Genomic DNA, 163,602 nt, shown 5'->3' with positions numbered 1-163,602 from the left:
GGGTTCTACCCCGTTACTGCGGACATTCCTGAAAAGAGGCACACTGTGCCAAAGGAGTGTTCATGTCCAGACGCAGAAAATATAGCCCAGAGTTCAAACGCGAAGCCATTGCTTTAACCCGGCAACCCGGTGTGAGTTGTCGCCAGATAGCTCTGGAGGTTGGAATTAATCCCAACCTGCTATCTCGTTGGCGCAGAGAAGCGGATGAGGAGACGGACAAGGCCTTCAAGGGCTCTGGTTCCCCCAGAGATGAGGAGGTTGCCCGTCTCAAGCGAGAGTTAGCCCGAGTGAAGAAGGAGCGTGATTTTTTGCGCGAAGCGGCAGTGTTCTTCGCAAAGGAGTCGTCCTGAGGTATCAGGCGATTCAACGTTGTCGCAATCATTTCCCCATACGTCTTATGTGCCGATGCCTGAAGGTGTCGGCCAGCGGTTATTACGCTTGGGTATCTCGCCCTGAGTCCGCCAGGGCAAAGGCGAATCAGCACTTGCTGTCGCGCATCAGAGAGATTCATGACGATAGCGGTGGCATGATTGGCTCACCCCGCATGCACGAGGACCTGGTTGCCGAGGGTGCTTCAACCAGTCTGAACCGTGTTGCGCGATTGATGGCCAAACACGGCATTCAGGGTTGGCCACGGAAGAAGCGCGGACGCTTGGGACGTCAATCTTATCGGCCACCGGGTATCCGGAATCATCTGGAGCGGAATTTCTCCGCTCTGGAGCCGGACACCAAGTGGGTGACGGATATAACAGAAATAACCACGCAGGAAGGAAAACTCTTTCTCTGCGTGGTCCTCGACCTGTTCAGCAAGCTGGTCGTTGGTTGGTCCATGCATCACCGGCAGGATCGGTATATGGTGATCAGAGCGGTTGAGATGGCCGTTTGGCAGCGACAGGGGAATATCCCTGTGATCCTGCATTCAGATCGAGGCAGCCAATTCACCAGCGGAGACTATCAACGATATCTCGGCAGTAATCGCTTGGTGAGTAGCATGAGTGCAGTTGGTCATTGTGGCGATAATGCCGCCTGCGAGGGATTCTTCGGGATGCTCAAGCGGGAGCGAATTCACCACCGGCGCTACCGAACTCAGAACGAAGCGCGAGCTGATGTATTCGACTACATTGAGCGGTTCCATAATCCCAGGATGCGACGTAGAGTTGCCGCTCAGGATCTGAAGTTGTCAGCCGTTTTAAAACCGTCCGTGGAAACGGGGTAGAACCCACCTCTGATTGGTTTGGTTGTTTGGCGATTGCCTAACAGCCAGATACGCCGCCTTCCCTTCTTTCAAATCCTCAAACACCAGGCCCAATTATAACTCCTTTCACAAGGACAAGTTCCTTGTTATCCACCTAAAGGAAAATCGGAACAATCGGGTTTAAAGGGCTAACCTAACCTCAGCCATCCCCACCCAGATTTTGCCGATAACAACTGCATACTAAACTGACGGAAACCCCGCATATGTTTAATTCAGCCGCTGATCGGCTCGATAACGTATTTGCGCTGTGAATATCGAATTAGCTACCAAAGTTTACGCATATCGGAAGTAGCATCCGTTAGTTTAACGGCGGCGCTTCATCGAAACCTTTGGCTGCGGCGGTTCCAGCGGAACATCCCGTTCGATACCATTGCCACTTCTTGATTTCAAAAACGCTTGGACCTCCCCCACGACGCCACGGCGAAAGACCAGAACGCACACCACAAAGAGGAAACCCATTACGATTGGCAGCGACTCGGCGAGAATTCCCTGAGCTAAGGAATGCTTAAACGTCACTACAATTCCTGCGCCCACCAGAGGTCCAAAAATTGTACCCATCCCCCCCAGCAGTGTCATTAGAATGACTTCCCCCGAGGTATGCCAATGGACATCGGATAGCGATGCAAGCTGGAATACGATGGATTTCAATGATCCCGCCAAACCCGCAAGTGCAGCCGACAATACGAACACAAGTAGTTTGTAGTGGCCTACGTCATAGCCCAGAGAAATTGCGCGTGGCTCGTTGTCACGAACCGCCTTGAGAATCAGGCCGAAAGGTGAGTGCACAATACGCTGGATTAGCCAAAATGCGCCGATAAACACTCCAAGCACAAAGTAGTAAAGGATTAGAGGCTCGCTGAGATCTAATAGTCCAAAAAAGTTTCCCCGGGGAACACCGTGCAATCCATCGTCACCTCCAGTAATACCGCTTCCCTGGACTGCTAAAAAATACACTGCCTGGGCCAGCGCCAGCGTTATCATTGCGAAATAGATACCGGAGCGGCGAATAGCGATCCAACCAAAAACAAGGCCCAACAAGGCACTGCCAAGAACGCTGGCAAGCAGCCCGAATTCTATAGGCCAGCCATAGTCGCGCATTAGGATACTACTGATATAGGCAGCCATTCCGAAAAATGCAGCATGGCCGAACGACAAAAGGCCCGCATAACCAAGTAACAGGTTGAAGGCGCTGGCAAACAAAGCGAAACAAAGCAACTCCATTAAAAGAAAAGGGTACAGGACGACGGGCGCAACCATGGCTGCCAAAAACAGGATTACATAAAATACAATGGTACGGTTCATCGAGCGCCCCTCCTACTCTGGTCGTCCAAATAGACCTGCCGGACGTACTAGCAGGACGATAATCATAATCATGAAGATGACTAGACCAGCTGCCTCCGAGTAGAACACCTTAGTCAACCCCTCGATAACGCCTAAGGCTAATCCCGTAATAACCGCACCGAGTAAAGAGCCCATACCACCAATTACCACTACCGCAAAAACGACGATAATGAGATTTGAACCCATATACGGACTCACACTCACAAGAGGAGCTGCTAGCACACCGGCGAATGCCGAAAGCGCGACACCAAAACCGTAGGTCAGGCTCGTCATGAGGGGAACATTAATTCCGAAAGCTTGGACCATGTCAGGATTTTCGGTTCCGGCGCGCAGGTAGGCGCCAATCTTAGTGCGCTCGATAATTAACCATGTGCCCAGACAGATAACTACCGATGCGATGATCACCCAGGCTCGGTAGTACGGGAGAAACATAAAACCCAGATTGATACCGCCTTGCAGCGCGTCAGGCGTAGGGTATCGCTGACCCGCCACGCCAAAGAAGTGAACGAACGCACCTTCCAAGATTAATGCTATTCCAAATGTTAGCAGCAAACCGTAGAGGTGGTCCACATGGCGGATCCTGCGTAGCATAGTGCGCTCAATTAAGAGCCCGAACACACCGACTGCTAAAGGAGAAAGAATGAGAGCAAGCCAATAGTTGATGCCAAGGTACTGCAAGCCAAACCAAGCGGAGAACGCACCTAGCATGTACATTGCGCCATGGGAGAAGTTGATAATGCGAAGCAGTCCAAAGATTACAGCGAGGCCGAGGCTAAGTACCGCATAAAATGAGCCATTGATCAGACCCATGAATATTTGGGCGAGCAAAAGTTGCGGTGGAAAACCGAAGATCTCGTCCATTTCCTAGTCCCCCTAATCTCTCATGGCCGTCGCAACGCCAACATGGTGGCGCCCCGCTAGTTTATGTTTACACGGCGAACCGAGTTGATCTCTTTTCCTCCCGAATTGGCTCAGCGCGAGATCGCCATAGGTCCTGCACCACCCTCCTCCGCTTGCTATACACTCAGATATGACTCCACAAGTTCATGCTTTTCCTCCATTTCCTCGGCAGCGATCTCCTCGACTACTTGCCCATGCTCGATTATGTAGTTTCGATCGGCTAGCGGTGCTGCAAAGGAAGGTTGTTCAGCAAGGACGATGGTATACCTCCGCTGTTTTAACAGGGCGATCACTTCGCTCAGGCGCTCAACGATCACTGGCGCCAGACCCTCAGTAATTTCGTCGAGGAGTAGCAGGTCTGCACCTGTGCGTAAAATACGTGCGATAGCGAGCATTTGCTGTTCACCGCCGGAGAGCCGGGTGCCTTGGCTCTTGCGGCGTTCGGCGAGATTGGGGAAAAGCGAGTAAATCTCTTCAACACTCATGCCCCCGGTTCCCACTATCGGCGGCAACATAAGGTTCTCTTCAACGTTCAGGCTGGCGAAAATTGCTCGCTCTTCCGGACAAAAGGCTATACCCAGTCGGGCAATGCGATACGGTGGTAACCGTACCGTTTCCGTGCCATTAAGCAGAATCGAACCACTACGCTTATCCACTAACCCCAGAATTGCGCGCAGGGTCGTCGAGCGGCCGGCACCATTTCGTCCGAGTAGAGTAACAACATCTCCCCGCCAAACTTTTATATTGAGACCATGCAGAATATGGGACTCACCGTAGTATGCATGGAGGTCACGTATGCACAGATGCTCTTCGGCGTTGTCGGCAATTTGCGACGGAGCCGCCGACTGATCCTCATGCCTTGGTTGATTCATGCTTTCCTCCAATGTACGCCGCCCGAACCTCGGGATTATTGGAGACTGTTTCGTAGTTTCCCTCAGCCACCACAGAGCCCCGTTGGAGCACCGTGATGTGATCCGAGAGTCGAGAGACAACTGAAAGATTATGCTCAACCATGAGCACGGTGCGATTTGCGGAGACCGCTCGAATCAAGTCAACCACCCGGTCCACGTCTTCCCGGCCCATTCCCTGGGTCGGCTCGTCTAACAACAGTAGTTCGGGATCCAATGCCAATGTTGTAACGATTTCCAGAGAACGTTTACTCCCGTAGGGCAACTCCACGGCAACTGTCTCGGCCTGATGCTCCAGTCCTACACTGGCGAGCAATTCCCGGGCGCGATCGTGAAATCTGTCTAGGCTCCGTCGTGAGCGCCAGAAACGAAACGTCAGGCCCTCCTTGCGCTGTAGTGCAATTAAGAGGTTCTCGTGCGCAGTCAGGTGCGGAAAAACGGCAGAGATTTGAAACGAACGCACGATGCCCTGGCGGGCGATGTCTGCTGGTTTGGCCGCGGTAATGTCGCGCCCCTTATAGAGGATTTGTCCCCCACTCGGCAGCAGGAACTTGGTCAGCAAATTGAATACTGTGGTTTTACCAGCTCCATTGGGACCAATGAGAGCATGAATCGTACCACGGTGGATCTGCAAATCCACCGCGCTGACGGCAGTAAAACCTTTGAACTCCTTACTTAGGCCCCGAGTTTCCAGCAAGATTTCGCTCATTATGATGATCGCTCCCGAATAAGACACAGTGCTCAAGCCGCAAAGACAGCTGATTATTCGTTGAAATTCCTGAACGGTGCTCGTCGAGCAGCGACCTACCGCCTTACTCTGTGTCCGTCACGAGGCGGCAGTTTCCTTTTGATATCGGCTGGAAGGCATCCTCGGCTGGAATTGTCGCTATGATGTCGAAATAGTCCCACGTACGTTTGGATTCCGCCGGTGTCTTGACCTGAGCGAGATACATATCGTGTACCATACGTCCATCCTCGCGAATTTGGCCGTTGGTGGCGAACATGTCATTGATCGGCATTGACTTCATCTTAGCCATAACCGCACTTGCTTCGTCGGTGCCGGCCGCTTCAACCGCTCGAAGATAATGCAAGGTTGAAGAGTAATCCCCCGCCTGAGCATCGCTAGGCATGCTGTTGGTACGCTCGAGGAAGCGCTCCGCCCACTTTCGTGTTTCGTTGGAAAGGTCCCAGTACCATGCCGTGGTTAGCATCAGGCCCTGCGCCGTTTCCAGGCCGAGTGAGTGAACATCGGATAGAAACAGAACCAAGGCAGCCACTGTCTGGTTGGAGGTAGTAATATTAAATTCGCTCGCCGTCATGATGGCGTTGATTGTATCTCCACCGGCATTAGCTAGAGCAATAACTTCAGCGCCCGATGCTTGCGCAGTCAACATTTGTGAGGTGAAGTCGCTGGTTTTGAGCGGATGGCTTAACTTACTAAGAACTTCGCCGCCGTTGGATTCGACCACGGCTATCGCATCCCTCTCTAGATCGCGACCAAAAACGTAATCGACAGTAATGAAGGTCCACGTTTTTTTACCCTGTTCAACGAGCGCATGGGCCGTACCATTAGCCATTGCATAAGTATCGTAGACATAATGAACGGAGTTCGGTGTACACTCTTCGTTAGTAAGTCTTGTGGTGGCGGCCCCGGTCGAAATAGCGATGCGGTTACTAGCTTCAGCGCGTTGAGCAACTGCAAGCGCAGTATGGGACGGACCGAGATTCCCAATCATGTCGACTTTCCCATCACTGAACCATTCCCGCGCCAAACTTGATGCGGTATCTGCCTTGTTCTGGTGATTTGCCGAAATGACTTCAATCGGTTTGCCTAGCACCTTACCACCGAAGTCTTCAACCGCCATCTTCACAGCTTCAACGGATCCCGGGCCGTTCTGCGCTGCGTAAAGCCCTGACATATCGGTCATAACGCCGATGCGCACTACTTCGTCGGATACATTCGCAGCTTGAGCGCCATTGGTCGCAGCCGTGATGACCGCCGTTGTCAGGATTGCACGGCCAAGTTTACTGAGCGTTATCTGGTTCATTGATCGACTCCTCCGGAATTTATTGTTTTATAGGCTTCTGTTTCCGCCACTGCTCGCGAATTCGCTTTTTATCGATCTTTCCTGTCGCTGTGTAGGGAAGGCTATCGGCAAACACGACGTCGTCAGGGATCCACCATTTGGCAACTTTGCCGTTAAAGTGTGCGAGAATTTGGTCAGGTTTAGCGCTCGAACCAGGTTTCAGCACTGCGACAAGTAAGGGGCGCTCGTCCCACTTGGGATGAGGCACAGCAATTACGGCAGCATCAGCGATTGAGTCATGAGATAGCGCAATATTCTCAAGCGCTATCGAGCTGATCCACTCACCCCCCGTCTTGATTACATCTTTGCTTCGATCGGTGATCTGCATGTACCCATCAGGATCAAGGGTGCCGACATCTCCCGTCATGAACCAGCCATCCTCATTTAGCGCAGGGGCATCGGAGCGGTAATACTCCCGGCAGATCCAGGGACCACGCACAACGATATCTCCTGCGGCGCGGCCATCCCGGGGAAGCTCCTTTTGTTCTGAATCAACGATTTTCATTTCGACGCCAAAGAGAGGTCGGCCCTGCTTGGCCTGGACTGCATAACGCTGTTCCTCCCCTATATTTTCGTGCTTCGCCTTGAAGGCGTTAGTCACGCCGAGTGGGCTCGTTTCCGTCATACCCCAAACGTGACGAATCTTTATTCCATACTGCTTCTGATAAGCATGCATGAGCTTAGGCGGACATGCTGATCCGCCAACCACAATGCGTTCGAGCGTGTTGAGTTGACAGTTGTTGGCTTCTAGATGGTTCAACATCTGTTGCCATAGCGTTGGCACCGCCGCACTCATGGTGACCTGCTCTGACTCAAAGAGCGCATAAAGGCTTGCCGCATCGACCGCGGCCCCCGGAAACACCAATTTCGCTCCCACCATTGCAGCTGCACAAGGGAGACCGAAAGCATTAACGTGGAAGAACTGAATAACCGGCGCAATTACATCCTGTGAACGCAAATTCATCGCGTCCGGGAGGGATTGCGCCCAAGTATGTAGGATCGTCGATCGGTGGCTGTAAAGCACTCCTTTTGGATTGCCCGTGGTGCCAGAGGTATAAGACAGGTAAGCTCCAGCATTCTCGTCGAACCCTGGCCACTCGAAATCCTCGTCACCCTGCGCAAGAAACTGCTCGTAGCTAATAGCAGTCGGAATCAACCGGAGCGCCTCGGGGTCGTCTTCGAGAAGCACTATGTGCCGTAGCGAGGGGCAATCCGGCAATATCTGTAACAGCAGAGGCACAAAATCTAAATCGACAAAGACAGCGGCGTCCTCCGCATGCTGCATGGTGTAGCGGACCTGTTCTACGAATAGCTTTGGATTTACCGTGTGACAAACAGCACCAATGCCAGTGACCGCGTAGTAAATTTCTAGATGCCTGTGGCTCGACCAAGCCATTGTCGCAACCCGCTCGCCGGCGGAGATACCTAGCGCCAAAAGCGAGGCTGCAAGCTGGCTACTGCGGCGATGGGTATCTGACCAGGTCTGACGGTGCACTACTTCGCCATTGGCAGCAGTGGCAATTTGGACATCCCCGTGGACCCGATCGGCGTGGCGAATAAGTGATGATATCTGGAGAGGCATGGTCATCATCGACGAGACAGCTGGCATACGTTCCTCCGAACAAAACCAAAATATTTTGACTTCTACTGCGCTTATAGCGGATATGTGCGCGGAGCCGGATGCCTCTCTGGAGAGTTCTTCTAAAGCTCAAAGAAGTTTAATCCCGTAGACAAACGATAGCCGCTGTTGGTCGGAAGTCAAACCACGATAGAATCAGTAGTCATCTTTTGTCATGAGCGCAGCAGTTCATCATGGTCAATGGCCCCCAGCAGCCGGCCCTGAACCGCACCCATCTGCTCATTGCGGCTGGCGAACTTGTGGCGCTTGAGGACGGCCGCTTCGTGGGTGAGCTTTTCGGTGATTGCATTGCTGGAATGACTGGCGTGTTCGGCGACAATTAGGATGACCGGACAAGATAGTTGACGCCAGACACTGGCGGCTGCCGGCAGTCTAACCGGCACAAAGGCCGATGAAGCTGGTGGCCCCTGGCCCACTCGCCGGGCCGCGCTGATCCAGCGCCGGACCATGTTGGCGTTGAGGATCGACAATTCTCAAAACTTCATTTACTCCAATCATTCAGCATAACGATTCACCCTTTCGATCGACTCCAACAAACGGTCGTTTGTTGGACACTTGGACAGCTCTCCGAAAACCCTTCAGCTCGCTATTGTTGTGTGTTCAAAATCACGTACAAAAACCTATGATTAGAAAACGTGCGTATAATGATCGTAAGCTAGGAGTCTCCAATTCACCCGGGGGAAGTCCATAAGCAGCTATCGGGCGTCTAGGATATTAGGGGCTTGCCACAGATTGCCAGCGAATCAACGATGAAAGTCCTGCGACGCTTGCTCAATAAGGATCTGGTTGCCAACCTGAAAAGGGATTCGGGCAACGCGTGCGGCGATGCCACCGAAGAAATCGTGTCAGCATTTATTGGTGGACTTTTGGTTCAGAGGTAACGAATGTACAGAATTGACTCAGAAGCCAATCGCATAACTCCGCTGGCGGTAAAGCGATTCTCAGAACTTAAAATTTCCGAGCGAGATCACTTGCAGGAATGGCTCGAAAACGCCCCCGAAGCCTTCGGCGAAGAGCTGCTGTTCATCCAGAAAGAGTTCGACGGTTTCGACGATACCCGTGAACGCCTGGATCTACTCGCTCTCGACAAGGACGGCAACTTGGTCATTATCGAAAATAAGCTGGATGATTCGGGACGGGATGTGGTCTGGCAGGCGCTGAAGTACGCCAGCTACTGCGCGAATCTGAGCCGTGCCCAGGTCATTGATATCTATCAGCGATATCTCAACCAGAATTTCAGGCCCCGCGACTCGGAACCGCTGAATGCGGAAGAAAAACTTTCTGAATTTCTTGGCGTGGAGGATCTCAAAGAAGCCAGCATCAACCGCACCCGTTCCCAACGCCTGATATTCGTGGCAGCTAAATTCCGCAAAGAAGTCACCAATGTGGTGTTATGGCTTAGCCAGTTTGAAATCGCCTGCCAGTGCTTCAAAGTGACACCATACGCCTCCGGCGACGATCTTTTCTTGAATGTTGAACAGATCATCCCGACGCCCGAATCCCGCGACTTTATGGTGGGCATGGCGGTAAAAGAAGCCGAAGAAAAATCCGTAACGGATGAACTCAGAAACAGCCAGCGGCTGAGGTTAAAATTCTGGGAGCAAGCGCTGGAGAAGATAAAACACAGCGAATGCTCCCTATACGACAACATCAACCCCGGGAAAGATCATTGGCTATCTGCGTCAACCGGTATCTCCTCAGTGAGCTACGCTTTGATTTTCGCCAAGAAAGAAATCAGGGTGGAACTGACCTTCCAGCGTGCAGACGCCGACGAAAATAAGTTCATGTTCGAGTTCATGAAAGAGCGTAAAGCAGACATCGAGGCTGAATTTGGTCAGCCGCTTATCTGGGCGGATCTGCCCGAGCGAAAAGCCTGCCGAATTCAATACGCGAAAGCAGTGGACGGTTACGATGAGGACAACTGGCCTGCCATGATTGATTGGCTGTCGGAGCACATCGTCCGGTTTGAGAAAACATTGAGAAAACCGCTTAAAGACGCTGGTGCTGCCTTAAAAACGAGAGCTGGCTGATTCCAGGCACCGGCACTGATGCCACAGTATTTACACATCCAAAGAGAACCAACGCAGTCATGATCACCGGCGAACTAAAATCTAAAATCGACAAAATCTGGGACACCATGTGGTCCGGAGGTATTTCAAATCCCATCTCCGTGGTCGAGCAGCTCACCTATCTGCTGTTCATTAAACGCCTGGATGAACTGCATACGCTCAAAGAGCGCAAAGCACAGCGCCTGAATCAGCCCATCGAAGACCCTGTGTTCAGCGCCGATCAGGACCACCTGCGCTGGTCCCGCTTCAAAGACGCCGCGCCGGAGAGCATGTTCAATACGGTCAAGGACGAGGTTTTCCCGTTTATCAAAACCATCGGTAACAAGGGCGAAGACGATGGCGAGGGTGGGAGCACCTACACCCACCACATGAAAGACGCGCTGTTCATGATGCCCACCCCGCGGGTGCTGGCAAACGTGGTGGATCAGCTCGATAGTATCGACATGTCCGATGCCGACACCAAGGGCGACCTGTATGAATACATGCTGGGCAAAATCGCGAGCGCAGGTCAGAACGGCCAGTTCCGCACCCCTCGCCACATCATCAAGCTGATGGTGGATATGACCGCACCCACTCCAAAAGACGTTATCTGCGATCCAGCCTGTGGAACAGCGGGTTTTCTGGTGGCCGCCTCCGAATACATCCAGCAGCACCACAGCGAAACCATCTACAAGGATGAAGACGCCCGCCGCCGCTTCAATGAGTCGACCTTCCACGGCTACGACTTTGATACCACCATGCTGCGGATCGGCAGCATGAACATGCTGCTGCACGGCGTAGAAAACCCGGACATCAATTACAAAGATTCTCTGGCGCAGGCGGATGACTCGGATGAGGAAAAGTACTCACTGATCCTTGCCAATCCGCCCTTTGCCGGCAGCCTGGACTACGAGTCCACCGCCAAGGATTTGCTGCAAACGGTAAAGACGAAAAAGACAGAGCTACTATTTATCGCCCTGTTCCTGCGCCTGTTGAAAACCGGCGGCCGCGCGGCGGTCATCGTGCCGGACGGTGTGTTATTCGGATCTTCCAATGCCCACAAGAGCATCCGGAAAATGCTGGTGGAAAATCACAAACTGGATGCCATCGTGGCAATGCCATCAGGTGTGTTCAAACCCTACGCCGGGGTTTCCACCGCCATCCTGGTTTTCACCAAAACCAACTCTGGCGGTACGGACAACGTCTGGTTCTACAATATGCAGGCAGACGGCTTTTCGCTCGACGACAAGCGTACCCCGCAGCCGAACAAGACCGACCTGCCTGATCTTCTGGCCCGCTGGCACAACCGTGCCAACGAAGGTGAACGCAAACGCACCGAGCAGAGCTTTCTGGTTCCTCGCGAGGAAATCGCCGGCAACGACTATGACTTGTCCATCAACCGCTACAACGAAGTGGAGTATGAGGCGGTGGAATATGACCCTCCGCAGGTAATTCTCGAGAGGTTGGAAGAACTCGATGAGCAAATAGCGAATGGGAGAAGAGAGCTGGAGGCGCTTCTTTCATGATTACCCAGAGACTTGGCGATCACGTTTCCTTTCTTTCTGGATTTGCTTTTAAGTCCTCCCATTTTAATGATTCGGGCAATGGTATGCCTGTGATCAGAATAAGGGATGTAACTCGGGGATATTCAGAGACCTATTACTCTGGGGAGTACAGTGACCGATATATAATCGATGATGGCGACTATTTAATCGGTATGGACGGCGAGTTCAATTTGGCGCGATGGACGGCTGGTAAAGCATTGCTCAACCAACGGGTCTGCAAGATCGATGAAGTTTCTGAGGATGTTGATAGGTCTTACTTGGCTCGGTTCCTTCCTATTGCTCTCAAGAAAATCGAGGATTCAACTCCTTTCGTGACCGTCAAACACTTGTCAGTAAAGAAACTCAATGAAATCCAAGTCCCACTTCCTCCTCTGGGAGAACAAAAACGCATTGCGAAAATTCTGGATGCGGCGGACGCGCTGCGAGCCAAACGCCGCGAGTCCCGCACCCAACTCGATGCGCTCCTTCAATCCACCTTTGTCGATCTCTTTGGTGATCCGGTTCGAAATCCCAAAGGGTGGGACGAGCTTCCTCTTGAAGAGATCGTTTCGGATTCAAAAATCGGGTTGGTGCGTTCATCCAAAGAATTTGACTGGGGCTGTACTATTCCCTATGTGAGGATGGACGCTGTTAGCAAAGACGGAAGGTTCCTAGCAAATAAAGTGCAGTTCACAGAAGCCAGTCAGAAAGAGATTGAAGCCTCGTCGCTTATGCCAGGTGATTTTCTATTCAATACTCGTAATTCGAAAGAGTTGGTTGGTAAGTCATGTATTTATACGGGGCCTGAGGGGTGGCTTTTTAATAATAATCTTATGCGTATTCGATTCATTGATTCGGTTTGTCCCGAAGTTGTTGCCACTCAATTCCTTTTCTCAAGAGTTTCCCGAGAGCTGGAGCAGCGAAAGTCTGGAACAACAAACGTTTTCGCTGTCTATTGGAAAAACTTGAAGTCGCTTCCGGTGCTAGTGCCTCCGAAGGAACTCCAGGTTCAATATGCGGCGATAGTCCGTTCGGTGAACAAACAGTCTACTCAGCTGAATCAGCATCTTGATGAACTCGATAGACTATTTTCCTCGCTCAAAAAAAGAGCATTCTCCGGGGAGTTATAACGGACTATGACCAACTTCGCCTTCCTGCCCAACGATTTCAAGGAGTTAAGTCAGGCTGCCACGCTGGCGGAAGGCCATATCCTCGGAGATCCCCGCGCTGCCTGTTTCCATGCCCGATTCGCGCTGGAAGCGGCGGTGCACTGGCTCTATCGCCATGACGCCAGCCTGCGCATGCCCTATGACAACAAGCTGGGCGCGCTGCTCCACGAACCCACCTTCATGAACCTGTTGCCAGAGGCAGTGTTTCAGAAGGCGCGAGTAATTCAAAAGGTGGGCAACATCGCCGTCCACCAGACCAAACCCATTGAAACCCAGCACGCCATGCCGGTAGTGAAGGAGCTGCACCATGTCTGTTACTGGCTGGTGCGCACTTACACACCCTCGGCAACCCGCGAAGGCGCCGCCTGGCGCGATGACCGTGTGCCGCAGCCGCTGGACAAATCCCAGGTCGTCCCACGTACCGAACTCAAGGCGTTGGAAGAAAAGCTTGCTGCGCAACATGAGGCCGGGCTCAAACAACAGAAAGAACGGGATGCGCTGGATGAAGAGCTACAGGCATTGCGAGAGGAACTGGCTCAGCTGCGCGAAACGCGGGAGCAGGAACCGGACACCCATGATTACTCGGAAGCCGATACCCGCCGTTACCTGATTGACCTGGAGTTACAGCGTGCCGGATGGCCGCTTGATCAGGAACGCGACCGGGAATACGAAGTCACCGGCATGCCCAACAACAAGGGCATCGGTTATGTGGACTATGTGCTCTGGGATGACGACGGCAAGCCTCTGGCGGTAGTGGAAGCCAAGAAAACCACGGTGGATGCCACGGTGGGCCAGCAGCAGGCCAAGCTCTATGCGGACTGCCTGGAACAGATGCACGGTCAGCGCCCACTGATTTTCTACACCAACGGTTACGACACCTGGCTTTGGGATGATAAGGCCTATCCTCCTCGCGAGGTGGCAGGCTTTTACAAGAAAGACGAACTCACCCGGCTGATTCGTCGCCGCGAGAGCCGCAAGCCGCTGGATGTGGCGGCCATCAATACCGATATCGTCGAGCGCTATTACCAGAAGCGGGCCATCGGCAGCATCTTCGAGCAGCTCAAGAATGCCCAGCGTAAGGCGCTACTGGTGATGGCTACTGGCACGGGTAAAACCCGTACCGCTATCGCACTGGCGGATGTGCTTCAGCGCGCCAACTGGGTCAAGCGGGTCCTGTTTCTGGCTGACCGGGTGTCGCTGGTAAATCAGGCGGTGAATGCCTTCAAAGCGCACTTGCCGGAATCCAGCCCGGTGAACCTGGTCACCGAGAAGGACACGGAAGGCCGGGTGTACCTGTGCACCTATCCCACGATGATGGGGCTGATTGATGCCAATCGCGGTAGCGATACGGACGAGGCGAGGTTTGGGGTCGGTCATTTCGACCTGATCGTGATTGATGAGGCCCATCGCTCGGTCTACCAGCGCTACAAAGCGATCTTCCAGTATTTTGATTCTATGCTGTTCGGCCTTACCGCTACGCCGCGCGAACAGGTGGACAAAAACACCTACGACCTGTTCGACCTGGAGCAGGGCGTTCCCACGGACGCCTATGAGCTGGACAAAGCGGTCAGCGATGGCTTTCTGGTTCCACCTCGGGTTCAACAGGTTGATCTTCGGTTCCCGAGAGAGGGCATCAGTTACGACTCACTGACTGATGAAGAAAAGGCTCAGTGGGAAGAACTGGAGTGGGGCGATGCCGAGGACGGGGCCGACATCCCCGAGCGAGTCAATGCATCCGCGCTCAACAACTGGTTGTTCAACAAGGACACCGTTGATAAGGGTTTGCAGCACCTGATGGAGCATGGCCACCGGTTAGAAGGTGGTGATCGCCTCGGTAAGACGATCATCTTTGCCCGTAACCAGGAACACGCAGAATTTATCGAGACGCGCTTCAATCACCATTACCCAAAGCATGCGGGCCAGTTCGCCCGGGTAATCTCCCACAAAGGCAAGTATGCCCAGAGCCTGATCGACGACTTCTCGCAGAAGGACAAACCGCCTCACATAGCCATTTCCGTGGACATGCTGGACACCGGTATCGACGTGCCCGAAGTGGTGAATCTGGTGTTCTTCAAACCCGTGTACTCCAAGATCAAGTTTTGGCAAATGATCGGGCGAGGCACGCGTCTGTGCCCGGACCTTTATGGCCCCGATCAGGACAAGCAGGACTTTCGGATTTTCGATTTCTGCTACAACTTCGATTTCTTCCGGGAGAACCCTCAGGGCATCGAAGCGGGCAACACCCCTTCATTGGGAATTCGACTCTTCCGCGCCCGTGTTCAGTTACTCAAGCAGCTGCAAGAGGCTGAAGAGTTTGATCCTGAGCAGGCCGTGACCGGGCATCTCACCCGAGATTTGCACGGTGAAGTGAGCGCCATGAACACGGAAAACTTCATTGTTCGCATGAAGCAGCAGGTTGTTGAGCGTTTTCAGGACGCCAATTCCTGGTCCGAGCTGAGCGATGAAGATCAGATGATGCTGGCGAACGACGTAGCTGGACTGCCCTCAGAGCTGGAAAACGATGACATCCGTTCCCGAATGTTCGATCTCACTGCGTTGCGCATGCAAACCGCGCTGCTGAATTCAGACGCGTCCACGTTTGAAAATCACCGCAATAAGGTGATTGAAATCGCGATGAAGCTGGAAGAGAAAACGGGCATTCCAGCGGTGAAGAATCAGCTCGATTTTATTCAGGCGGTGCAAAGTCCCGAGTTTTGGGAGGGCATGGACGTTCCGACACTGGAGGATCTTCGCCTTCGTCTGCGAGGCCTTACCCCATTCCTGGATAAGAAAGAACGCAAAATTGTCTACACGGATTTTGAAGACGAAATTATCGGCGTCCGTGACGACCCGGTCGTGGATATTCCCAAGATGACCAGCGTTCAGTTCGAGAAAAAGGTGACGGATTATCTTCGCAGCCACCTCGACAACATTGTGATTCAGCGCCTGCGGAAAAATCGCCCGCTGACGGAGCAGGATCTGCAAGCCCTGGAACAGATGCTCATCGATCTGGGTGAGGATGATGGCCAGTCTCTGTTGTCTGGATTGTTGGAGCGTTCAGGCGCGCCCTCGCTCCCTTATTTCGTCCGCAGTTTGGTGGGCATGGACGAGGCAGCGGCGAAGGAGGCATTCGGAAAATTCATTTCGGATACCAGTCTGACCGCTCCCCAAATCCGTTTTGTTGAAACCCTCATTGAACAGCTCGCATCGCGGGGTGTAATCGAGCCTTCTGCGCTCTACGAACCGCCTTTTTCGTCAATTCATGCCGGCGGGCCAGAGGCATTGTTCGCCGGAAAACATCAGGTGATTGACGGAATTTTTGATGCGCTGGATCGGACGAAGCCAGCCTCTCGTGACGCAGCGGCGGGTTAGCGCTGAAGGTGGATTATCGGGAGCACCAATATGTGTAACGCATGGAACCACCCACCTGAATGTCGATGTGGTTGGGGCGGTGACGGCCATGCCGGTAAGCGCCCAGTTGGCTCGGACTATAACCAGTGGGTGCCGCCACTGGATCTGTCGAGAGAGAGCTTTACGCGTCCCAATGCTTCTTGCCCTGTCTGTGGCGCCATTGTCTTTTTTTATAAATCCCCAGAGGGCGGGCGGGTATTTTTTGACGAACTTGGGCCGCCCTGGCCAAAACATCCATGTACGAATTCCACGAGTATTCCAGCGAAGCTACCCGCCCCAAAACTAAGCCTCCAAGAAGACCGCTCCTCATGGGAAGACCAAGGTTGGCGGCCGGTCCAGCTTCGGTATGACTCAGAAATTGACAAGTTTTTCTCGCGTTTAAATGTAATAAAAGATGGTGTTGAAACAAATTTATATCTGAGAAAGTCCTCACTTACTCGATACGGTAAAAGGATATCGATTCAGGCCCACCTTCCGGCTCACATCCGAGAAATCCGTGAGGACGTCTTTGAGCTCTCAATGTTGGACAGCTTTGCAAGGCCTGTAGAGATGTCTTGCTTTGGCAACTTGGCCCTGGCCAGAGACAGAGAGCCGACACCAGTCCGTAAGTCGGGGAAGAAGCGAGTAAAACAACTTCCTCCAGCCCCAAAGACTCAGAAATTTACGCTAAAACGGAAGCGCCGTTCGGGTTCAAGGAGGGGATGAAAAGCGCGATCGAAAAAGGTCGAAGATGAACATTCGCGGAGTTGCAGGAAATTCACTTTTTAAACAAAAGCGAACATTCGAATCGCACAAAGCTTTCGCCAAATTCCCTCTATAAGGAACGAGTATTTGCCTCTGCATCACACCTGTGAAAGGCTCAGTTTATAAAGTGTCCACTAAAGTGGTGCAAGATCATTGGGCTTCCGGGCAGCGTTAGTCACCAAAACAAGTATGTTATGAAAACACTACCTAAGTTATCAGCGCAAGTTACAGAATCACTAGACCTCATTGCTGTTGAGAAGGCATCAGAAGTCGAACTGAAAAAGATCGAATTTTCGGAGCCCAGCAGTAATTCGCAACGCCATACGAAGGATGTAACATTTCGCGAGTGCCTGTTTAGTCACGCAAATATTGCTGGGCGGAATTTCTATGGATGCAAATTTGAAAATTGCATTTTCAATGGCGCGAAAATTTCGCACTGCGAATTTCATCAGTGTGATTTTAATAATTGCGTGCTTTACAAAACGAGCATTTTTGACACTTACCTAGACCCAAAGTCATTCTATTTCTCCGCTTCATGGCATCATCACTGGGCAAACGTTAATGCGTGGTGGTTCCAGTCCCTGCATCGAAATTCCATGGATATCCATCAGAAGGATTTCGCAATGCAGGCAGATCGAAGATTTCGCTTTTATCGCCGATATGAGGAATTGCTTGGAAAGAAGAAAAGACCTCTAAAATTCCTGCTTGGGCTGGCCTACGATCTGATGCTTGGTTATGGCTATGGAATTACCAATTGCCTTGTGGTCACTATCGGGTTTATCAGTTTATTCGCTTATTTAATGACGGGCTACACCAGCCTCCCTAACGGAGCGGGGGCTCTGGAGCATATCTATTACTCCATTGTTTCATTCACCACTGTAGGCTATGGCGAGGTAACCACTGAACAGCAATATCCAATTGCCCTTATGACGACCTCTGTTTTCTTGTTTTTGTCCGTCGTTTGGACTGCAATCGTGTCCGCAGTAGTTGTGAAGCGGCTAGTGAATTAAATGAATTTTCTCGTTTTGAAGTGTGGATCAGCTGCTCGTGGAGATACAAACGAACTCAGTGATGTTGATTTCGTTTGTCTGTACGAGGATAGCGACATTCCTTTTCAGTTACTCGCGCGCTCGTATCCTGGAGTTAGCTTCTACTCTCGGTCCAGCGTCGAACGAATGAAGTCACAAGGTTCACTCTTTCTCACACATATTGATGTTGACGGCTTTCCTGTAGAAGGAGAGCAGCGCATTTTGGATTGGATAAAGGGTTTTCGACCACCTAGGGCAAACGTTCTTCAAGCCGCCTCCCAAACGAGAAAATTCATTGGCGAGATTGGCTGGCTACCAAATTCGATGGAGGGTCGACTATGGCTATGCGACACCCTATTTGTCGCGCTTCGCAACTTTCTATATTGCACCAATGCGTCAAATGATATTTATCTTTTCGGTCTAGAAAGTGCAATTTCGGCTTTTCGTCTTCCAGATCGTTACATAAAACTTCTATTCGAGGTTCGCCAAGGTAAGTACAGATATCGTTTGTTCCCGAATGCAGAAGCACCTGAAGTCAGTGCCAATATTCACTTCCTCGCGGCTGAGCTTGCCGAACGGGTCACCGGACAGGCGATACATATTTCGTTGGGTGGAGAGACTGATTGGAGCGCGAAATGGCGCTTAGATTACTGGGGCGAACGATTAATCGAGAGAGCAATTATCAACAACGAGATGGCTGACGATGGATATCGAGCAATGCTTAGCCAGCATAACTATAACCGAAGGGTGCTTGCCAACGAGGTTCTGAATCGGGTCAAAGCGGCCCAACAAGGTCTTCCAGTCTGACATCCTCGCTTACGGCTCGGTCGCGGCTGATGGCATGCGTTATTCCCAAGCCTGAATCTTCGCTTTGTGATCCTCAGCGTACTTTTTTCCGAATAGCGGATTGGGTAAGCCCCTATCTGAAAAGGTCTGTTTTTGGTCATAGCAAACAAATTCGAACCGCCACTGGGCAGAATTGACTTACCCCGGTGCACTGGACACTCCTAGCCAATGAGACCCTCCGCATCGTCATTGGCCGAAGGCCTCAACCTGTGGCTGGGTAAGCCTGAAGCACTCGGTGACTCCGATCACGCGAGCGCAACCCCACCAGTATCAGCGGTACGACGATCATCGCACTGCCCACCGCAAACCAGAGGTCAGGCATCTCGTTAAAACCGATCCAGCCAATCAATACCGCCCAGATCAGGCCAGTGTATTCAGCGCTGGTGACCTGGTTGGCATCCACCTGTTTGTAGGCCAGCAACACGGTGATGTTGTAGCCCAGGATAAATACGGCTGAACCTCCAGCGCTGATCAGTATGCTGCTGTCCCAGGCGGCGCCTTCCCAAAGTGCCAGAGCACCGGCAGCGGGGATGATTAGCAAGTAGTTCAGCAGCAATTTATGCACTGTGGTCTGCTCTTTGGGCAGCTTGCGCACCATGACGGCGTTGATTGCCAAGGTAAGGGCAGCTGCCAGAGCTGCGATGGCGGCCCAGTTGAATTCTACCGGCCTTAATATCACCACAATCCCGCTAAACCCACTGAACACAGCGATTACGCTCATTGTTGACAGCTTTTCCTGAAAGATGAGCGCGGCGAGAACCATGACGAGTATCGGCGCGGCGTAGAACACGGCGTTGGCGGTTGCCAGTGGCAGGTTCGCCAGTCCAATAACCATGCACAAAAGGCCAACCAGGTGGATGTGTGCGCGAGCGGCGTGCACTTTAAGTCCGGTAAACAGGTGTTTGCGGTTGAGCTGCCCTGCCAGCGGCAGAAGCAGGAGCAAGGTGATGACACAGCGCAGGAACGCAAACTGAAAAATCGGTGTGCCAGGCTCCATCAGTTTGATAAAGACATCGGAGATTAATGCCAGAGCATTGCCAATAATCAGCAAAAGGATTGCGCTGTTGACTGTTTTTCCTGACATGGTGCCTCCCCAGGCGTCTGGGCTTCGAAGGTTAAAGCCGAATCGCGCCTTGGTGAATGTGATTTAGTGCCGCTTACTGTCAGAAAATCTGATTCACAACGGCGGACCGACATAAGCCAAAACGAGATAAAAACAGCCCGAATCTCACGTTAAAATTGTGAGGCGCTTATCCTGATAGGATCAAAATAGCCCCCAAAGGCATGGTAGCTCTGGCCTGGAGCAATACCACGCTTCGTGAGATCGAATCTCAATCTCGAATTGGACTGACACTGGAGCGGCCAGTGTAGGTGGCCTACAGTATCCGATAAAATGATCTTTAATGAGTTGTCATGAGAAAATTAGATAATGAAACTGCCACCCCTGAACGCCCTGCCGGTCTTTGAAGCGGTTGCCCGGTTGAACAGCTTTTCCCGCGCTGCGGAAGAGTTGAACGTCAGTCAAAGTGCGGTCAGCCACCAGATCAAGGGTCTGGAGAGCTACCTGGGCGAGAAACTGTTCTTGCGGACCGGTCGCTACCTGGCCCTGACCGATGAAGGTCGGGTGTATCTGGAGGGTGTGGGGTCGGCCTTGTTGCAAATAGAGCGGGTCAGCGACCAGTTGTTGGGGCATGAGGAGGCCCGGTTGCGGTTGTCGGTGTTCAGTTCCTTTGCCGTGCGGTGGTTGGTGCCCCGGTTACCGGACTTGCAGCGGGCCCACTCTCAACTCGATCTGGTGCTGGAGATGACCAGCGAATCGCCGGTGTTGTCGGACCGGGTGGCGGACTGCTTCATCACCATCCACACCCGGCCGGCGTCCTTCAGTTTCGACCTGTTGTACAAGGAGCAGCTGTTTCCAGTGTGCAGCCGACAATACTGGCAGACCATCTGCCGTGAGCAGGGCCTTGTCGAGGACGCCGCGCCGGCACTCAGCCCGGCCCAAATTGCCCAGTACCCGCTGTTGTCGACTCATAGCATTTATGGCCGTCATACCGGTGACTGGCAGGAATGGTTCCGGGTGGTAAAGCAAGCGATACCGGCACAGGCCCGGGTGCACCATTTCAGCCACATGCTGCTGGCGCTGGAAGCGGCCCGGTTTCACCAGGGCATCACTCTGACCAATGATTACATGTTGAGCACCCGCAGTGACTCGGACGATTTTGTCCGAATTCCCTGCCATGCTGTGGTGACCGGGGACCAGTTCTATTTTGCCTACAAGACCTCCCGGCGCCGGGAACCGGGTATCCGGCTGTTGCGACGCTGGCTGATTGACCAGGCCATCAAGACGGGGTTGCGGCAAGAGCAGGACATGGTACTGCCCCCAAACGCATGAGGTGACGCGATGAATATCCCGCAAGTCCTCCAAGACTTGCTGTCGGCGCAGGGATTGCCCGCTTGCCAGTCGGTGACCGGGGTGTCCGGTGGCTGCATCAACGAGGCCTATCGGGCGCGGCTGGTCGACGGCCGTGAGTTGTTCGCCAAAACCCATGATGCACCGCCATTGGGCCTGTTTGCCGCCGAAGCGAACGGCCTCCAGGCCCTGGCCGATACCCAGACCGTTCGGGTGCCTTCGGTGTTGGGGGTGGGGGAGCATGGGCTGTTGCTGGAATGGCTGGCTGGATCGCCGGCACCGGATTACTGGCCGCGGTTTGGCCAGCAATTGGCCCAACTCCATCAGCACCGGGCCGGTCGGTTTGGCTTTGACAGCGACAATTATTGTGGGTTAACGCCTCAGCCCAACCCGCGCCTGGCCGACGGCTATGCCTTCTTTGCGACCGCCCGCCTGCAGCACCAGGGCGACCTGGCCCGCGCGAAGGGCCTGTTGGGACTTTCCGATAGCAAGCGCCTGGATCGCGTCAGCGAGCGTTTGCCCGAGTGGCTGCCGCCCCAGCCCGCCAGTCTGATTCATGGTGACTTGTGGGGCGGGAATGCTCACTGCGGCCCCCGGGGCGAACCGGTGTTGATTGATCCGGCGGTCCATTATGGCTGGCCTGAAGCCGAGCTTGCGATGACCACCCTGTTTGGCCGCTTTCCCGAGACATTCTATTCGGCCTACCTGGCCGGCAGCGAGGTCGAGCCGGACTGGGCCACGCGGGCCAGGTTGTACAACCTTTACCACCTGCTCAACCATTTGAACCTGTTTGGCCGTGGCTATCTGGGGTCGGTCCGGGCCGTCCTTCGACACTATGGGTCTAGCCACTAAACTATGGGTCTAGCCACTAAACTATGGTGATAACCACTAGACTGATCCCAGAGATGGGCGCGGTATTGCAACCGGAGGTGGGCCGTTATGACCCGGCATGAGCTGGCACGCTATCAGGCAACGTTACTCCAGTTACGCGCGGAGCTGGCCGAGTTAAGCCACAGTTCGGCCGATGCCGCCAAGCCGGTCGCACTGGACCAGGCCAGTGTCGGGCGGTTGTCGCGCATGGACGCGATGCAAGGGCAGGCCATGGCACAGGAGACCGAGCGCCGGCGCAAGCAACAGTGGCTCAAAATTGAAGGCGCGTTACGGCGCATTGAAGACAACGACTTCGGTGACTGTTTTAACTGCGGCGAAGCCATCGATCCGCGTCGGCTGGCGGTGGACCCCACCACCACCCGTTGCATCGACTGCGAACAAGCGACCTGACGCAATGGTAATCACCGACGACACGTCGGGATGTTAGGGTAATGCTCAAAGTGAACCACGAGGACAGACTTATGAAGATGTACGCACAAGTCATTCTGATGGCCGCCGCGCTGGTGGTGTCTGGCACCTCCTTGGCCAAACCGCCCCACAGTGACCAATTACCGCCGGGCCTGCAGAAAAACGTGGAACAAGGCAAACCGTTGCCACCGGGGTGGGAGAAAAAGCTGCATGAGGGCGATCGGATGGACGCCGACCTCTATTATCGGGGCCGGGTGCGTCCCATCGGTGACAACCGAGAAATAGTCGAGATAGAAGACCAGATCTTCACGGTTATCTCGGATACCCGCGAAATCATCGACATCATGAAGCGCTAGACGGCATCGCCGTGGCGGCTCAGGGCCGGGCCACGGCCTTGCGCTTACCGATCACCGATTCGGACATATCTTTGATTCCGTCGGGGTCAAAGGCGTCCACGCGAATCACGTCGTACAGGGCAGACAGGGCCTCCAGCAAGGGGGCTTTTTCATCCTCATTGATGATGTTTTCACTCAGTGCCCAATCCACTAATTCCTCGCGCTGGTGCCCCATCAGCAGGGCGATGGCGTCTAGCTCGTCCGGGTCCTTGTTGCGAATGGCTTCGTGCAGGCGGTCTCGGATCGGCCGCGTGCTGTTGGCTAGCCGGTAGGCATTGAGCACCCGGCCAACCGGGTCGTCCGGATCCTCACTGATATAGACACCTTTGACAATGCGATCCCGCACCGGCGTGTCTTTCACGATGGTAAGGGCGACCTGGGTACCGAGCGCGTCGTCAGGCTTGCGTAAGCCGGTCGCACCCAGCGGGAACACCAGCAGCCGCAGTGGCCAGCGCAGCACCTTGGCCGGGAAGTTGTCGATAGCACAGCGCATTTGCTCCTGCAGGTCGTGCAAGGACTGTTGCAGGCACCACTCGATTAGCGGACGCTGCGATTCCGGGTAACCGTCTTCGTGCCACTGCTTGATCACGGCTGAGCCGTAATACAAGTGCACCAGGCAGTCTGCCATCCGCCCGGACAGGCGTTGGCGGGCCTTCAGGCCGCCGCCAATAGTGAGCAGGGTGACGTCGGTCATCATGGCAAATGCCGCGGCAAACCGGCTGAACTGACGGTAATACCTGGCGATGTTGCCGCGCGTGGGGGCGGTTTGCAGGCGGCCAGCCGTGAGCCCGAGCACCAGCGCCCGCAGGCTGTTGCCCGTGGTGTGGGCGACGTGGCGATAATAGACCTGGTCAAACTTGGCCACGGCGGCATTTTGATCGTCCAGCCCGGCGGCCTTGATTTCCTCCACAATAAACGGGTGGCACCGAATGGCGCCCTGACCGAAGATCATCAGGCTGCGGGTGAGGATGTTCGCGCCTTCGACCGTAATGCCAATGGGAATGGCCTGATAGGCCCGGGCCATAAAGTTGCGGGGGCCGGAGATCACGCCGCGGCCGGCCACCACATCCATGGCGTGGTTGATTGCCTCCCGCATCAGGTCGGTGTTGCGATACTTCAGGACGGCAGAGGGCACGGATGGCCGACCTCCGCGGTCGAGCATGCCTGCGGTGAGCAAGCGTGCGGCATCCATCATGTAGGTGTAGCCGGCGATCGGCTCCAGGGCCTCCTGCACGCCTTCAAACTGGCTGATGGACCGACCGAACTGCTCCCGCACGCTGGCGTAGGAGCCGGTGACCAGGCTGGCCAGCTTGCCCGCCCCCGTGCCCAGTGCCGGCAGTGAAATGGAACGCCCGATGGAGAGGCATTCCAGCAACATGGTCCAGCCCTTGCCGAGCATTTCCTGGCCACCAATGACCTGATCCATGGGGATAAAGACGTCCTCGCCCCAGGTCGGCCCGTTCATGAAGACGGTATTCATGGGCAGGTGGCGGGCGCCGCTGTGGACGCCTTTGGTGTCGCTGGGAATGAGGACACAGGTAACGCCCACGTCTTCCTCACCCAGCAGGTTATCCGGATCGTACACTTTGATGGCGAGCCCGATCAGCGTCGCCACCGGCGCCAGGGTGATGTAGCGCTTGTTCCAGGTGACTTTCAGGCCCATCACCTCCTTGCCGTCCCACTCTCCCTTGCAGACGATGCCCTTATCGGGGATGGCACCGGCATCAGAGCCGGCAATGGGCGAGGTCAGCGCGAAACAGGGCACCTCCTCGCCGGTGCTCAGTCGCGGCAAGTAGTGATTTTTCTGCGCGTCGGTACCGTAATGCATGAGCAGCTCGCCCGGCCCGAGGGAATTGGGCACCATCACCGTCACCGCCGCCGAGATACTGCGAGTGGAAATTTTCATCACGATTTCAGAATGGGCCGTGGCGGAAAAGCCTTTGCCGCCGTCGGCTTTTGGAATGACCAGTCCGAAAAAACCCTGCTCTCGAATGAATGTCCAAACGTCGTCCGGTAGATCAAACAATTCATTGGTGATGTGCCAGTCATCGAGCATGCCGCACAGGGTATCGACGGGGCCATCGATAAACACGCGCTCTTCATCACTCAGACGTGCCGGTCTGGATGCCAGCAACCGATCCCAGTTGGGCCGACCTGAGAACAGCTCGCCGTCCCAGTCAACGCTGCCAGATTTGAGGGCTTCGGATTCGGTGTCGGATAAAACGGGCAATCGGGTCCTGACCCAGTTGAGCAGGGGACGGCTCACCATCTCCCGCCGGAACGCACTCGGGACAACCAGCAGTAGGCAGCCGGTAAGCGCGGCACCGCCGAACAGCACGCTGACCAGATGGCCGTCGTCCAAGTAAATGCCCGACAGAGTGGCAGCGGCTAGCACCACGACCGCGATCAGGCCACCAACACCAAGGTAAAGCAGAACCAGGGCACTTATTAACAACAACAGGACACTCATCGCATGACCTCCTTTTTAGGGTGCTATCTCAGCGTCCATCAAATCAGAAATCGATGCAAGCACCTCTTTTTACGGCTGCGAAAACAAAAAAGGACCGGACAAGTCCGGCCCTTTTGGCTTCAGATCACCGTGACATCGGAACCCTAACGGGTTTCGATGTTGCCATTCTCATCGGAAATGACGATCTCTACCCGGCGATTCTGCTGTCGCCCCGCGTTGGTGTCGTTGCTCGCCACGGGATAGGTTTCACCATAACCTTCAACCTCCACGCGGGTGCTGGAAATGCCGCGGTTCAGCAGCGCATCCCGGACCGACATGGCGCGACGCTTGGACAGTTCCAGGTTGTAGGCCTCGTCACCGGTACTGTCGGTATAACCTTCGACCCGCACGCGACGCTCTTTATACTCCTGCATGAATTCAGCCAGTCGTGCCACGGTCCGTTCTCCGGAGGCTTTCAAGTCGGCTTTGTTGAGATCGAACAACACATCGCCAAGCGTGAGCACCATGCCGCGTTCGGTCTTTTCGGCCTGAAGAGCGGCCATTTGTTCCCGGAGCGCTTCCGCCTCCAGGCGTGCCCGTTCGGCTTCACTGGTTTTCATTTGCAACATCAACTGCTTGCGGCGCTCCTCGGCGGAATCGATCTCCTCCTCCAATTCCGCGCGCGTGCCCTGCTGCTGGGCAATTTCCGCGTGTCGGTTGGCCAGATAAGCAACGTGCTCGACCTGGCTTACGTCGGCGCCTTCGGCCAGTAAGGCCTCGGCTCTTTCCAGCTCGGTCCTGGCGCTGCGGAGTTGGCTGGCGCCACTGCGGGCGACGTTGGGGTCCTGTTCAATTTTTTCATAGGCCATGCGGGCTTCATCGACCCTGGCATTTTGCTGGGGCGCGCTGGCACAGCCAACCATGAGTGCCGACAGCCCGACTGCGATGCTGGTGGACAGTGTACGACTTATCATAACAATCTCCTTAACCGGGCTTACTGTTGATCCATCTTGAGCTGCTTGCGTAGGTTCTCGATGGTGGTGTTGATTTCCGCAACCGCGCGCCTGGCCTTTTCGGTCTCCGAGCGCGCACCCGCGAGCTGGGCATCAACCGATGCTTGTTCCAGCAAACGCTCGGCCTCCCGGTACTGTTCCTGATTCATTAATTGCTGGGCATCGGCGAGTTTGTTCTTGGCCTGGTTCAGCAGCACCGGGTCGAACTGTCTGGCATCGGCGGCTTCGGCCTGTTTGATGTCGGACTCCGCGGATTGCAGCTGGCTGTCCGGTCGTGGCCCCGGTCCGGCGCAGGCCATCAACGAGACCGCCAGACCCAGAACGGTGAGCGGGCGTAGGATTGAGTAATTCGGCTTCATGGTTGAACTCCCTATTGTGTGGGTCACGGCAAACACTGCGCCGAACCCACGGAACGACGGCTGCGTCATCTCGTCAGCGCACAGCACCAAGAATTCGAAATGTTAAAAAATGTAAAAGCTAATAATAACTATAACAGTCACTTGGCCAGACAATATGAACAAGCGGCAACATACCCCCGCGCGATGGGGGTGTATGCGGTATTGCACCGAAGGGAGTCAGTCCAAATAATTGATATGTATTGATTATTTAAGAGGCTGGAGATAAAGAGATTGTCATGGCCGGGCTCGCAGAGGTCCGCTCTGCGAGCCGCTATTGGCGCTACGGCAGGGTTGGAAAATTGAGAATCAATCACCGATGGCGGGTCGGTTCAGCGATTGGCCTGGAATCGAAAATAGTGGCGATAGACTTCGCTCGCGGCTTCTATTTGTGGGTAGTGACCAATGCCCTCGAGCTCGCCGAGGTAGGCCAGTGGCAGGTCCAGTTCCTGATAGCGGGCAACCATGTGAGCGCCGGAAACCGGGTCCGCCGAGCCGTTGATTAACGCAATCGGGATGCTGGCGTGGCGAAGGGCGTCCACCCAGCGCTCTCGGTGCTGCTTCCGATCGTTCATGTAGGTGATCAGCTTGTGAAAAACCTGTTTGCCGTTGTCGTGGCAGATCAGCGCCCAGAAATCGGCCAGCTCTTCGGGCGCGGGCGCGGTGTTGGGGCCGAATACCCGTGTCATGGCGCGGTCAAAATGACGCTTGCTGGACAGCTTGTTAAACACGGCTCCGAGCGGGCTGAGCAGAATTTTCTGAGTCAGTAAGGCACGATGAGTCTCAGGAAACAGCCCACCGTTCAGAAAACACACCGATTGCCATTGACCGATGCCCTCGCCGTTGGTCTGGCGCGCGAGCAACTCCTGTGCCACGGTATCGCCGTAATCGTGAGCGAGCACATGAAAGCGTTTCAGGCCAAGTTGCTTGACCACACCTTCCACCAGATCGGCTTGTTCATGGATTGAATAACGGTGTTTTGCCGGCTTGTCGGAGTAGCCGAACCCGAGCATGTCCAGCGCCACCACCCGATAGGTTTTGCGCAGATCAGGCCATAGCTTGTGCCAGTCCCAGCTTGCGGTCGGGAAGCCGTGTATCAGCAGCAGTGTTTCCTGGTCAGCGTCGCCCTCATCCACCACGAACAGCCTAAAGCCGCAGATGTCGAGCCATTGACCTTTATCATGCCATTCATCGAGGCGCATTCGCTCTCCCTGCGTCGTTTATCGCGACACGTATCAATGCATTAACTTCAAATCATGCAAAAACATGAACTTGACGTCAAGTTTAGCTTTTGCTATTTATTTTTTACCATTTTCAGGTGCAGACCGATGAAATCAGCTCCGCAGCAGAAGCGTGCCATTCGCAAGCGCTCCGCCTTGTTAAACGCGGCGTTTCAGGAGTTCTCTGAACAGGGCTTTGAGGCGACCACGGCGAAGTCGATAGCCGCACGTGCCGGGGTGGCCACCGGCACTTTTTATCAACACTTTCATAACAAGGACGATGTCCTGCTGGAGATTACCCGGCAGCGATTCGCGACGTTGCATGATCATGTCCATGTGCCGGCAGCCAGCCTGCGGGTAGCTGGTGAACAACACCCGTGCCTTCGTGAGGTGTTTCGCGAGGCGCTTTCGTTTATCTACGACTTCCACCGTCAGGAATCCGGCTTTCATGAGGTGTTGGAATACCGGCGTCGGGTCGATACCGAATTGGCGGGCATTATTGAGAAAGGTGAGGCGGTGTTGATGGACCGGACCCGCGCGTTTGTGGGGCGGTATATCCAAGACGATATCGAAACCACGGCATTCTGTCTGTTCGCCATGGCCGAAGGCCTGGTCCACCGGCATGTGTTCCAGGGTCACCACGGGATCGAGCGGGATGCGTTAATCGAGCGCGGCGTCGATCTGCTGGCGGCGTATTTTGAGAACAGGATAGGCGGCAATCAAGCGCCGGACCGCTGATGGGGCAAACCGTATACCCCAAACGCTCGACTCATAATTCCAGGAGAGGCAGTGATGAGCAATGTGAAGTGGGATTACCTGATTCAGGGTGCCAAGGTCTTTGACGGCAGTGGCGCTGAGGCCCCGATGGTAGAAGACATTGCCGTTGCCGATGGCGTGATCGCAGCGCGGGGTGCCGGCCTGGACAGCCGGATGGCGCGGCAAGTGATCGATGGCAGCGAGCACTGGGCCATGCCGGGATTGTTCGATATCCACACCCATTTTGATCTGGAATTGGAGGTGGCGCCCGGGTTGCCGGAATCGGTGCGCCATGGCACCACCACGGTGGTGATCGCCAATTGTAGCCTGGGGCTTGCATTCGGTGCCCAGCGCAAGAACGGTGCGGACCCGATTGTGGACTGCTATGCCCGGGTTGAAAACATTCCCAAGTCGGTGTTGCGGGCCACCGCCGACAAGGTCGACTGGCAGACCCCCAAAGAGTACATCGGGCACCTCGACCGGTTGTCCCTTGGCCCTAATGTGGTGACCATGGTGCCGCACTCGATGTTGCGCATTGAAGTGATGGGCTTTGAGGCGAGCATCAGCCGGGACCCGACGGAGGCCGAATTGTGTGCCATGGAGCAGTTGCTGGAACAGGCACTGGACGACGGCTATGCCGGGTTTTCAACCGATGCGCTGCCGTTTCATTACCTGGCCAATCAACCCCACACCGACAAGACCATCCCGACCCAGTTCGCCAAGTACGGCGAAATCAAACGGCTCACCGAGGTGGTCCGCCGCAAGGGCGCGGTCTGGCAGGCGACGCCGCCGAAAGACAGCACCATCGGCACCATCAAAACCTTTCTGCTCAGTTGTGGCCGGCTGCATGGCAAGCCCTTGAAAACGACGGTGGTGGCCGCGCTCGACGTTCACAGCAACCGCAAAATTGTGCGCCTGGCGCGGCTGCTGGCCCGGGTACTGAATTCGCGCTGGCTGCAGGGCGATTTTCACCTGCAGGCCTTGTCGGCCCCGTTCAAGGTCTGGTCCGACGGCGCGGTCACACCGCTGTCGGAGGAAATTGCCGAGTTACGCCGCCTCAACGAGACTGAACTGGAAGACCGCGAAGGGCGCCTGAAGATTCTCAACGATCCGGACTACATTGAACGGTTCCGGACCATGTGGCTGACTGGCAAACAGGGGATCAACCTCGCCCGCCTGAAGCGACTGCTGCGGCTGGAGGACTACGCGTTTAATCGCTCCCTGGCCGACATGACCATCGATGTCTGCCCACTTAAAGCCTGGCAGGGCATGACGTTTGAGGCGGTGTTTCGGCGCGTTGTCTCGTTCAACAAGAGCACTTCGGAGGGCGTGGCCGGTCCCGAGGAGCAGACCATTATCGCTGCACACTTTGCCGACATTGAGGACGAAGCGGATTTTATGCTCGGCATGCTGCGGGCTTTCGATCTCGACCTGAGCTGGTTCACGGTATCGGCCAACCGGGACCCGGTCATGACCCGTAAGCTGCTGATGGACCCGCAACTGCTGCCGGGCTTCAACGACAGCGGTGCCCACCTGACCAACATGGCGTTTTACGATGGCAACCTGCGGGCGCTGCGCCTGGCATCGGATGGCGGCGACCGCGACGTGGCCTACATGGTCAAGCGCCTGACCCGCGACCCGGCACGGGTGTTCGGGGTGAAAGGTGGCAGCATGGATGTGGGCGATCCGGCCGACCTGATCCTGATCGACCCGTTCGAGCTGCGCCGGTTTGACCACGACAACAGCGTCCATCGCATCTACCGGGAGGAATTCCAATACCAGCAGTTGGTTAATCGAACCGATGGTCTGGTGCCACTGGTGATGATTGCCGGTCAACCAGTATGGCGCGGTAATCGGTTTGAAGCGCCGCTAGGCACAGAAAAACTGGGCCGGGTGCTGGCGACCACGTTTTGATCGGCGAGTCGGCCGCGTGGTCAGCTGGCGCCGCTTGAGAACAGCAGCCCCAACACGACCGGCATCACTACCAGGCTGCCCAGGTTCCCGATCAGCACCAGCGAGGCGACTTTGTGGGGTTCCTGCTGGTACTGCTCCGCCACCATGTAGTTGAGCACCGCCGGCGGCAGGGCGGCGAAGACCCAAAGCGCGGCCAGCTGCAGGCCCTGAAAATCGAGCAGGTACATCAGCGGCCAGGCCAGCAGCAGGCCACTGGCGGGGCAGGCGACGGCACCGAGCAGGCCGGTTTTCCAATCACTGAAATCCACATCCAGCATCCGCACACCCAGGGTGAACAGCATCAGCGGGATGCAGATGTCGCCCAGCATGCTCAAGGCTTCCATCAGCCAGACGGGTAAAGACAGACCGCTGACATTCACCGACAGCCCAGCGATGGTGGCAATGACCACCGGAATTTTCAGCAACCGCCAAACGGGTGTCTGGGGGTTCAGCATCTTGAGGCCGACCGAGAAATGCAGCAGCATTTCGACCACAAACAACACCACGGCCGCGGGCAGGGCCTCTTCGCCAAAGGCTAGTACCAGCAGGGGAATACCCATGTTGCCGGAGTTGTTGAACATCATCGGTGGCAGGAAGGTGCGCAAATCCAGTTTTAGCAGCCGTGCCAGTGGCCACAATAACAGTCCTGAGCCCAACACGATGACGGTACCGGCAAGGGCGAGCTCGGCGTAGTCCTGCAGCGGCGCCTGCCGATCGGCCAGCACCGCGAACACCAGCATGGGCACAAACAGCTCCATGTTGAGGGTGTTGATGCCCTTGATGTCGGGACTGCGAAAGCGGCCATACAGGCTGCCACAAGCGGTAATCAGGAACACCGGCAGCATGGTCGAAAGAATCTGGTTTATCATGGTTTTCCGATCCGGGTGAATGTGCGGACTGCAATGGACCGTCGGCGCCGGTCGTTAGCTTTGCAAGTATTGCCAGTGTGGGTAAGCCGCCCTTGATCGTCATTGCGACTTAAGTGGCATGGCGCAAATCCCGGTTATTCCTTATGCCTGGTTTTAGCATGGCTGACACTAAAGCGCGCAAAACCTGTACAATCTGCGCATTTCCGCGTCGGCGTTGTGCCACGCCTCACTGTCTAGCTATGGGTTCCTTCGTTGATTTCTACTGCCAATATCACCATGCAATTCGGGGCCAAGCCCCTGTTTGAAAACGTCTCAGTCAAATTCAACAACGGCAACCGCTATGGTCTGATCGGTGCCAATGGCTGTGGCAAGTCCACTTTCATGAAGATCCTGGGTGGCGATCTGGAGCCATCCAGCGGGCACGTCATGCTGGAGCCCAATATCCGGCTGGGTAAGCTACGCCAGGATCAGTTCGCTTTTGAGGACTGCACGGTCATCGATACCGTCATCATGGGGCATGAAGAGCTGGCCCAGGTAAAGGCCGAGCGCGACCGCATCTACTCGTTGCCCGAGATGACCGAAGCCGACGGTATGGCCGTGGCGGACCTTGAGGTCCAGTTCGCGGAAATGGACGGCTACACCGCCGATGCCCGTGCCGGTGAACTGCTGATGGGTCTGGATATCCCGATGGAGCAGCACAACGGCCTGATGAGTGCGCTGGCGCCGGGCTGGAAACTGCGGGTGCTGTTAGCCCAGGCGTTGTTTTCCGATCCGGACGTGCTGTTGCTGGACGAGCCCACCAACCACCTGGACATCAATACTATTCGCTGGCTGGAAAGCATTCTGACCGCCCGCAACAGTACCATGGTGATCATTTCCCACGACCGCCACTTTCTGAACAGCGTCTGCACCCACATGGCCGACCTGGACTACGGTGAACTGCGGCTGTTCCCCGGCAACTACGATGAATACATGACCGCAGCGACCCAGGCGCGGGAACGGATGCTGTCGGATAACGCCAAGAAAAAGGCTCAGATAGCCGAATTGCAGACTTTCGTCAGCCGCTTCTCCGCCAACGCCTCCAAGGCCAAGCAGGCTACGTCCCGGGCCCGTCAGATCGACAAGATCCAGCTTGAGGAAGTGAAACCCTCAAGCCGCGTAAGCCCGTTCATCCGGTTCGAGCAAACCAAAAAGCTGCACCGTCAGGCCGTCACCCTGAAAGACCTGACCAAAGGCTTCGACGGGGTAGCGCTGTTCGACAAGCTGAACCTGAAAGTTGAGGCTGGAGAACGGGTCGCGATCCTGGGGCCCAACGGTATCGGTAAAACCACATTGCTGCAGTGCATGGTGGGTAAACTGACGCCGGAAGCCGGGGATGTGAAATGGACCGACAGTGCCCAGGTGGGGTATTTCGCCCAGGATCATACCGACGATTTCGCCAACGAAGCCAACCTTAGCGAGTGGATGGCCCAGTGGACTCAGGGCGGCGAACAAGTGGTGCGCGGCACTCTGGGCCGGATGCTGTTCTCCGGCGACGACATCGAGAAGTCGGTGCGGGTGATTTCCGGGGGTGAGCAGGGCCGTATGTTGTTCGGCAAGCTGATCCTGCAGAAGCCCAACGTGATGTTGATGGACGAGCCCACCAACCACCTGGATATGGAATCCATCGAAGCGCTCAATCTGGCGCTGGAAAACTACCCCGGCACGCTGATCTTTGTCAGTCATGACCGTGAGTTCGTGTCGTCGCTGGCAACCCGGATCATCGAACTGAAGGCGGACGGCGTGACCGACTTCAGCGGCAGCTACGACGATTACCTGCGCAGTCAGGGCTACATCTAAGTGCCTGCTTAAGCGTCTCGATGAACGCTTGTTACGATGCCCGGCGGCTGGCCGGGCATCGTGGGCTCAGGCTTCAGCGGACGCCAGTGTTTTCAGCGATTCCGCTTCAATAAAGACCCTCTTCACGCTCGGGTAGGCGTGTTTGATCCGGGCGTCCAGATCGGCCACCACCTGTTCGATTCGGACGGCGGTCATGGCGGGCGAAAAACCCACGCTGACATTGACCAGAATGAAATCCGGCCCCATGTGCATGGTTAACAGCTCGTTGACACGGTCAATTTGCGCGGTTTCGGCGGTGATCTTCCGGATCCCGGCCACCACCGACTGATTGGCGGCCTCGCCAATCAACAACCCCTTGGTTTCATAGGCCAGCCAGATCGCGGTGCCACCCAGTATCAGGCCGATGATGACCGACGCCAGACCATCGAGCCAGAGCAGACCGGTCTGGTCAGCCAGAAATATCCCCAGCATCGCCACCAGCATGCCAATCATGGCAGCGGAATCCTCGAACAGCACCACGAACATGGTGGGGTCCTTGCCGCGCTGCACCGCCTCCAGATAGCCCCACTTGCCTTTGGAACGGGAGAATTCGGTGAAGGCAAAATACCAGGCCGCACCTTCAAACAGAATGCCCAGCGACAGCACGATGTAATTGATAGTGGGGTCATTGATGGGCGACGGCGCAATGATGTGAGTGACACCTTCATAAATGGAAATCCCCGATCCAACAGCAAAAATCAGGATCGCCACCACAAAACTCCAGAAATACACCTCCTTGCCGTGACCAAAGGGAAAGCGTTCGTCCGCTGGTTTGGCACCGCGTTTGAGCCCGTACAGCAGCAAAATCTGATTGCCGGTGTCCACCAGCGAGTGCACGCCCTCGGAAAACATGGCGGAACTGCCGGTGGTGACGGCGGCAAAGAATTTGGTACAGGCAATCAGGAAATTGCCTGCCAGGGCAGCGAAGATTACTTTTTTATTGGAACCGGCCATGGCGGGCCTCTCATTGGCGAGTAAAACGGGCTGTACCACAGTGCCCTGGGCACGAGGCTCAGGAGTGGGACAGGCTATGCACCATAGCGCCGGTGTCCGCTGTTTTCAATTCATGGAGGTGCCTGACCGGGCGCCGATGGTGCCGAGGCATGGGTCGGGCGTTGACGGCGGTCAGCGATTCATTGGCGGGTGACGGTTTCGATGTAGTGAGCCAGGGCCTGGATCTGCTGCTCGGACAAGGAGTCGCCAAACGCCGGCATCACCCCGACGCCACCCCTGACTGCTGAGACCACCTGGTCTGCAGTGGGTTGCAGCTGATCCAGGTTGGGGCCGATCTCACCGGCGGCGCCGGCGTCCTCTAACGTGTGGCAAATGGTGCAGGAAGGCTGCGCCTGCTCCTGGAATACCTTTTTACCGGTGGCCAGCAAGTCCTCCGCCAGCAGGGAACTGGATGCGACGGCTCCACAAGCCATTGCCAACATCACGCGAAGCTTCATAGTGGCTCCTTTCGACAAAGCCGGCCGCAGCGGCGCGTTGTCGCCAACCGCTGCAGTCGGCCGCTGTAGTCAACGGCTGTAGTCAACAGGCCTCAGCCAACGGTGACCGTTACGCCATGGTCGCGCCAACTGGTGTTGCCGTAGCCGCGCTCGTTGTCGGTCCGATCCGCTGGTTGGCTTTGACCATCGCTGTCGGTGGCCCGACTGACGATGCGGTACTCACCGGCTGTCAGGTCTGTCGCCAAGACAAAGGGCCGCCAGGCATAGCGACCCATGTCAGGCCCCAGGAAGCGGGCGGTTTTCCAGGTTTTGCCGCCATCGGTGGAGACCTCCACCTTGGCGACCGGCTTGGTGCCGCCGAAGGCGACGCCGTAAATCATGTTGCGGCCTTTGTGGGTGGTCGTCAGCGGTGCCGTTACCCAGGATTTGACCGGCATTTCCCACATTGAGGGTTGATCCGGTGCGCCTTTTTCCCCCACCGGCCGGATACGATAACCGGAGGCCTGGATTTTGGCGTCGGTTTGGCCCTCGGTAAAGCCGACGTGTTTGACGTATTTGATGTTATTCACCCCGAAGTAACCCGCTACCACCAAACGCAGCGGACCGCCATTGGCAACGGGCAAGGGTTCGTCGTTCATTTCCCACGCCAGCAGAGTCTGATCGAGTGCCTCAACCGGGATGGAGCGCTCTACCACCATCGTCTTTGGGTCCAGACCATCGGGCAGCGATTCCCCGCCGGTGCCGGTAATGTAATTCATCCCGGCTTTAACGCCACCCAGCGTGGCCACGAGGTCGCGCAGGGGCACACCGGTCCACACCACACAGCCGGCGGCCCCGGTGCCCCACTGTGTGCCACTGGGTCCATGCGTAAAAAAGGCGCGGCCATTACCCGAGCACTGCAAAACCGCGGTCACTGTTTCCACGCCGATGGTTTTCAAGTCCGCAATGGTCAAGGTTTGGGGGTTGTTAACACCGTCTACGGACACTTGCCAGGCATCCCGGTCCATCACGATCTGATCGCTCGGCGCCGGCAGGTTGTTGCGCACATACAGGGCATCGCTCGGAGTAACGACGCCACTGCCAATCGCGCCGCGTTTGGTTTCCAGGGTGTTGGCGCTGTGAACAATCAGCGCGCTGGCGTCTTTCCAGCGCGCGTAGTCCGGTAATGTTTTGGCTTCTTCGGCTCTCGTCAGAGGCACCAGCCCCAGTAGCGAAACCGATGCCATGGCACCGGCGCTCCCAACCAGCAGACGGCGCCGGGTCAGATTGGGGGAATCGGGGTGAGGGGTGTTGTGCGATGTGGTCATGAGCTATCTCCTTGCTGTTGTTATCCTAGCCGTCCGATCTGACTGCCCGGGCTTTGGCGTGACGTAACACTCCTTCAATTAGTTTAGGCGTTGATCAAAATATAGCCATATCGGGGCGGTCGGTTAGGGCCAGAATCCGGCTTTCCGGCACCAGAACAACCGTGAAAATGGCTTGAGCGGACGCGCTGTAACGCCCGCGAAGGTCTGAAGGCACCCATAACCGCCATCAGGCAAAACTCAGTGGGGCGAGGTTGTTGAGAGCGGAGGTGGGGTGGCGTCCGATCGGTCTGGCGCCTCGGCGCCGAACTGCAGCTCGGCCAACCGGGCGTAGAGGGCATTCGACTGAATCAGGTCCTGATGACGGCCTTCGTCCAGTAACAGGCCGTGGTCGATGACCGCGATCCGGTCGGCGTGCTTGACCGTGGCGAGCCGGTGCGCGATCACCAGCGTGGTCCGGTTGGCCATCAACTCCGGCAGGGCTTGTTGTATCAGGTGTTCACTTTGCGCATCCAGTGCGCTGGTGGCTTCGTCCAGCAATAAAATCGGGGCGTCGACCAGCAACGCCCGGGCAATCGCCAGCCGTTGTTTCTGACCGCCAGACAGGCCGAGCCCGGCGTCACCCAAACGGGTGTCATAACCCTGGGGCATTGCCCGGATGAACTCGTCGGCGTGGGCGACCTTGGCGGCGGCCTCAACCTCGGCCAGGCCGGCGGTTGGACGGCCGTAGCGAATGTTATCCGCGACCGTGCCATAAAACAGCGCCGGATTTTGCGACACCAGGGCAAAACTGCGTCGCAAGTCGGCGGGATCAAGCTGACGGATATCGACACCATCGACGGTAATGCGACCGGTTTGGGGGTCAAAGAACCTCAGCAACAAGTCGAACAGAGTCGATTTGCCGGCTCCGGACGGCCCCACCAACGCCAAGGTCTCGCCGGGCTGCACGTCCAGCGTCAGGTGATGGATGACGGTGGCATCCGGTCGGCCGGGGTACGCGAAGCTCAAGTCCTCAAACCGGATCCGGCCGGCCACGTTTGCGGGCAATTGCTGCTGCCCGGTGGCCGGTGGTGTGATCTCGCTGTCGGTCTGTAACAGTTCAACGATGCGCGCCGCGGCTCCGGCGGCGCGTTGCAGTTCACCAATCACTTCGCTCAGCGAGCCGACCGATGACCCAACGATCAAGCTGTAGAAGACAAACGCCGCGAGTTCACCGCCACTGATACGGCCGGCGATCACATCCAGCCCGCCGACCCAGAGCATGACGCCGACGGCCCCAAGAATCAGCACGATCACCACCGCGATGAGCCAGGCCCGCTGCTTGATCCGGTGTTTGGCCACCGCGAACGCCTGCTCCACCACACCGGCAAAGCGGGCCTGATCCTCGGCTTGGTGGTTATACGCCTGAACCGTTTTGATTTGGCCAAGAATTTCGCCCACATAGCTGCCAACGTCGGCGATACGGTCCTGACTGAGGCGGGACAGACTGCGCACCCGGCGGCCAAAAATCAAGATCGGGGCCACCACCAATGGCACCGCCAGCATGACAATGGCCGTGAGTTTGGGATTGGTGATGAACAGCAGAATGATGCCGCCAATCAGCATCACTACGTTGCGCAATGCGACCGACACGGTCGAACCGATCACCGACTGCAGCACGGTGGTGTCTGTGGTCAGGCGGGACTGGATCTCAAGCCCACGATTGGTCTCGAAGAAGCCCGGGTGCAGGGTGATCAGGTGATCGAACACTTGCTTGCGAATATCGGCCACCACCCGTTCGCCAATCCAGGACACCAGATAAAAGCGGGCAAACGTGCCGATGGCCAGGCCCAGAATCAGTACAAAAAACAACGTGACGGATTGGTTGAGCAACTCGGGTGACCGGGTCACGAAGCCCTGGTCCACCAGTAATCGAATACCCTGGCCCAGCGACAGGGTAATGCCGGCGGTGAAGATGAGAGCAACCATGGCACCCATCACGGGACGCCAGTATGGCAGGACAAAGTGGGAAATCATGGCAAACGCCTGTCGGCGTTCGCGGGTGGAACTGGCGATCATAGGGTGTCCGATTGGCGTGGGTGGAAAGCACGGCATAAACAGCACCGGCTTAAATAGTCTCATTCCGGTGCAGCGCTTACCAGTCCAGCAAACCTTGCCTGAGCTGTTCCCAGACCTCGATGGCGGCGGCCAGATCTTCCAGCGATGCGCCTACGGATTTGAACACCGTTATCGCGTCCGGCCCGGAACGTCCCGGGTGGTGGCCACGAATCAGTTCGGCCAGGTCCGCGCGAATATCGGCCCTGGTAAAGGCGCCCTCCTCCATGGCCTGCAAGAGATCCCCGCCTTCCCCCAGGGCACCGGCGTAGGTGTCCACGAACACCTCGCTGTGTTGAAAACACTCGGCATCGGTTTCCCGCATGGATGGCTTAAAGGCACCCACCAGGTCCAGATGGGTGCCGGGTTTCAGCGCCTTGCCATGGACCAGAGCCGTGGTCGAGAGGGTGGCGCAGCTGACAATGTCGGCCTCCGACACGGCGGCGTCCAGATCGGTGACCGCGGCGCAATCAAAGCGATCGGCAAACGCCGAGGCCAGGGCAGCCGCTTTGTCCGGGTTGCGGCCCCAGACCCGGACCCGTGTGATGGGGCGCACGGCGGCATGGGCCTCGATCAGCATCGGTGCCAGTTTGCCGGTGCCCACCACCAGCAGGCTGCCGGCATCGGTCCGGGCCAGCGTGCGGGCGGCCAGGGCCGACGCGGCGGCGGTCCGGCGTCGGGTCAGTTCGCTGCCATCAATGCACGCCAGGGGTTGGCCGTGAGCGCCGTCACTGAGCAAATAGACCCCGGAAATGGCGGGCAGACCAACGTCAGCGTTCTGGGGGAAGACATTCACCATCTTCATGCCGATGTAACCACTGGCTTCCCAGGCGGGCATGAGCAACATGGTGGCATCGCCGTCGGGGCGGTGCAGGGTGTGGTGATGGCGCGGTGGCGATTCGACCCCATCGCGGAAGGTATTGGCCAGGCGCGCGATGAGCGTTGACCAGGGTAACGAGGCGGCCACCTCTTGAGCAGAAACGATGCGCATGATGAACGTCCAGACTTTTGGGCTGCGGTGTGTTCAATCTGTGTAGCCCATACAACATGAACCGAGGCGGCGGGGAATACAATGATAAGTATGGTTAAAGGTCTGAGGCCGAGTCCTGCTCAACGGAGCCCTTTGTCAGGTTGTCGAGCGACCAGGCGCCCATGCCAAAAAAGGTGAGGCGCCCGGTGAGCGAGCGTTTCGTGCCTCGACCGGCCGCCTAAACGTGTGCCGGCATCGCCGGATGTTAACAACTCAGGCGCACTTCTCGGCCAAGGCCAGTTGTTGGCACAATGGGCAGTCGGGCAGCCGGCATGTATTGATGAAATGCTCGGCTATGGCCCGTGCTTCGTCCCGGTCCCGGTTGGCAAGACTCCCACTGCAGATTTCCACATGTCGAAACAGCCCTTCAATCGCTTCCAGTCGGTTGGTGAAGGGGCCGTGCTCCGGTATCTCGCGGGTTCGAACAAACCATTTGCCCTGGCGCCTGATCAGACGATTTTTGATGTCATCGAGTCCATACAATGCACTGGCCACAACCATGATGCAGCTCCTTATATGCGGGGTGTCCGGCTCAACCCTGTGACAGTTGAGCCGGCGAATACGAGCGTGTTGCTAATCCAGAGGCCCGGGATTAACGGACGCCGTCGCGGCGCAGGGCAGCCGGCGTATACTCGCGGGAGTTTCTCTCCGAGCCGTACACATAGGGCTCATCCTCTTCGTTGGTCAGGCCCATCAGCAAGTACCGGCCCGACATCAGGTCATACAGGGATTCAACGGCGTACGCGGGGAGGTTGACGTCGTATATCTGCATGGCATGGGCTTCGGCGACACGCCACAGGTTGCCGCGGCCGTCGTAATGGTCCACCACTGCAATCTGCCAGGTATCTTCGTCGAGGTAGAAATCGCGCTTGCCGTACACGTGGCGATCGCCGTCCTTCAGGGTAGCGGTCACATGCCACACTCGGTGCAATTCGTACCGCGTCAGATCCTGGTCAATATGCCCGGGTTTGACGATATCGTCGTAGCTCAACTCAGCGCTGGCCAGTCGATACGAGTTGTAGGGGATGTACAGCTCTTTCTTCCCTTTCAGTTCCCATGTATAGCGGTCGGGCGCGCCATTGAAGAGGTCCAGATTATCCGAGGTACGTTGGCCATCGGCGGCGGTGCCAGGGCCATCGTAGGAGACGTTTGGTGCCCGGCGGACGCGACGTTGGCCGGAGTTATAAAGCCAGGCGCGACGGGGCTCCTTGACCTGATTGATGGTTTCATGGACCAGCAGGACATTGCCTGCCAGGCGGGACGGTGCGGTGATGGCCTGCTTGAAATAGAACATCACGTTCGGGTCCTCGCTAGGGTCAAAGTCCGTGAGGGCGACGCGCTCGGTAAAGGACTCGGTGAATCTGACCGGGCTAAAATCACCATTGGGTTGGGGTGTGACCTGGGCTACATGGCGAGTAAAGGAACCGCCGCGGTAACGGGTAATGTGATTGAAAATTACCTCCAGACCGTTTTTCGGAATCGGAAAAGGTGTCGCGGTCTTATAATTTGTCAGACCATTGCCACTCTCAACCAATTCCACTTGTGTGGCATTTTTCCTGGTATTTTGCTGCACATCTTTAGGGTAAGTGCCGGACCGCCGAGTCTGGAAGACAGGGATAAAATAGTCGTCATACGTTTTAATCGTAGCGATCTGACCGGGCGTAAGCTTGTCGGCGTATTGGTCAACGTTACTTTGATCGATACGAAACAGCTCTTTATCTTCGGGGAATGGATCAATATAGCGACCGTCTCCCTGGTAAGCATCAGGCGCCTGCACCAGACCGCCGTCCCATGCTGGAATTTCATCGCCGTTGCCGGCTTTAAGCGCCCCGACGGGGGTTAGTGTGTCACCTAACTTGGCGGCCTCCTGCTCGGAGACGGCTGCTGTTACAGGTGTGGATAACAGCAGCGAGCAGGCGAGAGCGAAATACACATTCGATGGTGGTTTTATCATGGTTAGGTTCTCCTTTGTTGCTTTAAGCTCGAATCAGAATGAATAAGAAACGGACGCCGCGACGAAGTCGCGGTCATTGATGACGTTGTAATCCCCGCCAAAATAATTGGTGTAACTGAGCGATGCCTTGTAGGCATTTTGGTAGGTCGCATCGAGCGCCAAGCCAACCGACTTATTCCCCTCGTTAAAATTGCCACCAGGGTCCGGGGCATAGCCTTTAACGTCATGGCTCAGAAACAGCTTGGGGCGCAGGTTGACGCCAGCGATCGCATTCGGATAATCCCAAACGAACAGAGTGCGATAGCCCCAGGAAAAGGATGTGGTGAAGCCGTCACCAGTGCAGTTACTGGCATTGATGTTCAGGCGCGGGTCACTGTCCGTGCCCTGGCTGCAGAAATCACCGGAAAAGTTGCTTCCGTCCAGCGGTACCGTGCCCACTCCGTATATTCCGGAGCGGCCATAACGGGCCTCGGACTTACCGGGCAGATCGTGGATGTAGGTTGCGCCCACTTCCGCAACAATGATGAAGCGGGCAGCCCCCATTACCCGGTCAATGAAGTGAATAAACGTGGCCTGAGCCTGCGAGACGTTGTAGCGATCGTAGCCCTCGATCGCTTTGCCCGCGTAGTTGTAATCAGGGTTGTTCTGGCGCTGGCGCTGTTCAAGTTTGCTCACAACCTGACCGTCAGGTCCGCGCTGCTGGAGGCCACCATAGATCAGTTCAAAGGTGTTCCACTGGATCGGCATGTTCGGGCGGAAGCTGTACTCGGCCCCGAATGAGGTTCCGGTGGGTAGAGTGGTGTTGATACTGACACCATAAAGATCGATATCCCCAGGGTACTCAATAAAATAACTCGGGAACCGGGAGTTAGGTTCGTTCGGGTCGCTTTTTTGATTGGGCTCCGGGTCAGAGGGGTTGTTGACCACACCACTGATATACGGGAGCCGGCTGTGGTAGCGGGTGTAGTAAAACCCGAGTTCCGCGTCCAGTTCCGTGACATACCAGCGCAGCGCGGCACCGAACTGGTCCTTGTCCCCTGGTTCCTTGTCGCCCAGCCGGGGTGACACGAAACCCTCCTCGAAGGCTTGGGAATCTGGCACCTGGCCGGCTAAAAGGACCGGACCACAACCGTCGGCGGCCACATCGGCCGATGAGAAAAAAGTACCGCAGTCGTCAATCTTGAAACTGTTCCAGTCTGTCTGTACGAAGGCTTCCAGTGTGACTTCCGAAGTCAGCCCTACTGAGGTGTAGAGCATTTCAACCGGCAGCAGGACGTCTTTTAACTCAGCACCAGGGGCCCGAAAAGCAGGCACATCGATCGGGTTGATGGCGTTGATGCCACCGAGAATGAACGTGCTTTCACCCCAGTTGACGACTTGACGGCCATAACGGATCGACACCGGCGTATCGCCAAAAATCCAGTCAGTGAAGACATAGGCGTCAAGCAGGTCCACGCCCGAGGCGTTGTCCCTGGCTTCGTCATTCAGTTCCCGGCGTTGCCCCACGGGATCGACAGCGCGGTCGTTGTTTTTAAGTTCGTAGTCGTAGTAGTAAGTGCCGCGGACCAATGCGCCGATGCGAGTCAGTGTGTCACTGTCGGGCGAATAATCCAGAAACAGTTCGCTGCGGCCCCGCAGGATTTGCGAGTAGGGTTCGTTCTTCTCGAAGTTGAGGTTACCGTCGTCAAAATTGTTGGACGACGCCCCCGTGTTGCTGAAGGCAAATTCCGGACCCAGGTTGCCCTGTGAGATCAGGTCCGGATCCTGATCTTCCAGACGGTAGCCAATACCGGCGGTCAGGGTAGTGGAGAACGACGCATCAATTTCATAAATGTCGAAGTCGAAGGCCGCAACCGGTGTGCACAGGCACGCTGAACCGATGGCCATGGCGAAGTGACGCGGCCTCATTTTAAGTTTGTTTGTTATTAACATTGGAAATGACTCCACATTATTTGGACATGACTTCCCCATTGGATGGAATGCATCCGTCACTATTCAGGGGTATGCGCTTGGGTATCAGGGGCGCGCGCTCGCAAGACGAACGCGCGCTTTAATCCGGTTACAGTGCCAGCGGGAGGTCGCCACCCGTGCCGCCGTCACCGCCATTAGCGGGCGCGGGGTCTGCACCGGCATCGGTGTTGCCGTCAGCGGTGCAATCTGTGCCGCTGGTGTCTGCGTCTTTGACAACGCATGGGTTGACCACTGACACCGTGCCATCGGTGAACAGCGTCAGCATTTGCGCGGTCATCTCGTCAAAGACGGCCCGTGATGAGAAAGCGTCGGCGTCTTTCTGACCGGCGGAGACCGGATTGCCGTGCGAGCCTTCCAGATAACGGGTGATAAGCGGCAGTCCTTCGGTACCCAAGGGGGTGGACTCGGCGCCCATTCCAGCGGCGAAGGGATCGGTACCCGCCAGGGGTGCATTCTCGCCGGCAATCACAAACCCGGTGTCAGGCAACGTGGTGTCCAGAGGACCAAGCGGGTAAAGCTCCTGGTCGGCGGAATTAGGTACCGTGTTGTCGGTAGGACGGTCGGGGTCACCCTCCACGCCAGCGATTTCCGTCAGCAAGGTATTGGTGCCTGCATAGAAGCCGGCAAAGGCAACCGGATCCACCGAGTCAAGCTGGCTCTGCAAGACACTGAAATAAATATTCAACTCCGTGCGGCCCTGGGCCAGCAATCCGTCAGAGGCGGTGTCGAGACCCGGTAGCAAACGAGGTGCGACCGATGGGGAGTTCTCAATCAGCCGCGTGAACTGGCCGCCGGTGTTGAAGAAATTGGAGGCAGTGACGGTGTTCAGGCGGGTGTTGCCTGCCGCGATCGCCTCATTGTTGACGTGCGGGAATGCGGCGCCTCCCATGCCACTGAGTGAGTGACTCAGAAAGTAGACCCGGCTGGGGTCAATCGTCAGGTTCTGGGCACAATTCCCCGTCGTCTGACAGTCGGCGATGGCGGTTTCGATGGCTTGCAGTGAGGCATTCACATTCAGCAAATCGAGCGTACCCTGGCGCATATTGTCCCGGGTATTGGCGTAGTTGGCGAAATTCAGGAACAGACTGCCGGATTCGGGGTTCGTTAATGCCGCCGCAGGGGTCGCAGAGAGATCGGCGTTGGCGGAGAAGCCAAAGTGCCGCTCGGTGGCATCCATCGATGCGCCGCTTTGGTCGCTGATGGGGGTCAGACCCACCAGACCCTGACCGAAAATGCCGTGCAAAGGTTGATCAATGCCGATGGTCACAAAACAATCGTAGGTGTTGTTGGGGTCGGCACACGATAAACCGGCCGCCGTGGCCATGGGCAGAATGGCGGAGCGGTCTGTGGTGACCGCGTGCTGATAAATGATGACCGGGAAGCCATTGATTGGTGCCTGGGCCTGAATCAGCAGCTGATCGGTATCCGGTGCAGCGATCACAATGGGCACCTTGGTATCGACCGTTTTGCCCGCAAATGGGAAGCGATAGGTAATGCGATTTGACGGCGCATCAGCCAGAGCTGCATCGGTTGAGAAATCCGCCGGGCGCCAGCTTTCGGATTGGATCAATGCCCCATCACTGTCCGCAGGCACTGTCTGAAAATAGGGCAGAGTAATTTCACCTTCGTAGACATGGATGTTCAGCGGGGTACCACCGACATCCTGTGCCAGCGCCGGGTTGATGTCGCCGCCGTCACGTTGGCTGAATACGCTGACGCTCCGAGGTTTGGGTGTGTCGACAATGGCTTGCGCTGAGGAGGCCAGCGCTTGGGCCGCAGGCTCAACGTCCGCCACTGTATCGACGGCAAGCGCGGTGGCCGTTTGCAGAATGTGGGCGATTCGGCGGTCGGTGTCGGTATCGCCGACCAGGTCGTCGTACCCCAGGGTCATGGCAGCCGCCTGAGCATCGCTGATGACCTGGGCGAGACTGGCGTCATATAAGCGGAAACCGGTGTCGGTCAGGACATTGAAAATCTCGCTGTTGATGTTCTGTTCGTCGACAGTCGAACCGCCATCCAGCGGTTGTTGAGTCAGGTTGTAGAAACCGCTGATCAACTGGCCAATGGCCGCCTGCCTGGCTTCGATCTGCAAACTGGACCGGAAGAAGGTAATGGGTGCAGCATTGGCCAGCAACACGTCATCGATGGCGGTGGTGGTGATCGTGGTAGAAAAGGTGACGTCGTTAAAGTCCGAGGGGAAGTCGGCAGACTCTGAAAATTGACGTTTGAAATCGAAGTAATCGGTTGCCAGCCTGCGAGCCGGTACAAGCGCATCGCGAAAGGGCTGGAAGGCCGCATTGGAGAGCGTTCGATCCGGATGACCAACGGTTTGGTAGGTGGGTGACCCAACCAGCGGCTGGCCCTGGGCATCAACAATGGCGTTGGTGAGTGCCAGGGCGTACTGCGTTTTTTCTGCCAATGGCGCCAGTGGCAGTAAACGGATCATGTTGCTTTGACCGCCATCTATATCAAGCACTTCAACCCGAATTTTTTCTTCCAGCAGTGCACCGAAGATGACATCGGCTTCCGCTGTGCTGCCCGTCTCCTGGAGTGCCAGGGCGCGACGATACTGGTTAGCGGGCGTGAGTCCGGCCACTTCGTTACTGGATTGTTGAAGACTGTCTCCGCTGGCGTATTCAAGCGGAATCAGGAAAATATTCTGATCCGGATTCGGCACCACGACGCCATCGACGGCAATGAAGTCACGCGCATCCAATACCTGCTCACTGCTCAGGCTGGCGCTGATCTTGACATCAATCGGCGCCAGGACGGAGTTGCCGTCAAGGAAGCCGATGCCGGTCGTCACGGGGTTGGCCGGATCGCTGCCATTGAGCATGGTGCCATCGTTGATTTCGTTTAAATAGAACAGTGCATCACTGGGAATCGGAAATTGAGTTTTGAGTGGCGCAAATAGAGGGTGCGTACCTCGCTCGATCGTTGAGCCGGCCACTACATAGTCCGGGTTTGCATTTTTTTGCGTCTGACTGCTGCTGTCGAGACAGCCGGCTAAGCCGAGGGACGTTGCGGTGACGGCAACCAAGAGTATCTGGCGCTTAAACATGATGTATCCTCTTCTGGTTTTTGTAATGCGACACAGCCTGTGTCTTTGCGGCTAACACGTATGTCTAATGGCCTTGGTTCCAAATTTTTTTATGGAAAAAGGAAAGAAAGTTGGTCGAATGGCGCTAACTAATTCTTATATATAGGGAAAGTTATCAATTTTGAAAATGCGCTGAGGCTACGTTTAGGCGGCCACCACTGGTAACATGCTGTGCAGATGACTGGATAATCGTGTCCGACGCAGTGCCATCGACTTACCGAGGAAATTCGATTGACCTTGTTGCCCTTCCGACCATCCCGGACCAAGCGCTTTGAGCGCCTTGTCCAGCCTAACCTGAGATTGTTGTACCAATTCGCGTACCGTCTTACCGGTCAGCAGCAGGATGCGGAAGATCTGGTGCAGGATGTCGTTGTAAAACTGTTCCCACGGCTCGACGAGCTGGAAGGTGTTGAGCAGCTCAGGCCCTGGCTGAACCGAGTGCTGTATCGCCATTTTGTGGATTTAACCCGCAAGCAGGCGCGGCGACGAGAAGTCAATGCCGGCACATTGGTGAGTGCGGATCGAGAGACCTCGTTTATGGAGTCCTTGGGTGAGGCCGGTCCGGACGCCTCGGCAGGCATAGACCAGATGCAGTTAAAAGAAACACTGAACCGACTTCTGGGCGATTTGTCGCCCGATCAACGCACGTTGATATTGCTGCACGACGCCGATGGCTGGCGTCAGGAAGATATTGCCCACGTACTCGACGTGCCGGTTGGCACGGTAAAATCAAGACTGCATCGGAGCAGGGCTCTGTTACGCGAGCGACTTCAAAAAGAAATGGAACCTTTTTAACTGCGACAGCGTTTAGAGTAAGAGGTAGGTGCCATGAACTGTCATCAGTTTCGTGAAGACATTGAGATTCTGAACCAGGACGACGCTTCGTCTGGTTTGGAAAATAAACTGAAAGCGCACGCGGCCGAATGCCGCGAGTGTGCGTTGCTATGGCAAGAACAACGTCAACTGCGGGATCTGTTTGGTGCCCAGGCCATTCCTGAGCCGAGTCCCGATTTTGAGTTCCGGGTTTTGCAGGCAGCAACCATGAGCCAGGGGGCAGTCGGTCGCCGAGCCTGGGCGTTTCCTGCTATGGGAGCGGCGGTCGCCGCGATTTTGGCCTTGGGTGTTTATATTGGCCTGCACCTCGGCCCGAATAGCAATCTGGAAACCGTTCCGGAAATCGCCGCCACGAGCGCACAGCCCGGAACCGACGATGCCCACGTGGAGTCTGGGCTCCAGACGGTTAAACTGGCGTTCAACTCCCGGCAGGCAATGGACGGCGTCACGTTAACGCTGGAGTTACCCGCGAATGTTGAACTGGCCCCATTTCCGGGGCGCCGCAATGTGAGCTGGAAAGTGAATCTAAAGCAGGGCGATAACGTGCTGGCCCTGCCGCTCAATGTTTTATTTCCAGGATCTGGAACGCTGGTAGCCCACCTGGACGATGGGTCCAAGCGAAAGACGTTCCGCACGGCCATCAGCAGGAACAAGGAGCCTTCATCATGATCAAAGCCAGTGCTACCAAAAGCGTCGCGTTATCGGTCACCGTTATTGTGTTGCTTTCAACTTGCGGCACCGCGGCGGCCGAGGAAGATCTTGGTGTCACCATGAGGATGGTGGCGGACGACGAGGCTCTGAACGAGACCTTCGTCCAGCAACTTGAATTGCCGTCGTCTTTGGACGAATCACCGGAGTCTGTGAGCGTTGACGAATTGAATGCCGGAGATATCATTGATGATGCCCGGAGTCTCGAAGAGTCCGTTGCTGAACAGGCGCGAGAGTCGCGGGATGCTCTTAATGTAGAGTTGCCGGGTGAACTGTCCGACGAACTTGAAATCAGCCAGCCGGGCTTGGATGTTCCTAGCTTGGAGAGTCCGGATCTGGCGTTGCCGGGTACGGGCGAGATTGATTTGCAGATTCTCGAGTCCGAGTCGCTCAAACCGAAGGCCACTGAACTTCAATGAGGGGTTATCCGGTCAAGGGCGCGCCAACCACTCATCCATTCAGTTGATTTTTCCACGCCATTACACTGCTATACTCAGCGGTTCTAATAATAGCCGTCCCTGACCGGTGTCTCCGATGAGAGAGGAATATCTCCTCAGGCGCTGTTGCCGCCGCGGGGCTTGCCTGTTTCAGGAGCCAGCTTTTGCCCAGGTTTTTGCATGTAACCCTCGTAGTGATCACCTTTTGGTTAGTGCCTGGTGCGGATGCTCACAGTGCGCCTGCCAATGGGCAGAATTTCTTCAAGGCCGGCATTGAGGCGTTCAATCGGGGTGATCTTCAACAGGCGCGTGACTATCTTGAGGCTGCAGACGGACTGGGTCTGGATTCGAAAGCACTTACCTACAACCTTGGCGTCGTCTATTTCCAACTCAAACAGTACGACAAGGCCGCTGCCACTTTCCAACGGTTGATGGGTTCCAGGCAGGAAGCGCTGGCCTTCTACAATATTGGTCTGGTAGCACTGGCGCAACAAGACCTGCCGAGAGCGGATCGTGCCTTTCAGCGTGTGCTCATGGCCAATCCAGAGCCGAAACTCGAAACTCTGGCTAGGACTCAGCTGAAGCGTCTTGATGTTAAATTAGCCGAGCCGCGCCCGCCACAACGCTGGATCGGTCTGGCTTCGGTCAATGCAGGCTATGAAGATAATATTGCACTGTTCCCGGACAGCGCCGCCACGGCTATTGAGGGTGGGTTCCTGGAAAGTGTCGGCGCTGTCTCCGGCCTGATCTACGGTAGCCGCAAGGCAGGCTTTCGCCAGGACGTAAAACTGTATGCCCGTCACTACCCCGCAGACAGTGATTTTGATACACAAATAATCCAGGCGGAGACTGGCTGGGTTCAGCAAACCGGTTTCGGGCGGATTCATGCCGGCCTTGGTGGTGACTACATTTGGCTTGGGGGCAAAACGCGTGAGGGCCGTGCGCGGTTGGTTTTCGGACTCAAGCGCCAGGACTGCCTGGGGTTAGCAAACTCTGAGCGCTGCCGTGTTGAGGGTGAAGTTAAACAGATTTATCCGCAACCCGAATGGGAGGCATACCGTGGTCAACAGTACCAAGTCGATGCGCGTTACCAAGCGTCCGCCTCGGGTTGGACGGGCTCGCTGCGCTATCGCGTTGTGTACGATGACCGGAAAAACCTCGATACTGGGCGCGAGTATTTCAGTGTCTCGCCCTTACGGCAGGGGGTGAAGGCCAAACTCGAATTTGCCGTCACACCCCAATTAACACTGACATCGGCAGCCGAGGTTCGATACAGCTATTATCGAACGCCTCACCGCCTCCAGGTCCCGGATGGCGTGCTTATCATCAGACGGGAGGACACCCGTTACGACCTTTCGCTGGGGGCGTCCTATGCCGTCAGCAAAACAGTCGCCATGCTCATTGAGGCGAATCAAGCCGACAACGACAGTAATATTGAGCGTTACCAATACGGGCGTCACAGTGTTACCGCGGGTGTTACGGTCCGATTTTAAAGATTTACCAGCGCAATACCCAAGCGCCGGATACGGCCGCGCCGACCGACTTGCCCCTCGGTCGCGGCCAGCCCGTTTTGGCTCAATCCTCAGCGTTTGCGAGTAACCCGTTCCAGCTCACCAATGATCCCGCGTCGGAACACCAACACGCAGACCACAAAGATGGTGCCCAGGATGACCTGCACCCATGACCCGAACGAGCCCAGCTCATGGCTGAGTGCGGCCACAGTAATGGCCCCGACCACCGGACCGAATACAGTTCCAAGACCGCCCACGAGCGTCATCAGGATGACTTCGCCAGAGGTTTGCCAGTGTGCGGTTGTCAGCGAGGCAAACTGGAAGACCACGGCTTTGGTGGCGCCGGCCAGCCCCGCCAGGGTTGCGGAGATGACAAACGCCAGCAGTTTAAAGCGGTCAACGTCGTAACCCAGCGACAATGCCCGGTCCTCATTCTCACGAATGGCTTGCAGCACCTCACCAAATGGCGAGTGAATGGTGCGGTAAATCAAGCCAAAGCCGATCAGGAAAATGACGAAAACGAAGTAGTACATGATCAACGGGTTGCCGAGGTCCAAAAAGCCCAGCAATTGGCCTCGTGGAATGCCCTGGAGGCCGTTTTCGCCACCGGTAAAGGGCAGTTGCAGGGCCATGAAGTAGATGATCTGCGCCAGTGCCAGGGTCACCATGGCAAAGTAAATGCCCTGACGGCGGATGGCGAGGTAGCCAAACGCTGCTCCCAGTACCATGGCAAAGACGGTGCCGGTCAAAATGCCCGCCAGTGGCGGAAAGCCCCAGGCCTTGATCACATGGCCGGCAATGTAGGCGGCACCGCCAAAAAAGGCAGCATGGCCAAACGACAGCAGACCGGCGTAACCCAGCAGCAGGTTGAAGGCGCAAGCAAACAGCGCAAAACACAGCAGGTCCATGACAAACACCGGGTACGCATAGAACGGTGCCGTCATACCGGCAATCAGCATAAAAATAAATAGGACACGGTTCATCATGATGGGCTCACTTCTCCTTGCCAAACAGTCCGGCGGGCCGGAACAGCAGCACCAGCACCATCAGGAAAAAAATGACCGTGCTGGCGGCGGGTGGGTAAATCACTTTGGTCAGCCCCTCAACCAGACCGAGGGCCAGGCCAGAGAGAATGGCCCCCATAATCGAGCCCATACCACCAATGACCACCACCGCGAATACCACGATGATCAAATCGGCGCCCATCAGGGGGCTGACCGAATAGATCGGTGCCGCCAGGACCCCGGCGAGACCTGCCAGGCCACAACCGAAACCGAAAGTCAGGGTGATCATCAATGGCACATTGAGCCCAAAGGCTTGTGTCAGTTGGGGGTTTTCGACGCCGGCGCGCAGCCGGGAGCCCAACTTGGTGTGCTCAATGAAGTACCAAGTTGTGAAGCAGACCACGAGGGAGAACACAATGGCAAACAACCGGTACGTAGGAAAGTACATAAAACCCAGATTCACGACACCGCTCAGGGCATCGGGCTGGCCGGGATAAGGTGTCCCGGAGACGTTGAAATAGTTGGAAAACAGGCCCTGAAGAATCAGGGTAATACCGAAGGTCAGTAGCAAACCGTAAATATGATCAAGTTTGTAGAGCCGCTTCAGCATGGTGCGCTCGATCAGGATACCGAGTCCCCCGACCACCAGTGGTGCCAGAATCAGTGACGGCCAGAACCCGACTTCCAGACCGATGCCAAACCATTGGTCAAGGTAGGAGTAGCCGACCAGCGCGATAAAAGCGCCCAGCATATACATCGCCCCATGAGCGAAATTGATAATGTTGAGCAGCCCGAATATCACCGCCAAACCAAGACTCAGCATGGCGTAGAACACTCCAGCATTGAGCCCCAGCAGCGCTTGGGCCAGGATGACCTGGATCGACACGTCGATTACTCCTTACCGCCGGATGAAACTTAGGCCTCCAGACTCCGGCGATAGCAGAAGTCTGGAGGGCATGATCAAAATACCAGTGCGTTAGTTAACCAATGAGCAGACCGTGTCTGACATGGAAATAAACGCTTTGTCGGCCGGAATCGTTGAAACCACTTTCAGCAGATCCCACTCCTCAGTGGACTCTTCAGGTTTTTTCGCCTCAACCAGGTACATGTCGTGCAGCATGGAACCGTTCGCGGCGATCTTGCCGCCCTTCACGAAGAAGTCGTTCAGTTCCATTTCGCCCAGCTTCTTACGGACGGCGTCGCCATCGTCGGAACCGAGTTCCTTAACGGCTTTCAGGTAATGGGTGACTGCCGAGTAAACGCCGGCATGAATCATGGTGGGCATAGCACCGTGCCGGTCATAGAACTTACGTGACCAGGCTTCGGTCTCCTCGTTCTGGTTCCACACGAACGCAACGGTGAACTGCAGCCCTTGCGCGATGTCGAGTCCCATGCTCTGGATGTCACTGATGAACACCAGCATGCCGGCCAGTTTCTGACCGCTCTGGACAATGCGGAACTGGTTAGCCTGTTTGATGGAGTTCACGGTGTCCTGACCCGCATTGGACAGGCCAATGACATCCGCGCCGGAGGACTGTGCCTGCAACAGATAGGAGGAGAAATCGTTGGTGCTGAGCGGTGCATTGACGTTGCCCACGACTTCACCACCGAGACTTTCCACTACCTTGGAGGTATTGCCGGTCAGTGAGTGTCCGAAGGCATAGTCCGCGGTAATGAAGAACCATTTCTTGCCGCCGTTATTGACGATGGCGGTGGCGGTACCGACCGGCAGCGCATAGGTGTCATAGACGTAGTGAATGCCATATGGCGAACACTGTTCTTCTGTCAGTGCAGAGGAGCCGGCGCCGGTGTTGATGGTGATGATTTTCTTGTCTTTGGCCAGGCCCTGAACCGCCAAACCGACCGCTGAGTTATCCAGCCCGGTAATCATGTCGACCTGTTTGGCATCGATCCATTCGCGGGCAGTGCTGGCGCCAATGTCAGGCTTGTTCTGGTGGTCGGCGGAGATCACTTCGATGTCTTTACCGAGCACTTTGCCGCCGAAATCTTCGATAGCCATCTGGGCGGCAATCACTGCCCCAGGGCCTTCCAGTGCCTTGTAAACACCGGACATATCGCTGAGCACCCCGATCTTGACCTTGTCATCGGAAAGCGCTGCACCGGCTGCGAGCGGCAGCGCGGCGGTCGCGAGGCCGATGGCCCCGACAATACCCTTAAGTAGATGATTCATAATATTTATTACCCCTGTTGTTATTAGAAACGAGTGTCATTAGAAACGAGTACTTTCATACTGAGTCCGGTTTTAACGAACCCGATTCCGTTATCGGTTGTTCCCGATAGCTCGCGTTCGGACCGCATCCGGGTCCTTGGATCAGACACTGAGGTGCCTGTTCAACTGCTCTTGCTTTTCCTCAAGCTCCGCCGCATCGATCTGCTCGACGACGCGGCCATGCTCAATGACGTAATGACGGTCTGCCAGTGGCGCGGCAAAATGAAAATTCTGCTCCACCAGCACTATGGTGAACCCCTGTTCCCGTAAATCGCGGATCACGGTGCTCAGGGTTTTCAGGATCACGGGCGCCAGGCCCTCGGTGATTTCATCCAGTAACAGCAGGGTGGCGCCGGTACGCAGGATGCGGGCGATGGCCAGCATCTGCTGTTCCCCGCCGGACAGTTTGGAGCCCTGGCTGGAACGACGTTCCTTCAGGTTCGGGAACATGGTGTAAATGTCGTCAATGGACATACCGCCTTCGGCCAGTGTCGGCGGCAGTTCGAGATTTTCATCGACGTTGAGGCTGGCAAAAATGCCCCGCTCTTCCGGGCAGTAGCCGAGGCGGCCGACGTGGGCAATACGATGGGTGGGCATGTCGATGACTTCGGTGCCACTGAGCCGTATTGACCCGGTACGGCGCCCCACCAAGCCCAGAATGGCCTTCAATGTGGTGGTGCGACCGGAGCCATTGCGCCCCAACAGTGTAATTACTTCGCCCTTGTGAACGGTCAGGTCGATGCCATGGAGGATATGGGACTCGCCATACCAGGCATGCAGATTTTCAATACGTAACAGCTCGTCAGTGGGCATCGGAGGTCCCCATGTAGGCTTCCATCACCGCCGGGTCGTTTGATACCGCGTCGTAGTCGCCTTCGGCAAGAATTTCGCCCCGGTTCAACACCGTAATCGTATCGGCGAGCGAAGACACAACGCTCAGGTTGTGTTCCACCATCACGATCGTTCGGCCTTCGACGACTCGCTTGATCAACTCGGTCACAGTGCCAACGTCTTCCGCACTCATGCCCTGGGTTGGCTCATCCAGCAGCATCAGCCTGGGCTGCAAGGCCACGGTGGTGGCAATCTCGAGCGCACGCTTCTGGCCGTAGGCCAACTCCACCGCCAGGGTGTCGCCAAATTCGCCCAACCCTACTTGCTCCAGCAGGCCCTGAGCCTCTTCATTGAGCTGGTCGAGAACTTTGATCGGGCGCCAGAAGTGGTAGGACACACCGAGCTTGCGCTGCAGAGCAATACGGACATTTTCGCGGGCGCCAAGGTGGGGAAACACCGCTGAAATCTGAAACGAGCGGACCAGGCCGTTCTGGGCAATGTCCGCTGGCCGGTGGCGGGTAATGTCGGTGCCGTCGTAAATAATGGCCCCGGCGGTGGGGGTCAGAAATTTGGTCAGCAGATTGAAGAAGGTGGTCTTGCCGGCACCGTTGGGGCCAATGATGGCGTGAATGGTACCTCGGCGCACGGCGAGGTCGACGTTCTTGACGGCAGTGAACCCTTTGAAGTCCTTGGTCAGGCCCCGGGTTTCGAGAATACTGGACGCTTCCTGATGACTGTCACTCACAGAATAGGCACCACCTTGGTTCGGCCGAGAGCCCACAGTTATGGCTCAAGCCTTTATTATTATTGGATAAACTGATTGGCGTGAGGTGATAAGGTTTCACTAGCTCACCCACTCAGTTAAGTCGTTCGAGACCAATACTGTCAAGCAAACGCACCTAGACCTTCGGCTAATCCAGCGTTCCGGACAGTGGTTCAGGGTGGCGCCTGACATCACATCGAGGCGCTTGCCATTCCAAAAGCCATGCCATACACTCGCAAATGTTACCGGTAACATAAACCGTCAAAACAAGAACAGGCAGGAGACATTATGAACACCCCGCTCAAGCTAATAACCGGCTTTTTGGCCGCCACGTTTACCATGGGTGCGCTGGCCGCAGATTACACCTTCAAGTTCCAGTCTTCCGACCCCTCCGGCGTGAAAAATTTTGAAATCAAGCAGGCCTGGGCCGAGCGCATTGAGCGCATGTCCGGTGGCCGGGTCGCCGTCGACATCCTGCCCGTGGGCAGCGTGGTCAGCCATACCGAAACCCTGGGCGCCATCGATATGGGCGTCCTGGATGGCCATATTTCAGTGACCGGTTATTTCTCTGGCAAGGACCCGGCGTTCGGGCTGATCGGCAACACCGTCGGCGCCTGGTCGAGTCCGGATCAGCTGATTACGTATATCTATTACGGCGGTGGCTACGAGCTGATGAACGAGTTGTACAAGCCCTACGGCGTGAAGTTCGTTGGTGGCGGCGCAACCGGACTCGAGTCGTTTGTATCGAAGAAACCTCTGAACGGGGTTGATGACCTGAAGGGGCTGAAATTGCGGGCGCCGGAAGGCCTGGTGCAGTCGGTATTTGCTGCTGCGGGCGCGTCTCCCGTCAATTTGCCGGGTTCGGAAGTGTATACCGGGCTCAGTAAAGGTGTGATTGATGCGGCGGATTACACCGTCTTTTCAACCAACCATGCCGCCGGGTTGCACGACATTGCCCAACACCCGGTGTATCCGGGTTTTCACTCGCTACCGCTGCTGGAAGTCGTGATGGACCTGGACGAGTGGAACAAGCTACCCGATGATCTGCAGGTGATTTTCACCACCTCGGTGCGGGACTTTGCCCACGACATCAGTACCCAGCTGGCGATGGCGGATGTGGACGCAGTTAATGAAGCACGAGCCAACCCCGACATTACGCTGCACGACTGGTCCGCCGAGGAGCGCAGGAAGTTTCGCGCCATCGCCCGTGAACAGTGGAAACTCTATGCCGAGCAGTCGCCCAATGCCCAGAAGGTGTATGAGTCCGTGACGGCCTTCCTGGAATCCCAGGGCCTGCTGTAAACCTGTCCGATCCTATGAAGGTCCCGGCGCCATGACTGTTGCATGGCGTCTGGGCCGGAGTCCGTCGCCATGTCTGATTCTATTCCTGAGCAGCCCGAACCCGGTGTGCCTGAACTTCCGGCCGATGAAGACGTCGGCAGCAATCCGCTGGACCGCGGCATAATCTGGCTGGGCCAAAAACTCAGCCTGATCTTCGCCGCCATCGTAGTGATTTCGGCCTACGAAATTGCCCGTCGTTATCTGTTTGACTCACCCACCTTGTGGGTGCACGAAACCGTGACGTTTCTGGGCGCCTCGCTGTTTGTTTTTGGTGGTCTCTACGCCTTTGCCACCGACCGGCATGTGCGTGTGGTACTGCTCTACGATGCGGTACCGAAGCGGGTGCAAGGCCTGTTGCGGGTACTGCACGATCTGCTTGGGCTCTGTTTCTGCGCAATGATGGTGTATGCCTCGTGGTTTATGGCGGAGAAGGCCGTGTATGCGCCCTGGGGCGCGTTGCGGCTGGAAACCTCCGGGTCGGCCTGGAACCCGCCGTTTCCGGCCTTTCTCAAGGTTTTGATCTTTGTCGCCATTATCACTCTGACGGTGCAGTACGTGCTGCATTTGATTCGTGATATCCGTCAGTTGGGGAGCGCATGATGTTTGAACTCGCGTCCATTGGCATCGGGTATGGCAGCCTGCTGATGTTGGTGTTACTGATTCTGCTGTTGCTGACCGGCATGCAGTTGGCCTTCGCCACCGGGCTGGTGGCGCTGGTCTTTGCTCTGGGTTGGTTCGGGCCTGAGGCCCTGCCGATTGTCAGTAGTCGGCTGTACAGTTTCATTGGCAGCTACGTGTTTCTTGCGGTGCCGATGTTTGTGTTGATGGCGGCCTTGCTCGACCACTCCGGCATCGCGCGGGACCTGTTCGATGCGATGAACCGGTTTGGCCGTAAACTGCGCGGTGGTGTCGCCCTGCAAACCCTGGTGGTGGCCATTATTCTGGCCTCCATGTCGGGTGTGATTGGCGGTGAAACGGTGTTGCTGGGCATCCTGGCGTTGCCGCAAATGCTGCGCCTTGGCTACGACCGCAAGCTTGCCATCGGTACCACCTGCGCTGGCGGGGCATTGGGCACCATGCTGCCGCCAAGCATTGTCCTGATCATTTATGGCCTGACCGCCAACGTCTCGATCGGTGATCTGTTCAAAGGGGCGTTCCTGCCGGCGCTGATTCTGGCGTTGCTCTACATGGGGTATGTGGTAGTGCGGGTCTGGCTCAACCCCGCCTTGGCGCCACTGCCATCCGATTCAAGTGAGAACGAGCCGCCCGCGCCGAATTTTTTCAAAGCCTTGCTGTTCCCGATCTTATCGGTGGTGGTGGTGCTGGGCAGTATTTACGGCGGTGTCGCGTCGGTCACCGAAGCCTCGGCACTGGGCGTGCTGGGAATCGCAATCAGTACCTGGATTCGGGGTGAATTGTCCTACAGCATGGTGCGCAAAGCCACCATCAGCACCTTGCGCATTTGCGGCATGATCATCTGGATTGGCATTGGTGCGACCGCGCTGGTCGGGGTGTACAACCTGATGGGAGGCATCGATTTTGTCCGCGAGATGGTGTTTGCCGTCAGCGGCGGCAGTGGCATCGGGACCATCCTGTTCATGATGCTGATCTTGTTGGTGCTGGGCATGTTTCTGGACTGGGTCGGGGTGGCGCTGCTGACCATGCCCATCTTTGTGCCCATCGTCACCGAGCTGGGGTACAGCCCGATCTGGTTTGGTGTGGTGTTCTGCATGAACATGCAGGTGTCGTTTTTGTCGCCACCGTTCGGGCCGGCCGCGTTCTATCTGAAATCGGTGGCCCCGAAAGACATCTCACTGGGCGAGATTTTCCAGTCGCTATTACCGTTTATAGGCTTGCAATTGGTGGCCCTGGCGCTGCTGATCGCCTTCCCGCAACTGGCACTATGGTGGGAATAATATGAACCAACTGAAAATTCTTGTGATGGGGGTTTCCGGCAGCGGCAAGACGCTGGTTGGGCAGCAGCTGGCCGCGACATTGGGGCTGTCTTTTCTGGATGCGGACGCGGTTCACAGCACGGCCAATATCCAGAAAATGGCCAATGGGATCCCGCTCAGCGATACTGATCGTCGCGGTTGGTTGCAGGATCTGGCCGCGCTGATTCAGCGTGAATCGGGACTGGTGCTGGCCTGTTCGGCGTTGAAGCGGTCTTATCGCGAGCAGCTGCGGGCGGCCGACCCGGGTCTGCTGACGCTGTACTTGCAGGGCGACTTTGACACCATCTGGTCCCGGCACGCCAAACGTCAGGATCATTATTTCAATGGTGAGTCGATGCTGGTCAGTCAGTTCGAACAACTGGAAGAACCCGGCCCGGACGAAGCCGCAGCCATCGACATTCGCGAATCGCCCGCTGCGGTTTTACAGGCCTGCCTGGCTGCGTTGAGGCAACAGGACAAGTATGATGGTGCTTCCTCGCCGGAAGGCCCTGATATGAGCCGCTATGACTTCTAAGAACCCTTATAAACCCAAAAGCAGCGCTCAAAACCCGGTCAAGAAGCGGAGACCGACGTTGCAAGACATTGCGGACCGGGTCGGCACCACAAAGATGACCGTTAGCCGGGGTTTGCGCGGCGCCGATACCGTCTCTGACAAGATGCGGGCGCAAATTCTGGACGCCGCTGAGGCTCTGGGCTACATCCCCAATCGGGGGCCGGATATATTGTCCAAATCCACCAGCCGGGCGATTGGCATTCTGGTGCCATCGCTGACCAATCAGGTCTTCGCCGACGTCATCAAAGGCATTGAGACGGCCACCGAACCTGCGGGCTATCACCTGATGCTGTCGCACTATGGTTACAGTCCGGAGATCGAGGAGCGGAGTCTGTCGTCGTTGTTGTCTTACAATGTCGATGGGGTGATGTTGTCGGAAAGTCAGCACACACCGCGCACCCTGCGCATGCTGGAAACGGCCGGCGTGCCGACAGTTGAGATCATGGATACCCGTTCGGCGCCATTCGAACAGGCCGTAGGGTTCGATAATGTGGCCGCCGCTTACGACATGGTGACGGAAATAATCCGCCGCGGTCGCCGCCGAATACGATATCTGGCGGTGCGGCTGGATGCCCGCACCTTGCAGCGCCAGGAGGGGTATGCACAGGCGATGACCGAGCACGGGCTGGCGCCGGCGACCCTGCAAACCAACCTGCGATCTTCGTATACCGTCGGTGCCACCCTAATGGCGCAGATCCTGACCGAACATCCAGAGACCGATGCGTTGTTTTGCACCAACGATGATGTCGCGATCGGTGCGTATTTTGAGTGTGTGCGGCGGGGAATCCCGGTGCCGGGTCAAATTGCGATTGCCGGTTTTCACGGCCACGACGTGGGGCAGGTGATGGCCCCCAAACTGGCGAGCGTCATCACACCACGGGAAGCCCTGGGCACCCGCGCGGCGGTTGAATTATTGAACCGGATCAAGGGCCAGGCACCGGGTGAGCGGATCATTGACCTGGGCTATCGTATTGAGCCCGGCGGCACCCTCTGATGCGGGCCCTGTCTCCGTCCACTTGCACGGGCCTCAGGCGCGGCGGTCACTGATCCAGCACGGCGGGCCAATGGGCGTTGGCCGCGGTAATGAATCCGGCAATATCCTTCAGCCATTTTTTCTGAATCGCATCGTTGTAATTCAGGTACAGCCGACCGTCGACCACCGTCCAGTTGCGCGGGTTGCCCTTGGCCAGATAGCCCTGGCTTACCGCCCAGGCACAATAGCCGCCGTAGGCCGGCGCGTATTTCTCGGGGTTGGCCTTGAACCTGGCCAGATGCTCGGCGGAGGCGAACAGCCAGGAAGCGCCGTTGAACTTGGTCTGGTAGGCGGTGTTGCCCTTGACCGGCTTGCCGTCGGTGAAATAGGCCACCACATCGTGGCCGCCGGCGCCGTGGTTTGAGTGGGGGCTGGTGTAAACCGCCGGTTCGGTGGCCCACAATGAGGCCGCAGACAGCAGCATGATGCAGAGCGTGATGATGCGGAGCATGACCGTGTCCTCCTTGAGTGAGTGATGTAGCTTCGACACTCACGCAGCCGATTTGTTACACTCTGTCTATGACACCCTTCCCGGTGGCACCCCCATCGCGTTACACCCGTGAGGATCCGGTCACACAGGGCCGGCGTTTACTTTCGTCGGCCCTGGCCAAAGAGTATGGCTTTGCTTTCGTCACTCACCGTGGCTTGGGTGTTGATGGTGTCGGCTTTGGCGTAGGCGCGTTTCACCGCAGGGCGTTCGGCCATGGTATTGAGCCAGCGGGCCACATTGGGCAAGTCCTTCAGATCAACGCCATGGCGCTCGTGCAACCTGGCCCATGGGTAGGTGGCGATATCCGCAATGGAGTACTCACCCGCAATATAGTCCTTATCGCGCAGTTGGTCGTCCAACACACCGTACAACCGTTCGGCCTCCTTGTCGTAACGTTCAATCGCGTAGGGAAGCTTTTCCGGCGCGTACTGCTTGAAGTGATGATTCTGACCCAGCATGGGGCCAAATCCGCCCATCTGCCAGTGCAGCCACTGGATGGCCTGCCAGCGGTCCCGCAGGTCCGGCGGCATCAGTCGGCCGGTTTTTTCCGACAGGTATTCCAGGATGGCCCCCGATTCGAAAATCGAGAAGGGCTTACCGCCATCGTCCGGGCGCCGGTCGACGATGGCCGGGATTTTGTTATTGGGCGATATGTTCAGGAAGCTGTCCTCAAACTGCTGACCTGCACTGATGTTGACGGGCTTGAGGGTGTACTCAAGCCCGGTTTCCTCCAGAAAAATGGTGATCTTGTGGCCGTTGGGGGTGGTCCAGTAATAAAGGTCGATCATCGTGTCTCCCGCTGTCCAGTGTCTACAACCTACAAAGTGTACAGGTTAGTCCTGGCCGGGTTCCATGATGTGCCACCCCCCCTCAGCCTGACGCTCTCCAACCGGAGCTCCTACAGCGCGGCGAGAGCGGCCTCGTAGTCCGGCTCTTGGGCAATCTCCGGAACCTGTTCGGTGTGAATAACGGTGCCGGTCTCATCCAGAATAACGATGGCGCGGGACAGCAGACCCTGGAGGGGGCCATCGGTCATCTCGACGCCGTAGTTGGTACCGAACTCCCGGTTGCGAAATGTGGACACCGACATCACCCGATCCAGGCCTTCGGCCCCACAAAACCGGGCCTGAGCGAAAGGCAGATCCGCTGACACACACAACACCATGGTGTTATTCAGCTGTGCCGCGGCCTCGTTAAAGCGCCGCACCGACTTGGCGCACGTGGGTGTGTCGATACTGGGGAAAATGTTGAGAATGACACGCTGGCCCGACAAGTCCGCCAGTGCCAACGCTGATAGGTCGTTTTTAGTAAATTGCGCCGCCGGCGCCTTGCTGCCAAGGGCGGGTAACTCGCCGGTTGTTTCAACAGCGACACCGCGACGGGTAATGGTAGCCATGGTGAGATCTCCTTTATGGGTGTGGTTCCTGTATTCGCATAAGGATACGGCGTAATGGCGGGCTTGGCTTCCGCCATTAGTCCAAGTGCGTGACGACGTCGATTTCGTTGTGCAGTGTTTTATGAACGGGGCAGAGATCGGCAATCTGGAGCAAACGGGCCTCTTGTCCGGCATCAAGGTCACCCTGATAGCTGATGACCCGTTCGATACGGTCAATCTGGCCGGAGGTCGATTCGCATTGTTCACAATCGTCTGCGTGTACCCGTGAATGCTGCAGCCGGACCTCAATATTGGTTATCGGCAACGACTTGCGATTGGCGTACATCCTTAGCGTCATGGAGGTGCAGGCGCCCAGGGACATCAGCAGCAGGTCGTAGGGGTTGGGGCCAAGGTTGGTGCCGCCCACAGACTGGGGCTCGTCGGCCAGCAGTTGGTGATCGTTGGTATACAGGCCACGTAGGAACTTGGCGTCCTTCTCGGTAATCAGTACCTGGCCTGCATCAAGCGCCGGTAAGTCGGCGGTTACCGCGGCTGAGGCGGTATCCTTCAACGTCAGATAACGGCTTGCCCAGGCGACCAGCGTCAATGCAACGTACTGTGAATCTTCGGGTTTGGATAACAGGTGGTCGGCGCTATCCAATGAGATAAAACTCTTGGGGTGCTTGGCGGCCTGGAATATGGCGGCGGCTTCGTTGATGTCCACAATCCGGTCGACGGGGGAATGAAAAATAATCAGAGGCTTGCGCAAACGGGCAATGTGATCCGGTGAATTCCAGTGCTCCAGATCGTCCAGCAATTGCGATTTGATACTGAATTCACGACCGCCAATGCTGACGCGGGCTTGTTCCTGGGCCCGAATATCCGCTTCCTGACCCGAAAACAGTTGCTGAACGTGGTGTGCCGTGGCCGGCGCCGCGATGGTGGCGACCGCTTCAATGCAATCGAGTTTCTGGGCCGCCACCAACGCGGCCGCGCCCCCTAAGCTATGCCCGATTATCAGCTTCGGGGCTTCATAGGCTTGCTCCAGATAGCGGGCGGCGGCGATCAGATCCTCAATGTTTGACGAAAAGTTCGTGTTGGCAAAGTCACCATCGCTGTTGCCCAGCCCGGTAAAGTCAAACCGCAACACACCGATGCCCTGTCCGGCGAGTGCCCGCGAAATTCGCGACGCTGCGACGACATCCTTGCCGCAGGTGAAACAGTGAGCAAACAGCGCCACGGCCCGGACCTTGCTGTTTTCCGGAAGCTCCAGCAATCCGGCCAGGGTGTTGCCTTCGTCGTTGGGGAATTCGACTTTTATCCGGGCCATGGGGCGTGTCCTTTCAAAAATAGCTCCTGCCAGTTTGGCGGAAATTACGGTGCTTCGTCTCTATTTTTTTGAACGGCGCCCCACAGGGTTTCAGTACAGCAAATCGACCAGCCCCAGCGATATCCACGGCATATAGGTGATGGCAATAAGGCAGGCCAGAACCACCAGCACGAAGCGCATCAGCCAGGGCAGGAGTTGATCGACCGACAGTTTGGCCACGGCGCAGGCGGCGAACAGGTTTACCCCGAGCGGTGGTGTAAACATGCCGAGTGCCAGGTTCACAACAACGATCAGTCCAAAATGCACCGGGTCGATGCCGTACTGCACGGCAATCGGAGTGAAAATTGGCGCCAACACCAGTATTGCGGCCGACGTTTCGATGAACATGCCGACAATCAGCAACATGACATTGACGGCGAGAAGAAACGTGATCGGGCTGTCGAATACAACGGTTACCCAACCGGCGACTTCCGTCGGCAAGCCGGAACGACTGATCAGGAAGCTGAACAGCGCAGCTGCAGCGATGATTAGCATGACCGCGGAGGTGGAGATGACACTGTGGCGCAGGATTGGCCACAGTTCTGCGAGACTGAGTTCGCGGTAGATAAAGCCGCCGACAATAACGGCGTACACGACGGCGACCGCCGAGGCCTCGGTTGGTGTGAATACGCCACCGTAAATGCCACCAATGACGACAACCGGCATCAGCATCGCGATCCAGGCCCGCTTCAATGCGATCGTAAAACTCTCGCGATCTTCATGATCACGCAAGCCGTATCCGCGAACCTTGCAGAACAAGTAGAGAAACAACAGCAACGCGCCACCGATCAACAACCCTGGGCCAATGCCGGCAATAAACAGTTTACCGATGGACGTATCAGTACTGACGCCATACAGGATCAAGGGAATTGACGGCGGGATGAGAACGCCTAGTTCGGCCGAGGATGCCTGGATAGAGGCCGCCAACGGACGTGGGTAGCCATGCTTCACCATCGCCGGGATCAGAATAGAGCCAATGGCGAACGTGGTCGCAACACTCGAACCTGAGACGGCAGCAAACATCATGCAGGTCAACACGCAGGTCATGGCCAGGCCACCCTGAAAACCGCCCACAATGGACTTGGCGAGGTCGACGAGCCGTCGGGAAATGCCACCCGCTGCCATCAGATTGCCCGCCAGGATAAAAAACGGAATGGCCATCAGCGGAAAGTTGTCGATACCTACAAACATCTGTTGCGGGACCAGCAGCAAGGGCAGGCGCGAGAAAAACTCAATACCGATAATGGACGCCAGCACGATCGACACTGCGATGGGCACGCCGAGACTGAACAGGATAATCAGCGCGAGTCCGATTGCCGTATTCATTGATTCACCCTCCCATCGAATGCAGAGGATTCAGGGGTGGCGTGTCGTTCGACCACCGGTGTGGATACGTGATGGTCATCGGTCTCACTTTCGGCCGGGCCGATAGCCTCGAGGCCGTTGACCTGTGACAGCAGGCGTGCCAAAACCGCAATCAGGGCAAACACAGCGCCTGTCGGCATGGCAGCGTAGGCCCAGGCAATAGAGACGCCAAGACCGGACAGCATTTGGCTACGTACTCGCCAGGTCATGGCGGTGCCGTAGTAAATCAGCACAATGAATACGGTTACGCAGCACAGTGCGATAAGTAGTTCGAGCCAGACCAGTTTTCGTGCCGACAGCAGTCTGTAGATAACCTCCACGGACATCATGAAGCCCCCGCGGAAACCCGCGGCGGCACCCATGAAAACGCACCAGATCATCGCCGAACGCGAGATGACTTCTGACCAGGTCGATGGCGCATCAAGGACGAACCGGGTTATGACCTGATAAAAGCCAAGCGATACTGAAATGATCAGCATGACTATCGCCGCCACCAGGGCAAGCCGAGTCGTCCACTGCTCGAAACGCAGAAAATGATTAATCATGACGATCACCGTTGGATCATGATAGCCCGACACCTCTGGCATCGGGCCTGAGCGACAACAGACCTAGCAACTACTGTCACGGATGAGGTCAAGCATTTCGCTGCCATACTGATCTGTGTAGATCTTGTAGGCGGGCTTGACGGCTTCCTGGAAGGGGGCCTTGTTGATGTCTGTTTCCACGGTCATGCCATTTTTGCGGAGCAGATCCACGCCTTCACTCTCAAGGCGTGATACTTCCTCACGGGTGGCAGCAGCGGACGCGTTGGCAGCCTCCAAGAACCAGCCCCGCTGTTCTTCGTTTAAGCCATCAAGCAAGATCGGAGAGGCGAGAACGGCCGCCGGTGAGTATACGTGTCCGGTCAGTGACAGATGGTCCTGCACTTCCCAGAATTTGGTAGCCACGATGACCGTAATGGGATTTTCCTGGCCATCGACTGTGCCTTGCTGCAAAGCGGTGAATACTTCAGGGAAGGCCATAGGGGTGGGATGCACGCCCATTTGCTGGAACGCTTCCATGTGCACTTTGTTTTCCATGGTACGTACTTTCAGGCCCTTGGCATCGGCCGGTGTCTTGATCGCTTGTTTGCTGTTGGTCATGTGCCGGAAGCCGTTTTCCGACCAGGCCAGGCCGACCAGGTTATGCTCCCCCATTTTGTCGAGAAGTTGCTGGCCAATGTCGCCATCCAGCACGCAGCGGGCCTGCTCGTAGTCCTTGAACAGGAATGGCAGATCCAGGACATAGCTTTCCGGCACAAAATTACCCAGTGGGCCAGTTGAAGTAATGACCACATCGACGGTCCCGATTTGCAGGCCTTCGATCATGGCGCGCTCCCCGCCGAGGGCGCCGGAGGGGTGCTCGGCTACCTTGAACTCCCCGTCACTGAGGCGCTCAAGGGTTTCTTTAAAGGCGTCAGCGCCGACCGAGTAATGCGAGGTGTCAGACAGCGTATGTCCCAGGTTGATCGTTTGTTCAGCTTGGGCGCTGGCTGAGAACATGGCAAAAGCGGCGGTGAGGCTGCCCATGGTCAAAGCGATTTTACGGCGTGCGAATATTGTTGTCATTGTTGTTCCCTCGATTTGCTGTAACACACTTGTGGATCCTCCTGACGGGTGGTCAGAGAGGTTTGGCGCGGTCGTCAAGGAAGGCCTCGACGATTTCTTGAAAACTGCCGTCACTTTTAAACCCCAGTTTCTCTGCACGCAGGGTTTTAAATCTTGAAGGCCAACTGGCAACAATGGCTTCAATTTTTGGGTCGGGCTCGTGGTGCACGCGAGCCAATGCTTCGTCACCTCCCAGTGTCTGAAGGTTAGCCAGCATTTCAGCAACACTGACAGTAATGCCTGGCAACATCAGACTGCGTCGTGTGCCAAAGGCCTGCCCTGATACCTCTGCCCCGTGTAACAGGGCCTCAATGACCTTACCGGGCGACATCACGAACAGCTCAAGATCCACGGGAACCGGGCACACTGCGTTTTCGCCGTTCAGGGGTTCCCGCAGGATGCTTGAGGCAAAGCTTGAGGCCGCGGCATTGGGGCGGCCAGGTCGGATGACGATGGTGGGCAGGCGCAGCACGCGACCATCCACTAAACCTCGTCGGCTGTAATCGCTGATTAAAAGTTCGCTCATAGCTTTTTGAGTGCCGTAGGAACTCTGAGGCGTGACGGCCGTGAGATCATCCAGTTCTGGCGGCAGCGCACCTCCGTAGGTGGCGACCGAACTGGCCATGACGAGGCGGGTGTCCGCCAGCCCTCTGCTGCGACAGCCCTCCAGCAGTGCCCTGGTCGCATCAAAGTTAACGGCCATGCCGAGGTCGAGATCGGCCTCAGCGGCCGAACTGACGACAGCGGCAAGGTGGAAGATCACATCGGGACGCTCATCCAGCGCAGTATCTAGAGCGCCCAGTGCGGTGATGTCAGTGGCGTAGGCGCCGACCGTAAATGGCACGTCAGACGGCACCTCAGGCTTGACCTGATCGACCAGAGTAAGACGGGAAAGTGGTCGGTCGTTCAGCGTACCGCGCTCGGTAAGCGCCTGGGTCAGGCGTTGGCCCAGGAAGCCGGCGGCACCGGTGATCAGGACATGCATGATAAATTCCTTATTGTTTTGTGTGTTCGTTGTGTTCGTTGTGTTCGTTGTGTTCGTACTGTCGTTAAAAAGAGTGCGTGCCCTCGCCAGCTCAGGGCGTCAGTCCATATCGGATGCCCCAGCCGAGCCCCGCCTGCGTGTCGCCAGCGGGGCGATATTCGCACCCCACCCAACCCCGGTAACCGAGCGCATCGAGTCGGGCCAGGATCGCCGGGTAGTTCAGCTCGCCATTGTCCGGTTCATGTCGGTTGGGGACACCGGCAATCTGTACGTGACCAATATTCGGAAACTGGGTTTCGAGGTTACGGATAAGGTCACCTTCGACGATCTGACAGTGATAGGCGTCGAACTGCACCCGGAGATTGTCGGCGCCGACCTGCGCCAGAACATCCCTGGCCTGGGCCTGGCGCTGGAGAAAAAACCCTGGCATGTCACGGCCATTGATAGGCTCAATGAGCAGTGTCTTGCCAATCTTGGCCAGTTCGCCGGTTGCGAAACGCAGGTTGCTCACATAGGTATTCAGATGAGCGCTGCGAACAGTGTCGTCGGCCCCAGGGGGCAGCAGGCCTGCCATCGCGTGCAGCTGTGAGCACCCGAGCACCTCGGCGTAATGAATTGCCTGGCTGACCGAATCGCGGAACTCCTGCTCTCGCCCCGGCAGACAGGTGAGTCCTCTGTCACCGGCCGCCCAGTCTCCCGGTGGCAAGTTGAACAGGACTTGAGTCAAATCGTTGGCGTCGAGCGCGGCGCGCAGTTCACTGGCGTCAAACTCATACGGAAAGAGGTACTCGACACCGTGAAATCCGGCCTTTGCAGCCGCTGCAAAACGGTCGAGAAAAGCATGCTCTGTGAACATCATGCTCAAATTGGCGGCCAGTCGAATCATCGTATGTCCTTTGCTGCGTTAAGTTTCAGTGTCAGTCGCGTGGAAAACGCGCCTCCAGTTCGGCGATTTGTTCCTCACTCAGACAGCGTGGGTTATGACCCCGCAGCAACATGAAGAGCTTGGCGGTTTCTTCCAGTTCCTCCGTGGCATAGACGGCAGCCTCCAGCGATTTGCCTGCCACGATGGGGCCGTGGTTGGCCAGCAGAACGGCGCTGTGTTCACCTGCCAGTCCCTTCACGGCATCGCCTAGGGAGGGATCGCCGGGAATGTGATAAGGCACCAGCGGCAGCTTGCCAACGCGCATCACATAATAGGCAGTCAGCGGAGGGATGCAGTTATGAGGATCAACCTCCGGGAGGCACGAAACCGCCACCGAGTGTGTCGAATGCAAGTGCACGATGGCGCCGGACTGCGGACGCTCCGAGTACATGGCCTGGTGCAAAAAACTTTCCTTGGTCGGCTTGTCGCCCGCCAGCAATTTGCCGTTACAATCCAGATGCGAGATGCGGGCAGGATCGAGTCGGCCCAGGCAGGCATTGGTGGGCGTCATCAGCCAGCCGCCGTCGTCAAGCCGTGTGCTGATATTGCCGCTCGACCCCATGGTCAGGCCACGATCAAACAATGACTTGCCGTAGAGCGCAATCTCTTCCCGCAGGGTGTTGATTTTGCTCATGACAGCACCTCGAAAGCCCGCGAGAAGAAGTCGACACCACCAAAATTGCCTGATTTGAGCGCCAGCGACAGAGGGGCCTTCCGGCCAGGTAAGTGAGTCTGGGTCCAGGGCACGCCGGGGTCGATCTGCCCACCGATGCGGAGTTCGCCAATGCCAAGTGCGGATACCACGGCACCAGAGGTTTCACCGCCTGCTACCAGTAATTTACCAACACCCTCAGCTACCAGTTCCCTCGCCAGTCGGGCTAACGCGCGTTCAACCCGCTCACCTGCGGCGGCGGCCCCCAGCTGTTCCTGAGCCCGTTTGACTTTGTCTGGCGAAGCCGAGGCATAAATCAGCACCGGATCCGCGCTGTTTAAACGTTCACGGGCAAACGCCAGCGCCTCATTGATCTGGTCATCGCTGTCGTTAAGCGCTACGGGGTCAAGGGCGAAACCCTCAAAGCGGGAAAGGAAGTGCTCGATCTGAGCCAGAGTCGCCCGGGAGCAGCTTCCGGAGAGTACCAAGGGTGCGCCGCTGGCTGGCGCCAGTTGGCCTGCGTTGTCCACATTTTCGAGCCAGCCGAGTCGACGGTATTGGGCAGGTAAGGTCTGACCAAGCCCGGAACCGCCGGTTACCAGAGCGGATCGAGCCAGTGTCGCCGCCAGTACCGTAAGATCTGTCTCGTCAAGCGTGTCACAAATCACGTGGCGTACGCCCTGTGATTCAAGTTTGTCGAGATGAGCCCGCGCGTGCTCGGGACCTGAGGCCAGGGTGGGGCGCGCGAGCAGGCCAACGGCGTGCGGTGTCTGGCGGGAGAGTGTGCGCACCAGATCAGCATCGGTCATCGGGTTGAGTGGGTGATGTTCCATGCCGCTGTCGTTGAGCAGCCGGTCGCCAACGAACAAGTGGCCCTGATAGACCGTCCGGCCATTAGCGGGAAACGCCGGCACCATCACAGTCTGCCGGGCACCAAGCTGTTCCAGTAAGGCATCCGCGACGGGGCCAATATTGCCGTTATCGGTGGAGTCAAAGGTTGAACAGTACTTGAAGAAAACCTGCCGCACGCTCTGGCTACGGAGCCAGTCCAGCGCCGCCAGGGAGTCATTGACCGCGTCTTGAGCCGGACATGAGCGTGACTTGAGCGCCACCACAACCGCATCAGTGTCTGCAAGATCCAGCGTTTTACGCGGGACCCCGATAACCTGCAGTGTGCGCATGCCGGCCCGTACCAGGTTGTTGGCCAGATCCGTGGCGCCGGTGAAATCATCAGCGATGGCGCCAAGCACAATAGCCATTATCCAGCCTCCTCATCGGCCGGGTCATTGGCTGCTGGCAACTCAATGCCTGACAGCCGTTGATACACTTTGATAACGGCGGAATCGTCTTCGCGCCCAAACCCGGCACCGCTCGCCGCAGTAAACTGCTGCAAGGCACTGGCGGCGACCGGCATTGCGAGAGTCAACTCACGACCGGTCTGGTGCACGATGTTCAGGTCTTTGACAAAAATGTCGACAGCGGACAGCGGGGTATAGTCGCCGCTGATGATGTGAGGAACGCGGTTCTCAAACATCCAGGAATTACCTGCCGAATGCGTAATCACCTCATACAGCGTCTCAGGGTTCAGTCCCATGCGTATTCCCAGGGCCATGGCTTCGGCGGCCGCAGCGATGTGAATGCCCGCCAGATGCTGGTTGACCAGTTTTACGCTGGAACCAACCCCTGGCGCATCGCCCAGCCGATAGACGGTGGCTGCCATGGCGTCCAATACCGCTTGACCTTTGGTGTAGGCTGACGGTTCGCCGGCGGACATTATTGATAGCTGTCCGGCGCCGGCCTTGACGGCACCACCGCTGACGGGCGCATCAAGCATTAGCAATCCGGCGTCTTTCAGGCGCCTGCCCAGAGTTTTGGCGTAACTGGGCGCGACCGTGGCGCACTGCATGATCAGGCTGCCCGGAGCCAATTTGGGGACCAGGCCTTCGGCGCCAAACAGCACCGATTCGACTTGATCAGCATTGACCACCAACAACACCACAATGTCGCATTTGTCGGCCAGTTCTGCGGGCGTTGCAACGCAGCGACCGCCGCGGGATGTGAACGTATCGCAGGCGTGGGCAGAAACATCGCAGCCTGTAACGGTCAGCCCGGCTTCGAGTATTGCGGTTGCGGAACCCAGGCCCATAGCGCCCAGTCCGACGACGCCGACGACTGGGTTATCGTGATTAGACACTCGTTGTACTCCTTATGGTGAAAGCGGGTTCCGCAGTTAAATAAAATCTGCAGTAGCGAAATGTTAGCGCTACCATTATTAATAGAATATTATCCAGCCTGAGGCAACCCCCTGAGGAAAATAAGTGTCTATGTCCAGCAGTAAAACCAAGCGACAGCGTAGAGGCGTCATGCAGCCGACCATTGCGGAAGTTGCGATCGAGGCCGGGGTTTCAGCGATCACGGTGTCGCGGGTGCTCAATTCTCCCGATGTGGTACGTCCCGCAACACGCGCCCGTGTGGAAGCAGCCATCGATAAGGTCGGTTACGTCCGCAATATGCTGGCGGGTAGCCTGGCCTCTGCCAGTTCGCGTTTCATTGCCGTCATCGTGCCGTCCCTTTCAAACATTGTATTCATCGAGGTGATCAACGGCCTGCAAAGCGAATTCGAACGCCAGGGCTACCAGATATTGCTGGCCAATACTGACTACGATCTTGATCGGGAGTGCCAGTTGGTCCGGACGTTTCTCGGTTGGTCGCCATCCGCCATGGTCGTGACGGGCTTGCGACATAACGAAGCCTGTCAGCGCATTCTTTCAGAGTGCGACAGTCCCATCGCTGAAATAATGGAGCTGGGTGACGCTATTGACCTGAATGTCGGGCTTGATCACCCGGAAGCGGGCCGCTGTATGGCCCGCTATCTGCTGGGAAAAGGTCATCGCAACATCGTCTACGTGGCGGCTCAGGTGGCCCGGGATTACCGCGCAGGGTTACGCTACGATGGACACCGGGAGGTGCTTGAGGCATCGGGTCAGGCGGCGCCGTTGCTCGATTTGGACCAGCTTGGGCAGTTTGAAACTGGGGCACGGGCACTCGACAGGGTGCTAGCCGATTACCCTGACGCCAGTGCGATCCATTTTGCCAATGACGATCTGGCCACCGGTGCACTCTTGCACGCACAGCGCCAGGGCATCTGCGTCCCGGAGACCATTGCGATTGCCGGATTTAATGGATTGCCGATCGGGCAGCACGTTACGCCGCGCCTGACCACGATCACGTCGCCCCGTTACCGGATTGGTCGTCTTGCCGCCGAGCAAGTTATTGCCCGCATCGAAGGTCGTGCACTGGCTAACAACCGGACGGATGTCGGTTTTGAGCTGACCATTGGTGAAAGCGCCTAGACGCCTGTGCAGAGGCGCGCTTAGGCAGGCAATCATTTAACACCGTTGTCTTTGCGGCCAAGCTTCCGAATCCAAGCCCCCGCCCGGGTCGACTGGTACCCGATGGCCCTATCGGGTAGATCAAACAACGCGTTCAACCACTTCGCTGACATCGCTTGTTTGCCGCAACGCTTTTTGGCCTCAGGTTGTGGTGGGAAGACTCAGGTCCCGAGTGGTACAGCCGTCGAGTGCTGAGACAGACCCCCTATACGAATGATGCGTTTCAGGGCAGCAAGAATACGCTCGATCAGAAATACCCACGCTGGCGGTTAGCTCAACAGTCAGCGCTCGGTTGTCGGGTCGCCTCCTGTACAGTGGGCATGGGGGCCCGCGATGTTCATTCGATCTCCACCAAAACCTCACCAGGCGTGACCCGGTCCCCCTTCTTGATATGCACCGCCGCCACTTTTCCTGAGGTTGAGGCTTTCACCTCGGTTTCCATTTTCATCGCCTCAATGACCAGCACCGGATCGCCTGCGGACACGTCATCGCCTTCCTGCACCAGCACATCGACAATGTTGCCGGGCATGGTGGTGGTCACGTGGCCCTCCTTGCTGACTTTGCTGCGCTGGCTGCCGCTGCTCGTGCCGTCCTTGGTGAAGCCACCGAGGGACTCCAGGGCGATTTCTTCCGGGACACCGTCCACGGTCATGTAGAAACGACGTTCGGTATCGCTGGTGGGACTCGCCCCGGTAACATGAATGTCGTAAGTCTCGCCGTGCACGGTGATCTTGAATTCGGTCGAAATGCTCTCCGCGGCTTTGCCCGTGGGGCGCGGCTCCAGAGGTTCAGGCTGCAAAGTGCCAGCCTGGCGCTGCTCAAGATACGTTTTGGCCTGGTCCGGGAACATGGCAAACGTCAGCACATCCTCCTCGCATTCCGCCAGCTCACCAATCTGATCTTTCAGCTTGTGGAATTCGTTAGTGAGCAGGTTGGCAGGGCGTTCATCAATCAGCTCTTCGTTGCCCACGGCGCGACGCTGCAGCTCCTGGTTTACGTCGCCGGGGGCCTTGCCGTACCAGCCCTGGAGGTATTTTTTAACCTCGTTGGTGATGGTGTCGTACCGCTTGCCGGACAGCACGTTGATGACCGCCTGGGTCCCGACAATCTGGGACGTGGGTGTCACCAGCGGTGGGTAGCCGAGATCTTCGCGAACTTTGGGGATCTCTGCGAACACGTCGCGAATTTTCTCCAGCGCACCTTGCTCCTTGAGCTGGTTGGCAAGGTTGGACATCATGCCACCGGGTACCTGCGAGAGCAGAACGGCGGTGTCGACACCGTTGTACTCACTCTCGAACTGGTGGTATTTCTTGCGCACTTCCCGGAAGTGCTGGGTGATCTGATCCAGCCGTTGCAGGTCCAGCCCGGTCTCATAACCGGCGTCGTGCAGGGCCGCCACCATCGACTCGGTGGGTGCGTGACTGGTGCCCCCGGCAAAGGCCGAGATTGCGGTATCAATGTGATCGACGCCGGCTTCGATGGCGGCCCAATGGCACATGGTCGCCATTCCGGAGGTGTAGTGGGTGTGCAGGAAAACCGGCAGTTTGAAGTGTTTCTTGAGTTCGCCAACCAGTTCCGCGGCCGCACTGGGGGTGAGCAAGCCGGCCATATCCTTGATGGCTATGCTGTCGATACCCATGTCCACCATGGCACGGGCCTGTGCAACAAAGCTCTCGGTGTTGTGTACCGGGCTGACCGTATAACACAGGGTGCCCTGGGCGTGTTTGCCGGCTTTCTTAACCGCCCGGATACTGGTTTCCAGGTTGCGGACGTCGTTGAGGGCATCAAAAATCCGGAACACGTCAATGCCGTTGTCAGCCGCTTTCTGACAGAAGGCTTCCACGACATCATCGGCATAGTGCCGATAACCCAGCAGGTTCTGCCCCCGCAGCAACATCTGCAGGCGCGTGTTGGGCAAGGCTTTTCTTAGTTGCCGCAGCCGTACCCAGGGGTCCTCCTTAAGAAACCGGACACAGGCATCAAAAGTGGCGCCGCCCCAGCATTCCAGAGACCAGTAGCCGGCTTGATCCAGCCACTCGCAGGCGGGCAGCATGTCTTCCGTGCGCATTCGAGTGGCAATCAGGGACTGGTGTGCATCGCGCAGGATTAGGTCGGTAATGTGAATTTTGCGTTTGGCCATAATGAGTCTCCCAATTCCCGGTTTACAGGCCGGCCTGAGCCGCGATAGCGACGGCAATGGCAGTGGCGATGGATTCCGGCCGTGACTTGGTGCTGTATTCAAGCAATTCCGGGTGGCTTTCGACAAAGCTGGTGTCGAACTGTCCGGCCCGGAATTCCGGGTGTTGCAGAATTCGTTGATAGTAAGGAATGGTGGTGCGCACGCCGTAGATTGCCATGTCGTTCAGGGCGCGGCGGGAGCGCTCCAGCAGTTCCTCCCAGTCCATGGCCCAGACAATCAGTTTGGCGCACATGGAGTCGTAGTAAGGAGGTATCTCATACCCGGTGTACATGGCCGCGTCGGTGCGCACGCCCGGCCCGCCTGCGGAATAGTACCGGCTGATGCGACCAAAGCTGGGTAAAAAACCGTTTTTGGGGTCCTCTGCGTTGATCCGGAACTGGGCCGCAAAGCCCCGGTAACTGATCTGATGCTGGGCATAACGCAGGGGCTCTCCGGCCGCAATGCGGATCTGCTCTTTGACGATGTCGACCCCGGTGATTTCTTCGGTGATGGTGTGCTCCACCTGCACCCGGGTGTTCATTTCCATGAAGTAGAAGTCGTCGTTGTTGTCGAGCAGGAACTCGACCGTACCAGCGTTCTCATAACCGCAGCCTTTGGCCACGCGCACCGCCAGCTCCCCGATGGTTTCACGCTGGGTTTCCGTCAGTTGCGGTGAAGGAGCCAGTTCGATGAGCTTCTGGTTACGGCGCTGAATGGAGCAGTCGCGCTCGTACAGATGAATGACGTTGCCGTGAGAGTCGGCCAACACCTGCACTTCTATGTGGCGCGGATTAACAATGCATTTTTCCAGAAATACTTCGGCGCTCCCGAAGGCTTTCGTGGCCTCGGAAATGACTCGCTCATAGTTCTGGCGCATGTCTTTTTCATGGTCGCAGCGCCGGATACCCCGGCCACCGCCGCCAGATGTCGCTTTCAGCATGACCGGGTAACCGATCTTGTCGGCCTGCAGCACTGCGTCTTCGACATCCTTGAGGTTGCGGTCGGTGCCTGGGGTGACGGGCACCTTGGCCTTAATGGCGGTGGTACGGGCCTCGGTTTTGTCCCCCATGGACTGGATAACCTCCGCCGAGGGCCCGATAAACTTGATGCCCCGCTTCTTGCATACCGCTGCCAGGGTGGCGTTTTCGGACAGAAAGCCGTAGCCGGGATGGAGCGCATCGCAGCCGGTCTCAACCGCCAGATTGACGATGTGGTGAGGGTTCAGGTAACCGGAGAGCGGGTCTTTGCTAATGCAGTAGGCCTCGTCGGCCTTTTTGACGTGCAGCGAGTACCGATCCGCCTCGGAGTAGATCGCAACCGCTTTGATGCCCATTTCCTGGCACGCCCGTGCGATACGGACTGCAATTTCGCCGCGGTTGGCGATGAGTACCTTCCTGATGGTCATACCAAAAACCTCCACCGTAAGTCAGGATAGGAAGCCGTTGTTTGAACCAGGGCTGTCATCAAGGACGTGAGAGCCCCAGGGGCTGAAACGGTTAGCGTTGGCGTGACAGCTACCTCGTATATCATCCTATAGTAAGAAAAGCCCGCGGCACAATCGTTCCAGCGCAGGCGTCAAAAAGTGCGCAGATCTTCGCGATTGACGACGGGTGTGATTGCCCGGCAGCGCGAACTTTGTGTCGCAGACGTCACCGGATGCCAAATCGGGTGACGAAGGCGCTCCGTTCACGCCACAATAGCAAAGCCAAACGATGCCACACGGGACACCGTGAATGACGACAATGGATCTCGACAACCCCGCTGCTATACACCGGATGGTGCAGATGTTTTACGCCCGCCTGCTGGACGACCCGGTGATGCGGCCAATCTTCGTGGAGGTCGCCGGTGTTCATCTCGCTGACCACCTGCCGCTGATCGAAGGGTATTGGTGCAAAATGCTGTTGGGCGAAGACACATACCACCGCAATATGGTGTACCACCACGAGCAACTGCACGACAAGGCGTCCCTGAGTGAGGAGCATTTCGAGCTTTGGTTCGAGCACTTCAATCAGACGCTGGACCTGTACTTTGATGGCCCTTACACCGAAAAGGCACGGGCACTGGCGCGCAAGATCCTGCACAACCTGGCCGAGTGGCTGGAAGAGCGGGAGCGTGGCGGTGATCGTTAAACCGGCCAGCGTGGATCGGCCCCAATACTGCCGGCCCTGGGCCGCATACGTTACTCGGGCAGCGTCGCGGGCGGCCGGACGGGTCTGGGTTGACGGGTGGTCAGCAGGAGGCCAAACAGGATCAGCAAGCCCCCGATGAGATGAAAAACGCTGAGCCGCTCGTTCAGGAACAGACCGGCCAACAGCGCGGCAAAAACCGGGTTCAGGTACATGAACATGGCCGCACGAGCAGGTCCGACCCAGTGCACACCATGATTCCAGAACGCATACGCCAGAAGGCCCGGGAATATCGCCACGAACAAGAGCGTGGGAGCCACGGATGGCGTCAGGTCAAAACCGCCGGAGAAGAACAACAGGTCCAGCAAATAGAAGGGCAGGATGACCAGCGCCCCCAGTGCAACCTGGACCGTCAGGAAGGCAATGGGTGTCAGCGGCACCGCCTGGCGCCGTAATAACACGGAGAACAGCCCCCAACTGGCTACTGCAGCCACCATGATCAGGTCGCCGGGCTGGAAATTCAGCGCGGTAAAGGTTCGCCAGTCACCTCGCCCCACCACCACCAGTACACCGGCAATCGCCAGGCCAATGCCGATCAACTGCACCGGCCGCATGCGATCACCCAGTATCAGCCAGGCCAACAGGGCCACCATGACCGGAATTGTGGAATTAACCAGGGTGATATTCAGCGCCGTGGTGGTTTGAGCCGAGAGGTAGAGCAGGGTATTGAATGCCCCGACGCTGAAAGTGGCCAGCGCCAGCATCGAGCGCCAGCGCTGCCGGACCAGCGGCCATTGGCGGCGAACCTGAGGTGCGCCAATCGGCAGCAGAATCGCCAGTGCCAGGACCCAGCGCCAGAATGACAGGGATAAGGGTGGGATGCTGTCCACCACGCCACGGGCGACCACGGCATTGCCCGCCCAGAACAGCGGCGTGAGTGTCAGGCCAAGGTAAGCCAGCCAAAGCGGGCGAGTGGTTTTGTCAGGCACGGACACTCCTTGGTAACGATCACCTGTCGCGCATTTGATGCGGGTCAAGATCCCCGAAAGAATCGCCGTCTAAAGTACAGTCGTTGAAGCGATTACTGTCGGGAGATTGATTATGTATATGGACGCGGTTGTGATTGCCGGTATCGGCACAGTGATTTTGATGTTGGCTTTCTTTGGCAGCGTGGGCTACTTCGTTTACAAAGACGCCCAGAAGCCCAAAAAAACTTACGGTAATATGACCGGCGCTCGCGTCACCAGTCCTGCCAAAGATCACAGGTTACTCTTCTCCGGGCGTTTCCGCCTTTAGACCAACGTGATACGCCGCAAAGCCGGCCATCACGACCTGATCCACCGCCATGCCGATGACACGACCGTCGGCATCGGCGCGCACGGGGATCTGCACATTGGTGATCGGGTCTGCGACGATCCCCAGGATCTGACCATCGACGATTTTGTCGCCCAAATCGACATCGCTGAACAATATGCCGCCCTGATCGACCCGTATCCAGTGGGAATCGTAATAGACCGGCTCCGGGTCCCCCCAGACGAAGAACCGGGACAGCATGTTTTGCTTTTCCATCAGACTGTGGATGCTGTTCACCCCGGCCTTGATCTGGTGCTCCTGAATCCGGAGCGATTCACCCGCTTCCATCGTGACCGTCACGATCCCGGCTTTCGTGGCGGCGGTTCGTAACATACCGGGCCCGCCGCTGCTGTGAACAATGGCCATGCCGTCGAAACCCCTTGTAAATTCCGCCACTTCGGGGTCGTTCATGTCCGCTCGCATTTGAGGCAGGTTGGTGCGCTTGAGGGACCCGGTGTGGACATCCACCAGCAGGGTGCAATGACGTATGACCTGCTCGAACAGCGAATGGGCAATGCGCCCTGCCAGGCTGCCGGCCGGATCGCCCGGAAAGTAGCGATTAAGGTCGCGCCGGTCCGCCAGATAACGGCTGCCCTGCTGAAAGCCCTGAACATTGACGATCGGGATGCCGACCACCGTGCCGGACAGCTTTTTCGGGTCCAGGTCGTACATTATCCGGCGGACAATTTCGATGCCGTTAAGCTCGTCACCGTGCACCGCGCCGGTCAGGCACAGGACCGGTCCGGGCTGCGCGCCATTGACCACCAGCACGGGCGTTGGTTGCGACAGCCCGGCAATTTGAATGCCGGGTGACCAGGCCAGGCGGGTCGACGTGCCGGGCATTACTTCGGCGTTCAGCAGAGTGAAATTCTCAGCGACGGGGGGAGGTATCACCGGCGCCGGCCGGGGGGTATCCGGCACTTTGGAGACGCTGGCGTCGGGCCTGATGGTGCCATGCCCGGGGCTTGAGGTAGGCGAGTCGGGCTCATCGAGGCGTTCCTCGGGTTGGTTTGTCTGGTTGGTTATTGGCGTCTCGCCGGCCGCAGGCGATGGCACCGGCTCTGGAGCGGAGGTCACTTCTTTTTTCAAATCCACATTGGGCGCAATGACTTTGCTACCGGATTCGCTGCCGGACGACCCGGTCGCCGTATTGGCGGCCTCTGGCGAGGCCTGCCCCTCCGCCGTATCAGTGACCGGGGGGGGTGGCGATGGGGACTTGGCTTCGTCCCCCGGCTCGTCTTCGGGCGCGTCTTTGACTCCGCCTTGAGGGTGCCTGGGCTCGGAGGTTTCTATGTCCTCTACGCTCTCGTCTTCCGACAGGCTGCTGACCATTGTCTTGTCTGAGTTTGCAGTGTCAGCCCATGTCAGCGGTGTTGACAGTGCCAGCAGGAGCGTGATGAGGGAGGCGAAAGGGAGCGCGTACAGCCGATTAAGCACCATGAACAGTCTCTGGGTCAGGCAATGAAGGAGGACAAGAAGTGATAACACACGTCGGGTAAGCATAAAGGACGTGATTGGCAGACGGAACCGACCTGACAGAGGTTTAATTCGGGTTTTCATGGTTCGTCGTCACCCCGTGGCGGTGTCGGGGGTGACATGCGTCGCCTGCCCACGCTGTGGTAGCGAGGGATGATTCGGGTGGGCCTGGGGCTTCCGGGACCAGTGCCACCGGTGCCGTGGCCGGCTCACGTTGACGGCGGCTGCACGAACGTCCACTGATCGCTTTGATTCAACGCCTTGCCATCCGCTTCCAGCTTGATCAGGTGCGCCAGCAAGGACCGGCTGGCAACCCCGTGGATAGCAACGGGAACATCGTCGTAGGCGTGTTTGGTGAGCGCCCTCAGCGTCGCAGGGCCATGGTCGCTCAGGGCGGTGATGACTTTCCGCTCCCGGGACAGGCGGTGAGTGGTGAGGAAATCAACGATGGCATGAGCGTGGGCCATCAAAAACCCATGGCCGGGGGCAATGTAGTCAATATCGTGTTGCAGCAAACGGTGCAGCGAGGCCAAATACGCCGTCATGTCGCCGTCCGGCGGATTAATCACCACGGTTGAGCCTTGCATGATGTGATCGCCGGAAAACAGTATCTTTTGCGACTCCAGCAGATAGCACAGGTGGTTGGAGGCGTGCCCCGGGGTGTGAATGACTCTTAATGTTCCGGCGCCGGTTGTGACGGTATCACCGTCCCTCAATGCCTTGCTGGCCTGGAATTCAAGGTCCTGGGTTGGCTCGTCAGGTGCGGCCATGCCCATCACGGCCGCGCCGGTGGCGGCGTGTAACGCTCGTGCACCGGGCGAGTGGTCACGGTGGGTATGGGTCACCAGCACCTGACGAATCCGGTGCCCGGTCAGGGCCAGAATGCGGGCAATGTGATCGGCATCGTCGGGGCCCGGATCGATCACCGTGACGTCATCGGCGCCGCCGAGAATATAGGTGTTGGTGCCGGGGCCGGTCATCATGCCGGGATTACCCGCGGTCAGGCGTTGCAGCTGGGGGCCGAGTAAGGTCGCCGTGCCCGGGACGATGGTCGCGCTGGCGTGGCCTTTTTGCTCCGGGTCCAGCTTGCGCACTTCGTGGTAGGCCGGCTCACCGGGCTCAATCATGCTGGCTTGGCGGTTTTTTTGGGCGGGCCAGGGTGTGTGTGGTATCACTTCGGCAGGTTGCCCATGGGCAAAGGCCATGACGGCGGCCGTGGTGTCAAAATCGCTCAGAATCCGCAACGTCCGCAGCGTCGGGGCAACCAACAGCCGGCGCCCCATGCGGTGGTCTTCCAGAGCGTCCGCGGGCGACAACCAGACGTGATCAATGGTCTCAACGCCGTCGTGGCTGACTTGCTGAGGCGGCGCCGCCGCCACGAAAAACCGGGTATCAAATCGGCTTGGTGGTCCGGGCGGTGTGACCCAGTGGCTCAGATAAGCCAGCCGGTCGAGCGGCAGCTTCAACCGTTGTTGCTGACACAGATCCGCCAGGGTCAGGGTGCCGTTATTCATATCGGCCCGCGCCTTACAGGTCGCTTCCGTGTGTTCTTGCAGCAGGCTGCCATCGGGTTTCAGTGCCAGCAGCACCCCGGCTTCTTCGAAGCATTCCCGGATGGCGGCAATCATGAACGGGGCACCACCGTCCGGCAGTCCCAGAGCAGCGCTGGCAGACCGGTCATCGTGGCCGTCGAGCCACTGCTGGCAGGCGTGATCACTGGCGTCGACGGCACCGCCCGGAAACACATAGAAACCGGGGAGAAAGGCCGCGTCCCAGGTCCGTTGCAACAGCAATACCTGGATACCCTCGTCGGTATCCCGTATCAGCGCCAGGGTGGCGGCGGGGCGAATTTCCATTACGTATGACCCAAATAAGTGGCATAGAGAAACCGGTCTACGATAGCGGAAAACCACCGTGGCTGTCTGCAGGTGAACCGGGATTGTGGATCGGGGTATCATGCCGCCTACTCTTCAACCCCTGTTTGCCAGGTACCCCGTTATGGCCCGTATCAAACTGTCGTTTCCCGATGACGTGTTCATCTTTGCCACCCACATGCCGGTGCGGATTACTGACATCAATGGCGCCAATCATCTTGGCAACGATGCCCTGATCTCCATGTTGTCCGAGGCGCGGGCGCAATTTCTGGTCAAGCACGGGATGGAGGAGTCGGATCAGGAGGGCACCGGCATCATCGTGACCGATCTGGCCACCATGTATCAGTCGGAGTCATTTTTCCCGGAAGTGCTGCGGTTTGAGGTGGGGTTGATGGATTTCAATAAGTACGGCGGCGATTTTGTCTTCCGGGTCAGTAAGGCCGACAGTGGTCAGCCGGTGGCGTTGGCCAAGTACGGGTTTGTCTTTTTCAACTACGTGCGCAAACAGGTTGTACCGGTACCGGAGGCGTTTCGGTTACGGTTTGGCTGAGACCAAAAGCTGGCGCATGCCGGTGCGGTAGAGGGAGTAAGCCATGACGCCCGCACACAGATTGCCCGCCAGTGCTCCGCTCATCAGACCACTGATGCCGCCCCATTGTGCGCCCACCCACAGGAAGGGCAGGAAGCAGAGGAACAACCGCAGCACGGAGATCAGCAACGCTCGCAAAGACAGCCCCAGGGCGTTGCAGACTGACACCATCAGCATACACAGACCCAGCCCGCTGTAGCTCAGGGGCACCCGAATCAGGTAGTCGTCCAGCACACTTTGTACCGCGTGATCACTGCTGAAGAGGTTTGACACTAGCCCCGACGCCGCCACCCAAATCAGACCCAGCGCCAGTTGCCAGAACACCACAAAGCGCACCGCAATGCGGATCAGCCGCTGGATGGTAGCAATATCCCCGGCGCCGAGGGCACGACCGATCATGGGCGGCAACGACATCGTCAACGCCAGCACCACCACAAGCGAGAAGAATTCCAGCCGGGTGCCCAGCCCCCAGGCTGCCACCGCCGCGGAACCAAAACCGGCCACCAACGCCGTGGCCAGCATCGCGGCCAGCGGGGGCATCAGTTGACTCACCATGGCCGGCGCCATGATGCCGGACAGTTGCTGGAGGGCCTTGGTCAATGCCAGTTGGCGCAGATCAAACCGCAGCCAGCAGCGTTTCAGCAGCCGGGGGTAAATCACCAGACAGCCCGCACCAAAGGCGGTCACAGTGGCCCAGCCGGCACCGGGCAAGCCCCACCCGAAGACAAAAATATAGAGCGGGTCGAGCGCGATGTTCGCCACGCTGGTGGCCACCATCATGTAGCCCGGCAGTTTGGTGTCCCCGTGTGAGCGACAGATGCTGTAGCCGAAATACAGCATGGCGCCGGTCCAGGCGGCCAGTAACCAGGGTGCCCAATAGCTTTGAATCATTGGCAGCAGGGTCTGGTCGGCACCCAGCAGGGTCATGATCTGGTCGCGGGTGAGCCACAGCGTCAAACACAGGGCCAGCACCATCAGTGCCCCCACGCCGACCACCAGCCCGCCCAGACGCTCGGCACGGACATCTTCACCGGCGCCCAGGGTGCGGGAAATGATCGCCGTGGTGGCGATGCCAAGACCGACCTGCAGCCCGATGATCAGCTGTTGCATGGGCAGGGTAAAACCCAGTGCCGCCAGCGGGTCACGCCCCAACTGACCGATAAAGGCGCTGTCGACCAGTTGAAAGGTCATCAACGACAGCACGCCAAACAGCATGGGCCAGGTCATGGCCGCCAGGTGACGGCCCAGAGAGGGCGTGTGAACAGCAGCATTAGTCACGGAGGATGAAGGGTCTCTGGGTGGCGATAAAGTGGCGAATCAGGGTAGCGAAGAGAGCGCGTGGGTGTCCGGTTCAGCCGAAAGCATTCGGTTTCGGCGCGTGCATCGGCGTGAGTGTTCAACGACACAGTCACGCGGATTCGTGGCTGCCTCGGCCGGAACGTTAAGTGAGCCGCCAACCGCTTGCGGAAGCACCGTCAAGCGGTGGGGTCGGCTCTGGTTCCTTTACAACGCCTTCAGGGCCGACTCGTAGTCTGGCTCATCTTTGATTTCGCCGACCAGTTGGCTGTGGATCACCTTGTTGTTTTCATCCAACACCACCACGGCACGGGCGCAGAGTCCGGCCAGGGGGCCATCCTGAATCCCAACGCCGTAATCCTGCTGGAAACTGTAGTTACGGAAAGTGGATAGGGGCACCACATCCTTCAGACCCTCGGCACCGCAAAAGCGGCCGGCGGCAAAGGGCAGGTCGGCGGAGACGACGAGAACCACGGTGTTGTCCAGGCTGCCAGCTTTTTCATTGAACTTACGGGTCGAGGCGGCGCAGACACCGGTATCGATGCTGGGAATGATGTTCAGAATTTTGCGCTTACCGGCGTAGGCATCGAGGCCAGTCTCTTCCAGGCCTTGATTGGTCAGCGTAAAGGCGGGCGCCGAATCGCCGACAGAAGGAAACGTGCCGCTGATTTGCAGCGGGGTACCGTCCAGTGTGACTGTGCTCATCAGAAACTCCAGTTTGTGTCAGGAATGGAAAACATTACACCGATTACCATACTCCTGTTTAGTCGATTTTGGATGACTCGTCACGTCGCCAATGGCTTCAGGGGTGATGGCATCGGTCTCCGACACGGAACACGGACGCGTCTGGCTTTTGCGTTTCGTGTGGTGAATCGGTGAATCAACGGCATGACGTGGAGGGCTCTGGTCGGTGTTGCCAGCCCTTGATGAAGGGTCTTCAGTCGCTTGCCACCGGGCATCGCATTCAAGACGCTCAATGGTTCAGTGGCTTAATCACTCAACCGGACGAGACACTCGGTTCAGCGGTCCCAAAACCGCGGGCGGGAAAGCGCTGTACCAGCGCCAGGTAGGCGATCAGTGCGGCAATGCCACAGCTGGCAATGGTCAACGCCATGACCAGGGAGGTGCCGGTATGAAGGTGGCCGACCAGCATGCCGATGGCCGCCGCCACCGCCATCTGCACGCAGCCGAACAACGCGGACGCGGACCCGGCCATGGTGGGAAAATTAGCGAGCGCGCCGGCCATGGTCTGTGGCAACACCATACCCACTCCGATCATGAACACAGCCTGGGGCAACATCACGGCGGCAACGGAAAAGTGTTTTTCCCACGCCAGCAGCGCCATCAGGGTGCCGCCCACCGTGGCGATCATCAGACCCCGCAACAATATCTGGTCGGGCAGCAATCGCCGTCCGAGGCGCATCGCGGTCAGATTGCCAAGAATGTAGCCGGCCACGATGCTGGCGAAGTAAAAGCCAAAGTGTTCGGCTTTCACGCCCAAAAAATCAATCAGCACGAAAGACGATCCGGACAGGAAGGCAAACAAGCCACCAAACACCAGGGAATTGGTCAGGGTGTAACCAACAAAGCTGGGGTCCAGGGCAATGCTGCGATAATTGCGCAGCAGGTGTCCTGGCCGGAGGCTTTGGCGGTGGGCGGGAGCCAGTGGCTCGGGGATGCCGAAGGCGATGACCAGCGCCATCACCAGCGAATAAATCCCCAGCGCCAGGAAAATCGATGACCAGCCAAAACCGCCGAGCAGCAGGCCACCCAGGGTCGGGGCCACGGCCGGCGCCAGGGCCATAATGCTGGCCAGCAGCGCCATGATACGGGCGGCTTCTCGGGGGGTATAAATGTCTCGTATGGCCGCACGCCCGAGAACCGGGCCGGCGGAGCCACCCAGCGCCTGCAAAAACCGGCACAACAACAACGTATCGATACTGGTGGCAAGGGCGCAGCCCAGGCTGGCCAAAGCGAACAGAATGAATCCGCCAATCATGATGGGCTTGCGGCCAAACCGGTCCGCCAGTGGGCCACACACCAGTTGTGCGATCGCAAACCCGGCCATGTAGATGCTCAGGGTGAGTTGAATCTGATCGGTGCCGGCGTTCAGGTTCGCGCCCATGGACGGCAGTGCGGGCAGGTACATGTCCGTGGCCAGTGGTCCCAGGGCTACGGCGGCGGCAAGCAAAATGGTGGTCCAGATACTGGTGAGTACGAGCACGGTTGTCCGAAGAGTGATGAATTCAGCCGACAGTCTACTCGCCCAGACCCCTGCAATAACGGCCGCGCCTTTCATACAACCTATGACAATAAGTGATGAATCAGTCCGTCAGGTGCCGGGCGACCGCGACCAGCTGTTGCCGCAGCCAGCGGTGGGCGGAATCGTCCTGATTGCGCTGGTGCCACAGCATGAGCAGTGTGAAGGGCTTGATCGTGAAGGGCAGGGGCGCCTGGGCAAACTCTTTCAGTAAGTGCTCACTCATGCGGCGGGGCGCGGTCGCCAATAGGTTTGTGCCTTTCAGGAATCCCGGCAGACCGGAAAAATTGGAAACGGTCACGGCAATATCCCGAGCCAGGCCCTGGGCCTGCAACGCACCTTCCAGCGCCATTCGCTCACCGGTCGCAAACAGAATGCCGATGTGCTGGCTGTGCAGGTAATCCGCCAGATTGGCGGGTGCCTGCCGTTTGTGCGGGTCGTAAAATACCGTCATTTGATCGGTCAGCAATCCCCGTTGCATGACATCGCCAACGGCGGGCGGGTGCGGTGAGATGATCAGATCGCAGATGTCCTGCCGCAGCATGTCGGCACTGGGAATGCCCGACGGCATCACCTGCAGACGGATGCCGGGCGCGGTTTCCCGTAGGGTGTGCATCAGCGGGGGTAACAGCAGGTCGCGCTGGTAATCGTTGGCGGCGATCGTGAAGGTGAATTCCGCCTGGGCCGGGGAGAACGGCGGGCCGACCGATAGGGCGCGCAGGTCATCCACCAGTTGGCGCACGTGCGGCACGGTTTGCAAAGTGTAGCGGGTAGGCGTGATGCCGCGGCCCGACTTTACGTACAGCGGATCCCCCAGCGCCTGGCGAAGGCGGTCCAGAGTATGACTGACGGCCGATTGGCTGACCCCCAGCCGTACCGCTGCGCGGGAAACGCTGCCGGTGTCATGGACGGCAATCAACACCGAGAGTGCCCGGACATCGAGGTTGTATTCATCAATTGTATTCATGCTTTCCAGTGTAGGGCGTAGAGCTCGTTCGGGCCAGAGTGCAGTCGGCAACGGTGCGAATTTTATACTGAGGCACTGGCCGTAAATCGCCGGCAGCACGACACAGGGCGTGCGAATTCGGTACAGTGACGGCATGATCCGTTCAGGATTCGCACCCCCGGTGAACCATGGCCCCGGCGATGTTCGCGGCTTTGAGTCGGGCGGGCCGTGTCACGACCGCCTTTGCCAGCGCCGGTGAGTGGTCCAACTAGCAGGAGAGTGTGCAAGATGACGATTTATCTGGCCTTTGATGTGTACGGCACTTTGGTGGACCCGCAGGGCATGGCCGAGCAGTTGCAGACGGATGTCGGCGATGCGGCGCCGCAGGTAAGCCAGTTGTGGCGCCAGAAACAACTGGAGTTCTCATTCCGGCGTGGCCTGATGCGCGTATACGAGGAGTTCGGGGTCTGCACCCGTCAGGCCTTGCAGACCGCGATGAAGAGCTACGGCTTTGCCCTCAGTAAAAAGCGCGAAGACGAGTTGATGACGGCGTATCTGTCGTTGCCGGCGTTCCCCGACGCCGAGCCGGTATTGGAAGAGCTGGGGCGCCACCACCCGCAGTTCGCATTTTCCAACGGTACCCATGCCGCGCTCAAGAAAGTGCTGGGCCACAACCGTCTGTTGGAGCACTTGGATGGCCTGGTGTCGGTGGACGATATCAAAAGCTTCAAACCGGACCCGGCCGTATATACCCATGCCCGCCGAGCCACCGGCGCCCTGGATCAGCCGCTGTGCCTGGTGTCGAGCAATGGCTGGGACGTCATCGGCGCCCGTGCCGCCGGGCTGATGGCGATCTGGGTTCAGCGCGACCCGGCCACGGTGTTTGAAGACTGGGGCTTCCAGCCTTCGGCCGTGATACCGGATCTGTATGGCCTGTCGGATGCGCTGTCGGAGCTGGCGGTAACCCGGTAACGGCTCAGTCAGAGCGCTCAGCGAGCCAGTCCGCCAACGCCAGCCAGCTGCTTCGTGGCGCCTTGCTGCCGGCCAGGATGCCCATGTGCCCGCCGGGAATGACTCGAAAGGTCTTGTCCGTGGAGGCGACATGATCCATCACCCGCTCAGCCGCCGCCGGTGTGACCAGAGTGTCGTTCTGGCCGGCGATGGCCAGCAGATTGGCATTGACGTTTTCCAGGCGGGCCAAGTCGTCACCGATCTGGATCTGGCCGTCGGAAAGCTGGTTGTCGATCCAGACCCGGACCACCGTGTCCTGAACAACCCCGCCCGGATACGCCACCATGCGGTCCAGAAACGCCGAGGTGGAGGCATGGTTGGCAATGAATTCACGGTCGCCCAGACGCACCACCACCTCCCAGTAACCCATCACGCTGCCAATCGGATTGGTTAGCTTGAAACCCAGGGTGTTGGCCCAGCCGGGGCTGTGAAACCAGTGCGGTTTGAGGTCGTGAAGGTGAAACCCGGTGCGTTTGCGTACCGCCTCCGCCGCCGCGCTGAACTTCTGTGTCATCAATCCCATCAGGCCGGAGGCGTGGCTGTCGATCGGCGATCCGAGCACAATCGCATTGCGGATATGCTGGTCCTGGCTCAAGGCTGCGTAAAACAGAGTGAACATGCCGCCCATGCTCCAGCCGTGCAGTGACAATGCCTGTTCACCGCTGTGTTCGCGCACGTGGTTCAGGTATTCGGGTAACAACTCAGCCACGTAAGTGTGCAGGTTGTAGTGACTGTGCGCACGAGTCGGCACCCCCCAGTTGATCAGGTAGACTTCAAACCCTCGCGCGCGCAGGTAGCGAACCAGGCTGCGCTGCGGCAGCAGGTCGTAAATCAGCATGTTAACCGCCAGCGGTGGCACGATCACAATTGGGGTCCGGTGCCGGGCTGGCGCGACCGGAATGGTCATCCCGTCCAGTTCGATGGTGTCGTCGGTCAGCGGCGGATAATACCGCAAACTGACCAGGCCGTTGTCGTGCAGCGTTTCAAAGGGTGTCTGGCCGGCCTGAACCAGGCTGGTTGCCCGAAAGAGGCGGTCAAAGGCGTTGCCCGCATACCGGGCGGAGTGACGGCTGAGTGCAGCGGCTTTGTTAACAGCGGATGGAATCAGTCGTTTCATTGAGCGCTCGGGTTGATGGGTGAAAAGTGTTGGATAAAGTCAGTAGTGGCCCCTTTGCGCACCGTCCGGCACAGGGGCGTGTCGGCCAGTATACGGTCTGAAGAGGACAGCGCAGTGGCGAGACCGTCCAGAGTGACTGGCAATTTGGTCATCCAATGGCTGCCCACAGACGCTTTGCATTGTTATGATGCAGCACAGATTTCTGAATCATAATGGATGCTTCCCATGCTGAGCTTTCTTCCCGCACCGTTGCTGGGCGTTATCGCCGCCACCCTGCTGGCCGTCAACACCGTTTTCTGGTGTTTGTTGCTCTACATTCCGGCCCTGTTAAAACTGATGATCCCACATCAGGGCTGGCGGGTACTCTGCACCAAGCTGATCATTGTGTTGTCGGAATCCTGGGTGGCGTGTAACACCGGGTGGATGAAGCTGACACAAAGCACCCAGTGGCGTGTTGAGGGCGATGACCAACTCAAGCGACAGAGCTGGTACCTGGTGCTGAGCAACCATCAGAGCTGGGTCGACATTTTCGCCATGCAGCGGGTATTCAATCGCAAGGCGCCGTTCCTGAAATTCTTTCTCAAGAAAGAGCTGATCTGGGTGCCCGTCATCGGATTGGCCTGGTGGGGACTGGATTTTCCGTTTATGAAGCGTTACTCCAAGGAATACCTGGCCAAGCACCCGGAAATGCGGGGCAAGGATATGGCAACCACGCGCAAGGCCTGCGAAAAATTTCGCGCGACCCCGGTCAGCGTGATGAACTTTGTGGAAGGCACCCGGTTTACCCCCGCCAAGCATGCGCAGCAGCGCTCACCCTACAAGCACCTGTTGAAACCCAAAGCCGGCGGTGTGTCGTTCGTGCTGGACGCGATGGGGGATTCGATTGAAACCCTGGTGGATGTGACCATTACCTATCCGAAAGGCGCCCCGACGTTTTGGGACTTCCTGTGCGGCCGCGTCGCCGAGGTCGATATGGTGATTGAGATCGTTCCGATTCCAACGGAGCTACGTAATCAGGATGAGAAAAAGCGCGGTGATGTCCGTAGCTGGGTGTCCTCAATCTGGGAGGCCAAGGATCAGCGTATTGAGCGGATACTGAACCCGGAAACGGCGGTGCAGGAAGCTTAGCGCGCACGCCCGTTGGGCGGCACCGCACGGACCCTTCCTGTCGTTACCTTGTCCCCACTTTGCTGCTACCCCGCCCCGCGGGATGACGCCGGAGCCTTGGCCAAGAGGCCTGTCAGCGCTTCCTGAGTGACAAGGACAGCCCGTTCGGCAGGGCCGTTGGGCTTTATCAGGCGTCGTCGTCCTCGGGTTCAACATCGTCCGGGTGTTCCTCCCGATAACGCTCCCAATCTTCCCAGTCATGCGGGGTGCCGGCATGGGGCCTTTTCAGGTGCTTGGCGTGCTCCATCGCATTATGGCGTAGGCTGTGGTCCCGCTCTTCCTCGTCTTCATCAAAACCGTATTTCTTCAAAAACTCGTCGGGCCGCATGGTCTTACCCTCCTGCACAATTGCTGACGTGGGCGCTGTTCCTATACCTTACATTGGGCGCCATGCATTGGCTTTTCAAGCGGGTGTTTGGGGTTCGTCCTGAGCGGGCTCCACCAGGTTGAAATTGATCTGCTTACGTTCGTCGTCGACGCCTGCGAGGGTGACGGTGACGGCCTGTTCGATCTGGAAGAATCGTTTTTTCCCTTTCAGTCGCAACGTCACTGGGTCGAAACTGAATTTCCCCTCCAGGGACTTACAGTTCACGAAGCCTTCCAGGCCATTTATGTCCAGACGAACGAAAAAACCGGCTGGAATTGTCCGGCTGATAACGCCGGTCAAGTTGGCATTGCCCAGTTGCTTGGCGAAATCGCACTTGAGCCAGGTTTCCAGGCTGTTGGCAGCCTGACGTGCCTTGATCTGGGCGGCTTGCAGTTGTTCCAGTTCCGCGTTGGTGAGTACTTTCAGCGGCTGCTGCCAAAGCACCGATTTCAGCAGCCGATGGACGTAGAAATCGCTGAATTTGCGCAAGGGTGAGGTGAAGGTGGTGTACGCTTCCAGCCCCATGCCCTGATGCGGTGCTGGCGTGAACGACAATTCGGCGCGTGCCAACTGGCGGGAGACAACGGCCTTGATCGGGATCTCGGCGGCCGGCAAATCGGTTTGCCGCATCAGGGTCTTGAACCCCTCCGGCGAAGTCGGGTCCACGTCGGCCAGCTCAGTGGCGTAGGTTTTCAGCAGCGTACGGATGTTGTCGGCGCGATCCTCCCGCAGACCGGGATGCTGAATAAACAGCCCCTGGCCCTGGCGCGTTAGGAAATTGGCGACGCTGCGATTGGCCGCGATCATGCACTCTTCCACCAGCCGATGGGCTTCGTTCTGAACCGACGGATCGATTTGACGGATGCGTCGGTTTTCATCCAGACGCATACGGAATTCCTGACGCTCCGCGCCCATCAAGGCGTGCCTGGAACGCCATTTGCGCAACACGCTGGCAACCTGATGAAGCTGGTCCAGACTGTTCAGCACTTCCGCTGACAAGGCTCGGGTATCGTCATCCTCGCGCCCTTCGATCACGTTGGCGACCAGGTCGTAGCTGAGTTTCCCCTTCGAATGAATCACGGCCTGGTGGAAACTGTAGTCCCCCAGACTGCCGTCGTTATTAACCTGCACATCGCAGATCAGCGCCAGCCGGTTTACCTCGGGCATCAGCGAACACAATCGCGTGCTGATGGCATCCGGCAGCATGGGCCGTGGTTCGCCAGGAAAGTAAATTGCGGTGGCCCGTTCCCGGGCCAGCAGTTCGGCCGGGCTGCCTTGTTTGATCAGGGCCGTTGGATCGGCGATCGCCACCGACAGGGTCCAGCCGGTGGCGTTGGGCTCGGCCAGCAGGGCATCATCCATGTCCTGGGTGTTAGGGCTGTCGATGGTGACATAGGGGCGTTCGGTTCGGTCTTCACGGGCCACCGTGTCGTTTGCGATGGCGTCTTCACTCAGGCTGTTGGCCTGGTTATCGACGGCCGCCGGCCAGGCGTCCTCGAGATCAAATGTCGCCAGCGTAAACGCACGCTCGATGCCGGGCTGGTTGGCTTTGCCCAGAATGCGGCGGATACCGGCCTGGCCTTTGCCATCCTTGATCGGGTGCCGGATGATTTCGCAATAAATGAAGTCATCGGGTTCGGCATTAAGGCGTTTTTGCGGAGGAATGAAAATCCAGCGATTGATGCCGGGGGTTTCGGGCACCACGAAGTGACCCTTGCCTTTAACCAGGTACTTACCCACGAAGGTGGTCAGGCGTGTTTCCAGCAGTTCGTCGATGGCGGCCTGGGTTTTTCCGTTGTCGCCAGGCTGTTCGGTGACCTGTACCCGGTCGCCGGGTAACACCTTCTGCATTTCTTCCGGGGGCAGAAACAGATCGCGGCCATCGTCCAGGGCAACAAATCCGAAGCGGCCGTTGGTTGCCTTGATCGTGCCGGGGAACACTACCTTGGTCGCTTCGATATCGGTTTTGAGCTGGCGCAACTGCTGGAGGGCGTCGGCGTTTAGCATGCAAAAGAACCTGACTGGGATAAGAATGAGTATGTGCGGGAGTATACCGGTTATGAGGTTCTGAGTCAGACCCTGACGACGGCACATCCGCAATTCCCGCTCAAACGGTCCCTAATCAAGGAGTTGCTAAGGCAGGCGCAAGCGCCAGAACTCACGGGTAGTCAGCAAACACCCGGGTCTGACCCTCGTCATTGAACAACAACACCTGATAAGCGTCCTGTCGGTTCCCCATTTCCATGCCGGGGGAACCGGCGGGCATGCCCGGCACGGTGAGGCCTTTGGCTTTCGGTGCCTGTTCGATCAGCCGGCGAATGTCGTTGGCCGGCACGTGGCCCTCGATCACATAACCGTCCACAAAGGCGGTATGGCAACTGGCCAGGGCGGACGTCAGTCCGGCCTCCATCTTGATCGGATTGAGGTTGTTGGTTTCCCGCACCGCCACCTCGAAATCATTCGCCTCAAGATGCTTGACCCAGTCGCCACAACAGCCGCAGCTGGGTGACTTGTAGACCGTGATAACCGACTCGTCTCCGGCGGCCGAGGCCAGCGGGCTGATGGCCATGGCGAACGCCAGGCTAAGTGCTTTGATGGTCATGGTAACGCCCTCAATGGTGGTGATCGGCTTGGGTGGGTGACGACGGCTTGGCGGTTCGTTTGCCTGAGAACCAGAACCAGCCAACGATGGCGGCCATGAGTAACACACCGCCGATATTGACCAGAATATCCATTATACGTTCCCCTTGCTGGTCTCGGACGTCTGGCTTGGTGAGGTTTTGAACAGCCGCAAGCGGTTGGCATTGGTCACGACCGTAACGGAAGACAAGGACATCGCCGCGCCCGCCAGGATCGGACTCATCAAGACTCCCCACAGAGGATAGAGTACGCCGGCGGCAATGGGAATGCCGAGGGTGTTATAGACAAACGCGCCGAACAGGTTCTGATGGATGTTGCGCACGGTGGCCCGGGAAATTTCAATGGCATCCGCGACACCGTGCAAAGAACCTCGTATCAGTGTGATGGCGGCACTTTCAATCGCGACGTCGGTACCGGTGCCGATGGCAAAGCCAACGTCGGCGGCGGCCAGTGCCGGCGCATCGTTGATGCCGTCGCCCACCATCGCCACCGTATGGCCTTTGCTGCGCATTTCCTCGACGATGCGCGCCTTGTTCTCCGGCAGGACTTCGGCCCGGACATCGTCAATTCCAGCAGCGCTCGCAATGGCACGGGCGGTGGCCTCCACATCACCGGTGACCATCATGACCCGAATGCCGGCATCGTGCAGACGCTGGATTGCCGCTTTGGAATCCGATTTGATGGCATCGGCAATGCCGATCACTCCGAGGGCCTGCTGCCCCAGCGCCAGAAACAGGGGTGTACCGGCGGCGCGGGTAATGGCGCCGGCGGCGGCATCGAGTGTCGCGACGTCAACGCCTTCGGCTTCAAGCCAGCGGCGATTGCCCAGGCGAAGCGTCTGATCGCCCAACTGCCCCCGGACACCTTTGCCGTTAAAGGCCGCAAAGCCGGTGACGGTATCCGGTCTGACACCATCGTCCATCGCGCGCGCAAGAATCGCCTCGGCCAGGGGATGCTCCGAGTGCTGCTCGAGGCCCGCCGCCAGTGTCAGCAAGCGTTGGGTGTCGCCATCGCGGGCGTGGATATGGGTGACGGTGGGGTGACCTGCCGTAATGGTGCCGGTCTTGTCCAGAATCACCAGGTCCAGTTTGCCCGCCGTCTGAAGCGCCTCACCCTGGCGGATCAAAGCGCCGTACTCGGCCGCTTTGCCGACGCCAACCATCACCGACATCGGCGTCGCCAGCCCCAGGGCGCACGGGCAGGCAATGATTAGCACGGTGGTCGCTGCCACCATCATGTGGACCACTCGGGGGTCGGGCCCGAGGTTGTACCAGACCAGGGCCGTCGCGACCGCAATCAGCATCACACTGGGCACGAACACCGCAGAAATTTGATCGGCCAGACGACCGATGGACGGTTTGGAACCCTGGGCCTTTTTCACCAACCGGATGATCTGGGCCAACGCGGTGTCACTGCCGACACGGGTCGCCTCATAGATGATTGAACCATGGGTGTTCAGGGTCCCGGCGGAGACGTCATCACCGGTGCGTTTGCTGACTGGCATCGGCTCCCCGGTCAGCATGCTCTCGTCAATGCGGGTTTCGCCCTCGATGATCGTGCCGTCTACCGGTAGCTTTTCCCCGGGCCGCACCCGGATACGATCCTGCCGTTGCACCTGCTCGATGGGCAGGTCAATCTCGCGGTGGTTGCGGATGACGCGAGCGGTTTTGGCGCGCAGGTCGAGTAAGCGCCGCACCGCCTCGGACGTCTTGCCCTTGGCGCGCAGTTCCAGTGCCTGCCCCAGATTGATCAGGCCGATGATCATGGCCGACGCCTCGAAGTACACGTGTCGTGCCATTTCCGGCAGCAGCGCCGGCAGACTGGCGACCACCATGGAATACAGCCAGGCGGTGCCGGTGCCGAGGGCGATCAGAGTATCCATGTTGGCGTTGTGGTGACGGAACGCCTTCCAGGCGCCCACATAGAAGTGCCCTCCGGTCCCCACCATCACCGCCAGGGTCAGTGCCCCGAGTGACAGCCAGATCGTCTGATTGGCCTCGGTGACCATCATGGTGCCAAAGCCCATGCCCCAAACCATCAGCGCAAGGCCGGTGCTCAGACTGATGGCCATTTTGGTCAGCAGGGCACGGTAGTGTTGACGGTCTTCCTGTTCCCGGTTATCTGCCGTGGCCTCCGGATCATCAATCACGCTGGCCCCATAACCGGCGCTGACGATGGCCCGGGTTAATGCCTGTGGGTCGCAGACGCCTTCGGCGGTGGCCGTATTGTCGGCCAGGTTCATCTGTGCCGAAGTGACGCCGTCGACGGACAACAGCGCCTGTTCGATGGTGCGGACACAGGAGGCGCAGGTGGCGCCCGTGATTGCCAGATATACCGGCGCGGCGCTGGCGCCGGTGGAGGTTTCCGGTTGCTGCGGTTCGGGTGTGTCCGCGGCGGCGTCGCCCTTGGTCGGGGCCGATACGGTATCGGTTGTGGTGTGCGGGCGCGCCGGAAAACCGGCTTGGGTCACCAGTCGGGCAGCCTCACTCAGCTTGTTGCCCATGGGTAAGGTGACGGTTTGGTTGGCCAGATCAACCTCAATGCGATCCGGGTCTGCCACCAGAGGCGCCAATGCAGAGCGGATCTTGCGGGCGCATCCCTGACAGGAAGCGCCGGTTATCGACAATACGTTTGGCAGTGGTTCGGTCATGGTGATAGCAACTCCAGGTACTTTCTGCTGACTTCCGATTACGTTCCGGCGACGTTCGAGTCTTTTCGGATTACTTTTGGATTACTTTCCGGTGGCATCCGGGGTGTCGTCCCAGTGCTCGATCAACCGGCAGATAGTATGGCCATCGGGGGTGCCGTCGGGCATCGATTGCCAGGTCGCCAGCGCCGCCTGCATGCGATCCCGTAACGCGGTAAGCTCGTTCAGTTGGGCTTCAACATCGGCCAGTCGATCCTCAAACACGCCTCTGACCATGGGGCAAGGGGAATGCCGGTCATCGGCTTGCTGCAGAATCAACTTTATTTCTGGTAGCGAGAATCCGAGTTGGCGAGCCTTGCGGGCAAAACGCAATCGCTGCAGCTCCGTGGCATCGTACTCGTGATAGTTGTTGGTGGGGTTGCGGCCAGGTTGAAGCAGGCCTTCACGGGTATAAAAGCGGATGGTATCCGGGCTTACACCGGTTTTTGCGGCAAGATCTGTCACTCTCATAACCATTCACCCCGGGGGATTGAGTCTTTGATTATGAGAGTTTAAAACCTGTGAGTCACTCACAGGTCAATCGTTGTTCAGGATTTCTTCGCTCGAAGAAAAATCTGGCAGTGCCGGCATTGATCCGGTGCCATCAGTTTGGCTTGCCACCCGATGCGGTGCCCACAGGCCGGGCAGGCCAATCGCCGTTGCAGTACGATGATGGGCGCCACCAAGGCCGCGATAATGAGGCCCAGTGGCCCCCAGCTGTGGCTGCTGGAGAGCCCGAGCTGGGTACTGAAAACCAGCACAATGACAAGTGTCACGAAGGCGAACAAAAAATAATTGCGGTTCCAGGTTTCCCAGCGTCTCAGTAGCCGGTCCTGTTCCTGTGTCAGATAACCCGAGTTCATGATAGGTGCCAGTGATGGATCGCGATAATGAAAGGGTGGGATGTCAGTTGCCCCATTTCAAGGGGCAGTGGGTAAGCTGTCAAATTTAATGCCCCGCGCCAACAAGGCCGGCAGGTCGGCTGCCGGAATGGGGCGACTGATTAAATAGCCTTGGGCCAGGTCACAGCGGTGGCTTTTTAGGAAGTTCAGCTGGGCTTCGGTTTCGATGCCCTCTGCCGCCACTTGAATGCCGAGGTTGTGGGCCAGGTTGATGACGGCCCGGGTGATGACCGCGTCGTCGTGGCGGTCGGTGACGTTGGTGATAAAGGAGCGGTCAATTTTCAGCAAGTCCACCGGGAAGTCGCGCAGGTAGGCCAGGGATGAATAGCCGACACCAAAATCGTCAATGGCCAGGTGCACACCCAGCTTGTTCAGCCGGGTCAGCTGGTCAAGGTTGCGCTCAAGGTTGGCGATGAAGATTTCTTCTGTCAGCTCGACCTCCAGGCGATCCGCTGGCACACCGTGCTTGGCTAACGCCTGTTGAATGTGTTCCACCAGCCCTTTGTCGTCCAGTTCCCGGCCGGACAGATTCACCGCCACGCGCAGGTGGCTGAGCGGCCCATCGCTCCACTCGGCCAATTGGCGGCAGGCCGCCAGCACCACCCAGCGGCCGATATCGGTAATGCGACCGCTTTCTTCTGCCAGGGGGATAAACTCAATAGGAGGCAACAGGCCGCGCTCCGGATGCTGCCAGCGGATCAGCGCCTCAACACTGCCCATTTGCATCGTGGCCAAATCGAGTTGCGGTTGGTAGTAGAGGACAAACTCGTCACGCGCCAGAGCGTTGTTGAGGTCTTTGTCCAACTCCAGTCGCATCACTTCCCGGTCCTGCATACCCTCGGTATAAAACTGATAGGTATTGCGACCGCTGTCCTTGGCCCGGTAAAGCGCAATATCGGCATTGCGCAACAGGATATCGGCATCCAGCCCGCTTTGCGGGTAGACGGCAACGCCCATGGTGGCGGTAATGGTGTGAGCTTCGTTCTGTACAATGAAGGGCTTGCTGAAGCACTGTTTCACGTGACCCAACAGGTTGATGACGTCATCAATGTCTTCCACCTGTTGTTGGCAAATCATGAATTCGTCACCGCCGGAATAGGCGACCAGCACGCGCTCGTCACTCAGTTGATTGAGGCGCTCGGACACTTTGATCAACAGCTCGTCGCCAAACTGATGCCCCAGCGAATCGTTGAGCATTTGAAAGCGATCCAGATCAATCATGACCAGCGCCACTTGGCGAAGCTGGCGGTCGGCGATCGACAAGGTGTGGGCCAGATCCTCCATGAAGAACCGGCGATTGGCGAGCCCGGTCAGGGCATCCGTGGATGCCAGTCGCGCCAGATCCTGCTGAATAGCCTTACGCTGGTCAACTTCCTGTTCCAGCTCCGAACGGGTTTTCAGCAAAACCTGATTGCGTTTCAGAATCAGTTGCACCAGAAGCACGGATACACTGACCATCGCCCCCACCGCCACCATAGTGACAAAGGTGACCCACGGCCAGAAGCTCCGATGCTGAGTGGCCCAGAGCTTGGTGGGCGACAATTTCAATGCCCATTCAACGGCCGGCAAATTGACCGGTACCTGTTCCGAGAAGTTTGTGATTAGCGCGGAGTCGGCGTTCAGTTGATAAGCACTCTGGCCCGATTCCATGATGTCGAGCTGAAAGTGGTTGCGAATCCGAGGTGCCTGCAGGGCTTCCAACAGGTTCTCCATTCTGAAGACACCGGCGATAAAGCCGTTGTTCCTATCCGACGCCCCGATTGGGGCATAAATCACCAGACCGGTTCCCCCCTGTTTCAGTTGGATAACCCCGGAAACGTCCAATGAGCCGGTCAGGATTGCGCGGTCCAGAGCCTCGTGGCGGGCATCGGAAAACGCAACATTGAAGCCCAGAACGTCTTCATTGCCGGTGAAGGGCTCCACCCATCGAACCAGAAAATCGCGGCTGATCCACTCGATGGCCTGGTAGGTCTCGAAATCTGTCAGGTAATTTCTGGCGTCTTCACGCCACTGCGCCTCGGATATGGCGGGTAGCACTTTTCGGCGTTCCGCCATGCGCTTGAGGGCTTCGACATGACGGGTGAAGTCCCGCTCCAGCTCCCGGGCCAGGCTCTTTGCTTCGGACTGCAGCCGGCTGCTGATCTGAGCGTCGTTCTGCTGGTCGATGCCAAATTTAAGGGTGCTGGCAATGCCGAGAAACAGCAGAAAAATCAGCACGGGCAAAGCTGGGTGCGCAAGCCACCGAAGGATGATGCCCGAGTAGGGTTTTCGATTCTGCACGCTTCACTATGCTCCGGTTCGTCAAATGACAAGGACCTACCAAGCCGAGGCCGATCACCGTTCCGATGTCAGAGTATGACCTATATCCATGATCTGATTCATCCTTTCGCTGACGGATACACCATGGGCGCCGTCCGGCAACGGCTGGTTGATGCCGTAAAGCTGATTGTCAGCATCCAGTGGATCGTCGGCAAGGTCAATGATGACGGGCACGCACGGCCGTTTGTTGGCGTCCAGTACGATTTCAATTTTGGGCTTGAGCTTCTTGCCAGGGTGGGAGGCGAGAACCAGTGCGACCTCGCCGGAACTGAGTTCAAGCAACGTGCCCGGCGGGTAGATGCCCACCATCCGGATAAAGCTCTCAATCATTGCCGCGTCAAACTGCTCGCCCCGACCGCGGTATAAAATCCGCAACGCATCGGAGGCTGACAGTCCCTTGCGGTAACAGCGATTGCTGGTGATGGCATCGAACGCATCCACAATCGATATCAGGCGCGCGTACCGGCTGATCTGCCATTCTTCCAGTTGTTGAGGGTAACCCTTGCCATCGATACGTTCATGGTGGTGACGCGACACGTCCGCCACAATAGGTTCCAGGGTATGCTGCGATTGCAGCAGCTCAAATCCGAGCTCGCTGTGGCGCCGCATTTCCTCCATTTCAGCCGGCGTCAGCTCTCCGGGCTTGTTGAGAATGGCATGACTGATTTTGAGTTTCCCGATATCGTGCAACATTCCACAGAGACCGACCACTTCCAGGTCGTCACTGGGCAACCCTATAAAGCGGCCAAAGGCAATGGCGTAAACAGCCACCCGCATGCAATGTTCAGCGGTGTAGGCATCGTCGGACTTGATGCGTGTCATCCAGAACATGGCATTCGCATTGGCGGTAATGCTTTTGACGCAGTCCTGGATGACCGGGCGCGCATCGGCCAGGCTTACCGCGTCATTCCGTTCGATGGCATCCAGGACCTGGTCAACAAAGATCTGCCCTTGATAGTACGCGGCATGCGCCCGGGGCAATTCATCCGCCAGCGAGTGGGCCTCAGCCATCGGTTTACCGATTTTGTGGTTGAGCAGCGACATTTTTCCCTGTGCGAGGGCCAGTTGACCCCGTTCGCCTTCCACCAAGACCCATTGGCAGTAGTGGCGTAGCAGCCGGGTCTGTTCGTCCGTCTCAACGGTAAAGCCTTGAAACAGAACCGGTAACTCGGTCCAGGGACGGTCAAGCTTGACGATTCGCATACCCGGCTCGATAAGATCCACCGGCAGTCGGATGCGCGTCACCGTCTGACCAAGGTCAGGCGGTGCAGTTGTGCTTGTGCTTGTGCTTGTGCTCGGTTTTGAAGTGCGTGCGCTGGTTTTACGTCTGAACCACATGACTCTGCCAGTCTCATCTTTATGGTGAGTGCAGTATGGCAGAAAAACAAACGTTCGCACTTGCGGCTGTGTCGTAAGTCGTTAGCGCGACGCTGGTTTAGAAAGCGAGCGTTCCGGTCCAGGACGACACGACACAGAATACGGCCACCACCAGGCATATTTTCGCGAAAGACAGGACTTGTTCACTCATGACGTACCTCCACCCGGCTAGGGGGTTTAGCTCCGTAACGGTCATTACGCCGCAATTTCAGTTCCGTTTTGGCAAAAGGGTCCCCAATCAAACAGCTTGCAAGCGGACGCTACAGCAACGTCTCAAATGAGGCCGGCTGTATGTGTAAAGTATCGTGACAATGATGACGGGGTGATGACACCAACGGTCACAGTCGGGGAGGGCTGAGAGCGGGCTTTGGTGTCTGCTGGCCTAAAAGAGACCCTTGCCAGGCCCCTGCGGTTGGAAGTGCCGTGCCCTCAGGAGGCGGCGCGGGTCACCAGAGGGACTCCGAGACGGGGGATTTCCTGCTTGGGGCAACGGTCCATAACCACGGTCAGGCCTTCAGCTTCAGCCTGGTGGGCTGCCTCTTCGTTGATGACGCCAATTTGTAGCCAGAGGATCGGAATTTTAAGGGCGATGGCAGCCTCCATGACAGGGCCGGTGTGATCGGAGGCCAGGAACAGGTCGGCCATATCCACACGCTCGGGGATCGATTGAAGGTTGGGGTAAACGGTTTCGCCCAGCAAGGTTTGCCCCGCCAGTCTTGGATTCACCGGTATCACCCGATAACCGCGCCCCTGGAGATAGGCCATGACCTGATGGCTTGCGCGGTGAAGTTTTTCACTGGCACCCACCATAGCAATGGTGCGAACCGCGGTCAGGATATGACGCAACGTCTCCGGGTTGCTCGCTGGCATGGTAGTTGGCCTTGCTGTTTACTGGGGATGGTTCCGACGCGCTTCGAGCGTTACCGAAACCGACTCAGCGTAGCGTAACGCGTGGGGCTTATCTATTTCCACTCTCGCCCATTCGACCGCGCCGTGCTCCATCACGATACCCAGTACTTCGTGGGTCATGCGCTCAAGCAAGGCAAATCGGTTGCCATCGATATGACGAATGATCTGTTTGGTGATGGTCCGGTAGTTCAACGCCGATTCAATTTCATTGTTGTCGATTGCGGCGGTGGCATCGTACGTCAGGCATACGTTGATGAGCACATCCTGCTGATTATTAATTTCCTCTTCTTTGATGCCGATGTAGGTTCTGAGCAGCAAGTCCTTGATGCGAACAGTGGCCTGGTGGCTGAGCTCCGATGTGGTCATGGCGACGCTCCTAGCGTTTCTGAATCAGGTTTAAGAATTCAGCGCGAGTGGCTTGGGATTGTCGGAAGGAGCCCAGCATCATCGACGTTTTCATCAGGGAATTTTGCTTTTCGACACCGCGCATCATCATGCACATGTGTTTTGCTTCAATAACCACCGCAACGCCTTTGGCATTGGTGACACTTTCAATGGCATCGGCAATCTGTCGGGTCAGATTTTCCTGAATCTGGAAGCGACGGGCATACATATCAACAATCCGGGCGAATTTGGACAGTCCAAGCACCCGGCCTTGTGGGATGTAGGCTATGTGGCACTTGCCGATGAAGGGCAAAAGGTGGTGCTCGCACATGCTGTAGAGTTCGATGTCCTGAATCACCACCATTTCATCCATGGACGATTCAAAAACGGCGCCGTTGACCAGTTCAGTGAGGTTCTGCTGATAACCCTTGGTTAAAAACTGCATGGCCTTGGCAGCTCTCTTGGGGGTGTCCTGCAGCCCTTCGCGGGTGGCATCCTCGCCCAGTCCGGAGATGATTCCCCGGTAGTGATCCGTCAGGTCATTCAGTTTATTGGTCATGGTGTTTTCCGTTGTGCAAAAGTGTTTGAGCAGCTCATGATAATGAATTGGGTAATGTCGCGCGACACACTCTGGTTCTGTTACGTGCCAAAGCAGCAAAAGGACCAATGGCGATGGTGGTCAGCACGATCGGGCAACCGGAGCACTGGCGTACCCGGTTGCTTTGTTTTACAGTTTCACGCTTTGGCAGATGGCAAAGGATACCTATGGAACAGGTAACACCCAACGGCGCGGATGCCTCCCTAACCGGTGCTTCCGTGACACCGGATCAATGGCAGCAGGGCGGCAAATGGTTCAGCTACGGTGAGCACGCCATTTTCAGTCGCATGGCGGGTCAGGGTGAACCGCTGGTGTTGTTGCACGGGTTTCCGACCGCCAGCTGGGACTGGAATCGGGTCTGGCCATTGCTGACACAGCATTATAAAGTCTTGGCCGTCGACATGTTGGGTTTTGGATTCTCCGATAAACCCATCGACTACGACTACAGCATTGACGACCAAGCGGACTTGCAGCAGGGCTGGATTGAGGGGCTTGGGCTGAAAAGTGTGCACTTGCTGGCCCACGATTACGGCTGCAGCGTGGCGCAGGAATTACTCGCCCGGGAGCAAGAGGGCGGGCTGGGCTTCGCCATTGCCAGCGTCTGCTTTTTGAATGGTGCATTATTTCCGGAAGTCCATCGTCCGTTGCTGATTCAGACCCTATTAAGCAGCCCAATGGGGGGGCTTGTCAGCCGTGGGCTGACCCGCCGGATATTCGATTACAACTTCAGTCACCTGTTCGCCCCCCATCGCCAGCCCAGTCGCGGGGAGTTGGATAATTTTTGGCAATTGCTGACCTACAATAACGGTCGCGGCATTCTGCATCGCCTGATTCGGTATATGGAAGAGCGCCGGTGTCACCGCCACCGTTGGGTCGGTGCGCTGCAGGCCGCACGACAACCCATGCGGCTGATATCCGGAACGGCGGACCCGGTATCCGGGGCCGGAATGGCCATGCGGTATCGCGAATTGATAGCGCAGCCCGACGTCGTCAGCCTGCGGGGCGTCGGACACTACCCACATTACGAAAGTCCTGACGAGGTCTATCGAGCCTTTCGGGATTTTCACAAGACCCAGGCTGCAGATCGCTAGGACAGATTGGTCGCATTCTCAGGACCCGGCGCGTCGGAATCCATCGACCCCCTCAGCGTTACGGTTCGGTTTCGGCCTTTCGATTTCGCCGAATACAGGGCCTGGTCCGCACGATTGAGCCAGGTTGACCAGGTTTCGCCCTTAATCACTTCCGTTACCCCCGCGCTGGCCGTGAGCTGGATGTCCTCCAGAAAGGGTCCGGCACTGATGGTCGTCAAGAGTTGATGGGCCAGTGTTTCGGCATCTTTCTGCCGAGTCTCCGGCAGCACCAACATAAACTCCTCACCGCCAATCCGAAACAGTTGATCGCTGTCCCGTAAACGCCGTCGCAATCGATTGGCCGCTTCTTGCAGTACATTGTCACCCGCGACATGGCCCCAGCGGTCGTTGACCGCCTTGAAGTGATCGAGGTCAATCAGGATCAGGCTGGAGACGCGTTCATAGCGCTCGCGCAGCTGGATCTGGCTGTTCAGTATATCGGCGAGCTGCGAACGATTGAGACAGCCCGTCAGTGGATCTGTGGTGGCGAGACGAGTCAGCTCGGTTTGCAGGCGCCCAACCAGCCAGGCAAAGACCAGCACGAAGATACAGGTGAGTGCCAGCGAAAACACGATGCGCCAGAAGTCGGGTTCGGGGAACTGGCCAAACGACACCATCGCCATGGCACCAATGAACAGAATGTTACTGATGCAGGCTTCTCGCAGTGACAGCAGAAAAAAAATGGACGCAATGACCGGGTAGGACCAGTACAACCCGGGATAACCGTTAATCGCGGTGGAGTAGACAGCGCACAACGCCGCCAGGATGGCAAAAAAACGGCCTTCGAACAGGTACTTCTGGCGCCAGCGCAGGCAGGCCATCACCGCCACGGCATTGACGCAGAACAGGGCAAGCAAGGCTGCCAGCAATTTGTGGTCCAGGCTCCACTGCACCAGAATCAGGGGCGCGGCCGCGACCAGGGCCCAGAAATGAAGGTGGTAGACAATTTGTCGGCGGTAGCCCAGGACAACCAACGTCGGGTTGCTTGCCTTCATGCTTGTGGCGGTCCACTTGGTCACTAAACTCTCCTACCGGGCCGGAGCCCCGGCACCTGGGCAAGCTGCTGAAACATCCTGTGTCAACATCGAGATAAGCGTCACACACTCAGTGCGACGGTTGCCCGACAAAAGCAGGCCTTGGCCTTGTCACCCGGGCCAGCAGCTTACGCCGCACTGCCCAGACCTGGCACATTCAGAGTCTAGCACGCGTTTATGGGGAGGGAAGCGAAAGTTAGGAACGGCGGGAGCGAAAGGCCAGGCCACCCTCGACATAGTCGACAAAGTGATTGAACAAGGTGGCATCGTCGGGCCGGATATTGCCGAAAGGCGTATTCGCCAACAAATCGATTTCGGCGGCCCCGTGAATCAGGTTTACAAAGGTGAACGCCAACCGGACGCGCAGTGAATTGCGGGGAATCTCCGGTAACACACGGTGCAACTGGGCTTCGATTCGTTCAATTTCGAGACGAAAATGCCGGTTCAGCAGGCGCATGATGTCGCGCGTGTTGTCGGCGTGCAGGTGCGCCATAAAACGCAGTGCCGACGGCCCCCAGTCGTTGTGGTCCGAGAGCAGCGACAAATAAGGCAACAGGGTGGCACGAACGACCTCACGCAGCGTGGGCGACGGTGACGCTTCAACCGCCACAATGCCGGCCTCAAATTGGGGGCGGAGGTGATCGGTGATCATTGTGAGGACGGCCTCGATGACGCCCAGACGGTTACCGAAATGGTAGTGTGCCGCTGCCGAATTCCGAGTACCGGACTCGGCGCTGATGGTGCGCAAAGACACCCCTTCGAGGCCTTTCTGAGCGTACAACTCAAGCGCCGTTAACAGAATTTTCTGGCGGGTGGACTCACCGTGACTGATGTGGGGCATAAACTGGCTCAGACGCTGTTTTTCGCAGTATACATTAACCATGGATTGATTAGGGCCGTGTGGTGCGGGTCCGGTACAGAGCGGGTGAGACCATTGGCCGAACGGTGGGAGTTTCGCTACTATTCGGGAAATTCTGCAGGGCAATGTTATGACCGCGATCCACACCAGAGCTTCGGCACTGACCATCCGTGCCGGGCGCCGAGCCATTGAGCGCGTGCGTGAACAGGGGCTTCGGCCCGAAGACGTTCATGTCATTCCGGGGGCGGCGGGTGGGCCGAAGGCACTCGGGTTATCCGGCCTGGACAAGGCAATATTCGGTGACTGGTTGCCGGGCGCGCCCCAGGAACGCTCGCTGATCGGGGCGTCGATTGGCAGTTGGCGGTTTGCCGCCGTTGCCTCCGGCGATCCGCGTGAACAATTGGCCCAGCTGGCGGAACTGTATACAACGCAGCGCTTTGCCAAGGGTGTGAGTGCCGCCGAAGTCAGCCGCAAGAGCGTGCTGTTTCTCGACACTTTGCTCAAGGGCCGCGAAGAGACCATTCTAAATCACCCCTATTACCGGCTGAACATCATGGTGGTGCGCAGCCGGGGCCTGCTGGAGCACGACAGCAAAGGCCGTCTGTCACTGGGGCTGATGAACGCCATCAGCGCCAACATGGTCAGTCGGCGCCACCTGGGTCGATTTATGGAGCGTGGGATTGTGCACGACAGTCGCCTGCGGGCGCCGGTGGCCAAGTTGGTGGATTTCCCCAGCCACCATGTGGCGCTGACTCCAGACAATCTGATGCCGGCTCTGTTGGCGTCGGCATCGATTCCACTGGTGATGGCCGGCGTTCGCAACATTCCCGGGGCTCCGGAGGGCGTCTATCGGGACGGTGGCTTGCTGGATTACCATCTGGACCTGCCGTTTGAACAGCCAGGCGTGGTGCTCTACCCGCATTTTACCGACCGGATCATCCCCGGTTGGTTTGACAAGTCGCTGCCCTGGCGCCGGGGCAGTGCCACCGGATTGCAGGACGTATTGCTGGTGGCCCCGTCACAAGAATACCTTGCCAGCCTGCCGAATCGAAAGCTGCCGGACCGCAAGGACTTTGAGCGTTATGTCAACGACGATGCCGGTCGCGAAAAGGCGTGGCGTTGCGCGATCGCCGAGAGTGATCGGCTGGGTGATGAGTTTATGGAACTGGTGGCCACCGGGAAAATCCGGGAGGTGTTGCGGCCCCTTAATGGCCCCGTTAAATGAACAGCCAGTTTACCGTTACAGGTTGCGCTCAGGCACCGGGAGGCGCCGCCGATCGGGCAAACCCATGGCCAGCGCGGCCGCCAGGGTCACCAGAACGGCGGATATCCACAGGCAGGCCGACAACCCGTACACCTGGTACACCCAACCGGACAGCAACGTACCCAACAAGCGCCCTGCTGCGTTCGACATATAATAAAATCCGACGTCCAGGGACACCCCGTCATCGCGGGCAAAGCTGACAATCAGGTAGCTGTGCAGCGATGAATTCACCGCGAACAGCCCGCCGAACAGCAATAAGCCGCCGATCAGCACGGGTTGGGCCGGCCACCCCGCGGCCAAACCCACTGCAATGATACCCGGAATCACCGCCAGTGTTGCCGCCCAGGCCGCCGCCGCCCGGGCGCCGGGCATGAGGCCATGTTGGCGCCCCGTGAGGGTCGGGGCCAGGGTCTGGATGACGCCATAGCCAATAACCCAGATTGCCATAAAACCACCGACCTGCCAGAAGTCCCAGCCAAAGTGGGTGTGCAAGTACACCGGCAACGCCACCACAAACCAGACATCGCGGGCGCCAAACAGAAACAGGCGGGCTGCGGATAAGACGTTGATGGCACGACTTTTGGACAGCAGGTCGGTGAACTTGGGCCTGGCCTTACTGCGTCCCAGTTCCTGCCGCAGCAGCATCAGGCTGGCGCACCAGACCAGGGTGAGCGCAATTGCCATGGCCAGAACCGCGCCGGTAAAACCGAGCCCCATCAACAAGGCGCCCCCGAGGAAAAAACCGACGCCTTTGAGGGTGTTTTTCGAACCCGTGAGGAGCGCAACCCAGCGATACAGGGTGCCTTGGTGCTGGTCCGGCACCAGCAGTTTGATCCCGCTTTTCGCACTCATCTTATTGAGATCTTTGGCAATGCCGGACAACGCCTGGGCGGCCATTACCCAGGGCACGGTCAGCATGGCGGCGGGCACCGTCAGTAACGCCAGCGCCAGAATCTGCAGGAACAGCCCCAGGTTCATGGTGCGGTTCAGGCCCCAACGGGCGCCGATGTAACCGCCCAGGAGATTGGTCACCACGCCAAAGAACTCGTAAAACAGAAACAGCAGCGCAATGCTCAGCGGGGAATAGCCGAGCTGGTGGAAGTGCAGCACCACCAGCATCCGGAGTGCGCCGTCGGTGAGGGTAAAGGCCCAATAGTTGCCGGTGATGACCAGATACTGCCGAACGGCGGGTGTCATGATGCCGCGGTGCCTACCTTACGGACCAACTCGGCGGTACGGTTGGCATAGCCCCATTCATTGTCGTACCAGGCATAGAGCTTCACCTGAGTGCCATTGACCACCAGAGTTGAAAGGGCATCGATGATGGCCGAGCGTGGGTCGGTTTTGTAATCAATGGACACCAGGGGGCGCTCTTCGTAGCCGAGCACGTGTTTCAGTGAGCCTTCGGCGGCGGTTTTTAACAGGGCGTTGACAGTGTCCCGGTCGGTGGGTGTTTCCACCTCAAAGACGCAGTCGGTAAGTGAGGCATTGGTCAGTGGCACCCGAACGGCATGACCGTCGAGCCGGCCCTTGAGCTCGGGGAAAATTTCAATGATGGCGGTCGCCGAACCGGTCGAGGTCGGAATCAGTGAACTGCCGCAGGCCCGAGCCCGACGCAGGTCCTTGTGAGGCGCATCGACGATGGTCTGGGTGTTGGTCAGGCTGTGAATTGTGGTGATGGAGCCGTGTTTAATGCCGAGGCTCTCATGCAGGACTTTCACCACGGGGGCCAAACAATTGGTGGTGCACGAGGCGGCAGTGACAATTCGGTGCCGGGCCGGTTCGAACCAGTGATCGTTGACGCCCATAACAATGTTGAGCGCGTCCGGTTCCTTGACCGGTGCGGTCACCACGACGCGTTTGACCTGCTGGTCAAGATACGCCCGCAGCAGCGCTACGGTCCTCATTTTGCCACTGGCTTCAATCACCACATCGCACCGACTCCAGTCGGTCTCTGGAATGGTCTTATGGCCGAAAACGGGGATTCGTTGACCATTGATGACCAGGTGATTGTCCTCCGCCGTGACGTTGTGATGCCAGCGGCCATGCACGCTGTCGAACATCAGCAGGTGAGCGAGGGTGTCCGAGTCGGCGCCTGGGTCGTTGATGGCGACAAATTCGATATCGGGCCAGTCGAATGAGGCGCGAAGCGCGAGCCTGCCGATACGGCCAAAGCCGTTGATGCCTACTTTGATGGTGCTCACAGAGTGCTCCTGGGGTGATTGAATGATGTGTTATCGATGACCGGGCGGCAGTCGGGTGGTTTCGTCGTCATGGTCTCAAGTCGCACCAGCATGGGCTGCAGAAAGTCGGTGTTGGCGTTCCGGGTGATGTGAAGTAATTGGCGAGACCAATCTGGCAGGGTTGGGTGCAAGCGGTAGTAGATCCACTGCCCCCGGCGTTCATCCAGCAGCAATCCCTGGGCCCTGAGCTGTGCCAGGTGGCGACTGATTTTAGGCTGGGACACGCCAACGGCCACGGTTAGCTCACAGACACACAGCTCGGATTGCTGATCAATCAGCAGCATGGTGGCGAGGCGGGTAGGCTCGCCGAGCGCTTTGAATAGCTTGGAGGGTGAGAGGGGAGTCAGTTCCGGCACGACACAGGCCCATAAATAATGAATTCCATATATATGGTAATCCGTATGTATGAGATGAGCAAAGGGTTTGAGCGATTGTTTATAATGTCTGCGGTCAGGAGACTATACTTCAACCAGTTCATCCACCATTGGGGGTGCCAGATGACCGAGCATGAAACGGCTAAAATAGCCCGCAGCACGCCGTATGCGGTGCTGGTCGAGCCGGGCAAGCCATACTTGTGGTGCGCATGTGGCCGCAGTCAGTCGCAGCCGTTTTGCGATGGCTCGCACAAAGGATCCGGGTTTACGCCGGTTAAATTTACCGCCGATAAGGAAGAGTGGGTATGGTTTTGCGGGTGTAAGCAAACCGGACACCCGCCCCGGTGTGATGGCTCCCACAAGTTGATTGGGCAGGGTCAGGAAAAGGATCGCTGAGCGGTCATCCGATAGCCTGTGCAACCACTGAGCGGGTCAACAACGGCCTTGATCCTGACCGTGGCGCTGACGCGCTGGTGTTGCCGGTCCAGCAGATGAAGGTCGATTCGCTCAAGGGTTTTTTCCTGACGCGCTGCCGCCACAGCGGCGTTGAAGTTGCTTCGGTCTGATTCATCAATCCACCAGGTAAACGGCTGCTCTGCCAGTTCGGCCGGTGGTTTGCCCAGCAGATCGGCGGATTGGGGTGAGATGTATATGATGGTTAATTGTTCATCCAGTTCGCAGACCAGTCCGCCGGTCAGCTCCACCAGGTCACGGCTTCGCAATTCGCTGTTTCCAAGCGCCTGCTTGAGGATGTTTTTTTCGACCTGAGCGTTATCAATTTGCTGACTGAGCCGGTTGTTGGCCCGCTCGGCCTCGATCCGGTGCCGATGCACAGCCGTCAGCCGGCGTGTGAGTGAGCGGGTAATCATCGCGGCCAGTACACTTAACAGGACACCGACAAGCCAGACAGACTGCAAAAATGGGCGGGTGTACTGCGCAAAAAACTGGTGTGTGGGCGTGGTGGTCAACAACCATTGGCGGCTGCCAAACGCAAATTCGGACCGCAACGCCATGGCGGGCAACAAATCGCCTTGGGTTGGATGCTCAATCAAAGGGGCTTTGCTGTGCTGGTTCAAGTCGTGCAGATGCTGGGCAAATGGCTGGGTGCCGTCATCATTGAAAATGTCTGCGAGCCAGAGCGCCGGGTGAAGGGTGAGCGCCAGCCAGTAGCCATTGTCGGCTGGAATGAACAATTCTGACAAGGTGATGCGTCTGCCATCGACAGCCGTGTCACTGAGTGTCGTGGTGGTGACGACGTCGCGATTGCGGGACGGGGTCCCGCTGGGCAGCTCGGCGCGAAAGTCGGCAGCAACAATGCCGGGTTTGCGGGCGATCAACGCGGGTACGGGCCATGCGCCTTCGGGGGCAGCCTGGGTCACGGTTTCCACCACTAACTGCCCGCTCTCCAGCAAGCCGGAGACCCGCTCCATGATTAACTCGGCCATGTCCTGATGGCGGCTGCTCAGGACCTCAATCGCGATGTTTTCCGCACGCTGATACGCCAGGTTGGCAGCCAGCCAACTGATCAGCAGGCCGGTGATCAGTACCGGTAGCGGTAGCCAGATCAATAGTCGGTGTCGTCCTGACCCTTGGTCATCCATTGTCTTCTCCACGGGGCATGAGCCCGGAATCAGTCTTAAAACCAAACTTTAGTTCAGACCGGTGAAAGCGCCAAGATACAAGGCTGAGTAACGAGGTGCGTCACGACGTGGAACGAGTATAGGTCGGGACGGCAGGTTGGGGCTATGGGGTGACTGTACGGCGATTATGTAATATATGGCTGCACATGAAGACGGTATAGCTCGATGTATAGCTCGACTACAGCAAGGAGAAGGTGATGGGCACTAGCCATTCATTGTTCTCACCGTGCAGCGCCGGCGGTAGCGGGGGCAGTGGTGTTGCCCGTTCAATAACGTCCAGCGCTTCACGGTTCAGCAATGGGAATGGACTCGCTTGCGCAAGGCGGACATCGGATACCCGACCGTCTGGCTCAACCGTGAAAACCACCAGTACCTCGCCCTGCTGGCGCTGGCGTTTGGCCATGACCGGGTAGCGCAGATTGGGGTAAATGTGAGCACGTAAATCAGCCTGGTACCGGGCATGCGCGCGATCCCGGTCCGCCAGAGCCGGGCCTGCCTGTGCCGTTTCGGGTGCAATCGCCGTTGCCAGCGCAGGCGTCTGGTTTGGCTGGGCAAGCGATGGTGCTTCGGCCAGGGTACTCTTGGTGGTCGGTGACGGCGCGGATGGCTCGACGACCGCCGAATTTGTCGGCCGTGTCCGTGGCTCGGGACGGTTGTTCGTGTGGGGTTTCGGCGCCGTCGATGGTCGGGGCGGAGCCGGGGGGACCGCCACTGAATTCGTCGAGCGCGGCGGCTGGTCTGCCTGTTGGCTTGGTGGTCGCGGTCGGGCGTGCTGAACCGCCTGCTGCAGGGCGCGCTGGGGGGGCACTTTTGACTGAGCGGCCGCCGTGGCCGCCTGATCACCGTCGGGCGAAGACGCGGTGATAGTGACCGACATCCCCGGCTTCAATGTGGGGAGCGGATCGAGCACAGGCATCGGCAGCTGCAGTACCGCAGCGTGGGCGACAATGGCCAGCAGAATGGCCGCCAGCCAGGGTTTATGGGGATTGGACACGGCGATTTTCCGGGCTTGATGGGTTAACCATGCTTCACTCTTATTGCTGTTGTTGCCGGATCAGGCCATAGGTCAACGTGAACATCAGGAACGCCGACACCACGACGGACGGACCTGCTGGGCTATTAAAGTGCCAGGACATGGCCAGACCACCGGCTACCGCAATCATGCCAATCACCATCGCGATCAGCACCATATGCTCCGGACTTCGGGCCAGTCGGCGTGCGGTGGCGGCAGGAATAATCAACAGAGCGGTAATCAGCAGCACGCCGACAATTTTCATGGCCACCGCAATCACCAATGAAAACATCAGCATTAATACCAGCCGCAGGCGTTCGACTGGTACGCCTTCCACGCGGGCCAGTTCTTCGTGAATGGTACTCATCAGAAGGCCTTGCCAGAGCCAGAACAAGAGGGCTAATACCACGATCGCGCCGCCATAGATCCAGGCCAGGTCCTGGCGACTCATGGCCAGCAGGTCGCCGAATAGGTAGCCCGTCAGATCCACCCGTACATCTGGCATGAAGCTGAGCGCCACCAGACCGATGGCGAGCGTACTATGGGCCAGAATGCCAAGCAGGGTGTCGGTGGCCAGGGCGCGGCTTCGGGCCAGCAAGACCAGACAAATCGCCAGGCCAACGCAGGTCAGTGCAATGCTCAGATTAACCGGCGCCTGAAACAGAAAGCCCAGGGCGACACCAAGCAACGCCGAATGCGCCAGGGTATCGCCGAAATAGGCCAGGCGACGCCAAACCACAAAGCAGCCCAACGGTCCGGCCACCAGCGCGACCCCCAGGCCACCGATCAGCGCACGCCAGAAAAAATCACCGAGGACCTGATCAAGGATGGTCATGACGGCACTCCTCGCCATGGATGTGGTGCGGACTCTGGCCCTGCACGACATCGCCGTGAAGGTCGTGACTGTGGTTGTGATGGTGGTGGTAGATCGCGAGACTCTCGGCAACCGGCTGCCCGAAGACCTCAATGAATGCCGGATCGTGGGAGATATCCTCCGGGTAGCCACTGCAGCAAATGTGCTGATTGAGGCAAATAACTTTGTCGGTGGCGGCCATCACCAGGTGGAGGTCGTGGGATATCATGAGGACACCACAGTTGAGCGAGTCCCGGAGGCTTCGAATCAGCTCATACAAGGCCGCCTGACCATTGATATCGACGCCTTGCGCCGGTTCATCCAGGACCAGCAGATCGGGCTGGCGCACCAGGGCGCGGGCAATCAGTAAACGTTGCATTTCGCCACCCGACAAGCGATGGACCGATGCGTCATACAACGGCTCAATACCCGTCTGTGCCAATGCCGACCGGCACGCCCCTGACGACGCGCCGGTCAGGGCCATAAATCGCCGAATGGTCAGGGGCAGTGTCGGTTGTAATTGCAGTCGCTGTGGGACATAGCCAATGGACAGACCGGGCTTGCGCCAAAGCGACCCGGCAGTGATGGGCTGAATGCCGGTAATGGCCTTGATCAAGGTGGTCTTACCTGCTCCATTGGGGCCGATGATGGTAATGATATCGCCACGACTGATCGTTAGATGGACATTCTCCACCACCGGTGTGTTGTTGAACGTTACGGTCACCGCGTTCAGGGTTGCCAGGGTTTCACTCATGGGTCGGCTCGCTGGAACAGTTCGGGCAGAGGCCTGCAATTTCAATGATGGTTTCTTCCGGTGTGAAGGCTTCGGCCTGACTGGCTTTGGCGACGGCGTCCGACACCGCCGGGGCAGTTAACTCGAGGACCGTACGGCAAGCCCGGCAGATGAGGAACAGGCAGGTATGATGTTCACCGGCGTGGGTGCAGCCGGTGAACGCGTTCAACGACGCAATCCGATGCACCAGGCCGTATTGTTGAAGGAAGTCCAGGGCTCGGTAGACGGTAGGTGGGGCTGCGTTATGACCGTCTTCCGCCAATACCGCCAGCACGTCATAGGCACCCAGTGGCTTATGGGACTGCCAGATCAATTCCAGAACGCGTTCACGAATCGGTGTCAGACGGGCATTTTGGCGCTGACACACCGACCGGGCATCGGACAGGGCCTGATGCACACACGCAGAGTGATTGTGCGGACGATAAGGAATAGCACTGGATGACATAACGGCTTCTGCGGACGGTTTAAAGATGTAACAATATAACATCTCATTGCCGCAGCCGTCATGCCGATGGGTGGTCAGCTGGTGGCATCGCCAATCGCGAGGGATTCGAGGTATTCAAGATTGGGTATGTATGCGGTATCGCCATCGACATCGACAACCATGAGATCCGCCGGGCCACGTTTGCCTTCCACGGTCCGGATCTGGGTTTCCGCCAACCGCGCCTGGCTTGGTATGCCCTGGGTGATCAACGCCAGAAACGGCAGGTTGCCATGGTGTTTGCCAATGGTGTTGAGTACGGCAATGCGGCCACGATTGTCGCCAGGAATGGCAGCGCCGCCGCCGTTGGCGGCATCGTAGGAAATGACCGGGATTTGCAGTCCGCGCCACTCCAGGTGCCCGATCAACCACTCGGGCGCATTGTCGATGACTTCTGCCGCCGCGTAGTCGACCACTTCGGCAATCGATACGTTGGGCAGCAACAGTTGACGGTCGGTCATCGGGATCATGACGCACGGCAGAAGTTGGCTTTTATCGTTCATTATTCATGTCCTCAGGCCGAATCCCGCTGTTGCTTGCCTTTCAGCAGGCAGGATTCTTCAATCGTTTTGACGAGTTCCCGCGCCAGTTGATCCGGTGGTCCGGTAAAGCTGACACAACCGGTTTCCGCAACGGAGTCCGGCATTGAACTGTTCCCACAGCTGTCGCTGCTTTGAACCCAGATCTTACTGCCATAGGCTCGAAGCAGCGGAGCGGCAATGGCGCCGTCATTGCCCATGCCGGAAAACAGAATAGCATGGCAACGGGCGCCGTAGTGATCACCCACATTGAGCAGGACCTGATCAATGGACGGTCCGTAGGGGCCAGGCCATGGCGTGGTCTTTTCGATCAGTGCCCCCTCGTCATCGATGGCCCATTCGCGCTCCACGGGCAATAGGACCACGTCGCCATTGCAAACCTTCTTGCCTTGCTCCGCCCGCTGGAGCCGGTAATGGGCGTGGCGCCCCAGAACCCGGGTTAGCACGTCGGTGAAATTGCCATCAATGTGTTGGGCATAAATAAAACCGACCGGCAGTCCGGCCGGCAAGTTGTCCAGAAACGTTTTCACGGCGGCGGGGCCGCCCAATGAAGCGCCAAGAATCCAAATGTACTCCGCAGGCCGATTCGACGCCGCCGGAGTGATCCAGTACGGCAAGTCCGGTGACGCCGGCAACATCGGGGAGGCAGCCAACTCCTCCAGACTGTCCTCTGAATCCAACTCCGCCAGCGAGCCAAACTGTTGCTCGAGTTTGGTTTGCAGGCGCCGCTCCCAACGTGAATAGTCCACGCTGCCGGGCTTGGGTGCCGGGTCAATACCAAACAGGATGGGTACGTCGGTATTTTCCAGCAGGTGGTCGAACAGGGCCGGGTGGTCGGCCTCGTCCTCCAGAGTCACCAGCCAAAGCTGCACATCCGGCAATGCGCGATAGCTCAGCAAGCGGTCGGGATCGCCGGAGAATCCGGAATCCAGACCAAACTTGCCGGCAGCTTCCTGCAGGCGATGGCGCTGCAGAACGGTGTCTGAGACGATCCCGACCAGCGGCCGGCCGGCAGGCCCGGACATCAGCGGTTTCCGGTTAACCGAAGGATGGTGTCGAGCAGCTCGGTTTCCTGGAAAGGTTTGCCCAAATACTCGTTGACACCAATGGCCAGGGCCCGTTCGCGGTGTTTTTGACCTGTACGCGAGGTGATCATACAGATGGGTGTGTCGCTGATGGAATCGTCGTGGCGGACAAAGCTGGCCACCTCGAAACCGTCCATGCGCGGCATCTCGATATCGAGCAAAATGATATCCGGTTTGTGGTCCTGAAGCTGGGCGACCGCATCGAGACCATCCTTCGCCGTTATCACCTCCATACCATTGCGCTCGAGCAGGCGAGAGGTCACCTTACGTACCGTCACCGAATCATCGACCACCATCACCACGACTGGGCGCTGCTCACGACGCTGCAACTCTTGTGCCCCGGCTTGTTCCGCAACACGCTGACGCTCAGTCAGAATGTCGGAGCGGATCATCGCGGGCAGGTCAAGAATGACGACCACATTACCATCACCCAGAATGGTCGCACCCGAAACACCCCGTACCGAGTTGAACTGGGGCCCCAGGGACTTTACGACGATCTCCCGGCTACCCAGAAGGTTGTCGACCTGAAGCGCCATTGGCTGCTCGGCACCCCGCACCAGGATCACTGGTAACGGCAAGGCCTGGCCTTGCAGTTTCGGGTGGTGATCACTGTGTAACAGGCCGCCGAGATACTGCAGGCGATACTGTTGGCCGGCGTATTCATACATCGGTGCGTCCGGCTTGTAGTATTCCTCAAGCTCGTAGGTGCTGACGCGCACAATGCCTTCGATGGTGTTCAGTGGGATGGCGTAGAAATCCTCACCGGTGGACACCATAAGTGCGCGGTTAACCGATACCGTGAACGGCAAGCGCACCGTAAAGGTGGTGCCCTGACCGACCAGTGAGTCGATGTCGAGACTACCGCCGAGCTGTTTGATCTCACTGGCAACGACGTCCATACCGACACCGCGACCCGAAATCTGTGTCACCTGCTGGGCGGTTGAAAATCCGGGCTGCAGAATGAACTGCAGTGTTTCGCGGTCACTCAGCTCGTCATCCTTGCGCAGCATACCCTGGCGAATCGCCTTGTCACGAATGACTTGGATCGGAATACCGGCGCCGTCGTCGATCATCCGCAGGACGACTTCGCCGCCTTCACGGGTCAGTGACAATGTCACCTCGCCGGTTTCGGGCTTGCCCGCTTTTTTACGATCAGCCGGCGTTTCAATGCCGTGGTCCAGTGCGTTCCGAAGCATATGCTCCAGTGGTGCGACCATGCGCTCAAGGATGTTGCGATCCATTTCGCCTTCGGCGTTACGAACGTCAAACTCGACTTTCTTCGCCAACTCACCGCTGATCTGGCGAACGATCCGGCGCAAACGCGGCACCATGGAGGCGAATGGAATCATGCGGGTCTTCATCAGACCCTCTTGCAGCTCGGTATTGATGCGGGACTGCTGGACAAGCAGGGTCTCCGAATCCCGAACCCGGTCGGCCATGGTTTCGCGTAAATCCGCCAAATCCGAAGATGACTCACTCAGCGCTCGCGACAACTGCTGAATTGAGGAGTAACGGTCCATTTCCAGGGGATCGAAGTCGTCGCCATAATCGGGCCCATGCTCCTGCTCTGCACGGAACAGAATCTGGGCTTCGGTTTCGATGTCCATCCGGCGCAGCTGTTCACGCAAACGCTCGATGGTCGCGGCCATCTCATCCAGCGTATGGCTAAAGTCGCTGCTCTGCTGTTCCAGTCGGCCACGGGTAATACTCGTTTCGCCGGCGAGGTTGACCAGTTCATCCAGCAGCGGCGCCGACACGCGAATGGTTTCCTGGGCCGTGCGCGCGGCGTCTGCCTGGCGAGCTTTGGCTTTCGAGAGTGCCTTTGCCGGCTTGGGCTTGGGAGCCGGTGCAACAGGATCAGTGACGACTTCGGGCACCGGTGGCGTTGGTGTCGCCGGGCTTGTTGCCGGAGTCTCAGGCGCTGCGTCTGAACCGGACTGGTACCGATCGCGGATGTCACTGACGTGTTTCAGGATCCGGTCGTGGTCGTCGGTTATGGCTTGCCAGTCGTGTTCACTTGGGGCATTGCCTCCAAGGTCAATGAGTCGGGTTTCCATGGCGTGGGCCTGATCGCCCAGTTCGGCCAACTGAGACAATCGCGCGCCGCCCTTGAGGGTATGCAGGGCGCGTTGAGCCTCCTGATTGAAGTGAGCATTACCGGGCTCTTTGCGCCAATCGGCCAACAGGTGCTCAAGCTGATCATTGATCTCGCCCGCTTCCTCCAGGAATATTTCCAGAACTTCACTGTCCATCTCCGCGCTTTCAGCCGGGCTGGTAGGTTCCACGGTCGGCGCCTGCCTCGGTACGTCTGGTACCCGGGCGCCATTCAGTGCCGCCACCAACGTGTCATCGCCGACCGGCTTTTGGCCTTCCTCAAGGGACGTCAGCATCTGGCGCAAGCTGGCGGTGGCCTGATCGCTGAACGCAAGGATGGTTTTCTGGTCACCGGACCCTTGAATCAATGGGTCCAGTGCGTTGGACCAGGCCTCGGCCAAGTCCGCAACCGGATCAATATCCGCGAGCCGGGCGCCGCCTTTAAGGGTTTGCAACTCCTGTTGGAGCTGGGTGATGCCAGTCAACTCATCCGGATCTTCGCGCCACTGCGCAAGGCACTCCTCGATGGCGCCGTGAATTTCCAGGCCTTCATCAAGGAATATGCCGGTAAGGTCGTCGGCGCCGCCCGGTACTCTCGGGACTGGCGCATCAAACCCGGCGTTCGGCTCCAAGCCCGTCGCGTCGAACCCCGGTGTCGTTGCCGTCGGGGTGTCGTTACCGGCGAGAATCGCCTCGACTTCGGACACCAGCTCATGCGCTGGCGGGCATGGTTTTTGAGTCGCCACCTGCTCGACCATCTGCGCTAATCGATCGTGACACGCAAACAGCAAATCGTTCATGGCGGGGGAGGCCTGAATGCGTCCTTCCGCGACTTTTTCGAACAGGTCTTCCAGGACGTGGGTCAGGTCGCCAATGGCAGAGACCCCGGCCATTCTGGCGCCGCCTTTCAGGGTGTGGACATCGCGCTGGAGCTCAGCCGCGACGGCCCGGTTGTCCGGATCTTCGCTCCAGGTATGAAGGGCACTTCCGGTTGAGTTAACCAGGTCGTAGGCCTCTTCCAGGAATATACCAAGCAGCTCCGGGTCCAGGTGGGACAAATTCGTGGTGTGATCTTCGACCGCTGCCTCAGGTGCCGGGGTGGCCGGTAACGCTGCGGGCTCACTGTCGTCATCGACCGGGTCATGGGCTTCTGGCGCTGGGGCATCCGTCACGGCTGCTTGCAGCTCCTGCACCAGGTCAGGCACGGCCGGACACTGACCTTGATCGGCCAATGCCTCCACCAAGGTCGCAAGCTGGTCATGTGCCCGCAAGGCAAGTTCTGCGCGCGCGTCGGTGGCCGCGATACGGCCTTCGGCGATGCGCTCAAACAAGGTTTCCATTTCGTGAGCGATATCCGCAATTGGCGCAATCCCCGCCATGCGAGCACCACCTTTCAGGGTGTGCAATTCTCGCTGAAGTTCTGCGACCAACTTTGGCTGGTCCGGATCACCCTGCCACTGGTGCAATTGTTCGGCGGTGGTGTGGATGATTTCCCCCGCTTCTTCCAGGAAAATCTCGGCCAGCTCATCATCCAGTGAGTGACTGTCGGCATCCGCTTCGTCCAGATCCGGCAGTGGCAGGTCGCCTGGGCCCGTTTCAGATTGGCTGACATCGGTTACCGGCCGCGAGCCTGCGGCTGTGTCCATATAGGCGTGGATGTCGCTGATCAGATCAGGTGCCGGCCGGGTTGGTTCGCCCTGCTTGAGAGCATCAACCATGCTGGCGAGCCGGTCATGGCTGCGGAACAAAAGATCGGAGAGTTCATCGGTAATCGACAGTCGGCTCTCCGTCAGCCCTTCAAACAGCGTTTCCAGTTCATGGGCCAAGTCGCCAATGGCTTTAATATCGGCAAGTCTTGCACCACCCTTGAGGGTGTGAAGGTCACGTTGCAGCAATCGCAACAGCTCAGTGTTATCGGGTTTTTCGCTCCAGCTCTGCAGCGCGTCGGCTGTGCTTTCAATCAGGTCTTGCGCTTCCTCCAGGAAGATGTCCGCAAGCTCCTGGTCCATGGCATCGTCGTTTGCGTCACCGTGACCATCATCAGCCAACGGCGCAATGTGATCCAACGGTCTGTCGGCCGGGGCGCTCGTGCCGGGCAGTTCGTCGGCGGTGCCGAGTTCGGCGTCCAGGCTGTGGTCAATCTCATCAAGGTCGTTGCTGAACGCCTCAATAAAGGGGTCGAGGGGCGTTTGTCCTGCATTGTCACGCAGCTTGGCCAGCTGGCTGAGTAAGTCGTTGTCAGGGCGAGTAGCAAGGCCGGCAGCAACCTGATCCATCATGTTGATCAGGTTTTCATGACCAGCCTTTGCGGTAGCAAAAAAGCCGTTGTCAGGCGCGGCATCGGCAGACTGGGCACTGATGTAGGCTTGATACAACGCGTCAGCCAACTCCGATAAATCAACCAGACCTGCCCCGCTAGCCCCTGCACTGAGCTGTGCGAGCTCGTAGTTCAACTTTTCAAGCCTGTCGGAGTGGTCGGGATGTTGGGCCCAGCTATCCAGAATGGCATCCGCGTCCAGCAGGATATCGAGTCCTTCGTTCAGGAAGAGCTGGATCAACTGCGGATCGGTTTGAGCGACGGCTTGGGTTTCTTCGCCCGTGGCTCGGTTACCCAACGTTCGATTGGCAACGGTTTCCAGGCGATCGAGAAAGGCGTCGGTACCGGACAGGGGTTCCTGGGGGCTTTCATTAATTTGTGCCAGCCCCTGGGAGACAAAGTGACTGCCATCAGCGATCAGTTCCAACGCATCCCGGTCGGCGCGTTTGTTCTCTGCGCGGGCGTCTTTTACAAATTTTTCCAGCGGTGTGATCACCGTGGCGATGGGCTGTATGCCGGCGGTGTGAGCGCTGCCTTTGAGCGTATGCAGTGCCCTGGACAAATTGTCGGTGTAGGCCGCAGATGCTTTATCGGACGCCTCGTCGAGGAACTCTTGCAGCGTGTGCAAGTGCGTTTCGGTTTCACTCTCAAAAATTTGAATGAGAACGGGGTCGACCAGATCGTCGGCGTCCATATCAGGCGCCGCATCGTCTTCAGCGTCGCCATGGGGCTCGGGCATCGCCCGTGCACCGGGTATTTCGCCATTGGCCAGCGCCTTCGCCTGGGCTTCCAGCGGCGCCGGGTCTTTTGATGGTTCCCGGTGATGTTCAAAATCTGAGACCAGATCCGGTAACATCGTCGTGACATCGTCCAATAGCTGGGCGATGTCATCGTTCATGAAGACGGTGCCATCAATGATGCGATTAAGCATGTTCTCGACAGACCATGCCAGTTCGGCCACTACGAGGGCGCCGACCATGCGGCCACTGCCTTTGAGCGTATGGTAGGCGCGACGAACTTCGGTCAACGCGTTGCGATCTTCGTATTGCCGCAACAACATCGGCAGGTATTCGCGGACAGTATCGAGAACTTCGCCGGCCTCTTCGATGAAAATCTCGAGTATTTCGTCGTCGATCAGATCGTCGTAATTATCGTTGGCGGTCGCGTTTGACGGCACCGAAGACGCGGTGGTCGTGCGAGCGTCAGACTCTGCACTCGGATCGACGTCAGGCTCTGCCGTTGGCGACGACGGCTCGGACGTTGCGGTCGTCTCTGGTCCGGTCTTTCGGGTGGTGCCCATGGCTTCTGCCCGGGCGATCAAGGCGTCCACATCGCCACTGGGGTCGCTGTTGCGGAATTCCTCAATCAATGACGGGATGCGGTCATTGACGTCGCTGACCAAATTGAACAATTCATCGGTCAGTTTGTAAGTCTGGTCAATAACCCGGTTGAGCAAGTTTTCCACAGACCAGGCGAGTTCGCCAAGGCTGCTTGCGCCAACCAGGCGTCCGCTACCTTTCAGGGTATGGAAGGCGCGGCGGACTTCGGTCAGGGCTTCGCGATCATCCGGGTGCTGCCGAAGCCTGGGGTAGAAAGTATGGATCGTGGCGAGAACTTCTTCGGCTTCCTCAACGAAGATCTCGAGAATCTCGTCGTCCACCAGGTCAGAGTCCGAACTCGTCTGTGCCGGTGTTTCGGGCGTAACCGTTGGGATGTCCGGCTCGGTCAGGCTGCCATCCCAGGTCGGTTCCGCACCGACGGGGAAGCCCAGGGCCTGAAGGCTGTCCTCTGCGACCCGAAGGACGGCATCGTTCTCTTCGATGCCGTCGGCGAGCCGCTCCAGATAATACTCAATGCTGGTCACGGTATCGGCGAGGGTGTCCAACTGTTGCCAATCGGGTATGCGCTTGGCGTCGAGCAGCACATCGGTGACATAACGTTCGGCCGATGCCAGCATATCGGCAACGCGATTTAACGGGATCAGCCGGAGGCCACCGTGAATGCTGTGAAGCAAACCGGGCACATGCTCGATTTCGCGTTCATCCCACTGTGAGGCGATGAAGTTGACGACGGCCGTTTTGACCTGCTCCAGAGAGTTGCGGGACTCCCGCAGCAACGCGCTGTTGGCTTCACCCAGCTCACGATTGCCGAGTTCGATCCCGCCGTCGCCCTGGCGGTGCTCTGATATCCGGTCATTCTCCAAGCCCGCCAGGGTTGCTTCGATATAGAGCAATGCCCCGGCAATATCCATCAGGGTGCCGTCATCCACCACTTCATCTTGCTTGAGCAGGGCTTCGACGATTTCAATCTGTTCGGTCGTAACCCGGCGGGGTATTCCCAGGCCCAGCACCGCCAGCGTGTTGGCGACCTGTTGCAGGCCCGGTAACAGGTCTTCCAGTTCACCGTTGTGACGAAATTCGGCTCGAACAAAGAGATCCAACTGATCTTTAAGTTTCGCCAATTCTTCATTGAGCGCACTGACGACGGAATGAATGGCCTCACGACCCGGGCCTGAGACCCGGTCACGGACTTCGTCCATGGCCTGATCGTTGGGAAGGGCTTCGACCAGCTTATAGCGTTCAACCAGTTGCCTGACATAGGGCGTATCCAGATCCTGAGCCCGGGCAACGTAATAGAGCAGGTGCTTGAACAGGGCGTCCGGCAGAGGTTGTTCCAGGATGTCGATATGCTCGTCGATAAGCCGACGCAGCTCGCTGTCCAGGCTCCTGAGGATGGACTTGACCGCGGTGTTAACCGGATTGTGTCCACTCTGGATGGAGTCAATAAAGCCACCGGCGGCACGCCACAGTTCTTCGCGCGGTGTTTGCTGGCACAGGCGGATCAGGCGCTGGATAACTTTATGCAGGTAGTCGAAATGCGTGCTGAGGTCGGTTTCGCGAACCACGCCCGCCAGCGCGTACTGGTACATCTGCCGTAACTTGCGAATGTGGCCGAGTACCTTCGGATCCTGCAAACGTTGTGAGGCGTTGGCAGCAGGCTGGAACTCGGCAGCGCTTAAGTCCGGTTTAAACAGGGACGTGTCAGACAGCAGCGATTCGCCCCGTGCGGCGCGAAGGTCGTTCAGCAGCGGCAGCAGGACCAGTGGGAAATCGTCTTTACTGGACGCAAGGTGTTCAAGGTATTGTGGCAGTTGAAGGATCGCCTGCATCAATACTTCAACGGCGTCATCGACGTTTGCAGTGGTCTCGTCGAGGATCGCTTGGGTAAGCTTTTCCATCTCCTCGGTCAGCAGCGCCGCACCGTAGAGCTCTACCATTTTCAGGGTGCCATGAACCTGATGGAGGTAATTTAGGCAAAAACGCAGGCGCGCGGTGTCGTCGCGGTTGTCGACGAACGCCTCGAGTGCCTGCTGACCTTGGGTCAGCGTATCTTGTATCTCGCCCCGAACCCAATCTAGGGCGATGCTGTCATGGTGATTGCCCATAACCACTCCGGTTAATCTTCGTCAGTCTGGCGCCGAATCCAGGCCAGAACATTTTCCGAGGGAACTCGTTGCAAGCCAGGAGGGTGCCAGTCGGTCATTTCCCCTTGGCCGAGGACGAGTAAGCCCCCAGGTGCCAGCCGCTCTGCTAGCTGGTTTACAATTTCCCGCCGCCGCCAGCGGCGAAAGTAAATCAGCAGATTCTGGCAGAAGATAATGTTCATGCCATGCATTGGTGCGCGCTTCAGGTCCATCACATTGAGACGGGTGAAGCAGACGCGCTCGCGAATGCTTTCCACAATTTCTACCGTATTCCGTTCAGAAGGCCGGAAATATCGGGTTTTCAGTTCGTCATCCAATCCGAGCAATTTGCGGGCGCTGAACTGTCCCCGCTGGCCCTTGATGATGGCCGGCTTACTGATGTCCGAACCGGTCACGCCAAACAACGGAGGCAACTCCAACTGGGTCATACTCTCATTCAGCAGCATGGCCAGAGTGTATGGCTCTTCGCCGGTGGAGCAACCAACGCTCCAAGCTTCCAGAGGTCGCTGTCTTAGAGCCTCACGTGGACGCGTCAGGATATAGTCCGACACCAGCTTGAAGGCGTCTGGATCCCGGAAAAACCGGGTTTCCTGAACGGTCAGCCTGTCGACCAGTACAGCCCATTCCGCGATTGCTTCCGGGCCGGATACGATTTTCTCGTAGTAAGCCTGGTAGCTGTTACAGCCGATTTCCCGCATTCGAATCGCGAGGTTGGTTTCGAGAAACGATTGCCGTTCCGGCGTCAACGTCATGCCCGTCCGGTGTTCCAGCAGCGTCCGCCATTGATGGAACTGCGCCTCGTCCATGTCAGGGAGTGGGCGCAGCGACCAAATACCGGAATCTGATGACAGGTTGTTGCCCGTTTCAGCCATATACCGTCAAGAGCCCAGGCGGCAGAGCATTTAGCTCACCACCGGGACGTCGCTGTCTTCCTCTTCTTCGGTTTCCACGGCATCTTCTTCCGGCAATGTGAAGCCGGCAACCGACGACCGTAGCTGAGAGGCCATGTCGGCGAGATTACCGATCGACTTCGCTGTGGCGTTGGTACCCGATGAGGTCTGCGAGGTGATTTCCTGGATGACGTTCATCGTGTTGGAAATGTGGGCCGCTGATGAGGCTTGCTGGCGAGCCGCGTTGGAGATGTTCTGGATCAGTTCCGCCAGGTTCATCGATACGTTCTCGATTTCCTCAAGCGCGACACCCGCGTCCTGTGCCAATCGAGCACCACGGACCACCTCAGCGGTGGTGTGCTCCATCGAAATTACGGCTTCGTTGGTGTCTGACTGGATCGTTTTAACCAGAGCTTCAATCTGCTTGGTTGCCGCAGATGACCGTTCCGCCAGACGCTGAACTTCGTCGGCAACAACCGCGAAGCCCCGGCCTGCGTCGCCGGCCATACTGGCCTGGATCGCTGCGTTCAGAGACAGGATGTTGGTCTGGTCGGCGATGTCGTTGATCAGCGATACGATGTCGCCGATTTCCTGGGAAGATTCACCCAGACGCTTGATCCGCTTCGAGGTTTCCTGAATCTGTTCCCGAATGTTGTCCATGCCCCGAATGGTATTCTGTACCACCTCGGCACCTTTCTTGGCGATGGCTACCGACCGCTCCGCAACCGCTGATGACTCAGCAGCGTTGGAAGATACCTGGTCGATGGATACGGCCATTTCGTTAACCGCCGCAGAGGCGCCGGCAATTTCCTGAGCCTGGTGCTCGGATGCGTCCGCAAGGTGCATAGCCGTTGCCTGCGTTTCCTGAGCGGCCGAGGCGACTCGAACGGCGGTGCCACGAATGGCTTGAACCAGGCCACGCATCTGGTCGATCGCGTAGTTGATGGAGTCGGCGATGGCACCGGTGAAGTCCTCGGTAACCGTCGCCTCGGTGGTCAAGTCACCATCAGCCAGGTCGGCCAGCTCATCCAGCAGTCGCAGGATCGCATTCTGGTTTTGCTCGTTCTGTTCTTGCGTAGTTGAAAGACGCTCCTGGGCTGCGCGATACAGCGAGAGACCGATTAACACCACAAACACCGCCATGGCGGCAAGAAGGATGTAAGCCAGGGTCGGGCTGACAATGCGAGAATTCGCCTGGCTCGCAAACTTGTTTGCCAGGGAAGAGGTTTCGTTCAGCAGCACTTGTGAGTTCTGGAAAATATCGCTGGCGGCGCGACGAACCTTGAAGAGGTCGGGAGAAGCTTCAAGGATCGCATCGACGTTTTGGTTAACGAACTCAAACAGCTCAGCCACCGCTTCCAGGCCATAGATGGCATCTTCGTCTTCAACCATGGTGATGCCCAGGTTGGTGTTGCCCGCAACCTGGCCTTCAAGAACCCGGCCGAAGAGGCTGGCGTCACGACCGAAGCGATCCGCCGCGATTACGGCGTCTTCGTCACCCGAAAGCACGTTGTTGACCGAGCGCACAATCCGCTCTGCCAGCAGGGACTGGCGCTGGGCAAGGGCAATCTGTTCGGCCGGCGCGCCCTTCTCCAGCAGGATCTGTACGATATCATCGTACTCGACTTGGAGCTGGGGAATGGTTTCGTTCAGGGTTTGTGCCACTTCGTGCAGGCCCAGAACGGCGGTTTGGGTCGACACGATGCTGTCGGCGTTTTCTCGAACTTCTACCCAGGTTTCCTGAACCGCACTGTTCGCGGCCAGTTTGCTGGGTGGCAGGCCGGTTTCCGGGTCACCTTTCAGAATAAAGCCCCACAATTGCGAGAACTCATTTCGCGAACGCTGGAGCTGATTAAAGGCTTCGGCGGTACCGCCGGCAGCTTCCGATGCGTTCTTGGCAATCTCTTGCGAGAGCACCCTGAGCTCACTGGCGTGGGCGATGTATTCCTGATCGTTCTGGCTGTCCTGGTTGATAATGAACAGTACCACAACGAGCAGGATGGTCAGTGCGATCAACCCGGCGATCAGGCCAGCAACAAGCTTGTTGGCGCCCTGTCCCGAGTTGGATCTTCCGGCTCTATTCTTCATTTTCTGGCTCCCGGCCTCTTCATTGGCAAGTTAAGTTCTGCGGGTGTTGACTGTAGATGATGATGTTCCTGCCATTGCCATCACCATTGGGCAACATCCAGAAAGCGTTCATCTTCGAGAAGTTCGAAGGTTGAAAATACTTTCCAGGTTTCCTCGTTTCGCTCATACCCTCCCTGAATGAAGGGTTGAACGTTTGCGGGGATCTCCCTGGGCTCTGCCAAAAAGTTGTCCTCCGCGAAATACTGCATACCTGAGACACTGTCGACGACCAGCCCACTGAACACGTCGCCTTGTTCGACGACCAGCACCCGTCGCTCTCGCTGACTCCGGGCGCTGCGGGGTAAATCAAAATAATGGGCAAGATCGATGAGCGGTAGCAGGCGGCCGCGAACGTTGGCAGCCCCCAACATAAACGAACGAACCCCCGGTACATGGGTGTAGCGGGGGACGTGGAGAATTTCTACAACCTCGCCCATTGGCGCAACATAGCGCTGGCCGGCCAGAACAAATCCGATGCCATTCCAGAGCTGAACGGCTTGTTGCTGTTCCGGCAGGCCAGACGCAAGTGTTCGGCTGCGTTGGGCGATATCCGTCAGAACGGCAAAGGGGGCGGCCTGGGCGGACATGCTTACTCCGTGCTAGGGGGTCGAGTGATCAGGCAATCAGACTGTTGATCGTTTTGATCAGGTCGTCTTCATTGACCGGCTTTACCAAATAACCTTTTGCGCCCTGGCGAGTTCCCCAGACGCGATCAGTTTCCTGGTCTTTGGTCGTTACGATGACGACTGGAATGGAGGCAGTTTCGGGAGCACGCGTCAGCTGACGGGTGGCCTGGAAGCCATTCAGGCCAGGCATAACAACGTCCATCAGGACCAGATCCGGTGTTTCGGCCCGGGCTTTGGCAACACCGTCCGCACCATTGTCGGCGGTCAACACTTCGTGTTTGTGCTTCTCAAGAATGCTTGAGATCTTTTTTACCTCAGTGGGCGAGTCATCGACGATCAGAATACGGGCCATGATTTCCTCAATAATAGTTCAGTGTGCCAGGGGACTATTGTTCCGCATGGGGAACATATTGGCGAATGGTGTTGAGCAGCTCGTCTTTGCTGAACGGTTTCGTCAGATACTGATCTGAGCCGACAATGCGCCCCTTTGCCTTGTCAAAAAGACCGTCTTTGCTTGAGAGCATGATGACCGGCGTTTTTTTGAAAGCGGAGTTGTTCTTGATTAATGCGCAGGTCTGGTAGCCATCCAGTCTTGGCATCATTATATCGACAAAAATGATGTTGGGCTGGGAATCGGCAATCTTAGCCAGAGCGTCAAAGCCGTCAGTAGCGGTAATTACATCACAACCAACCTTCTTAAGCAGGGTTTCTGCGGTGCGACGAATGGTTTTGCTGTCGTCAATCACCATAATCTTCAGGTTTTCGAAGTTGTCATCCATTGTCCAACTGCCTTGCGCTCTGCGAATGTCGTTATTTTAAGAGGGGCATTTTTAACACACTATTTAAGGGTGTTCTATAAACCCCGCTTATTTATAGAGTATCGATGGCCATAGAAAAAGAACATCTTTGTGACTAAATGTACTCAGTCACCGGTTTTTGGTTACTTCCGAAGTGATTCGGGTGCAATCAAAGTAAGGGTGCAATACCATCTATCGTCTCAGCATAGCACTATTTGCCAGACGCGCTCTGCTGACAGGTTCCTGTTTTACACCATTTATTCAAGGGAACCTCTGAGGACTTCTCTGATCCATGCCAGGGTTGTCGAAGGCTTGAAGGAGCAGGCGCAGTTTGTGATCGAGCCGTCGCGGCGACAGAGATTTTTTTGGGGTTTCAATAAGGGGCACTATGACACTTCGACTCGGCGTAGTAATGGATCCCATCGAGGCGATCCAGTTCAAGAAAGACAGTTCCCTGGCGATGCTGTGGGCAGCGCAACAGCGGGGCTGGGCGATTGAGTATATGGAGCTGCCGGATCTGTACCTGGCGGGCGGTCAGGCAATGGCAAGAACCCGTGACCTGACGGTGCGCATGGACCCCAATGACTGGTACAGCTTCGGTGACGCCCGGGAGCGTGCACTGGGCGATCTTGATGTCATTCTGATGCGACAGGATCCACCGGTGGACCGCGAGTTTCTGATGGCAACGTATATGCTCGAGGCGGCCGAGCAGCAGGGCGCACTGATTGTCAATCCGCCGGCAGCGCTGCGTGATTGCAATGAAAAGCTGTTTGCGACCCAGTTTGAAGACTGTACACCGCCGCTGATTGTGACTCGGTCGGCGGAGCGGCTGAAAGCGTTTCATGCCGATCACAGGGATGTCATTATGAAACCGGTAGACGGCATGGGCGGCCGCTCGATATTCCGGGTTCGCGAGGGGGACGCCAACCTGGGGGTGATTATTGAGACGCTGACGCAACACGGCGCGCATCAGGCCATGGCGCAAAAGTTCATTCCGCAGATCAGTGCCGGTGACAAGCGTATTTTGCTGATTGACGGAGAGCCGGTCCCTTACGCCCTGGCGCGCATTCCATCGCACGGTGAAAACCGCGGCAACCTGGCGGCCGGTGGTCGTGGTGAGGGCCGGGAGCTGACCAAAAGGGATTGGGAGATCTGTGCCCGGGTGGCCCCGGTATTAAAAGAGAAAGGGCTGATTTTTGTGGGTATTGATGTCATCGGCGATTACCTCACGGAAATCAACGTCACCAGCCCGACGTGCATTCGCGAACTGGACGCCGCCTTTAATATTGATATTGGTGGGCAGTTAATGGACGCCATCGAACGCCGTCTTCGCTAAACTAAAGGTGCCGAACCTTAATGGGGTGTCTGGAGCGGCTGTGGTCGCGGAGTCATGGCATTCATAGAGTGTTGGGCTGTAACCCGAATTATTGACGCAGTGGGTAATGGATAGGAATGGCTGTACAGGTCAGTGATTTTGATCGTTTTTCGTTTACGCTGTTCATGGCGCTGGCCGTGCATGCGGTGTTGGTGCTGGGTATCACCTTTGCGCAGCCGGATCCGACGCCATCGGCTGAGACGATGGAGATAACCCTGTCTCAGTTTGACGACGAGGAAGCCCCCGAGAAAGCGGACTTCCTGGCCCAGACCAATCAGCAGGGCAGTGGTACCGAGGAAGACAAACAGGAGCTGACCACTACGCAGCAGGCAAACGTCGCCAACAGTGAGGTTACCCCGGTGCAACCGGAACCGCCGTCACAGGTGGCATCGGCGCAGCAAACCGAGCGACAGGTGGTCGAGACCGAGGCCGCTAGTACGCACAAGGCAACGACAGCCGCTCGTGACAGGGCACAGCCCGAGACGGATTTGCCGCAGTCGAACAAGAAGAGTCTGATGGAGCGGAGCCTGGAGATCGCCAGCCTGGAGGCCAGACTGGATGATCAAATGCGGGCTTACGCCAAAAAGCCGAGGGTACTGCGAGTCACTTCGGTGTCGACGCTCAGTTCCACCAACGCCTGGTACGTGAACAACTGGATTAACAAAGTCGAACGGGTGGGTAATGTGAATTATCCGACGGAGGCGCGCCGAGCCGGGGTGTACGGGGCTGTCAGAATGCTGGTGGTGCTGCGTAAGGACGGTACGGTCAAGGAGTTGCAGGTATTGGAGTCGTCCGGTAGCACGGTGCTGGACGATGCCGCCATTCGCATCGTTCGGTTGGCGTCGCCGTTTTCATCTTTTCCGGAACAGCTGAGTAAGGAAAAAGATGAGCTTGAAATCATTCGTACCTGGTCGTTTCAGCGGAGGGGGTTGAGTTCAGGATGAGAACAACCAACGAAACGCCACCGAGTCTTGGCGGTCATTTGTTAATTGCGACACCCTATCTGGGTGATCCGCGTTTCCATGGCGCCATCGTATTTTTGTGCGATCACTCCGAAGCGGGCGCATTGGGGGTAATGATTAACCGACCACTCGACATCAGCCTCGGAGAGATTCTTGAACAACTCGATATGGACGGTGGCGAACTCGATTGCCCTGTCTACAGCGGTGGTCCGGTGGAACAGGAGCGGGGCTTTGTGCTGCACACACCCGCCGCACAATGGCAAACCACATCGGAAGTGGCCGCCGGCATTCGGCTGACCACATCGAAAGACGTGCTGACGTCCATTGGTCGGGGCGAGGGCCCGAGTCATTATCTGGTTGCCCTGGGGTACGCCGGCTGGTCGGAAGGACAATTGGAAGCTGAGCTGGCCGGTAACGCGTGGCTGACGTGTCCCGCAACCACCGATCTGGTTTTTGAAACCCCTTGTGAGAAGCGCTATGCGGCCGTTCTCGCGCACCTGGGCATTGATCTGAACCAGCTTAGCGATTCCATCGGCCATGCGTGAAGTTGGTCAACGCCAAGTACTTGCCTTTGATTTCGGCACCCGTCGCATCGGTGTGGCTTTCGGCCAGGAACTGCTGGGTAGAGCCAGGCCGCTGACCATGCTGCCTGCGCGTGATGGCGTTCCAAACTGGCCAGATATCGAAAAATTGATCACCGAATGGCAACCGGACCAGATAGTCGTGGGGTTGCCGCTCAACATGGACGATTCGGAAAACGACATGTGCGCCCGCGCCCGCAAGTTTGGCAAGCGGATTCATGGCCGCTTTCATCTGCCAGTGGCTATGGTGGACGAACGACTGACCAGCTTTGAGGCTAAAGGCGAGGTGTTGGCGGCGGGCGGCGACCGCGATTTCGGTCGGCACGGGGTCGATGACCTGGCGGCCGTGCTGATTCTGGAAACCTGGTTTCGCCAGGCTGACGGCTAGCGTTGGATAGCGTGACATCTTAGTAGGAGCATCAATGACCGCATTATTGAATATCGATCAGCTGATCGGGGAGCTGGAATCGGGGCTGCGTCGCCAGTTAGAGGAGCGAGGCATTGAGGCGCCTGTCGTTGTCGGTATTCGTACCGGCGGGGTCTGGTTGGCGGATGTGCTCAGCAAACGGCTGGGATTGACGGGTCCGTTCGGCGAACTGGACATCTCTTTTTACCGGGACGATTTCAGTCGTATTGGGTTGAATCCAAAGGTGCGGCCGTCCCGGCTGCCGTTTGAAACCGAAGGCAAGGATATTATTTTAATCGACGACGTGATCATGAGCGGCCGCACCATTCGTGCCGCCATGAATGAACTCTTCGATTATGGCCGGCCGGCGAGTATTATGCTGGCAACGCTGATTGACATGGGTGCGCGGGAACTACCGATTCAACCGGATGTAGTGGGCCGCAAGCTCACTCTGCAATCGCACCAGCGGGTCAAGCTGAGGGGCCCGGACCCGTTGAGCATTGAAGTACGGGACACAGACCAGTAAACACGTTGACGCCTGAGCATGCTGGCGAAAAAGCACATTGACTGAGAAGGTATACGGGCAATCATGACGGCACACGACCCTTCCTCGACATCGCTTCAACTGACCTCCGACGGGCAGTTGAAGCATTTCCTGACGCTCGACGATCTCGATCGGGCGCTGCTCACCGACATTCTCGACACCGCAGATTCCTTCATTGAGGTGGGCGAGCGCACCATCAAGAACGTGCCTTTGCTGCGTGGCCGCACCGTGGTGAACCTGTTCTTCGAATCCAGCACCCGCACCCGCAGCACGTTCGAGCTGGCGGCGAAACGGCTGTCAGCCGACGTGCTCAATCTGGATATCAGTACGTCGGCGACGTCAAAGGGCGAATCGCTGTCCGATACCCTGCTCAACCTGGAAGCCATGGCCAGCGATATGTTCGTGGTCCGGCATTCCCAAAGCGGTGCGCCACACTTCATTGCAGAGAGCGTGACCCCTGGCGTGGCGATTATCAATGCCGGTGATGGTCGTCATGCCCACCCGACCCAGGCGATGCTGGACATGCTCACCATCCGTCAGCACAAGTCACGATTCGAGGGTTTGAAGGTGGCCATTGTCGGCGACATATTGCACTCCCGGGTCGCCCGCTCCCAGATCCGCGCCTTGAATACACTGGGCGTGGCGGAAGTCCGGGTCATTGCGCCGGCAACTCTGTTACCGAGTGACGTGGAGAGCCTGGGCTGCAAAGTTGAGTACGACATGACCCGGGGGCTTGATGACCTGGACGTGGTGATTATGTTGCGGCTCCAGCGCGAACGGATGGAGGGTGCGTTATTGCCCAGTGAGCGCGAGTTCTACCGGCTCTACGGACTGAGCACCGAAAAGCTTGCCCTGGCCCGACCCGATTGCATTGTCATGCACCCCGGACCGATCAATCGCGGGGTAGAAATCGAATCGGCGGTTGCCGATGGCCCCCAATCGGTGATTTTGAATCAGGTGACGAATGGCATTGCGATTCGTATGGCCGTGATGTCCATGGCCATGAGTGGCCAAGTGTCTGAACGGGCTCGTGCCCGAAGCCAGGAGATGGGATCGTGACGTTGGGGGATAGGACCGAAACACCGTTGGCAATCAAGGGCGTGCTGAAAATTGAAAACGGGACCCAACTGACAGCCGCGGGCAAGAGTGCACAGCCCATTTGCCTGTTACTGCAAGACGGCCTGATAGTCGCGGAAGGTCAGCAGGCGGCGGAAGCCAATGCCGATCTGGTGCTTGACGCCAGGGGTTGCCTGGTGGCTCCGGGGCTGATCGACCTGTACTGCAATCTCCGGGAGCCCGGTGCCGGTCAAAAAGGCAACATTGCCTCCGAAACCCGAGCCGCAGCCAAGGGCGGGTACACCACCGTGTGTGCTGCCCCGGACTCCTCGCCCATCAACGATTCCAGCGCGGTGACGCACCTGATCCGCGATGTGGCCTCCGCCCGGTCGCCGATCCGTGTCTTGCCCCTTGGCGCAGCCACGCGGGGGCTGGAAGGGGAACTGCTGAGCGATATGGCCGGTCTGTCCAATGCGGGTTGTGTCGCGCTCAGCAACGGCGCCGAGACCATCCGCAATGCCCGCGTATTACGGCGCGCCATGGCGTACGCGCAAACCTTCGGGTATACCCTGATGCTGCAGCCGCGCAATCAGTCACTGGCGGCGGACGGCTTTGCTCACGATGGCACGGTCACGGCACGGTTGGGCCTGCTTGGTATTCCCGAAGTCGCCGAAACCACCGCGGTCATGGAAATGCTGTTGCTGGCGGAAGAAACGGGCGTGCGTTTGCACCTGAGCCAGCTGTCGACGGCGCGCAGTGTGGACATGGTAGCGGATGCTCAGGCTCGGGGAGTCAAGGTCTCGGCCGATGTCGCCATGCATCAGCTGGTGTTTACCGAAGCAGCCCTGGCAGGGTTCGACAGCCGTTTTCACGTTCAGCCGCCGCTGCGAAGCGAACGCGATCGGCAAGGCCTGCTGGCGGGTGTTCGCTCGGGGGTGATCGGCGCCATTGTCAGTCAGCACCAGCCCCATGATTCCGCCGCCAAGCGCGCCCCGTTCGGGGCCACCGAGCCGGGGTTGTCGGCGGTGGAAAGTGTGCTGTCACTGGGATTGTCATTGGTGGGTCAGGGCGAACTGGCCATCACCGATCTGGTTCGGGCATTGACGGACGGACCGGCCGCTATTCTCGGTCTCCCGACACCCGCATTGGCGGTTGGTCAGGTCGCCGATTTGTGCATTGTCGATCCTGAAGCGAGCTGGACGGCCGACGCTGTAACAATCCTGTCCGCGGGCAAGCATGTGCCCCTATCCGGACAGCCACTGACCGGTGTTGTTCGACACACCATCTGCAATGGCCAACTGGCCTGGAGCCTGTCCTGACCGACAGGCGCTCCTTAATGTGTGCTGGGTAACTGTTGTAATGCCTACTCATTCACAGTTTGTTACTTTTTGTTAAAACGCCCTTGAAGAGGGGCGCCCGTGCCAACGTATCCTTCCATAGTCCGACTTAAACTCGGCAACCAGAGATAGCGCAGAACGCTGTCAGGGACGCTCGATTCAGCGCAATCAAAGTGATTTGACCCAGCCGCTGAGCGCTCTGGCTCTCCTTCCGGGAGACTTGCGCACCCATAATAATCAGGAGTCATCCCGTGAAGCACCCAGTTTTCATCCGCCAGATAGTGGCAGGGGCAGCACTGTTCGCTGCTCTGAGCCTTTCGGCTACCGCGCAGTCCGCAGAAGAAATCCTGGAGCGCAGCTTTTGCGTATTCGATCCCGTTGGTGCCAATGGTCCGCTCTTTGCCATCACCAAAACCTTTCGTCCGGTGGCGTTGAGGGCAGGCATTAAATTGGATTTGCGGGCCTACACGGATGAAAAAGTGGCCGCCGAAGACTTTAAGGCCGGCCAATGCGACGCCGTGCTGTTGACCGGTACTCGGGCGCGGGAATTCAATAAGTTCACCGGCAGCCTGGAAGCGATGGGCGCAATCCCCGGGGAACAGGAAATGCGGCTGTTGTTTAACACCCTGAGCCAGGCCAAGGCGCGGCCGTTCCTGATCAATGGCGAATACGAAGTGGCCGGCGTCTTTCCGGGAGGTGCGGTATACCTTCACACCCGTGACCGAACCATCGATACCGTCGAGAAGCTGCAAGGCAAAAAGATTGCGACCCTGGATTACGACACCGCGTCTGTCCGCATGGTTCGCCACGTGGGTGCCTCTGTGGTGGGCTCCAATTCGGCCAACTTTGCCGGCAAGTTCAATAACGGCAGTGTCGATCTCGCTTATGCGCCCGCCGTGGCTTATGCCCCGTTGGAGTTATACAAAGGCGTACAGCCCTATGGCGGTGTCTTCAAGTACGCACTGGGTTACATGAACTTCCAGGTGATTCTGCATCGGGACCGCTTTTCGGATAAAGCGGCCCAAATGGTCAGGGACGAGTCCATCAAGCGCATCAATGAAGCCTACGAGATCATCGCCCAGGCCGAAGCCGAGATTCCTGAAAGTGTTTGGATACACCTGCCACAGGCAGACACCCAGGGCTATGACCGCATGTTGCGGGATGTCCGTCTGTCGCTGTTGGCCGATGGCGTGTACGACGAGCGGGCAATCAAACTGATGCAAGCCATTCGCTGTCGCGTCGATGGCTCCCGCTCTGAGTGCTCGTCCTGATCTGACCTTGGTTGGTGGGTTGGGTCGTGCAGCCGCAGATTCCAGGGAGCGTGCGGCCGCACGGATAAGGTTTACTTGACGGCGTCTTTCAGGGCCTTGCCGGCCTTGAAGCCGACGGTTCGACTGGCGGCGATCTGGATCGGCGCGCCGGTTTGTGGGTTGCGGCCACTGCGGGCTTCCCGGTTCCGAACGTTGAAGGTGCCGAAGCCAATCAGTGTGACGTCATCTCCGCGCGCCGCTGCCGCAGATACCTGGTCCGTAAAGGCGGTGATTATTTCGCTGGCCTTGTCGAGGGTCAGGCCGGTTTGCTCTGCGATCGCACTGGCAAGTTCTGGTTTGCGCATCAACTGCTCCTTGGTTTTAGATTTTCTCGGGTCGGAAATGGCCCGCACACCCACTGGTATAGCCGTTACCTCGTCAGTGTCAATGCTGCGCAGGTCTTGTTAGCCCTTTGTCCGTGTCGCTTTGAGGTACGGGTCTCACAAACGGACTCGTTTCTCGGGGATAATGCCAGCTCGTTTACAGTTCGTAACAAACATGTGGGCAGGACACAGGGCGTGAATGGGTCCTGACAATAACAACGTACAAGGTGGCGGGTATTATGACGAGTATTCAGGGTTTCATCAGCCGGTGTGGTCGCGCTGTCCAGGGCGCCCGAGGCGTTGTGATCGGCGTGCTGGTCAGTTTCACGATGAGTGGTTGTGGTGTGATTAATCACATGATGTATAAAACCACCGGCGACGTGATGAAGGGGTTTTCCAAGGAGCACACGGTGCCCTATCTGTTGCAGGGGGGAGATCTCGCCATGGGGTGCGCCATGAGTGAGGCCACGTCACCGCTACTGATGTCTTTTGGCCGCGTCACCAGCGATCCGGATCAGCTGGCCGTGATGTTGTACCTGACCTCCGGTGGTTGTGCCGAAGAGCGGGCACGAGAGTTTGAACTGGAAGCCTTATCAGCGCTGCACGCGTTGCAGGCAGGAAAAGCGGAGGATGCCGGCATCCGGCAAAAACGCGCCTACGCACTGGCGGCCAAACGGTACTTCAAGGCCTGGCACCATCACAACACCTACTATGGTGCGCCGGATGAGAGTGACTGCCCGAGCTTCGACGAAGACATGGACGCCTTTGTCTATATGGCGGGCCTGCTGTCGGGGTTGCAGGCGCTGAATGCCGAGATCCAGTCCACCTCCGCCATTGGCGTGCCAAAGAACGTTGGCTCAACGGTCGCTCGTGCAACCCGCTGCCTGGATAACGATAAGTGGTGGGGCGCCCCGATGGCACTGCGCGCCACCGTGTGGGCCATGATGCCGGGTGCCGAGCCCAACGGAGAGGACGCATTTGAGCGACTCGAAACCGCCGATCAACAGGGCGAAGCGGCCGGTGTTCGATTGCCCCATGTCTTCCACGCCATTGCTGCGATCAACAAAGACGATGAAGAGGCCCTGAAAGATGTTATCAGGCGCCACGCCGAGGCAATTGAAACCACACCTGCCGCGAAAGACTGGGTCATGGTCGACCGTATGGCCACGCAGGTGATCCTCGCCATCTCCGATCGTATGTGGGTTGAGAATGTCGGTTATCGCACACCCATGGGCAAGCTTGGCACTTTTTGGGACGACCCGGTCGAGACCACTGAAACCATGAATCTGGACGACATCCTTTAACCAACCTTTGTCATCAAGGCGTGTTGTCATGTCATCAAGCCGTATGAATCGAACCGGCCGGGAGTGGTTTTCTTCTTTTCCCGCCTGCCTGCTGCTGTTGGCTGTGGTCATTTTTTCGACCAGTAGCGATATCCACAATCAGATGCTGCGAGGGGGCGAGCAGATTTGGGGTGGCTACTACCAGCTTCGTACCGATCCGGTCCAGCCCACGTGTGATCCGGATCGCGATATCGAGGGGGCAGTGCAGCAGGAGCTCGCGAAAGAGAGCGACCTGAGCGATGTCATGGCCGATCTGTTGGGCGCCGCCGAGAAAGACCCGCAAGAGGTTCGCCGCTCGATTGAGCGCTCGGTCGCTGAGTGCCAAGCCAGTCACCAGACATACGCCAGCACGAAAGATCGGCTGACACCCGGCGTGAAGGCTTATCGCGCGGTGGAATTGTTTGTCGCCGACCTGATTGCCTTCGGACTGGCGTCCCAGCGCTTCATCCTGGTGATTCTGGTCATGTTGTGCGCGGCTACAGCGACATTGACGCGTCACCACATTGCCATGCGAGCGATGGAAACCCGGCTCGATTACACCGTGTCTCATACGCTGCAAACCGTAGCCAATGTCATGCTGTTAGGATCAAGCGCGCTGTTTCGCCAGTCTTCGCTGGACGCTGGCGATCCGACGGCAGAGCGTATGCTGCTCCACAATCTCTGGGTCATCGGGTTCGCGGTCCTGGCGGTGGCAAGTCTTTATCGCCTGTTCCGTGTGCCAGAAGGTTTACAACCGGGTGGCAGTCTTAACAAGGCGTTTCTTGCCGTCCCGCTGTACACCGGGATGTGTCTGGTCTCCGGCAGTTACTTCGCGCTCATTGGTCACGCCTCTGGTATTGGTATCTATCTGGGCACCATGATGGAACTGGCCGACATGTTCCTGAATGTGGCCTTGTATGTCTGGGTCGGCATGATGCTCAAACAAACGCGCATGGCGACCCTGGTGTTCAATGTATTCCGGCCCTGGCGCATGCCGCCCGAAATGCTTGCGGTGGTGGCCGTCCTGGTGGCGGCCATTCCGACCGCCTATACCGGTGCGTCCGGTATTTTTGTGATTGCTGCGGGCGCGGTGATCTACAGCGAGCTGCGGGCGGCCGGGGCTCGTCGCCAATTGGCGTTGGCTGCGACGGCCATGTCCGGGTCCTTGGGTGTGGTGTTGCGACCATGCTTGCTGGTCGTGGTGATCGCCTATCTCAACCGCGAGGTCACCACCGACGAGCTGTTCGGCTGGGGCATCTGGGTTTTTGTGCTGACGGCAACGCTGTTCATGCTGGTGGCGCTGGCGGTCAATCGCCAGAGTCGTTTCAACCTGGCGCCTGCCTCCGAGGCCTTCCCCGCGATGATCAGCGCCTTTAAGCCCCTGATTCCCTATGCGTTGATGATGGCCGGCGTGGTGCTGTTCTACCGATGGGCTTTGGACGTCAGCATGGATGAATTCTCGGCGCCCCGGATCTTGCCAGTGATCATGCTGGGCATTCTGGTGTATGAGCACATCAGTCTGCGTCAGACGCCGGGCCGGACGAGCGATGAAGTCAACCATCAGGGACTGGAACAGAGCCTGCGCTCGGCGACCAATGATACGACGTCGGAAATTGGTGCATTGCTGTTGCTGCTGGGGCTGTCCGTCAGCATCGGTGGCGTGATCGAACGTTCGCATCTCATGGGCGTTTTCCCCCAGTCTTTCGACAGCGCCTGGGCGGCGATGGTTCTGATGGTGCTTGTGCTGGTGATTCTGGGGATGATCATGGATGCCTTTGGGGCGGTCATTCTGGTGTCGGCTACCGTGGCAGGCATCGCCTATGCCAGCGGTATACACCCGGTGCATTTTTGGATGGTCACCCTGGTGGCGTTTGAACTGGGTTATTTAAGCCCGCCGGTTGCCCTCAACCACTTGCTTACCCGGCAGGTGGTTGGGGAGGAGGAGATTGCCGCCGCCCAGTGCGAAGGGGGCACGTTCTATCAGCGTCATGAACGGATCATCATGCCACTCATCACCATGGGCATTGCGCTGGTCCTGGTGGCGTTTGTGCCACTGCTGTTTTACACGCACTAGAGGTGCAGTCCATGCTCGGAAGGTAACAAAAAGGGCGCCATTGAGGCGCCCTTTTCGGTATTGTCCAGTTCGCTACTACCCAGTTAAGTACTACCCAGTTAAGTACTATCCAGTTAAGTACTGTGCAGTTAAGTACTGTGCAGTTCAGTACTGTCCAGATTATTGCTCAGGGGGTTACAGCTTTGGCCCGGCGGCAACGATGGCTTCCGACACGTCAAACTTCTTGAAGTTTTCAACGAACTGGCCGATCAACTCACTGGCTTTGGCGTCATACTCTTCGGCACTGGCCCAGGTGTTGCGCGGGTTTAGCAGTTTGCTGTCCACCTCAGGCACACTGATCGGCACATCCAGGTTGAGTGCGGGCAGGTGCTCGGTTTCCACGTCGGTCAGGTCGCCATTCTGGATGGCGCTGATGATGCCCCGTGTGGTGGGAATGCTGAACCGCTGACCGGAACCATACGAGCCGCCGGTCCAGCCGGTGTTGACCAGAAAAACCTGGCTGCCAAATTCATCCATGCGCTTCATCAGCAATTCGGCATAAACGCCGGCGGGGCGTGGGAAAAAGGGCGCACCAAAGCAGGTCGAGAAGGTTGCTTTGAGTTTGGACGACGACCCCATTTCGGTGGAGCCAACCAAGGCGGTGTACCCGCTCAGGAAGTGGTACGCGGCGGCTTCCTTGCTCAGGATAGACACAGGCGGCAACACACCGGTCATATCGCAAGTCAGAAACACGATCGCAGACGGTTCCCCGGCACGGTTTTCCAGCACGCGCTTTTCCACGTGATCCAGCGGGTAGGCGCAGCGGGAGTTTTCGGTCAGCGAGACGTCGGTGTAGTCGGGCTCGCGGGTATCCGGATCAATGACCACGTTTTCAACGATGGCACCAAAGCGGATGGCGTCCCAGATGATGGGCTCGTTTTTCTGGCTCAGGTCGATGCACTTGGCGTAGCAGCCGCCTTCGATGTTGAAGACCGTGCCCGGCCCCCAGCCATGTTCGTCGTCACCAATCAGGAAGCGGTCGGGGTCGGCTGACAGCGTGGTCTTGCCTGTTCCAGACAGGCCGAAGAACAGGCAGGTTTCGCCATCTTCGCCGACGTTGGCCGAGCAATGCATCGGCAACACGTCCTTTTCCGGCAACAGGAAGTTCTGTACGGAGAACATCGCTTTCTTCATTTCGCCGGCGTAGTGCATACCTGCCAGCAATACCTTGCGCTTGGCGAAATTGATAATGACACAGCCGTCGCTGTTGGTGCTGTCTCGCTCGGGCACACACTCAAAGTTGGCAGCGTTGAGGATTTGCCACTCTTGCTTGTCGGCGGAGTTGTAGGATTCCGGCCGGATAAACAGATTGCGGCCAAACAGGTTTTGCCACGCAGTTTCAGTGGTCATCCGAACGGGCAAATAGTGTTCGGGGTCTGAGCCGACATGGACCTGTGATACAAAATGCGTCTGTTCCGCCAGGTAAGCTTCAACCCGATCCCAAAGGGCGTCGAAATTGTCGGCGTCAAACGGCCGGTTGATGGGCCCCCACTGAATATCATCGGCAGTGCTGGGTTCTTCAACAATAAACCGGTCCATCGGGGAGCGGCCGGTGCGCTTACCGGTTTTGATCACCAGTGAACCATTGGCGGCCAGTTGGCCTTCGTGTCTTTCGACTGCCAGTTCGACCAGTCGTGCTGCGCTCAGATCATTATAGGTGATGCTCACTTCGACCTCGCCCTAGGGTGTCTTCGAGATTGCCTCATTAGCCACAAACAGAATCGTTGCTTAGACGCTGGCGGAATTATGAGCAATCGGATCAGTTCAGGCGCGCTATTATGCCAGAGACGCCGGTAAAAAACGACTTCCCTGTAAACCGCATGGTTGAGCGGGTTACAGGGGGTTTACTGTACGGATTAGTGCAGTGAATGGCCCAAAAACAATTGATCGATTTCATTCCGATCAAACCGGTATTGGGCATGACAGAACTGACAATCCATTTCAATATCACCGCGTTCATCAATAATGCTATAGCACTCCTCAGGACCAATGGATTTGAGTGCCCCCAGCGTGCGATCCCTGGAGCAACTGCATCGGAAATTAACCGAATCCGGATCGAACAGCCGTACCTCCTCTTCGTGAAACAGCCGATGAAGCACGGCTTCGCTGTCGAGCGCCAGCAGTTCTTCCGGTTTGATGGTGCTGGCCAGATGATTGACCCGCTGCCACAGGTCATCGTCAGGCTCAGTGCCGCCCGGCAGCCGCTGCAGCAGAAGGCCTGCGCTACGCTCATCGTCGGAGAACAGGATCAGGCTGGTGGCAATTTGCTCAGACCGCACAAAGTAATCTTCCAGACACTCGGCCAGTGAATGGTGCTCCCGTGGCACCACGCCCTGATAGCGTTGCCCCTTGTCGGGAGTAATGGTGATCGCCATTTGGCCTTTCCCGAGCAGCTGGTCGAGTGTATCCCCATCGCCGGTTGCACCCTCAATCTGAGCCAGGCCACGGACATAACGATCGTGGCTGCACTCCGTCATTAACATACGCAAGGCGCCGTCGCCTTTCGCTTGCAGCGACAACATGCCCTCGAATTTCAGTGTGCCGCTCATCAGGACGCTGGCCGCCAGGGATTCGCCCAGCAGCTTTTTTACGACGTCCGGATAGTTGGCTTGTTGGGTAACATTTTGATAACTCTCAGATAGCTGCACCCAGGCACCACGAACCTGACTATGCTCAAAAATAAATCGTTGAAACTGGTCCTGGGACGCCATGGTTAGGTCTCCTGAATGGGCGGAATCTGATCGTGGTTAAGGTTGATTGTGGAGGCCGGTTATCGCCGGCCTGTTCTAAAGGCCGTTCTGATCTTTAAAACGTTGAATGTTGCGTCGATCCTTTTTTGAAGGGCGTCGGGCTGGCGGCAGCTGCGCAGCTTGCATGGTTTTGCGTTGCCATGCCATATCTTCTCGCTGGCGAACACTGTCCTCGGTTTCGTGGTACAGCATCTGGGCTTCCGGGGCGCCGCGCCGGCGTTCACTGACATCATCCACAATAATCGTGCGTTCCTGCCAGCCCTGGCGGAGTTTCAGCCGCGCGCCAGCTTCGACAAGCCTGCCAGGCTTGCAGCGTTGGTCATTGTAATGGACTTTGCCGCCTTCAATCGCCTCTTTGGCAATACTGCGGGTTTTGAAGAATCTGGCGGCCCAGAGCCATTTGTCGAGCCTGACCCGTTGTTCGTTATCCGCTGGTGCGACCATGTCTCCCCACTTGATTCCGGTTCACCGTCATTATAACCGCTTCAACGCTGGATGGCATTGGAGGTTACCCCTCAAGGGGATGACCTCATTGAAATGGTGAATTGACGGCAGGTCCGGGTGGGGCTGGTGGGGTTCCATCTGGCTGTCGGGCGCCAGAATTGCCAGGCACTGGCTGATGCCGGCGGAGACAGCGCTGTCGAGCACAGGAAAACTGTCGTCAATCATCAGTGTTCTAGCCGGATCAAACGGCTCAATCTGGTGCAAGTCGGACCAAAAATCCGGTGCCTCTTTGGGTTTGCCAAAGCGGTGGCTTGAAATCACGCGATCAACCAACTGATCCAGTCCGGTTCGCGCCAGCTTGAGCGCCAGCGGGTCCGGGTGGCAATTGGTCACGATCACCGAACGCAGGCCAGCGGCTCGAACCTCGGTCAAAAACGCCTGCACATGGGGGCGATAGGCAATCTTCTCTTTAACTTCCGTTTTCAGGGCCGCGATATCCAGGGCCAGATGCCGGCTCCAATAGTCGGTACAGTACCAGTTCAGCGATCCGCGTTCGGCTTGAATCATCGGTACAATTTTATCTCGTGCCTGAGCCTGCGTGAGTCCGAAATGTTCGGCGTAGCGCTTGGGGAGGTGTTCCAGCCAAAAGTGGGTGTCGTAGTGCAGGTCGAGCAGTGTGCCATCCATGTCGAGGAACACAGTGTCGAGGGAATGCCAGTTAACCATAATAAAAAGCAGCCTGAAATCGGGATGATTTCAGGCTGCCGTAATTCGGTGGTATTGGCAAGTCGGCAATGTGCCGACTGCGATAAGATCTCGCTGCTTACATGTCGCGCTGTTCGATGGTCTCGGGCTTTCGGCCGGACATGGTGCAACCCAGGCAGCGCACAAAGGTGGCCTTGGCGGGGCCAAGTACCAAAACTTCGCCCGCTTCATCAGCATTGCCGCCGAGCAAAGAAAAGGGCAGTGATACCAGGTACACGACGCTGCCAACGACGGTGGTCGCAAACAGAACCGGGCGTGCAAACAGCGCATCACCGGTCATCGCCAGAGCAGAGGGCGTTTCGTCGATGGTGCGGGCATGGCCCAGAGAGGCGAAAGCCAACAGGCATACCGCCACGGCTGTCATAAGACTACGTGAAAACTTTGCAGGCATAACGTCGTTCTCCTGATTGATAGGGCCACTGATCTGCTAGCAATGAAACCGGCGATGGTAACGGAAGAGTTTAGCGGACCATTTGGCACTTGCTGTTAACTATGAATCATATTTACGTATTTTCAAACGAAATTTTGAGTATAGCCGTTTCCGGTGTACACGGGCGCCCGCAATACAAAAACAGGGTATTACCGGTTATTGGGCTCTGGTGACGGGCGAGCCGGTGTCCCGGATGAGCCGAATGGGGATTGGGCTAGCGTTGGCAGTGGCTGCAATAAACCGTCGAGCGTTGGCTCATGCGGATTTCACGCAGGGTGTGGCCGCACGTGCGACAAGGCTGCCCGGTCCGGCCGTATACCAGCAGCGACTGCGCGAAATAGCCAGGCATGCCATCGCTGTTGACGAAATCGCGTAGGGTGGTGCCGCCCATCAGGATGGCCGCACTCAGGGTCTCTCTAATGGCCTCGGAGAGCGCAATATAGCGATCCCGGCTGATCCTCCCGGCCGCCCGCCGGGGGTGGATGCCGGCTTTGAAGAGTGCCTCATTGGCGTAGATATTCCCCACACCCACGACGATGTGGTTGTCCATGATAAAGTGCTTGATGGGGGTCTTTTTGCCCCGCGCCAGCGCTTTCAGATAGTGCCCGTTAAAATCGTCTTCCAGCGGCTCAGGACCCAGGGACTTGAGCAGTGGGTGGACGTCAGGCGTGTCGGTCCATAGCCAGCACCCGAACCGGCGCGGGTCGTTGTAACGGAGTCTGACACCGGTTTCCAGTTCCAGCTCCACATGGTCGTGCAGCAACGGCGGGCTTTGATCGGTAATCACTCGCAAGCTGCCGGACATGCCCAAGTGCGCGATCACGGTGCCGTGATGAAAGCGTAATAACAGGTATTTGGCCCGGCGTTCTACCGCCAGAATCGTCTGATTTGAAATCGTTGCCCCCAGTTCTGGCGGAACAGGCCAGCGCAAACGGCCGTCGCGCACGGTCACGTGGCGCACACGGTGCCCCTCGCAGTAGGGCGCAATGCCCTGGCGGGTGGTTTCTACCTCGGGTAATTCTGGCAACTGGGCGTGCTCCGGTGCGGGTAACTGGGTGTTTGATTGTCAACGCTATCGCTTTCTTGTCAATGCGCGGATGCTCGTGGCGGTGCGGTCGTCGCGAGTGTCTTATTGAGGGCTCAATAATACGTCAGCGACCGAGATGCCTATGGGGAGTGGCCGCCGCCGTGGTCGCGCCCGCGCGTTTGTGTGGGGTTACCCTTCGGCGTAATTGGTAACTAAATAATGCGAAAACCTGATTGTCCTAGCTTACAACTGTACGCTAGAGTGACAAGGTTTCGTAAGGCGGGCCGACAGGCCTGATCGTAGAATTTGAGGGTTTATAGTATGTGGTATAACGGTCTTCTGGACCTTACTCCGTTGCAATTGGTACTGGTGATGCTGGGCATGACCCACGTGACGATTATCAGTGTGACGTTGTATCTTCATCGTCATTCCGCGCACAATTCGCTGGATCTTCATCCCGCGCTGGCGCATTTTTTCCGTTTTTGGCTCTGGCTGACGACCAGCATCGTGACCAAAGAGTGGACGGCTATTCATCGCAAGCACCACGCCACCTGTGAAACAGAAAACGACCCACACAGCCCCGTTGTCAAAGGCCTGAAAAAAGTCGTGCTGGAAGGCGCCGAACTCTACGCCGAGGCTGCCACACCGGAAACACTGGAGCGTTACGGTCAGCGCACGCCGCAAGACTGGGTGGAGCGCAACGTCTACACTGGCCACAAAAATCTGGGCATCGTCCTGATGGCGATCATCAACCTGGCTTTGTTCGGTGTTCATGGCATTTGGATTTGGGCTGTGCAGATGATGTGGATTCCGGTTTGGGCCGCCGGCATTGTGAACGGCATTGGTCACTACTTTGGATACCGCAACTTCGAGTGTGCGGACAACGCACGCAATATTGTGCCCTGGGCCCTCTTCATTGGCGGGGAAGAGTTGCACAACAACCACCACACCTACCCCAATTCGTCAAAACTGTCCCGGCGTTGGTACGAGGTCGATATTGGTTGGGGTTACATTCGCATGTTCCAGCTGTTTGGCCTTGCCAAGCCTAAAGGTTATCGGCCGATCGCCCACTCTGTCCCGGGCAAGCAGGAGATGGACGTCGAAACGGTGCAGGCCATCGCCAACAATCGCTTTGCGATCATGCGCCAGTACCGCAAGCGCGTGATGGAGCCGGTGCTCCGTCAGCAGAAAACGCTATTGGAAGAAGAGATCAAGCCGCGGTACCGCAAGGTTAGAATGCTGCTGTCACGGGAAGTGACGCTGATCCAGCCAACGGAAAAAGAGCAGCTGGAGTCAGTGCTGGAGACTAACCCGGTGTTGCGCCAGATCTATGAGAAGAGCCACGAGCTGCAGGCCATCTGGCGTCGCCGCGGGGTGAAGCCGCAAGAAAAGCTGCAGGCGCTGATGGACTGGTGCCGAGACGCCGAAGCCAGTGGTATCCGCTACCTGGAAGAGTTTTCGGCGCATCTCAAGTCTTACGCCTTGCGACCGGCCTGATTCTGAGACAAACAAAAGCCCTGCCTTGTAAAAGGCGGGGCTTTTTTGTGTTTAATGCTCGGGGTGAGGGGTCCCGTTGCCAACCCGGAACAGGCTATAGGTAACTTGCCCGGCCGTTTTTTGCCGGTGCAGGTGCCAGGACTCTGGCGCAGCGGGTGTGTTCAGTTCGCTTTCGTGCTCGACATAGACCCACCCGCCAGCGGCAACCCAGCCATTGGCATCCAGCAATGGCAGCAAGGTCTCAAGCCAGCCTTGGCGGAAAGGCGGGTCGATGAACACAATGTCGAAAGGCTCAGCCGCGACTTGCTTTAATTGGTGTTCAACCGATTGGCACAAGACCGTGCCGCGATCAGACTTCAGGGCCTCCAGGTTGCGCTTCAGGGCATTGCTGAGCGCTGGTGTATGATCGATCAGGGTGGCGTGGCTGGCACCTCTGGACAGCGCTTCCAGCCCAAGGGCACCGCTGCCCGCAAAGAGATCCAGACATCGACTGCCGGCGAGGTGATAGGTTAACCAGTTAAACAGGGTCTCACGGGTACGGGCGGGTGTGGGGCGCACGCCACCGGCGTCCGGAAACAGCAGTCGTCGGCTGCGCCACTCACCGCCGATGATCCGGAGCTCGCCGCTGGGGCGTTGTTGGCTGGTGCGCGAGGCGGGGTTTTTTCGGGCCATGGGTTAAGGGATCTCGGCTTGGTGTCAGGAGGCTGTAACGCAGCCGTCGGCGGCAGCAGAAAACCGCATAAGAGCCATGTTATCGGAAAAAGAAGCGGTTCATAAGCCGGCACATTTGGACGGTTCGCTGAGGTGTCGCTAGAATGGCCCCTCTCACATTCAGGTCGCAGCCAGGTCGATGCCCGCATCGGCCCGCTCTTGACCCCTTTAATCCGACTACGGGTAGTTGAATCATGATGGCAGAGTGGATCTCAATAGGCCTGTTGGCCTTCCTGGTGCTGGTGTTTGGTCTTGATGTCGCCAGTAACCGTCGACGCATCCCGCGCCCGTCCCCGGTACCGCAGCGGAAACCTGAGCCTCAAGCGGGTGGCAGGGCTATTAAGAGCGAGCCTCCCCATGAGGACGACACAGCGGTCGCCGAGCCGGAGGCGCCGGTGGAAGCCGAAGCCAGGCCCGAGGCCAAGGCGGCCCCGGTGCCGGTGCCGGAGCCGGAGCCTGCGACCGGAGTGCTGCAGCGTATCTACAGTGGCCTGGGCAAAACCCGGGCAAACCTGACATCGGGCTTCGCCGATCTTCTTGCCGTTGGCAAAGCCGTTGACGCCGACCTGCTGGAGGAGATAGAAACCACGTTGCTGATGGCGGACGTTGGGGTCACCGCAACATCGGAAATTATTGATGCCCTCACCGCCAAACTGGAGCGGAAGCAGCTCAAAGATGGGGAGGCACTGCGCAAGGCGCTGAAAGTACAGTTGCAGCAACTGTTGGCGACCACGGCCAAACCGCTCAACGTGGATGTTGAGAAGAAGCCTTACGTCATCCTCATGGTGGGCGTGAACGGAGTGGGTAAAACCACCACCATAGGTAAGTTGGCCAAGCACTTTCAGACGGAAGGCAAGTCCGTCATGCTGGCGGCCGGCGATACCTTCCGGGCGGCAGCCGTCGAGCAGTTGCAGGTCTGGGGTGAGCGCAATGAAGTGCCCGTTATTGCCCAGCACACCGGGGCGGACAGTGCTTCGGTGATTTTCGATGCGGTGCAGTCAGCCTCCGCTCGTGGGATTGATGTGGTGATCGCCGATACCGCCGGCCGGTTGCAGAATAAAGATAATCTGATGAGCGAGCTGCAAAAAGTGGTTCGCGTCATGAAAAAACTGGACGAGCAGGCCCCGCACGAGGTCATGCTGGTGTTGGATGCCGGCACCGGCCAAAACGCGCTGAGCCAGGCCCAGGTGTTCCAGCAGGCGGTCGGGGTCAGCGGCATCACGCTGACCAAGCTCGATGGCACGGCCAAAGGCGGCATCGTGTTTGCCATTGCCCGGCAACTGCAACTGCCCATTCGCTACATCGGGGTGGGCGAGCAGGTCGACGATCTGCGCTCCTTCGACCCGGAAGTGTTCGTAAACGCGCTGTTTGATGAGTAGCCGGACAACATGATTGAATTTGAGCAAGTCACCAAGCGCTACGATGACGACCACACCGCCTTGCGGCAGGTCAACTTCAGGCTGGAGCGCGGTGAGATGGCCTTCCTCACGGGGCATTCCGGGGCAGGTAAAAGTACCTTGCTGAAACTGATCATGTTGATGGAGCGGCCCAGCGCCGGGCGGGTGATTGTTGGCGGCCAGTTGTTGAACAAAATGCCGCGCCGCCAGATACCTTATATCCGCCGCCATGTAGGGGTAGTGTTCCAGAACCACCAGCTGCTATTTGACCGTACTGTGTTCGATAACGTCGCCATGCCGCTTGAGGTGGTCGGTACACCCTCCAGGGACATTGGGCGCCGGGTCAGGGCCGCACTCGATAAAGTGGGGTTGCTTAGTAAGGAACGTATGAACCCCATGCAACTGTCCGGAGGGGAGCAGCAGCGTGTGGGTATCGCCCGGGCGGTCGTGAACAAGCCGCCAGTGTTGTTGGCGGATGAGCCGACCGGTAACCTGGACCCGGCGCTGTCTGCTGACATCATGCACCTGTTTGCGCAATTCAGTCAGGTCGGTGTCACCGTGCTGATTGCCAGTCACGACATCGCCCTGATCAATGATATGAATCGTCGAACCCTGACCCTGAACGAAGGCCAGCTGATTGCAGGTGCGGTGCCGTCCGATCAGGAGCCTGACCATGGCTACTAAACCACCACTGACGCCCAATAGCTCAAACCCGCGGCCATCGGCGTCCCGGGGGGCAAAGCGCTCCCGCTCCCCCGTCCGTCAGTTGTTGGAAAGCTACCTGTCCCACCATCGCAAAGTCGCCAAAGACAGTGCCCGGCGCCTGTGGCGGGCGCCGGTGGCCAGCCTGATGACCTGGACGGTCATGGGCGTGGCGCTGGCGCTGCCGGTGGGATTGCTGCTGTTGCTGACCAGCCTGCAGGGGGTCAGTGCGGGTTGGGAAAGTGCCGCCAGGGTGACGGTGTATCTGGAGGAGTCCGTGACCGCAGACCAGGCCGCCGGTTTGCGTCTGGATGTGGGCACCCGTGCCGACGTGGCGGAGGTTGAACTGATTGACAAGTCCGCGGCCCTGGCCGAGTTCCGTCAAACCTCCGGGTTAAAAGAGGCGCTGGATTATCTCAATGACAATCCGCTGCCTCACACATTACTGGTGACCCCCTCCGACGAGTCCCGCACCGAGGCGGGTATGCAGTCGCTGGTGACCGCACTGACCGATACCCGCGGCGTTGCGCAGGTGCAGGTGGATTTGGGTTGGCTGCAGCGGCTCAATGCCATCACCGAACTGCTGGGCCGTGGCGTGTGGGCATTGGCTGTGTTGTTGGCGGTCGCCGTTATATTGGTCATTGGTAATACGATCCGGCTTGCCATCGAAAGCCGGCGGGATGAAATTCTGGTGGCAAAACTGGTGGGTGGCACGGATGCGTTTGTCAGGCGCCCGTTTCTTTACACAGGGTTGTGGTTTGGGCTCGGCGGCGGCATTGTTGCCTTGTTCTTGCTCCAGATCACGTTATGGTACCTTAGCGGGCCGGTTGAGCGGTTGGCGGGCCTGTACCGCAGCAACTTTTCACTGAACGGGCTGTCATTTGAGGGAGTCATCGCTCTGATTACTGTGTCGATACTGTTTGGTTGGCTGGGTGCCTGGCTTGCGGTGAAACGGCATCTGGATTCGGTGGAGCCGGGTTGATGGGGTGTTAGGGAAACACCGTATTGCGCCGCAGCAGGCATTCAGCGTAGCGTTTGTATGTATTGTTAGCCTGAAATCTGCATCAGACGGTTGATTTAAAAAACATTAATCTTCAGCTTGGATTTATTGAAGGTCTTGGCGGTCCAAACTTTAGTTGTTATATTGTTGGGTCCCAAGCAGGGGAGGAAAGCATGGGTACAAGTTTACAGCTAGCTGATCGACTGGTTCCGGGCGTAAATCTCGAGTCTTATATTCAGGCCGCGAGCCGCATTCCTGTGCTCACCGTTGATGAAGAGCGCGCACTTGCGGAGCGCCTGCACTACGACGGGGATGTCGAGGCAGCGCGCCATCTCGTTTTATCTCACCTGCGGTTTGTTATTCATATCGCGCGCAGCTATTCCGGTTATGGCCTCGCTCAGGCGGATTTGATCCAGGAAGGCAACGTTGGCCTGATGAAGGCCGTCAAGCGTTTCAATCCTGAGTTTGGTGTCCGGCTTGTGTCGTTTGCAGTGCATTGGATCAAGGCCGAGATTCACGAATTCATTCTGCGTAACTGGCGCATCGTGAAAGTGGCGACCACCAAAGCGCAACGCAAATTGTTCTTTAATCTGCGCAGTCAGAAAAAACGCCTGGCCTGGTTGAGCCACGACGAACTCCACGCGGTCGCCGAAGACCTCGGCGTTGAGCCTCGGGTGGTGCGAGAAATGGAAGGTCGGTTGGCGTCCCATGACACGGCCTTTGACGGCCCCATGGACGACGACGATGACAGCGCTTATCAGTCACCTGCGCATTATCTGCAGGACAATCGTGGTGATCCGGCAACCATGTTGGAGAAGTCCGACTGGACAGAAGACTCCAATGGTCGCTTGATGCTCGCGCTGAACAATCTGGATGAGCGCAGCCAGGACATCCTGCGGGAGCGCTGGTTAACCGACAGCAAATCCACCCTGCACGATTTGGCCGACAAGTACGGTGTGTCCGCCGAGCGCATCCGGCAGCTTGAGAAAAACGCCATGAAGAAAATCAAAAACCATATGGTGGAAGTTGCCTGAGCGTGACGGCTCCAGAGGGTTGATCAAGGACTTACAGAGCGCCACCAAGCCTAACCGCTGGTGGCGTTTTTGTAGCTATGGAATGAACAGCAGCATGGAGAATTGACGGCATGACTCAGGGTCGCGCGCGCATTGCCCTATTGGGTGTCGGTTTGATGGGCACGCCGATGACAGAGAACCTGCTTGGTGCCGGTTTCCAGATGACCTTGTGGAATCGAACCGCCAGCAAGTGCCAGCCGTTTGCCGACCGGGCGACAGTGGCGAACAGCCCAGCCGAGGCTGTTCAAGACGCCGATGTGATCATCACCATGCTGGAGAGTGGCTCAGTGGTGGATGCGGTATTGACTCGGCAAGGGGTTATTGCCGGGCTGAAGCCCGGGGCATTGCTGATTGATATGAGCTCCATTCAGCCGTCACTGGCGCGACAGCATGCCGAACTGGTGCAGGCGCGTGGAGCCCGCTATCTGGACGCGCCGGTGTCGGGTGGCACAGTAGGGGCCACTGAGGGAATACTGAGCATCATGGTCGGTGGCGACGCCGCCGATATCGAGGACGCCCGACCAATATTTGAAGTTCTGGGCAAGCTGACGCGGATTGGGCCGGTGGGTGCCGGCCAGTTAGCGAAGCTGGCCAACCAGGCCATTGTGGGAATAACCATTGGAGCCGTGTCGGAAGCTTTGCTGCTGGCGGCCCAGGGCGGTGCCGATCCGGTCGCGGTGCGGGAAGCCCTGCTGGGCGGCTTTGCCAGCAGTCGGATTCTGGATTTGCACGGCCAGCGTATGATTGACCGGAATTTTGAGCCCGGCGGACCGTCACGGATCCAGCTTAAGGATTTGCGGATGGTCCTGGATGAAGCCCGTGCCGAGAACCTGACCCTGCCGCTGACTCAGCAAGTGCACAATGAGTATCTTGGTCTACTCGCCAATGGCCATGGTGAAACGGACCACAGCGGCCTGTTGTTGGAGCTTGAGCACATCAACGGGGTGCGTCTGGGACGGTCAGACCCCAACGGTCACTGAGGGGTAACACCATGCCAAGATTCGCCGCCAATCTGTCCATGCTGTTCACGGAAGTGGCCTTTCCCGAACGGTTCGCCGCGGCCCGGAAGGCGGGCTTCGGTGGGGTGGAATACCTGTTTCCCTACGATTGGCATGCCGCCGAACTCAAAGCTAGCCTCACGGCGAATCAATTGACCCAGGTGCTGTTCAACTTACCGTCCGGTGACTGGTCGGCGGGCGAGCGTGGCATTGCCTGCATGCCGGACCGGCAAGAGGAGTTCCGCCGCGGTGTCTCGGAGGCCATCCGCTATGCGGATGCCTTGGGTTGCCAGCGTATCAACTGTCTTTCTGGGTTGTTGCCAGCCGCCGTAGATCCGGCTACCGCCTGGCAAACGCTGGTCGATAACGTCGGCTGGGCCGCCGAGCATCTGCGGCGCGAGGGCGTGACCTTGTGTGTGGAGGCAATCAACTCGCGCGTCGACATGCCTGGGTTTGTACTGGATACGTCGGCCAAGGCGATGGCTCTGATTGACGAGGTGGGTGCCTCGAACCTGAGTTTCCAGTACGATCTTTACCACATGCAGATTATGGAGGGCGACCTGATTCGAACATTGGGCCGTCTGCTGCCCAATATTGGCCATATTCAGTTTGCCGATAATCCGGGACGGCACGAGCCGGACACTGGGGAAATTAACTTTGGGCAAGTCTTCAGTGCGCTGGATCGTTTAGGTTATCAAGGCTGGGTAAGTGCAGAATATCATCCACTTACAAATACGCTGGATGGCCTCGGCTGGCATGGGCAGGCCGGATAAGAGGGCATGTCCGTCGCTGATGGCGACACCCTCTTACAAGATCGTAACTGGCAGCGACACCAGCTTGCCCTTACTCTGGCAGACTACAGTTATTGGACAATCCGCCAATCGGGAGGCTCACCGGTGAAAGCACTGGTAATTGAAGATGATCAGGACGTTGCAACATACCTCATCAAAGGACTGAGAGAGTCCGATTTTGTGGTGGATCATGCGGCCGACGGCAAAGATGGTCTGATGATGGCCGCAAGCGAAGAATACGACATTATGATTGTCGACCGCATGCTTCCGGGTATGGATGGCTTGGCCATTATCAAGACCGTTAGGGCCACCGGCAATCAGGTCCCGGTGATCATTCTCAGTGCCCTGGGTGATGTCGACGACCGAGTGGAAGGACTGCGGGGCGGTGGCGATGATTATCTCACCAAGCCATTCTCGTTCACCGAACTGCTCGCACGAATCGAGTCACTGGTACGGCGTAACCGCCAGACCACCGAGACGGAAACGGTGCTCAGGGTGGCCGATCTTGAAATGGATCTGCTGGCGCGCACAGTCAAGCGTTCCGGTTACAATATTGACGTACAGCCGAGGGAATTCCGGTTGTTGGAATACCTGATGCGCAATGCCGGCCAGGTGGTGACTCGTACTATGCTGTTGGAAAAAGTGTGGGATTATCACTTTGATCCCCAAACCAACGTGATCGACGTCCACATCAGTCGCCTGCGCGCGAAGATCGACAAAGAATTTGAGACGCCTCTGTTGCAAACTATCCGGGGCGCTGGGTACATGTTGCGTGAAACTGCTTAGTCAGTTAAAGACTTCAACCTTTCAACTCGCTCTGCTCTACATGGTGGTGTTTGCCACCTCGGTCTTTCTATTGTTGGCTTTCATTTACTGGCGCACCGCCGGGTTCATGACTGCGCAGACCGACGAGACCATTGAGGCTGAAATTGCCGGTCTTGCCGAGCAATACCGGGGGCGGGGCATCAATGGTCTGATCACCATCATCCGCGAGCGGGTGGCCCGCGACCCCAACGCCAAATCCATTTATCTGTTCACCACCGACGACTACCTGAAGCTGGCCGGTAACATTTCCACCTGGCCGGAAGAAGCTCAAACCCAGAGCGGCTGGATCAACTTCACGCTGGATGACAGTGTCGGCTGGAGCGGGCCCGAACGGCTGGCCCGCGCTCGTGTGTTCGAGGTTCAGGGCGGTTTGCGATTGTTGGTGGGACGTGATGTCGATGACCTGACCACGCTCAAGCGGTTGATTGAAACCGCCATCAACTGGGGCATGGGCATCACCCTGGCGCTGGCGTTGCTGGGCGGCTTTATGATGAGCCGAAGTACCACCCGGCGCATCGAAGTGATCAACAACACCTCCCGAAAAATCATGAACGGCCATTTGTCGCTGCGGATTCCCACCCGTGGCACGCAGGACGATTTTGACCAGCTGGCGGAAAACCTCAACCAGATGCTCGACCGCATAGTCTATCTGATGGAAGGCATCCGGCACGTGTCCGACAGCATTGCCCACGACCTCCGCACCCCGCTGACCCGGCTCCGGAACCAGCTTGAAAATACCCTGATGTCGGTGGATAACGATGAGGCCAGAGAGCAGGCCGGCCGCGCAGTGGCGGAAGCGGATCAGTTGCTCGCGACCTTCAATGCACTGCTGCGCATCGCCCGGCTGGAAACCCGCGGCAATGCGGCCGATATGAAACAAGTATCGTTAGGGCTGCTGGTGGGCGATGCCTGTGAACTTTACGAAGCCTTGGCGGAGGACAAGCATCAGCAGTTCCGCCAGGAAGTGGAACAGCAGGTCATGATAGAAGGGGACCGGGACCTGCTGTTCCAGATGGTCAGCAACCTGATCGATAACGCCATCAAGTATACCCCCGAGGGCGGTGAAATCCGGGTGGTGGTTAAAGTCGAGGGACGAGAAGCGGTTTTTGAAGTAAGCGACAGCGGTATCGGAATTCCTGACAGTGAAAAAGACCAGGTCTTCCAGCGATTCTATCGGGTGGGTAAAAGCCGCTCACTTCCGGGCAATGGGTTGGGCTTGAGTCTGGTGAGTGCGGTCGCAGAAATTCATCAAGGGCGTATCGTGCTCAGTGACAACCATCCCGGTGAGGAGAATCCGGGCCTCACCGTACAAATCCGGTTGCCGGAGTATCGGGGAGACACCAAACGCATCAAGGCGACCAGCGTTAAAGCGTTGCCCGCTGAGACCGGAGACGACGAAGCATCCACCCCGGCCCACAGCGTCACCCCTTAAGACCGGGCTGAACCGCCGCGCTTGAAAATCGGGCCGAGCATCCGCTCTGCACGCGTTTCGACAGCACTCACTAAGGCTTCCGCGCTGGATTTGCGGCGTTCGAATCGCACCTGCAAACTCTCCCATTCGCCCTCCAGGTGCTTTTGCTCAACCATGATAAAGGCCGCCAGATTGTGGCGGTTTACCCGGCTGGTAATGCCACGTTGATCCAGCATAAAACCGAGGCGGTCGAGCCCGTTCAAAGCGGTGTTTACAAGAGTTTGTGTTTTCATGGTGGTTATCCTGCGGCCATCAATAGTCATAATCGATCCAATGCCGCGAAGGTAAATGGAAAGTCTAGAATGCACAACCTAATACCAGCATACCGCATTTAAAATGTCGCCTGAACCAGACGTAATCCGATCGCCACTTGCCGGTAACCACCGGTGTGGAAAATGGGTGTTGAAGGTGAAGAAAGCATGTTCGAGCAGAGTTCAGGTTACTTTCTACGTCGCCGACGCTTCTCAACACTTGCTTTGTCCTCCAGCACAGCGCTAGCCTTACCCCGCATTTGCGGGGTTTTTTTTGGGTATAGGAAATCAGAATTATTATGGCTGAAGAGCCTCAGCGACCAAAAGGTCGCGCACGTTACATCACGCCGGAAGGTGAGCAGCAGCTTCGACAGGAGCTTCGATACCTGTGGAAAGAAAAGCGACCTGAGGTCACGCAAGCGGTTCGTGAAGCGGCGGCGCAAGGCGATCGGTCAGAAAACGCCGAGTACATTTACGGGAAAAAGCAGCTCCGCGAGATCGACCGCAGAATCAGGTTCCTGACCAAGCGGCTGGAAGAATTGACCGTGGTCGATCGCACCCCAGACGACACCAGCCGTGTCTTTTTCGGTGCCTGGGTGACGGTTGAAGACGAAATGGGGGACGCGCACAGTTATCGTCTGGTCGGCCCGGATGAGTTTGACCTGCCGCAAGGGTTGTTAAGTGTGGATTCGCCCCTGGCCAGGGCACTGCTGGGCAAGCGCTGTGATGATGAAGCGGAAGTCCGGACGCCGGAGGGGTCCAAAACCGTGGTTGTGACGGCCATTTGGTATGGCTCAATATGACCAGTGACCGCCGTCACAAAACTGGCGGATTATTAAACAACCTGCATTAGTTGTCGATAAACTGTCCGAAATCCGTCATGCGTTGCCTTCGGCGCCACATGACACAACGCAGTGTCGTCAAACGTCTCAGGTGAAGGGTATGGAAGTCCGTAACAGCGCAAAAGGCATAGGTTTGCTGTCAGTGGTTATGGCTTTGACCACGGCCTTTGCGCAAGAGACCCCGAGTCGTGAGGGCGAAGCCTTTGATTATGAAGATCGCTCGACCCTTGAGACCATTCCTTTTCACTCACTGGAAGAAGAATCGCTCGCCAACACTGTGATCGACGGTGGTCTGGCCGCGCCTGCGTCAGGCGTGCCTGTCAGGGCAGCGGACGCAAGTAATGAAGATTTTTATCTGGACCCGCTGGCGCTTCAGCCAAGAGATAGCCGGGTGGACCTGGGGCGGTCAGAAATTCCGGTGGATTTTCGATTCAGCAACCAGAGGTCGATTCCGGGTCAACAGTTTGGCAACGATTACGTTATCCGCCCACCGCAAAATCGCACTTACGACGCGTTAAACAGCAACCTTCAGGGCCGCTGACGGCTCAGCACCGGCCTATCGCCGCCGGCACCCACGTCCACGATCCATCCAGCACTGTCCAGCGGCTATCGCTAATCAGGCCTGGGCGGGCGGAAGCGCCGTGTGGTCGGCCAAGACATCCTCGTAGAAAAACTGCAGCGCCTGGCGCGCCTGATTCAGGCGGGCACGGGACACACGAATACGATCACTCAGGTAGATTAAAAACAGTTGTTGATCGCCACTTTCCAGTGTGTCCGGGTTCTTCAAATCGTGAAACAGCACAAACCGCGTGATCCAATGCAGATAATTCTGTTCGGTACGCTGATTGAGCTGGTGCTTTTGAATGGCTTTTTTAACACGGTGAACCAGGCCAGGCTGACTCTGTTCCAACGCTTCGGTGCTCGGCATGGTAGTCCTTCCTTGGGGTTATTATTGTTAGTTTGCGCGCATCATATGTCACCCGGGTGACTGCGCCAAAACTAATTTGCGTCTTTCCCGGTGCCCATCGAAATGTCTCTGGCCGCCACTCTACACAAACCGGCCAAGTGCCGGCCAGAACAACACAATTACTTATTCTTCATGGCCTCCAGCCGATCGATGTATTGTTGCATGGCTTCATCGCTGGACATGCCTTTTACGGATTCCCAGGCATCGTATTTCGCCCGCCCCACAAAATCCATCATCCCGGGGCGTTTGCCGGTGACGTCCCCTTCAGAAGCCTGTTTGAACAAAGCATAGAACTCAAGCTTAAGCTCGTTGGAAGGTTTAAAGTCACCTTCCGCGGTCTGGATGTAGTTGACGGCTTCGTCGAATCGGGCTTTCAGGTCACTCATGTCGGGGTCCTTGTGTTGTGTGGAGCGTCTTTATTGGGTATGAATCGTCACGGTGCCAGTATATCCGCGTCCTGTTGAACCGTCATTGGCCGAGCGTTCCATTCCCGTGGCAGATCGGTTATTGTGCGCTCCGATTGTTAAACCACCCGGAGTAGCGCTATGCCTGAAACCAATCGTTTAGCTGGCATCGTCAGTCGTATCAATAAGTTACCAGAGTTTGCCCGGTCTCGGGCACTGTCGTTATTCTTCGGTAAAGCCGTGCCGTTCACGGGAACGGTTGGCATACGGATAGAGGCCCTTGATCAAAATCGCTGCATCATCAGCGTGGCCAACAAGCGCCGGGTTCAGAACCACATCAAAGGCGTGCACGCGGTCGCCTCACTCTTGTTGGCGGAGTCGGCCACCGGTTTTCTGGTCGGTCTCAATGTCCCGGATGACAAGATACCGGTGATCAAAACCGTGCATGCAGACTACACCCGCCGCGCGACCGGAGACATTAAAGTCGAAGCCTTCCTGACCCCTGAACAACAGGCGCGTATACGCACGGAGGACAAAGGTGAAACATCGGTTGGCGTCACCATCCGCGATAGCGACAACCTGGAACCCATTAAGGTCGATATGATCTGGGCCTGGACGCCGAAGCGGAAGTAGGCATTAACGGCCAAGTGCTCAGGGGTGGGAATTAGTGCTGGCTGCCCGAAAGCCAAGGGCCAGAACTACTCCCGCTCCGCCAGTCGGATGAAGTGATGGTGAATCTGGCGCACGCTGAGAAACACCAGCAGCAGGATGGAGGGTGTTGCAATGCCCAGCACCAGCGATTTCTCAAACTGAAACCCGGCGTCGTAAGCCGCTTCAAGCGCAAACTTCAGCAGTCCGACCAGGTAATAGCTGATGGCGACCACGGATAAGCCTTCAACCGTGTGCTGCATCATCAACTGAATTTTGGAGCGCCGGTTCATGGCGCTCAGCAGTTCCTGGTTCTGGTTTTGCACCGCCAGTTCAACCCGGGTGCGCATCATGTCGGAGGCGCGGTCGACCCGGCGTGATAAATCCTCCAGCCGCTCGCTGACCGACTCGCAGGTTTTCACCGCCGGGGTCAGGCGGCGGGTCATGAATTCACCAATGGTCAGGTGGCCACTCAACTCATCTTCCTTGAGCTCTTCCAGCCGGGTAATCACCAACTGGTGGTAAGCACGGGTCGCGGAAAACCGAAAGGTCGAATGCGCCCGGAAGGCTTCGATGCGGGCCGCAAGTTTCGAAAGCTTGGCCAGAATCGCCGGTTCATCAATGGTTTTGTTGCCGGCCAGTGCCTCGGTGATGGTGACCAGTTGCTGGTCCATATCCGACAGGCTGGGGGAGATCTCCTTGGCCAGCGGCAGTGCCAGCAGGGACATCAGGCGATAGGTTTCGATCTCCATGATGCGCTGGGTGAGTCGCCCGAGCTGGCTGTCTGACAGTGCGCGGTTGAGCACCATGAACCGGCCAAAACCGTCACTGTGCAGCCGAAAACTGCCCCACACCCGGGCCTGGCCCTCCTGTGGGCTGCTGCCGACCAGCCTGTGGCCTTCAAACCAGGGCCGCACGATGCGGAGGTCCAGATCGGCGCCTTCGGTGACCGACTGCAATTCCAGATGAAATGCCGCCACCACCGAGCCGGTGAGGTGTTCCAGCCAGCCCTCCGGTAAGGGCGAGATGCCGGTCTGTTCGAAGGGGGCGGTGGTATCGGGGGCAAGGTTGACGAAGGTGTAGGACACAAACTCCATGTGCAGTTCGCGGCGTACCCGCAGATCGCCAAAATTCACTTCACAGCAGCTTACCTCTTCCGACGGCGGCGTGAGTCCGAGCCGGGTGTGAAGGTCCTGAAAGTGCTTGAACTGAATCCTGCCTTGGCCGTTGCTGGTAAGTAACGCCATGTGCGTGACCCGGGCCGGGCACGGCAACACCTGAAAGGGACGCGAGTGCAGCTCGTTGTATAGATCCTCCCTTAAGGGATGAACGCTCAGGGTGTTTAACAATGCATTCACTCAGCAATCCTCTGGCGGCACGAAAGACTGGCGTCAATCGCACAATACAGGCAGTGCTGCGACTTTAAGATATTTTGTTCACCGGAAGAAGACGACCATCGGTTTAAGACCAAGGGTGCAGGCTTGTAGCAGGCAGGGGCTCCCGGGCGGCGTTGCACTGCCCGGGTAGCCTCTGAGGGTTATGGAGTTGCGGGTCCGTTGCAGTAGAGCACGTCGGTGGCGTCTTCACAGGTCCACTGGAAGATCCACAGTCCGGTGTTGCGATCGGTGCCCAGAATGTACTGTTCACCTTCCACTTCCGTGACATGGACGCCCCAGAAATTCGAGCCGGCCGCTTCGCCGTATTCGTCGCCGGCAATGAAGCGTCCCACTTCGTGCATGTTCCAGGACACCACGCCCTCGCCCTTGCTGTTGTCATGCAAGTGGCCGGGGCGCCATTCGACCGCGCGCATGCCCAGCGAATACCAGCTGATAAAGGTACGGTCCGGGTTCGCCGGATCCATCTCAAGGTTGTGCATGGTCAGATCGCCAGCGCCGGTGGCCAGTGCCGGATCGGTGACTTCGGCCGGGGCGTAATAACCCATCTCACCCAGGTAACCTACGGTCTCGGTTTCGCCGTCCATACCGAGGGGTACCGTGATGTCACTTGAGGTGTTGTTCAGGGTGTGGAGATAACCCCAGCCATCAAAGATCGCGCCCAGCGTAGCCACCAGCCCCAGTGAAGCGGGGGCAGGCAGGGCTGGGTTGGCCCCTTCGCCATCCGGGCACAGGCCGGGATCGTAGCCGTCGATACCCAGTACCGCAAAGCCCGTCGAGCGGGGGACGAACAGCATGGGTACGCCGGCTTCAACCAGCATCGAGACCGTGGCTTCGCAGTTGCCCGCTGCCGCCGAGTTGAACACCACCCCCGCGCTGTAGCCTGCGGCTTCGATGGTCTGGGCTTTCAGGGTGAAGGTGCAGCCGCCCCGTTCGATCAGCGCAATGCCGGCGCCCACCTCGGCAGCCGGCGTCAAGGCGCCGCCGCAGGCCTGGCCCACAAACGCGGTCTGCTCCATCAACTCTTCGATGTCGGCGCCGGGGCCAATTTGGGGTACGTTACTGCCCTGATTCGCCTGGTAGGCTTCGCCTCCCGCCGTCACGGCGGTGAAGAGCGAGTCGAAGTCCTCGTCGCCACCAAAGATCTTGTCAAAGTTGGGACCGGCAAAGACGGCCGCATGGGCGTTGCCTTCCGGCGTGGAGATGCCGTGCACCGGATCCGGGTCCGGGTAGGTGGAGTCGCCAAGAAAGATCGGATTGTAGGGGTCGTTGATGTCGAGTGTGATAAACCCCGCGTCCCAATAGGACAACACCGCCTGCCAGTTCTCGCCGGGCCCCGGGTTCATGTCATTGACCCAAATGTCGTGGAGTAACGGCACGGCAAAGCTGCCCATAAAGAGCTGTCCGTCGTCGGCGACCTCCGGATTGGTTGCGAGCCAGGTTTCAATGCCGGTGGTGGTGATCAGCTTGGGTGCCTGGGGTTTGGTGATGTCGGCGATTTTGAGGTCGTCGGTGGCGACATCGTCAACGATCAGCAGGTAGGTATTTCCGGCCGATGTGGTCCACGCGAAGGTGTTGTGGACCGGGAAGTCGAGAAAGTTCTGTTTCAACGGGTGGGGCTTGGCCGGGTCACTGACATCCCAGAGCGAGATGCCCAATTGCCCCTGCTGGTGGCCGCCATTGCCACCGCCCAGTGCCTGTCCGCCGCCGACCAATGGGCCGCAGGGTTCCAGTGAGTGGATCAGCACATCCCGGTCACCGATGCGGGTCACCTTGACGTCATTGATCCGGGTCTGCGGGGGCGATTTGATCATGCCGACGGTGGTGGGATTGGCCGGGTCCCGGATGTCGGAAATATAGACACCGGCCCGGCTGCAGTCGGGTTCCTGGAAGGTACCCACATAAGCGTAGCCGTCGTGTGCCCAGATATCGGTGTAGAGCCCGTTTGAGATGCCGCCGAGGGTGTCCCGGCCGATGACATTGAAGCCGTAGTTAACATTGGCCGGAACATGCCCATCCGGCAGGGGTGTATCGTGCAGTAAGTGTTTGTTGTCGGCTTTATCGCCGTCGGAGACGAGGAGCTCGTCTGCCAGTGCATAGGTCGTGAGTGTTGTCGATAAGGTGAGTACTGCCAGTGTGCGCCAACCCTGAGTTGTAGCCATGATGCATTCCCTGTTTTCAAAGACGTTGACCCTGAATTAAATTGGTTTTTATTAACATCAGGGCAATGACAATTCCGTTATTACTTTTTGCAATTAGCTTCAGGTATTACTTCCAAAATCGATACCCAAGAAAAACAATAGCAGTGAATGTCAGCGGGCCTTAGTCGATTTGGAAGCAACTATTTACCGGTTATATTTTTTGGTTATTTTTAAGGCTTATCCGGAGAACCGTATTGTCGGTTACCAGCCCACCTTTAATGTCTGATCACGGCACCAAAACCGACTCAGACCGACGCCCGGTTGAATCCGTTGAGAAAACAAAGGCGGGGTCAGATTGTGAGTCTGATTGGGCAAGACGGTCATCGCTTCAGGATCAAGGTTGCCGCCCGGTGGTAGTGACCTGGGAGGATGGTGTGACGCCTTGCCGGGCGTTGCCCCAACTCGTCGATCAGGCTTCCCCGGCAAGGCGAAATCAGGTGCGTCGCATGGCTCTTGAGCGCGGGGCAAGACCGCTTGACAAGGGCAAAGCACAGGAACAGATTTAAATTGTGGTTACTGATTGGCAAAAGGAGATTGACCAATGGTTAGCATATGGCGTTTGGGTATGGGTTTATCCTGCGTGGTGTCCCTAGTCGCACTAACGGTTGCAACGGCCGTTGGCGCGGAAACCAAGGAAGAAAAAATTGAGATCGCAATGTCGGCGGGGCCGGTACAGATCAGCGAAAATGCGACGATCATGGACATGGACGGAACGATCCTTCGGGAGGGATCAAATGGGTGGACTTGCATGCCCTCCGTATCACCGGAACTTGATGTGCCCATGTGCAATGACGCCACCTGGATGGCGATTGTGGAGGCGCTTGGCAATAAAGCACCTTTTGAAACATCCACGGTCGGGATCTCCTACATGCTGGGCGGAGATGTTCCCACCAATAATGATGACCCCTTCGATACGACCCAAGACCCGGGTGAACCATGGGTTACGGAAGGGCCTCACGTGATGATCACCGTGCCAAATCCCGAGGAGGCGCTGGAGGGGATATCCAACGATCCAAATGTGGGTGGCCCCTACGTCATGTTCAAGAACACCCCGTACGCCCACATCATGGTGCCGCTTGGAGCGCGTGAATAAACGCGGCCAACACGCATGAGCGGCTTCTGTAAAAAGGGCGCCGTCACGTAAACAAAATCCGGGAAAGTGGGGCAGGTCTGTTTTGCAGCATTAAAAACGGGCTTGCCGTGCATAGAGTCTCAGCCTTTCCCGGGTCCCCTGTACTTCCTTTCTTTTAACTGTATAAATATACAGTATTACTGGTTGGGTAAAAAAAGGAAGTCAAGCGATTACATGGTGGTGCAGGAATAACTGGGCTAAGCTGTTGTTAAATTTGGGACTTGGCTCCGTGAAACGTGACCGAAAAGTGGCATTATCGAGAACGCACTTTTTTGCAATATCGTGGAACGCGGTCTAATTGCTGTTATGAGTATTCATAGCATCGGAATTGGAACTAATATTCGATCTGTAAGGAAGTGATATGGCTAGCGTTATCGCTGAATATCAAAGGTTTTTGGAGGTGTTAGCAGCAAGACCTGTAGATGACGATATTCGTCGAATGGCAAGCCTAATATATTCAAATCTACCTCACTTAGCAGAGGTGGGTGCTGCTCGCAGAGCTCGATCATCACGATTAGCTCCGATTGCAATAAACCAACTTGCAGAAACCTCTCCGGATTTACCTGAATTTAATAATGTTAATGCTGATGGCCATAATGTTGGTCGTCTGCATCAGTTAACCGTGGGACCGTTTAGAGGGTTTACAAATCAAGAGATTTTTGACTTAAGTAAACCAATTACTCTTGTCTATGGCGCCAACGGTACAGGGAAAAGTAGTTTTTGTGAGGCTCTAGAAACGGCGTTGCTGGGTTCTATAAGTGAGGCCCAAGCAAAACGAATTGATCACAACACTTACTGTAGAAATGTAAGACTAGGGCAATATATTCAACCCGTTATATCAACAGTAAATGAAAACAGTCCTCGGGTTAATCTACAGCCAAATGAAGAAAAGTATAGATTTTGCTTTATTGAAAAAAACAGACTTGATGATTTTTCTCGAATCGCCTCAAGAACTCCAAGCGATCAAAGACAATTAATTGCTACACTTTTTGGTATTGACCAATTTTCAGACTTTGTAAGAGGGTTTAACCCTTCTCTTGATGAAAACTTAAATCTCACAGGCCAACGAGCACAAGAACTCGCAATAAGACGGCATGCTTTAGCTAGCGCCGAAAAAATAATTCAGGAATTCCCACGGCGTCTTTCAAAAATTAGTTTAGACGAAGGCCAAATTGCAGAAAGAATCCAGCCAGGAAGCAACTATGAAGCTGTTAAACTGTGGTTAGTCGGAAGTCAAAATCAGCAAGGTCGCCTTCCATATGTACAATCTCTGCTCGATGCTCCTTCGCCAGCCGTTTACGGTCTAACTTCAGAAAAACTTACATCAGTATTTAATAAAGTATTTGCTATAAATAGCACACTGCATGAAATCAACACTGAATTGGCTCGTCGTGCGGGTGAAGTTTCATATAAACAACTATATGAATCGGTTCTCCAGTTATCTTCTTCAAGTCCACAAAACTGCCCAGCATGTG

At 57.5% G+C, this 163,602-nt stretch carries 149 protein-coding genes (1 of these 149 only partly in view); 57 read left to right on the top strand and 92 right to left on the bottom strand.

Translation table 11 applies throughout. From position 1 onward, the window contains the following. The first annotated feature begins 62 nt into the window (after window positions 1-62). Window positions 63-1,216, top strand: a protein-coding gene (locus GRX64_RS10945; RefSeq protein ID WP_166263181.1) for an IS3 family transposase whose coding sequence is annotated in 2 segments (ribosomal slippage) — window positions 63-303 and window positions 303-1,216 — 1,155 coding nt in all. Because the reading frame shifts where the segments join, the coding sequence is not laid out codon by codon here. Window positions 1,217-1,558: 342 nt separating this feature from the next. On the opposite strand, the gene GRX64_RS10940 is transcribed toward GRX64_RS10945, so the two are convergent. The 7 genes from GRX64_RS10940 to GRX64_RS10910 all read right to left on the bottom strand — a co-directional run bounded on the left by GRX64_RS10940 (window position 1,559) and on the right by GRX64_RS10910 (window position 8,600). Further along, the gene (locus GRX64_RS10940) at window positions 1,559-2,557 is read right to left on the bottom strand and encodes a branched-chain amino acid ABC transporter permease (protein ID WP_166267057.1); all 999 of its coding nucleotides are present in this window, start codon (window positions 2,555-2,557) and stop codon (window positions 1,559-1,561) included. A gap of 12 nt (window positions 2,558-2,569) precedes the next feature. Further along, the gene (locus GRX64_RS10935) at window positions 2,570-3,457 is read right to left on the bottom strand and encodes a branched-chain amino acid ABC transporter permease (protein WP_166267055.1); all 888 of its coding nucleotides are present in this window, start codon (window positions 3,455-3,457) and stop codon (window positions 2,570-2,572) included. 155 nt (window positions 3,458-3,612) lie between these two features. Further along, a complete protein-coding gene (locus GRX64_RS10930) occupies window positions 3,613-4,368 on the bottom strand; it encodes an ABC transporter ATP-binding protein (RefSeq protein ID WP_166267053.1) in 756 nt (251 codons plus the stop codon). Beyond that, window positions 4,349-5,116, bottom strand: a complete 768-nt coding sequence (locus GRX64_RS10925) for an ABC transporter ATP-binding protein (protein WP_235937638.1) — start codon at window positions 5,114-5,116, stop codon at window positions 4,349-4,351. Before GRX64_RS10925 ends, GRX64_RS10930 begins: the two co-directional genes overlap by 20 nt. Before the next feature lie 100 nt (window positions 5,117-5,216). Continuing rightward, window positions 5,217-6,452 carry an ABC transporter substrate-binding protein gene (locus GRX64_RS10920; RefSeq protein WP_166267049.1) on the bottom strand — a complete coding sequence of 412 codons (1,236 nt, stop codon included), beginning with the start codon at window positions 6,450-6,452 and terminating at the stop codon, window positions 5,217-5,219. Window positions 6,453-6,471: 19 nt separating this feature from the next. Further along, window positions 6,472-8,100 carry a long-chain-fatty-acid--CoA ligase gene (locus tag GRX64_RS10915; RefSeq protein WP_166267047.1) on the bottom strand — a complete coding sequence of 543 codons (1,629 nt, stop codon included), beginning with the start codon at window positions 8,098-8,100 and terminating at the stop codon, window positions 6,472-6,474. 182 nt (window positions 8,101-8,282) lie between these two features. Next, the gene (locus tag GRX64_RS10910) at window positions 8,283-8,600 is read right to left on the bottom strand and encodes a hypothetical protein (RefSeq protein ID WP_166266526.1); all 318 of its coding nucleotides are present in this window, start codon (window positions 8,598-8,600) and stop codon (window positions 8,283-8,285) included. A gap of 252 nt (window positions 8,601-8,852) precedes the next feature. Here GRX64_RS10910 and GRX64_RS10905 point away from each other — a divergent pair, with 252 nt between their 5' ends. The 7 genes from GRX64_RS10905 to GRX64_RS10875 all read left to right on the top strand — a co-directional run bounded on the left by GRX64_RS10905 (window position 8,853) and on the right by GRX64_RS10875 (window position 18,881). Continuing rightward, window positions 8,853-9,011, top strand: coding sequence for a hypothetical protein (locus tag GRX64_RS10905; RefSeq protein ID WP_166267045.1), 159 nt, complete (start codon window positions 8,853-8,855; stop codon window positions 9,009-9,011). 3 nt (window positions 9,012-9,014) lie between these two features. Next, a complete protein-coding gene (locus GRX64_RS10900) occupies window positions 9,015-10,160 on the top strand; it encodes a DUF4268 domain-containing protein (RefSeq protein ID WP_166267043.1) in 1,146 nt (381 codons plus the stop codon). 59 nt (window positions 10,161-10,219) lie between these two features. After that, complete coding sequence (locus GRX64_RS10895) at window positions 10,220-11,704, top strand: type I restriction-modification system subunit M (protein WP_166267041.1); 1,485 nt, start codon at window positions 10,220-10,222, stop codon at window positions 11,702-11,704. Further along, a complete protein-coding gene (locus tag GRX64_RS10890; RefSeq protein ID WP_166267039.1) occupies window positions 11,701-12,852 on the top strand; it encodes a restriction endonuclease subunit S in 1,152 nt (383 codons plus the stop codon). The genes GRX64_RS10895 and GRX64_RS10890 overlap by 4 nt, the downstream gene beginning before the upstream one ends. A 6-nt stretch (window positions 12,853-12,858) precedes the next feature. Then, complete coding sequence (locus tag GRX64_RS10885) at window positions 12,859-16,263, top strand: DEAD/DEAH box helicase family protein (protein ID WP_166267037.1); 3,405 nt, start codon at window positions 12,859-12,861, stop codon at window positions 16,261-16,263. 977 nt (window positions 16,264-17,240) lie between these two features. Next, window positions 17,241-18,056, top strand: a complete 816-nt coding sequence (locus GRX64_RS10880) for a pentapeptide repeat-containing protein (protein WP_166267035.1) — start codon at window positions 17,241-17,243, stop codon at window positions 18,054-18,056. Further along, window positions 18,057-18,881, top strand: a complete 825-nt coding sequence (locus GRX64_RS10875) for a nucleotidyltransferase domain-containing protein (protein WP_166267033.1) — start codon at window positions 18,057-18,059, stop codon at window positions 18,879-18,881. Between the two features lie 241 nt (window positions 18,882-19,122). On the opposite strand, the gene GRX64_RS10870 is transcribed toward GRX64_RS10875, so the two are convergent. After that, window positions 19,123-20,004 carry a DMT family transporter gene (locus GRX64_RS10870; RefSeq protein ID WP_166267031.1) on the bottom strand — a complete coding sequence of 294 codons (882 nt, stop codon included), beginning with the start codon at window positions 20,002-20,004 and terminating at the stop codon, window positions 19,123-19,125. A gap of 345 nt (window positions 20,005-20,349) precedes the next feature. Between GRX64_RS10870 and GRX64_RS10865 the strand changes: the two genes are divergently transcribed. The 4 genes from GRX64_RS10865 (at window position 20,350) to GRX64_RS10850 (ending at window position 22,985) form a co-directional block, all read left to right on the top strand. Further along, the gene (locus GRX64_RS10865; RefSeq protein ID WP_166267029.1) at window positions 20,350-21,312 is read left to right on the top strand and encodes a LysR family transcriptional regulator; all 963 of its coding nucleotides are present in this window, start codon (window positions 20,350-20,352) and stop codon (window positions 21,310-21,312) included. A gap of 9 nt (window positions 21,313-21,321) precedes the next feature. Continuing rightward, window positions 21,322-22,182 carry a fructosamine kinase family protein gene (locus tag GRX64_RS10860; RefSeq protein WP_166267027.1) on the top strand — a complete coding sequence of 287 codons (861 nt, stop codon included), beginning with the start codon at window positions 21,322-21,324 and terminating at the stop codon, window positions 22,180-22,182. A gap of 87 nt (window positions 22,183-22,269) precedes the next feature. Next, on the top strand, window positions 22,270-22,611 hold the full coding sequence (locus GRX64_RS10855; protein ID WP_166267025.1) for a TraR/DksA family transcriptional regulator: 342 nt from the start codon (window positions 22,270-22,272) through the stop codon (window positions 22,609-22,611). Between the two features lie 71 nt (window positions 22,612-22,682). Further along, window positions 22,683-22,985 carry a hypothetical protein gene (locus tag GRX64_RS10850; RefSeq protein WP_207308775.1) on the top strand — a complete coding sequence of 101 codons (303 nt, stop codon included), beginning with the start codon at window positions 22,683-22,685 and terminating at the stop codon, window positions 22,983-22,985. Between the two features lie 19 nt (window positions 22,986-23,004). Here GRX64_RS10850 and GRX64_RS10845 read toward each other — a convergent pair whose 3' ends face one another. The 4 genes from GRX64_RS10845 to GRX64_RS10830 all read right to left on the bottom strand — a co-directional run bounded on the left by GRX64_RS10845 (window position 23,005) and on the right by GRX64_RS10830 (window position 28,083). Beyond that, a complete protein-coding gene (locus GRX64_RS10845) occupies window positions 23,005-25,494 on the bottom strand; it encodes an acyl-CoA dehydrogenase (RefSeq protein ID WP_166267023.1) in 2,490 nt (829 codons plus the stop codon). Between the two features lie 143 nt (window positions 25,495-25,637). After that, window positions 25,638-26,447, bottom strand: a complete 810-nt coding sequence (locus GRX64_RS10840; RefSeq protein WP_166267021.1) for an OmpA family protein — start codon at window positions 26,445-26,447, stop codon at window positions 25,638-25,640. 20 nt (window positions 26,448-26,467) lie between these two features. After that, the gene (locus GRX64_RS10835) at window positions 26,468-26,845 is read right to left on the bottom strand and encodes a DUF4398 domain-containing protein (RefSeq protein WP_166267019.1); all 378 of its coding nucleotides are present in this window, start codon (window positions 26,843-26,845) and stop codon (window positions 26,468-26,470) included. 368 nt (window positions 26,846-27,213) lie between these two features. Beyond that, on the bottom strand, window positions 27,214-28,083 hold the full coding sequence (locus GRX64_RS10830; RefSeq protein WP_166267017.1) for an alpha/beta fold hydrolase: 870 nt from the start codon (window positions 28,081-28,083) through the stop codon (window positions 27,214-27,216). A 126-nt stretch (window positions 28,084-28,209) separates the two neighbouring features. On the opposite strand from GRX64_RS10830, the gene GRX64_RS10825 reads away from it, so the two are divergent. Together GRX64_RS10825 and GRX64_RS10820 are read left to right on the top strand one after the other, a co-directional pair. Then, window positions 28,210-28,839, top strand: coding sequence for a TetR/AcrR family transcriptional regulator (locus GRX64_RS10825; RefSeq protein WP_166267015.1), 630 nt, complete (start codon window positions 28,210-28,212; stop codon window positions 28,837-28,839). A gap of 54 nt (window positions 28,840-28,893) precedes the next feature. Beyond that, on the top strand, window positions 28,894-30,771 hold the full coding sequence (locus GRX64_RS10820) for an N-acyl-D-amino-acid deacylase family protein (RefSeq protein ID WP_166267013.1): 1,878 nt from the start codon (window positions 28,894-28,896) through the stop codon (window positions 30,769-30,771). Window positions 30,772-30,791: 20 nt separating this feature from the next. Here the strand turns inward: GRX64_RS10820 and GRX64_RS10815 are convergent, their stop codons facing one another. Then, complete coding sequence (locus GRX64_RS10815; RefSeq protein WP_166267011.1) at window positions 30,792-31,679, bottom strand: AEC family transporter; 888 nt, start codon at window positions 31,677-31,679, stop codon at window positions 30,792-30,794. A gap of 252 nt (window positions 31,680-31,931) precedes the next feature. Here GRX64_RS10815 and GRX64_RS10810 point away from each other — a divergent pair, with 252 nt between their 5' ends. Continuing rightward, complete coding sequence (locus GRX64_RS10810; RefSeq protein ID WP_166267009.1) at window positions 31,932-33,518, top strand: ABC-F family ATPase; 1,587 nt, start codon at window positions 31,932-31,934, stop codon at window positions 33,516-33,518. 66 nt (window positions 33,519-33,584) lie between these two features. Here the strand turns inward: GRX64_RS10810 and GRX64_RS10805 are convergent, their stop codons facing one another. From GRX64_RS10805 to GRX64_RS10765, 9 genes are all read right to left on the bottom strand, one after another. Further along, the gene (locus tag GRX64_RS10805) at window positions 33,585-34,511 is read right to left on the bottom strand and encodes a cation diffusion facilitator family transporter (protein ID WP_166267007.1); all 927 of its coding nucleotides are present in this window, start codon (window positions 34,509-34,511) and stop codon (window positions 33,585-33,587) included. A gap of 179 nt (window positions 34,512-34,690) precedes the next feature. Then, window positions 34,691-35,008 carry a SorU family sulfite dehydrogenase c-type cytochrome subunit gene (gene sorU, locus GRX64_RS10800; RefSeq protein WP_166267005.1) on the bottom strand — a complete coding sequence of 106 codons (318 nt, stop codon included), beginning with the start codon at window positions 35,006-35,008 and terminating at the stop codon, window positions 34,691-34,693. Window positions 35,009-35,100: 92 nt separating this feature from the next. Continuing rightward, on the bottom strand, window positions 35,101-36,315 hold the full coding sequence (gene sorT, locus GRX64_RS10795; protein ID WP_166267003.1) for a SorT family sulfite dehydrogenase catalytic subunit: 1,215 nt from the start codon (window positions 36,313-36,315) through the stop codon (window positions 35,101-35,103). 237 nt (window positions 36,316-36,552) lie between these two features. Next, the gene (locus tag GRX64_RS10790; RefSeq protein ID WP_166267001.1) at window positions 36,553-38,370 is read right to left on the bottom strand and encodes an ABC transporter transmembrane domain-containing protein; all 1,818 of its coding nucleotides are present in this window, start codon (window positions 38,368-38,370) and stop codon (window positions 36,553-36,555) included. A 76-nt stretch (window positions 38,371-38,446) separates the two neighbouring features. Next, window positions 38,447-39,397, bottom strand: a complete 951-nt coding sequence (lhpI, locus tag GRX64_RS10785; protein WP_166267000.1) for a bifunctional Delta(1)-pyrroline-2-carboxylate/Delta(1)-piperideine-2-carboxylate reductase — start codon at window positions 39,395-39,397, stop codon at window positions 38,447-38,449. 252 nt (window positions 39,398-39,649) lie between these two features. After that, window positions 39,650-39,937, bottom strand: coding sequence for a DUF6316 family protein (locus GRX64_RS10780; protein ID WP_166266998.1), 288 nt, complete (start codon window positions 39,935-39,937; stop codon window positions 39,650-39,652). 91 nt (window positions 39,938-40,028) lie between these two features. After that, entirely contained in the window at window positions 40,029-41,390 is a 1,362-nt protein-coding gene (locus GRX64_RS10775; protein WP_166266996.1) for a DUF1329 domain-containing protein, read from the bottom strand. A 33-nt stretch (window positions 41,391-41,423) separates the two neighbouring features. Further along, window positions 41,424-43,322 (bottom strand): DUF1302 domain-containing protein, encoded by a 1,899-nt coding sequence (locus GRX64_RS10770; protein ID WP_166266994.1) that lies wholly within the window; start codon window positions 43,320-43,322, stop codon window positions 41,424-41,426. A gap of 127 nt (window positions 43,323-43,449) precedes the next feature. Further along, window positions 43,450-46,422, bottom strand: coding sequence for a hypothetical protein (locus GRX64_RS10765; protein WP_166266992.1), 2,973 nt, complete (start codon window positions 46,420-46,422; stop codon window positions 43,450-43,452). A gap of 270 nt (window positions 46,423-46,692) precedes the next feature. On the opposite strand from GRX64_RS10765, the gene GRX64_RS10760 reads away from it, so the two are divergent. The 4 genes from GRX64_RS10760 to GRX64_RS10745 all read left to right on the top strand — a co-directional run bounded on the left by GRX64_RS10760 (window position 46,693) and on the right by GRX64_RS10745 (window position 49,933). After that, the gene (locus GRX64_RS10760) at window positions 46,693-47,256 is read left to right on the top strand and encodes an RNA polymerase sigma factor (RefSeq protein WP_166266990.1); all 564 of its coding nucleotides are present in this window, start codon (window positions 46,693-46,695) and stop codon (window positions 47,254-47,256) included. A gap of 33 nt (window positions 47,257-47,289) precedes the next feature. Further along, window positions 47,290-47,964: an anti-sigma factor family protein gene (locus tag GRX64_RS10755; protein WP_166266988.1), complete on the top strand. Its 675-nt coding sequence runs from the start codon at window positions 47,290-47,292 to the stop codon at window positions 47,962-47,964. Continuing rightward, a complete protein-coding gene (locus GRX64_RS10750) occupies window positions 47,961-48,422 on the top strand; it encodes a hypothetical protein (protein WP_166266986.1) in 462 nt (153 codons plus the stop codon). The genes GRX64_RS10755 and GRX64_RS10750 overlap by 4 nt, the downstream gene beginning before the upstream one ends. Before the next feature lie 182 nt (window positions 48,423-48,604). Then, window positions 48,605-49,933, top strand: a complete 1,329-nt coding sequence (locus GRX64_RS10745; RefSeq protein ID WP_166266984.1) for a tetratricopeptide repeat protein — start codon at window positions 48,605-48,607, stop codon at window positions 49,931-49,933. A gap of 89 nt (window positions 49,934-50,022) precedes the next feature. Here the strand turns inward: GRX64_RS10745 and GRX64_RS10740 are convergent, their stop codons facing one another. From GRX64_RS10740 to GRX64_RS10720, 5 genes are all read right to left on the bottom strand, one after another. Then, the gene (locus GRX64_RS10740; protein WP_166266982.1) at window positions 50,023-50,937 is read right to left on the bottom strand and encodes a branched-chain amino acid ABC transporter permease; all 915 of its coding nucleotides are present in this window, start codon (window positions 50,935-50,937) and stop codon (window positions 50,023-50,025) included. A gap of 7 nt (window positions 50,938-50,944) precedes the next feature. Next, the gene (locus GRX64_RS10735; RefSeq protein WP_166266980.1) at window positions 50,945-51,841 is read right to left on the bottom strand and encodes a branched-chain amino acid ABC transporter permease; all 897 of its coding nucleotides are present in this window, start codon (window positions 51,839-51,841) and stop codon (window positions 50,945-50,947) included. 90 nt (window positions 51,842-51,931) lie between these two features. Next, complete coding sequence (locus tag GRX64_RS10730) at window positions 51,932-53,146, bottom strand: ABC transporter substrate-binding protein (protein ID WP_166266978.1); 1,215 nt, start codon at window positions 53,144-53,146, stop codon at window positions 51,932-51,934. A 141-nt stretch (window positions 53,147-53,287) separates the two neighbouring features. Then, window positions 53,288-53,998, bottom strand: a complete 711-nt coding sequence (locus GRX64_RS10725) for an ABC transporter ATP-binding protein (protein WP_166266976.1) — start codon at window positions 53,996-53,998, stop codon at window positions 53,288-53,290. Continuing rightward, the gene (locus GRX64_RS10720) at window positions 53,988-54,761 is read right to left on the bottom strand and encodes an ABC transporter ATP-binding protein (protein WP_166266974.1); all 774 of its coding nucleotides are present in this window, start codon (window positions 54,759-54,761) and stop codon (window positions 53,988-53,990) included. The genes GRX64_RS10725 and GRX64_RS10720 overlap by 11 nt, the downstream gene beginning before the upstream one ends. A 306-nt stretch (window positions 54,762-55,067) precedes the next feature. On the opposite strand from GRX64_RS10720, the gene GRX64_RS10715 reads away from it, so the two are divergent. The 5 genes from GRX64_RS10715 (at window position 55,068) to gntR (ending at window position 59,622) form a co-directional block, all read left to right on the top strand. Then, a complete protein-coding gene (locus GRX64_RS10715; RefSeq protein WP_166266972.1) occupies window positions 55,068-56,081 on the top strand; it encodes a TRAP transporter substrate-binding protein in 1,014 nt (337 codons plus the stop codon). A gap of 69 nt (window positions 56,082-56,150) precedes the next feature. After that, window positions 56,151-56,720 carry a TRAP transporter small permease subunit gene (locus GRX64_RS10710; protein ID WP_166266970.1) on the top strand — a complete coding sequence of 190 codons (570 nt, stop codon included), beginning with the start codon at window positions 56,151-56,153 and terminating at the stop codon, window positions 56,718-56,720. After that, a complete protein-coding gene (locus GRX64_RS10705; RefSeq protein WP_235937624.1) occupies window positions 56,717-58,036 on the top strand; it encodes a TRAP transporter large permease in 1,320 nt (439 codons plus the stop codon). The genes GRX64_RS10710 and GRX64_RS10705 overlap by 4 nt, the downstream gene beginning before the upstream one ends. A 1-nt stretch (window position 58,037) precedes the next feature. Continuing rightward, on the top strand, window positions 58,038-58,589 hold the full coding sequence (locus tag GRX64_RS10700) for a gluconokinase (RefSeq protein ID WP_166266968.1): 552 nt from the start codon (window positions 58,038-58,040) through the stop codon (window positions 58,587-58,589). After that, on the top strand, window positions 58,579-59,622 hold the full coding sequence (gntR, locus tag GRX64_RS10695) for a gluconate operon transcriptional repressor GntR (RefSeq protein ID WP_166266966.1): 1,044 nt from the start codon (window positions 58,579-58,581) through the stop codon (window positions 59,620-59,622). The genes GRX64_RS10700 and gntR overlap by 11 nt, the downstream gene beginning before the upstream one ends. Window positions 59,623-59,668: 46 nt before the next feature. Here gntR and GRX64_RS10690 read toward each other — a convergent pair whose 3' ends face one another. The 12 genes from GRX64_RS10690 to ltnD form a co-directional block, all read right to left on the bottom strand. Continuing rightward, on the bottom strand, window positions 59,669-60,112 hold the full coding sequence (locus GRX64_RS10690) for a YHS domain-containing (seleno)protein (RefSeq protein WP_166266964.1): 444 nt from the start codon (window positions 60,110-60,112) through the stop codon (window positions 59,669-59,671). Window positions 60,113-60,249: 137 nt separating this feature from the next. Then, window positions 60,250-60,939, bottom strand: coding sequence for a glutathione binding-like protein (locus tag GRX64_RS10685; protein WP_166266962.1), 690 nt, complete (start codon window positions 60,937-60,939; stop codon window positions 60,250-60,252). A 110-nt stretch (window positions 60,940-61,049) separates the two neighbouring features. Beyond that, a complete protein-coding gene (tpx, locus tag GRX64_RS10680) occupies window positions 61,050-61,547 on the bottom strand; it encodes a thiol peroxidase (protein WP_166266960.1) in 498 nt (165 codons plus the stop codon). Between the two features lie 76 nt (window positions 61,548-61,623). Continuing rightward, on the bottom strand, window positions 61,624-62,856 hold the full coding sequence (locus tag GRX64_RS10675; protein WP_166266958.1) for a bifunctional alpha/beta hydrolase/OsmC family protein: 1,233 nt from the start codon (window positions 62,854-62,856) through the stop codon (window positions 61,624-61,626). A gap of 90 nt (window positions 62,857-62,946) precedes the next feature. Further along, window positions 62,947-64,221 carry a TRAP transporter large permease gene (locus GRX64_RS10670; protein ID WP_166266956.1) on the bottom strand — a complete coding sequence of 425 codons (1,275 nt, stop codon included), beginning with the start codon at window positions 64,219-64,221 and terminating at the stop codon, window positions 62,947-62,949. Then, entirely contained in the window at window positions 64,218-64,805 is a 588-nt protein-coding gene (locus tag GRX64_RS10665; protein WP_166266954.1) for a TRAP transporter small permease, read from the bottom strand. The genes GRX64_RS10670 and GRX64_RS10665 overlap by 4 nt, the downstream gene beginning before the upstream one ends. 63 nt (window positions 64,806-64,868) lie before the next feature. After that, complete coding sequence (locus tag GRX64_RS10660) at window positions 64,869-65,867, bottom strand: TRAP transporter substrate-binding protein (protein WP_166266952.1); 999 nt, start codon at window positions 65,865-65,867, stop codon at window positions 64,869-64,871. A 52-nt stretch (window positions 65,868-65,919) separates the two neighbouring features. Then, window positions 65,920-66,891 carry a D-erythronate dehydrogenase gene (gene denD, locus GRX64_RS10655; RefSeq protein ID WP_166266950.1) on the bottom strand — a complete coding sequence of 324 codons (972 nt, stop codon included), beginning with the start codon at window positions 66,889-66,891 and terminating at the stop codon, window positions 65,920-65,922. A gap of 91 nt (window positions 66,892-66,982) precedes the next feature. Further along, on the bottom strand, window positions 66,983-67,777 hold the full coding sequence (gene otnI, locus GRX64_RS10650; protein WP_166266948.1) for a 2-oxo-tetronate isomerase: 795 nt from the start codon (window positions 67,775-67,777) through the stop codon (window positions 66,983-66,985). 31 nt (window positions 67,778-67,808) lie between these two features. Next, entirely contained in the window at window positions 67,809-68,450 is a 642-nt protein-coding gene (gene otnC, locus GRX64_RS10645; protein ID WP_166266946.1) for a 3-oxo-tetronate 4-phosphate decarboxylase, read from the bottom strand. Next, window positions 68,447-69,727, bottom strand: a complete 1,281-nt coding sequence (gene otnK / locus GRX64_RS10640; RefSeq protein ID WP_166266944.1) for a 3-oxo-tetronate kinase — start codon at window positions 69,725-69,727, stop codon at window positions 68,447-68,449. The genes otnC and otnK overlap by 4 nt, the downstream gene beginning before the upstream one ends. Next, window positions 69,727-70,662, bottom strand: a complete 936-nt coding sequence (gene ltnD / locus GRX64_RS10635; RefSeq protein WP_207308774.1) for an L-threonate dehydrogenase — start codon at window positions 70,660-70,662, stop codon at window positions 69,727-69,729. The genes otnK and ltnD overlap by 1 nt, the downstream gene beginning before the upstream one ends. Before the next feature lie 130 nt (window positions 70,663-70,792). On the opposite strand from ltnD, the gene GRX64_RS10630 reads away from it, so the two are divergent. Then, on the top strand, window positions 70,793-71,821 hold the full coding sequence (locus GRX64_RS10630) for a LacI family DNA-binding transcriptional regulator (RefSeq protein ID WP_166266942.1): 1,029 nt from the start codon (window positions 70,793-70,795) through the stop codon (window positions 71,819-71,821). A 376-nt stretch (window positions 71,822-72,197) separates the two neighbouring features. Here GRX64_RS10630 and oadA read toward each other — a convergent pair whose 3' ends face one another. Together oadA and GRX64_RS10620 are read right to left on the bottom strand one after the other, a co-directional pair. Further along, window positions 72,198-74,000 (bottom strand): sodium-extruding oxaloacetate decarboxylase subunit alpha, encoded by a 1,803-nt coding sequence (gene oadA / locus GRX64_RS10625; protein WP_166266940.1) that lies wholly within the window; start codon window positions 73,998-74,000, stop codon window positions 72,198-72,200. Between the two features lie 22 nt (window positions 74,001-74,022). Next, window positions 74,023-75,444, bottom strand: a complete 1,422-nt coding sequence (locus tag GRX64_RS10620) for an acetyl-CoA carboxylase biotin carboxylase subunit (protein ID WP_166266938.1) — start codon at window positions 75,442-75,444, stop codon at window positions 74,023-74,025. Window positions 75,445-75,772: 328 nt separating this feature from the next. Here GRX64_RS10620 and GRX64_RS10615 point away from each other — a divergent pair, with 328 nt between their 5' ends. Continuing rightward, on the top strand, window positions 75,773-76,168 hold the full coding sequence (locus GRX64_RS10615; protein WP_166266936.1) for a group III truncated hemoglobin: 396 nt from the start codon (window positions 75,773-75,775) through the stop codon (window positions 76,166-76,168). Between the two features lie 50 nt (window positions 76,169-76,218). On the opposite strand, the gene GRX64_RS10610 is transcribed toward GRX64_RS10615, so the two are convergent. After that, entirely contained in the window at window positions 76,219-77,154 is a 936-nt protein-coding gene (locus GRX64_RS10610; RefSeq protein ID WP_166266934.1) for a DMT family transporter, read from the bottom strand. A 112-nt stretch (window positions 77,155-77,266) separates the two neighbouring features. Between GRX64_RS10610 and ccoM the strand changes: the two genes are divergently transcribed. Then, window positions 77,267-77,461 (top strand): cytochrome c oxidase subunit CcoM, encoded by a 195-nt coding sequence (gene ccoM, locus GRX64_RS19785; RefSeq protein WP_166266524.1) that lies wholly within the window; start codon window positions 77,267-77,269, stop codon window positions 77,459-77,461. Here ccoM and GRX64_RS10600 read toward each other — a convergent pair. Both GRX64_RS10600 and GRX64_RS10595 read right to left on the bottom strand, forming a co-directional pair. Further along, complete coding sequence (locus tag GRX64_RS10600; protein WP_166266932.1) at window positions 77,432-78,958, bottom strand: succinylglutamate desuccinylase/aspartoacylase family protein; 1,527 nt, start codon at window positions 78,956-78,958, stop codon at window positions 77,432-77,434. The genes ccoM and GRX64_RS10600 overlap by 30 nt on opposite strands. Window positions 78,959-79,203: 245 nt before the next feature. Next, a complete protein-coding gene (locus GRX64_RS10595; protein WP_166266931.1) occupies window positions 79,204-80,850 on the bottom strand; it encodes an MBL fold metallo-hydrolase in 1,647 nt (548 codons plus the stop codon). 142 nt (window positions 80,851-80,992) lie between these two features. On the opposite strand from GRX64_RS10595, the gene GRX64_RS10590 reads away from it, so the two are divergent. After that, window positions 80,993-81,418: a thioesterase family protein gene (locus tag GRX64_RS10590; protein WP_166266929.1), complete on the top strand. Its 426-nt coding sequence runs from the start codon at window positions 80,993-80,995 to the stop codon at window positions 81,416-81,418. On the opposite strand, the gene GRX64_RS10585 is transcribed toward GRX64_RS10590, so the two are convergent. The 4 genes from GRX64_RS10585 to GRX64_RS10570 form a co-directional block, all read right to left on the bottom strand. Next, complete coding sequence (locus GRX64_RS10585) at window positions 81,404-82,684, bottom strand: MATE family efflux transporter (RefSeq protein ID WP_166267105.1); 1,281 nt, start codon at window positions 82,682-82,684, stop codon at window positions 81,404-81,406. The two genes, GRX64_RS10590 and GRX64_RS10585, sit on opposite strands and share 15 nt — an antisense overlap. A 276-nt stretch (window positions 82,685-82,960) precedes the next feature. Then, window positions 82,961-83,458 carry a thiol peroxidase gene (gene tpx / locus GRX64_RS10580; protein WP_166266927.1) on the bottom strand — a complete coding sequence of 166 codons (498 nt, stop codon included), beginning with the start codon at window positions 83,456-83,458 and terminating at the stop codon, window positions 82,961-82,963. Window positions 83,459-83,750: 292 nt separating this feature from the next. After that, complete coding sequence (locus GRX64_RS10575; RefSeq protein ID WP_166266925.1) at window positions 83,751-84,977, bottom strand: multidrug effflux MFS transporter; 1,227 nt, start codon at window positions 84,975-84,977, stop codon at window positions 83,751-83,753. Window positions 84,978-85,077: 100 nt separating this feature from the next. Then, the gene (locus GRX64_RS10570; protein ID WP_166266923.1) at window positions 85,078-85,980 is read right to left on the bottom strand and encodes a LysR family transcriptional regulator; all 903 of its coding nucleotides are present in this window, start codon (window positions 85,978-85,980) and stop codon (window positions 85,078-85,080) included. Window positions 85,981-86,247: 267 nt separating this feature from the next. Between GRX64_RS10570 and GRX64_RS10565 the strand changes: the two genes are divergently transcribed. Continuing rightward, window positions 86,248-86,931: a haloacid dehalogenase type II gene (locus GRX64_RS10565; protein WP_166266921.1), complete on the top strand. Its 684-nt coding sequence runs from the start codon at window positions 86,248-86,250 to the stop codon at window positions 86,929-86,931. Between the two features lie 4 nt (window positions 86,932-86,935). On the opposite strand, the gene GRX64_RS10560 is transcribed toward GRX64_RS10565, so the two are convergent. Then, window positions 86,936-88,087 (bottom strand): alpha/beta fold hydrolase, encoded by a 1,152-nt coding sequence (locus GRX64_RS10560; protein WP_166266919.1) that lies wholly within the window; start codon window positions 88,085-88,087, stop codon window positions 86,936-86,938. Window positions 88,088-88,312: 225 nt separating this feature from the next. Between GRX64_RS10560 and GRX64_RS10555 the strand changes: the two genes are divergently transcribed. Further along, window positions 88,313-89,215 carry a 1-acylglycerol-3-phosphate O-acyltransferase, YihG family gene (locus GRX64_RS10555; RefSeq protein ID WP_166266917.1) on the top strand — a complete coding sequence of 301 codons (903 nt, stop codon included), beginning with the start codon at window positions 88,313-88,315 and terminating at the stop codon, window positions 89,213-89,215. 166 nt (window positions 89,216-89,381) lie between these two features. Here the strand turns inward: GRX64_RS10555 and GRX64_RS10550 are convergent, their stop codons facing one another. From GRX64_RS10550 to folE, 12 genes are all read right to left on the bottom strand, one after another. Continuing rightward, window positions 89,382-89,582 carry a hypothetical protein gene (locus GRX64_RS10550; protein ID WP_166266915.1) on the bottom strand — a complete coding sequence of 67 codons (201 nt, stop codon included), beginning with the start codon at window positions 89,580-89,582 and terminating at the stop codon, window positions 89,382-89,384. Window positions 89,583-89,657: 75 nt separating this feature from the next. Next, on the bottom strand, window positions 89,658-91,628 hold the full coding sequence (locus tag GRX64_RS10545; RefSeq protein ID WP_166266913.1) for a ribonuclease R family protein: 1,971 nt from the start codon (window positions 91,626-91,628) through the stop codon (window positions 89,658-89,660). Window positions 91,629-91,779: 151 nt separating this feature from the next. After that, window positions 91,780-92,223, bottom strand: a complete 444-nt coding sequence (locus GRX64_RS10540; RefSeq protein ID WP_166266911.1) for a DUF411 domain-containing protein — start codon at window positions 92,221-92,223, stop codon at window positions 91,780-91,782. 10 nt (window positions 92,224-92,233) lie between these two features. Continuing rightward, complete coding sequence (locus GRX64_RS19730) at window positions 92,234-92,356, bottom strand: hypothetical protein (protein ID WP_282433946.1); 123 nt, start codon at window positions 92,354-92,356, stop codon at window positions 92,234-92,236. Next, the gene (locus tag GRX64_RS10535; RefSeq protein ID WP_166266909.1) at window positions 92,356-94,911 is read right to left on the bottom strand and encodes a heavy metal translocating P-type ATPase; all 2,556 of its coding nucleotides are present in this window, start codon (window positions 94,909-94,911) and stop codon (window positions 92,356-92,358) included. Before GRX64_RS10535 ends, GRX64_RS19730 begins: the two co-directional genes overlap by 1 nt. Before the next feature lie 81 nt (window positions 94,912-94,992). Next, window positions 94,993-95,418 (bottom strand): MerR family transcriptional regulator, encoded by a 426-nt coding sequence (locus GRX64_RS10530; RefSeq protein ID WP_166266907.1) that lies wholly within the window; start codon window positions 95,416-95,418, stop codon window positions 94,993-94,995. Between the two features lie 77 nt (window positions 95,419-95,495). After that, a complete protein-coding gene (locus GRX64_RS10525) occupies window positions 95,496-95,810 on the bottom strand; it encodes a hypothetical protein (protein WP_166266905.1) in 315 nt (104 codons plus the stop codon). A gap of 57 nt (window positions 95,811-95,867) precedes the next feature. Then, the gene (locus GRX64_RS10520; protein ID WP_235937622.1) at window positions 95,868-98,129 is read right to left on the bottom strand and encodes a putative bifunctional diguanylate cyclase/phosphodiesterase; all 2,262 of its coding nucleotides are present in this window, start codon (window positions 98,127-98,129) and stop codon (window positions 95,868-95,870) included. A gap of 54 nt (window positions 98,130-98,183) precedes the next feature. Further along, complete coding sequence (locus GRX64_RS10515; protein WP_235937621.1) at window positions 98,184-99,413, bottom strand: HD-GYP domain-containing protein; 1,230 nt, start codon at window positions 99,411-99,413, stop codon at window positions 98,184-98,186. A 561-nt stretch (window positions 99,414-99,974) separates the two neighbouring features. After that, window positions 99,975-100,415 carry a CoA-binding protein gene (locus GRX64_RS10510; protein WP_166266901.1) on the bottom strand — a complete coding sequence of 147 codons (441 nt, stop codon included), beginning with the start codon at window positions 100,413-100,415 and terminating at the stop codon, window positions 99,975-99,977. Between the two features lie 18 nt (window positions 100,416-100,433). Continuing rightward, a complete protein-coding gene (gene folX / locus GRX64_RS10505; RefSeq protein WP_166266899.1) occupies window positions 100,434-100,820 on the bottom strand; it encodes a dihydroneopterin triphosphate 2'-epimerase in 387 nt (128 codons plus the stop codon). A gap of 10 nt (window positions 100,821-100,830) precedes the next feature. Beyond that, the gene (gene folE / locus GRX64_RS10500; protein ID WP_166266897.1) at window positions 100,831-101,397 is read right to left on the bottom strand and encodes a GTP cyclohydrolase I FolE; all 567 of its coding nucleotides are present in this window, start codon (window positions 101,395-101,397) and stop codon (window positions 100,831-100,833) included. A gap of 206 nt (window positions 101,398-101,603) precedes the next feature. Between folE and GRX64_RS10495 the strand changes: the two genes are divergently transcribed. After that, the gene (locus GRX64_RS10495; RefSeq protein WP_166266896.1) at window positions 101,604-102,527 is read left to right on the top strand and encodes an alpha/beta fold hydrolase; all 924 of its coding nucleotides are present in this window, start codon (window positions 101,604-101,606) and stop codon (window positions 102,525-102,527) included. On the opposite strand, the gene GRX64_RS10490 is transcribed toward GRX64_RS10495, so the two are convergent. Together GRX64_RS10490 and GRX64_RS10485 are read right to left on the bottom strand one after the other, a co-directional pair. Next, window positions 102,524-103,561 (bottom strand): GGDEF domain-containing protein, encoded by a 1,038-nt coding sequence (locus GRX64_RS10490; RefSeq protein WP_166267101.1) that lies wholly within the window; start codon window positions 103,559-103,561, stop codon window positions 102,524-102,526. The genes GRX64_RS10495 and GRX64_RS10490 overlap by 4 nt on opposite strands. Window positions 103,562-103,796: 235 nt before the next feature. Beyond that, window positions 103,797-104,441 (bottom strand): TetR/AcrR family transcriptional regulator, encoded by a 645-nt coding sequence (locus tag GRX64_RS10485; RefSeq protein WP_166266894.1) that lies wholly within the window; start codon window positions 104,439-104,441, stop codon window positions 103,797-103,799. A 148-nt stretch (window positions 104,442-104,589) separates the two neighbouring features. Between GRX64_RS10485 and GRX64_RS10480 the strand changes: the two genes are divergently transcribed. After that, window positions 104,590-105,684 (top strand): patatin-like phospholipase family protein, encoded by a 1,095-nt coding sequence (locus GRX64_RS10480; RefSeq protein WP_166266892.1) that lies wholly within the window; start codon window positions 104,590-104,592, stop codon window positions 105,682-105,684. 15 nt (window positions 105,685-105,699) lie between these two features. Here GRX64_RS10480 and arsJ read toward each other — a convergent pair whose 3' ends face one another. The 3 genes from arsJ to GRX64_RS10465 are packed head-to-tail and all read right to left on the bottom strand — an operon-like array spanning window position 105,700 to window position 108,322. Then, on the bottom strand, window positions 105,700-106,920 hold the full coding sequence (gene arsJ, locus GRX64_RS10475) for an organoarsenical effux MFS transporter ArsJ (RefSeq protein WP_166266890.1): 1,221 nt from the start codon (window positions 106,918-106,920) through the stop codon (window positions 105,700-105,702). Further along, a complete protein-coding gene (locus GRX64_RS10470; protein ID WP_166266888.1) occupies window positions 106,917-107,927 on the bottom strand; it encodes an ArsJ-associated glyceraldehyde-3-phosphate dehydrogenase in 1,011 nt (336 codons plus the stop codon). The genes arsJ and GRX64_RS10470 overlap by 4 nt, the downstream gene beginning before the upstream one ends. Further along, entirely contained in the window at window positions 107,924-108,322 is a 399-nt protein-coding gene (locus GRX64_RS10465) for a metalloregulator ArsR/SmtB family transcription factor (protein WP_207308773.1), read from the bottom strand. The genes GRX64_RS10470 and GRX64_RS10465 overlap by 4 nt, the downstream gene beginning before the upstream one ends. A gap of 141 nt (window positions 108,323-108,463) precedes the next feature. Between GRX64_RS10465 and GRX64_RS10460 the strand changes: the two genes are divergently transcribed. Then, window positions 108,464-108,736: a CDGSH iron-sulfur domain-containing protein gene (locus GRX64_RS10460; protein ID WP_166266886.1), complete on the top strand. Its 273-nt coding sequence runs from the start codon at window positions 108,464-108,466 to the stop codon at window positions 108,734-108,736. On the opposite strand, the gene GRX64_RS10455 is transcribed toward GRX64_RS10460, so the two are convergent. From GRX64_RS10455 to pilG, 13 genes are all read right to left on the bottom strand, one after another. After that, window positions 108,718-109,941 (bottom strand): PAS domain-containing protein, encoded by a 1,224-nt coding sequence (locus GRX64_RS10455; protein WP_166266884.1) that lies wholly within the window; start codon window positions 109,939-109,941, stop codon window positions 108,718-108,720. The two genes, GRX64_RS10460 and GRX64_RS10455, sit on opposite strands and share 19 nt — an antisense overlap. Before the next feature lie 217 nt (window positions 109,942-110,158). Beyond that, window positions 110,159-110,974: an energy transducer TonB gene (locus GRX64_RS10450; RefSeq protein WP_166266882.1), complete on the bottom strand. Its 816-nt coding sequence runs from the start codon at window positions 110,972-110,974 to the stop codon at window positions 110,159-110,161. 40 nt (window positions 110,975-111,014) lie between these two features. Further along, the gene (znuB, locus tag GRX64_RS10445) at window positions 111,015-111,827 is read right to left on the bottom strand and encodes a zinc ABC transporter permease subunit ZnuB (protein WP_166266880.1); all 813 of its coding nucleotides are present in this window, start codon (window positions 111,825-111,827) and stop codon (window positions 111,015-111,017) included. Next, complete coding sequence (gene znuC / locus GRX64_RS10440; protein ID WP_166266878.1) at window positions 111,814-112,599, bottom strand: zinc ABC transporter ATP-binding protein ZnuC; 786 nt, start codon at window positions 112,597-112,599, stop codon at window positions 111,814-111,816. The genes znuB and znuC overlap by 14 nt, the downstream gene beginning before the upstream one ends. Then, window positions 112,592-113,083: a Fur family transcriptional regulator gene (locus tag GRX64_RS10435; protein ID WP_166266876.1), complete on the bottom strand. Its 492-nt coding sequence runs from the start codon at window positions 113,081-113,083 to the stop codon at window positions 112,592-112,594. Before GRX64_RS10435 ends, znuC begins: the two co-directional genes overlap by 8 nt. Window positions 113,084-113,157: 74 nt before the next feature. Beyond that, the gene (locus tag GRX64_RS10430) at window positions 113,158-113,622 is read right to left on the bottom strand and encodes a chemotaxis protein CheW (RefSeq protein WP_166266874.1); all 465 of its coding nucleotides are present in this window, start codon (window positions 113,620-113,622) and stop codon (window positions 113,158-113,160) included. 11 nt (window positions 113,623-113,633) lie between these two features. Next, entirely contained in the window at window positions 113,634-114,683 is a 1,050-nt protein-coding gene (locus GRX64_RS10425; protein ID WP_166266872.1) for a chemotaxis protein CheB, read from the bottom strand. Further along, window positions 114,683-122,599, bottom strand: a complete 7,917-nt coding sequence (locus GRX64_RS10420; protein WP_166266870.1) for an Hpt domain-containing protein — start codon at window positions 122,597-122,599, stop codon at window positions 114,683-114,685. Before GRX64_RS10420 ends, GRX64_RS10425 begins: the two co-directional genes overlap by 1 nt. Window positions 122,600-122,610: 11 nt before the next feature. Next, window positions 122,611-123,510 (bottom strand): CheR family methyltransferase, encoded by a 900-nt coding sequence (locus tag GRX64_RS10415; protein ID WP_166266868.1) that lies wholly within the window; start codon window positions 123,508-123,510, stop codon window positions 122,611-122,613. Window positions 123,511-123,540: 30 nt separating this feature from the next. Continuing rightward, complete coding sequence (locus GRX64_RS10410) at window positions 123,541-125,616, bottom strand: methyl-accepting chemotaxis protein (RefSeq protein ID WP_166266866.1); 2,076 nt, start codon at window positions 125,614-125,616, stop codon at window positions 123,541-123,543. A gap of 80 nt (window positions 125,617-125,696) precedes the next feature. Beyond that, the gene (locus tag GRX64_RS10405; protein ID WP_166266864.1) at window positions 125,697-126,242 is read right to left on the bottom strand and encodes a chemotaxis protein CheW; all 546 of its coding nucleotides are present in this window, start codon (window positions 126,240-126,242) and stop codon (window positions 125,697-125,699) included. A 28-nt stretch (window positions 126,243-126,270) separates the two neighbouring features. Further along, on the bottom strand, window positions 126,271-126,633 hold the full coding sequence (gene pilH / locus GRX64_RS10400; protein WP_166256775.1) for a twitching motility response regulator PilH: 363 nt from the start codon (window positions 126,631-126,633) through the stop codon (window positions 126,271-126,273). A gap of 34 nt (window positions 126,634-126,667) precedes the next feature. Further along, window positions 126,668-127,060 (bottom strand): twitching motility response regulator PilG, encoded by a 393-nt coding sequence (pilG, locus tag GRX64_RS10395; RefSeq protein WP_166266862.1) that lies wholly within the window; start codon window positions 127,058-127,060, stop codon window positions 126,668-126,670. A 406-nt stretch (window positions 127,061-127,466) separates the two neighbouring features. Here pilG and gshB point away from each other — a divergent pair, with 406 nt between their 5' ends. The 8 genes from gshB (at window position 127,467) to GRX64_RS10355 (ending at window position 134,610) form a co-directional block, all read left to right on the top strand. Then, window positions 127,467-128,414, top strand: a complete 948-nt coding sequence (gshB, locus tag GRX64_RS10390) for a glutathione synthase (protein WP_166266860.1) — start codon at window positions 127,467-127,469, stop codon at window positions 128,412-128,414. A gap of 116 nt (window positions 128,415-128,530) precedes the next feature. Further along, on the top strand, window positions 128,531-129,397 hold the full coding sequence (locus GRX64_RS10385) for an energy transducer TonB (protein WP_166266858.1): 867 nt from the start codon (window positions 128,531-128,533) through the stop codon (window positions 129,395-129,397). Then, on the top strand, window positions 129,394-129,960 hold the full coding sequence (locus GRX64_RS10380; protein ID WP_166266856.1) for a YqgE/AlgH family protein: 567 nt from the start codon (window positions 129,394-129,396) through the stop codon (window positions 129,958-129,960). Before GRX64_RS10385 ends, GRX64_RS10380 begins: the two co-directional genes overlap by 4 nt. After that, window positions 129,953-130,384 (top strand): Holliday junction resolvase RuvX, encoded by a 432-nt coding sequence (ruvX, locus tag GRX64_RS10375; protein WP_166266854.1) that lies wholly within the window; start codon window positions 129,953-129,955, stop codon window positions 130,382-130,384. The genes GRX64_RS10380 and ruvX overlap by 8 nt, the downstream gene beginning before the upstream one ends. Window positions 130,385-130,418: 34 nt before the next feature. Beyond that, on the top strand, window positions 130,419-130,928 hold the full coding sequence (gene pyrR / locus GRX64_RS10370; RefSeq protein ID WP_166266852.1) for a bifunctional pyr operon transcriptional regulator/uracil phosphoribosyltransferase PyrR: 510 nt from the start codon (window positions 130,419-130,421) through the stop codon (window positions 130,926-130,928). Window positions 130,929-130,991: 63 nt separating this feature from the next. Further along, window positions 130,992-132,005, top strand: coding sequence for an aspartate carbamoyltransferase catalytic subunit (locus GRX64_RS10365; protein WP_166266850.1), 1,014 nt, complete (start codon window positions 130,992-130,994; stop codon window positions 132,003-132,005). Beyond that, a complete protein-coding gene (locus GRX64_RS10360; protein ID WP_427901654.1) occupies window positions 132,002-133,321 on the top strand; it encodes a dihydroorotase in 1,320 nt (439 codons plus the stop codon). The genes GRX64_RS10365 and GRX64_RS10360 overlap by 4 nt, the downstream gene beginning before the upstream one ends. A gap of 314 nt (window positions 133,322-133,635) precedes the next feature. Then, window positions 133,636-134,610 (top strand): putative solute-binding protein, encoded by a 975-nt coding sequence (locus tag GRX64_RS10355; protein ID WP_427901656.1) that lies wholly within the window; start codon window positions 133,636-133,638, stop codon window positions 134,608-134,610. A 71-nt stretch (window positions 134,611-134,681) separates the two neighbouring features. On the opposite strand, the gene GRX64_RS10350 is transcribed toward GRX64_RS10355, so the two are convergent. Beyond that, the gene (locus tag GRX64_RS10350; protein ID WP_166266846.1) at window positions 134,682-134,954 is read right to left on the bottom strand and encodes an HU family DNA-binding protein; all 273 of its coding nucleotides are present in this window, start codon (window positions 134,952-134,954) and stop codon (window positions 134,682-134,684) included. 257 nt (window positions 134,955-135,211) lie between these two features. Between GRX64_RS10350 and GRX64_RS10345 the strand changes: the two genes are divergently transcribed. Both GRX64_RS10345 and GRX64_RS10340 read left to right on the top strand, forming a co-directional pair. Then, window positions 135,212-136,276, top strand: a complete 1,065-nt coding sequence (locus GRX64_RS10345) for a hypothetical protein (RefSeq protein WP_207308772.1) — start codon at window positions 135,212-135,214, stop codon at window positions 136,274-136,276. Window positions 136,277-136,304: 28 nt separating this feature from the next. Then, entirely contained in the window at window positions 136,305-138,368 is a 2,064-nt protein-coding gene (locus GRX64_RS10340; RefSeq protein WP_166266844.1) for a TRAP transporter large permease subunit, read from the top strand. A 174-nt stretch (window positions 138,369-138,542) separates the two neighbouring features. Here the strand turns inward: GRX64_RS10340 and GRX64_RS10335 are convergent, their stop codons facing one another. The 6 genes from GRX64_RS10335 to mutM all read right to left on the bottom strand — a co-directional run bounded on the left by GRX64_RS10335 (window position 138,543) and on the right by mutM (window position 143,823). Next, entirely contained in the window at window positions 138,543-140,075 is a 1,533-nt protein-coding gene (locus GRX64_RS10335; protein ID WP_166266842.1) for a phosphoenolpyruvate carboxykinase, read from the bottom strand. A 188-nt stretch (window positions 140,076-140,263) separates the two neighbouring features. Further along, window positions 140,264-141,118, bottom strand: a complete 855-nt coding sequence (hslO, locus tag GRX64_RS10330; RefSeq protein ID WP_166266840.1) for an Hsp33 family molecular chaperone HslO — start codon at window positions 141,116-141,118, stop codon at window positions 140,264-140,266. Window positions 141,119-141,193: 75 nt separating this feature from the next. Next, window positions 141,194-141,601, bottom strand: a complete 408-nt coding sequence (hslR, locus tag GRX64_RS10325; RefSeq protein ID WP_166266838.1) for a ribosome-associated heat shock protein Hsp15 — start codon at window positions 141,599-141,601, stop codon at window positions 141,194-141,196. A 30-nt stretch (window positions 141,602-141,631) separates the two neighbouring features. Continuing rightward, window positions 141,632-142,327 carry a GMP/IMP nucleotidase gene (gene yrfG / locus GRX64_RS10320; RefSeq protein ID WP_166266836.1) on the bottom strand — a complete coding sequence of 232 codons (696 nt, stop codon included), beginning with the start codon at window positions 142,325-142,327 and terminating at the stop codon, window positions 141,632-141,634. Between the two features lie 97 nt (window positions 142,328-142,424). Further along, window positions 142,425-142,757 carry a hypothetical protein gene (locus tag GRX64_RS10315; protein ID WP_166266834.1) on the bottom strand — a complete coding sequence of 111 codons (333 nt, stop codon included), beginning with the start codon at window positions 142,755-142,757 and terminating at the stop codon, window positions 142,425-142,427. A 253-nt stretch (window positions 142,758-143,010) separates the two neighbouring features. Then, window positions 143,011-143,823, bottom strand: coding sequence for a bifunctional DNA-formamidopyrimidine glycosylase/DNA-(apurinic or apyrimidinic site) lyase (gene mutM, locus GRX64_RS10310; protein WP_166266832.1), 813 nt, complete (start codon window positions 143,821-143,823; stop codon window positions 143,011-143,013). 321 nt (window positions 143,824-144,144) lie between these two features. Between mutM and GRX64_RS10305 the strand changes: the two genes are divergently transcribed. Continuing rightward, window positions 144,145-145,320, top strand: a complete 1,176-nt coding sequence (locus GRX64_RS10305) for a DesA family fatty acid desaturase (RefSeq protein ID WP_166266830.1) — start codon at window positions 144,145-144,147, stop codon at window positions 145,318-145,320. A gap of 51 nt (window positions 145,321-145,371) precedes the next feature. Here GRX64_RS10305 and rsmD read toward each other — a convergent pair whose 3' ends face one another. Continuing rightward, window positions 145,372-145,992, bottom strand: a complete 621-nt coding sequence (gene rsmD, locus GRX64_RS10300; protein ID WP_166266828.1) for a 16S rRNA (guanine(966)-N(2))-methyltransferase RsmD — start codon at window positions 145,990-145,992, stop codon at window positions 145,372-145,374. A gap of 233 nt (window positions 145,993-146,225) precedes the next feature. On the opposite strand from rsmD, the gene ftsY reads away from it, so the two are divergent. The 8 genes from ftsY (at window position 146,226) to GRX64_RS10260 (ending at window position 154,249) form a co-directional block, all read left to right on the top strand. After that, window positions 146,226-147,410, top strand: a complete 1,185-nt coding sequence (ftsY, locus tag GRX64_RS10295; protein ID WP_166266826.1) for a signal recognition particle-docking protein FtsY — start codon at window positions 146,226-146,228, stop codon at window positions 147,408-147,410. A gap of 9 nt (window positions 147,411-147,419) precedes the next feature. Next, window positions 147,420-148,112, top strand: coding sequence for a cell division ATP-binding protein FtsE (gene ftsE / locus GRX64_RS10290; RefSeq protein WP_166266824.1), 693 nt, complete (start codon window positions 147,420-147,422; stop codon window positions 148,110-148,112). Then, window positions 148,102-149,112 carry a permease-like cell division protein FtsX gene (ftsX, locus tag GRX64_RS10285; RefSeq protein ID WP_166266823.1) on the top strand — a complete coding sequence of 337 codons (1,011 nt, stop codon included), beginning with the start codon at window positions 148,102-148,104 and terminating at the stop codon, window positions 149,110-149,112. The genes ftsE and ftsX overlap by 11 nt, the downstream gene beginning before the upstream one ends. Window positions 149,113-149,303: 191 nt before the next feature. Continuing rightward, window positions 149,304-150,164, top strand: coding sequence for an RNA polymerase sigma factor RpoH (rpoH, locus tag GRX64_RS10280; protein WP_166266821.1), 861 nt, complete (start codon window positions 149,304-149,306; stop codon window positions 150,162-150,164). 110 nt (window positions 150,165-150,274) lie between these two features. Further along, window positions 150,275-151,183 carry an NAD(P)-dependent oxidoreductase gene (locus GRX64_RS10275; RefSeq protein WP_166266819.1) on the top strand — a complete coding sequence of 303 codons (909 nt, stop codon included), beginning with the start codon at window positions 150,275-150,277 and terminating at the stop codon, window positions 151,181-151,183. Window positions 151,184-151,194: 11 nt separating this feature from the next. After that, entirely contained in the window at window positions 151,195-151,974 is a 780-nt protein-coding gene (gene hyi / locus GRX64_RS10270) for a hydroxypyruvate isomerase (RefSeq protein ID WP_166266818.1), read from the top strand. Between the two features lie 123 nt (window positions 151,975-152,097). Continuing rightward, the gene (locus GRX64_RS10265) at window positions 152,098-152,778 is read left to right on the top strand and encodes a winged helix-turn-helix domain-containing protein (protein WP_166267095.1); all 681 of its coding nucleotides are present in this window, start codon (window positions 152,098-152,100) and stop codon (window positions 152,776-152,778) included. Beyond that, window positions 152,765-154,249 (top strand): HAMP domain-containing sensor histidine kinase, encoded by a 1,485-nt coding sequence (locus GRX64_RS10260; protein ID WP_166266816.1) that lies wholly within the window; start codon window positions 152,765-152,767, stop codon window positions 154,247-154,249. Before GRX64_RS10265 ends, GRX64_RS10260 begins: the two co-directional genes overlap by 14 nt. On the opposite strand, the gene GRX64_RS10255 is transcribed toward GRX64_RS10260, so the two are convergent. Beyond that, window positions 154,246-154,551, bottom strand: a complete 306-nt coding sequence (locus tag GRX64_RS10255; RefSeq protein ID WP_345790074.1) for a hypothetical protein — start codon at window positions 154,549-154,551, stop codon at window positions 154,246-154,248. The genes GRX64_RS10260 and GRX64_RS10255 overlap by 4 nt on opposite strands. A gap of 287 nt (window positions 154,552-154,838) precedes the next feature. On the opposite strand from GRX64_RS10255, the gene greB reads away from it, so the two are divergent. Both greB and GRX64_RS10245 read left to right on the top strand, forming a co-directional pair. Further along, entirely contained in the window at window positions 154,839-155,342 is a 504-nt protein-coding gene (gene greB / locus GRX64_RS10250; protein ID WP_166266814.1) for a transcription elongation factor GreB, read from the top strand. A 139-nt stretch (window positions 155,343-155,481) separates the two neighbouring features. Next, window positions 155,482-155,922 carry a hypothetical protein gene (locus tag GRX64_RS10245; RefSeq protein ID WP_235937619.1) on the top strand — a complete coding sequence of 147 codons (441 nt, stop codon included), beginning with the start codon at window positions 155,482-155,484 and terminating at the stop codon, window positions 155,920-155,922. Between the two features lie 75 nt (window positions 155,923-155,997). Here the strand turns inward: GRX64_RS10245 and GRX64_RS10240 are convergent, their stop codons facing one another. Together GRX64_RS10240 and GRX64_RS10235 are read right to left on the bottom strand one after the other, a co-directional pair. Continuing rightward, entirely contained in the window at window positions 155,998-156,309 is a 312-nt protein-coding gene (locus tag GRX64_RS10240) for a site-specific integrase (protein WP_166266812.1), read from the bottom strand. 158 nt (window positions 156,310-156,467) lie between these two features. Further along, window positions 156,468-156,734, bottom strand: a complete 267-nt coding sequence (locus GRX64_RS10235; protein ID WP_166266810.1) for an acyl-CoA-binding protein — start codon at window positions 156,732-156,734, stop codon at window positions 156,468-156,470. Window positions 156,735-156,893: 159 nt separating this feature from the next. Here GRX64_RS10235 and GRX64_RS10230 point away from each other — a divergent pair, with 159 nt between their 5' ends. Beyond that, a complete protein-coding gene (locus tag GRX64_RS10230; protein ID WP_166266808.1) occupies window positions 156,894-157,385 on the top strand; it encodes a DUF4442 domain-containing protein in 492 nt (163 codons plus the stop codon). 65 nt (window positions 157,386-157,450) lie between these two features. On the opposite strand, the gene GRX64_RS10225 is transcribed toward GRX64_RS10230, so the two are convergent. After that, window positions 157,451-158,758, bottom strand: a complete 1,308-nt coding sequence (locus GRX64_RS10225) for a DUF3422 family protein (RefSeq protein ID WP_166266806.1) — start codon at window positions 158,756-158,758, stop codon at window positions 157,451-157,453. Between the two features lie 179 nt (window positions 158,759-158,937). Beyond that, complete coding sequence (locus GRX64_RS10220) at window positions 158,938-160,956, bottom strand: PA domain-containing protein (protein WP_166266805.1); 2,019 nt, start codon at window positions 160,954-160,956, stop codon at window positions 158,938-158,940. 580 nt (window positions 160,957-161,536) lie between these two features. Here GRX64_RS10220 and GRX64_RS10215 point away from each other — a divergent pair. Beyond that, entirely contained in the window at window positions 161,537-162,088 is a 552-nt protein-coding gene (locus tag GRX64_RS10215; RefSeq protein ID WP_207308771.1) for a hypothetical protein, read from the top strand. A 400-nt stretch (window positions 162,089-162,488) separates the two neighbouring features. Further along, on the top strand, window positions 162,489-163,602 hold the 5' portion of the coding sequence (locus GRX64_RS10210; RefSeq protein WP_166266803.1) for an AAA family ATPase. 1,523 nt of this gene lie beyond the right edge of the window; only the first 1,114 of its 2,637 coding nucleotides appear in the window; it begins with the start codon at window positions 162,489-162,491; the stop codon falls past the right edge of the window.

The sequence above is a fragment of the Marinobacter caseinilyticus genome, assembly GCF_011074955.1.
GTDB classification, from domain to species: Bacteria; Pseudomonadota; Gammaproteobacteria; order Pseudomonadales; family Oleiphilaceae; genus Marinobacter; species Marinobacter caseinilyticus.
This window is presented reverse-complemented; position numbering and strand designations above follow the sequence as displayed.

Coding starts and splice junctions, on each gene's coding strand:
- GRX64_RS10540 (WP_166266911.1), bottom strand. CDS start 92,223: ATGACCATCAAAGCACTTAGCCTGGCGTTCGCCATGGCCATCAGCCCG.
- GRX64_RS10940 (WP_166267057.1), bottom strand. CDS start 2,557: ATGAACCGTACCATTGTATTTTATGTAATCCTGTTTTTGGCAGCCATG.
- GRX64_RS10770 (WP_166266994.1), bottom strand. CDS start 43,322: ATGTTAATAACAAACAAACTTAAAATGAGGCCGCGTCACTTCGCCATG.
- folE (WP_166266897.1), bottom strand. CDS start 101,397: ATGACCAATAAACTGAATGACCTGACGGATCACTACCGGGGAATCATC.
- GRX64_RS10845 (WP_166267023.1), bottom strand. CDS start 25,494: ATGAGTGTCCTGTTGTTGTTAATAAGTGCCCTGGTTCTGCTTTACCTT.
- GRX64_RS10755 (WP_166266988.1), top strand. CDS start 47,290: ATGAACTGTCATCAGTTTCGTGAAGACATTGAGATTCTGAACCAGGAC.
- pyrR (WP_166266852.1), top strand. CDS start 130,419: ATGACCGCATTATTGAATATCGATCAGCTGATCGGGGAGCTGGAATCG.
- GRX64_RS10690 (WP_166266964.1), bottom strand. CDS start 60,112: ATGCTCCGCATCATCACGCTCTGCATCATGCTGCTGTCTGCGGCCTCA.
- hslO (WP_166266840.1), bottom strand. CDS start 141,118: ATGGCGTCCCAGGACCAGTTTCAACGATTTATTTTTGAGCATAGTCAG.
- GRX64_RS10930 (WP_166267053.1), bottom strand. CDS start 4,368: ATGAATCAACCAAGGCATGAGGATCAGTCGGCGGCTCCGTCGCAAATT.
- GRX64_RS10765 (WP_166266992.1), bottom strand. CDS start 46,422: ATGTTTAAGCGCCAGATACTCTTGGTTGCCGTCACCGCAACGTCCCTC.
- GRX64_RS10875 (WP_166267033.1), top strand. CDS start 18,057: ATGAATTTTCTCGTTTTGAAGTGTGGATCAGCTGCTCGTGGAGATACA.
- znuC (WP_166266878.1), bottom strand. CDS start 112,599: ATGAGTGAAACCCTGGCAACCCTGAACGCGGTGACCGTAACGTTCAAC.
- GRX64_RS10880 (WP_166267035.1), top strand. CDS start 17,241: ATGAAAACACTACCTAAGTTATCAGCGCAAGTTACAGAATCACTAGAC.
- GRX64_RS10665 (WP_166266954.1), bottom strand. CDS start 64,805: ATGATTAATCATTTTCTGCGTTTCGAGCAGTGGACGACTCGGCTTGCC.
- GRX64_RS10660 (WP_166266952.1), bottom strand. CDS start 65,867: ATGACAACAATATTCGCACGCCGTAAAATCGCTTTGACCATGGGCAGC.
- folX (WP_166266899.1), bottom strand. CDS start 100,820: ATGACCACATCGGAGCTCAGCCACCAGGCCACTGTTCGCATCAAGGAC.
- GRX64_RS10620 (WP_166266938.1), bottom strand. CDS start 75,444: ATGACCATCAGGAAGGTACTCATCGCCAACCGCGGCGAAATTGCAGTC.
- GRX64_RS10430 (WP_166266874.1), bottom strand. CDS start 113,622: ATGAACGATAAAAGCCAACTTCTGCCGTGCGTCATGATCCCGATGACC.
- GRX64_RS10315 (WP_166266834.1), bottom strand. CDS start 142,757: ATGCCTGCAAAGTTTTCACGTAGTCTTATGACAGCCGTGGCGGTATGC.
- GRX64_RS10435 (WP_166266876.1), bottom strand. CDS start 113,083: ATGTCATCCAGTGCTATTCCTTATCGTCCGCACAATCACTCTGCGTGT.
- GRX64_RS10820 (WP_166267013.1), top strand. CDS start 28,894: ATGAGCAATGTGAAGTGGGATTACCTGATTCAGGGTGCCAAGGTCTTT.
- GRX64_RS10750 (WP_166266986.1), top strand. CDS start 47,961: ATGATCAAAGCCAGTGCTACCAAAAGCGTCGCGTTATCGGTCACCGTT.
- gntR (WP_166266966.1), top strand. CDS start 58,579: ATGACTTCTAAGAACCCTTATAAACCCAAAAGCAGCGCTCAAAACCCG.
- GRX64_RS10510 (WP_166266901.1), bottom strand. CDS start 100,415: ATGCCAGCGAGCAACCCGGAGACGTTGCGTCATATCCTGACCGCGGTT.
- GRX64_RS10425 (WP_166266872.1), bottom strand. CDS start 114,683: ATGTCCGGGCCTGCCGGCCGGCCGCTGGTCGGGATCGTCTCAGACACC.
- znuB (WP_166266880.1), bottom strand. CDS start 111,827: ATGACCATCCTTGATCAGGTCCTCGGTGATTTTTTCTGGCGTGCGCTG.
- rsmD (WP_166266828.1), bottom strand. CDS start 145,992: ATGGCCCGAAAAAACCCCGCCTCGCGCACCAGCCAACAACGCCCCAGC.
- GRX64_RS10710 (WP_166266970.1), top strand. CDS start 56,151: ATGTCTGATTCTATTCCTGAGCAGCCCGAACCCGGTGTGCCTGAACTT.
- GRX64_RS10490 (WP_166267101.1), bottom strand. CDS start 103,561: ATGAAGGCAAGCAACCCGACGTTGGTTGTCCTGGGCTACCGCCGACAA.
- GRX64_RS10245 (WP_235937619.1), top strand. CDS start 155,482: ATGGAAGTCCGTAACAGCGCAAAAGGCATAGGTTTGCTGTCAGTGGTT.
- GRX64_RS10220 (WP_166266805.1), bottom strand. CDS start 160,956: ATGGCTACAACTCAGGGTTGGCGCACACTGGCAGTACTCACCTTATCG.
- ruvX (WP_166266854.1), top strand. CDS start 129,953: ATGCGTGAAGTTGGTCAACGCCAAGTACTTGCCTTTGATTTCGGCACC.
- GRX64_RS10460 (WP_166266886.1), top strand. CDS start 108,464: ATGACCGAGCATGAAACGGCTAAAATAGCCCGCAGCACGCCGTATGCG.
- GRX64_RS10455 (WP_166266884.1), bottom strand. CDS start 109,941: ATGGATGACCAAGGGTCAGGACGACACCGACTATTGATCTGGCTACCG.
- GRX64_RS10235 (WP_166266810.1), bottom strand. CDS start 156,734: ATGAGTGACCTGAAAGCCCGATTCGACGAAGCCGTCAACTACATCCAG.
- GRX64_RS10480 (WP_166266892.1), top strand. CDS start 104,590: ATGACCGCGATCCACACCAGAGCTTCGGCACTGACCATCCGTGCCGGG.
- GRX64_RS10345 (WP_207308772.1), top strand. CDS start 135,212: ATGACGAGTATTCAGGGTTTCATCAGCCGGTGTGGTCGCGCTGTCCAG.
- GRX64_RS10840 (WP_166267021.1), bottom strand. CDS start 26,447: ATGATAAGTCGTACACTGTCCACCAGCATCGCAGTCGGGCTGTCGGCA.
- pilH (WP_166256775.1), bottom strand. CDS start 126,633: ATGGCCCGTATTCTGATCGTCGATGACTCGCCCACTGAGGTAAAAAAG.
- GRX64_RS10900 (WP_166267043.1), top strand. CDS start 9,015: ATGTACAGAATTGACTCAGAAGCCAATCGCATAACTCCGCTGGCGGTA.
- GRX64_RS10825 (WP_166267015.1), top strand. CDS start 28,210: ATGAAATCAGCTCCGCAGCAGAAGCGTGCCATTCGCAAGCGCTCCGCC.
- GRX64_RS10545 (WP_166266913.1), bottom strand. CDS start 91,628: ATGCTAAACGCCGACGCCCTCCAGCAGTTGCGCCAGCTCAAAACCGAT.
- GRX64_RS10485 (WP_166266894.1), bottom strand. CDS start 104,441: ATGCCCCACATCAGTCACGGTGAGTCCACCCGCCAGAAAATTCTGTTA.
- ftsY (WP_166266826.1), top strand. CDS start 146,226: ATGATGGCAGAGTGGATCTCAATAGGCCTGTTGGCCTTCCTGGTGCTG.
- GRX64_RS10815 (WP_166267011.1), bottom strand. CDS start 31,679: ATGATAAACCAGATTCTTTCGACCATGCTGCCGGTGTTCCTGATTACC.
- ftsE (WP_166266824.1), top strand. CDS start 147,420: ATGATTGAATTTGAGCAAGTCACCAAGCGCTACGATGACGACCACACC.
- hyi (WP_166266818.1), top strand. CDS start 151,195: ATGCCAAGATTCGCCGCCAATCTGTCCATGCTGTTCACGGAAGTGGCC.
- GRX64_RS10240 (WP_166266812.1), bottom strand. CDS start 156,309: ATGCCGAGCACCGAAGCGTTGGAACAGAGTCAGCCTGGCCTGGTTCAC.
- lhpI (WP_166267000.1), bottom strand. CDS start 39,397: ATGCGCATCGTTTCTGCTCAAGAGGTGGCCGCCTCGTTACCCTGGTCA.
- GRX64_RS10885 (WP_166267037.1), top strand. CDS start 12,859: ATGACCAACTTCGCCTTCCTGCCCAACGATTTCAAGGAGTTAAGTCAG.
- GRX64_RS10405 (WP_166266864.1), bottom strand. CDS start 126,242: ATGTCCGCCCAGGCCGCCCCCTTTGCCGTTCTGACGGATATCGCCCAA.
- GRX64_RS10255 (WP_345790074.1), bottom strand. CDS start 154,551: ATGACTATTGATGGCCGCAGGATAACCACCATGAAAACACAAACTCTT.
- GRX64_RS10860 (WP_166267027.1), top strand. CDS start 21,322: ATGAATATCCCGCAAGTCCTCCAAGACTTGCTGTCGGCGCAGGGATTG.
- GRX64_RS10855 (WP_166267025.1), top strand. CDS start 22,270: ATGACCCGGCATGAGCTGGCACGCTATCAGGCAACGTTACTCCAGTTA.
- GRX64_RS10685 (WP_166266962.1), bottom strand. CDS start 60,939: ATGATCGACCTTTATTACTGGACCACCCCCAACGGCCACAAGATCACC.
- GRX64_RS10275 (WP_166266819.1), top strand. CDS start 150,275: ATGACTCAGGGTCGCGCGCGCATTGCCCTATTGGGTGTCGGTTTGATG.
- ftsX (WP_166266823.1), top strand. CDS start 148,102: ATGGCTACTAAACCACCACTGACGCCCAATAGCTCAAACCCGCGGCCA.
- rpoH (WP_166266821.1), top strand. CDS start 149,304: ATGGGTACAAGTTTACAGCTAGCTGATCGACTGGTTCCGGGCGTAAAT.
- GRX64_RS10530 (WP_166266907.1), bottom strand. CDS start 95,418: ATGAGAGTGACAGATCTTGCCGCAAAAACCGGTGTAAGCCCGGATACC.
- GRX64_RS10775 (WP_166266996.1), bottom strand. CDS start 41,390: ATGATAAAACCACCATCGAATGTGTATTTCGCTCTCGCCTGCTCGCTG.
- GRX64_RS10380 (WP_166266856.1), top strand. CDS start 129,394: ATGAGAACAACCAACGAAACGCCACCGAGTCTTGGCGGTCATTTGTTA.
- GRX64_RS10700 (WP_166266968.1), top strand. CDS start 58,038: ATGAACCAACTGAAAATTCTTGTGATGGGGGTTTCCGGCAGCGGCAAG.
- gshB (WP_166266860.1), top strand. CDS start 127,467: ATGACACTTCGACTCGGCGTAGTAATGGATCCCATCGAGGCGATCCAG.
- GRX64_RS10790 (WP_166267001.1), bottom strand. CDS start 38,370: ATGATCGCCAGTTCCACCCGCGAACGCCGACAGGCGTTTGCCATGATT.
- otnC (WP_166266946.1), bottom strand. CDS start 68,450: ATGAGCAAAATCAACACCCTGCGGGAAGAGATTGCGCTCTACGGCAAG.
- GRX64_RS10560 (WP_166266919.1), bottom strand. CDS start 88,087: ATGAAACGACTGATTCCATCCGCTGTTAACAAAGCCGCTGCACTCAGC.
- GRX64_RS19730 (WP_282433946.1), bottom strand. CDS start 92,356: ATGGATATTCTGGTCAATATCGGCGGTGTGTTACTCATGGCCGCCATC.
- GRX64_RS10935 (WP_166267055.1), bottom strand. CDS start 3,457: ATGGACGAGATCTTCGGTTTTCCACCGCAACTTTTGCTCGCCCAAATA.
- GRX64_RS10670 (WP_166266956.1), bottom strand. CDS start 64,221: ATGAATACGGCAATCGGACTCGCGCTGATTATCCTGTTCAGTCTCGGC.
- GRX64_RS10420 (WP_166266870.1), bottom strand. CDS start 122,599: ATGGGCAATCACCATGACAGCATCGCCCTAGATTGGGTTCGGGGCGAG.
- GRX64_RS10535 (WP_166266909.1), bottom strand. CDS start 94,911: ATGACCGAACCACTGCCAAACGTATTGTCGATAACCGGCGCTTCCTGT.
- GRX64_RS10215 (WP_207308771.1), top strand. CDS start 161,537: ATGGTTAGCATATGGCGTTTGGGTATGGGTTTATCCTGCGTGGTGTCC.
- GRX64_RS10780 (WP_166266998.1), bottom strand. CDS start 39,937: ATGGTTGTGGCCAGTGCATTGTATGGACTCGATGACATCAAAAATCGT.
- GRX64_RS10895 (WP_166267041.1), top strand. CDS start 10,220: ATGATCACCGGCGAACTAAAATCTAAAATCGACAAAATCTGGGACACC.
- GRX64_RS10915 (WP_166267047.1), bottom strand. CDS start 8,100: ATGCCAGCTGTCTCGTCGATGATGACCATGCCTCTCCAGATATCATCA.
- GRX64_RS10590 (WP_166266929.1), top strand. CDS start 80,993: ATGGCCCGTATCAAACTGTCGTTTCCCGATGACGTGTTCATCTTTGCC.
- pilG (WP_166266862.1), bottom strand. CDS start 127,060: ATGGATGACAACTTCGAAAACCTGAAGATTATGGTGATTGACGACAGC.
- GRX64_RS10415 (WP_166266868.1), bottom strand. CDS start 123,510: ATGGCTGAAACGGGCAACAACCTGTCATCAGATTCCGGTATTTGGTCG.
- GRX64_RS10805 (WP_166267007.1), bottom strand. CDS start 34,511: ATGGCCGGTTCCAATAAAAAAGTAATCTTCGCTGCCCTGGCAGGCAAT.
- tpx (WP_166266960.1), bottom strand. CDS start 61,547: ATGGCTACCATTACCCGTCGCGGTGTCGCTGTTGAAACAACCGGCGAG.
- GRX64_RS10705 (WP_235937624.1), top strand. CDS start 56,717: ATGATGTTTGAACTCGCGTCCATTGGCATCGGGTATGGCAGCCTGCTG.
- oadA (WP_166266940.1), bottom strand. CDS start 74,000: ATGGCCAAACGCAAAATTCACATTACCGACCTAATCCTGCGCGATGCA.
- GRX64_RS10305 (WP_166266830.1), top strand. CDS start 144,145: ATGTGGTATAACGGTCTTCTGGACCTTACTCCGTTGCAATTGGTACTG.
- GRX64_RS10565 (WP_166266921.1), top strand. CDS start 86,248: ATGACGATTTATCTGGCCTTTGATGTGTACGGCACTTTGGTGGACCCG.
- GRX64_RS10725 (WP_166266976.1), bottom strand. CDS start 53,998: ATGCCCACTGACGAGCTGTTACGTATTGAAAATCTGCATGCCTGGTAT.
- GRX64_RS10495 (WP_166266896.1), top strand. CDS start 101,604: ATGGAACAGGTAACACCCAACGGCGCGGATGCCTCCCTAACCGGTGCT.
- denD (WP_166266950.1), bottom strand. CDS start 66,891: ATGCATGTCCTGATCACCGGTGCCGCCGGCTTCCTGGGCCAACGCCTG.
- GRX64_RS10595 (WP_166266931.1), bottom strand. CDS start 80,850: ATGGAAATTCGCCCCGCCGCCACCCTGGCGCTGATACGGGATACCGAC.
- GRX64_RS10550 (WP_166266915.1), bottom strand. CDS start 89,582: ATGCGGCCCGACGAGTTTTTGAAGAAATACGGTTTTGATGAAGACGAG.
- GRX64_RS10600 (WP_166266932.1), bottom strand. CDS start 78,958: ATGGTGCTTAATCGGCTGTACGCGCTCCCTTTCGCCTCCCTCATCACG.
- otnI (WP_166266948.1), bottom strand. CDS start 67,777: ATGATTCGACTGGCCGCCAATTTGAGCATGATGTTCACAGAGCATGCT.
- GRX64_RS10410 (WP_166266866.1), bottom strand. CDS start 125,616: ATGAAGAATAGAGCCGGAAGATCCAACTCGGGACAGGGCGCCAACAAG.
- GRX64_RS10715 (WP_166266972.1), top strand. CDS start 55,068: ATGAACACCCCGCTCAAGCTAATAACCGGCTTTTTGGCCGCCACGTTT.
- GRX64_RS10870 (WP_166267031.1), bottom strand. CDS start 20,004: ATGTCAGGAAAAACAGTCAACAGCGCAATCCTTTTGCTGATTATTGGC.
- sorU (WP_166267005.1), bottom strand. CDS start 35,008: ATGAAGCTTCGCGTGATGTTGGCAATGGCTTGTGGAGCCGTCGCATCC.
- GRX64_RS10920 (WP_166267049.1), bottom strand. CDS start 6,452: ATGAACCAGATAACGCTCAGTAAACTTGGCCGTGCAATCCTGACAACG.
- tpx (WP_166266927.1), bottom strand. CDS start 83,458: ATGAGCACAGTCACACTGGACGGTACCCCGCTGCAAATCAGCGGCACG.
- GRX64_RS10740 (WP_166266982.1), bottom strand. CDS start 50,937: ATGATGAACCGTGTCCTATTTATTTTTATGCTGATTGCCGGTATGACG.
- GRX64_RS10555 (WP_166266917.1), top strand. CDS start 88,313: ATGCTGAGCTTTCTTCCCGCACCGTTGCTGGGCGTTATCGCCGCCACC.
- GRX64_RS10385 (WP_166266858.1), top strand. CDS start 128,531: ATGGCTGTACAGGTCAGTGATTTTGATCGTTTTTCGTTTACGCTGTTC.
- GRX64_RS10350 (WP_166266846.1), bottom strand. CDS start 134,954: ATGCGCAAACCAGAACTTGCCAGTGCGATCGCAGAGCAAACCGGCCTG.
- arsJ (WP_166266890.1), bottom strand. CDS start 106,920: ATGACACCCGCCGTTCGGCAGTATCTGGTCATCACCGGCAACTATTGG.
- GRX64_RS10525 (WP_166266905.1), bottom strand. CDS start 95,810: ATGAACTCGGGTTATCTGACACAGGAACAGGACCGGCTACTGAGACGC.
- GRX64_RS10365 (WP_166266850.1), top strand. CDS start 130,992: ATGACGGCACACGACCCTTCCTCGACATCGCTTCAACTGACCTCCGAC.
- GRX64_RS10230 (WP_166266808.1), top strand. CDS start 156,894: ATGCCTGAAACCAATCGTTTAGCTGGCATCGTCAGTCGTATCAATAAG.
- GRX64_RS10630 (WP_166266942.1), top strand. CDS start 70,793: ATGTCCAGCAGTAAAACCAAGCGACAGCGTAGAGGCGTCATGCAGCCG.
- GRX64_RS10835 (WP_166267019.1), bottom strand. CDS start 26,845: ATGAAGCCGAATTACTCAATCCTACGCCCGCTCACCGTTCTGGGTCTG.
- GRX64_RS10730 (WP_166266978.1), bottom strand. CDS start 53,146: ATGAATCATCTACTTAAGGGTATTGTCGGGGCCATCGGCCTCGCGACC.
- GRX64_RS10675 (WP_166266958.1), bottom strand. CDS start 62,856: ATGGCCCGGATAAAAGTCGAATTCCCCAACGACGAAGGCAACACCCTG.
- otnK (WP_166266944.1), bottom strand. CDS start 69,727: ATGGCTATTGTGCTTGGCGCCATCGCTGATGATTTCACCGGCGCCACG.
- yrfG (WP_166266836.1), bottom strand. CDS start 142,327: ATGGTTAACTGGCATTCCCTCGACACTGTGTTCCTCGACATGGATGGC.
- greB (WP_166266814.1), top strand. CDS start 154,839: ATGGCTGAAGAGCCTCAGCGACCAAAAGGTCGCGCACGTTACATCACG.
- ccoM (WP_166266524.1), top strand. CDS start 77,267: ATGTATATGGACGCGGTTGTGATTGCCGGTATCGGCACAGTGATTTTG.
- GRX64_RS10570 (WP_166266923.1), bottom strand. CDS start 85,980: ATGAATACAATTGATGAATACAACCTCGATGTCCGGGCACTCTCGGTG.
- hslR (WP_166266838.1), bottom strand. CDS start 141,601: ATGGTCGCACCAGCGGATAACGAACAACGGGTCAGGCTCGACAAATGG.
- sorT (WP_166267003.1), bottom strand. CDS start 36,315: ATGACCACATCGCACAACACCCCTCACCCCGATTCCCCCAATCTGACC.
- GRX64_RS10340 (WP_166266844.1), top strand. CDS start 136,305: ATGTCATCAAGCCGTATGAATCGAACCGGCCGGGAGTGGTTTTCTTCT.
- GRX64_RS10615 (WP_166266936.1), top strand. CDS start 75,773: ATGACGACAATGGATCTCGACAACCCCGCTGCTATACACCGGATGGTG.
- GRX64_RS10585 (WP_166267105.1), bottom strand. CDS start 82,684: ATGACCTGGCCCATGCTGTTTGGCGTGCTGTCGTTGATGACCTTTCAA.
- GRX64_RS10850 (WP_207308775.1), top strand. CDS start 22,683: ATGAAGATGTACGCACAAGTCATTCTGATGGCCGCCGCGCTGGTGGTG.
- GRX64_RS10865 (WP_166267029.1), top strand. CDS start 20,350: ATGAAACTGCCACCCCTGAACGCCCTGCCGGTCTTTGAAGCGGTTGCC.
- GRX64_RS10830 (WP_166267017.1), bottom strand. CDS start 28,083: ATGCGCCTCGATGAATGGCATGATAAAGGTCAATGGCTCGACATCTGC.
- GRX64_RS10890 (WP_166267039.1), top strand. CDS start 11,701: ATGATTACCCAGAGACTTGGCGATCACGTTTCCTTTCTTTCTGGATTT.